The organism is Cupriavidus sp. DF5525, from assembly GCF_040149425.2.
Taxonomy (GTDB): Bacteria; Pseudomonadota; Gammaproteobacteria; order Burkholderiales; family Burkholderiaceae; genus Cupriavidus; species Cupriavidus pickettii_A.
Window position 1 is genome coordinate 2,991,693 of sequence record NZ_CP168265.1, and the last position, 227,621, is coordinate 3,219,313.

The window sequence follows — 227,621 nt, forward strand, 5'->3', positions numbered from 1 at the left end:
GCCGGCTTTTACTTCCCTCCGGCGGCCCTGCGGATGCATCGCACTTCTACGGACGTGGCGATGATCGGCAAGGACAAACGAAGCGTCGGGTGCGGAGGTTGCGACAATGGCGAGCGCATGGTCAAGATTCACCGTAACGACGGGCTCGCTCACGGTCCTGGTGGTGGCGCAGTTGGAGCTCTGCGCCGCCCACGCGCAGAAGACCATCACTGGTGATGGCAGAACGCAGGTCGACCTGCAGCAGCCCGCTTCTTTCAGCACGTACGCCGTCACCGGCGACCCGACCTCCACGTTCGTCAATTTTGTGGGGACCGCATCGGTTCCCCTGATCGACGCGGTCACGGATGGCGGCTCAGCCAATGCCTACACGTTGAACAACATTGGCACAATCCACACCGCTGGCGCCATGGCAGCCGGGGTCTCATTGAGCTCCGCCGCCACAGGCAGCACGGTGATCAATCACGGCTTCATCGTCGGGGACAGCAGCAGCGATGGCATTCGGATCCAGGGGCCTGGCGCTGTGGTCCGGAACCAGGGGAACATCCAGGGCGGCACCGACGGCGTGCTGATGGGGCTCGGCGGTACGGTGACAAACCTGTCTCACGCCGCGATCGGCGCCAGCGCTGGCCACGGCGTCAGCATCGTGAACCAGAGCGGTAGCGTAGCCAATGCCGGTACGATTGCCGGCAGCCTGATCGGTGTGCTGCTGGATGCCGGCGGCAACGCTGTCAACGGCTCAACGGATGGCGGCACCACAATCACGCCAGGCGCGCGGATCAGCGGTGGTACCTATGGGCTGTGGATTGGCGGCAGCGGCGGCACCGTGATCAACCATGCCGGCAGTACGATCGAGGGCAATGGCAATGCCGGGATAGTCATTACCGGCACCTCCGGGACGGTAGACAACCGCGGCGCGGTCAACGGCATGGAGGACGGCATACGGCTCCACAACGCCGGCACCGTCATCAACAGCGGCGTGGTTCGTGGCGCCACGTCGAGCGGCATATTGCTGTCCAACGGCGGACTGGTCAGGAACGATGCGCCCACCAGCGTCGTGCAGGGCAATCTCCATGGCGTGCTGCTGGCCAATGGCGGCACGGTGGCGCACCTTGGCGGCCGCATCGCGGCGCAGGCCGGCAATGGCATCCAGGCCGGCGGCGGCGCCACCATCGACAGCCACGCCACGATTCACGGCACGGAGAACGCCGTGCAATTCATCTCGGGCAACAACACGCTCGCATTGCACGCCGGCTCCGTCACCACCGGCGCGCTGCGCATGGGCTCCGGCTCCGACCGCGTGACCGTGTTCGCCGGTGCCGACATCAGCGCGGTGCCGTTGTATGAAGGCGGCACCGGCAGCAGTGCGCTAACCTTCGACGGCTACCGCGGCAGCGTGCCCGGCAGCATCGACCCGTGGTCCGCGGTGACTGCTACCGGTGGCGCGGACGTCGCGCTGACCAGCGGCATACTGTACGAAGCCAGTGTGTTCCGGATCGATAGCGGCGCCGCGCTGCGCTTCAGTGGCGATGCCGGGACACTGACCGGCGACGTCAGCAACTCAGGCACGCTTAGCTATGCCAATGGCTCCGGCGCCGGCGCCTATCAGGTGACAGGCACGCTTGCCAATGGCGGGCTGGTGGAACTGGCCTCGGCAACGGGCGGCGCCGGCCAGACGCTGACCACGCGCAACTACGCCGGCAGCGGCGGCACGCTGAGCCTGAAGACGGTCCTGGCTGCCGACAGCACCGCATTGGACCGGCTCGTCATCGACGGCGGCACGGCAACGGAATCACCGGCGTGCGCATCGCCAATGCCGGCGGCCAGGGCGCACCGACCACGGCCAACGGTATCCTGGTGATCGATACCGCTAACGGCGGCACCACGGCGCCCACTGCGTTCGCGCTGGACGGCCGCGCGGTGGCTGGCGCTTACGAGTACCGCCTGTTACGTGGCAGCACTGACGGCAGCAATCCGCAGGCCTGGTACCTGCGCTCGGCAAAACCGCCGCAGCCGACTCCGCCCTCGCCCTCGCCCCCGCCCCCGAATCCTCCCGCTCCGCCCGAGCCGATGTACCGCCCTGAAATCGCCGCCTACCTCGCGAACCAACGGCTGGTCCGCCAGGTGTTCGTGCACAGCCTGCACGACCGCCTGGGCGAGCCGCAGTACGTTGAGGGCCAAGGGTTCCGCCCTGCTCCGGACCGGGCCCGCGCAGGCTGGCTGCGCGCGGCCGGCAAATGGGAAGGCAGCAAGAGCCGCGACGACAATTTCAAGGTCAGCACCGACACCCTCCTGCTGCAGGGCGGCGCGGAACTGGCACGCTGGAACCTGGCCAGCGACACCGACCGCCTGCACCTGGGTGCTATGGGCAGCTACGCCAACGCCGGCAGCCATGCCGAGGCCGATGGCAACCCGGCCCGCGCGAAGGGCAGCGTGCAGGGCTGGAGCGTGGGCGCTTATGGCACCTGGTACCAGAACGACGAGAACAAGCTGGGGGCGTATGTCGATACCTGGCTCCAGTACGGCTGGTTCGACAACAAGGTCGAGAGCGACCAGCTGCCCACTGTCAGATACAACGCCAGCGGCTGGGTCATTTCCGGCGAGGCAGGCTACGCCATCCCCGCGCGCGATGGCTGGGTGGTCGAGCCGCAGGCGCAGCTCATCTACGTCGACTACCGCGCCGACGACATTACCGAAGCCAACGGTACCCGCATCACCGGCGCCGACTCCAGCGGTGCGATCACACGCCTTGGCGCGCGCGTGCATCGCACCTACGTGCGCGACGACGGCCGCAAGATACAGCCGTACGCAACGATGAACTGGTGGCACACCAGCACCGACAGCAATATCTCGTTCAACAAGTTACCGCTGGGCAGCCTGTATCCGACCAACCGCTATGAGCTCAAGCTCGGCGTCAATGCCGATTTCGGCAAGCGCTGGACCGGCTGGGCCAATGTGGGCGGCGCATGGGGCGCGCAGCGCTACTACCAGTACGCGGTGCGCGCAGGTATGAAGTACGCTTGGTGAGGCGCGCACCCGCTTGCCGTCCGCCCAATAAAAAAACCGCACCCTGAGGCGCGGTTTTTTTTGCTGCCTGCCGTGAGTTACACGGATTCGCGTGAAGCACGCTTGCGCTCGTGCTCCTTCAGGTGGCGCTTGCGCAGGCGGATGCTCTTGGGCGTGAGCTCGACCAGCTCGTCGTCGGCGATGAATTCCACCGCATATTCGAGTGACATCTGGATCGGCGGCACCAGGCGCACGGCTTCGTCGGTACCCGAAGCACGCACGTTGGTCAGCTGCTTGCCCTTGATCGGATTGACGACCAGGTCGTTGTCGCGGCTGTGGATGCCGATGATCATGCCTTCGTACAGCGCATCGCCCGGCTTGACGAACATGCGGCCGCGGTCCTGCAGCTTCCACAGCGCGTAGGCCACGGCGTCGCCGTCGTCCTGCGAGATCAGCACGCCGTTGTGGCGCTCGCCCAGGCCGCCTTCGCGCACCGGCGCGTAGTCGTCGAAGATATGGCTGATCAGGCCGGTGCCGCGCGTCAGCGTCATGAACTCGCCCTGGAAGCCGATCAGGCCACGGGCCGGGATGCGGTATTCCAGGCGGGTACGGCCCTTGCCGTCAGAGGCCATATCGAGCAGTTCGCCCTTGCGGCGGCCCAGCTCTTCCATCACGCCGCCCTGGTGGCCGTCTTCGACGTCCACGGTCAGCAGTTCGTACGGCTCGTTCTTGACGCCGTCAATTTCCTTGAACACCACGCGCGGACGCGACACGGCCAGCTCGTAGCCTTCGCGGCGCATGTTTTCCAGCAGGATGGTCAAGTGCAGTTCGCCGCGGCCAGACACTTCAAAGATGGTGTCGTCGCCGGTATCGGCCACGCGCAGCGCCACGTTCGACTTCAGTTCGCGGTCCAGGCGCTCGCGCAGCTGGCGGCTGGTCACGAACTTGCCTTCACGGCCGGCCAGCGGCGAGGTGTTGACGCAGAAGTTCATGGTCAGCGTCGGCTCATCCACCTTCAGCATCGGCAGCGCGTCCTGGGCGTCCGGCGCACACACGGTGCAGCCGATACCCAGTTCTTCGATGCCGTTGATCAGCACGATGTCGCCGGCTTCGGCCTCGGACACGATCTCGCGCTCCAGGCCCTGGAACTTCAGCACCTGGTTGATGCGGCCCTTGATCGGGTTGCCTTCCGGGCCGAACTTGACCACCACGTCCTGCAGCGGACGGGCGCGGCCACGCGAGATGCGGCCTACGCCGATCTTGCCGACGTAGCTGGAGTAGTCCAGCGAGATGATCTGCAGCTGCAGGGGGCCGTCCCGATCGTCGTCACGCACCGGCACCTTGTCCAGCACGGTCTCGAACAGCGGCTTCATGTCGCCGTCGCGCACGTCTTCGGTCAGGCCGGCAAAGCCGTTCAGGCCCGAAGCGTAGATCACCGGGAAGTCGAGCTGCTCGTCGGTGGCACCCAGCTTGTCGAACAGGTCGAAGGTCTGGTTGATCACCCAGTCCGGACGCGCGCCAGGGCGGTCGATCTTGTTGACCACGACGATCGGCTTCAGGCCCAGCGCCAGCGCCTTGCGCGTGACGAATCGGGTCTGGGGCATCGGGCCTTCGACCGCGTCGACCAGCAGCAGCACGCCGTCGACCATCGACAGCACGCGCTCCACTTCACCGCCGAAGTCGGCGTGGCCCGGGGTGTCGACGATATTGATATGGGTGCCGTTGTATTCGACGGCACAGTTCTTCGCGAGAATCGTGATCCCGCGTTCCTTTTCCAGGTCGTTCGAGTCCATCACCCGCTCAGCGACTTGCTGGTTGTCGCGGAAGGTGCCTGCCTGGCGCAGGAGCTGGTCGACCAGGGTGGTCTTGCCATGATCGACGTGGGCGATGATGGCGATATTTCGGATGGCGCGGGTCATTGCTGCGTCTCGCTTGGAGAATCTGAGGTAACCCAACATTCTAGCATGTTGCGGCGCAAGACGCGTTGACCGGACCCGCCACTTATGCTGTGTTTATCGTTGCGGAAACTGGAATAACCAATTTCCGTTCTTGCTTATCGTTAAACGCAAACATATATTTGCCTCAGCAAAGATTGCAAAGGCAAAGATGTCACAGGACCTTTCCTCGGATCGGCCAGCCCCGGATACGGGTGGCCCGTTCGATCCCGCCAGATACCAGATGAACGACAGCGTCGGCTACCTGATGCAGCGCGCCAAGAACATGCTGGCGCACGCGGTCGAACAGGAAGTCTGCGCACTCGACATCACCCACGCCCAGGCGAGCTGCCTGATGATGCTCGCCACCGGCCGCGCCTCCACGGTCACCGACCTCGGCCGCGAGCTGAACACAGACATGGGCTCGGTTACGCGCCTGCTCAGCCGCATGGAAAAGCGCGGCCTAATAGAGCGCCGCCGCCGCGATGCCGACCGGCGCGTGGTGGACCTGTCGCTGACCGCACAAGGCCAGGAGCTGGTCGAGCGCCTGCCGGCGATCTTCTGCAAGGTACTCGCCCACCACTTCCGCGGCTTTTCCGAGGACGAAGTGCAATTGCTGCGCAGCATGCTGCGCCGGGTCATCGACAACAACAGTGGGTAGTGGATGCGCAAGCCAGACCGCCAGGTCAACCGTACTCCGCATCCACCCGTAAAAAAGCATGGCTCCGCAACGGAGCAACATCATGAATCAAGCCCTCTCTTCCCAAGCTCCCACGCCGACGCGCTCGCGCCGGCTGGCGCGGCGCGCCGGCACGCTCGCGCTGACTGCCATCGCCGCCGCGGCGCTGGCCGGCTGCGCGGCCCTCGGCAATTCGCACAGCACCCAGACCATGGCCGACCCGGCCGCCATGGCGACTTCGCAAACCCTGCCTGACGAGCACGGCCAGTGGCCTTCGCAGGACTGGGTCGCACAATTCAAGGACCCGCAACTGAGCGCTCTGGTCGATGAAGCCGTCAAGGACAACCCAAGCCTGCAGGCAGCATTCGCACGCGTGGAGGCCTCGCGTGCCATGGCCGACGCCACCCGCAGTGCGCTCTACCCGCACCTGGAGTTCGAAGGCAGCCTGATCCGCCAGCGCTTCTCCGAGAAAGACCTGTTCGAAGGCACGCCGCTGGCGGGGTCGTGGCAGAACCAGTCGCGCCTGCAGGTGGGCCTGTCCTATGACTTCGACTTCTGGGGCAAGAACCGCGATGCGCTCGAAGCGGCGCTGTCCGACGACCGCGCCGCCGAGGCGGAAAGCCAGGCCTCGCGCCTGATCCTCGCCACCTCGATCGCCCGCAACTACGCCCGCCTGGCTGCGCTGTACGCGCAGCGCGACGTGGCCGAGCGCGCCATCGCGCAGCGCCGCGACCTGACCGACCTGTCGCGCCAGCGCCTGGCGGCCGGCCTGGATACCCAGGTCGAGACCACGCAAGCACGCGGCACGGTGGCAGCGTCGCAGACCGACCTGCAGCGCGTCGACGAAGAAATCGCGCTGGCGCGCAACCAGCTCGCCGCGCTGCTGGGCAAGGGTCCGGACCGCGGCCTGCAGATCCAGCGCCCGGTGCTGCTGGCGCAGCCCACGCCGACGCTGCCGGACAACCTGACCATCGGCCTGCTGGGCCGCCGCCCTGACCTGGTCGCGGCACGCTGGCGCGTGGAAGCGACGTCCAAGGACATCAACGTCGCCAAGAAAGAATTCCTGCCCGACGTCAGCCTGACCGCCTTCGCCGGCCTGGCCGCGCTGGATCCGTCCAACCTGCTGATGGGCATCAGCCGCACCTTCGGCATCGGCCCGACCATCCGCCTGCCGATCTTCGAAGGCGGCAGGCTGCGCGCCAACCTGAAGGGCAAGTACGCGGGCTACGACATCGCCGTGGCCAACTACAACCAGGCACTGGTTGATGCGCTGCGAGAAACCGCCGACACCATGACCAGCATCCGCAGCGTCGACCAGCAGATCCAGACGCAGCGTGAGGCGCTGGACCTGGCCGAGCACGCCTACGCGCTGGCAACCACGCGCTACAAGGCCGGGCTGGGCACGCAGCTGACCGTGCTCAACGCGGAAAGCAACGTGCTGCAGCAGCGCCGGCTCGCGACCGACCTGCAGGCGCGCCGCCTGGACCTGCAGATGGGCCTGATGAAGGCACTCGGCGGCGGCTACCAGGAGCCCGCTGAAGGCCACGACGGGCACGAGAGCCACGCGCAACAACAGAACAACACCCAGGCGGGCGCCCGCGGCTGATCCGCGCACCCAGTGATTGCAGACAAGATTCACCAGAGAACATCATGAGCAATAACCAGCAAGCGACCGGCACCAACGCCCCCCAACCGGCACCGGTCACGCCCAACAACAACGGCAAGCGCAAGCGCATGCTGCTGTCGCTGACCGCGGCGGTCGTGGTCGCGGGCATCGGCTACGGCGTGTACTGGGGCCTGTATGCGCGCCATTTCGAAACCACGGACGATGCCTATGTGGCCGGAAACGTGGTCCAGGTCACGCCGCTGGTGGGCGGCACGGTGGTGTCGATCGCCGCCGACGACACGCAACTGGTCACCGCCGGCCAGCCGCTGATCCAGCTCGACCGTGCCGATACGCAGGTAGCGATGGAGCAGGCCGAGGCGCAGCTGGCGCAGGCCGTGCGCGAAGTGCGCACGCTGTACGTCAACAACGGCTCGCTCGCCGCCAACGTGGCGATGCGCGAGGCCGACGTCGCCAAGGCGCGCGACGACCTGCGCCGCCGCCAGGCAATCGCCGGCTCGGGTGCCGTGTCCAATGAAGAGATCTCGCACGCGCAGTCCGCGCTCAAGGCAGCGGAATCGGCGCTGCTCGCCGCGCGCGAGCAACTGGCCTCGAACAAGGTGCTGACCGACCAGACCACGGTGGAGCAGCACCCGAACGTGCAGCGCGCCGCGGCCAACCTGCGCTCGGCCTACCTGTCGTTCGCGCGCTCGACCATGCCCGCGCCGGTGACCGGCTATGTCGCCAAGCGCTCGGTGCAGGTCGGCCAGCGCGTGGCTGCCGGTGCCCCGCTGATGGCGGTGGTGCCGCTTGACCAGGTCTGGGTCGACGCCAACTTCAAGGAAGTGCAGATCACCCATATGCGCATCGGCCAGCCGGTGACGCTGGAAGCCGACGTGTATGGCTCCAAGGTGGAGTACCACGGCAAGGTGGCCGGCTTCTCGGCCGGTACCGGCTCGGCCTTCTCGCTGCTGCCGGCGCAGAACGCGACCGGCAACTGGATCAAGGTGGTACAGCGCCTCCCGGTGCGCATCGCGCTCGACGCGCAGCAGCTCAAGGACCATCCGCTGCGCGTGGGCCTGTCGATGAACGTGACCGTCGACGTGCGCCGCGAAGAAGGCGCCGCCATGGTCAGCGCCGCGCCGGCCAAGCCGATGCAGACCGACGTCTATGACAAGGTCGCACAGGATGCCGACCAGCTGATCTCGCGCATCATCGCCGCCAACAACGGCGGACGCAGCACGGGCCTGCCCACTGCCGCCGCCAACGCCAAGCCCGCCCACACCTGATCATGGCCAACTCCCTCACCGCTGCGCAGCCTGGCGGCAGCCAGGCGCCGGCGCGGCCGGCGCAGTCGCTGCCCACGCAGCCGCAGCCGCTGACTGGCGGCAAGCTGGTGATCGGCACCATCGCGCTGTCGCTGGCCACGTTCATGAACGTGCTGGACTCGTCGATCGCCAATGTGTCGATCCCGGCGATCTCCGGTGACCTGGGCGTGGCGCCAAACCAGGGCACCTGGGTCATCACCTCGTTCGCGGTGGCCAATGCGATCTCGGTGCCGCTGACCGGCTGGCTGACCACGCGCTTCGGCGCGGTGCGCCTGTTCATCACGTCGATCCTGCTGTTCGTGCTGTCGTCGTGGCTGTGCGGCGTCGCGCCCAACCTGGAAACGCTGCTCGCCGCGCGGGTCCTGCAGGGTGCCGTGGCCGGCCCGATGATCCCGCTGTCGCAGTCGCTGCTGCTGTCGAGCTACCCGCCCGCGAAGAGCACCATGGCGCTGGCGCTGTGGGGCATGACCACGCTGGTGGCGCCGATCATGGGCCCGCTGCTGGGCGGATGGATCTCCGACAACATGAGCTGGCCGTGGATCTTCTACATCAACGTGCCGGTGGGGATCATCACCGCCTATGCGACCTGGGCCATCTACAAGGACCGCGAAACGCCGACCAGGGTGCTGCCGATCGACCGCATCGGCCTGGCGCTGCTGGTGATCTGGGTAGGCTCGATGCAGCTGATGCTCGACAAGGGCAAGGAGTTGGACTGGTTCCACTCGACCGAGATCGTGGTGCTGACGCTGGTGGCGATCGTCGGTTTCCTGTTCTTCCTCGCCTGGGAAACCTATGAGAAGCACCCGATCGTCGACATCAGCCTGTTCAAGGGCCGCAACTTCAGTTCGGGCGTGGTGGCGATCTCGGTCGCGTACGGGCTGTTCTTCGGCAACCTCGTGATCCTGCCGCTGTGGCTACAGACCATCGTCGGCTACACCGCGACCGATGCGGGCATCGTGATGGCGCCGGTCGGCATCTTCGCCATCCTGCTGTCGCCGCTGATCGGGCGCAACCTGCCGAAGATGGATGCGCGCTGGGTCGCCACCGCGGCGTTCATCACCTTCGGCATCGTCAGCCTGATGCGTTCGGGCTTCACCACCCAGGTGGATACCTGGACGCTGATGGTGCCGACGCTGATCCAGGGCGCGGCCATGGCGATGTTCTTTATCCCGCTGACGTCGATCATCCTGTCGGGCCAGCCGGCCGAGAGGATCCCGGCGGCGTCGGGACTGTCGAACTTCGTGCGGATCACGTTTGGCGGCATCGGCGCCTCGATCTCGACCACGGTGTGGGAGAACCGCTCTGCCCTGCACCATGCGCAACTGGTGGAGCAGGTCAACCCCTACAACCCGGTCTACCAGGACCAGCTCAGCCATCTAATGCAGATGGGCATGAGCCAGCCCCAGGCCATCGGCGTAATGGAGCGCAATATCACCCAGCAGGCGGCCATGCTCGGCGCAAACGATATCTTCTGGATCTCGGGAATGCTGTTCTTCGTGCTGATCGGCTTTGTCTGGCTGACGCGGCCTGCCAAGGGCGGTGGCGGGTCGGCGGACGCGATGGCGGCGCACTGAACCGCGGTAAGGCAATGCAAATGGGGCGCCCTGAGGCGTCCCATTTTTTCGCTTCGGCAAGGCTATGCCTGCTTGCGGCCCTTCCCGTACAGCCGATAGACCGGGCAATAGCCCATCACACCAGTCAGCAAAGGCACCAGCCCGATCCAGCCCCACAGCGTCCCGGGCCTGACAAACACCAGTGCGATCAGCGCCGCGCCAACCACGATCCGGATCACACGATCAGCGACACCAACGTTTTTGCAGAACGACATCTTTTGCTCCTGTTTGCCAACTAAACGGAGCGAGCTTGCACCTGGCCGCAGTGGAAGCCTTTGACCAGACCACAATTGGCACATCAGTCGATGCAGAACCGGATTAATCCGAGGCCGCGGAAAAACAAAGAGACCACGTGCCCCGGTCGATCCGGGCTCACGTGGCCTCCTTGCTGACGCCGGCAGGACGCTGCCTATAGCTTTACCAGTCGCTCAGGCCGCAATGCGCCCTCACGCATGCGCGCCACGCCCAGCAGCCGCGCGGGCTCGCCGGCATACACGCGCACCAGCGCTTCCTCGTCCAACTCGGTGCCGGCCGGCAGGTCACGGCGCGCGATGCGCTGGCCTTGCAGGAAACGCCCCGCCGCCGCTTCGTCCAGATGCACCGGCACACACTTCTGCAGCAAGGCATCCACCGGCGCCAGCATGGCCGGGCGCTGCGCGTCGTCCTGCTGTTCGATCTGTTCCAGCGTGACTGCGCCGTCCAGCGTCAGGTCACCTACGGCGATCCGGCGCAGCCCCGTCAGGTGTGCGCCGCAGCCCAGCGCCTCGCCGATATCCTCGGCCAGCGTGCGGATATAGGTGCCCTTGCTGCAGGTCACGCGCATGGTGAACGCGGGCGCCTCCGGCAAGGCGCAGTCGAGCAGTGCGATCGAGCGGATAGTGACCCGGCGCGCCGCGCGCTCCACGGTCTGGCCGGCGCGCGCGTATTCGTACAGCGGGCGGCCGTCCTTCTTCAGCGCCGAATGCATCGGCGGCACCTGGTCGATCTCGCCGAGGAATCGCTGCAGCGCCTGCTCCACCGCGGCGCGGTCGCAGGTGACCTCGCGCACATCGAGCAGTTCGCCTTCGGCGTCGCCGGTACTGGAACGCGCGCCCAGCCGCACCACGGCGTCATAGGTCTTGTCCGCTTCCAGCAGGTCCTGCGAGAACTTGGTGGCCTCGCCGAAGCACAGCGGCAGCAGGCCGGTGGCAAGCGGATCGAGCGTGCCGGTATGCCCGGCCTTGGCCGCGCGCAGCAGGCGCTTGGCGCGCACCAGCGCATCGTTGGACGACAGGCCTAGCGGCTTGTCGAGCAAGAGCACACCATGCACCTCGCGGCGCGGCAGGCGCGGCGGACGGTTGGCGTTGGAATCGGTCATCGGAGGGAAACAGGGGGCGACGGCGATGCGGCGCGCGGATGGCCGCAGCGGTCAGGCCATGAGCCCATGCCTGACGGCATGGGCGCCGGCTCAGTCGTCTTTCGAACGCGTGGCGTTCGCTTCGTTGATCAGCTTGGACATCTCGATCGCGTGTTCGACCGAAGTGTCGTGCAGGAAGCGCAGCGTCGGCACCGTATGGATGTGCAGGCGCTTGTACAGCAGCGAATGCAGGAAGCCGGCCTTCTCGTTGAGGATGGCTTCGGCCGTTGCCGCCTCGGCGCCCAGCACGGTGAAATACACCTTGGCGTGCGCGTAGTCGGGCGTCAGCGCAACCGATTGCAGCGTGACCAGGCCGAGGCGCGGGTCGCGCAGTTCGCGCTGGATCATCTCGGCCAGGTCCTTCTGGATCTGGTCGGAGATGCGGAGATTGCGGGAGGAGATGCTGCCTTTCTTGGCCATTCAATACTGTCTAGTCGAGATGACAACGGCAGGCCGAAGCCTGCCGTTGCTTGCGACGCCTTACAGCGTACGCGCCACCTCGGTGATTTCGTACACTTCGAGCTGGTCGCCTTCCTGAACATCGTTGAAGTTCTTGATGGACAGACCGCACTCGAAGCCTTGCTTGACTTCCTTGACGTCGTCCTTGAAGCGCTTCAGCGAATCCAGCTCGCCGTCGTGGATGACCACGTTGTTGCGCAGCACGCGCACCAGCGAGTTGCGCTTGACCAGGCCGTCGGTAACCATACAGCCGGCCACCGCGCCGATCTTCGGCACGCGGAACACCTGGCGGACTTCCACCTGGCCGATCGTGGTTTCGCGCTTCTCGGGCGCCAGCATGCCCGACATCGCCGCCTTGATCTCGTCTACCGCATCGTAAATGATGTTGTAGTAGCGGATATCGATGCCGTTGTGCTCGGCCAGCTTGCGCGCACCGGCGTCGGCACGCACGTTGAAGCCGATGATGACCGCCTTCGAAGCCGCCGCCAGGTTGACGTCGGACTCGGAGATGCCACCCACGCCACCGTGCACGATCTGCACGCGCACTTCGTCGGTCGACAGCTTCTGCAGCGACTGCACCAGCGCTTCCTGCGAACCCTGCACGTCGGCCTTGACGATCAGCGGCAGCGACTGCACTTCGCCTTCGGCCATCTGTTCGAGCATGTTCTCCAGCTTGGCGGCCTGTTGCTTGGCCAGCTTCACGTCGCGGAACTTGCCCTGGCGGAACAGCGCGATTTCGCGCGCCTTGCGCTCGTCCGGCAGCACCAGCACTTCTTCACCGGCGGCAGGCACTTCCGACAGACCCTGGATTTCCACCGGGATCGACGGGCCGGCTTCCTTGGTCGGCTTGCCGTTCTCGTCCAGCATCGCACGCACACGGCCGTAGGCGCTGCCAGCCAGGACCACATCGCCACGCTTGAGCGTGCCGCTGCTGACCAGGATGGTCGCGATCGGGCCCTTGCCCTTGTCGAGCTGGGCTTCCACCACCAGGCCCTTGGCCGGAGCATCGACCGGAGCGGTCAGTTCCAGCACTTCGGCCTGCAGCAGCACCTGCTCCAGCAGGTCGTCGATACCCGTACCGGCCTTGGCCGACACCGGCACGAACGGCGAGTCGCCGCCGTATTCTTCCGGCAGGACCTGCTCGGCCACCAGTTCCTGCTTGACGCGGTCCGGGTTGGCTTCGGGCTTGTCCATCTTGTTGATCGCCACCACGATGGGCACGCCGGCAGCCTTGGCGTGCGCAATCGCTTCCTTGGTCTGCGGCATCACGCCGTCGTCGGCCGCGACCACCAGGATCACGATGTCGGTAGCCTTGGCGCCGCGGGCACGCATGGCCGTGAAGGCCTCGTGACCCGGGGTGTCCAGGAAGGTGATCACGCCGCGTTCGGTTTCCACATGGTAGGCACCGATATGCTGCGTAATGCCGCCGGCTTCGCCCGCGGCAACCTTGGTGCGACGGATGTAGTCCAGCAGCGAGGTCTTGCCGTGGTCGACGTGACCCATCACGGTCACCACCGGCGGACGCGGCAGCAGCTCGGCGTCGGTGTGGTCTTCGCCATCCACCACCAGCAGCGCTTCCGGATCGTCCAGCTTGGCGGCGAACGCCTTGTGGCCCATTTCTTCCACCACGATCATGGCGGTTTCCTGGTCCAGCACCTGGTTGATGGTCACCATCTGGCCGAGCTTCATCATCTGCTTGATGACCTCGGACGCCTTCACCGCCATCTTGTGCGCGAGATCGGCCACGGAGACGGTTTCAGGCACATGCACTTCACGCACCACCGGCTCGGTCGGCGCCTGGAAGCTGCTGCGGCTGTCGTCGTGTTGCTGCCTGCCGCCGCGGCCACGCGGGCCACCGCGCCAGCCGCCCACGCCGCCCGACGAATCGCCGCGCGTCTTCAGGCCGCTGCCCTTCTTGCGCGAGCCTTCGTCCTGCCAGGTCGACGAAGTGCCGGCCTTGACGACCTTGCCCTTCTTGTCGGCGGTGGTGGTGGTGGTCGTGGCAGCCGGCTTCTTGTCGCCCGGCTTGGCTTCGGCAGCGGTCGCGGAAACCGGCTTGACCGGCTTGTGCAGCGTGCCGGTCTGCTCGGCCTTCTTTTCCTCGGCCTTGCGCTCGGACGGCGCCTTCAGCACGCGTGCCGGCGCATTCAGCATCTGCTGGATGGCGCGGGCTTCGGCTTCTGCTGCCTCGCGACGCTTGCGCGAGGCGATTTCCTGCTCGGCGCGAGCCTTGTCGGCGGCGGCCTTGGCGTCGTCGGCGGCCTTCTGCGCCTCGGCGCGTTCGGCGGCGACTCGGGCCTTCTCGTCCTCGGCTTTCTTGCGCGAGGAGTCTTCCGCGGCCTCGGTCACGGCGCGCGACGCGGCAGCCTCTTCCTCCACCTTCTTGGCGGCGAGTTCGGCCTGGCGGCGCTGCTCCGCTTCCAGGGCTTCCTGCTGGGCGCGGCGCTCGGCTTCCTCGCGCTCGGCTGCCTCGCGGGCGGCCTTGGCATCGGCTTCCTGGCGCGCCAGCAGTTCGGACTGGCGGCGTTCTTCCTCTTCGCGGCGTGCCTGCTCGGCGGCGTCGACGACCGGGGCCTGGGCCTCGGCTGCGTCAGCGTGTGCGTCGGGCTGGGCCTCGTCGCGCTTGATCAGCACGCGCTTCTTGCGTACTTCCACCTGGACCGTACGGGTCTTGCCGGTGGAGTCCGATTGACGGATCTCGGAGGTTTCGCGCTTGGTCAGTGTGATCTTCTTGCGGGCGCTGTCATCGGCCTGGCCGTGCGAACGCTTCAGATAGTCCAGCAGCCTGGTCTTATCCGATTCCGTGATGACGTCTTCTGGCGCAGCTTTGCCCACCCCAGCCGCCTGCAATTGTTCCAGCAGGGCAGCTGCGCTGCGACTCAGTTCTGCGGCCAGTTGGGCAACTGTTGTGCTTGCCATTCAAACCCTTTCAATGCTTGGTTTCTTCGTCGGGACAATCGTATGCGGAAAGCGCGCCCGGGCCAGGTATAGGCCGGCCCGGCCGTGTCCCTCAGTTAAACCAATGTTCCCGTGCTTTCATGATCAGCGCCTTGGCTTCTTCATCGTTGACACCGGTCATCTCGACCAGCTCGTCCACGGCCAGTTCGGCCAGGTCGTCACGCGTATGGATATTGCCTTCGGCCAGCTTGCCGATCAGTTCCGGGTTCAGGCCGTCGAGCGAGCGCAAGTCCTGCGACACCTCTTCCACCTTTTCTTCCCGGGCCAGTTCCATCGTCAGGAGCGCATCACGCGAGCGATTGCGCAGCTCGTTGACGGTGTCTTCGTCAAAGGCCTCGATCTCCATCATTTCACTGATGGGGACATAGGCCACTTCTTCCAGCGTGGAGAAGCCTTCCTCGATCAGGATGTCGGCAACTTCCTCGTCCACGTCCAGCTTGGCCATGAACAGCTTGCGTACGACATCGCTCTCTTCGGCCTGCTTCTGCGCCGATTCTTCCTGGGTCATGATGTTGATCTGCCAGCCGGTCAGCTCGGACGCCAGGCGTACGTTCTGACCGCTGCGGCCGATCGAGACGGCGAGGTTTTCCTCGTCGACCACCACGTCCATGCTGTGCTTCTCTTCATCGACCACGATCGACTGCACCTGTGCAGGTGCCAGCGCGCCGATCACGAACTGCGCCGGGTCTTCCGACCACAGCACGATGTCCACGGCCTCGCCGCCGATCTCGTTGCGCACCGCCGTGACGCGGGTGCCGCGCACGCCGACGCAGGTGCCGATCGGGTCGATGCGCTTGTCGTGCGCCACCACCGCGATTTTGGCGCGCACGCCCGGATCGCGGGCAGCGGCCTTGATCTCCAGCAGGCCTTGTTCCATCTCCGGCACTTCGTTCTCGAAGAGCTTGATCAGGAACTCGGGTGCGGTGCGCGACAGCTCGATCTGCGGCCCGCGCGCTGCGCGGTCCACATTCAGGATGTAGGCACGCACGCGGTCGCCGGTGCGCAGGTTTTCCTTCGGGATGATCTGGTCGCGGGCCAGCAGCGCTTCCACGCGGCCGGACTCGACGATCAGCCCCTTCTTGTCGGCACGCTTGACCGTGCCGGTCATGATCTTTTCGCCGCGATCCAGGTAGTCGTTCAGGATCTGCTCGCGCTCGGCGTCGCGGATGCGCTGCAGGATCACCTGCTTGGCAGCCTGCGCGCCGATGCGGCCGAACTCGACCGACTCGATCTGCTGCTCGATATAGTCGTCCAGCTCGATGCTGGGGTTCTCATCGCGGGCTTCGAACAGCAGGATCTGCTTGTCCGGCTCCTGCAGACCCTGATCATCGGGAACGACCAGCCAGCGGCGGAAGGTTTCATGCTCGCCCGACTCGCGATCGATCGCGACCCGGATATCCACGTCTTCTTCGAAACGCTTCTTGGTGGCCGAGGCGAGCGCCGCCTCCAGGGCACCGAATACCACATCCTTGTCGACGTTCTTCTCACGCGCAAGCGCATCGACGAGCAACAGAACTTCGCGGCTCATTGCTTGTTCCCTTTTCTTTGATTTCCTTTGAAGTCGAATACCGGCACCAGGCGTGCCTTGTCGACATCGGATACGGCAAATTCCAGCAGCGCCGGGCCATCCTTGCCCTCGAACTCCAGGCCGACCTTCTCCGCGCCCGCCTCCCCGGTGGGCGCCTGCAGGATCCCTGTAAAGTTCTTTTGCCCGTTGACCGGCAGGCGCAGCGTGATGCGCGCCTCTGCGCCGACAAAGCGGCCGTAATCGGCCAGCTTCTTCAGCGGCCGGTCCAGTCCGGGCGACGAGACCTCGAGGCGTTCATAGTCGACATTCTCGACCGTAAACACGTGGGTGAGCTGGCGGCTCACCTTTTCACAATCCTCGATGGCAATGCCGGTTTCAGGCTGATCGATGTAGACACGCAGAAGTCCGGCGGGGGCACGCTCGAGCTCAACAAGCTCATATCCCATGCCGTTAAGGGTGGTTTCGATCAAATCTGCCAGATGCACTGTTATCCCGAGTAATGGCCATCAACACCGTGGCAGGCAAACCCGCCGGTGCCGTCCGGGACGACCCTGCTGCAGCCCTGCCTGTCCGCCATCCGCGCCTCGCGCCGGAGCGCGGGGCCGAAAACGGGCGAACCAAAAAAAAATGGGCGCAATGCCCATCATTCGCCCATCCTCGACGAGGATGGCTTTTTGAATAGACTTGAATTATACGCTGATTATGTCGAAAAGGCAAAAGCCTGACATAGTCGCACACTGCGGGCTGCGCCGGCGGGTCTTTTACCCGCCATGAGCAGCATCGAGCACTCAGCGATTGCCGCCGCGGTTTCCCCCGCGGTTACCGCCGCCGCCGCCACCACCGCCGCTGCCACCGCCGCGCGGCGTGCGGTTTCCACCTGGCTTTGCCGCCTTCGGCATCACATTTCCGTTCGCTTCACCGCCGCCACGACGCGGCGGCTTGCCCTGCCCGCCCAGGCCGGCGCCACCGCCACCGCGCGCCTGGCGTGGGCCGGTGCCGCGCCCGCCGCCCAGATTGGCCGCGTGCGAGGTCAGTAGCGTGGGGCCGTGGCTGATATAGCCCATCGACGTCTTCATCGGATCCGGCTGGCCGCCGCGGCTGCCGCCACGGGCACCGCCCTGTTCGTAGCGTGGGAGGCCATCCATGCCGGTGTGCATCGGCATGCCGGCGATGGCGGCTTCGGTGCGCTGCTTGCGCCCGCCGACCTTGGTCGCGCCCTTGCTGGGCTGCTCGCTCTTGCCCGGCACCTTCAGGCCGACGCCGGCCATCAGCGCCTTGACGTCATTGGGCTCGACTTCCTGCCAGCGGCCGCGCTTGAGGCCGCGCGGCAGCAGGAACTGGCCGTAGCGGGTGCGGATCAGGCGCGACACGGTCAGGCCGACCGCCTCGAACATGCGGCGCACTTCACGGTTGCGGCCTTCGGTCAACGCCACGTGGTACCACTGGTTGACGCCCTCGCCGCCGCCATCGGCAATGCGCAGGAAGTTGGCTTCGCCGTCGTCCAGCTTGATGCCGTGCAGCAGGCGCTGGCGATCGGCCTCGGCCAGTTCGCCCAGCGTGCGCACCGCGTACTCGCGCTCCACACCGTAGCGCGGATGCATGAAGCGATTGGCGATATCACCCGAGGTGGTGAAGATCAGCAGGCCTTCGGTATTGAAATCCAGGCGACCCACCGCGACCCACTTGCCGGTCTTGATGCGCGGCAGGTTGTCGAACACGGTCGGACGGCCTTCCGGATCGGACTGGCTGACGATTTCCCCGGCCGGCTTGTGGTACAGCAGCACGCGGGGCGGTTTGGTCGACACCTTGCGATGGATCAGCTTGCCGTTCACGCGGACCTGGTCGGCCGGCAGGATGCGCTGGCCGATATGAGCAGGCAGTCCGTTGACCGAGACGCGGCCCTGCAGGATCAGCTCTTCCATCTCGCGGCGCGAGCCCAGGCCGCCCTCGGCCAGCACCTTGTGCAGCTTGGGGGCGTCGTCCTCGGCCGACAGCTCGCGCACCGGCTTGGCCTTGGTGCGCGGAATGACGGTGTCGTCCTTGTCGTACTGCTCGGAGATCACGAAGCGGAACAGGTCTTCGCTGTTCGCCGCACCCTTGTCCGCGCCGGGCTGGGCCTGGCCTTGCCCCTTGCGCTGCGCCTGCGGCTTGGCGCCGTCCTTGCGGCGGCCCTGCTGGCGGGCGCCGGCGCCCTGCACTTCGGCGGGCGCAGCGCCCTTGCCGGCGCGCTGCTGGCCCGGCTTGCGCTTGCGGCCGGCCTGCTCGGGCTTGTCGGCGCCTTCGCCCTTGGCGGCGCGGTCGATTTTCTCGGCCTTGGTGGTCGAGGCGTGCCCACCCTGGCTGCCCTGGCCACCCTCGCCCTGACCCGTCTTGCGCTTGCCGCGGCCACGCTGGCCACCGCGTCCGCCCGCAGGCGCCGCCGCAGACGCGGCGGCTGCCTCGCCGGCCTCGCCCTGCACCGGTGCCTCGGCACCTTCGGCGCGGCCGGCATCGCGATCCTGCGCTGCCTGGCGGCGAGATGCCACCAGGTTCCTCAGCCCGCGGCGCAGCCCCTTGCGGCGGGGCGCGGCTTCGCTGCCCGATCCGGGTTCTGCGGCGCCGGTATCGGCGGATGCACCCGCATGGCGGGCGTCTTGCTCTACGGAATCAGACAAGGTATTCACTATCGGATGTTGCATGTTGTTCAGTTCGGCACGCGCTCGTCGTGCTCGCTCGGGTGCGGCGGCGTACCGTCTTCTGGCAGTTCGCTGCGCGCCCCGTCCGGATTGGGTTCGGCCTCGGCAGGTTCGATAAGGTCATCCACGGGGTCAGCGCCTTCGCTGGCCTGCTGTCGCGGCTGGACGTCGAAACCATTGGCGGTTTCGGCGCCCTCGGTTCGTTCGGTGCTCTCGGTGCTCTCACCGGCGACCGGCGCTACCATCTCGCCAGCCTCGGCCGCCAGCCCTTCCGGCTGGCCTGCAACGCCCTGCGCCACGGGCGGTTGCAGCTCGGCAGCTTGCTGTTCCGCGGCGGGCGCCGGAACCGCCACAGGATCGGCAAACGCCTCCTCGTCGGCGCTGACTGGCTTGATCGCGGCCAGCTCCTCGAAATCGATGGCCTGCTGTTCCAGCAGGGCAGCCTGGGCCTGCGCCTGGGCGTCTTCCAGCGGCGGCAGTTCATCCAGCGTACGCAGGCCGAGATCGTCCAGGAACGCCTTGGTGGTCGCGTACAGCGCCGGCCGGCCCGGCACGTCGCGGTGGCCGATGACCTCGATCCAGCTGCGGTCTTCCAGCTTCTTGATCACTTCCGTGCTGACGGTCACCCCGCGGATCTCTTCGATATCGCCGCGGGTCACCGGCTGCCGGTAGGCAATGATCGCCAGCGTTTCCATCACCGCACGCGAATACTTTGGCGGTTTTTCCGGATTGAGGCGATCAAGGTATTCACGCATTTCCGGGCGGCTCTGGAAACGCCAACCGCTCGCCAGGGCCACCAGTTCCACACCGCGCTGGCGCCAGTCCTGGCGCAGCTCGTCGAGCAGCACGCGGATCGTGTCCGCACCGACGTCATCGTCAAACAGCCGTCGCAGATCATTGACGCGCAAGGGCTCCTGCGCGCAGATCAGCGCCGTCTCGAGGACGATCTTCGCCTCTTGGGTATTCATGTTGATGGTGTGCAGCCTGTCTTTGCACCTGCTCCCGGACGGATCCGGGGCACCGGAGATTTTGGATACAGCGATGCCGAATGCCATCGCCATCTCATTGCGCAGCTAACCCGGATGCCTGCCGCATCCAAGCCGTGCACTTCCCTTTCTTTGCATCGAATGCCGGGTCGGTCCGGCAGGAGATCGTTCGCAGGCCGTCTTGGGCCGGTCAGCGAACCCCTTGCGTCGCGCGCCCGCACTCAACGGACGATGCTGTCGGCGAACTGAACGCCTCGGACGCAAGAAAAAACGGATATCGGGAGCAAGGCCGGCATCTCCAACACCGCGGTGCCAGCCGGACTTTTGAGCCAGATCTTTTGAACCGGATGGACCGCGGGACGGGCCGGGCCTCGAAAACCTTCCGCTTCCCGTAGCCCCTGAGCGCGCCTTCTGATATGAAGGCCGCCTGGCGCTGCTCGCCACATCGCGCCGCGCGATACCGCAATGCAGGCGATTGTATGGCATTCCCGCCCCAGCCTGCAACCATCATCCGTTGCGCCATGCGGCGGCGGCGCCTCAGAACACCAGGCAGAAACCCTGCCCGGCCAGGGAATGTGGCAGCAGCACCGCTCGGGCGATGCCCAGCCCGCCGAACGCCATCACCGCGACCCCAGCCCCCAGGCGTATGCCACGCCGCCTGGACAGCGTGCGCAGGTAGCCCGACAGGCCGGACAGCACCAGCAGGTTGGGCAGCGTGCCCAGCCCGAACACGCCCATCACCAGCGCCCCCGAGCCGGCGTTGCCCGCCAGCAGTGCCAGCGTCAGCGCGCCATAGACCATGCCGCACGGCACCAGGCCCCAGGCCAGCCCCACCCCATAGCGCCGCGCCAGCCCGCCACGGGCCCGCACGAATGCCGGCATGCCGCCGGCCAGGCGGCCCAGCTGGCCAGCCACCGTAGCGGTGGCGCATGCCGCCAAGCGCTCGAGCCAGGCCAGGGTGAACGCATTGCCCTGAAGCAGCCGCCAGCCCGACCACAGCAGCATGGCGCTGCCCGCACCGAACAGCCAGCGCTGCACCGGCAGGTAGTCCTGCTTCCATGCGGTGGCACCGACCGCGCCCAACAACGCACCCAGCAGCATATAGGTCGAGATCCTGCCGATGTGCATTGCCAGCAACTCACCGAACCACGCGGTCCGGTTTTTCACGAAGTTCACCGTCGCGATGGCGTCGCGCCGCTGTTCCACCGCGAGGGCAAGGCCGCCACACATGGCGGCACAATGCACCCCGCCAAGCAGGGCCAGCAGAAAAACGCTAATAAGCACACCAAATGTCAATTCTGACTCCCTGCCGCATCACATCGCACGGTAAAATGTTGGGGTCGTGCCCTCGCAGCCATTCTTGCAGGTTCCAATTGCTCACCTCCATTCCCATTACCGAGATGTCGCCCCGTTGCTCCACATGCGCGATGGGGCAACTGTGCCTTCCGGTAGGCATGTCCCAGCAAGATCTTGCCAAGATGGACACGCTGGTGCAGGAACGCATTCGCGTTCATAAAGGCGAGACCCTGTACCGCATGGGCGATCCGCTCACCGCTGTCTATGCCATCCGCTTCGGTACGCTGAAGACGCACGTCACCACCGAAGACGGCCGTTCGCAGATTACCGGCTTCCACCTCCCCGGCGAAATCGTCGGCCTCGACGGGCTGGGTGAAATGCAGCACGCATCGGATGCCACGGCGCTGGAAGATACCGAAGTCTGCGTGGTGCGCATGAACGAACTGCAGACCTTGTCCGCCGGGCTGCCGTCGCTGCAGCACCAGTTCCTGCGCCTGATGGGCAAGGAGATCACGCACGACCAGCTGATGCTCGTGACGCTGGGCTCAATGCGCGCCGAGGAACGGCTGGCCGCCTTCCTGATCAACCTGTCCGAGCGCCTGTCGGCGCGCGGTTATTCGGCCTCCGAATTCGTCATGCGCATGAGCCGCGAAGAGATCGGCAGCTACCTGGGCCTGAAGCTCGAAACCGTCAGCCGCCTGTTCTCCCGCTTTGCCGAAGCGGGCCTGATCCAGATTCGCCAGCGCCACGTCAAGCTGGTGGACATCGCCGGCATCAAGCAACTCTACAGCCGCTCCTGCTGAGCGCGCATCGCACTGCCATCGCCGCACCGGCGATGGCAATTTCAAACGTCATTCAAGTTCGTCGGTATCGCTGAGCCGGGTCGGCATGGTGTAGAGCGTGAGCCCGCTGGACAGCGCGCAGAACGCCCACGCCAACAGGAAGCCGATCGTATAGACCGACTCGCGTGACGCGTCGACCGGGTGGCCGAAGAACTTCAGGTCGCCCGGATCCACGACCGAAAAGACCGTCGCGGTTGCAAAGCCCGCCATCAGGAACCCGGGCCACAGTACCCACATCAGCCAGCGCAGCCTCATGGTTGCCTCGCTGCGGCAGCCTTGCGCGGCGCGGCTCCGACCTTCTCGACCACCAGTCCATGCCGCGTTGCCCCCTGCACCGGCAGGTCAGGATGCGAGGACGCGAGCCAGATGGTCACGCCACACGCCACCATCGCCACCAGCGGGCCGCTCATCAACAGCCACGGCCACGGTTCCTTCCACCACGGATTGCCTTGCCGATTCATCTTGCCCCCCTTATCTGCAGCGGTGCGGCGCGGATCCATAACCGCGCCACACCATCCTAGCTTTACAAATCGCGCGGCACGATAAAACTGGTGGATTGCCGGATTTCGGCACTCCCCCGCTCCGTGCCTTCGCTCGTGACCGTCACGCTGATCTTGTGCGTACCCTGCGCCGCGTTCTCAATCGGAACGCGGATGCGGATCGGCAACAGCCGGTTGGAGGTCGGCGCCAGCGCTTCGGCCTGCTTGTCGTATTCAACCGTCAGGTTCTTCAGCTCGTCGCTGTCGGCGCGCACGCTGATGCGCATCGGTCCTTCGGTCGTGTTGATCAGCTGCAGCCGATAGACGTTCTCGATCCAGCGCCCTTCCACTTCGCGGCCCAGCGCGCCGCGGTCGCGGATGATGTCCACCTTCAGCGGCGTGCGCAGCGCAATCGAGGCCACGAAGCCCGCCATCAACGCAATCCAGATCACCGAATAGATGATCACGCGCGGACGCAGCAGCCGCTTGCGCGACGCCGCCGCGGACAGGCCCTTGCGCATCGCGTCTTCCGAGGTGTACCGGATCAGGCCGCGCGGATAGTCCATCTTGTCCATGACCTGGTTGCAGGCGTCGATGCAGGCGCCGCAGCCGATGCACTCGTACTGCAGGCCGTCGCGGATATCGATCCCGGTCGGGCACACCTGCACGCAGATGCTGCAGTTGACGCAATCGCCCAGGCCCGCCTTGTAGTGGTCGGTCTTGCGCGAACGACTGCCGCGCGGCTCGCCGCGGCCAACGTCGTAGGTGACGACATAGGTGTCGCGGTCCACCATCACGCTCTGGAAGCGCGCATACGGGCACATGTACTTGCACACCTGCTCGCGCATGAAGCCGGCGTTGCCCCAGGTGGCGAACGCGTAGAACAGCATCCAGAACGCCTGCCATGGCCCGAGCGAGAGCGCCAGTACCTCTCCGCCCAACTCGCGGATCGGCGCGAAATAGCCGATGAAGGTAAATCCGGTCCACAGCGCGATCAGTACCCACAGGAAGTGCTTGGTCGCTTTCAGGCGCAGCTTGCGCAGGCTCCAGGGATCACCGTCCAGGCGAATGCGTGCGATGCGATCGCCCTCGATCCGCCGCTCGATCCACATGAAGATCTCGGTGTAGACCGTCTGCGGACAGGCGTAACCGCAGAAGAGGCGCCCCGCGATCGCCGTGAACAGGAACAGCGCCAGCGCCGAAATGACCAGCAGCACCGCCAGGTAGATGACGTCCTGCGGCCACAGCACCAGCCCGAAGATGTAGAACTTGCGCGCCCCAAGGTCGAACAGCACGGCCTGGCGGCCATTCCATTGCAGCCAGGGCGTGCCGTAGTAGACCAGCTGGGTCAGGATCACCAGCCAGACCCGCCAGCTGGAAAAGGCGCCCGTCACCGAGCGCGGATAGATCTTGCGGCGGACCTCATACAGTGTTTCGTCAGAGGATTCGCCAGGCACAGCAGCCGACCGCTGTGGGTCGGCCGCCCGGGCCATCTCTTGCCTCCCGGGTGCGTTCATGGGCGTGGTCTCCCGCGGGCGGCCAGCGCCCGCTCACATGAGTCGCCTGTCATTGCCCGGCACCTCCGCCGGTATTGGACAGCCCCCAGACATAGGCGGTCAGCATCCGGATGCGCTCGGGCGTCAGGATTTCCTCATGCGCGGGCATGTGGTTGTTATGCCCCTTCAGGATGGCGTCGACGATGCTGGCTTCCGAGCTGCCATAGAGCCAGACCTTGTCGGACAGGTTCGGCGCACCCAGTGCCTGGTTGCCCTTGCCGCCGGCACCGTGGCAAGCCGCGCAGGTCGACTTGAAGGTGCCCTCGCCACGCGAGGCACGAATCGGATCCGACGACAGGCCCGACAGAGAACGCACGTACTGCGCTACGTCCCCTGCCAGCTTGGCGTCGATGGTCGCGGCAAACGGAGGCATGACGCCATTGCGGCCCTTCGTGATGGTCTGCTGGATCGTTTCCGGCTCGCCGCCGTAGAGCCAGTCGCCGTCGGTCAGGTTCGGGAAGCCGCGGCTGCCGCGTGCATCGGAACCATGGCATTGCGCGCAGTAGTTCAGGAACAGGCGCTGGCCGATCTCGCGCGCCTGCGGGTCGCCCGCCACCTGCTTGACGTCCATCTTCAGGTACTTGGCATAGATCTCCTTCTGCATCTGCTCCTGCGCCGCGCGGTGGGCGGCCAGTTCGCCTTGCGTCGAGGACTTCAGCACGCCGGCGTACGAACCCAGGCCGGGGTAGAGCACCAGGTAGGCCAGCCCGAAAATGCAGGTCAGCAGGAACATCCACATCCACCAGCGCGGCAGCGGGTTGTTCAGCTCGCGCAGGTCGCCGTCCCAGACGTGGCCGGTGTCCTCGGTGGCGCCGGCGGTCTTGGTGATCTTGCGTTGCGAGAACAGCAGCCAGACGCACCAGACGATGCCGACGAGCGCGATCGCGGCAATGTAGTAACTCCAGAAATCGGAAAAGAAATCGCTCATGGCTAGGTGTTCCGGCTCGATGTTGTCGTGGTTTCGTCAGGCAGTGCGAACGGCAGCATGGCGGATTCCCGATTGGCGGACTGCCGGCCGGCGGACCACGCCCACCAGCAGATCCCCAGGAAGACGACCATCGACACGACGGTCGCAATGGCAGTGATCATGGCCATGGCTTACTCCTTGGCCGGTGCCGGGGCAGCGGCGGTTTCAACGCGCACGTTGCGGCGGTTGGTGCCCAGCCCTTGCAGGTAGGCCACCAGCGCGTCTTCCTCGGTCTTGCCCTTGAGCTCGTCCGGTGCCTTTGCAATCCCGGCTTCGCTGTAGGGGACGCCCAGCTTGACCAGTGCGCGCATGCGCGCCTGGATATCGTTGGTGGGCAACTCGGCCTTTTCGAGCCACGGGTAAGACGGCATCACCGATTCCGGCACCACATCGCGCGGATTGCGCAGGTGGATGCGTTGCCAGTCATCCGAATAGCGGCCGCCGACGCGCGCCAGGTCAGGCCCGGTACGCTTGGAGCCCCACAGGAACGGATGGTCGAAGACCGACTCGCCAGCGGTGGAGAAGTGGCCGTAGCGCTCGGTCTCGGCCTGCAGCGTGCGCACCTGCTGCGAGTGGCAGCCGACGCAGCCTTCGCGGATATAGATATCCCGGCCCATCAGCCGCAGCGGCGAATACGGGGTGATACCCGGATCCGGCTCGGTGGTGGAGTGCTGGAAGAACAGCGGCACGATCTGGACCAGACCCGCGATGCTGACCACGAGGATCGTGCAGATGATCAGCCAGCCGATGTTCTTCTCCAGCGTTTCGTGGGAAAAGAATCTTTGTTTGTCGGACATCTTTCTATCCTGGATTGATCAGTGGGCAGAGGCAGGAATGCTGGCCGGGATCGGTGCATCCACGGCACGCTTGCCGACGATGGTCTTGACCGTGTTGTACGCCATCAGCAGCATGCCGGACAGGAAGCAGACGCCACCGAGCAGGCGGATCAGGTAGAACGGGTACTTGGCTTTGACCGCTTCCACGAAGGCGTAGGTCAGCGTGCCGTCAGGCTGGGTGGCACGCCACATCAGGCCCTCCATCACGCCGGCGATCCACATCGAGGCGATGTAGAGCACCACGCCGATGGTCGCGATCCAGAAGTGCCACTCGATCAGGCGCACGCTGTACATCTGCTTCTCGCCAAAGAGCCGCGGAATCAGGTAATACAGCGAACCGATGGAGATCATCGCCACCCAGCCCAGCGCGCCCGAGTGCACGTGGCCGATGGTCCAGTCCGTGTAGTGCGACAGCGCGTTGACGGTCTTGATCGACATCATCGAGCCTTCGAACGTGGCCATGCCGTAGAACGACAGCGCCACCACCAGGAACTTCAGGATCGGGTCGGTGCGCAGTTTGTGCCAGGCGCCCGACAGGGTCATGATGCCGTTGATCATGCCGCCCCACGAGGGCGCCAGCAGGATCAGCGAAAACACCATGCCGAGCGACTGCGCCCAGTCCGGCAGCGCGGTGTACTGCAGGTGGTGCGGACCGGCCCACATGTAGGTGAAGTTCAGCGCCCAGAAGTGGACGATGGACAGGCGGTAGGAGTAGATCGGGCGCTCGGCCTGCTTGGGAATGAAGTAGTACATCATCCCGAGGAAGCTGGTGGTCAGGAAAAAGCCCACCGCGTTATGGCCGTACCACCACTGGATCATGGCGTCCTGCACGCCGGCGTAGGCCGAGTAGGACTTCCACAGCGACACCGGCATCTCGATGTTGTTGACGATATGCAGCAGCGCGATGGTCAGGATGTAGGCGCCGAAGAACCAGTTGGCCACGTAGATGTGTTTGGTCTTGCGCTTGACGATGGTGCCGAAGAACACGATCGCGTAGGCGACCCAGACCGCGGTGATCAGCAGGTCGATTGGCCATTCCAGTTCGGCGTATTCCTTGGAGCTGGTGATGCCCAGCGGCAGCGTGATGGCGGCGGCGACGATGACCAGCTGCCAGCCCCAGAACGTGAAGGCGGCCAGCGGGCCGCAGAACAGCCGTGTCTGGCAGGTACGCTGGACCACGTAGTACGACGTGGCGAACAGCGCGCTACCACCAAAGGCAAAGATCACCGCATTGGTATGCAGCGGCCGCAGGCGGCCGAACGACAGCCAGGGCGTGTTGAAGTTGAGTTCCGGCCAGATCAGCTGTGCTGCCAGCAGCACGCCGACGGCCATGCCGACGATCCCCCAGACTACTGTCATGACAGCGAACTGTCTTACGACGCCGTAATTGAAGGTGTCGACGCGTGAAGACGCGGCAGTGACATCCATTCAGACCCCCAAGCTTAGAGAAGAGAAAAAACCTACTGACGGTGTGACTTTAAAAAAACCGTACGGTCGGTGCGTTGATCTTTATCAAGTCGGTCAGGGCACCTGGTGAACCTCGCCGGCATTGCCATGTCGGAGGCGCACGGCGGCGCACTCACGGCTTGTCGTTGTCCAGCAAAATCGATTCGGCGGGCCGGTCCAGGTCGTCATACTGCCCCGCATGCAAGGCCCACCAGAGCGCGCCGGCGATCACCACGACCAGCACCAGGCTCATCGGCACCAGCAGGTAGAGCGTTTCCATCGTCAGCTTCCCTTGCGCCCGGCGCGCAGCAGGCGCCAGGCGTTGGCCACCACCAGCAGCGACGACAGCGACATGCCGATGCCGGCCATCCAGGCCGTGACAAAACCTGTCGCCGCCAGCGGAATGGCAACCACGTTGTAGAAGAAGGCCCAGCCCAGGTTCTGGCGCACCACGCGACGCGTCTTGCGCGATACCGCCAGCGCGGTGGCGATCTCGGCCACGCCGCCGTGCGTCAGCACTGCGTCGGCACCGGCCTGCGCCAGCGGCGCGCCGCTGCCGATCGCTACCGACACCTGGGCCTGCGCCAGCACCGGCGCATCGTTGATGCCGTCGCCTACCGCGAGCACCACCGCTCCGCCCTGCTGCAGCCGCGCCACATAGTCGCGCTTGCCTTCGGGCGTCACTTCGCCGGCCACGCAGTCGATGCCGAAGTGCGATCCCCACCAATCCACCGCCGCGGCGTTGTCGCCCGAGACCAGATGGCAGCGCACGCCCAGCTCGCGCAACCGTGCGAGCAACTGCGGCGTCTGCTGCCGCTCGATATCGGCGAGCACGAAGCGCGCGAGCGGGCCGGAATCAGCGCCCAGCCACACCACGGTGGCACCGGGATGGGCCGGTTCACCGCCGTGCGCCGGGGCCTGCCTGCCATCGGGCGCCAGCGCTGCCACGAAATCGGCACGGCCGAGCCGCAGGCGACTGCCACCCACCACAGCCTCCAGCCCCTGGCCGGGCACGTTGCGCATGCCAGTTACCTGGATGGGCAGGCCAGTGTTGTCTTGCACCGCAGCCACCAGCGCGCGCGCGATCGGATGTTCGCCCCCGCGTTCCATCGCCGCGGCCAGTGCCAGGCAGCGCGCCTGGTCGAGGTCGGCCAAAGGTTGCACCCCGGCCACGGCAAAGCAGCCTTCGGTCAGCGTTCCGGTCTTGTCGAGCACCACGTCGGTCACGCGCGCCAGCGTTTCGAGCGCATGGGCGCGCGTCAGCAGCACGCCGCACCGCGACAGCGCCGCACCGGCCGCGGCCAGCGCCGCCGGCGTAGCCAGCGACAGTGCGCACGGGCAGCTGACCACCAGCACCGCAATCGTCACCAGCAATGCGCGTGAAGGATCGATCCACAGGCCCCACACCACGCCGGTCAGCGCCGCCAGTGCGAGCAGCGTGGCCACGAACCAGCTCGCGACGCGGTCGGCCAGCGTCGCCAGGCGCGGCTTCTCCGCCAGCGCGCGGTCCAGCACGGCGACGATCTCGGCCAAACGGGTGCCGGCGCCGACGCGCGTGACGCGCACTTCCAGCGGGCTCGCGGTGTTGTAGCAGCCGGCCAGCACGGTTTCCCCGGCGCAGCGGCGCACCGGGCGGCTCTCGCCGGTCAGCATGGATTCATCGAGCTCGCTCGCGCCCGCCACGACGGTGCCGTCGGCGGGAACGATCTCGCCCGCCTTGACCCGGATAAGGTCGCCCACGCGCAGGCGCGCCACCGGCACGCGCTCGCCCGTGGTGCCCATGCCGGGCAGTCGTTCACAGGTGGCGGGCAGCTGGCGCGCCAGCATCTCGGCGCCGCTGCGCGACGCCTGTCGCACGCGCAGTTCCAAGTAGCGGGCCAGCAGCAGGAAGGCGACGAACATCGTCACCGAATCGAAATAGACTTCGCCGATGCCGCGCACGGTGGCCAGCGCACTGGCGACAAAGCCCGCGCCGACGCCGATGGCCACGGGCACGTCCATGCCCATATGACGCTGGCGCAGGCTGCGCCAGGCGCCGGCAAAGATCGGCGAGGCTGCATAGAACACGACCGGCAGCGTCAGCGCGAAGCTGGCCCAGCGCATCAGTTGCAGCTGGCCCGGGTCGATGGTGGCTTCGTGGGTGTAGATCGGCCACGCGTACATCATCACCTGCATCATGCCTAGCATGGCGACGGCCATGCGCATCAGCAGGCCGCGGCGGGCGCGGCGGTCCTGCTGGTCGGTGCGCGAGACTTCGAACGGCCAGGCCATGTAGCCGATGCCGGCCAGCGCGGCCAGCAGCCCCGCCACCGTCTGGGCGCCGTCGCGCCAGCGCACCACCACGCGCCGGGTGGCGACGTTGGCGACCGCGGATTCCACCCCCGGCTGCCGGCTGAGGTGCTGTTCGATCAGCCACGCACAGGCGGCGCAGCGGATGTTCTCCGGCGCCAGCGTGATCTCGGCGCGGCCGCCGTCCAGCGGCCGCACGAACTGGTTGCGCAGCTCAGGGGTGTCGTAGGCGGCCCAGATCGGCTCGGCCTCGCGCCGGGCATCGTCGTCGATCGGGCGGGCAAATCGGGCTTCATCGCCGTAGAGATGGGAAAAACCGGCGGCGTGCAGCGTCTGGGCCAAGGCCTGGCATCCGCCGCAACAGAACACGCGGCGGGTGCCGTCCAGTGCGGCGGCGAGCGGCTCCGGATCGGTTACGGGGAGGCCGCAATGGAAGCACGCAAGCTGCGCGCCGCTGCCGGCCAAGGCACTACCCGCCGGATCGCGGAGCGCTGGCGAGGGGTTGGAGGCCAGCAGGCTGGCAGGGGGGCTGGTGGCTGGGGACGGCATGGGGACCTTTTTTACCCAGTGCAGGGTATAGGGAGGTCCCGGCATCGACCTTGATATAGGTCAATGCGGCCCGGCTATCGTCGCGCCGGGCCGGAAAAAACACTCAGGTGAGCGAGGTGTCCATGGTGCGGCGCTCGGACTCCAGGTACTCACGCGACTGCATCTCGATGATGCGCGACACGGTCCGGTGGAACTCGTTGGCCATCTGGCCTTCGGTGTAGAGCTCGTCCGCGGGCACTTCAGCCGACATCAGCAGCTTGACCTTATGGTCATAGAAGACGTCGATCAGCCAGGTGAAGCGGCGAGCCTCCGACGACATGCGCGGCGTCATGCGCGGCACGTCGGACAGAATCACAGTATGGAACTGGGACGCCAGCTCCAGGTAGTCGTTCTGTGAGCGTGGGCCGCCGCACAGCGTGGCGAAGTCAAACCACACAACGCCGTTGGCCTTGCGCAGCGCGCGCAGCTCGCGGTGCTCGATATGCAGCAGCGGCGATTCGTCGGCCACGCCGGCGATCGAGGTAAAGGCATCGCGCAGCGCGGAACTGGCGTTGGCGCCGAGCGGCGTGTGGTACGCCTGCACCTGCTCCAGCGCGCGCTTGCGGTAATCGATGCCCGCGTCGACATTGAGCACGTCGAGCTTCTGCTGCAGCAGCGCGATGGCCGGCAGCACGCGGTCGCGGTGCAGGCCATCCGGATACAGCAGATCCGGGCGGTAGTTGGAGGTCATCACGAACTGCACGCCGTTTTCGAACATCTGCTGCAGCAGGCGGTGCAGGATCATCGCGTCGGCGACGTCGCTGACGTGGAATTCATCGAAGCAGATCAGCCGGAAGCGGCGCGCGATACGTTTAGCCAGCTCGTCCAGCGGATCCGGGCGGCCGCGCAGCTCTTCGAGCTGGCGATGGACCTCGCGCATGAACTCGTGGAAATGCAGCCGCGTCTTGCGCACCACCGGCACGCAGGTATAGAAGCTGTCCATCAGGAAGGACTTGCCGCGCCCCACCCCACCCCACAGGTAGACGCCCTTGGGCACGTCGGGACGGACCAGCAGCTTCTTCAGCGCGTTGTTGCGGCGGCTCTTGTAGGCCACCCACTCGTCGTAGCACTGCTGCAGCCGGGCCACGGCGCGCAGTTGCGCTTCGTCGGACTGGTAGCCGCGCTCCTTCAGTTCCTTCTCGTAGTACTCGGTGACGTTCATGCTAAGGGGTCCCTGCGGGACGGCCCGCAAGTGAAAACGGCGCGCCGCGGATGCGGCGCGCCGGTACTCAGGCAATGCGAAGCATTCGCCTTACATATTAAGCTGACGCTTGTCGACGGCCAGCGCGGCTTCGCGCATGACTTCCGACATCGACGGGTGCGGATGGCAGACGCGGCCGATATCCTCGCTGGCGGCCTTGAACTCCATCGCTACCACGGCTTCAGCGATCAGGTCCGAAGCGTTGGCAGCCACGATGTGCACGCCCAGGATTTCGTCGGTCTTGGCATCGGCCAGCATCTTGACGAAGCCCTCCGGATGGCCCATGCCCAGCGCACGGCCGTTGGCCATGAACGGGAACTGGCCAGCCTTGAACTCACGGCCTTCGGCCTTGAGCTGGGCTTCGGTCTTGCCAACCCATGCGATTTCCGGGAAGGTGTAGATCACCCACGGAATGCAGTTGTAATCGATGTGCGGCTTCTGGCCGGCGATGCGCTCGGCCACGGCCACGCCTTCGTCCTCGGCCTTGTGCGCCAGCATCGGGCCGCGCACCACGTCGCCGATGGCCCACAGACCCGGCACCTTGGTGGCGCAGTGGTCGTCGACCTCGATGAAACCGCGCTGGTCCACGCCCAGGCCGACAGCGTCCAGGCCCAGGTTGTCGGTGTTGGGCACGCGGCCGACCGAGACGATCAGGCGATCGACTTCCAGCGTCTGCGCGGCGCCGTCCTTGTCGGTATAGCCGACGGTGACGCCATTCTTGCCGGTCTTGACTTCGGTGACATTGACGCCGAGGCTGAACTTCAGGCCCTGCTTGGTCAACAGCTTCTGCGCCTCCTTGGCCACGCCTTCATCGCAGGCGCCCAGGAAGGCCGGCAGCGCTTCCAGCACGGTCACGTCGGCACCCAGGCGGCGCCATACCGAGCCCAGCTCCAGGCCGATCACGCCGGCGCCGATCACGCCCAGCTTCTTCGGCACGGACGGGAACTTGAGCGCGCCCTCGTTATCGCTGATGAGGTCGTTGTCAACGGGGATGCCCGGCAGGTGGCGAGCCTTCGAGCCAGTGGCGATGATCACCTGCTTGGCGGTCACGACTTCACCGGCGATCTCGACCTGGAAGCCCTCGGCGGTCTTGCCAACGAACTTGCCGTAGCCCTTGAGCAGCGTCACCTTGTTCTTGCGGAACAGGAACTCGATGCCCTTGGTCATCCTGCCGACGACGTCATCCTTGCGCTTGAGCATCTTGGCCACGTCGACCTTGACGTCGCTCACGGTGATGCCGTGGTCGCCCAGGTGGTGCTGGACGTTCTCGACCTCTTCCGAGGAAGCCAGCAGCGCCTTGGAGGGGATGCAGCCCACGTTCAGGCAGGTGCCGCCCAGGCGCGGTTCGCTCTTGGGATCGTCGTACGCGTTGCCTTCGCAGCAGGCCACGTTCAGGCCCAGCTGGCCGGCACGGATCGCGGCGATATAGCCGCCGGGGCCGGCGCCGATCACCAGCACGTCGAATTGTTTGCTCATGGATTTCCTTTGTGGGCGCCGGCAGCATGTGCCGGCGCGCCGTCAACACTGGAGATGCGAGATGTGCCCCGCGCGGCAGGCGCGCGGGGGGACCCGGTTATTACAGGTCCAGCAGCAGGCGGGCCGGATCTTCCAGCGCGTCCTTCATGGCGACCAGGCCGAGCACGGCTTCGCGGCCGTCGATGATGCGGTGGTCGTAGGACATTGCCAGGTAGTTCATCGGACGGATCACGATCTGGCCGTCTTCCACCACCGGGCGGTCCTTGGTGGCGTGCACGCCCAGGATGGCCGATTGCGGCGGGTTGATGATCGGGGTCGACAGCATCGAGCCGAACACGCCACCGTTGGAGATCGAGAAGGTACCGCCGCTCAGTTCGTCCAGCGACAGCTTGCCGTCACGGGCCTTGACGCCGAACTCGGCGATCTTCTTCTCGATGTCGGCCAGGCTCATCTGGTCGGCATTGCGCAGGATGGGCACCACCAGGCCGCGCGGCGAGCCCACGGCGATACCGATGTCGAAGTAGCCGTGGTAAACGATGTCGTTGCCGTCGATCGAAGCGTTGATCAGCGGGAACTTCTTCAGCGCGTGCACCGCGGCCTTGACGAAGAACGACATGAAGCCCAGCTTCACACCGTGTTCCTTCTCGAAGCGGTCCTTGTACTTGTTGCGCAGGTCCATCACCGGCTTCATGTTCACTTCATTGAAGGTGGTGAGGATGGCGTTGGTGGATTGCGACTGGAGCAGGCGCTCGGCGATACGGGCGCGCAGGCGGCTCATCGGCACGCGCTCTTCCGGGCGGTCGCCCAGCGCGGCAAAGTCGACCGGGGCCGAAACCTGCTGCAGCGCCGGCTTGGCCGCGGCCGGAGCCGGGGCGGCCTTGGCGGCCGGGGCAGCTGCGGCGGCCAGCGCGTCACCCTTGGTGATGCGGCCGTCCTTGCCGGTGCCGGCGACCTGGCCAGCCGACAGGCCGGCTTCGGCCATCAGCTTGGCAGCCGACGGCATGGCCACGCCGCCAGCGGCGGCTGGAGCGGCGGCGGCAGCGGCCGGTGCCGGGGCAGCGGCGGCAGGAGCCGGAGCGGCAGCAGCCGGAGCGGCGGCGCCAGCGGTGGCTTCGGTGTCGATCTTGGCGATGATCTCATCGGCCACGACAGTGTCGCCGTCGTTCTTGACGATCTGCGAGAGCACACCAGCCGACGGGGCCGGCACTTCCAGCACGACCTTGTCGGTTTCGATTTCGATCAGGATTTCGTCCTGGGCGACGGCTTCGCCAGGCTTCTTCTTCCAGTTAAGCATGGTCGCTTCGGCGACCGATTCGGACAGTTGCGGAACCTTGACGTCAACAATAGCCATGGTTGTGAATTCCTCGTGTTATGCGTGTTGTCTTTATGCTGGCAATGCCACGGTGAGCACCTGCGCGCGTCGCCGTGGCTGCCGCTTGATTTACTTGGTCAGAACAAAACCCTTGAGCTTGGCGAAGGCAGCATCCAGCAGCGCCTTCTGTTGCTCGTTGTGCTTTGCGTAGTAGCCCACCGCCGGCGAAGCCGAGGCGGGACGACCGGCATAACCGAGCTTCTGGCCATCCGTCATGTTTTCCATGATGTAGTGCTGCACGAAGAACCAGGCACCCTGGTTCTGCGGCTCATCCTGGCACCACACGATTTCGGTGGCGTTCGGATACTTCTTCAGTTCCGCGGCAACAGCCTTGTGCGGGAACGGGTACAGCTGTTCCAGGCGGATGATCGCGGCGTCGTTGGCCTCGCGTTCCTTGCGCGTGTTGACCAGGTCGTAGTAGACCTTGCCCGAGCACATGATGACGCGCTTGACCTTGCTGGCGTTCAGTTCTTCCTGGTCGGCGATCACGGTCTCGAAGTGGCCCTTGGCCAGCTCCGACAGCGACGACACGGCGTCCTTGTTACGCAGCAGCGACTTCGGCGTCATGATCACCAGCGGCTTGCGGAACAGGCGGATCATCTGGCGGCGCAGCAGGTGGAAGATCTGGGCCGGCGTGGTCGGCTGGCAGACCTGCATGTTGTGGTCCGCGCAGAGCTGCAGGAAGCGCTCGATACGGGCCGAGCTGTGTTCCGGACCCTGGCCTTCGTAGCCGTGCGGCAGCATCAGGGTCAGGCCCGAGGCGCGGCCCCACTTCACTTCGCCCGACGAGATGAACTGGTCGATCACCACCTGGGCGCCGTTGACGAAGTCGCCGAACTGGGCTTCCCAGATCACCAGCGCGTTCGGTTCGGCGGCCGAGTAGCCGTATTCGAAGCCGAGCACGGCCTCTTCGGACAGCACCGAGTCGATCACCGTGAACGGTGCCTGGTTCTCCGACACGTTCTGCAGCGGCACGTAGCTGCCGGCATCCCAGCGCTCGCGGGCCTGGTCGTGCAGCACGGAGTGGCGGTGGGTGAAGGTGCCGCGGCCGGCGTCCTGGCCGGTGATACGCACCGGATAGCCCGACGACACCAGCGAAGCGAAGGCCAGGTGCTCACCCATGCCCCAGTCCAGCGGCTGGTCGCCGCGGCCCATGTTGGCGCGGTCCCTGACGACCTTTTCCACCAGCGGGTGCAGCTTCAGCGTCTCAGGCGTGGTGGTGATCCGTTCAGCCAGGCGCTTCAGTTCGGTCACCGGCACGGCCGTGTCGGCGGCGTCGGTCCACTTGCGGTTCAGGAACGGCATCCAGTCCACGGCGAACTTGTTCTTGAAGTTCGACAGGACGGGGTCGGCGGTGTGCTTGCCGGCGTCCATCGCGGCGCGGTATTCCTTGACCTTCTCGTCGCCGAACTCGGCCGGGACCAGCTTCTGCGCGGCCAGCTTTTCGGCGTACAGCTTGCGCGTGCCGGGGTGCTGGCCAATCTTCTTGTACATCAGCGGCTGCGTGACCGCCGGGGTGTCCTGCTCGTTGTGGCCCAGCTTGCGGAAGCAGATGATGTCGACCACGACGTCCTTGTTGAATTCCATGCGGAAATCAACGGCCAGCTGCATGGCGTACACCACGGCTTCGGGATCGTCGCCGTTCACGTGCAGCACAGGGGCCTCGATCATCTTGACCACGTCCGTGCAGTACAGCGTCGAACGGGCGTCGCGCGGATCGGAGGTGGTGAAGCCGATCTGGTTGTTGATGACGATGTGCATCGTGCCGCCCGTGCCGTAGCCGCGGGTCTGCGCGAGGTTCAGCGTCTCCATCACCACGCCCTGGCCGGCAAAGGCGGCGTCGCCGTGCACTTGCACCGGCAGCACTTCCTTGTGGCCGACTTCGCCGCGGCGTTCCTGGCGGGCCTTGGCCGAGCCTTCCACCACCGGGTTGACGATTTCCAGGTGCGACGGGTTGAACGCCAGCGACAGGTGGACCGGGCCGCCGTCGGTCGAGACATCGCTCGAGAAGCCCTTGTGGTACTTGACGTCACCGGCCGGCAGGTCGTCGACGTGCTTGCCTTCGAATTCGGCGAACAGGTCGGCGGGCATCTTGCCCAGCGTGTTGACCAGCACGTTCAGGCGGCCGCGGTGGGCCATGCCGATCACGATTTCCTGCACACCCTTGCTGCCGGCGTGCTGGACCAGTTCGTCCATCGCGGCGATGAAGCTTTCGCCGCCTTCCAGCGAGAAGCGCTTCTGGCCGACGTACTTGGTGTGGAGGAAGCGCTCCAGGCCTTCGGCCGCGGTCAGGCGGTCGAGGATGTGCTTCTTCTTCTCCAGCGTGAAGACCGGCTTGGAACGCGTGGTTTCCAGGCGCTCCTGCCACCAGCGCTTTTGCGCCTGGTCGCTCACGTACATGAATTCGGCGCCGATGGTGCCGCAGTAGGTTTCGCGCAGGTTGTTGAGCAGATCGCGCAGGCTCATCGACTCCTTGCCAAAGTACGTATTGCTGGCATTGAAGACGATGTCGAGATCAGCTTCGGAAAAACCGTAGAACGCGGGGTCCAGATCCGGCAGGGGCGGACGCTCCTGGCGCTTGAGCGGGTCCAGGTCGGCCCAGTGCGAACCGATGTTGCGGTAGGCGGCGATCAACTGGGTGGCAGCGACGCGCTTGCGGCCCATGTCGGAATCGGCCGAGGCAACGATGGTCTTGATGGGGCCTTGCTTGGCGCGCTCGGCGAACGAGGCAACGATAGGGGCGTGGGCGACATCCCGGCCGTTCGAGCCGTCGACGGCGGGAACGTTCTGCATGGCGTCGAAGTACGAACGCCAGTTGTCGGGAACCGAGGCGGGATTCTGGAGGTAGGCTTCGTACAGTTCTTCGACATACGGGGCGTTACCGCCGAAGAGGTACGAATTGCTCTGATACTGCTGCATCATGGGACGCTCACTATTCTCCGGGAATGCCGGAGTTCAGCGGGTTATTCAACCTTCCGCGACACGGCTTGACCGGTTAGCGGATTGCAAACAACTCTTGGGAGCCCAACTGAGGCGCTTACGCAAACGGCACCATTAGGTGCCGGATGTGCTGGCGTCCTCACAAGGCCCGAAAGGGCAAGTTGTGCGGGGAAGGACCTAAGTCTTCACGGCGGTAAGCATAGCATGTTTGCTTTGCAGGCATGTTGACTTTTCGCGATACGAAACCCTGTGGCACGACAATTCGTCGCGCCATCGGCGTTTTCGCAACATCTGCACAACAATTAGATTCGCGACTCTATCTGGTCCACCGCGTCGGTGATCAGTCCGTCGAGCCCCCATTCAAGCAATTGCGCTGCCCGCGCCGGGTCGTTCACGGTATAGCTGAGCACCCGATAACCAGCCGCATGCGCGGCGGCGATGACGTCGGCATCGAGCTCACGGTGGTTGGCATCCAGCGCCACGCAGCCCAGCCGGCACAGCCGCTCAGGCCAGTCCGAGGGCAGCTTGTCGAGCAGCAGCGCGCGCGGCAGGTCAGGCGCCACGCGCGCGGCCGCGGCCAGTGCCTCTTCGGAAAAGGACGACAGTAGCGGCGGCACCGCGGCGCCCGCCCACAGCGATTGCGCATCGAGCGCCACCGCCGCGCCGGTGCGGTCCTCGGTACCGGGCACCGGCTTGATCTCGAGATTGACCATAAAGCCGTTGGCCTGCGTATAGCGCGCGATGGCGGCCAGCGTCGGCACCGGCTCGCCGGCGTAGGCCGCGCTGTGCCAGCTGCCGGCGTCGAGGTGCGCGAGCTCGCCCAGCGTCAGCGCATCCACCCTGCCCTTGCCACTGGTGGTGCGGTCGAGCGTGGCGTCGTGCATCAGCACCGCCTTGCCATCTGCCGACAGCTTCACGTCGAACTCGAACATCCGGTAGCCGAAGCCCGCGCCATGGCGGAACGCGGCCAGCGTGTTCTCTGGCGCGAGCTTGCCGGCGCCGCGATGCGCGATGTAGCGGGGATACGGCCAGGCCTGCGCTGCCTGCTGAGTGTCTGCTGCGTGTGCCATGTCAGGCCTCGATGCGCTTGCCGGTGTCCGGCGCAAAGAAATGCAGGTGGTCGGCCGATGACGTCACCGGCAGCCGGTCGCCGGCGCGCACGCGCGCATGGCTTTCCAGACGCACCACCACCGGCTGGCCGCCGAGCGAGCCATAGGCGAAGGAGTCCGCACCGAGCGCCTCGACCACGCGCACATCGACTTCAGCGATAGCCTCGTGCGTCGCGCACGGCTCGATATGCTCCGGCCGCAACCCGAGCAGCGCCTGCTCCGGCAGGTGCAGCCCCATCGGCAAGTGACCCAGCGTGGCCGTGGCCGCGTCGCTGCCCTCCTTCGCCACCACGCGCATCTGCGCGCTGCTGTCGCCGGCGGCGTTGCGCACTACCGGGATCAGGTTCATCGGCGGCGAGCCGATAAAGCCGGCGACAAAGGTGCTGGCCGGGCGCGAATAGACTTCCAGCGGCGTGCCGATCTGCTCCACGCGTCCTGCGTTGAGCACCATCATGCGGTCGGCCAGCGTCATCGCCTCAACCTGGTCGTGGGTCACGTACAGGCTGGTGGTGCCCAGACGGCGGTGCAGTTCCTTCAGCTCCAGCCGCATCTGCACGCGCAGCTTGGCGTCCAGGTTGGACAGCGGCTCATCGAACAGGAATACCGCCGGCTCGCGCACGATGGCGCGGCCCATGGCCACGCGCTGGCGCTGTCCGCCCGAGAGCTGGCGCGGCTTGCGCTCCAGCAGCGGCGCCAGTTCCAGGATGCCGGCAGCGTGTTTCACGCGCTGCTCGATCTCGGCCTTGGGCATGCCGCGGATCTTCAGGCCGTAGGCCATGTTGTCGTACACGCTCATATGCGGATAGAGCGCGTAGTTCTGGAACACCATGGCGATGTCCCGCTCGGCCGGCTCCAGGTCGTTGACGACCTTCGCGCCGATATGGATCTCGCCACCGGTGATGGTTTCCAGACCCGCCACCATGCGCAGCAGCGTGGACTTGCCGCAGCCCGAGGGGCCGACGATGACGATGAACTCGCCGTCGGCGATCTCCATGTCGATGCCGTGCACCACCTGGACGTTGCCGGCGTAGGTTTTCTGAACGTTGCGAAGCGACAGTTTTGCCATTGCTTTTTTCCTGCGGGCGACCGGCGTCCTCAGACGCCTTGTCGCATCGCCTTATTTTTCCGTTTCGACCAGGCCCTTGACGAACCACTTCTGCATCAGCACCACCACCACCGCCGGCGGGATCATCGCCAGCATCACGGTGGCCATCACCAGGTTCCAGTCTGTGGCCGCGTCACCCGAGCGCGAGATCATCTGCGTCACGCCCACCACCACCGGCGTCATCGACTTCTGCGTCGTGATCAGGAGCGGCCACAGGTACTGGTTCCAGCCGTAGATAAACTGGATCACAAAGAGCGCCGCGATGCTGGTGCGCGACAGCGGCAGCACCACGTCCCAGAAGAAGCGCAGCGGCCCGGCGCCGTCGATCCGCGCGGCCTCGGCCAGTTCGTCCGGGATCGTCAGGAAGAACTGGCGGAACAGGAAGGTGGCGGTGGCCGATGCGATGATCGGGATGGTCAGGCCGAAATAGCTGTCGAGCATGCCCAGGTCGGACACCACCTTGTAGGTCGGCAGGATCCGCACCTCAACCGGCAGCATCAGCGTGATGAAGATCAGCCAGAAGAAGGTCTTGCGCAGCGGGAACTTGAAATAGACGATGGCGAAGGCCGAGATGATCGAAATCGCGATCTTCCCGAGCGCGATGCCCAGCGCCATGATCAGGCTGTTCTTCATCATGGTCGAGACCGGCGAAGCGGCCTCGCCCACGCCCTGGAACAGCACGGTGCGATAGTTCTCGAACAGGTGGCTGCCGGGGATCAGTGTCATCGGCGCATCAAGCACCTCCTCGGCGGTCAGCGTGGATGCCACGAAGGTCAGGTACACCGGAAACACCACCACCACGATGCCGAGGATCAGCACCACGTGGGTCAGGAAATCCAGGAGGGGACGTCGTTCTACCATGGGTGTCTCCGTCAGTACTGGACCTTGCGTTCCACGTAGCGGAACTGCACCACGGTCAGCGCGATCACGATCACCATCAGCACCACCGACTGCGCGGCGGAGCCACCGATATCCATGCCGCGGAAGCCGTCATGGAAGACCTTGTACACCAGCGTGTTGGTCGAATTGAAGGGGCCGCCGTGCGTGACCGCGTCGATGATCGCGAAGGTGTCAAAGAACGCGTAGACCACGTTGATCACCATCAGGAAGAACGTGGTCGGCGACAGCAGCGGGAAGATGATCGACCAGAACCGGCGCCACGGGCCGGCACCGTCGATGGCCGCGGCCTCGATCAGCGAGCGCGGGATGCTCTGCAGCCCGGCGAGGAAGAACAGGAAGTTGTAGCTGATCTGCTTCCAGGCCGCAGCCAGCACCACCAGCAGCAGCGCCTGGTTGCCGTTGAGCAGGAAGTTCCACTCGATGCCCATCTTGCGCAGCGCGTAGGACACCACGCCCAGCGTCGGGTTGAACATGAACATCCACAGCACGCCGGCCACCGCCGGCGCGACCGCATACGGCCAGATCAGCAGGGTCTTGTAGCCCACGGCCGCGCGGATCACGCGGTCGGCAAAGTAGGCCAGCGCCAGCGCGGTGGACAACCCCACCACCGTGACACCGATGGCGAAGATCGCCGTGATCTGGAACGACTCCACGTACAGCGAGTCGTTCCACAGCATGCGGAAGTTGTCGAGGCCGACGAACTCCAGGTTGATGCCGAAGGCATCCTGCTGCAGCATAGATTGGTACAGCGCCTGCCCGGCTGGCAGGAAGAAAAAGATCAGCGTGATCGCGATCTGCGGCAAGACCAGCAGATACGGCAGCCACGGCGAGCGGAAAACAACGCGTTTTTCCATAGACGGATTCCGGCGGATGCCGCGGGTCGCGGCATCGGACTAGGTACAAAGCTGCAGCCGGCCCGATGAGGCCGGCCACAATGCAAGCGGGCGGAGGTTTCGCCGCCGCCCGCTTGTCACATCAGCTTGCTGGCAATGCCGCGCTTACTCGCGCGCGGTCTTCTGGAAGCGTTCCAGCAGGTCGTTGCCGCGGGCAACGGCCGAGTCCAGCGCTGCCTTGGGCTCCTTCTTGCCGGCCCAGACGGCTTCCAGCTCCTCGTCCACCACGGTGCGGATCTGCACCAGATTGCCCAGGCGCACGCCGCGCGACTTGTCGGTGGTCTTGACCACCATCTGCTGCACCGACACATCGGCACCCGGGTTCTTGTCGTAGTAGCCCGACTTCTTGGTCAGTTCGTAGGCCGCCGTCGTCACCGGCAGGTAGCCGGTGGCCTGGTGCCAGTCGGACTGGATCTCAGGGCGCGACAGGTAATTGAAGAACTTGGCCACGCCCTTGTACTCTTCCGGCTTCTTGCCGCCCATCACCCACAGCGAAGCGCCGCCGATGATAGTGTTCTGCGGCGCGCCCTGCACGTCCGGGTAGTACGGCAGCTGCGCCACCGCGAACGCAAACTTGGCGTTCTTGCGGATATTGGCCAGCGATGCCGACGAGCCGGTGAACATCGCGCATTCGCCGTTATAGAACTTGGCCTGCGACTCGGCCTTGCGGCCGCCGTAGCTGAAGTAGCCCTTCTTCACCATGTCCTGCAGGTTGGTGATGTGCTTGACATGCAGCGGGCTGTTGAACACGAGGCGCGCATCGGTGCCACCGAAGCCGTTGTTCTTGGTCGCGTACAGCGTGTTGTGCCAGGCCGAGAAGCTCTCCAGGTGGACCCAGCCCTGCCAGTCGGTGGTGTAGGCGCAGTTGGTGCCAGAGGCCTTGAGCTTGGCCGAGTACTGCATCACTTCCGGCCAGGTCTTGGGCGGCTTCTCCGGGTCCAGGCCGGCCTTCTTGAAGGCGTCCTTGTTGTAGTAGAACACCGTGGTCGAGCTGTTGAACGGGAACGACAGCATCTCGCCCTTGGATGAGGTGTAGTAGCCCGCCACCGCCGGGATATAGGCCTTCTGGTCGAATTTCTCGCCGGCGTCCTTCATCACCGCCGACACTGGCTTGATCGCGCCCTTGGCGCTCATCATGGTGGCGGTGCCGACCTCGAACACCTGCAGGATCGCCGGCGCGCCACCGGCGCGGAAGGCGGCGATGCCCGCGGCCATGGTTTCGTCGTAGTTGCCCTTGTTGACCGGCACGATCTTGTAGTCGGACTGGCTGGCGTTGAACTTGTTGGCGATCTCGTTCACCTTGTCGTTCAGCGCGCCTTGCATGGCGTGCCACCATTGGATTTCAACGGCGGCCTGGGCGCTGCCGGCCCCGCTCAGGGCTGCCAGCGCTGCGAATTTGAGCGCGGTACGGGAAAAGGACATCAGTGGCTCCTGGTGTTGTCTGGTGGTCGGTCGAAAATCCCGACACTATGTGATTCTTTTATGACAGCGGCATGTTACGCCTGTCGCACCCGGGCAAGCAAATCAGCAACTTCACCAGTACGCGGCATTTTGCAGTGCAATAACGGACGAAGACGACGGGAGCCCAGTTACAATGGCCCGCCATGCAATCCCTGAACAAGCTCTCTAATTCCGTGCTGCAGCGCGTGCGCGGCGTGCTGACCGACATCGACGGCACGCTGACCACCGACGGGCGTCTGCCCGCCTCCACCTACCTGGCGCTCGACGGCCTGCGTCAGGCCGGCCTGCATGTGATCCCAGTCACCGGGCGCTGCATCGCCTGGGCGGAAATTCTGACCCGGCTGTGGCCGGTCGACGCGATCATCGGCGAAAACGGGGCCTTCTATTCGCACCTGAACAATGGCCGGCTGCAAACCCGTTTTCTCGACGATGCCGAGACCCGCGCGCGCAACCTGAAGCGAATCCATGCGCTGGGCGAGCGGATCCTGCGCGAGGTGCCGGGCTGCGCGCTGGCGTCAGACCAGGCCTGGCATGCGGCCGACCTGGCGATCGATCATGCGGAAGATGTAGAGCCGTTGCCTGAGGAGGCCGTGGCGCGCATTGCCGAAATCATGCGCGAAACCGGCATGACCGCCACCGTCAGTTCTATTCACGTCAATGGTTGGTTCGGCCGGCATGACAAGCTGTCGATGAGCAAGCTGTGCGTGGCCGAGTTGCTTGGCGAAGACCTGGACGCACGCCACGACGAATGGCTGTTCATCGGTGATTCGGCCAACGATGCGACCATGTTCGCGCATTTTCCGCTGTCGGTCGGGGTGGCCAATGTGCGGGACATCCTGCCGCAGCTTCCGGTGCCGCCGGCTTTTATCACGGCTGCCGCGGGCGGTGAGGGCTTTGCCGAGATGGCGCAGCGGCTGGTCGAGGCGCGCGGCTGAAGCGTCGGCGCAAGAAAAAGGCCGGGATCCCGGCCTTTTTCTTTGGTGCACTGCCCGCTCAGTCGAAGCCCAGTTCCTGCAGCTTGCGCGTGATGGTATTGCGCCCGATGCCGAGGCGGGTCGCGGCCTCGACGCGGCGGCCTCGCGTCACGCCCAGTGCGGCCTCGAGCACTGCCTTCTCGAAGCGCCGCGTCAGCACGTCCATGACCTCCGGCTGGCCAGACTCCAGCATCGCGCGGGCCTCGCCGGCCAGCAGGCTTTCCCAGCCGGCCGCGGTCGAAACCGGCGCGGCCGTCGCCACCGGTCCAGCCCGTACTGCGGTGGCGGTGTCGCCCTCCGCCACCGGCATGGCAAACCCACCATAGTCGGCCAGCTCGTGCGCGCCTTCGTATTCGGCTGTACGCACCTCGGCAACACGCTCCGGCCGCGGCGCATTGATGGGCTCCGACGTCCCTGCTTCCAGCATCTCGCGCGGCAGGTCCTTGACCTCGATGGTCTGCGCCGGCGCCATCACGGTCAGCCAGTTGCACAGGTTCTCAAGCTGGCGCACGTTGCCGGGGAACGGCAGCGTGCTGACGTAGACCAGCGCCTCGTCGGACATGCGCTTGGGTTCGACGCCCAGTTCCTTGGCACTCTTCTGCAGGAAATGACGGGCCAGCAATGTGATGTCTTCCGGGCGTTCGCGCAGGGGCGGCAGGCGCAGCCGGATCACGTTCAGGCGGTGGAACAAGTCCTCGCGGAACAGCCCTTCCTTGACGCGCAGCTCCAGATTCTGGTGCGTTGCAGCAATGACGCGGACATTGGCGCGCAGCGGATTGTGGCCGCCGACGCGATAGAAGTTGCCATCGGACAGCACACGCAGCAGGCGCGTCTGCAGGTCGAACGGCATGTCGCCGATTTCATCGAGGAACAGCGTGCCGCCCTCGGCCTGCTCGAAGCGCCCCCGACGCATGGTCTGCGCGCCGGTGAAGGCGCCGCGCTCATGGCCGAACAGTTCGGATTCCAGCAGGTCCTTGGGGATGGCCGCGGTATTGAGCGCGATAAAAGGCCCGTTGGCGCGCGGGCTGTGCTTGTGCAGCGCGCGCGCGACCAGTTCCTTGCCGGTGCCGGACTCGCCGGTGATCATCACCGTCACGTTGGACTGCGACAGGCGCCCGATCGCGCGGAACACGTCCTGCATCGCCGGCGCCTGGCCGAGGATCTCGGGCGCGTCGACCAGGCGGTCGTCCAGCTCTTCCTCGCGCAGGCTTTCCTCCAGCGCGCGGCGGATCAGTTCGACGGCCTTGTCGACATCGAAGGGCTTGGCCAGGTATTCGAAGGCGCCGCCCTGGAACGCGGCCACGGCGCTGTCCAGGTCCGAGTACGCGGTCATCACGATGACCGGCAGTCCCGGATGACGCGCCTTGAGGGCCTGCAGCAGGTCCAGGCCGGAGCCGCCCGGCATGCGGATATCGGAGATCAGCACCTGCGGCTGGTCTTCCTCCAGCGCGGCGAGCACGTCCCGCACATTGGTGAAGCTGCGCGAGAGCAGGCTTTCACGGGCAAGGGCCTTTTCCAGGACCCAGCGGATTGATTGATCGTCGTCGACTATCCAGATCGGCTTCATGTGCGTCGCTTGTCTGCTCGGTGTCATTTGGTCTTCCGCATGGCCCGCCCACGGCGGGTACACGATCGCTCGCGGACGCCAGCGAAGCGGCTGGTGCAACGAGCTAGTGCAGCGGCAGCAGGATGCGGAAGTCGGTACAGCCCGGCCTGCTCTCGCATTCGATCAAGCCCTCGTGCTGCTGCACGAAGGTTTGAGCGAGTGTGAGACCGAGACCGCTGCCGCCATCCCTACCCGATACCAGTGGATAGAAAATGCGTTCGCGAATGTCTTCGGGGATTCCCGGGCCGTTGTCGATCACATGCAAGTCCAATGCCAGCTTGAACAGCCGCTTCGCAATCGTGACCTGGCGTGCGACGCGCGTGCGCAGCACGATCTGCGCATCACCGCGCGCGATGTGGTCGGCCAGCGCCTGCGCGGCGTTGTGCACGATGTTAAGCACCGCCTGGATCAACTGCTCCATGTCGCCCTGCAGCTCGGGCAGGCTGGCGTCGTAGTCGCGCACAATGTCCAGCCCGTTCGGAAACTCCGCCAACACCACCGAGCGCACGCGCTCGAGCACCTCGTGGATATTCAGGCTCGACACGATATGCGGATGCCGGTGCGGCTCGAGCAGCCGGTCCACCAGCGTCTGCAGCCGGTCCGATTCCTTGATGATGACCTGCGTGTACTCGCGCAGCGAGCGCTCGGGCAGCTCGAACTCCAGCAGCTGCGCCGCGCCGCGGATGCCACCGAGCGGGTTCTTGATCTCGTGGGCCAGGTTGCGGATGAGTTCTTTGTTGGCGGCGGTGAGGTCGAGGATGCGCTCTTCGCGGTCGCTGCGCACCTTCTGTTCGTTGGGCAGGATCTCCACCACCACGGTGTCGCCGACCGTTTCCAGCGCGGCGATCACCACGTGCACGTGGAGCGGCTCCTGCAGCGGCGGATGCAGGACCAGGTCCTGCCGGCGCACGTCGAACTGCCGCGTGACCACGGTATCGAGCATGCTTTGCAGCTCGTCGGAGCGGCCAAACAGGTCGGGCAGCTTCAGCTCGACCATGCCTTTGCGCGACACACCGAAGGTCGCCTCGGCGGCCGGATTCGCGTAGACCACCTGCAGCCCCGGCTGCCGTACCAGCAGCACCGGGTTGGCCACCACGTCGAGGCCGGCATGGTAGGCCACTGCCCCCATGCTCAGCACCTGGGCACTGGCCTCGGGCTGGGCCAGGCCTGGCGCCGGCGTCTCGCCACCGGCGCCGCTGACCTTGCGCGACACACCGCGAATCAGACGACGCATAAGACTAGTCCTTCAGGTTGCCAAGCTCGCGCCGCAGCGACGCCGCATTGGCCTCGCTGCGCGAGATGTCGTCGCGCAGCGCCGCTGTGCGATCGAGGTATTTCTGATAATTGCGCTCATTACCCTGACGCTCCGGCTGGCCGTTGTTGTACTCGGTACGCAGCGCCTGCAGCTTGGCCTCTTCGGCCTGCAGCTCCTGCGTGAGCACCGCGCGGCGCTCGCTGTCGCGGCTCTTCTGCGTGGCGCTGTCCACACGCGGAAAGCTGGTGTTGCTGGACGTGGCGCTGCTACCGCTCTTCGCCGACGGTGCCGCCACGCGTCCGCCCGGCACGGTCACCACCTCGGGCAGGTTCAGCTTCTTGCAGCCCTTGCCGGCATTGCCGTTGCGGTACTCCGGTACCCCATTGGGTCCGGTGCAGACATAGACATCGGAGGACTGCGCACGCGGCTGGCCCGCCCAAGTACCGAGCGCCAGCGCCACGGCACTCACCAGAACAGGGAATCCGATACGAATTTGGTGCAATGACGTGGCCCGACTGGCAGTGCGCGAAGTGGCGTCCATGGACATGGCTTGAGGTTTGAACAGGGATGGGATCGGGATAGGATCGGATTCCCCATTCTAGCGAGCAAAGCAAAAAGGGACAGCCGAAGCCGCCCCTTTCTGGTGCAACTGTTGCCCGATCACAACCTGCGTCATTCCCGGGCGAGGGCCACTTACAGCGAGTAGTACATCTCGAACTCGATCGGGTGCGTGGTCATGCGGAAACGCGTGACTTCTTCCATCTTCAGTTCGATGTAGGCATCGATCATCGAGTTCGAGAACACGCCGCCGCGGGTCAGGAACTCGCGGTCGTTGTCCAGGTACTCCAGCGACTGATCCAGGCTCGAGCAGACGGTCGGGATCTTTGCATCCTCTTCCGGCGGCAGGTCATACAGGTTCTTGTCGGCGGCTTCGCCCGGGTGGATCTTGTTCATCACGCCGTCCAGGCCGGCCATCAGCAGTGCCGAGAAGCCCAGGTACGGGTTCATCAGCGGATCCGGGAAGCGGGTCTCGATGCGGCGGCCCTTCGGGTTGGCCACATACGGGATACGGATCGAAGCCGAACGGTTGCGGGCCGAGTAAGCCAGCTTCACCGGAGCCTCGAAGCCCGGCACCAGGCGCTTGTACGAGTTCGTCCCCGGGTTGGTGATGGCGTTCAGCGCGCGGGCGTGCTTGATGATGCCGCCGATGTAGTACAGCGCGAATTCCGACAGGCCGGCGTAGCCGTTGCCAGCGAACAGGTTCTGGCCGTCCTTCCACACGGACTGATGCACATGCATGCCCGAGCCGTTGTCGCCAACCACCGGCTTCGGCATGAAGGTAGCGGTCTTGCCGTAGGTGTGGGCGACGTTCTGGATCACGTACTTCTGCAGCTGGGTCCAGTCGGCGCGCTGCACCAGCGTGCTGAACTTGGTGCCGATTTCGTTCTGGCCCTGGCCGGCCACTTCGTGGTGGTGGACTTCAACGGGGATGCCCAGCGATTCCAGGATCAGGCACATTTCCGAACGCATGTCCTGGAAGGTGTCGATCGGGGCAACCGGGAAGTAGCCGCCCTTCTTGCCCGGACGGTGGCCGCTGTTGCCGTGCTCGAATTCCTTGCCCGACGACCACGGGGCTTCTTCGGAATGGATCTTCACGAAGCTGCCTTGCATGTCGACGTTCCAGGTCACGCCGTCGAAGATGAAGAATTCGGGTTCCGGGCCAAAGTAAGCGGTGTCGCCCAGGCCGGTGCTCTTCAGGTAGGCTTCGGCGCGCTTGGCGATCGAGCGCGGGTCGCGGTCATAGCCCTTGCCGTCCGACGGCTCGACTACGTCGCAAGTCAGCACCAGCGTCGGTTCTTCGTAGAACGGATCGACGTTGGCGGTATTCGGATCCGGCATCAGCAGCATGTCCGAAGCTTCGATACCCTTCCAGCCGGCAATCGACGAACCGTCGAAGGCGTGGCCGCTTTCGAACTTGTCTTCATCGAAGTGCGACACGGGCACGGAGACGTGTTGCTCCTTGCCTTTGGTATCGGTGAAACGGAAATCGACGAACTTGACGTCGTTTTCCTTCACCAGCTTCATCACGTCTGCAACGCTGTGGGCCATGCCAATCTCCTGGATATTCGGCGGAAGTCTGAGAAAGCCAATTCTTGGGCCTGTCGCCACCGGCACCGCTGCATAGTTGCCGCGCCGATCCGACCAGCCACGAAAGGACGAGGAATGTTAGCAGAAAGCATGCCAAGCAAACGCAACCTCTGCCACGCCCGGCCCGAAAAATGTGCAAGTCCGGGCGAACCGCGCACCGTGGCGGGGTTGGCGAGTAATGTCGAGCGACGACAATTCCCTGCCGGGTGGCGCACCAATAACACGCGAAAACGCGTGGCACCTCCCTATAAAACACCACAATGGTGCAATCAGCAAGTTGTCGCACCGTATCAGTGCGTACGCACCAAAATCGACCGGAACCTGCCCGCCGGTGACGCACTCCCGCGAGCAATCAGTCGCCGGGCCTTCGTGGCGCTATAGAATAGTGTGCTGCGGTCCTTCCGTCCGCCCCGGTTTGCCCCTATTCCATCCCTGTAATTTGTCACGCAGATGACCACCCGAGACGATCTCCTTCAGGCTGCCAGCCAGCGCCAGCAACAAAGCCAGCTCCCGTATTTCGGCGCGCTGTCTCCGCAGGAAGCCTATGCGCTGCTGCAGAACGACCCTTCCGCCGTGCTGGTCGACGTGCGCACACAGGCCGAACTGGACTGGGTGGGCGGCGTCGACTTGCCCGACGCGCAGTTTGCGCACGTCGAGTGGATGACCTATCCGGGCGGCGCGCAGAACGGCCGCTTCATCGACGAACTGAAAGCACGCGTGCCGGCCGATGTGCCGGTGCTGTTCCTGTGCCGCAGCGCCGCGCGTTCCAAGCACGCCGCGCGCGTGGCCACCGAAGCCGGCTACCGCTTCGCCATGGACGTGCTGGAGGGTTTCGAGGGCAACCGCGATGCGCAGCACCACCGCAAGACCGTCGAGGGCTGGTGCATGCACGGCCTGCCGTGGCACGGCGCCTGAGCGCCGCCGCGGCGTGAATGAAGAAGGGGCAGCCTGGGCTGCCCCTTTGTTTTTACTGCGCAGTGCGCCGTGCCCAGGCCTGCGCCTATGCCTGCGCGGATTCCCGCGCAGGTTGCTCCACCGTTTCGAAGCCCATCGCCTGCACACCCTCGAGCAGCATCGCATAGGCCGGGGCGACCAGCTCGGCCGGGCCCTTGACGCCCAGGTCGATATGCCGGCGCGCGAAGCGGTCACCACGTTGCACGTCGCCCACCGACGGCAGGCTGAACACGCGCACGCCTGGATGCGCCGCCTCGACCTTCTCCATCAGCGGCGTCAGCGTGGACTCGGGCGCCTCGAACACATAGAAGGCGCGCTCCTGCTGCCGCACCTGGTGGAACAGGTGCGCATACTCGTGGTCCAGCACCCACTCCATCATCGGCCACGCCATCACCGGAAAGCCCGGCATGAAGTGGTGATGCGCCACCGAGAAGCCGGGGATGCGGTTGTAGCTGTTGGGGATGATGCGCGCGCCCTCGGGAAACTCGCCCATCTTGAAACGGTGCTGGTTCTCCGGCAGGTTCAGGTCCGCCTTGATCGGGTCGCCGTTGGCAGTCTCGGCGATGCGCAGCGCGATCTGCTCGCGCGCCTCGGGATGCAGCGCCAGCGGCACGCCCAGCGCGGCGGCGGCGCACTGGCGGGTGTGGTCGTCCGGCGTGGCGCCGATGCCGCCGGTGCAGAAGACCACGTCTGAACCAGCGAACGTGCGCCGCAGCGTGGCGGTGATGCGGGCGCGGTCGTCGCCGACATACTCCGCCCAGTCCAGCGCCAGGCCGCGCGCGCCCAGCAGTTCGATGGTACGGCGCAGGTGCTTGTCTTCGCGCCGCCCCGACAGAATCTCGTCGCCAATGACGATCAGGCCAAAACCCATATTGCCCTCGCTTCAGGAATTTTCGATGCGGCGCACGTCCGACGGCGCCAGGTCGATCACATCGCCGCCCGGCGCCGGGCCGGCCGCCTGCGGGGCCGGTACCGCGGCACGCTCGGCACGCAGTTGCGCCAGCGCGCGCAGGCAGAAGTGGCCGAACCACAGCGCCGAGAAGATAAAGATCAGCACGTAGAGCCACAGCGTGCCGGCCAGCACGAACGGGAACAGGAAGATCACCGCCGCCGACGACACCCACAGCAGCGTCGGCGCCGAGCCCAGCAGGCCCACCGCCACGCCGATCACCAGCAGCGGCGTGCGGTGGCGGCGCACCAGCGTCTTGCGCTCTTCGGCACTGGCATGGTCGGCGAGCGCGTCATAGGTCATCACGCGGTAGGTCAGCCAGCCCCACAGCACCGGCGGGATCAGCGCAAAGAATGGCGGGATCAGCCACAGCGGCAGCGTCACCACCACCAGCAACAGGAAGACGACGGTGCTGCCGAGCGAGTGCAACACGCTGCCGAGCACACTGCCGCCATGGGACTTGCTCAGATCGGGATAGCCGCGCTCGAGATGACGCACTACCGCCGGCACCGAGAACACGCCGATAAACATCAGCATGGAGGCAATCACCAGCGGGACCGCCAGCGCCGCGACAAACAGCGGCGCCACCACGGCCCGCATCGACTGCAGGCCGAACCAGTCCAGCACGCTGTAGATCCAGCTGGTCAGGATGGAGGTTTCGAGGAAGCCGCGCGTGGCGGTCATGATGGGGTCCCAGCCCCACCACAGGAGGCCGCCCCACAGCAGCGTGGCCAGGACGAAAGGCAGCACGGTCAGCATCAGCATGCGGGGATGCAACTGGCTGACGAGGGCGCGGCCAAACGAGCGGAAAATATCGTTCATGCAGTCGATGGCAAACAGGAGGAAAGGCGCCGGGCGCGGCGGAAGTCCGTATGGAAGTCCAGATGTGCCGGACCGGCGGCGACCCGGAACACTAGCATACGCCACTTGCCGCCGCGGCGCGCCATCGGGCGCCGCGGGTGGAGGAATGCCTCGAAACCGCCCGCTTCAGCGCAGCCGCAGCAGGCGCTTGATGCCGTACCACTGGTGGGCCAGGAAGCCCGCGCCGTAGTCGTGGCCCTTGCCCACCGGTGGTGGCAGCTGATCGCGGATGCCGGTCGGGTGGTAGGTCTCGGTGAACACCGCAGTGCCGAACAGCATGTCCCACCACGGGAAGATCACGCCGAAGTTGCAGCCGCCCAGGCGCGTCGGGGCGCCGTTTGCTTCATGCCCGATACCTACCGCGTGGTGGGTGCGGTGAAAGCGCGGCGAAATCAGCAGGCGCTCGCCGAGCGCACCGAAATGCAGCCGCACGTTGGCATGCTGCAGGCTCTGCAGCAGCTGCGACAGCGCCACCAGCAGCACATACTGCGACGGCTCCACGCCAACGCCCAGCGCCACCAGCGCGAACACGAAGTCGCGCAGCATGTCGTCGAGCAGGTGGTTGCGGTTGTCGCTCCATAGCGTCATCTGGCGCTGGCTGTGGTGCACCGCGTGCAGGTGCCACCACCAGCGAAACGTGTGCGACAGTCGGTGGTACCAGTAGTCGAGCAGGTCGAACAGCAGCAGGTAGACGTAGAAGCTGACCAGCGGCACCGAGGTCACGCCCGGCCACCAGTCTTCGACGTTGATGCGGTGCCAGCCCATCAGCCGCACGTGGCCTTCGATGGCGTCGGTCAGCGGCGCCAGCAGGAAGAACATGGCCAGCCGGAACAGCCCCAGCCGATGGATCACCGTATAGAACATGTCGGTGCGGATCGCGGCGCGGTCGGCCACCGGCTCGACCGGGCGCCACTTCTCCAGCGGGCCCAGGATCAGCGCCATCACGACAAGCTGCACCAGCCCCACCAGCAGCCATTCCGTGCCGGTGAAGGCCTCCTCGGCATAGCGGCCAAACCCGAGGTCGTAGACCACGGGCAGCACCACGCCCTGGAACAGCGCGCCTTCGACCAGGCCGATCCAACCGTTGAGCGTCTCCCACATTACCGCCTGCCCTCCTGTTGTCCGTTGGCCTTCGCCGTGCTTGCCGCGTGGCGGGCAATCCAGTCACGGTAGGCCGGATGCTCGCGCAGCGTCGCGAAGCAGAAGCCCTTGCGCTCCAGGCCGGCGAGCAGCGGCTCCAGCACGCCGGGCGCCCAGGGGTCCTTGCGCGACCAGATGCCCAGGTGCGCCATGGTGATGTCGCCGTCGCGCAGGTTGGCCAGCGCGCGCTCGAGCAGCACCGCATTGGGATACCGGTCCGACGCCAGCTCATCGCCCAGAAAACCCGGCGGTGCCCAGCCGACGTGGCGGAAGCCGCACTGCTCGCCCCACTGCAGCGTCTGCGGTGCGGTGCGCCCGCCCGGAGCGCGCCACAGCGGCACCATGTCGGCGCCGGTCATGCCGCGAAAGGCCTCGGCGCTGCGGCGCAACTCGCGGCAGAAGCCGGCGGCGTCCATCGCCATGTCCTTGCCCGCCTGCGCGCCGAACTGCGGCCGCATGGTCACCTGCCCAGCGCGCACGCCGCGCAGGTAGACGTGGTCGAAAGTATGTGTGCCGAAGGCGTGGCCATCCGCCACCAGCGCCTTCCAGTACGGCGCCCAGGACGAATCGAGCGAGCTGTCCTGGCGCACCGTGGGCTCGTTGGCCAGGAAGAAGGTGGCGCGGATATGGTGGCGGCGCAGCGTGTCGGCGATCAACTGCGCCTGGCTCATGCTGCCGGTATCGAAGGTCAGGTACAGCGTGCCGGCCGGGCAGGACTTTGCTGCAGGCTGGCCGGCGTCGGCCGCCTGCAGCGCGGACGGCAACGCGCAGGCGAGCGCCAGCGCGGCCAGGATCTTCCTGAGCCGCCCGGATCGCGAAGCCTTGGTGTCGCGCATGGTTCCTGCCCTGCCTCGTTCAATACAGCGGCGCGCGCGTGCGGAAATAGATACCGTGCGGCGAGCGCCCGACGCGCACGGTCTTGACCAGCTTGCGATTTGCCACGTCGATCAGGCCGACCGAGCGCGCCCAGCGGAAGGTGACCCACAGCGTCTTGCCGTCGGCGGTCAGTTCCATGTCGTCCGGGCCTGGCGGCAGGCCGGTGATATCGCCTATCTTGGTCAGCGTCTGCTGGTCGATGATGCTGATGCTGCCGGTCACGCGGTTGCTCAGGAACAGGTGGCGCTTGTCGCCCACGGCGCGGAAGTTGTGCGCGCCCTTGCCGGTCTGGATCTGCTTGACCACGGTGCGGGTGCGCCAGTCGATCACGGCCACATAATCCGCGCCAGTCATGCCGACCAGTAGGTATTTCTGGTCCGGCGTGACCCAGATGCCCGCCGGCGCCGAGCCGGTCTCCATGCGCCACATCACGTTCTGCGTGACCAGGTCGATGGCGACCACCTCGTTGGAATCCTGCAGCGTAATAAAGGCGATGCGGCTGTCAGTGGTAAAGGCGATATGGCTGGGGGTTTTGGCCAGCGGAAACTGCTTGGCCAGCTTCAGCGCCTTGCCGTCCCAGCGATACAGGTCGACCCGGTCGAGCCGGTTGCCGGTGGCGACGAACCACTTCTGGTCCGGCGAAAAGCCGATCTGGTACGGGTCGTCGATATTCGGCACGCGCTGCTGAACCTTGCCGCTGACCGGATCCAGGAACACCAGGTCATTGCCGACCGCATTGGCGACGATCAGCGATTTGTCGTCCGGCGTCGCGATCAGATGGTGCGGCTCCTTGCCGATCGGGAAGGTGTCGAGAACCTTCTGCGAATCCTTGTCGATCAGCGTGACCGTTGCATCACCCGAATTGAGGATCACCACCACTTCCGCCGATGCCGGTGCGGCCAGCAGGCCCAGCGCCAGGGCGCCCACCGTGATCCCACCAGCCACAACACGACGCAATGCGAACATAAGACCCGCTAAGAGAATACCGAACCGGCGATTCTAACGTTTGGGCGCGGCAATCCGCTGACGTCCCGGCTGACGACAGACAAGAATTCAGCAGAATGTTGCGCCGGCACGACCAACGGCCGCTCACAGCGGCTCCCGGCTGCTCAGCGCTGCATCGATTCCCACACTTTCTGCAGCCGCTTGACCGACATCGGCACTGGGGTGCGCAGCTCCTGGGCGAACAGCGCGATGCGCAGCTCCTCCAGCATCCAGCGGAATTCCTCCAGCCGCGCATCCTCGCCGCCCCGGCCCTGGGTGCGGAGCTGTTTTTCCGCCCGCTGCCACTGCTGCACCAGCGGCGCCATCTCCTGCACGCGCTGGCTGTCGCGCCCCGGGTCACCCTTGAGCTTGTCCACGCGCATGGCGATGCCCTTCAGGTAGCGCGGGAAATGAACCAGCTGCATGTATGGGTTCTCGTCGATAAAGCGCTTGCCCATCAGCCGGCCAATCTGGCTTTCCATGTCTGCGTAGGCCGCGGGGAACGGCTTGGCCTGCAGCAGCTTGCGCGGCAGGCTGGCGTATTCGGCAAGGATGGCGCCCACCAGCCGCGCGATTTCCTGAGCCAGCAGCGACAGCCGGGTGCGCCCTTCGTCCTTGCGGGCATTGAACTCGGCCTCGTTGCGCGGCAGCGGCGCCTGCAGGCAGGCACGTTCCAGCGCCAGCATGACGATCTGGTCGCGCAGCATTTCCTGCGTGCCCAGCGTCATGTACTGCATCGCCATCTGCTGCAGGCCCGGGATGTTCTTCTCGATGAACTTGACCTGCTCGCGCAGCTGCAGCGCGAACAGCCGGCGCAGCCCCAGGTAGTGGATGCGGGCCGCTTCCTGCGGGTCGTCGAAGACTTCCACGTCGCAGTGTGTGCTGCGGTCGACCAGTGCCGGGTAGCCGAACAGGGTCTGGCTGCCCTTGCGGATCTCCAGCAGCTCGGGCAGTTCGCCGAAGCTCCAGCCGGTCAGGTTCTCATACTTGCCAGGCTCGGCCGCGGCCAGCGGCGCCGCCTGGTCCGGGGACTGGGTGGCCGCCTGTGCCGCCGCTTGTGCCGCGACCCGCTGGAACGATTGCTGCGCCTGCCCGCCCAGCTCGCCACGGAGCTGGGCCAGATTGCGGCCCATATCAAGCTGGCGGCCGTGCTCGTCGATCACCTTGAAGTTCATCGAGTGGTGCGCGGGCAGCGTTTCCAGCTTGAAATCGGCGCGCTTGACCATGGTGCCAGTCTGCTCGCGGATATCGGCAATCAGCACGTCGAGCAACTCGCCCTCGCCGAACGGCTGGCGCGCGACAAACCCCGCTGCGTACTCCGGCAGCGGCACGCAGTGGCGGCGCAGCTTCTGCGGCAGCGACTTGAGCAGCAGGTGCACCTTCTCCTTGATCATGCCCGGCACCAGCCAGTCGGCGCGCTCCTGCCGCACCTGGTTGAGCGCGTACAGCGGCACGGTCAGCGTCACGCCGTCGCGGTGGCTGCCCGGCTCGAAGTGGTAAGTCAGCCCCATGTCGACCCCGGCCACGTTCATGGCCTTGGGGAACAGATCGGTGGTGATGCCGGCCGCCTCGTGCCGCATCAGCTCGTCGCGGTTCAGGTAGAGCAGCTTGCGGTCTTTGGCGCTTTCGGCCTGGTACCACTGCTCGAAGGTGGCCTGCTGGTTGATATCCGCCGGGATCGCGCCATCGTAGAAGGCGTAGATCAGCTCGTCGTCGACGAGCACGTCCTGGCGGCGCGACTTGTGCTCCAGGTTCTCGATCTCGCGCACCAGGCGCTGGTTATGGGCGTAGAACGGCAGGCGCGTGTCGAACTCGCCCTCGACCAGCGCGCGGCGGATAAAGAGCTCGCGTGCTTCCTTCGGGTTCATCGGCCCGTAGTGGACGCGGCGATGCTGATAGACCACCAGACCGTACAGCGTGGCGCGTTCCAGCGCCAGCACCTGGCCGGCCTTCTTTTCCCAGTGCGGGTCGCTCCAGCTCACCTTGAGCAGGTGGCCGCCGATTTGCTCGAGCCACTCGGGCTCGATGCGCGCGAGGGTGCGCGCGAACAGCCTGCTGGTTTCGACCAGCTCGGCGGCCACGATCCAGCGCCCCACCTTGCGCGCGATCAGCGAGCCCGGCCACAGGTGGAACTTGATGCCGCGCGCGCCCAGGTATTCGCGGCCCTTGCCGTCACCGTCCTCGATGCGGCAGCCGACGTTCCCGAGCAAACCCGTCAGCAGGGCCTTGTGGACCTGCTCGTAGGTGGGCTCGCTGTCGTTCAGCCGCCAGCCTTGCTCCGTGACCGTGGTCAGCAACTGCGAATGGACATCGCGCCACTCGCGCAGGCGCAGGTGCGACAGGAAGTTGGCCCGGCACTGGTCCTGCAGCTGGCGGTTGGACTTCTTGTGCGCGACCGCGTCCTCGAACCACTTCCACAGCTTGACCCAGCCCAGGAACTCGGACTTCTCGTCCATGAACTTGCGATGCGCCTGGTCGGCGGCTTCCTGCGCTTCCTGCGGGCGGTCGCGCGGGTCCTGCACCGATAGTGCGCTGGCGATGATCAGCACCTCGCGCAGGCAATGGTGCTCGCGCGCCGCGAGAATCATGCGCGCAACGCGCGGGTCCAGCGGCAGCTTGGCCAGCTGGCGGCCGGTGCCGGTGAGCTGATTGGCGTCGTCGACCGCGCCCAGTTCCTGCAAGAGCTGGTAGCCGTCGGCGACGGCGCGGCCCAGCGGTGGCTCGATAAACGGGAACGCCTCGATATCGGTCAGCCGTAGCGCCTTCATGCGCAGGATCACCGCGGCCAGCGACGAGCGCAGGATCTCTGGATCGGTGAAGCGCGGCCGACCGGCGAAATCGGTCTCTTCATACAGCCGGATGCACACGCCGTTGGCCACGCGACCGCAACGGCCGGCGCGCTGGTTGGCGGCGGCCTGCGAGATCGCCTCGACCTGCAGTTGCTCGACCTTGTTGCGGTAGGAGTAGCGCTTGACGCGCGCCAGCCCGGTATCGACCACGTAGCGGATGCCCGGCACCGTCAGCGAGGTTTCGGCGACATTGGTCGCCAGCACGATGCGGCGTGCGTTCGACGGCTTGAACACCCGCTCCTGCTCCTGCACCGACAGCCGCGCGAACAGCGGCAGGATTTCGGTATGCGGCGGATGGTGCTTGCGCAGCGCCTCGGCGGCTTCGCGGATCTCGCGCTCGCCGGGCAGGAACACCAGCACATCGCCGGGGCCCACGCGGCACAGTTCGTCCACGGCCTCGACGATGCCGTCGTAGAGGTCGCGCTCGCGTGCCTGAGCATTGCGCGGCACGCCACCGGGAGGCACGTCCTCGGTGATCGGGCGGTAGCGGACTTCCACGGGGTACAGCCGGCCGCTGACCTCGATCACCGGCGCCGGCTTGCCGTTCGATGCGAAATGCCCGGCAAAGCGCTGCGCATCGATCGTCGCCGACGTGATGATCACCTTCAGGTCCGGCCGCTTCGGCAGGATCTGGCGCAGGTAGCCGATCAGGAAGTCGATGTTCAGGCTGCGCTCGTGCGCCTCGTCGATGATGAGGGTGTCGTACGCGCGCAGCAGCGGATCGTTCTGGGTTTCGGCCAGCAAAATGCCATCGGTCATCAGCTTGACCGACGCGCCCGACGACATGGTGTCGTTGAAGCGCACCTGATAGCCCACATGCTCGCCCAGCGGCGTGCCGAGTTCCTGCGCGATGCGCTTGGCCGTCGAGGTGGCAGCGATACGCCGGGGCTGCGTGTGGCCGATCAGCCCCCCACCCTCGCGACCCGGGCCACGCCCGATCGACAGGCAGATCTTGGGGAGCTGCGTGGTCTTGCCCGAGCCGGTCTCGCCCGACACGATCACCACCTGGCTGGCCAGCAGCGCCGCGGCGATCTCGTCGCGGCGGGCCGAGACCGGCAGGGCCTCGGGGAAGGTAATCGGCGGCAACGGGTTGACGGGCCGCGGCGGCCGCGGCGGCCGCGCCTCGCGGGGCCCGCGCGGCTGGCGCTGGCCGGGCTCGCCGGCTGGACGGCCGGCGGCGGGTTCGGGACGGCCGGCTGGCTGTTTTGCCGGCCCCCTGGCCTGATCTCTGGCCGGCCGGGACTGGGCTGGGGACGCGGACTGGCCGACACCGGCGCTCTGGCGCGGGGAGGCGGGCTTGGGGGGCTGGACTGGACGTTGCTCTGACATTGGCCGGGATTATAATCCGCGGCATGAACGCCAGAACCGACGCGCCCCAGCCGGCGCCCTCCTCTTCCGCACCGGGGGAGCCGCCCGCCACGGCCGAACTGCCCCTGCCCGCCCCGGCCTCCGCCGTGCCCGCCACCGCACCGGTGGTCGCCAGCGCCGACGCCATCGACCGCAGCGGCCCCGACCACCAGCAGTTCGTCGACTGGCTGCGCATGGTGGCACCGTACATCCACGCCTTCCGCGGCAAGACGTTCGTGATCGCATTCGCGGGCGAACTGGTCAAGTCGGGCGTGCTCAATGCGCTGGTCAACGACGTCGCGCTGCTGCACGCGATGGGCATGCAGATCGTGCTGGTGCACGGCTCGCGCCCGCAGGTGGAGGAGCAACTGGCGCTGCGCCAGGTCGAGTCGCAATTCGTCGACGGCGTGCGCATCACCGACAACGCCGCGCTCGAATGCGCCAAGGAAGCCGCCGGCGAACTGCGCCTGGACATCGAGGCCGCCTTCAGCCAGGGCCTGCCCAATACGCCGATGGCCGGCGCCCAGCTCTCGGTGATTTCCGGCAACTTCGTCACCGCGCGCCCGGTCGGCATCGTCAACGGCACCGACTACCAGCACACCGGCCTGGTGCGCAAGATCGACGCCGAGTCGGTGCGCATGTCGCTGTCGCACGGCAAGGTGGTGCTGCTGTCGCCGCTGGGCTTCTCGCCCACCGGCCAGGCCTTCAACCTGTCGATGGAAGACGTGGCCAGCGCCACCGCCACGGCGATGAAGGCCGACAAGCTGATTTTTATCACCGAGGTGCCGGGCGTGCCCGACCCGGTCGGCAAGCTGATGCAGGAAATGTCGCTGCGCACCGCGGTCGAGCGCCTGCAGAACAACCACCTGCCGCCGGATGTGGCCAACTACCTGCAGCACCTGGTCAAGGCGCTCAAGGGCGGCGTGCCGCGCGCGCACCTGATCCCCTACTCGCTCGACGGCTCGGTGCTGCTGGAGCTGTTCCTGCATGACGGTGTCGGCACCATGCTGTCCGACACCGACCTGGAAAGCCTGCGCGAAGCCACGCTCGACGACGTCGGCGGCATCGTGCAGCTGATCGAGCCGCTGGAGCAGGACGGCACGCTGGTGCCGCGCGGACGCCACCTGATCGAGCGCGATATCGGCAACTTCTCGGTGATCGAGCACGACGGCGTGCTGTTCGGCTGCGCCGCGCTGTACGACTACCCGCGCGAGAACATGGGCGAGATGGCCTGCCTGACCGTATCGCAGGAAGCCCAGGGCACCGGCGATGGCGAGCGCCTGCTCAAGCGCATCGAGCGCCGCGCCCGCGCGCTCGGCCTGGAAAAGCTGTTCGTGCTCACCACCCGCACCGAGCACTGGTTCCTCAAGCGCGGCTTCGTGCACGCCAACGTCGACGACCTGCCCGAGGACAAGCGCAAGCTCTACAACTGGCAGCGCAAGTCGATGGTGCTGATGAAAAAGCTGTAACGCCGTAGGGGCAATCGCCGCCGCGCCGCGCCCGGCCGCCCCGCTTGGCTACAATAGCGCCAGCGCCTCAGCAAAGTCTAACGAACGTACAAGGAGTCCCCATGGCCCGCACGGTCCATTGCATCAAGCTGAACAAGGAAGCCGAAGGCCTCGACTTCCCGCCGCTGCCCGGCGAACTGGGCAAGAAGATCTGGCAAAGCGTGTCGAAGGAAGCCTGGGCCGGCTGGCTCAAGCACCAGACCATGCTGATCAACGAGAACCGCCTGAACATGGCCGACGCCCGCGCGCGCCAGTACCTGCTCAAGCAGACCGAGAAGTACTTCTTCGGCGAAGGTGCCGACCAGGCGCAGGGCTACGTGCCGCCACAGTCCTGAACTGGACCGCCGGCAATGACAAAGGGGTGCCTCAGGCACCCCTTTTTGCTGTGTAGCGGACGACTGCGTTCAGTAGTTGGTACGCTGCACGCCGTCGCCGGTACCCAGCAGCAGCACATCCGCGCCTCGCAGCGCGAACAGGCCCACCGTGACCACGCCCGGCACCTGGTTGATGGCCGACTCCAGGCCACGCGGGTCGTCGATCTTCAGCCCGGCCACATCCAGGATCACATTGCCGTTGTCGGTCTTGTAGATGCCACCTTCCTTGGTCATGCGCAGGCGCGGCTGGCCGCCCAGGGCCTGCAGCTTGCGCGCGACCGCGGCACGTGCCATCGGAATCACCTCGACCGGCAGCGGGAACGTGCCCATGGTCTGGACCAGCTTGCTGCCGTCGGCGATGCAGACGAAGCGCTTTGCCACCGAGGCCACGATCTTTTCGCGCGTGAGCGCGCCACCGCCGCCCTTGATCATGGCGCCGCTGGCGTCGATCTCGTCGGCGCCGTCGACGTACACGGGAATCTCATCCACTTCATTCAGGTCAAGCACCTTGAAGCCGTGCTGCTGCAGGCGGCGCGTGGAAGCCTCGGAGCTCGACACCGCACCCGCGAAACGCTCCTTGAACGCCGCCACGGCGTCAATGAAGAGGTTCGCGGTGGAGCCGGTGCCCACGCCGAGCACGGCGCCTTCGGGAACTTCCTGCTTCACGTAGTCGGCGGCGGCTTGCGCCACCAGCGCCTTGAGTTCATCCTGAGTCATGACAACAGCCAGATTGCGTTGGGGGGAAAACGCACAGTGTAGCGGATTGCGGCGGCATGGCTCGCGGGCGACGGTACAATGGACCAGACCCGGGCAGCCTGTACGCCCCTCGGATGCCCGCAGACAATTCAGCCCACGACATAGCGACCATGAACCAGCTCGAACAACTCAAGCAGTTCACCACGGTGGTGGCCGATACCGGCGACTTCCAGCTGATGAAGCAATACACCCCGAAGGACGCGACCACCAATCCGTCGCTGATCCTGAAGGCGGTGCAGAAACCCGAATACCGGCACCTGCTGGAGCAGGCCGTGCGGGACCACCACGGCAACGGCGGCGTGGATGCGGTGATGGACGAAGTGCTGATCGCCTTCGGCTGCGAGATCCTGGCGATCGTGCCCGGACGCGTGTCGACCGAGGTCGATGCGCGCCTGTCGTTCAATACCGAAGCCACCGTGGCCAAGGCGCGCCACCTGATCCAGCTCTACGAGCAGCGCGGCATCGCGCGCGAGCGCGTGCTGATCAAGATCGCCTCCACCTGGGAAGGCATCCGCGCGGCCGAGATCCTGCAGCGCGACGGCATCCGCTGCAATATGACGCTGCTGTTCTCGCTGGTGCAGGCGGTGGCCTGCGCCGAGGCCGGCGCGCAGCTGATCTCGCCCTTCGTCGGCCGCATCTTCGACTGGTACAAGAAGCAGGCCGGCGAGCAGTGGGACCCGGTCGCCAACGGCGGCGACAACGACCCGGGCGTGCGCTCGGTGCGCCAGATCTACGACTACTACAAGAAGTTCGGGTACCCGACCGAGGTGATGGGCGCAAGCTTCCGCAGCACCGCGCAGATCCTGTCGCTGGCCGGCTGCGACCTGCTGACCATCAGCCCGGAGCTGCTCGAGCAACTGGCCGCCGGCCAGGGCCCGGTCGAGCACAAGCTGTCGGTGGACCAGGCGCAGGCCGCCAATATCGCCCGCATTGCGGCCGACGAGCCGTCCTTCCGCTGGCAGCTCAATGAAGATGCGATGGCCACCGAGAAGCTGGCCGAAGGCATCCGCCTGTTCGCGGCGGATGCGGTCAAGCTGGAAAAGCTGATCGGGGAGATCGCTAAGTAAGGGAAGTCCGGGCGCCCCCGCCCGGACCCAGGCTCAGCCGGCCGAGGGTGCCGGTTGCGACCACAGCAGAGGCAGGCATTCCCCTGCCGCTGCCGTCAGCAAGAGATCCGCGGTCTGGTCCAGCGCCGACGGCTGTGGATTCACCACGATCACCGGCGCGCCATGCTCGCTGGCCACACCCGGCAAACCCGCCGCCGGATACACCAGCCCCGAGGTGCCGACCACCAGGCACAGGTCGCAGGTCTGCGCCGCGTGCTCGGCGCGGTAGCGGGCCACGCGCGGCAGGTCTTCCCCAAACCACACCACACCCGGGCGCATCAGTGCGCCGCAGAGGTCGCAGCGCGGCGGCATGCCCGGCAGCGCGGTGGCCTCGTTGCAGCGCCCGCATCCGTCCAGCCACTTGTTGGCGAACAGGTTGCCGTGCAGCTCGATCACGTGTTCGCTGCCGGCGCGCTGGTGCAGGCCGTCAACGTTCTGGGTCACCAGCGTGACCCGCTTCTGCGCGGCCAGCGCCACCAGCGCGTGGTGCGCCGGATTGGGCTGCACGGCCGCGACCAGGTCGCGCCGGTGCAGGTACCACTCCCACACCAGTGCAGGCTGGCGGCGGTAGGCGCCTTCGCTCGCGAGCTCTTCCGGGTCGAACTGCTCCCACAGGCCGGTCATGGCATCGCGGAAGGTCGGCACGCCGGACTCGGCCGAAATGCCGGCGCCGGTCAGCACGAAGATATTGTTCGCGCCGGCGATCAGCCGGCGCGCTTCCTCAAGTCCCGGCTGAGCGGAGATATGGGAATCGCCTGCCATGCGTTCAGCGCGGCAGCCGCCGCTGGCGCACCGCCTCGTACAGGCACACGCCGCTGGCCACCGAGACGTTCAGGCTTTCCACGCCACCCGCCATCGGGATGCCGACCAGCTCGTCGCACGTCTCGCGCGTCAGGCGGCGCATGCCCTCGCCTTCTGCGCCCATCACGATCGCGGTCGGGCCCTTGAAGTCGATGTCGTACAGCGATTTCTCGGTGCCGTCGGCGGTACCGATCACCCAGATGCCGCGCTCCTGCAGTTCGCGCAGCGTGCGCGCCAGGTTGGTCACGGTGATATAGGGCACGGTCTCGGCCGCGCCGCTGGCGACCTTGGCCACGGTGGCATTGAGGCCGACGCTGCGGTCCTTGGGTGCGATCACGGCGTGCGCGCCGGCGCCATCGGCCACGCGCAGGCAGGCGCCCAGGTTGTGCGGATCGGTGACGCCGTCTAGCACCAGCAGCAGCGGCGTGCCCTCGATGCCGTCGAGCAGTTCATCCAGGTTCAGCGCCAGCGCCACGTCTTCGGCGCGCGCCACCACGCCCTGGTGGCGGTCGGTGCCGGCCATGCCGCGCAGGCGCTCGGCATCGACGGGATGCAGGCGCACGCCCAGGCTCTCGGCCAGGCGGACGAAGTCCTGCATGCGCCGGTCGCGGCGGGCGGATTCGATATAGACGTCGGTCACGCCTTTTGCGTCTTGGCGCAGGCGTGCGGTCACGGCGTGAAAGCCGATCAGGAGTTTGTTTTTGGCCATGGGCGCGATTGTACTCGCCCCGGCCCGCACCGCCGCGCAAGGTGCGGCTGTGGGGGGCGGCGGCCATTGCGGCCGCCGCAGGCTTCAGCGCTTGCGCGGGGTGCGCGAGGTCTTGGCGGCCGACTTGCCCGCCGGCTTGGCCGATCGCGACTTAGAGGCCGGCTTGCGCGGTTTTTCCAGGTGCGAGGGCTTGGGCTTGGCGGCGCGCTTGGCCGGCTTGCCGCCGGTCTTGACGTGCGGCTTGAGCGGTGTGATCACGGCCTCGAACACCGGCTGCTCTTCGATCACGCGGTCCAGCGTCTCGTCGAACGATTCCTCCGGCTTGGACGAACCGCCCAGCAGTGCCGCCAGCTGGCGGCCCTTCTTGCGCGCCGGCACCGCATGGGCGGCCGGTACGCGCGGCTGAGTTTCAGTGCCCGGAACGCGGGCACGCAGGGTTTTCGCCGAGGGCTCCTGCACCAGGCGGAAATCGATCTTGCGTGCATCCAGGTCCACACGCGACACCTGCACGCGCACGCGGTCGGTCAGGCGGTAGCGGATGCCGGTGCGTTCGCCGCGCAGTTCGTTGCGGGCCTCGTCGTACTGGAAGTAATCGCTGCCCAGTTCGGTGACGTGGACCAGGCCTTCGACATACAGCTCGTCGAGCTGCACGAAGATGCCGAACGAGGTCACGGCGCTGATCGTGCCGGCGAAGTCACTGCCGAGCTTGTCGCGCATGAAGTAGCACTTGAGCCAGGCCTCGACATCGCGTGAGGCCTCGTCGGCACGGCGCTCGTTGGCCGAGCAGTGCAGGCCGAGCTCGTCCCAGATCGCCTCATTGCGCTTGGCGCGCGCCGCCGTCAATTCGGCCTTCTGCTCGGCGTCCTTGGCCTGCAGCTTGCGCGCCTTGGGCGAGATCGCCGTATTCAGTTCGGTGCCGTGGGCAAAGGCCGGCTGGTACTTGGTATGCGCCAGCACTGCCTTGATCGCGCGGTGCACCAGCAGGTCCGGATAGCGGCGGATCGGGCTGGTGAAGTGCGCATAGGCTTCATACGACAGGCCGAAGTGGCCGATATTGTCCGGGCTGTAGACCGCCTGCTGCATCGAGCGCAGCAGCATGGTCTGCAGCATCGGCGCGTCGGGGCGGGACTTGATCTTGTCCATCACCTCGGCGTAGTCCGAGGCCTGCGGCTTGTCGCCGCCGCCGAGCGACAGGCCGGCGGTGCGCAGGAACTCGCGCAGGTTCTTCAGCTTTTCTTCGCTGGGGCCGGCGTGGATCCGGTACAGCGCCGGGTGCTTGAAGCGTTCGAGGAAGTCGGCCGCGCACACGTTGGCGGTCAGCATGCATTCCTCGATCAGCCGGTGCGCGTCGTTGCGCGTGCGCGGCAGGATCTGCTCGATCTTGCCCTGCGCGTTGCAAACGATATAGGTCTCGGTGGTATCGAAGTCGATCGCGCCGCGCGCGCGCCGCGCCTTGAGCAGTACCTGGAACAGCTCGTACAGGTTCTGCAGGTGCGGTACCAGTTCGCTGCGCTTGTGCGCCTCGGGGCCCTTGGTGTTGGACAAGACCGACCAGACCTCGTTGTAGGTCAGGCGTGCAGTCGAGTGCATCACGGCCGGATAGAACTGATAGCCCTTGATTTCGCCCTTGGCGGTGATCACCGTATCGCACACCATGCACAGCCGGTCCACGGCGGGGTTGAGCGAGCACAGGCCATTGGACAGCTTCTCCGGCAGCATCGGTATCACCCGCCGCGGGAAGTAGACCGAGGTGGCACGATCCAGCGCATCGGCATCCAGCGGCGTCCCAGGGCGCACGTAGTGCGACACGTCGGCGATCGCCACGATCAGGCGCCAGCCCTTGGCGCGGCCTATCCTGACCGGCTCGCAGTAGACCGCGTCGTCGAAGTCGCGCGCGTCTTCGCCGTCGATGGTCACCAGCGGGATATCGCGCAGGTCGATGCGGTGGTCCAGGTCGGCCTGGCGCACCTCGTCGGGCAGCGCGGCGGCTTCCTGGGCGGCTGCGGGCGAGAACGCATGCGGCACGCCGTACTTGCGCACTGCGATCTCGATCTCCATGCCGGGATCGTCGATGTCGCCCAGCACTTCCACCACGCGGCCCACCGGCTGCACGTAGCGGTCGGGGTACTCGATCAGCTCGACGCTGACCACCTGCCCCACGCGCGCCTTGCCCTGGGCCTTGGGCGGGATCAGGATGTCCTGGCTGATGCGCTTGTCCTCGGGCGCCACCACCAGCACGCCGCCCTCGCTGAGCAGGCGGCCGATGACGAAGCGGTTGGCGCGCTCGATGATCTCGACGATCTGCCCTTCGGGCCGGCCGCGGCGGTCGTAGCCCACCACGCGCACCTGCGCGCGGTCATTGTGCATGGCCTTCTGCAGTTCGCGTTCGGGCAGGAAGATATCGTCCTCGCCGTCGTCGCGGATCAGGAAGCCGAAGCCGTCGCGGTGGCCTTGCACCCGGCCGGTGACGAAGTTCGGCTGGTGGGCCAGCTCATAGCGGCCCTTGCGGTTCAGTTCGATCTGGCCGTCGCGTTCCATCGCCGCCAGGCGCTTCTGGAAGCCGTCATGCTCCTTGCGCGTGACTGCCAGGGACTTGGCGATATCGCCGGCCGACAGAGGGGATCCCGAGGTTCTCAGCACGCCCAGGATTTCTTCCCGGCTGGGGATCGGATAGCTGTTCTGATTCAATTTTTTCTGGAAACTATTTGACAAAATTCTCGCGCTCCCTATAATGAGCGCTTCGGTTGTTTCGACACCTGCCCAGGTGGCGGAATTGGTAGACGCACTAGGTTCAGGTCCTAGCGGTGGCAACACTGTGGAGGTTCGAGTCCTCTCCTGGGCACCAGATCACCGGAAAACCCGCAGCGCTTTCAAGCCCTGCGGGTTTTTTGTTTTTGACGCTTGGTTCGCGTACCAGATCCGGCAACTTGCACTCCTTGCTTGGCGGCACTGCGTGCCGCGGTGTCATACCTGTGAGCGTAAGGGGTTTTTCCCGTCCGCGAAACCGCGCACCGTACCCCGCGCGGCAGCCGAACCACAACGGAACGGCAATGTCGAGGAGTGTAACAGCTTCAGTGGCGATTCCGGCATTCCGGCCAGGATCTCGATGGCGGACTATGCCATCGCGATGCCCGACGAGATCGAGAAGCTGGCGCAATCGCACCAGCGTTTCACGGTCGGCTACTGAAGCCTTCCGGTGCCGTGCCCCGGGCAGAGCGCCACGGGCATGGCAAGTGGCGGCGTCGTTCAGTCGCGCGCGCCGTCGTCCAGCAGGCTGGCGCGCTTGCCGCGCTTGAGCCAGGCGGCCAGGTTGTGCGGGCGCAGCGTGTCGTACTCTTCGAACGGCTGGTGGATCCAGGGGTTCGACTCCAGGAAGGTCACGTGGTAGTCCGGCTCGACCTTAGAGCACGCCTTGTACCACAGCACCGCCGAGCGCACCTCGGTCACCGCCGGGTAGCGTTCCTTCAGGTGGCGGCCCACGCGCTCGAGCGTGATGCCCGAATCCACCAGGTCGTCGACCAGCAGGATCTTGCCGGTCAGTTCGCCGCGGGTCATGGTGATGTACTGCGCGATATCCAGGTCGCCCTGCTGCGTGCCGGCAGCCTCGCGGTAGCTGCTGGTGGCCAGAATGGCCAGCGGCACGTCGAAGATGCGCGACATCTGATCGCCCACGCGCAGCCCGCCGCGCGCCAGGCACAGGATCTTGTCGAACTTCCAGCCCGACTCATGCACGTTCAGCGACAGGCGTGCGATCAGGCGATGGTATTCGTCCCAGGACACCCACAGGTTCTCGTCATCGTTCGTAGGCAGGTTCATGGCTTTACTCTTTGTATCTTCGCGGTCGGTTGACCGATGTGGCTCGGCCCGCTTGCGCGGGCCGATTGTCTGTAGCAGTTCGCGGCGCTCATGGCGCCACGCCTTGCGTATTACGTTGCCAGGTCAGGCCTTGTACGGGTGACGCAGCAGGATGGTCTCGTCGCGGTCCGGGCCGGTCGAGATCATGTCGATCGGGATGCCGACCACTTCTTCCACGCGCTTCAGGTAGACGCGGGCCGCCTCGGGGAGCGCGTCCCACTCCTTCACGCCGAAAGTCGATTCGTTCCAGCCGGGGAATTCCTCGTACACCGGCTCGCAGCGCGCGACGGCGTCAGAGCCGCGCGGCAGGATGTCGACGGTCTTGCCGTCCAGCGCGTAGCCGACGCACAGCTTGATGCTTTCCAGGCCGTCGAGCACGTCCAGCTTGGTCATGCACAGGCCCGACACGCCGTTGATCTGCACCGAACGCTTGAGCGCGGCGGCATCGAGCCAGCCGGTGCGGCGCGGACGGCCCGTGACCGAGCCGAATTCCTTGCCGATATTGGCCAGGCGCACGCCAACCGGATCCTGACGCGACGGGTTGTCGTTGTCGTACAGCTCGCTGGGGAACGGGCCCGCGCCCACGCGCGTGCAATAGGCCTTGGTGATGCCCAGGATGTAATTCAGGCGGCCCGGGCCGACGCCGGCACCCGCGGCGGCCGCACCGGCCACGCAGTTGCTCGAGGTCACGTACGGATAGGTGCCGTGGTCCACGTCCAGCAGCGTGCCTTGCGCGCCTTCGAACATCAGGTTGCCGCCGGCGGCGTTGACCGCGTACAGCTCGGCCGACACGTCGGCCACCATCGGCGCCAGGCGCGGCGCATAGGCCAGCGCCTCGTCCAGCGTCTGCTGGAAGTCCACGGCTTCGGCGCCCAGGTACTGGGTCAGCATGAAGTTGTGAAGGTCGAGGTTTTCGCGCAGGCGTTCGGCGAACTGCTTGGGATCGAACAGGTCCTGCACGCGCAGCGCGCGGCGGGCGACCTTGTCTTCATAGGCCGGGCCGATGCCGCGGCCGGTGGTGCCGATCTTGGCTGCGCCACGGCGGGCTTCGCGCGCCTTGTCGATGGCGACGTGGTACGGCAGGATCAGCGTTGCCGCTTCCGAGATGCGCAGGCGGCTCTGCACCTGCAGACCGGCGGCTTCGAGTTCTTCGATTTCACGGAACAGTGCTTCGGGCGACAGCACCACACCGTTGCCGATGTAGCAGACCGTGCCGTCGCGCATGATGCCCGAGGGGATCAGGCGCAGAATGGTCTTCTTGCCGCCGATGATCAGGGTGTGGCCAGCGTTGTGGCCGCCCTGAAACCTCACCACGCCCTTTGCCTGGTCGGTAAGCCAATCGACGATTTTTCCTTTGCCTTCGTCACCCCACTGGGTGCCGATCACGACGACATTGCGTCCCTGGCCTACTGCGGATGCGGACATATTGCTTTGGTCAATAGGTTAAAAACGTATTCTACTCTTGTTGCCGGGCGATTCCCGATTTTTGGGCTGCCCTGACCCCAGTGCGTCAGCGCGGCACCACGGCCCAGCCGTCGTCCTGGCGTACCAGTTGCCGGTCGCAGTTGAACTCGTCCAGCTCGTGGGTATGGCCGGGCAGTGACTGGATCACGATCTCGCCTGCGGCACGCAGCGTGGAAATGGCGGCACGCAGTGCCGGATCCGCATCCCAGGGCGCGAAAATCGCCTGCGCACGCACTTCCACGGGCGACAAGGCCGCCACTTCGCGCAGATCCAGCGAAAAACCGGTCGCGGGCCGTGCGCGGCCGAAGGCCTCGCCCACCTTGTCATAGCGGCCGCCCCGCGCAACGTAATTGGGCAGGCCCGCCACGTAGGCCGCGAACATCACTCCGCTGTGATAGTGATAGCCGCGCAAATCCGACAGGTCGATGTTGACGCTGGCGCCGCGCACCTGCACCGCCAGCGCGGCCAGCTCGTCCAGCGCGCGACCGATGGCGGGGCTGGCCGGCAGCGTCGCGCGGGCGCGGTCCAGCACGTCCACGCCGCCATAGAGCGTCGGCAGCGCCAGCAGCGCATCGCGCTCGGTCTGCGGCAGGCCCACGGTCAGCTCGCGCAGCGCGGGCACATCCTTGGTTTCGAGCGCGGCAAAGAGCGCGTCCTCGATCTTGCGAATCGACGGCAGTCCGGCCAGCAGTGCCTCCAGGATGCCGGCGTGGCACAGGTCGATGCGGATCTCCGACAGCCCGGCCGCCTGCAGCGCGGCCAGCATCAGTTCCTGGATCTCGACGTCGGCTTCCAGGCCGGCATGGCCATAGATCTCGGCACCGATCTGGATCGGCTCGCGTGTTGCATGGAAGCCCGCCGGGCGCGCGTGCAGCACGTTGCCGGCGTAGCACAGGCGGGTCACGCCGGGGCGATTCAGCAGGTGGGCGTCAATGCGCGCGACCTGCGGCGTGATATCGGCACGCAGGCCCATGGTGCGGCCCGACAGCTGGTCGACCAGCTTGAGCGTGCGCAAGTCCAGGTCATGGCCGGTGCCAGTCAGCAACGACTCCAGGTATTCCAGCATCGGCGGCATCACCAGCTCATAGCCGTAGGTGCGGAACAGGTCCAGCATGCGGCGGCGCAGTTCCTCGATCTTGCGCGCTTCCGACGGCAGCACGTCGGCAATGTTTTCTGGCAGCAGCCAATGGTTGGACATGGTGAATCTCTTCTCGGTCATTCGGTTGGTCCCGCGGGCGCAGCGCCCTCGGGTGCCGGGCCTCGCCCGGGATCATTGTTGCCGCGGTCGTTGCGGTCGTTGCGCCCTCCGCGCGACCGCGCCATCACTCCACGGCGATGGGTTCCATGAGGGCTCCAGCCGGACAAAACCCCGGCAAGCCGGGGTTTCGTCTTTCCGCCACACGGACCAGCGAGTGCGCTAGCGCTTGGCTCCGGACCCGCCGGAGGCGCCCGCCGCGGCACCACCGCTGGAACGCATATAGCGGAAGAAGTCAGAGTTGGGCTCCAGCACCAGTACGTCGCGCTTGTCGCGGAAGGTGTTGCGGTAGGCCTCCATGCTGCGCCAGAACTGCGCGAACTGCGGATCGCGGCCGAACGCGTCGGCATAGATCTGCGAAGCCTTGGCATCGCCCTCGCCCTTGATCACCTGCGCGTCGCGATAGGCCTCGGCCAGCACCACTTCGCGCTGGCGGTCGGCATCGGCGCGGATCTTCTCGCCCTCGGCGGCGCCGGTGGAACGCAGCTCGTTGGCCACGCGCTTGCGCTCGGCTTCCATGCGGCGGTACACCGATTCGCTGATCGCGGGCAGCAGGTCGACGCGCTTGAGGCGCACGTCCAGGATCTCCACGCCCACCGACTTGGCGTATTCGCTCATGGCGTTGCGGATGGCCTGCATCACCTGCTCGCGCTCGCCGGCGACCACGTCGGCCACGGTGCGCTTGCCGAACTCCTCGCGCGCCACGGAGTCGATCCGCTGCGTCATGCGGTCCTGCGCGCCGCGGACGTTGCCACCGAAGGCGACGAAGAACTTGCGCGGATCGGTGATGCGCCATTTGACGAACCAGTCCACCACCATGCTCTTCTTCTCGGCGGTCAGGAAACGCTCGCTGGCGGCCCCGTCGATGGTCTGCAGGCGGCGGTCCATGAACACCACGTTCTGGAACGGCGGCGGCAGCTTGAAGTGCAGGCCGGGCTCGCGCACCACCTGCTTGATCTCGCCGAAGGCGAACACCACGGCGTACTGGCGCTGGTCGACCACGAACAGCATGGACGAGGCCACGGCCAGCAGGATGAAAAAGCCGATCGTGAAGGAAATCAGTCGGTTCATGACGGTCTCCTCAGCGCGAGTCGCGGTCGCGGTTGCGCAGCGCCTCGCGCGACCGGGTGTCCGGCGAGGCGTCCGGCGCGGGCGCCGGCGTTCCGGCGGCGCCCGGCGTTGCCGGCGTGCCGGGCTGGCCCTGCGCCATCAGCTTGTCCAGCGGCAGGTAGAGGAGGTTGTTGCCCTGGCGCGCATCCACCAGCACCTTGGTCGAATTGGTGTAGATCTGCTGCATGGTTTCGAGATAGATGCGGTCGCGGGTCACCTGCGGCGCCTTGGCGTATTCGGACTGCACTGAGCGGAAGCGTGAGGCATCGCCCTGAGCCTGCGCCACCACGCGCGAGCGGTAGGCTTCGGACTCTTCCTTCAGGCGGGCGGCCGCACCCTTGGCGCGCGGGATGATGTCATTGGCATAGGCCTGGCCTTCACTGATGGCGCGCTCGCGGTCCTGGCTGGCCTTGTTGACGTCATCGAACGCGGCCTGCACCTGCTCGGGCGGCTGCACGCTCTGCACGTTCACGGAAAGCACGCGGATGCCGGTCTTGTACGCCGACAGGATCGCCTGGATCGACTTGGCCAGCCCCTGCGCGATCTCCTCACGGCTCTCGTACAGCACCGCGTCCATCTTGTTGCGGCCGACGATCTCGCGCACTGAAGTCTCGGCGGCCTGCGTCACCAGTTCCTCGTCGCCGCCGCGGTCGGTCTTGTTGAAGAACAGGAATTCGGTGGCATCCTGAATCACGTACTGCACGGTGAAGCGCACGTCGATGATGTTCTCGTCCTGCGTCAGCATCGACGAGTCCTTCAGGTTGCTGTCCTTGATCGACGTGGAGCGGCCCACCTCGACCGAACGCACCGCCGACAGGTTGACGATCTCGGCCGCCTGGACCGGCCAGGGCAGGCGCCAGTTGATGCCGGGGCCGGCGGAGTACTTGAACTTGCCGAACTGCAGGATCACCGCGGTCTGGCCTTCCTGCACCATGAAGAAGCCGCTGGCGAGCCAGATCCCGACCACCGCGGCGACGATCACGCCGACACCCACGCCCGAGCTCTTGCCGGGGGTGCGCGGGCCGCCAAAGCCCTGGTTGCCGCCGCCGCCGTTTTCCTTGCGGCCCAGCAGGCCGTTCAGGCGGCGATTGAAGTCGCGCCACAACTCGTCAAGGTCGGGCGGGCCGCCGTCCTGCTGCGGGCGCTGGTTCTGCTGACGGTTGTCGTCGCGGCCATCCTTCTTGTCATCGTCGTCCCCGTTCCGACCCCAGCGCGGATCGTTCAGCGAGAAGATGGCGCGCAGGCGCTGCCAGCCCGCGCGCAGCGCGGGGCGGCTGCCTGGTGTCAGGCTCGAGTCGGCATTCCGGGGAAACTGGGGCATGAAGTGCACGGGTCCGGGGAAGTTTGTAACAGGGGGATTCTAGCAGTCATCTGCGCCACTTTTTGCCAATTCGCGCAATCGTAGCGCCAATGGACGGAAAACGGTCAGGAGCTGCGCGATTCCCCCGCGCCTGCTTCGCTGCCATCGCCGCTCTCGCCGGCATGGCCAATCTGGTCATCGTCATCGTACTCGACGCCCTCTTCGCTCTCCTCGCCCTGGTCCGCATCGCCATACAGCGGGACGTCGGCCAGTCGGGGATCGTAAGGCGGCGGCTCGGATGGCCGGCTCGCCAGCCATTGGGCCACCTCCACCACCGACTCGCGCAGCGCATCGATGCCAATGCCTTCGCGCGCGCTGAGGAAGACGCGGGTGGGGACGCCGTCCTCGTCGCGCTCGATGCGCGGGCCCTGCTCCATCAGCTCGGGCGCCGCGTCGATCTTGTTCATCACCACGATCTGCGGGATGTCCGAGGCATTGATTTCCGCCAGCACACGGTTGACCTGCTCGATCTGTTCGTGCCGCACGGGGCTCGATGCGTCCACCACATGAAGCAGCAGGTCGGCGTGGACGGTTTCTTCGAGCGTGGCGCGGAACGCCGCCACCAGTTGCGTGGGCAGGTCGCGGATAAAGCCGACGGTGTCGGACAGCACCACGTTGCCCAGCCCGTCCAGGAACAGCCGGCGCGAGGTGGTGTCGAGCGTGGCAAACAGCTGGTCCGCCGCATAGGCGCGCGCCTTGGTCAGCGCGTTGAACAGCGTCGACTTGCCCGCGTTGGTATAGCCTACCAGCGAGATGCTGAGCGTGTCGTTGCGCGCGCGGGCGCGCCGCTGCGTGCTGTGCTGGCGCTGCAGTCGCGACAGATCGGACTTGAGGCGCTTGGCGCGCTCGTCCAGCATGCGGCGGTCCAGTTCGAGCTGGCGCTCACCCGGCCCCCCGCGCATGCCGATACCGCCCTTCTGCCGCTCCAGGTGGCTCCAGGCGCGGACCAGCCGCGAGGCGCGGTACTGCACCTGCGCCAGTTCCACCTGCACCTTGCCCACGTGGCTCTGCGCGCGCTGGCCGAAGATATCCAGGATCAGGCCGGTACGGTCGATCACGTGGCGGTTCAGGAAGCGCTCCAGGTTGCGCTGCTGCGCCGGGCTCAGGGCGTGGTTGAACACGACCACGTCGGCGTCGAGCGCATCGGCGGCTTCCCTCAGTTCTTCGGCCTTGCCCGAGCCGATGAACAGCGCCGGGTCGGGCCGCGAACGGCGGCCCGTCAGCGTGTGCACCGGCAACGAGCCGGCTGTGGAGGTCAGCAGCGCGAGTTCGCTGAGGCTTTCCTGAAAGTCATGCTTGCCGAAATCGACGCCGACAAGAATGGCGCGCGAGGGTGCGGTGTTGGAAGTGGCTCTGGGATCCAAGGGAGGGCGCGAAGGCGCTGGGGAATACGGGTTCAGGGGAATGTCTTGCGGAGGTCTGGCACTGCCCTGGCCCCTGCCAGGTCAGGCCAACGCGCGAGGCGCAAGGTGATGCCGGAGGTTGCGGCAGCGGCAGCGGCGGCGGCTGAGTGCGCGGCCGCCGGGCCGCGATGCACCGGGCGCAACGGCAACCCGGTGCCGGGCATCGAAACGGCGCCGCGTGGCGCCCGGTCGATGCCGTCAGTCGGCGGCCGCGCGCTGTGGCGGCCGCGAGGCAGTTCAGGCCTCAGCAGAGTCATCCACGCGGAAATTGACCGCGCGCGCCGGAACGACGGTAGAGATCGCATGCTTGTAGACCATCTGCGTCACGGTGTTGCGCAGCAGGACGACGTACTGGTCGAACGATTCGATATTGCCTTGCAGCTTGATGCCATTGACGAGGTAGATGGACACCGGTACGTGCTCTTTGCGCAGCGCATTCAGGAACGGGTCTTGTAGCAGTTGCCCTTTGTTGCTCATGGCACACTCCAAATTTATAGGTTTAGTGATGGATGATGGGGACGGAAGTCCCCGGTTCAAGTCAATCAGCGCAAAAACGCGCCAGAAAAAAGATCAAAAACGGTACCAAGTCGGCGTCAATGCACAGGGAACCCCCCTGCTACCGTGAATTTAGCCGCAGTTCCAAACGAACGCAAACGAAAACTTGCCCCGCAAAGGATCCGTTTCCGGACTCAATCCTTCGAGTCCGCATACGGATTTTTGTTCGTGCGGAATTCGATGCGAAGGGGTGTGCCCTTGAGCTTGAAGGCCGCACGGAAACGGTTTTCCAGGTAGCGCCGGTAGGTTTCGGCAACGCCTGACAGCGCATTGCCGTGGACCACGATAATGGGCGGATTCGAGCCGCCCTGGTGCGCGTAACGCAGCTTGGGCCGCGATGCGCCGACGCGCTTGGGCTGCTGGAATTCGACAGCTTCCTGCAGCACGCGCGTCAGCTGCGGTGTCGGCAGCTTGACCATCGCCGCGGCATAGGCGTCGTCGACCGAGCGCAGCAGCGCGCCGATGCCGGTGCGCTCGCGCGCCGACACAAAATGGAAATTCGCAAAATTCAGAAACTGCAGCTTGCGCTCCAGGTCGTGCTTGATGCGATCGCGGGTATGGCCGTCGAGCCCGTCCCATTTGTTGACGCCGACCACCAGCGCACGCCCGGATTCGACAATAAAACCGGCAATATGTGCGTCCTGGTCGGAAATGTCTTGTTGCGCATCGAGCAGCAGGATCACGACATTGGCGTCGGCGATCGACTGCAGCGTCTTGACCACTGAAAATTTTTCAATCGCCTCGAACACCTTGCCGCGCCGACGCAGGCCTGCTGTATCGATCAGCGTATAGGGCTTGCCGCCGCGCTCGAACTCCACATAGATGGCGTCGCGCGTGGTGCCGGGCATGTCGAACGCGATCACGCGCTCTTCACCGATCAGGGTGTTGACCAGCGTGGATTTCCCCACATTGGGGCGTCCGACGATGGCGATCTTGACGCCCTTGCCGCCATCGGGCACTTCCTCGGCCAGCTCGGGCCGCTCCTGGACCGCCAGCTCCAGCGCTTCGTCGACGAGCTCGCCCACGCCGTCGCCATGGGCAGCGGAGATCGCGTACGGATCGCCCATGCCCAGCTCGTAGAAGTCGGCTGCCACCGAGGTGTACTTCATGCCCTCGGCCTTGTTCACCGCCAGCATGATGCGCCGGCCGGTCTTGCGCAGGTAGTCGGCGATGGCGCGGTCCTGCGGCGCCAGGCCCAGGCGGCCGTCGACGATAAAGATCACCACGTCGGCCTCGACCACCGCCTGCTTGGTCTGCTTGGCCATCTCGGCGACGATGCCTTCCTTGACCACCGGCTCGAAGCCGCCGGTATCGATGGCGATGAACGGACGCTCGCCGATGCGCCCTTCGCCGTAGTGGCGGTCGCGCGTCAGGCCCGGCAGGTCGGCGACGAGGGCGTCGCGCGAGCGGGTCATGCGGTTGAATAGCGTCGACTTCCCTACATTGGGGCGGCCGACTAGTGCGATTACTGGTTTCATGCAATAAACGGAAACGGGGGCCGGCACATGCCGCCCCCCGGTAGCTCCGGAGTCAATGGATCCGACGGCAGTCCGCGCCTTATCGGCACGGATTGCCGCTTGTCCTGTCGCGCGCGCCGCCGGTCACGGGACCCGCTGCGCAATTTGCCGCACGACCAAGGATCATGCTACCGGATTAGGCGCCGACCGTACCGACAGGTGTACGGCAGCGCGCATTGGATGCCTGTCAGCCAGGCTGGTACCCGTAGACGTCGCCGTCGCGGGTCTGGATCACCAGGGTCTGGCCCGCCACGACCGGCGCGGCGGTGATGGCGCTGCCATCGGTCTTCATGCGCGCGATGACCTGGCCGTCTTCGCGCGACAGGAAGTGGACATAGCCTTCGAAGTCGCCCATCACCACCGAGCGGCCCAGCGCCAGCGGCGCACCCAGGCGGCGGTTGCGCAGCTCGTCGTTCTTCCAGCGTTCGTTGCCATTCTGGCGGTCGAAAGCATGCACCACCGACCGTTCGTCGCTGGCGTAAAGCGCATTGTCATCCTGCGCGGGACCGCTCGGCGACGAGAAATCCTTGCCCCACTGCGGCTGGCCACTGGACAGCTCCAGGCAGGCGACGCGACCCTGGAAGGTGGTGGCGCAGACCTGGCGACCATTCACCATCGGCTGGCCGGTGACGTCGTTCAGGCGCTCGATCTCCGACACGCCCTTCGGATACGAAACCGTGCTTTCCCAGCGCAGCACGCCGTTGCCCGGCGTCAGCACGCCCAGCTTGCCGCCGGGGAAGCCCATCACGATGCCGTCGCCGGCGAACACCATGCCCATTGCCGCGCGCAGGTTCAGCGGCGTCTGCGAGCGCTGGTAGATCCAGCGGCGCTCCCCGGTCTGGGCATCGAGGCCTAACACACGCGTGTCGGTGGTGCGCACCACCACCAGGCCATTGCCGACCAGCGGCGCCGACAGCACCTCGCCATTGACCTGCTTCTTCCAGATCTGCTTGCCGCTGGCGTCGAAGGCGTAGATCGCGCCCTTCTCGCCCGCGACCGCGGTCACGGAGCCGTCGCTGCCGGGGCCCGAGGTCAGGTCCAGATCAGTCTTGGCCTTCCACAGCACGCGGCCCGAGGCGCCTTCCAGCGCGATCACGTTGCCGTTGTTGGACGACACGTAGACGTTGTTGCCCGCCGCGGCCGGCTGCATCGAATACGGGCCGCTCTTGCCCACATCGGCCTTCCACGCCTGGCGCACCGTCAGCGTGCCCGACACCGGCTTGAGTTGGGCGGGCGGGTGCTTGTTTTCCTTGCTGAACAGCGCGCAGCCGCCCAGCGCGGCCAGGCAAGCGGCAGCCGCCAGCGCGCGGGCCATGGTGCGGGCGGGCTGGCGATGTACGGCACGGGAAAGCACTGACATCATAAGGTTTCGATCCTGGTTTTACGGTCCGCTGGTTTTACGGTGATTGGCACAAGTCGAGGGCGGCCCACTCAGGCCGTGCCCAGCGCATCGAGCTTGAACTGGATGATCTGGCGCATCGCCGGCTCGGCCTCGCCCAGCTTGTCGAGCGCCTTGCGATAGGCCACGCGCGCATCGTCGCGCTTGTCCTGCGCGGCGAGCAGGTCGCCGCGGCGGTCGGCATACAGCGCCACGAACGCTGCCGGCGGTTCGTCCTTGAGCAGCGCCAGGCCCTTGTCGTAGGCCTTCTCGTCCAGCAGCACGCCGGCCAGCCGCACGCGCGCCAGGTGCGAGTATTCTGCGTCGCCGTGGTCGATGGCCCACTGCAGCTGGCTCTTGGCCGCGGCCAGGTCGCCCGCATCGTACAGCACGCGGCCTGCGACCAGCGCGCTCATCTGGCCATAGGCGGTGCGGCCGTACTTGTCTTCCAGGTCGGTCGCGGCGCGCTTGATGCGCTCGATGTCGCGCGCCTCGGCAGCCTTGAGCACCTGCTCGTACAGCACCGCGGCCTCGCCGGCCTGCCTGCGTTCCCAGTACTTCCAGCCGTTCCAGCCGGCGAACGCCAGCAGCGCGACGATCAGCACCCAGGTCAGCGCATTGCCGTACTGGCGCCACCAGGCCTTCAGATTCTCAAGCTGTTCCTGTTCTTCTAGATCGTAAGCCATGTCGAGGCAATCACCTGCGTTGGGTTGGGTACTCGTGTACTGGGGTTTTCCGGCTGGCCAGCGCGCGATTTATTCGCTGGCGCCGACCATGGCGTCGATCAGGTAATCGACCAGTTCCTCGGCCGGCACGGTGGCCTGTTGCCCACCGCCTTCGGCCTGCTCGCGCTGGCGAAGTTCCTTGACCTGGACCACGCCGGCGGCCACTTCGTCCTCGCCAATGATAACGGCATAGGCCGCGCCACTTGCGTCGGCCCGCTTCATCTGCGACTTGAAGCTGCCGCCCTTGCCGTCGGCGCTGGCGTGCAGCACCACGTCCAGGCCCGCATCGCGCAGCCGTTCCGCGGCGATCATCCCCTGCTGCGCGGCGGCCTCGCCCTGGTGCACCAGGTAGACGTCGCAGCCCACCGCCTCGGGCACCACGCCCTCTTCGCGGATCAGCTCGATGATGCGCTCGATGCCCATGGCCCAGCCGCACGCGGGCGCGGACTTCCCACCCATCTGCGCGATCAGCGGGTCATAGCGCCCGCCCCCGGCGATGGTGCCCTGCGCGCCCAGCTTGTCGGTGATCCACTCGAACACCGTCAGGTTGTAGTAGTCCAGGCCGCGCACCAGGCGCGGGTTGATCTTGAACGGAATGTTGTTGGCCTTGAGCAGGCGCTGCACGCCCTCGAAGTGTGCCAGCGATTCTTCGCCCAGGAAATCGATCAGCTTGGGCGCGTTGGCAGCCATCTCCTGCAGCGCCGGGTTCTTGGTGTCCAGCACGCGCAGCGGGTTGGTGTACAGGCGGCGCTTGCTGTCGTCGTCCAGGATGTCCTGGAAGCCTTCCAGGTACTTGATCAGCTGTTCGCGGTGGGCGGCGCGCTCATCGGCCTGCCCCAGCGAATTGATCTCCAGGCGCACGCCGGTCAGGCCCAGGTCGTCCCAAAGGCGCTGGCACATCAGGATGATCTCGGCGTCGACGTCCGGGCCGGCAAAGCCCAGTGCCTCGGCGCCGAGCTGGTGGAACTGGCGGTAGCGGCCGCGCTGCGGGCGCTCGTGGCGGAACATCGGGCCGGTGTACCACAGGCGCTTGGGGCCGTCGTACAGCAGGTTGTGCTCGATGGTGGCGCGCACGGCCGCGGCGGTGCCTTCCGGGCGCAGCGTGAGCTGCTCGCCATTGAGCGAATCGGTGAAGGAGTACATCTCCTTCTCGACGATGTCGGTCACCTCACCGATGCCGCGCACGAACAGCTGCGTGTGCTCGACGATCGGCGTGCGGATCTGCTGGTAGCCATAGGCACGCAGCATGGCGCGCGCGGCATTCTCGAAATGCTCCCACAGCGGCGCGTCCGCCGGCAGCATGTCGTTCATGCCCTTTACGCCCTGCAGGGCCTTGGCGGGGCGCACTTTCTCCCCAGCCTTCAGTTCGGTCTTCTCACCGCCTGCGGCGGCCACGTTCTCGGATTGCGTCATTCTGTTCTTGTCAGGCTGCTGGCACCCGGCCGGTCCGGCTCAGGCTGCCACTTCTTTGTCGGCCCGCGCAACGCCCGGGCCGTAATGCGTGCGAACGTACTCATCTACGATCGCCTGGAATTCCTCGGAAATGCGCTCTCCGCGCAGCGTCTTCACCTTGACGCCGTCGACGAACACCGGCGCCGCCGGCGATTCGCCCGAACCCGGCAGCGAGATGCCGATGTTGGCGTGCTTGCTCTCACCCGGGCCGTTGACGATGCAGCCCATCACGGCCACGTCCATTTCCTCGACGCCCGGATAGGCGGTCTTCCATTGCGGCATCTGCTCGCGCAGGTAGGCCTGGATGCTGGCCGCCAGCTCCTGGAATACCGTGCTGGTGGTGCGGCCGCAGCCCGGGCATGCAATCACCATTGGGGTGAAGTTGCGCAGGCCCATGGTCTGCAGGATTTCCTGCCCCACGTACACTTCCTTCTCGCGCGGCGCGCCAGGTTCCGGCGTCAGCGAAATGCGGATGGTGTCGCCGATGCCTTCCTGCAGCAGCACCGACAGCGCCGCGGTCGAGGCCACGATGCCCTTGCTGCCCATGCCGGCCTCGGTCAGGCCGAGGTGCAACGCGTAGTCGCAGCGGCGCGCCAGCTCGCGGTACACCGCGACCAGTTCCTGCACCTGCGACACCTTGCACGACAGGATGATCTGGTCGCCCGGCAGGCCGATCTCCTCGGCCTTCTTCGCCGAATCGATGGCCGAGGTGATCAGTGCCTCGATCATCACGCTCTGTGCCGGCCACGGTTCGGCACGCCCGGCGTTCTCGTCCATGATGCGCGCCAGCAGGTCCTGGTCCAGGCTGCCCCAGTTCACGCCGATGCGCACCGGCTTGTTGTAGCGGCACGCCATCTCGATCATCTGCGCGAACTGCGTGTCGCGCTTCGCGCCCTGGCCCACGTTGCCGGGGTTGATGCGGTACTTGGACAGCGCCTCGGCGCAGGCCGGATAGTCCTGCAGCAGCTTGTGGCCGTTGTAGTGGAAGTCGCCCACCAGCGGCACATCCACGCCCATGCGGTCGAGCTGCTCGCGAATCGACGGCACCGCGGCGGCCGCCTCGGGCGTGTTCACCGTGATGCGCACGATCTCCGAACCCGCGCGCGCCAGTTCCTTGACCTGGATCGCCGTGCCGATGGCATCGACCGTATCCGTGTTGGTCATCGACTGCACGCGCACCGGCGCGCCGCCGCCGATGGTGACCACGTTGTCGCCCCACGCGACGCGCGCCTGGCGCGTCTGGCGGCGCGGCAGCGGACCGGCCAGGACAGGAAGACAGAGCTGTTGGTTCATAGCGTTACCACCTTGCAAAGACGCACCTCGCCGCACCTTGCGCGCCCTCGTCAGGGCAGCGTGAGGCGCGCCACGTTGTTGCGGTTGGCTGCCTTCAGGTCGACCGGCTCGCCATTGCGGGTCATCGACTCGATGCCCTTGACGTTGCCGATCACCACCTTGTACGGGGGCGTGCCGCCGCCGGCCACGGACTGGCCGGCCTTGGCGGTACCGCCCAGCACCACCTTGCCGTTCTTGTCCCGGATTTCATACCAGGTGTCGGAAGCAAAGCGGATCTGCAGTTCGCCCGCGCCTGCTGCGACTGCCGGTGCCGCCGGTGCCGCCGGTGCTACCGGCGCAACGGGAGCAGGCGCAGCGGCAGGCGGCACCACAGCTGCCGATGCCGTAGCAGCAGGAGCCGCCTGGGCAGGCACCGCCACGGCGCTGGCGGGCACTGTCTCGGCGGACGGCGCCGGCGAATCGGCTCCGGCCATCACCGGCGGCAGCGCCGCCGTGACCGTGCCGGGCTCCGTGCCCGGCGCGGCTGCATGTTCTTCCGCCACCGGGGTCTCGGCCGCGGCGCTGCGCGTTTCGATCCAGTGGCGGATGTGGTCCAGCCCGAACCAGCCGCCCGCGGCCAGCCCCACCGCCACCAGCGCCAGCCAGATCCAGCGCCCGCCCGTGCCGCCGGAGCGGAATCGGTTGCGGTCGTCGAAGGCCGCATTGATGCCGCCCTCGCGCTGGCGTGCGATTTCCGCCACCTGCACCACCTGGCGCGGCTGGAAGCGCGCCAGCAGCGGGTCGATATCGACATGCAGCATGCGCGCATAGGCGCGCATCACGCCCTTGGCGAAGGTCACGTCGGGCACCGCCTGGAGATCGCCGGCTTCGATCGCGCGCAGCTTGGTCGCCGCCACCTTCAGGCGCGCGCTGACGTCTTCCACTGACATTCGCTGCGCCTCGCGCTCGCGCGCCAGTGCCGCGCCGATCTCGCGCGCGGCGGCTTCGCGGTCTCCTTCGTGCGCGCCCCCGCCGACGTGTTGCGTCGGTACGGCCTGGCCTGCGGCGCGGTCGTGCTCACTCATCCCATGCTCCTTGTTCGTAGGCGGTCAACTCACGCGAATCGGGGAAACGGCTGCGCAGTTGCGCCCCCAGCGCATCCTGCATGCGGCTGTCGCCCTGACGGTGGGCAATACGCGCTCCCAGCCAGAGGGATTGCGCACTGACAAACTGGCTGCTGTTGACGCGCTGGGCATACTGCCGCGCCTGCGCGAAGTCGCCGCGCCGGTAATAGACCAGCGCGAGGGTGGTGTTGGCCACCGGGTTGTTGCGGTCGTAGCCGAGCGCGGCCTTCAGGTTCTGTTCCGCTTCGGCGCTGTTGCCGCGGCGCAGCTCGCACGCGCCCAGGCTGATCATCGGCTTGACCGGGCCGCCGGCCGACGGCGCCGACGCGGCGCGCTGCAGCATCGGCACGGCCTCGGCATAACGGCCTTCCTGGCACAGGAACCAGCCGTAGTTGTTAAGCAGGTCGCCGTCGTTGCCGCGCATCGACACCGCGGTGCGGAAGCTGTCATCGGCGAGCGCACGCTCATTCATGTTCATGTAGATCAGCGCGCGCACATGGTAGGCATCGGCCAGCGACGGATCGATGGCGATGGCCTGCTTGATCTCGTCAAGCGCGACCGCGTTCTGGCCGGCCTCGAGATAGTTTGTGGCCAGCTGCAGCCGGATGCCGGCGCGGCGCCTTGCATCGGTCTGGTCGGAAGCGGCCTGGAGATCCTGCGCCGGCGTATGCGGCAGCTGGCAGCCGGACAACATCAGCAGCCCCAACAGGGCCGCAGCGATCAGACGGATCATGCAGGGCGAGCCTCCCGAGACTGGCCGGCGGCAGTGACCGGCACCAGTGGCGTGATCTTGCCGAACTTGCCGCGCTCGGCCAGGCGGGTGCGGTCCTTCACTTCCCCGGCCAGCTGGCCGCAGGCGGCGTCGATATCGTCGCCGCGCGTCTTGCGGATGGTGGTCACGATGCCCGCGTCCATCAGCACCTGCGCGAAACGCCGGATCTGTTCGTTGTTGGAGCGCTTCAGGCCCGATTCCGGGAAGGGGTTGAACGGGATCAGGTTGAACTTGCACGGCACATCGGCCACGAGCTTCAGCAGTTCTCGCGCATGCTCGACGCCGTCGTTGACGCCATCCAGCATGCAGTATTCGAAAGTAATGAAATCGCGCGGCGCGAATTCCAGGTAGCGGCGGCATGCCGCCATCAGTTCGGCCAGCGGGTACTTCTTGTTCAGCGGCACCAGAACGTCGCGCAGGGCGTCGTTGGACGCGTGCAGCGACACGGCGAGGGCCACCGGCAGATCTTTGGACAGCCGGTCCATCATCGGCACCACGCCGGAGGTGGACAGCGTCACGCGACGGCGCGACAGGCCGTAGGCGTTGTCGTCGAGCATCAGGCGCATGGCCGGCACGACGGCATCGTAGTTCAGCAACGGCTCGCCCATGCCCATCATCACCACATTGGAGATGACGCGGTCATCCTTGGGGCCGCGGCCCAGTTGCTCGCGCATGGCAAACTCGGCCATCCACAGCTGCCCGATGATCTCACCGGTGCTGAGGTTGCGCGAGAAGCCCTGCTTGCCGGTCGAGCAGAACCGGCAGTTGACGGCACAGCCAGCCTGCGAGGAAACGCACAGCGTGCCGCGCGTTTCCTCTGGGATGTAGACCGTTTCCACCGCATTGCCCTGGCCCACGTCTAGCAGCCACTTGCGCGTGCCGTCGGCCGACAGGTTGTCGGTGATGACGGCAGGCGCGCGGATCTCGGCCCGCGTCGCGAGCTTTTCGCGCAGCGACTTGGCGAGATCCGACATGGCGTCGAAGCGGCTGGCACCGTAGTGGTGGATCCAGCGTTGCAGTTGCCGCGCACGGAACGGCTTCTCGCCGAGCTCGCCGCAATAAGCGGTGAGCGCGTCCGCGTCGAGGTCGAGCAGGTTGACGAGGTCGTTCATGGCGGCAAACTCAGCTTCGGTGTCAGTCTAGTCCTGGCAGCAGCGCCAAACAATCAGCGGCTGTAGACGTGCATGCCCGGGAAGAAGAACGACACTTCCACGGCAGCGGTTTCAGCAGCGTCCGAGCCGTGCACGGCGTTGGCGTCGATGCTGTCGGCGAAGTCGGCGCGGATGGTGCCCTTGTCGGCCTTCTTCGGGTCGGTGGCGCCCATCAGCTCACGATTCTTGACGATGGCGTTTTCACCTTCCAGGGCCTGGATCATGACCGGGCCGGAAATCATGAAGTCCACCAGGTCCTTGAAGAACGGACGCTCCTTGTGGACAGCGTAGAACTGCTCGGCTTCGCCGCGCGACAGGTGCACCATCTTGGCAGCAATGATCTTCAGGCCGGCGGCCTCGAAACGGGCGTAGATCTGGCCGATAACGTTCTTGGCCACGGCATCCGGCTTGATAATCGACAGGGTGCGTTCGATCGCCATGAAAAACTCCGAAAAATGAAGGGGTTACAAATGGATTAAACGTGGGATTCTACCACGAAGACTATGACGCTTTCGAGGGCCTTCCCCGCTCTGGCGCGAGTCTTGCCGGCGTTGCGGCGCCGGCCGGCATCAAGTAACACGAAGAGCACATTACATCCTTGTCATGTCCGGAACGCGACGGGTCGATGCGCGTCCAACGTGAGCGGCGGCCAAGTGGCGCGAAGCACGGTTTGGCGTGTCTTCTGGGTTACCCCGCCCTTGCAATTCGCCCGCCCAGATGCCACATTGACGATGGTTCCGTCCGGAGTCGATCCGAATGATTGGATTTCCGGCGCCTCACCGTTTTGAGACAGGAGTCACCATGGATAACAAGCTGAATACCTACGGTTTCGGCAACAGTGCGTCGACCGTCACTGACGTCGTCGTTCGCAACCGGGTCTTGCGCAACACTTACTGGCTGCTGGCCCTCTCGATGATCCCCACCGTGCTCGGCGCGTGGATCGGCGTGGCCACCGGCTTCAGCTTCATGGCGGGCAACCCCTTCCTGTCGCTGATCCTGTTCCTGGGCATTGCGTTCGGGTTCTTCTACGGCATCGAGAAGACCAAGAACAGCAGCATGGGCGTGGTCCTGCTGCTGGCCTTCACGTTCTTCATGGGGCTGATGCTGTCGCGGCTGATCGGCGTGACACTGCAATTCTCGAACGGGCCGGCGCTGATCATGTATGCCTTTGGCGGCACGGCGGCGGTATTCGGCGCAATGGCCACCATCGCCACGGTCAGCAAGCGTGATTTCTCCGGCCTGGGCAAGTTCCTGTTCGTCGGCGTGATCCTGCTGATCCTGGCCAGCGTCGCCAATATCTGGCTGCAGCTGCCCTCGCTGATGATCACGGTTTCGGTGATCGCCATCGGTATCTTCTCGGCGTACATCCTGTTCGATGTGCAGCGCGTGGTGAATGGCGGCGAGACCAACTACATCACCGCCACGCTGGCGATCTACCTGGACGTGTACAACGTCTTCGTCAACCTGCTGGCGCTGCTGGGCATCTTCGGCGGCAGCCGCGAGTGACGACAAACGCCGCAGCATGAAAAACCGGCCTGTTGGCCGGTTTTTCTTTGGGCGCCAGCTGATGGATGGGCCGGTTCAGCCGCGGTCGAACACCGCGATCGATTCCACGTGCGAGGTGTGCGGGAACATGTTGACCACGCCCGCGCCGCTCAGCCGGTAGCCCGCCTCGTGCACCAGCAGGCCGGCGTCGCGCGCCAGCGTCGCGGGGCTGCATGAGACATAGACGATGCGCTGCGGAAGCACGTCGCTGCCCTGCTGCGCCAGTTCGCCCAGCGCTTTGCACACCGCCAGCGCGCCCTCGCGCGGCGGATCCACCAGCCAGCGGTCGAAGCGGCCCAGCGCAGCGATATCTTCGGCGGTGACTTCGAACAGGTTGCGGCAGGCAAACTCGGTCTTGTCGGCCAGGCCGTTGTAGCCGGCATTGGCCAGCGCGCGCGTGGTCAGCGCCTCGCTGCCCTCGATGCCCATCACCGACTTGCCCTGCGTTGCCAGCGGCAGCGTGAAGTTACCGATGCCGCAGAACAGGTCGAGCAGCCGGTCCTGCGGCTGCGCGTCGAGCAGGCGCAGCGCGCGGCCAATCAGCACGCGGTTGATCTGATGGTTGACCTGGGTGAAGTCGGTCGGCTTGAACGGCATGCGGATGCCGAATTCCGGCAGCGTGTAGGCCAGCTCGACGTCGGTCGGGTAGAACGGGTAGACCGTGTCCGGGCCCTTGGGCTGCAACCAGAACTGCACCTTGTAGTCGTCGGCAAAGGCGCGCAGCAGGTCCTTGTCGGCATCGGTCAGCGGTTCCAGGATGCGCAGCACCAGCGCGGTCACTTCCTGGCCGACGGCCAGCTCGATCTGCGGCATGCGGTCGCGAATCGACAGGCCGGCCACCAGCTCGCGCAGCGGCACCAGCATCGCCGACACGTGCGGCGGCAGGATCTCGCAGCGAGTCATGTCGGCCACGTAGCTGCTCTTTCGCTCATGGAAGCCGACCAGCACGCCGCCCTTCTTGACCACGTGGCGCACGGTCAGCCGCGCGCGGTAACGGTAGCCCCAGTCCGGCCCGGCGATCGGGCGGAACACCACGTCCGGCTTCACTTTCGACAGGTGCCACAGGTTGTCTTCCAGCACGCGCTGCTTGATTGCCAGCTGTGCACGCGAATCCAGATGCTGCATCGAGCACCCGCCGCAGACGCCGAAATGCTGGCAGCCGGGCTTGACGCGCATCACCGATTCCTGCCGGATCTCGACGAGATGGGCCTGTTCATAGCTGGGCTTGCGGCGGAAGCTGCGATAGCTGACGGTTTCGCCGGGCAGCGCGCCTTCGACAAAGATCACCTTGCCGGGCGTGCCGTCCTCGTTCACCAGGCGGCCGACGCCGCGGGCTTCCATGTCGAGGCTCTCGATCGACACGACCGGGTCCGCTGCCGGCGTGCCAGTGTTAGCGGCAACGCGGCCACGGGGCTCTTTTGCGCCGGGAGCGGCACTTGCCTCGGCAGTGGCGGCCGGGCCTGCAGGCGTTTCTTGTAGGGAGGACACGACTTGGGACACCAGATGAAACCTGACGTATTGTTTGCGAAAGCGGGATTGTATGCCAGTCCGGGCCAGCGCCGGTGGCGGCGTCCCGACGATCCGACGGAGACGGCAAATGGAACTGATTTCGTGGAATATCCAGTGGGGCCGCGGCGCCGACGGGCGCGTGAGCCTGCAGCGGCAAATCGAGACCATGCGCGGCATCGCTGACGCCGACGTGATCTGCCTGCAGGAAGTTACGCGCGGCTTCGGCGAATTGCGCGGCGGGCCGGGCGAGGACCAGGTGGCGGAACTGACCGCGCTGCTGCCAGGCTTTCATGTGCTCTATGCACCGGGCGTGGACCGGCGCACTACCAGCGGCGGCCTGAAGCAATTCGGCAACCTGCTTGCCACCCGCCTGCCAGTGCGCGAAGTCTTCCACCATGCCCTGCCCTGGCCGGCGGACCCGCAGGTGGCGTCGATGCCGCGCGTGGCGCTGGAAGTGACGGTCGAGGCCGGCACGCATCTGCTGCGCGTGATCTGCACGCACCTGGAGTATTACTCGGCACACCAGCGCGCCGCCCAGGCCGAAGCCTTGCGCGACTGGCACGTTCAGGCATGCGACCATGCGCGCCGCCCGGGCCGCAGCGAAAAATGGCCGGGCCCGTTCACGCCCGAGCCTCGCCCGGCCGAGGCCATCCTGTGCGGCGACTTCAACAGCAAACCCGACGATATCGCCTATCGCCGCATGCTGGAGCCGTTCGAAAATGCCACGCCGCCCTGGCGCGACGCCTGGCTGCATGCGCATCCCGGCCAGCCGCACGCGCCAACCTGCGCGATACACGACAAGGAGCAATGGCCGGAGGCGCCGTTCGCCTGCGATTTCATGTTCTTGACGGACAACCTCGCCGCGCGCATCCGGCGCTGCGAGGTCGATGCGGATACCGCCCACTCGGACCACCAGCCGATCCTGCTGTCGCTGGATCTGTGATGCCGACCGGCGCGCTCAGTCCTCGAGGTCTTCGGCTTCCGGGGTGAGACGCTGCAGCCGGAACGCCTGCAGGTATTCCATCCACTGCTCGCCGGGCAGCTCAGCCAGCGATTCCTGGACGAATTCCATCTCGACGTCGAACTCGCGCGGCGACAACCCGCCGCGCATCAGCTGGAAGCGGCAGTACATCAGGTAGGTGTTGACGACGTCGGTCTCGCAGTAGGCGCGGATCTCGTCAAGCTGGCCAGCCTGGTAGGCCTGCCAGACCTTGCTGCCGTCCATCCCCATCTTGCCCGGGAAGCCGCACAGCTTGGCCAGGTCATCCAGCGGCGCGCTGGCGCGGGGCTGGTACATCGCCAGCAGGTCCATCAGGTCCAGGTGCCGCATGTGGTAGCGGCTGATGTAGTTGTTCCACTTGAAGTCGCGGCTGTCGTCCTCGCGGCCCTCGCCCATTTCCCAGTAGCGTGGCGCGGTGACGCCGTTGACCAGGCCACGGTAATGCAGCACCGGCAGGTCGAAGCCGCCGCCGTTCCATGAAACCAGTTGCGGACTGTAGCGCGCGATCAGTTCGTAGAACTTCTGGATCAGCGTGGCCTCGTTGTCTTCCGTGGTGCCGAGCGAGCCGACGTGGAACACGCCCGAGCCATCGCGATGCGTGCGCCGCAGCACGCAGGAAATCGCGGCGACGCGCTGCAGGTAGTGCGGAAGGAAATCGCTACCGGTCTTTTCCCGGCGGGCAGAGAACGCATGCTCGGCGACTTCGGCGTCGCTCATCGCATCGGGGTGGTCATGCAAACGGCGCAGGCCGGCGACATCGGGAATGGTCTCGATGTCGAATACCAGCACAGGGGTCATAGAACGGCGTCCTTCCTGACACCTTGCGAAGCGAAATGCCGCTTGAGCTTGACCAGCGCCTCCTGCTGGATCTGGCGCACGCGCTCGCGCGTGAGGCCCATTTCCTCGGCGAGCTCTTCCAGCGTGGCGGGCTCGATATGGTTGAGGCCGAAGCGGCGCTCCACCACGTAGCGATGCTTTTCCGACAGGCGCGCCAGCCAGAGCTTCATCAGCCCTTCCAGCTCGCGGTGTGCCACCTCCTGGTCAGGGGCGGCGTTGTGCTCGTCGGAGAGGAAATCCAGGAGGCTCGAGCCGGGATCGAGATCGAACGGCGTATCGAGCGAGGTGGTATGTTCGTTGAGTGCCAGGACGTCCTGCACTTCGTCCGGCGTCTTGCCCAGCAGGTGGGCGATGTCTTCCAGGCTGGCGTCGCGCCCGTCGGTGCCGCCCTTCTCCAGATGGCGCTTGGCGCGCAGCACCTGGTTCAGTTCGCGGATCACGTGGACCGGCAGGCGGACCGTGCGCGCCTGGTTCATGATGGCGCGCTCGATGCTCTGGCGGATCCACCACGTGGCATACGTCGAGAAGCGGAAACCGCGCGACGGATCGAATTTCTCGATCGCGTGCATCAGGCCGAGGTTGCCTTCCTCGATCAGGTCCAGCAGCGGCACGCCGCGATTGAGGTAGCCCTTGGCGATGCTGACCACCAGCCGCAGGTTGCGCTCGATCATGACCTGGCGCGCGGCAAAGTCGCCGTCCTTGGCCAGCGTGGAGAAATGCAGTTCTTCCGGCGCGGACAGGAGCGGCTTGATGCTGATGCGGTTCAGGTAATGCTGGACTGTGTCGGCGGCCAGCTCAGTATGCAGCACCGAGCGGAAGTCGTCGTGCTCGGCGGCCGCGCCGTCGGTACCGTTCTCTGCCTCGCTCTCTTCCTCGTCTTCCGCGTCGTCATCGTCGTCGTCGCGCAACTGGCGTTCGTTGTCGTCGGCGAGCAGGTCCGCCTCGCGCAGGCCCACCGTAGCGGACGTGGCGATCGGCTCGTCGGTAACAGGAATCAGTTCAGCAGCGAGATCGGGCTCGAAGGCTTCCGCATCGGCGCGCTCGTCGGGATGTGCCACACCAGCCTTCACTTCCGGCTGCTTGGGACGGCGAGCCCTGCTGACGATTCCGGAGGAGACGGTTTTCTGGCGTGGCATGAACCCTCACTGTGGCGGCAGGTACCGCATCGGATCAACCGGTTTTCCGTTCTTGCGAACTTCGAAGTGAAGCTTCACCCGGTCGGTATCGCTGTTGCCCATCTCAGCAATCTTCTGGCCTTTCCGGACCGCGGATTGCTCTGTCACAAGCACCTTGTCGTTGTGCCCGTACGCAGTAAGAAATGTCTCGTTGTGTTTGATGATGACAAGATTCCCGTAGCCGCGCAAGGGGCCTACGTGAATCACCCGGCCATCGTCCGCTGCCAGCACCGCATCACCTTTCTTGCCCGCAATATCGATGCCTTTATTGGCCTTGTCATCGAATTTACCGACCATCTGGCCGGTCGCCGGCCACGCCAGCTTCATCGAGCCATCGGCGACTGGCGCCGACGGGATGGCGGCCGCAGCAGCCGGCGCAACCGGTGCCGCAACCGGTGCCGCAGCCGTAGCCGCCGGCGGCACCGGGGCGCCAGCCGGACGGGCCTGGTCGATCGGCTGCCCCTGCACCGTACCGGGCGCCACCGGCATGGTGGTCACGCCGGGTGCAGTGTTGACGTCGGCACCTGGCGGCACGATGCGCAACAACTGCCCAACTTCAATCTGGTTCACATTGCTCAGGTTGTTCCACGCCGCTACATCGCGATAAGACTGGCCGTTTTCCAGCGCGATACGGTAAAGGGTATCGCCTCGCTTGACCCGATAGTATCCGGGCGGTGCCGGCTCCTGCGACGCCGTGGCGGTGCCGGAGATGGAAGTACGGTCCACCACGGGGGCCGGCATCGGCGAACTGGCGCAGGCGGCCAGCAGGGCCGTCAGCGCGGAAGCCGCAAAAAGTTGTCCGGCGCGTGCGAAATATTGCGATTTCACGATGTTGTGCATAGTTCGACTCAGATGGTGCCCGATTTTAAGGGCACAAAGAAAACGGCTTCAAGCGCGGTTCGGTGAAAGCGATGGCGGTTGCGCCGCTCGATCAGCAGCAATTGCTGCGTGACGGTCTGGCCGGGCACGCCTGCCGGCGGCACCACCGCCACCGGGGCGATCAACCGCCCGCCGATCGCCAGTTGCTCCAGCAGCGCCTCGGGCACCTCCATGCCGGCGGCGGCCAGGATGATGGCCGAGAACGGCGCCGCCTGCGGCAGCCCGAGCATGCCATCGCCGTAGTGCAGGCGCAGGTTGGGCACGCGCAGCGGGCGCAGGTTGGCCTTGGCCTGCTCGTGCAGCGGCCGGATGCGCTCGATCGAGAAGACTTCGCGCGCGACCTGGCTCAGCACCGCGGCCTGGTAGCCGCAGCCGGTGCCGATCTCCAGCACGCGCTCCAGCGGCGCGTCGGCCGCCAGCCCTTCACGCAGCAGCTCGATCATGCGCGCCACCACCGAGGGCTTGGAAATGGTCTGCTGGTGGCCGATCGGCAGCGCAGCGTCCTCATACGCCTGCGATGCCAGCCCCGGCTCGACGAACAGGTGGCGCGGCACCGTGGCGATGGCCGACAGCACGCGCTCGTCGCGGATGCCCGCGGCGCGCAGCCGCCCGGCCAGCGCCACGCGCGCGCGCGCCGAGGCCATGCCGCCACCGCCGGCCGTGGCGGCCGAGGCGCGCTGCTCGACCTTGCTGGCGGGAGCCGGCACGGGCGCCGGTGCTGCGGTCCGCGGCAGCCGCGGCTTGGCGGGCTTGGGAGCGGGCGCGGCCGGCCGCGGCGTTCCGACCGCGGGCATGCCGGCGGTGCGCGCCGGTGCAGGCTTGCGTTCGACGACCGCGTCCAGCGGCAGCGGAAACTTGTTGCGAGGGGGCGTGGAACTCATCGGGGGCGCGACACAGCGGGACGGTGGCTTACTTAAGCCACTGGTCGAGCGCGTCGAGCTGTCCGCGGTGGGTCAGGTCGAGCTGCAACGGCGTCAGCGAGACATAGCCTGCCGCGGTGGCATGGAAATCCGTGCCTTCGCTGGCATCGCGCGCATCGCCCGCCGGACCGATCCAGTAGTTGGTGTCGCCGCGCGGGTTGACCTGCGTGATCACCGGCTGCGACGGATGGCGCTTGCCCAGCCGCGTGGCGCGATACCCCTTGATATGTTCGAACGGCAGGTTCGGGATATTGACGTTGAGCAGAAACGGCTCGGTGTGCGGCTTGGCAATGATGCGCTCCACCACGGTGCGCGCCACGCGCGCCGCGGCGTCGAGGTGCTCCCAGCCCTTGTGGACCTGCGAGAAGGCCACCGACGGAATGCCGAGCAGGTAGCCTTCGATGGCGGCGGCGACGGTGCCGGAGTACAGCACGTCCTCGCCCATGTTCTGTCCCTGGTTGATGCCGGACACCACCAGGTCGGGTTTTTCGTCGAGCAGGCCCGTCAGCGCGATATGCACGCAGTCGGTGGGCGTGCCGTTGACGAAGCGGAAACCCTTCTGCACGCCTTCGCGCGCTTCATAGATCGACAGCGGGCGCTGCAGCGTCAGCGAGTTGGAGGCGCCGCTGTGGTTCTGCTCCGGCGCAATGACCGTGATACGGCCCAGCGGCGCGAGCGCAGCATGCAAAACGGCCAGTCCCGGCGCGAGATAACCGTCATCGTTGGCGAGAAGGATATGCATGGCGCGATTGTACCTGAGCGGAACGTCACAAGCGGCCCGCGAGCCGCCTCAAAATGCGCGCTGCCGGGGCGCTTCCGGTGCTACGGTACGCCATTGGCGGTGGCCGGCACGGAACAGAACGATCGTGCTATTTCTGCGCTACACTTGCCCTGCCCGCCCGCAAGCTGCTTCACTGGCGCGGGACGCGACCTATATCACTGGAGACATGATGAAAGCCGTACTGTGCAAAGCCTGGGGCCCGCCCGATTCGCTGACCATCGAAACCCTGCCCGACCTGGTGCCCGGCAAGGGTGAAGTTGTCATCGACGTGAAGGCGGCCGCCGTCAACTTCCCGGATGTGCTCATCATCCAGAACAAATACCAGGCCAAGCCTGAACTGCCGTTCAGCCCGGGCTCCGAACTGGCGGGCGTGGTCAATGCGGTCGGCGAAGGCGTCACCCACGTCAAGCCGGGCGACAAGGTGATCGCCTACCTGGGCAACGGCGCGTTCGCCACCCAGGCCAAGGCGCCGGCGGCGTCGGTGGTGCCGATGCCGCCCGGCATCGATTTCGAGACCGCGGCGGCCTTCACGCTGACCTACGGCACTTCGCACCACGCGGTCATCGACCGGGGTGAACTGAAGGCCGGCCAGACCATGCTGGTGCTGGGCGCCGCCGGCGGCGTGGGCCTGGCGGCGATCGAGATCGGCAAGGCCATCGGCGCGCGCGTGATCGCCGCGGCCTCGACCGACGAGAAGCTGGCGGTGTGCAAGGAGCACGGCGCCGATGCTCTGATCAACTACAGCACCGAAGACCTGCGCGAGCGCATCAAGGCGCTGACCGACGGCAAGGGCCCGGATGTGATCTATGACCCGGTGGGCGGGATCTATGCCGAACCGGCCTTCCGCTCGATCGGCTGGCGCGGCCGCTACCTGGTGGTGGGTTTTGCCAACGGCGAGATCCCGAAGCTGCCGCTGAACCTGGCGCTGCTCAAGGGCGCGTCGCTGGTGGGCGTGTTCTGGGGCGACTTCGTGCGGCGCGAGCCCAAGGCCAACCAGGCCAATATGGCGCAGATGCTAGGCTGGATGAAGGAAGGCAAGATCCGCCCGCATATCTCGGCGCGCTATCCGCTCGAGCAGGCCCCGCAGGCGCTCAAGGACATGGAAGCGCGCAAGGTCACCGGCAAGATCGTGATCGTGCCCTGAGGGGCTTTGATGCATCGGCGCGCGCCAGGCGTGCGCCGACAAAAGAAGGGCGCAGAGCGTGGGGCAACACGCCCCAAGCTGCCTGCCGTCCTTGACGGCGCACACCCCTACGCCGGGCGGCAGGCAGTTCCGAATCAGCCTTTCCGTCCTCCTCAGAACCGGTGCTGCAGCCCGGCAATCACGCCGGTCTGGTTGTTGGCGAAACCGGCAAAGTAGCGCGACACGCTGACGGCGAAGCGCGCGAGAACAGCCCGTCCTTGCAACCGCCGGTCGCGGTCGACGAGGTCGCCCACGGGGAGAGGCCTGGGGTGAGGGCCCGGCGTGTCAACGGAGTTCAGGCCGGTGGTGTGCCAGTGCCTGCCTCGCCCCTCTCCAGCAAGCGGGAAAGGGAAGCAAACCGCCGGTCTGCAGGACTCGCCCGTAGTCATGCTGCCCTTAGCTTGCCTCAGAGCTTCTCCGTCTCCCCGCTCGTCGGCTGCCACTTCATCAGCCGCTTCTCGACCAGCCCCACCATCCAGTCCAGCACAAGCGCGAACGCCGTCAGTACCACGATGCCGGCAAACACGGTATTGATGTCGAAGGTCCCTTCGGCCTGCAAGATCAGGTAGCCCACGCCGCGCGCCGAGCCCAGGTACTCGCCCACCACCGCGCCGACAAAAGCCAGGCCCACTGAGGTATGCAGCGACGAGAACACCCAGCTGGTCGCGCTCGGCAGGTACACGTGGCGCAGCAGCTGCTGCTGATTGGCCCCCAGCATGCGCGCATTGGCCAGCACCACCGGGCTCACTTCCTTGACGCCCTGGTAGACGTTGAAGAAGACGATAAAGAAGACCAGTGTCACCGCCAGCGCCACCTTGGACCAGATGCCCAGACCGAACCACACCGCGAAGATTGGCGCCAGGATCACGCGCGGCATCGAGTTCATCGCCTTCACGTAGGGATCGAGGATGGCCGAGGTCAGCGGGCTCAGCGCCAGCCACAGCCCCACGCCCAGCCCCGCCACCGTGCCGATGCCGAAGGCCAGCACGGTCTCGATCAGCGTCACGCCCAGGTGCAGGTAGATATCGCGCTCGACGAAAAACCAGTTCCAGATCCGCTGCGCCACCATCAGCGGTTCGCCAAAGAAAAAGGCGACCTGCTGCGAGCGCGTGGCCAGGTGCCACACACCGAGGATCACCACCAGGACGAGCAACTGCCACACGCGCAGCATGCCCTTGGAGTCGTTTCGGAATGCCATCGTGAATTCAGGTCTTGTTGTGATGGGAAGGCTCAGGCCACCTTGAGCTGCTGGGCATAGCCCTTGAGCACTTCTTCGCGCAGCACGTCCCAGATCGCGGCGTGCAGCTCGACAAAGCGCGGATGGTTGCGGATCTCGGCCACGTCGCGCGGGCGCGGCAGGTCGATCGCGAACTCGCCGATCGGGTGCGTGCCCGGGCCGGCCGACAGCACAACGACGCGGTCGCTCATGGCGATGGCCTCGTCCAGGTCGTGGGTGATGAACAGCACCGCCTTGCGCTTGGCGGCCCACAGCTCGAGCACCTCGTTTTCCATCAGCTGGCGGGTCTGGATATCGAGCGCCGAGAACGGCTCGTCCATCAGGATGATGTCCGGATCCAGCACCAGCGTCTGCGCCAGGGCCACGCGCTTGCGCATGCCGCCCGAAAGCTGGTGCGGATAGCGGTCGCCGAAGCCGCCCAGGCCGACGCGGCGCAGCCATTCCTCGCCCTGCTGCACGGCCTCGGCGCGTGCCACGCCGCGGAACTCCAGGCCGGCGACGACGTTATCCAGCGCGCTGCGCCAGGGCATCAGCGCCTCGGTCTGGAACATATAGCCGGCGCGCCGGTTGATGCCGCGCAGCGGCTCGCCGAACACGCGCACCTCGCCGCTGGAAGGCCCCAACAGGCCGGCGCCGACGTTCAGCAGCGTGGACTTGCCGCAGCCGGTCGGGCCAACCACGGAAACGAACTCGCCGGGCTGGATCGACAGCGTGACGTCCTTGACCGCGGTATAGCGCTGGCTGCGGTCATCGCGCGAGACAAAGGTGCAGGTGACCTTGTCGAGGGAAAGTGCGGGAATGCTCATGGTGAACCGTCTCAGTCCCGTCGTGGCGGCGCCAGGGGTGCGGCGCGGGCGGGTGATGATGGATGGGCCGTCAATGCCGCAAAGCAAAGGCCCGCTGCGGGCAGCGGGCCGATGATATCGACGGCAAGGGTATTACTTGTACTTGGCGTTGGCCTTCTGCACGAAGGCGTTGGTATAGGTCTCTTCCAGCTTGATCGACTTGCCCTTCAGCTCGGCGTCGAACTGGCCCAGCGCGTTCAGTGCGGTGCGCGGGCCGTCGGCAGGCATGGTGCCGTCCGGCGAGATCGCTTCCTTGACCTTTTCCCACGCGGCCAGGTACAGCGCGCGGTCACCCAGCAGGTAGCTTTCGGGCACGGTCTTGACGATATCCGACGGGCCCGCCTTCTGCAGCCACTTGAGCGCGCGCACCATGGCATTGGTCAGCGCCTGCGTGGTGTTGGGGTTCTGCTGGATAAAGGCCTGCGAAGCATACAGGCAACCCGACGGCATATTGCCGCCGAACACCGCCTGGGTGTCCTTGAGCGTACGGGTGTCCGAGGCGACGCGCACTTCATTCTTCTGCGTCAGCATCGAGATCACCGGATCCAGGTTGGCCATCGCATCGATCTGGCCCGAACGCATCGCGGCCACCGCGCCGGCGCTGGCGCCCACGCCGATGAACGACACATCCGACGGCTTGAGCCCGGACTTGGCCAGCACGAAGTTGGCCATCATATTGGTCGACGAACCCGGCGCGGTCACGCCGATCTTCTTGCCCTTCAGGTCGGCGATCGACTTGAAGTTGGGCATGGTCTTGTTCGACACCACCAGCACGATCTGCGGGGCGCGGCCCTGTAGCACGAATTCCTGATAGCGCTGGCCCTTGGCCTGCAGGTTGATGGTGTGCTCGTACGCGCCCGAGACCACGTCGGCGCTGCCGCCTACCACGGCCTGCAGCGCCTTGGCGCCACCGGCGAAGTCGACGATCTCGACCTCCAGGCCTTCTTCCTTGAAGTAGCCCAGGCGCTCGGCGATGGTCAGCGGCAGGTAGTAGAAGAGGTTCTTGCCGCCCACTGCGATGGTGACCTTAGTCTTCTCCGGCTTGCCCTGCGCCTGCGCATGGCCGAAGGTGAACCAGCCGGCCAGGAACAGCGCCAGCGCGATCAGGAATTGTTTCCAGAATTTCTTGTTATACATGCGTATCTCCTACCCGTTTGGACTGGAACGGCAACGCGGCCGAAGCCATGGCAAGGGGGCGCGCCGCCGTGCGGCAAGTTGCGATGCTACTGGGAGGAACGCGGGTCCGCATCGGTATCAATACCTAGCGAATCCGGCCCGACAGGCAAACCCGCGAGCTTAGCGCCCTGACCTTTCGATCACCTTGCCGCGTCCTTCCTATTCGGCGTGGATGTTGGCGGACTTGATCACCTTGGCCCAGCGCTCCAGCTCAGCCTTCTGGTATTGCGCCAGTTGCTGCGGGTTCATGTACTTGGCCTCGGCGCCCAGTTCCTCGGCCTTCTTGCGGAAGGCTTCGGTGCGCACGATCTTGTCGATCTCGCCGGTGAGCTTGTCGATCACCGCCTTGGGCGTGCCCGCCGGCGCGTACATCGCGAACCACGACGACACATCCAGGTCAGGGTAACCGGCCTCGGGCGCCGACGGCACGTCCTTCAGGCTGGGCAGGCGGGTCTTGCTGGTGACCACCAGCGGGCGCAGCTTGCCGGCGGCGATATGGCCCATTAGCGGCGGCGGCGTGGTCATGGTCAGGTCGACCGAACCACCCAGCAGGTCGGTCATGGCCGGGCCGGTGCCCTTGTACGGCACGTGCGTGATTTTCGTGCCGGCCATCTGGTTCAGCAGCTCGGTCGAGACGTGCTGCAGCGAGCCGTTGCCCGACGACGCGTAGTTGAGCTTGTCCGGGTTGGCCTTGGCGTACGCCACCAGTTCTTTCAGCGATTTGACCGGCAGGCCCTGGCGCACCACCAGCACCTGCGGCGCCGACAGGATATTGGCCACGGGGGCAAAGTCCTTGACCGGATCCCACGACAGGTTCTTCACCAGCAACGGCGTAATCACGTGAAAGCCCGAGTATTGCAGCATCAGCGTGTAGCCGTCCGGCTTGGCCCGGGCCACCAGTTGCGCGGCGATGCCGCCGTTGCCGCCGGGCTTGTTGTCGACCACCACCGGCTGGCCGAGCGCCTTGGCCAGCGGCTCGGAAATCATCCGCGCCGCCAGGTCGGTGGTGCCGCCTGCCGCGGCCGACACCACCAGCGTCACCGGCCGGCTGGGGTAGCTGCCGTCCTGCGCCAGCGCGGCGGGCGCGAGCCATGCCGAACCCAGCACCGCCAGCGTGGCGGCCACGGCCTTGCGTCGTGCGGGCATGGCGAGCTTGTGTTGAAGGGCTTGCTTCATGAGGGTCTCCGTTATCTCTCAGGGATGCGTTTGTTCTTGTATTGGCGCGGCAATGTCGCCGCAGGGATCGACAGGCTATGGCTGCCCGGCGAAGTGCTCCGCCAGCCAAGCTGGCGGCTGGTGCGTGCGCAGGCGCGGGCCGGCGCTCAGCAACTGGCTGTGGATTTCGCGCCCGACCAGCGCCGGCATGCCGGCGACCACGTCGAGCAGCGCGCCCAGGTCGACGCCGGTCTCGACGCCCATGCAGTCGAACATGTGGACCAGGTCTTCGGTGCTGACATTGCCGCTGGCTCCGGGCGCATACGGGCAGCCGCCCAGGCCGCCGGCGGCCGCGTCGAAGCGCGTCACGCCGGTCTGCCATGCGGCCACGGCATTGGCCAGGCCCATGCCGCGGGTGTTGTGCAGGTGGATGGTCAGGCCGGCATCGGGTAGCGCTTCATGGAACGCCTCGCACAGCGCGGCGACCTGGTTCGGGTAGGCCATGCCGGTGGTGTCGCACAGCGTGATGCCGGCCGCGCCGGCTTCGGCAAAGCGCGTGGCCAGTGCCATCACCGCGCCGGCATCGACCTCGCCCTCGAACGGGCAGCCGAACACCGTCGACAGCGACACGTTGACCGGCACGCCGGCGGCGCCCGCCGCGTCGATCATCGCCAGCAACTGATCCTGCGACTGCTGGCGCGTCATGCGCAGGTTGGCGCGGTTGTGGGTCTCGCTGACCGACATCACCAGATTGACCTCGTCCGGCCGGCACGACAGCGCGCGCTCCAGCCCGCGCAGGTTAGGGACCAGCGCGGTGTAGCGCACGCCCGGGTGGCGCTGCATGCGGTGCATCAGCGCCTCGGCATCGGCCAGCGCGGGGATGGCGCGGGCCGAGGTAAACGAGGTGGCCTCGATGCGGGCAAAGCCGCAGGCCGACAGCGCGTCGAGGAAGGCGACCTTGGCGTCGGTCGACACCACCACCGGCTCGATCTGCAGGCCGTCGCGCGGCGCGACTTCATTGATCTCGACGCGGGTGGGACCGCTCAGTCTGGTGGCGGCGCTCATGCGATCACCTTGCGCGCGCGCAGGTCGGCGATGGCGGCGGCATCGAAGCCGGCCTGCTTCAGCACCGCATTGGTATGCTCGCCGAGCGTCGGCGCGCGGTCATGGATCGCCCCGGGGCTGGCCGACAGCTTGGGCACCACGCCCGGCACCTCGACCGTCAGCCCGCCGGCCGACGTCACCGACTCGATCACGCCGCGGGCGCGGTAGTGCGGGTCTTCGGCAATGTCCTTGACGGTATAGATGCGGCCCGACGGCACCTGCGCCTCACGCAGCACCGCCAACACCGATTCCACCGTCTGCGTGCGGGTCCAGTCGGCGATGGCGGCATCGATCTCGTCGACGCGCTTCACGCGGCCATCGTTCTGCGCCAGCGCCGGATCGTCGGCCAGGTCGGGCCGGCCGATGGCCAGCATCATGCGCTTGAAGATGGCGTCGCCATTGGCCGCCACCAGCACGTATTCGCCGCTGGCGCAGGGGTAGGCATTGGACGGGGCAATGCCTGGCAGCGCGCCGCCGGCGGGCTGGCGCACCGCGCCAAAGGCCGAGTATTCCGGCAGCAGGCTTTCGCTCAGGTTGAACAGCGACTCGTACAGCGCCACGTCGATGACCTGGCCCTCGCCGCCGCGCGCATCGCGCTGATACAGCGCCAGCAGCACGCCCATGGCGCCGTGCAGGCCGGCGATGGTGTCGCCCAGCGACAGGCCGGCGCGCACCGGGGCGCGGCCCGGCTCGCCGGTCAGGTGGCGCAGGCCGGCCATGGCCTCGGCCACCGCGGCAAAGCCCGGCTCGTCCTTCTTCGGGCCGGTCTGGCCGTAGCCCGACACGCGCAGCATGATCAGGCGCGGGTTGTCGGCATGCAGCACATCCCAGCCCAGACCCCATTTCTCCATGGTGCCGGGGCGGAAGTTCTCGATCAGCACGTCGGCCTCGGCTGCCAGCTTGCGCACCAGGGCCTGGCCTTCCGGCTGGCGCAGGTCGATGCAGATCGATTCCTTGTTGCGCGACTGCGCTTCCCACCAGACCGAAGTGCCTTCGTGCAGCATGCGCCATTTGCGCAGCGGGTCGCCCTGCCCCGGCGGCTCCACCTTGATGATGTGGGCGCCGAAGTCGGCCAGGGTCTTGGCCGCGAAGGGGCCGGCGATGAGTTGTCCGAGTTCGAGGACGCGAATGCCCTCGAGGATCTGTTGCGCCATGGGGTGTCTCCGTGCGATGCTGTGTTTTGTTGCAGTGCGGCAGCTGGTGCCGGGCTTGGGAGCCCGGCGCGCCGCGCTTGGCATGGAACGGAGTGTGCCCCAGCGGGGAGCCCGCTAGGAATCGGCAATCGGTGAAGCGGGCTTTCTCGGAACGCGAAAGGCTCCAGAGGGCGCCTCAGCGCCCGGGCGTCAGAACGGCGCCCGGTCCCCGCACAGGTGGGTAATCAGCAGCCGCGCCGACACCGTCAGCCCGGCCGGGTCGCGCAGCCCGATCAGCAGCGAGCGACGCGCCCAGGCGTCCTGCAGCGACACCAGCGACAAGCCCATCGACTTGACGTGCGGCTCTGCGGCGATGCGCGGCAGCACGCCCACGCCCAGCCCGGCCATCACCATGCGGCACATGGCGTCGAAGCTGCGCACCTGGATGCGCAGGCGGAACGGCCGGTCGAGCCGGCTGCTCTCCTCGAGCAGGCGCGCGGCCAGCGAGGTCTCCTGCGGCAGGCTGACGAAGTCGAATTCCAGCGTATCGGCGTAGCGCACGGGGCCGCGCGCGGCCAGCGGATGGTTGGGTGGGGTGATGATGACCAGCTCGTCCTGCCGGTACTCGATCGTCATCAGCCCGGCTGCAGGGGTGCGGTCGGCAAAGATGCCGACGTCGGCGCGGTTCTCGACCAGCGCGGCGACGATGTCGCGACTGTTCTGCTCTTCCAGCTCGATGCGGATGGTCGGATGGTGCTGCATGAACGACGCCAGGTCGTCCGGCAGGAATTGCGTGATCGCCGAGGTGTTGGCACACACGCGCACCTGCCCGCGCACGCCGGAGGCATAGTCCGACATTACGCCGGCCATGCGCTCGACGTCCTGCAGGATGGTCAGTGCGTGGTGGAAGCAGGCCTGCCCGGCCTCGGTCAGTTGCACGCCCGCGGCATGGCGGAAGAACAGCGGCGCGCCCACCGCGGTTTCCAGGTCGGAAATGCGCTTGCTGGCGGCGGCCACGGCCAGGTGCGACTGGCGCGCGCCGGCCGAGATGCTGCCCTGCCGGGCCACGGCCACGAACAAGCCAAGCGTGACGAGATCGAAGCGGGCCAGGTTCATTGGGCAGGCAGGGAGGCGGAGAATTCCGATGAATGGCGCGCGGGCGTGCAGCCCCGCGCGACCCGGCTCAGAGGTTGCGGCGGTCCATCACCGCGCGGGCGATGGTGCCGGCGTCGACGTATTCCAGCTCGCCGCCGACCGGCACGCCGCGCGCCAGGCGCGATACCTTCAGGCCGCGTGCCTTCAGCATTTCGCCGATGTAGTGGGCGGTGGCCTCGCCTTCGCTGGTGAAGTTTGTGGCGACGATGACTTCGCCGACGGGACCGCCCAGTTCCGGCTCGGTGGCGCGCGCCAGCAGCCGGTCCAGGTGGATCTCGCGCGGGCCGATGCCGTCCAGCGGCGACAGCCGACCCATCAGCACGAAGTACTTGCCGCGGTAGGTCAGCGTCTGCTCGATCATGACCTGGTCGGCCGGCGTTTCCACCACGCACAGCAGCGAGCCGTCGCGGCGGTCGTCCAGGCAGGTCGCGCAGATCTCCTGCTCGGTGAAGGTGTTGCAGCGTTCGCAGTGGCGGATATGGTCCGCCGCGCCGCGCAATGCGTCGCCCAGCTTGCGCGCGCCCTCGCGGTCGTGCTGCAGCAGGTGGTAGGCCATGCGCTGGGCGGACTTGGGCCCGACGCCGGGCAGCACCCGCAGCGCCTCGACCAGTGCCTGCAGCGAGGTGGGCGACGAAGCCTTCACGGTAGTCTTCAGAACGGCAGCTTGAAGCCCGGGGGCAGCGGCAGGCCCGAGGTCATCGACCCCATCTTTTCCTGCGTGGTGGCTTCGGCCTTGCGCACGGCGTCGTTGAAGGCGGCGGCGACCAGGTCTTCCAGCAGCTCCTTATCTTCGCCCTCGGCCATCAGGCTGGGGTCGATCGTCACGCGCTTGACGTCGTTCTTGCAGGTCATGACCACCTTGACGAGTCCGGCGCCGGACTGGCCCTCGACCTCGATCTGGGCCAGCTGCTCCTGCATCTTCTTCATGTTTTCCTGCATCTGCTGGGCTTGCTTCATCAGCCCGGCGAGTTGACCTTTCATCATGATGGGACGCTCCTGGATTCGGTAAGAAATTCGGTGGTGGAAATTCGGTAAGGCAAGTGCCTGCGGTCTGCGCGGGCCCGGTCAGGCGGCGCGCGGCTGGATCGAACCGGGCACGATCTGACCGCCAAAGTCGCGCAGCAGCCCCTGCACGAAGGGATCGGCCTCGATCACGGCCTCGGCCTGGCGCTGGCGCTCGGCACGGGCCTCGGCATCAGCCGCCGCCGCGGTGACCGAGACTCCGCCCACTTCGCAGGCTACGCGCACCGGCTCGCCGAAGTGGTCGCACAGCGCCTGCTGCAGCCGCTCGGCCACGCCGTTCTCGCCCAGGGCCGCGACCGGGATGCGCAGGTGGAAGGTACGCCCGACCACCTGTGTCAGTTCGCTCTGGTAGGCAAGTTGCTGCGCCAGGCCCTTCAGTGGCAGGCCGGCGGCCAGTGCCGGCCATTCGCCGCTGAAGACCGGCGGCGTGCCGTCTTCGCCGGCTGCGGGCGGGCGCGGGGCGACGTACTTGGCGGGCTCGGGCGGGGGCGCGGGTTGGGCGGCTTCGCGCACCGGCTCGGCTTCACGCGCGGCCGGGCTTGCTGGCCGTGCCGCGCCGTTGCGCGGGGCGGCACGCACAACCGGTTCGCTGAAGCCGTTGTCGCTATAGCCCGGGTCGCTGTCATAGGGACCGATGACCGGCAGGTCGGGCGGCAGGTCTTCCCACGGCGGCACATCGCTGCCGCCTGCCATTTCCCATGGCGGCACCGATTCCGGTTCGGGCTGGCGCGCGGCAGGCTTCGGCGCGGGCCTTGCGGCAGGCGCGGACGGTTGTGGCGGGGCAGGCTGTGCAGATGCTTGGGCCGGCGGCCTGGCGGTCGGCGCTGCCGGGCGGCTTACTGCCGCGGCGCCGGGCGCGCGCAAGGGCTGGGCCGGCGGGCGCTGCGCGGCGGCGGGCGCTGCCGGCATGGCCGGTGGCGGCGCGTTGCGGGCACCGCCGCGGGCGGCGGAGGCCTGGCGTGCGGCAGCCAGCGCGGCGCGTGCCGGCGACATGGCAACGTCAGGCGCAGGGCGTGCCGGCGCGGCGGGTTCGGCGACCGGTTGCGGCTGTGCGGCGGGTGCCGGCGCGACGGGTTTTGCCGCGGCGGGCATCGCCGCTGCCGTCGCCGGGGCTGCCGGGGCCGCCGTGACGGGACTTGCCGCGGCGGTCGCATGACGGGTTTCGGCAGGCCCGGCCGCCAGCGCCGCGCTGCGCGGACGCGAAGGCGCGGCGCCGCCCTGCCCTTGTGCCGACACTGGCGACGGCTCCGGCGCCGACGACGGCCGGAACGCCAGCATGCGCAGCAGCGTCATGGTGAAGCCGGCGTACTCGTCCGGCGCGAGCGCCAGCTCGCTGCGGCCGAGGTTGGCGATCTGGTAGAACAGCTGCACTTCCTGCGCATCGAACACGCCGGCCAGGCGGCGCACATCGTCCGCTTCGGGCCATTCGTCCTGCACCGAGGCCGGCACGGCCTGCGCCAGCGCCACCTTGTGCAGCAGCGAGCCCAGGTCCTGCAGCGCGCCGGCGAACGACAGGCTGCGGTCGGCCATGGCATCGGCGATGCCCAGCATGGCGGCGCCGTCCTCGGCGGCCAGCGCGTCGAGCAACTGCACCAGGTAACCCTGGTCGATCGCGCCCAGCATGCCGCGCACCGCCTCTTCGGAGACCTGGCCCGCGCTGTAGGCGATGGCCTGGTCGGTCAGCGACAGCGCGTCGCGCATCGAGCCGTGCGCGGCCTGCGCCAGTAGGCGTAGTGCATTGCCGTCGTGGCCAATGCCTTCCTGCGCCAGGATATGGTCCAGGTGCGAAACGATATGCCCGGGCGGCATCTGCTTGAGGTTGAACTGCAGGCAGCGCGACAGCACCGTGACCGGGATTTTCTGCGGATCGGTGGTGGCGAGGATGAACTTGACGTGCCCGGGCGGCTCCTCCAGCGTCTTCAGCATGGCGTTGAAGGCGTGGTTGGTCAGCATGTGCACTTCGTCGATCATGTAGACCTTGAAGCGCCCGGTGCCCGGGGCGTAGACCGCCTTGTCGAGCAGTTGCGCCATCTCGTCGACGCCGCGGTTGGAGGCGGCGTCCATCTCGATGTAGTCGACGAAGCGGCCGCTGTCGATCTCGGTGCAGGCCTTGCACTGGCCGCACGGCTGCGCGGTAATGCCGCCGTTGCCGTCAGGGCCGGTGCAGTTCAGGGCCTTGGCCAGGATCCGCGAGAGCGTGGTCTTGCCGACCCCGCGCGTACCGGTGAACAGGTAGGCATGGTGCAGCCGCTGTTGTTCCAGCGCGTGCGTGAGCGCGCGGACCACGTGCTCCTGGCCGACCAGCGTGGTGAAATCCCTGGGGCGCCATTTGCGCGCTAGAACTTGATAACTCATGGCGGCGATTGTAGCAAATGGCGACCGCCCGGAGCCTGCCGGGGCCCCGGACTTTGCTGCTTGCCAGGGAAGCCAGCCGCCAGGGCCCCGCCGCAGGCTTCAGCCGCACTCGCCCACGTAGCCGCAATTGGCGCATTTCGCACAGCCGTCAACCTTGTGCAGGGCGTGCGCGCCACACTCCGGGCACGGCTTGCCGGTGCCGACGCCAGGTGTGACCACCCCGGCGCCGGCCTGGACGCCAGCGTCCACTTCGGCGGCAAGCGCCGCCGTGCCGCCCTCGCGCTGCGCCAGCCGCACAGCCAGCGCCGCCACCGGCACCTGCCCGCCCTCGGCATCGAGGAAGCCGCGCTTGATCAGGATGCGCTGCAGCGCATAGCTGAGCGCAGCCACCTCCGAGTCATGGAAGCGCGGCACCTCGGTGCCATCCTGGCGCACCAGCGTACCGTAGCGCACCGTGCCCTTGTCCCACACCACGTTGCGCATGTCGGCCAGCGCCTTGGCCACCGAGCCGCCCGAGCGCGCCACCATCGACAGCAGCCGCATGGTGGAGGTGATCCACTGCTGGCCCTCGCTGCGCTGCCCCGCCGGCATGAAGAACTCCACCGGGCGCTCGATCGCCACCGGCTTGCCTTCGACCACGCCGGCCACGCGCATGAAATTGACAGTCAGGTAGACGGTCTTGTGGCCTTCATAGGTCAGGTACTCGACCTTGGAGGTCACGCCTTCCAGGTCGCCGACGGGCCGGCTGTTGAAGGGGCGCACCAGCGGGTTGTCGTCGGCCACTGCCGCGGCTGGCGCTGTCGGCGCCTCGACCGACAGCACGGCGCCGAGCACGGAATTCGGGCGGTAAGTCGCCAGGCCCTTGAGCCCGGCCTGCCACGCCTCGAGGTAAAGATTGCGGAAGGCTTCATACGGGTAGTCCTCCGGCACGTTGACTGTCTTGCTGATGCTGGTGTCGATATAGGGCTGCACCGCCTCCAGCATGCGCATATGATCCAGCGCCGACATTTGCAGCGCGGTGACGAACGCGTCCGGCAACTGCGCCATATCAGACCCCATGTGACGGTAGAGCCTCCAGGCGTGGTCCGCCACCTCGAAGCTGCGGTAGCTGTTGTCCGGCATCCGCTTGCGGCGGTTATAGGTCCACGAGAACGCCGGCTCGATGCCGTTGGAGGCGTTGTCGGCAAAGGCGAGCGTGATGGTGCCGGTCGGTGCGATCGACAGCAGGTGCGAGTTGCGCAGGCCATGGCGCGCAATGGCGTCGCGCACGGTCTCGGGCAGCCGGCTGGCAAACCCGCTCTGCAGGTAGGCGTTGGCATCGAACAGCGGGAAGGCACCCTTCTCGACCGCGAGTTCGGTCGACGCCAGGTAGGCCTCGTCGCGCATGCGTTCGGCGATCTGCGCCGCCAGCTTGCGCGCCGGTTCGGTGTCGTAGCGCAGGCCCAGCATCACCAGCGCGCTGCCAAGGCCAAGGAAGCCCAGGCCAACGCGCCGCTTGGCGTGGGCTTCGGCCTGCTGTTCCGGCAACGGCCAGAAGGTCACGGCGAGCACATTGTCGAGCATGCGCGTGGCCACGCGCACCACCTCGGCAAAGGCATCGAAATCGAACTGGGCCTGCGACGAGAACGGCTGGCGCACGAAGCGCGTCAGGTTGATCGAGCCCAGGCAGCAGCAGCCGTAAGGCGGCAGCGGCTGCTCGGCGCAGGGGTTGGTGGCCTCGATGCGCTCGCAGTAATAGAGGTTGTTGTCGGCATTGATGCGCGACAGGAACAGGATGCCAGGCTCGGCATGGTCGTAGGTCGCCTGCATGACCTGGTCCCACAGGTGGCGCGCCGGCACGCGGCGGTAGACCCACTGGCCGTCGTCGCGGCGATAGGCGCCGGCGGCGATCATGTCCGCGCCGGGCTCGGCTTCATGCACCAGCTCGACTTCGCCGTCGGCCTGCACCGCCTGCATGAATTCGTCGGTGACGCCGATGGAGATATTGAAGTTGCTCAGGTCGCCCTTGTCCTTGGCGTGGATAAAGCTCTCGATATCGGGATGGTCGCAGCGCAGCACGCCCATCTGCGCGCCGCGGCGCGCGCCGGCGGATTCCACCGTGGCGCAGGATGCATCGAACACCCTCATGAACGATACCGGCCCCGACGCGCGCGAATGCGTGGCGCGCACCAGCGCGCCGGCCGGGCGGATCGCCGAGAAGTCATAGCCCACGCCGCCACCGCGGCGCATGGTTTCGGCGGCCTGCGCCACCGCGGTGTAGATGCTGGGGCGGCCTTCGCGTGGCTCGGACACCGAATCGCCCACCGGCTGCACGAAGCAGTTGATCAGCGTGGCCTGGATGCCGGTGCCGGCCGCTGAATTGATGCGCCCGGCCGGCACGAAGCCGTTTTCCTGTGCCCACAGGAAGCGCGCGCTCCAGGCCTCGCGCTGGTCTTCCGGCTCGGCCTGCGCCAGCGCGCGCGCGACGCGCTGCCTGACATCGGAGATGGTGCGCTCTTCGCCCTTGGCGTATTTCTCGATCAGGACTTCGGTGGAGATTTCCTGCGGCGCCATGGCACCGCGAATGATCTGGTCGTTTGCGTTCATGTCTTGGCTCACCACGCTGTGCGGGTTGGGTGGATCGTTGTTTCTGCACGCACTTGCCTGCGCGCTGCGCCGCGCTGCCCGCGGCGGCCTGTCATGGTCAGGCCACAGTGGCCTGGCCCGCCTGCGCAAGATCAAGCCGCTGCATCGCCGCGCCCAACGACCCACCGAGGCAAAGGCAAATTCGACGGGACCTGCCGGTCTGGGTTACAATGCCGCTCGGACGGGCCTCCTCGCATGGTGGCGCGGTCAACCTGGTCAGGTCGGGAACGAAGCAGCCACAGCCGTTTTCCGCCAGTGCCGAGGGTCAGGCTCGTCCACCTCTACTTTCCCCTTTGCAGTACCCTCCCCCACCTTCGCAATACCCATCGGATCCGGCACGCGTTTCGTCGCTTGCAGCGCAGTCCCTGTCACTTTAGTACAGCGGGCCGGCGGCCGTGCGCCGCAAGGCCCATTTTGCGCCGATTTTTCCACCCTGTCCGGCGCACAATCCGTTCAGAACAACGAGCCTTGCTGTGCCAGCATGGGCTGCACCAGGCGCTCGGCCGGAATCCACTCGCCGTCCGCCGTGGCCACGCCGGCCTCGATGCGCTTGCCCGGGAACATCGGCGCGACCGCCGCCACATAGCGGCCCAACTGCGCGCGATAGGCGGCATGCTCCTGCGGCAGCAGACGCAGCTTGTAGTCGACGATCACCACGCGGTCCTCGAATTCCACCAACCGGTCGATACGCAGCAGCCGGCCGCGCGCATCATAGAGTTCGACTTCGTTGCGCGCCTCGCCCGCCGTCAGCAGCGGTGCGAGCGCAGGTGCTTGCAGCATTGCGCCTACCGCCTCCACCGCCTCTTCCACCTGTTGCCGCCACGCCTGCCGTGCCTGTTCGGTGTGCGCGCCCGACAAAGGGAACCAGCGCAGCACCGTATCCATGTCCGGAACGCCCGCAAAGGCTTCCGGATAGCGGGTCAGGCGCTCGAGCAGCGCGTGCACCAGTTCACCGTGGCGCGCGGCTGCGGCGTTGAAGACGATGCCGTCGTCCTCGGCTTCAGGCGCGCCCTCTTCCTCGAACGCAATCGACTGGCCCTCGTCGACCGCATCGCGGTAGCGCAGCCGGAAATCGGTGAAGCGCACCGGCTCGCTCAGGCGCGCAAGCGTCGGAGCGCGGTTCTGCGCATCGGCTTGTTCGCCGGGATAGGCCGGCACCATCTCGCCGACGCCGGCGGCCTGCAGCCGCACATACCAGCTGCCTGCGATCTCGGCATTGGCATCGCCTGAACTGCTGCGGCTGGCGCGGCCCTTGACGCCGCTGACCAGCAGGCCCTGTTGCGCGCGCGTCATGGCCACGTACAGCAGGTTCCAGTTCTCGCGCTCGGTGAGCGCCACCTCGGCCTCGAACAGCGGCGCACGCGCCAGCCCGCGCTCGCTGCGCTTGCCGTAGGCCGAGAAATGCCGTGGCACCGGCGACGACGGCGGCCAGTCGACCAGGATGCCGCCCTTGTCCGCGGCGGGCTCACTGTGGTTGGCGTCCAGCAGCACCACGAACGGCGCCTCCAGCCCCTTGGCCGCGTGCACGGTCAGGATATGGACCGCATCGAGGCCGGCATAGGCGGGATCGTCCTCGGCCGGCTCGACGTCTTCGGCGCTCTCGCCCATGCCGCCTTCGTCCGGGCTTTCGCCCTCGTCGCCGCGGCGGATTTCCTGCAGTTCGTCGATGAACTTTGGCAGGCTCGGATAACGGCCGCCGTCGAGGTCCAGCGACAGCTTCAGGAAGGCATCGAGATTGGCCAGCACCTGCTCGCGGATATCGGGCGGCGCGGCCTCGGCATAGCGCCGCCGGACTTCGCCGCCATGGAAAATCTGGTCGATCAGGTCATGCACCGGCTGGTGCGGCGCGATGCGCAGCCACTGGCGCAGCCGCGGCACGCCTTCGCGCAGCGCGTCCGACACGTGTTCAGGCAGGCCACCTGCCTCGATCCGCGACCACCAGCTGCCCTCGCCTTCGATCTGCGCCATCGCTACCAGGTCATCATCGGTGGCGCCAACCAGCGGGCTCTTGAGCACGTGGGCGAGGTCCAGGTCCGATTCCGGCGTCATCAGGAACGCCAGCAGCGCCGACAGGTCGAGGGCTTCGAGCGTGGCCAGCAGCCCGCCGCGGCGGGGGCTCAGGCACGGGATGCCGGCCTCGCGCAGCGCGCGCTCGTAGTCGGCCAGATGGGTCTTGCGGCGCACCAGCAGGTGCATGTCGCTCCAGCGCGCGGGACGGGTCGTGCCGCCTTCGTGGACCGGCACGTTGTCTCGCACCTGGCGCAGCCACGCGGCTACGCGCCGGCCTTCTTCCAGGCGCAGCGAATCGCCGGCCTGCCGGCGTGGCTGCAGCAGGGTGTCGCGATGGGCCGATGCCTCTTCGGCTTGCGCGTCGTCGGCGTCGTCCACGGACGCTTCCGCCTTGTCCTCCGGTTCCACCAGCGGCAGCAGCCAGACCGGGCCGCCGCCATCGGCAAGCGCCGAGGTCTGGGTCTCGTAGAGCGGATAGCGTCCCTCGGTGCGCGCCGCATCGAACACGGCATTGACCCAGTCCAGCACTTCAGCACGGTTGCGCCGCGTGCGGTTGGTGCGCAGTACGGTGGCGCCGAACGCGCTGCGCAGCATCTCGCCGGCCGCGCCGAACAGGCGTGCATCGGCACGCCGGAAGCGATAGATCGACTGCTTGGGGTCGCCGACCAGGAACACTGTCGGCCGCTCGCCCAAACCGGCATAACCGGCCAGCCAGCCCTGCAGGATGCGCCATTGCAGCGGGTTGGTGTCCTGGAACTCGTCGAGCAGCAGATGGCGGTAGCGCGCATCGAGCCGCACCTGCAGGTAGGTGGCGGTCTCTTCGTCGGACATCAGCCGCGCGGCCTGCCATTCGAGATCCGCGAAGTCCATCGCGCGCTGATCGTGCTTGTGCTGCTGGTAGCGCGTCAGCAGCGCGTCGCCGATGCAGAACAGCGCCTTGTTGATCGCCAGCACCGCGGCCTCGCAGCAACGCGCGCTGATATCGTCGAGCATTGCGCAGATCGACGCATGCTCGTCCATCAGCGCATCGACCATGCCTTCGCCACCGGCGGCCTTGACCAGCGCGGCGGTGCGCCGCAGCGAACGCGGCTCGCCCGCGGTGGTGAAGAACGCGGCGCGCAGCTGCGCGAACACGCGCTCGCACGCCTTGCCGGGCTGGGCGCCGCTTTCGCGCCAGGCAGTGATCGCCATCAGCGCATCGGTGATGCGGGTGGCGTGGGTCTGTTCGGTCTTGCCGCCGGCGCCCAGGCGCAGCGCCAGCGTTTCGCAGGCATCGCGCCAGCCTTCGTCGGCCAGCGCCTGCAGCAGGACGTCGCCCTGCGCGTCTTCGCCGAGGCAATCGGACAGCGCCTGCATCGGGTCGCCGCCCTCCTGCATCGCCCACCATTCGCTACGCGCGTGGAACATGGCGTCTAGCAGCGCGCGCGCCTGGAAGTCGCCGACGGTATCAACCAGCGTTTCCCAGGCGGCGCGCAGGTCTTCGTATTGCGGCGTGGCTAGCGCGCGCCAGACCGGGGCCCAGGCTTCGCGCTTCATGCGCAGCGCGTCTTCGCGCAATGCCGCGCCCGGCACGATGCCCGACGCCAGCGGCGCGCCGCGCAGCAGTGTGCCGAACCAGCCGTGGAAGGTGTCGATCGCCATGCGCCCGGGCGCGGCCAGCACCTGCGCGTGCAGGCCGCGCGCGCGTGGCAGCGCATCGCGCGCGGCCTCCGGGGTCAGGCCGCGCTGCACCAGCGCGGCGACCACGTCCTCATCGCTGTCGCGCGAGAGTTGGGCCAGCACTTCCAGCAGGCGGTCGCGCATCTCTTCCGCGGCCTTGCGCGTGAAGGTAATCGCCAGGATCTCGTGCGGCGCGGCGCCGGCCAGCAGCAGGCGTACTAGCCGCGCCACCAGCAGCCAGGTCTTGCCGCTGCCGGCGCAGGCCTCGACCACGACCGAGCGGGCGGGGTCGCAGGCCGCGCGTGTGAACTCGGCCTCGGAAACCGGGTTGCCGTCGCGCTGGTAGGGCTGGACCTGGGCGTGGAGTGGATCGTGGACCATCATGATGTCAGCACCGGCACGGCGGTGGATTCCCAGAAGCCCTTGCGGCACAGGCCGCGGGCGGTGCAATACAGGCAGGCGGAGGCATCGCCGAACGCGGGCAGCTTCGCGCCCTGGCGCAGGCGCATCACGTCGTTGCGCATCTGCCGTTCCAGCCAGGTGACGGCGGCTTCGAAATCGGGCAGGCCGACTTCGCGCTGCGCGGCCGGGGTGCCTTCACGGGCGCCCTCCAGCGAGACCCAGCTGCCGCCGACCGCGTCAGCCCGCAGCAGGCCGTAGAACGGCAACTGGCAGTCTTCCTCGACTTCGGCCAGCTTGCGCTTGAGCCGGGTGGCGCTTTGGGTCTTGTAGTCGAGCACGGCGTGCGCGCCGTCCGGGCCCTGGTCGAGCCGATCGATACGGCCGGTCAGGCGCAGCGGCTGGCCGTCGGGCATTGGCAGGTCGATGCCCGCGTCGAGCTCGCCGCCGCGCCAGAACCAGCCCTCGGCCTCGCGCGCGGACTGCCAGGCGACGTAGGACGCCATCACCTCGCGCCAGCGCCGGTAGTAGGCAATGGCATTGCCGTCCTCGGCCATCAGCGCGCCGAACACGTCGTCGGAGATCTCGCGCAGGCGCGCGAGGCGCTGCGCTTCAGAGAGCGTCTCGCCGCGCTCGCGCCGCGCCTGCAGATCCTTGTGGTAGCGCAGCAGAACGCGATGCAGGTGTTCGCCGATCTCGCGCTTCTCCAGCTCGTCGCTGACCGTTTCAAGGCCGGCCAGGCCCAGCATGCGGCCGGCAAAGAACTGGTACGGGCAGCGGCGCAGCATGTTGTAGGCCTGCGCGCTCCAGCGCACCGGCACCAGCTCCGCCGCGGCCTCGGGCGCCGGCATGCCGCGGACATCGGCAAACGTCTCGTGCGCCTGCGGTGCGGCGTTGGCCTCGATGCTGACACCACTGCGCGTGCAGCACGCCGCCAGCCGTTCGATCCAGCCCGACACATGGTGCGGTTCGCCGCGGCTGCCGTAGCGTTGCCACGTCATCACCACGTCGGCGTTGTTCAACAGCACTTCGGCGAGGTCGCGCGCCTGTTGTGCAAAGCGGGCCTCGCGGTCTTCCAGGTCCAGCTCGCGCCGCATCTGGTTGGAGAAGAACATTAGCTCGGCGGCACTGGACGGCAGCTGCGCGTCATCGCAGCCGACGATCACCACGCCCTCGAAACGACGCATGCGTGCGCCGTTCAGCGGCAGGATGGTGATGCGCGCCGGGCCGCTGGCCGAGGGCTCTTTATAGGCGACCGATTCGAGCAGCGCCGCCAGCATCGCGCGGAATTCGCCCTGCGACAGCGTGGCATGCCCGCCGGTCTCGTCCTGCGGCAGCTCCTGCAGCCGCGCCAGCGCATCGAGCAGCTGGCTGCCGGCATCGTCAGCGGCCAGCGCCGTACGCATGCCAAGCGTGTCGAGCATGCCGTCGAGCCGTTCCAGCCAGGTGGCGAGCGGATGCTGGGCGAGGCCGCGCGGCCAGCGCGCGGCCTCGTCGGCGAGCAAGGCGATCAGTCCGCGTGCCGCGCTGCGTGGCGCTTCGCCCGCGTCCTCCTCTTCGGCAGACGCTTGCGGCACGGTTGTCGGTTCGCTGCCGAACAGTTGGCGCAGCCGCGCCCAGCCGCCGGTAATGCCTTCGCGGCGTACCTGGCGCTCCAGCAGCGCGATGGCCAAGCCGCGCTTGGCAACATCCGGCAGGCAGAACGGGCTCTTGAGCAGGTCGAGCAGCGCGGCGGTATCGCCGTCGCGCACCAGCAGGTCGAACCAGCGCATCAGCGCGGCGGCGGCGCGCGTGGTGGACAGCTTCCAGCCGGTCTCGTCGCGCACCGGCGCACCGGCGCGCGCCAGCAAGGCGCGCGCGCGCCGTGCCACCACGCGGTCGTGCGCGACCAGCGCGACATTGCGGCGGCCTTCGTTGAGCCACTGCACCAGCTGCGCGGCGGCGGCCGCGGCCTCATCCTCGAAGCGCGCGCTGCCGACCACGCGGATGGCGGGTCGTTGCGGCGGCAGCGCGGGCATGGCGGGGAGCGGTGATGCGGCTTCGGCGTTGTCGGTGTCGTTGGCGATTTGCGCTTCCGGCCAGAGCGCCAGCAGCGTCTGGTACCAGTCGGCATCCGTCTCGCCCTGCCCGGTCCAGTCATAGCCGACCTGCATCACCGGCACCAGCTCGGCGGCATCGCGCAGGAACGCGGCTTCCAGCGGCGTGGGCGGCGTCGGGGCGATCCAGATCACCGGGCCGCGCAGCTGCTGCGACAGCTCGCGCAAGGCGCGGCGCCGCGCGGGCAGCGGATCGTCCGGCCCGGACAACGCCTGCCAGAATGCCAGCACGATGCGCGCCTCTTCGCCGAGGAAGCGCTCCGACAGGTGCGAATAGGTCCGCTCCAGCGCCCCTTGCAGCAACCCGGCGCGGTCGTCGCCATCGATCTCGTCGTCGCGGATGGCAGCGTCCTCAAGCCAGCGCGCATTGAGTTCGTCGCAAATCGCAAGCAGCGTCTGCGACAGCCCCCACGCCGCGGTCTCGTTCTGCGCGCCGAAGGCACGGCGCAGCCAGTCCTGCCCGCGCACCGCCTGTTGCACCGCCAGCAGGCGTGCGGCATGGCTGCGCACCGGCGTGCCGTCGGGCGGCAGGTCAAGCAGCCAGTGGCCCAGCGTCAGCACGCGCGGCAGCAGCCGCGGGCGGCCCGCGGCGCGCGCGGCTGCATCCAGTGCCTGGCGCACGCCGGGGATCTGCGCGGCGGTAGGCACCACCACGTGCGCGCCGGCCTCGGGCGCGCCGCAGCGGTCGAGGAGATACCAGGCAGCGGCAGCCGCCTGGTCGAGGAAATCAGGGCCAGGGCGAAAGCGTAGCGACGTCATTTGGCGCAAGCGGGGCGCGTGGGCCGCAGTCCGGCATGGCTGCGGGGACTGCGTCGGTCGGAGAAGGTGTCAGGCAGCAACGAAAAAAATACAGGGTCGCCGCCTGCCGGCGCGGCAGGCGGCGAAAACAATGCGAAGCAAGCGCGCGGCGCTCAGTGCGGGCCGCCTTCCAGGCGCGCACGGATCTCGCGCGCGGTCTCGAGCAGGCCTTCATAACCGGAGCGCGCATGCTCGGGCAGGTCCGGATCGCCCACCAGCGTGCCGAGGGTTTCGATGATGCTGTAGACCAGGCCCTTGGCCGCACCGCTGGCGATGCTGTTGGTCTCGACGGCACTGCTGATATGGTCCAGCGCATCGCTCAGGTGGTCTACATCCGGCCCCTGGCCGGACTCGGGCTCGGGCTGCTGCAAAGGCTTGCGGGGATCGGTGTTCATATCGATGACCTTGTCAGTGACGCGGGGCGCAAGATTGGTCCGCGGCGCGCGCCATGCGGACACAGGCGCCGCGGACCGCTTCTATTCTACGCGCCCGCCACGCGGATTCATCACAACGTGCTGAGCGCTTCAAGTGCATCCGATGGCACACCCGCCCCGATTGCCCGAATCTCTCGACGCCATTGAAAATAAGCATTTCAACGAATTGCCGGATTGCAGCAGAATTCATCCCGTTGCCGGCGGCTTTTCAGCCGCCTTGCCAGGGCCGTCTTGAAAATCGGCAAACTGGTAACATATCGACAGCACCGGGCGCGGCAGCGGCCTCCCTAGCCTGCCAGAAAGGCGGCAAAGGGGTCGCCCGACGGGTCCGCGCAATCTCGTGTAAGGTAACGGTTCGGCCCAGCCTTCAACATAAAAAGCGAAACCAGAGGTTTTCCGCCATGAGCGAACAAATCAAGTATGTGAGCGACGCCTCCTTCGACGCTGACGTCCTCCAGTCCGACAAGCCCGTCCTGCTCGATTTCTGGGCCGAATGGTGCGGCCCCTGCAAGATGATCGCGCCGATCCTGGACGAAGTCGCCAAGGACTACGGCGACAAGCTGCAGGTCGCCAAGCTCAACGTCGATGAAAACCAGCAGGTGCCGGCCAAGTTCGGCATCCGCGGCATCCCGACGCTGATCCTGTTCAAGAACGGCGCGGTCGCGGCCCAGAAGGTCGGCGCGCTGTCCAAGTCGCAACTGACCGCCTTCCTCGACGGCAACCTGTAAGCTGCGCGCCGGAACCCGACCCAGGCGTTCCGGTTTTTGTCGCGATCCGACGTGCGTGCGCCACACCCTGGCGCACCGGTCGGATTGTGCTAAGATGCCACCAACAACTCCCCGAGCGTTCGCTCATTTTTCCCCCTTCCCTTTAGGTCTCGCCCGTCCGGGCCATCTGTACCCCTCGTCTATGCACCTGACAGAACTCAAATCGCTTCACGTGTCTGCGCTTCTCGAAATGGCGGCTACGCTCGAGATCGACAACGCACAGCGGATGCGCAAACAGGAACTGATGTTTGCGATCCTGAAGAAGCGCGCCAAGATGGGCGAAACCATCTTCGGAGACGGCACGCTGGAAGTTCTGCCTGACGGCTTCGGCTTCCTGCGCTCGCCGGAGACTTCGTACCTGGCCAGCACGGACGATATCTATATCAGCCCGTCGCAGATCCGCCGCTTCAACCTGCATACCGGCGATTCGATCGAAGGCGAGGTACGCACGCCCAAGGACGGCGAGCGCTACTTTGCGCTGGTGAAGGTGGACAAGGTCAACGGGAACCCGCCCGAGGCGGTCAAGAACCGCATCATGTTCGAGAACCTGACGCCGCTGCACCCGAACCGGCCGCTCACACTCGAACGCGATATCAAGGCGGAAGAAAACATCACCGGCCGCATCATCGACATGATCGCGCCGATCGGCCGCGGCCAGCGCGCGCTGCTGGTGGCCTCGCCCAAATCCGGCAAGACCGTGATGCTGCAACACATTGCACACGCGATCGCCAACAATCATCCGGAAGCCGACCTGTTCGTGCTGCTGATCGATGAGCGTCCGGAAGAAGTGACCGAGATGCAGCGTTCGGTGCGCGGCGAAGTGGTCGCGTCCACCTTCGACGAACCGGCCATCCGCCACGTGCAGGTTGCCGAAATGGTGATCGAGAAGGCCAAGCGCCTGGTCGAACTGAAGCGTGACGTGGTGATCCTGCTGGACTCGATCACGCGCCTGGCGCGCGCGTACAACACGGTGGTGCCGGCCTCGGGCAAGGTGCTGACCGGCGGTGTGGACGCCAACGCGCTGCAGCGCCCGAAGCGCTTCTTCGGCGCGGCGCGCAACCTGGAAGAAGGCGGTTCGCTGACCATCATCGCCACCGCGCTGATCGAAACCGGCAGCCGCATGGACGATGTGATCTATGAAGAGTTCAAGGGCACCGGTAATATGGAAGTGCACCTGGAGCGCCGCCTCGCGGAGAAGCGCGTCTATCCGTCGATCAACCTGAACAAGTCCGGCACACGGCGCGAAGAACTGCTGATCAAGCCGGAAATCCTGCAGAAGATCTGGGTGCTGCGCAAGTTCATCTCCGACATGGACGAAGTGCAGGCGATGGAATTCATCATGGACAAGATGAAGGCCACGAAAAACAACGCGGAGTTTTTCGATATGATGCGCAGAGGCGGCTAAAGCCCTCGCTGCAACATCGCCGCAAGGCGGACAGGAAGGCGTGCCATGGCGCGCTTTTTTGTTGCCTGATGATTTCCCTGCGCGCCCGACCGCACCGGCGCTTGGACCATGCTCGGCAAACTGACCTCATTCCTGCGCACCCGCTCCAGGGCCCGCAAGCTGGAGCACTACGCGATCCCCGACGCGCTGTGGATGCGCACGGTCGCCACGCTGCCGTTCGTGCAGCGCTATGGCAGCGAAGACCTGGCAGCGCTGCGCGAACTGGCCACGCTGTTTATCGCCGAGAAGGAATACTCCACCGCGCACGATCTGCCCCTGGTCGACGAGATGGTGGTCAGCGTCGCGGTGCAGGCCTGCGTGCCGATCCTGAAGCTGGGGCTGCCGTGGTATCGCGGCTGGCACGGCATCGTGCTCTACCCGGGCGAGTTCATCATCCGCCGGACCGAGCAGGACGAGATCGGGCTGGTGCATGGCGTGGTGGAGGAAGCCAGCGGCGAAGCGTGGGAACACGGGCCGGTGATCCTGTCCTGGCAGGACGTGCACACGCCCGGCGGCGGCATCGACAGCGAGCATGAACTGCCGGCCGACACCTACAACGTGGTAATCCACGAATTCGCCCACAAGCTCGACATGCTGGACGGCGAGCCCGACGGCGTGCCGCCCTTCTCGCGCGTACTGCATCCGGACATCGATGCCGAGGCCTGGGCTCAGACCTTCCTGACCGAATACGACCGCTTTGCCGAAGCGTGGGACGCACGCAAGGAATCCGACTGGGAGCATCCCGAGCGGTTGCCGCCGGCGCTTCGCGTCATCGACCCATATGGCAGCGAGGCGCCGAGCGAGTTCTTTGCAGTGACGTCTGAGGCGTTTTTTGTCGAGCCCGCCGGCCTGGCGCGGCACTGGCCAGTGATATACCAGTCGCTGGCATCCTTCTACCGGCAAGACCCCGCCTCGATGTGCCGCTAAAGTTATATCCCATGTGCTTGAGAGCGCGTAGCAATATGCTTGAGCCCCTTCCCCAAGTCTTTGCTTTTCTGCCATAATTCCAGTTTGCCCGTTACCGGCAAGTGGTTCGTTCGTCGCCGCGTCGTGCCCTCGGCAGAGAATCAGCGGATTGCAACGGACTGGCTACCCAACCAGAAAGGACTCATCATGAAAGAAGGCATTCACCCGAATTACCGCGAAGTCGTGTTCCAGGACATGTCCAGCGACTTCAGCTTCATCACCCGCTCGACCATCCAGACCAAGGACAAGATCGTGAAGGACGGCAAGGAATACCCGCTGGCCAAGATCGAAGTCTCGTCGGAATCGCACCCGTTCTACACCGGCACCCAGAAGATCATGGACACGGCCGGCCGCGTCGAGAAGTTCCGCCAGAAGTTCGGCAACAAGCTGGGCAAGGCTGCAAAGTAATCGCTTTCGGCGAACCCCGCTTCGCGCGGCCCGCGGACAGATACTCCGAGGCCCCGCGAACCAGCAAAGAGGCAGCATCGGCTGCCTCTTTTGCTTTGGTGCCTGCCATGACGGCTGGCGCCGCAGTACCAATCAGATTTCCCTCACGCCCGTGAGGCCTCTACGCCATGCCACGGCCCGCGCGGCCGCCGCATGCGCGATACTGTGGCCTTCGCGCCATTGCGCCCCGGCCCGACCCGAGCATCGATGCGTCAAGCCAACACCTCACCCGTCCAGTTGACCGCTGCCGCGACCGGCGCACTGCCGCGCGCCCTGCTGCTGGCGATCTGCATCATCTACGGCCTGGTCGGCCTGTTCGGCCGCGACCCGTGGAAGAACGAGGATGCCGCCGGCTTCGGCGTGATGTGGCAACTGGCCACTGGCGGCCTGCACGACTGGCTGATGCCCAATATCGCCGGGCGCCCGTACAGCGAGGACGGCCCGCTGGTGTTCTGGATCGGCGCAATCATGATCCGCGGCTTCGGCGGCTGGCTGGGCGCGGCCGATGCCGCGCGGCTGGCCACCGCGCTGTTCTTCTTCGCAACCTGCGCCTGCATCTGGTACACCACCTACCTGCTGGGCCGGCGCGACGAGGTCCAGCCCTTTGCCTATGCCTTCGGCGGCCAGCCCAACGCGCGCGACTACGGCCGTACGCTTGCCGACGGCGCGCTGCTGATCTTCCTCGCCTGCGTGGGCCTGGCCATGCGCGGCCACGAAACCACGCCGCAGGTGGGCCAGGTCGCCTTTATCGCGCTGGCGCTGTACGGCATGGTGCGCAGTCTCGACAAGCCGATCCAGGGCAGCCTGATCTATGGCGCCGCGCTCGGTGGCCTGGCGTTGGCGAGCGGCCCGCTGCTGCCGCTGGCGATGCTCGGCGGCACCGTGGTCTGCGCGCTGGTGTGCCGACCGCTGCCGTGGCAGCGCCTGTTCGCCATCGGCATTCCGCTCGCCCTGCTGATCGTGCTGGCGTGGCTGACCGCGACCTACTTCGGCGCGGCCGACCGCAACGAGGCGGTCACCTTTATCCGCGAGTGGTCGCGCTACGATCGCCGCAGCTATGGCTCGCCGAACATGCAGACCTTCGGCTTCAACATGCGCAACCTGTTCCTGTACGCGTGGCCGGTGTGGCCGATCGCGGGCTGGGCCTGGATCGCATGGGCCGGCATGCGCCGCGCGCCCCACGTGGCGATGCCGCTGGCGCTGCTGCTGCCGGTGCTGGTGCTGCTGTTCCTGCAACGCAGCGCCGGCGACGTGCAGTTCATCCTGCTGCTGCCGCCGATGGCGGTGCTGGCCGCGTTTGCGCTGCCCACGCTGGCGCGCGGCGTGATCAACGCGATCGACTGGTTCGCGCTGCTGTTCTTCACCATCTTCGGCGGCACGGTCTGGTTTATGTGGGTCGCCAAGACCACCGGCTGGCCGCCGCGCATCGCGCGCAACATCTTCCGCCAGTTGCCCGGCTACCAGCATGAATTCACCGTCGCGGCGGTGCTGTTCGCGCTGGTCGCGACCGCCGCCTGGGTGCTGATCGTGCGCTGGCGGCTGTCGCGCGCGCCCAAGCAGATCTGGCGCCCGGTGGTGATTTCCGCAGCGGGCACCACACTGATGTGGGTGATGGCGATGACGCTGTGGCTGCCGTCGATCAACTACGGCAAGACCTATCGCGACGTGGCACAGGCCGCGGCGATGGCGCTGCCGCCCGCTTACCAGTGCGTGCAGCCGATCCGCATGGGCGACGCGCAGCTGGCTTCGTTTGCCTACTTCGGCCATATCCGCTTCGGCGGGCCGGGCGATGGCTGCGATGTGCTGTTGCGCCATGACTCGGTGGACTATGGCGAGCCGGGCAATATCTCGCATTTCGAATGGCGGCTGATCTGGGAAGGCCGCCGCCCCGCGGACCGCGACGAGCGCTTCCGCATGTATCGCCTGGTCGATACCGCGCGTGCCATCCATCCGCGCCCCGACCTGCCTCGGCGCCGCCTGCCGCGCCAGCCCTGATTCAACGACTCGCACGACACGTCCCGCAGCGCCTGTAGCGCCAATAGCATCAGTAGCGCCGTCGAACCAACCCGGCCGCAGGCGGCCGCAGGGGCCCGGGATCGTGCCCTGACCAAGCCTGCCGAGCCTGAATGACCCTGCTCCAAGACCTCCGCCGCATTGGCAGCCTGGCCGCGCCGGTGCTGGCCGGCCAACTGGCCGTTATCGCCTTTGGCGTCATCGATACCGTGATGGCGGGCCGCGCCTCGGCCACCGACCTGGCGGCCGTGGGCCTGGGCGGCTCGATCTACATCACGATCTATATCAGCCTGATGGGTGTGCTGCAGGCGCTCGCGCCCATCGCGGGCCAGCTCTATGGCGCAGGCCGGGTCGAGGCGATCGGCGCGGAAGTGCGCCAGGCCGCGTGGCTGGGCGCCGCGCTGGCGATTCCCGGCGTGCTGCTGCTGGCCTTCCCGGCGCCCTTGCTTGCCCTTTCCAAGGCTTCGCCGGAACTGGTCGACAAGGCCACCACCTACCTGCATTTCGGCGCCTTCGGGCTGCCGGCGGCGCTGGGCTTCCGCATCTATTCCGCGCTGAACAATGCGCTGTCGCGCCCGCTCATGGTCACGGTGCTGCAGATCGGCGGCCTGTTGCTGAAGGTGCCGCTCAACGCCTGGTTTATCCACGGCGGGCTGGGCGTGCCGGCGATGGGCGGACCCGGCTGCGGGCTGGCCTCGACGCTGATCAGCTGGGCCTGGTGCATCGCCGGGCTGCTGATCCTGCGCTACAGCCGCGCCTATCGTCCACTGCGCATCTTCGATACCTGGAGTTGGCCGGCGGCCGCGCCGCTGCGCGCGCTGCTGCGCCTTGGCGTGCCGATGGGCCTGACTTACCTGATCGAGATCACCTCGTTCACGCTGATGTCGATCTTTATCACGCGGCTGGGGACGGTCACGCTCGCCGGGCACCAGATCATCGCCAACCTAGGCGCGGTGGCCTACATGCTGCCCCTGTCGCTGGCGATCGCCACCTCGACGCTGGTGGCCCAGCATATCGGCGCGCGCGACCTGGCCGGCGCCAGCCGGCTCGCCTGGCGCGGCATCCGGCTGGCGGCGGGGCTGGCCATGTTGACCGGGGCGCTACTGTGGCTGCTGCGCGAGCCGGTGCTGCACGCCTACGCCAGCGACCCGGCGGTGGTCGCGGCGGCGCTGCCGCTGGTGTTGTTCGTTGCCTTCTACCAGGCCTTCGACGCCGTGCAGGTGATGACGGCCTTTATCCTGCGTGCGTACAAGATCGCGCTGATTCCCACGCTGATCTATGCCGGGTCGCTGTGGGGCATCGGCCTGGGCGGCGGCTATATGCTGGGGTTCGGGCTGATCGACGGCTTGCCGGCGTTTACGCGCGGCGCGGCTGGCTTCTGGCTGGCCAACAGCGTGAGCCTGGCGATTGCGGGTGTGCTGCTGGTGCGGTATTTCACGCGGGTCAGCGCGAATCCTGAGAACTGAGGCAGAAAAAACCCACATGGCGGATAACCGTGCGGGTTTAGCTTTGGTGCAGTTCGCTGCCATAGCAGTTGGACCTGAAAATAAAAACGCCCGCTTGCGCGGGCGTTTCAAATTGGCGGAGTGGACGGGACTCGAACCCGCGACCCCCGGCGTGACAGGCCGGTATTCTAACCGACTGAACTACCACTCCTTAGTCGGCGCCGTCTCGAGCATTCGCTTTTTGACGACTGGCTGAGCGTCTGATTACGCCCTGCTTGTTATGGCGTCCCCTAGGGGATTCGAACCCCTGTACTCACCGTGAAAGGGTGATGTCCTAGGCCTCTAGACGAAGGGGACAGAAACTTGTTTTTCAACGCGTTTTCTGTCTTGCGCTGGAAAGTCGGCTATTGTAGCAGGCTTTTTCGCGCCCGGGAAGCTTCTTTTCGATGCTTCCCGAATTTCTTGGTGGAGCTAAGCGGGATCGAACCGCTGACCTCTTGCATGCCATGCAAGCGCTCTCCCAGCTGAGCTATAGCCCCGTATCCGGTACTGCTGGAACACCTTCCCCGCCTACTGCTTAGCGCAGCATTTGCAGCGAAGACAGGATTATATAGCGATTTTCGCAACGGATGCAATACTTTTTATTGCTTCCACGGCGATTAACGACATAATCCCTCACCCTAAAAGAAAAACCCGCATGGTGATTAACCATGCGGGTTTAGTTTTGGCGGAGTGGACGGGACTCGAACCCGCGACCCCCGGCGTGACAGGCCGGTATTCTAACCGACTGAACTACCACTCCTTAGTCGGCGCCGTCTCGAGCATTCACTTTTTGACGACTGGCTGGGCGTCTGATTACGCCCTGCTTGTTATGGCGTCCCCTAGGGGATTCGAACCCCTGTACTCACCGTGAAAGGGTGATGTCCTAGGCCTCTAGACGAAGGGGACAGAAACTTGTTTTTCAACACGTTCCGTCTGGCGCCACCCGATACTGCCTGGATGACTCCGAAATCTTGGTGGAGCTAAGCGGGATCGAACCGCTGACCTCTTGCATGCCATGCAAGCGCTCTCCCAGCTGAGCTATAGCCCCATGGTACTGCCATTTACTGCAACTTGCTTTGTTTTCGCCTGACTTAACTACCGTTTCAAGCGAAGCCAAGATTATATATCAACCGCTAATCTTTGCAAGCTCCCGTTCTAACTTTTTCGCTTTCTCTTCACATTAAATCTGCTCGGAGATTCGCGAGGATCCTTGCGGATCCGCCAGCCCGCTTGGTTAGGGACCGCGCTGCAGGGAGAACGAGATTATGCGCAAGTCCGGCCAGGAGCGCAAGCCCCCGGCCGGACTTTTGCAGGATTTTTTTACGCGCCTGCGGCCAGACGGCGCAGCACCGTGTCGCGGCCGAACAGCTCCAACACCGCGTCGATGCTCGGCGTCTGCAACTGCCCCGCCACCAGCAGGCGCACCGGCATCGCAAGCTTGGGCATCTTCAGGCCGAACTCGGCCAGCACGGCCTTGAAAGTGGCGTTGATAGCCTCGCGCTTCCACTCGGGCAGTGCGGCAAGCTGACTGGCCAGTGCGGCCAACGCGGGCTGGATCTCCGGCGTCAGGTGCTCGGCCTTGAGGGTGGCGTCAGGCTGCGGCTCGCCGCGATAGAACAGCAGCGCGGCCTGCGCGACTTCCTTCAGCGTATTGGCGCGGTCCTTCACCAGCGCCACCACGCCGACCAGGTCGGCCCCTTCCACCTTGCCGCCGAGCGCCTCGATAAACGGCTGCGTCAGCGTGGCCAGGCGCTGGTTGTCGCCGACCTTGATGTAGTGGTTGTTGAGCCAGGCCAGCTTCTCGGGGTTGTACTGCGCGGGCGACTTGCCCAGGTGCTCCAGGTCGAACCATTCGACGAACTGCTCGCGCGAGAAGATCTCGGCATCGCCGTGGGCCCAGCCCAGGCGCGCCAGGTAGTTCAGCACGGCTTCTGGCAGGTAGCCCTCGTCGCGATAGCCCGTCACAGCCATGGCACCGTGGCGCTTGCTCATCTTCTCGCCCTGCTCGTTGAGCACGGTCGGCAGGTGAGCGTAGACCGGCGGCGTGCCGCCCAGCGCGCGGATGATGTTGATCTGGCGCGGCGTGTTGTTGACGTGGTCGTCGCCGCGGATCACGTGGGTGATCTTCATGTCGAGGTCGTCCACCACCACGCAGAAGTTGTACGTGGGCGTACCGTCCGGGCGTGCGATCACCAGGTCGTCCAGCTCGTCGTTTGAGATCTCGATGCGGCCCTTGACCGCGTCGTCCCACACCACGCTGCCGCCGATCGGATTCTTGAAGCGGATCACCGGATCGACGCCGGCCGGCGGCTCGGGCAGGACCTTGCCCGGCTCGGGGCGCCAGAAGCCGTTGTAGCGCGGCTTCTCGCCACGCTCGCGCTGGGCTTCGCGCAGGGCGTCCAGCTCTGCCGTGCTCATGTAGCAGCGGTAGGCCAGGCCAGCCTCGACCATCTGCGCGACCACTTCGCGATAGCGGTCCATACGCTGCATCTGGTAGAACGGGCCTTCGTCGATATCCATCTCCAGCCAGGCCATGCTCTCGAGGATCACGTCGACCGCTTCCTGCGACGAACGCTCGACGTCGGTGTCTTCAATACGCAGGATGAAGTCGCCCTTCATGCGGCGGGCGAAGGCCCAGGGGTAGAGCGCGGAGCGGATATTGCCGAGGTGGATGAAACCGGTCGGGCTCGGCGCAAAGCGGGTGCGGACGCGTTGGGTCATGGTCAGGGGCAGAAACAAGAAAGCCCGCGCGCAGCGGCGCGCGGGCTGGTATGTGCAGGCTTTGCATTATACCAATGCGATTCCCCCCTACCCCGCCCCTGTGCCGGGCGCGCGCGGAATCATTTATGCTTGCGCCGGTCTGAGATCGTGCCGGCCGCAAAGAAGCGCAAAGTCAGGCGCGCCTGAGCCGCGCCCGCATCACATGCCACCGCATGCCGGTCCCACCTGGTTACTATCCCGCTTCATGCAACGACGTCATTTCCTCGGCATTTCCGCGGCCGCCCTGCTGGCGGGCTGCTCGTTCGGCCCGCGCCCGGCGCCGCCGGTAGCGGCCACCCCGCCCACGCCTCGCCTGGTCAAGATCGGGCTCGCACTCGGCGGCGGCGCCGCGCGCGGCTTCGCACATATCGGCGTGATCAAGGCGCTCGAAGCCCAGGGCATCCATGCCGACCTGGTAACCGGCACCAGCGCCGGCGCGGTGGTCGCCGCGCTGTACGCCAGCGGTCTGGACGGCTTCAAGCTGAACAAGCTGGCGCTGACCATGGACGAAGCGGCCATCGCCGACTGGGCCCTGCCCTTCGGCACCCGCTTCGGCGGCTGGCTCAAGGGCGAGGCGCTGCAGAACTACGTGAACCGGCTGGTGCAGAACCGGCCGATCGAAGCGATGAAGCTGCCGCTGGGCATCGTCGCCACCGACCTGAAGAGCGGCGAGAAGATCCTGTTCCGCCGCGGCAACACCGGGCAGGCGGTGCGCGCTTCGAGCAGCGTGCCGGGCGTGTTCCAGCCGGTATTGATCCAGGGGCACGACTATGTCGATGGCGGCCTGGTCGAGCCGGTACCGGTGGATTCCGCGCGCAGCATGGGCGCGGACTTCATTATCGCGGTCAATATCTCGGCCGATCCGTCTGCGCAGAAGAATGCCGGCCAGAGCGGCGTATTGCTGCAGACCACGGCGATCATGGGCCAGTCGATCAACAAGATGGCGCTGGCACGCGCCGATGTGGTGATCCGCCCCGAGCTGCCCGACATGGGCGGCAGCGACTTCAACGCCCGCAACCGCGCGGTGCTGGCGGGCGAACAGGCCGTCGCGGCGGTGATGGCAACGCTGCGCCAGAAGCTGGAACAGGCGCGGCTGCAGCGGGCGGGCACCGTCGCCCCACAATAGCCTCGCGCATTGCGCGGCAAACAAAGAAGGACTGCCGCAGCAGTCCTTCTTTGTTTGGGCGTACCGAAAGCTCAGCCGCCGTACAGCGTGGCGCGGCCGGCCTTGGGATCGTAGCGCTTGAGCGTCTCGACCATGTCGCCGAAGCTTTCGCTGCGGCTGCCGCCTTCCTTGTCGTCGATGCGGCGGGCGCCGTTGTAGCGGGTCACCCAGTACGCCGCACGCATGTCGTCGACACGGATCTTGCTGCCCGTGGACGGGGCATGCACGAACTTGTTGTCGCCGATATAGATGCCGACATGCGAGAAGGTCTGGCGCATGGTGTTGAAGAACACCAGGTCGCCCGGACGCAGGTCGGTCACCGCGACGTTGGTGCCGACACGGCTGATTTCGACAGAGCGGCGCGGCAGCATGAAGCCGAAGGTGTCATGGAACACGTAGCGGACAAAGCCGCTGCAGTCCAGGCCGGATTCGGGGCTGTTGCCGCCGAAGCGGTAACGCACGCCGATCAGGCCCAGCGCATTCATGACCAGGTCGCCAGCCTTGCTGGCAACGTTGCTGGTGGAATTCACCACCGACGACAGCAAGCCGCGCTTGCCTTCCGCATGCGAGTCCGCGGCCGGGGCCGTGGCATCGATACGGGCGTCGGCATCCTTGAATACCGTGTCCGCCAGCACCCCATTCGACACAGTCGCACCGCAGGCAATGGCAATCCCCACGGCGGCGCGCGCCAGGGAATGAAGTACCGATCGCTGCATTGGTTCTCCCGTTGATCGTTCCAAAGCAAGCCCCGGCACAAGACCGGGGCGGCTGAGGCATCTGTGAAATTCGTGTGAACTTCCGGGAGCGAACCCTACGCAACATCCGCGCCAGCCAATTCCCTGGCAATCGCACCAGAAACGTGCCTCGCACGCGTCAATGCGTCGGACGGACCACCCCCAAAACTAGTTCTCGCGGGATGGTAAAGGGTTGGCATTCACATGTCAAAGTCCGTTACAAATTCCACGGATTTGGCTTGTGAATCAACGATATAGACCGAATTTCGCATCTTGTTTATCGGATAGCGCATATCAAACGGTGCTAGCCGAACGGGCCTGCGGCGTTGTTGCGCAGCACCCATGCTCAGGCCGCGCCGACCTGCGCCGCGGCCATCAGCTTGCGGGTATACGGATGCTGCGGCGCACCGAGCACCGCCTCGGTTTCGCCCGCCTCGACCACCTCCCCCGCCTTCATCACCAGCACGCGGTGCGCCATCGCACGGATCACGGCCAGGTCGTGGCTGATAAACAGGTAGCTGAGGTTGTACTTGTGCTGCAACTGCGACAGCAGCGCCAGCACCTGCTGCTGGATCGAGACATCCAGCGCCGAGGTCGGCTCGTCCAGCACCAGGATCTGGGGCTTGAGGATCAGCACCCGCGCGATCGCGATGCGCTGGCGCTGCCCCCCCGAGAACTCGTGCGGATAGCGCCCTAGCGCGGTGCGGTCCATGCCAACCTCGCGCAGCGCCTCGATCACGCGCTGGCGCGTGGCCTCGCGCGACAGCCCGGGCTGATGCAACGCCAGGCCCTCGCCCACGATCTGCTCGATGGTCATGCGCGGCGCCAGCGAGCCGAACGGGTCCTGGAACACCACCTGCATGCGCGAGCGCAGCTGGCAACGGTCCTTGCGGGTGGCGTCGTCGAAGCTGCGGCCAAGGAAATGGATGGTGCCGCCGCTCTTGCGCTGCAGCGCCAGCACCGTATGCGCCAGCGTGGTCTTGCCCGAACCGGACTCGCCGACGATGCCGACGGTCTCGCCCTCGCGCAACTGGAAGTCCACGTCCTTGACCGCCGCGAACTGGTCCTTGCCGAACCAGCCGGCCAGCCCGCGGCGTTTGCGCGCGTAGCTGACGCTGAGGTTGCGCGCCTCCAGCAGCACCGGCGCCAGCGGCACCAGCGGCAGCACCTCGCGCTTGGGGCGGCTGTCGATCAGCTTGCGGGTATACGGGTGCTGAGGCGCGGCGAACACTTGCGCGGTCTCGCCGGTCTCGACCAGCACGCCCTTCTCCATCACGCCCACGCGCTGGGCAAAGGCACGCACCAGGTTGAGGTCATGGGTAATCAGCATCACTGCCATGCCGAACTCGGCCTGCAGGTCGCGCAGCAGATCCAGGATCTGGGCGCGGATGGTGACGTCCAGCGCCGTGGTCGGCTCGTCGGCCAGCAGCAGCTTGGGACGGCAGGCCAATGCCATGGCGATCATCGCGCGCTGGCGCTGGCCGCCGGAAAGCTGGTGCGGAAAGCTGTCGAAGCGGTGCGCGGCGTCGCTGATGCCGGTGCGCTCCAGCAGCGCGATGGCGCGCTCGCGCGCGGCGCGGCGGTCCAGGTCTTCGTGCAGCGCCAGCGTCTCGACGATCTGGTTGCCGATCGTATACAGGGGGTTCAGCGCGGTCATCGGCTCCTGGAAGATCATCGCGATGTCGGCGCCGCGGATCGCGCGCATCTCGCGGTCCGATACGTCCAGCAGGTTCTTGCCCTCGAAGCGGATCGCGCCATCGTAGTAGGCGTCCTCCACCAGCCGCAGCATCGCCAGCGCGGTCACGGTCTTGCCGGAGCCCGACTCGCCGACCAGCGCATAGCGCTCGCCGGCGCGCAGGTCGAAGCTGACCTCGCGCACCGCGCGCGTGGCATGCTCGCCGTGGCCGAAGGTGACGGACAGCTTGTCCACACACATCAGCGTGGAGCCAGGGGCCGGGGCCGCCGCTGCCGGGCAAATCTCAGGTTGGAGCACGGGAGACACGGCGGTCATGGCGTGACCTCCGGCGCCGCCCCGGTCGGCGCACCCGCCGGGACCTTGGGTTCAACCCGGCCGCGCAGCGCAGCCAGGCCCAGGCGGGTGTCGAAGGCATCGCGCAGCGCATCGCCCATGAAGGTCAGCAGCATCAGCGTCACCACCAGCACAGTAAAGGTCGACAGCGAAATCCACCAGGCATCCAGGTTGCCCTTGCCCTGCGCCAGCAGCTCACCCAGGCTGGGCGTGGTCGGAGGCACGCCCAGGCCGAGGAAGTCCAGGCTGGTCAGCGCCAGGATCGCGGCGCTCATGCGGAACGGCAGAAAGGTGATCACCGGGGTCAGGCTGTTGGGCAGGATATGGCGCCACATGATCTGCATATTCGAGAGGCCCAGCGCACGCGCGGCCTTGACGTAGTCGAGCGAGCGGTTGCGGTAGAACTCGGCGCGCACGTAGTCGGACAGGCCCATCCAGCCGAACAGCGACAGCAGGATGATCAGCAGCGCCAGGCTGGGTTCGAAGATCGAGGCGAAGATGATCAGCAGGTACAGCTCCGGCATCGAACTCCAGATTTCGATGGCCCGCTGCGAGAACAGGTCGAAGCGCCCGCCGAAGAAGCCCATCAACGCCCCGGTCAGCGTGCCGACCAGCACGCCGAGCACGGTCAGCGCCAGCCCGAACAGCACCGACACGCGAAAGCCGTACAGCAGCCGCGCCAGGATGTCGCGGCCGCGGTCGTCGGTGCCGAGCCAATTGTCGGCCGACGGCGGCGCCGGGTTCGGCTCCTTGGCGAAGTAGTTGAGCGAATCGTACGAATACCGGTTCAGCGGGAAGACCGCAAAGTTGCCGTTGCTGGTGATGCGGTCGCGGATAAACGGATCGAGATAGTCGGCCGGCGTCGGGAAATCGCCGTCGAATGCGGTCTCGGGGTAGACCTTGACGATCGGGAAGTAATACTCGCCCTGGTAGCGCACCACCAGCGGCCGGTTGCTGGACAGCAGCTCGGCGCCCAGGCTCAGCACGAAGATGATCACGAAGATCACCAGGCTCCAGTAGCCGCGCCGGTTGCGGCGGAAGCGCTGCCAGGCGCGCTGGCGCGGCGAGGGCGAATGCGGCAGGCCGTTGGGCACCGCGTGCGTGAACGGTTTCATCGGTGCAAGCCCTCGAAATGGATGCGCGGGTCCACCAGCACGTAGCAGACATCGGAGATCAGGCGCGTGACCAGCCCGATCAGCGTGAACAGGTAGAGCGTGCCCAGCACCACCGGATAGTCGCGGCGCAGCACCGCCTCATACGACAGCAAACCCAGCCCATCCAGCGAGAACAGCGTCTCGATCAGCAGCGAGCCGGTGAAGAAGGCGCCGATGAATGCCGCCGGGAAGCCGGTGACCAGCGGGATCAGGGCGTTGCGGAACACATGTTTCCACAGCACCCGGCGCTCGCCCAGGCCCTTGGCGCGCGCGGTCAGCACGTACTGCTTGCGAATTTCCTCCAGGAAAGCGTTCTTGGTCAGCATGGTGACCACCGCGAAGCTCCCCACCACCGACGCCGTGATCGGCAGCACCAGGTGCCACAGGTAGTCCATCACCTTGCCCATCAGCGACAGCTGGTCCCAGTTGTCCGAGGTCAGCCCGCGCAGCGGGAACCACTGCACAAAGGTGCCACCGCCGAACAGCACCAGCAGCAGCACACCCAGCACGAAGCCCGGAATGGCATAGCCGACCAGCACGATGATGCTGGTCACCACATCGAAACGACTGCCCGCCCGGATCGCCTTCGAGATACCGAGCGGCACCGATATCAGGTAGGTCAGGAAGAAGGTCCACAAACCCAGGCTGATGGAGACCGGCAGCTTGGACTTGACCAGCTCCCACACGCTGCGGTGCTGGAAGTAGCTCTGGCCCAGGTCGAACTGGGCAAAGCGCTTGAGCATCAGGAAGTAGCGCTCCAGCGGCGGCTTGTCGAAGCCGTACAGCTCCTGGATCTCCTTGATCTTGTCGGGGTCGACGCCGCGGCGCCCGCGGTATTCGGCACCGCCGCCGCTGGCTTCGCCGGCGCCGCCCCGCCCTTTCAGTTCCATCATCATCTGCTCGACCGGGCCGCCCGGCACGAACTGGATCACCACAAAGGTCAGCGTGATGACCCCGATCAGCGTCGGGATCATCAGCAGAATGCGCTTGAGCAGGTAGGCAAGCATCGGCCGGTCCTCTTCCTTGTGCTTGGGGTCGCCGGGCGCGTCAGCGCCCTTGCGGCTTGACGTCCTTGCGCCACCAGTGGCTCAGGACCCAGCCTTCGGCCGTATAGAAATAGGGAAGCCGTTCCGGGTACGCCAGTTCCTTGCGGTATGAGACCCGGTGCGACGCGCTGTACCAGTTCGGCACGATGTAGTAGCCATGCATCAGCACGCGGTCCAGCGCGCGCCCGGCAGTGATCAGCTCCTGCCGGGTATGGGCACGCAGCACGTTGTCCACCAGTTGGTCGACCTCCGGCGACTTGAGCCCGAACAGGTTGTCCGAGCCCGGCGTGCCGGCGGCCTCGCTGGAAAAGCGGTCGCGCAGCTCGTTGCCGGGGCTTTGCGAGTCGGGGAAACGGATCGACACCATGTCGAAGTCGAAGTCTTCCAGCCGCTTCTGGTACAGCGCAAAGTCCGTGGTGCGCTGGTTCACCTGGATGCCGAGCTTTTCCAGGTTGCGCACATAGGTGGTGATGACGCGGCTCATGGCGCCGCCGTCGTCCAGGAACTCGAATACCAGCGGCTCGCCCTTGGCGTTGCGCAGCGCGCCGTCGGTATAGGTCCAGCCGGCCTGGGCCAGGAGGCGCCGCGCCAGGCGCAGGTTGTCGCGCAAGGAGCGCGGCGCCGCGGTGCTCGGTTGCACCACGTCCGGGCCGAACACCTCCTGCGGCAGCTGGGCGCGCAGCGGCTCGAGCAGCGCCAGCTCACCGGGGCCGGGGCGGCCGTCGAAGGTCGCGCTCGCCGCCAGCTCGCTGTTGGAGAACCAGCTGTCGAGGCGCCTGTAGGCGCCGTAGAACAGTTGACGGTTCAGCCATTCGAAATCCAGCGCCAGGATCAGTGCCTGGCGCACGCGCACGTCCTGGAACACCGGCTTGCGCATATTCATCACGAAGCCCTGCATGCCCGCGCCGTTGCGGTGCGGGAAGTCGGTCTTGATCAGCTCGCCACTGCGGAAGCGCGTGCCCTGGTAGCTCTTGGCCCAGTTCTTGGCGCGATATTCGACGATGGCGTCGAACTCGCCCGCCTTGTAGGCCTCCAGCTTGGCGGTCTCGTCCTTGTACAGGCGGTAGACCACGCGCGCGAAATTGAAGGTACCCCGACGCACCGCCAGGTCCTTGCCCCAGTATTTGGGGTCGCGCTTGAAGATGATGCCGCGGCCGGCGTCGTAGCGCTCGATCAGGTAGGGACCGCTGGTAATCGGCGGCTCGAAGGTCAGCTTCGCGAACGGCACCGCGGCCGTCCATTTCTTCGAGAACACCGGCAGCGCGCCGACGATCAGCGGCAGCTCGCGATTGCGCTGCTTGAAGTCATAGCGCAGCGTGCGCTCGCCGGTCACGACCACGTCCTTCACGTCCGTGCACATGCTGCGGTAGCCGGGGCTCGAGGCCTTGCTCATCAGCATGTCATAAGAATGCTTGACGTCTGACGCGAGCACCGGGTCGCCATTGGAGAAGCGCGCTTGCGGCCGGATGCGGAAAGTGACTGACATCTCGTCCGGCGCCACCGTGACGTCCTCCGCCAGCAGGCCGTAGGCGCTGGCGGTCTCGTCGGCGCTGCTGACGAGCAGCGACTCGAACATCAGCGCATTGAGCCCGGGCGCCGAGGTGCCCTTAAGCGTGAACGGATTGAACTTGTCGAAACTGGTGCGCCGGTCCGGATTGGCGAGCGTCAGCGTGCCGCCGGCCGGTGCATTCGGATTGACGTAGTCGAAGTGCCGGAAATCCGCGCTGTACTTCAAGTCCCCGTGCAGCGCAAAGCCATGCGCCGCCTTTGCCGAAACGGGACACAGGAAGACCCCCGCCGCCAGCATCATCGCCAGCCAATACTGCAGTACCGCATCCCGCCGGAAGCACTGCCATGCCGCCTGAAGCGGCCAACGTGCTTGAATAGGCATCCCGTTGGATTCCTCCACTATGACCTCTGGGGTCCCGGCGTTCTGCGGCCGGGCCAAGTATGAGACAATTTTACATGCGTCCGGGGTGGCCCCAGCCATCCGGACATTCCCTCTGCGCGGCGCAATAAAACGGTCGCAGGACAGCAAAGGCATGCGCACGGCCGCACGGCGGACGCAGGAAGCGTGCCTGATACACCACCTTGGAGAACTTATGGGATTTCTGGCAGGTAAGCGGATCCTTATCACCGGCTTGCTCTCGAACCGCTCGATCGCCTACGGCATCGCGTCGGCGTGCAAACGCGAAGGCGCCGAGCTCGCCTTCACCTATGTCGGCGAACGGTTCAAGGACCGGATCAGCGACTTTGCCAAGGAATTCGGCAGCGACCTGGTATTCGAATGCGACGTCGGCAGCGACGAGCAGATCGCCGCGACCTTCGCGGCGCTGGGCCAGCGCTGGGAGAAGTTCGACGGGCTGGTGCACTCGATCGGCTTCGCGCCGCGCGAAGCGATCGCCGGCGACTTCCTGGAAGGCCTGTCGCGCGAAGGCTTCCGCGTCGCCCATGACATTTCCGCCTACAGCTTCCCGGCGCTGGCCAAGGCCGCGCTGCCGCTGCTGTCGGACAAGGCTTCGTTGCTGACGCTGACCTACCTGGGCGCCGAGCGCGTGGTCCCCAACTACAACACCATGGGGCTGGCCAAGGCCTCGCTGGAAGCCAGCGTGCGCTACCTGGCCTCGTCGGTGGGCCCGCGCGGCATCCGCGCCAACGGCATCTCGGCCGGCCCGATCAAGACCCTGGCCGCCTCTGGCATCAAGGGCTTCGGTAAGTTGCTGGGCCACTTCGAGCAAGCCGCGCCGCTGCGCCGCAACGTCACCATCGAAGAAGTCGGCAACGTGGCCGCCTTCCTGCTGTCCGACCTGGCCAGCGGCGTGACCGGTGAAATCACCTATGTCGACGGCGGCTTCAACGTGGTCGGCGCGAGCGTGGCGGACGCAGAGTAAGCCAGGCCCGCCAGCCCGCATGAGAAAGGTGCCCAATCGGGCACTTTTTTTTGGCCGCGAGGCCTGCAGCGTGCGGCGCCGGCGCTGTTTGTTGCGCTACGCTGCCGCAGTGGCGCCGCGACGATCCATGTCGAGCATCGACCAGGCATAGATCCCCAGCCCGCCCAGTGCCAGCAGCAGGCCCACCCAGCCGGTCGACGTCCAGCCATAGCCGGCCGCGATGGTCACGCCGCCCAGCCACGCACCAAGCGCATTGGCCATGTTGAAGGCAGAGTGGTTGAGCGCGGCCGCCAGCGTCTGCGCATCCCCCGCCACGTCCATCAGCCGGATCTGCAGCGCCGGGCCGAGCGCCACCGCGGTGCCCACCAGCAGTACGTTGAAGGAAGCCAGCCACGCATGCGGCGCGGTGAAGGTGAAGGCCGCCAGCACCAGCGCCGTCCACACCAGCACGCCGCCGATGGTCGGCATCAGCGCCTTGTCCGCCAGGCGCGCGCCGGCAAGGTTGCCAGCCACCATGCCGACGCCGAACAGCGCCAGCACTATCGGGATGCCGGCCGCCGGCATATGCGCGAGCTCCAGCATGGTCGGCTTGATATAGCTGAACACCGAGAACATGCCGCCGAAGCCGATCGCGCCGATGCCCAGCGTCAGCCACACCTGCTTGCGCCTGAGCGCCGACAGCTCGCGCAGCGGGCTGGCATGCCGGTCGGCCGGCACGAACGGCACCCAGCGCCACACCAGCAGCGCGGTCAGCGCGCCGATGGCGCCGACGATCAGGAAGGCGGAGCGCCAGCCCAGCCAGGTGCCAACCGTGGCCGCGATCGGCACGCCCACCAGCGTGGCGATGGTCAGGCCGAGCATCACCAGCCCCACCGCCTGCGCGCGCCGCTCTCGTGCCACCAGGCTGGCGGCGACCAGCGCCGCCACGCCGAAGTACGTGCCATGCGGAAAGCCCGTCAGCAGGCGCGCGACCAGCATCGACAGGTAGGAAGGCGCCAGCGCGCTGGCGATATTGCCGGCGGCAAACATGGCCATCAACGCGATCAGCAGGTTGCGCCGCGGCCAGCGCGCGCCCAGCACGGCCAGAAGCGGCGCACCGATCACCACGCCCAGCGCATAGGCGCTGATCAGATGGCCGGCTTCCGGGATCGAGATTGCAAGGTCGCGCGCGGCATCCGGCAGCAGGCCCATGATGACGAACTCGCCGGTGCCGATGGCGAAGCTGCCGACGCCAAGCGCGAGCAGCGGCAGCCGGCCGGTGCTGCGGGGCGCTTCAGTGTCTGCGACGGGGAAAAGGGAAGACTGGGCGCCGCGGACCGTATCCGCGGCGGATTGTGCATGTGGGGCGGCCATGTACAGGATCGCAAGGTGTTCTTCGGATTGCCGCCCGCTGACGGGCGGGGTCCGGGCCCTCGCCTCTGATGCTCCAGCGTGCTCCTGTGCGGCGCGCAGGTCGTATTGTGCGGCAAAACGGCAAAACGTGCCGGCGCCTGCCCCCTACGCCGTGGCTGCTACGGCGCTCAATGCTGCAACTGGTAGCGCGCGAGCCAGTGCGCATATGGCGCCGCCACAGCGCGATCCGATTGATTTGGGAATGCTCGGGGCGGTTGCGGGCGGCGTTGCGCCGTCCGGTTGCAGCGACGCGGCCGCAGGAGCGGAGAAATGGGCGTCAACCAGACGCTGGCGCGTCCTAGAGGACTCGAACCTCTGACCGCTCGCTTAGAAGGCGAGTGCTCTATCCAACTGAGCTAAGGACGCGAAGGCGTGCATTCTACCGCAGCGCCGCCGCCGGGTAAAAAGCGAAGTGACAGGCGCCGCGCATCAGGAAGCGACGCGCGGTCGGCCGCGCGTGCCGTAGCGGCCATCGGCTACGGCGGCCTCGCTGCCCGCAGCGCTTGCCGCGGGGTGCATCGACACGCAGTTGCGCCCCTTCAGCTTGGCATCGTAGAGGGCGCGGTCGGCACGGCGCATCAGCGCGTCGGCACCCTCGCCGGCCTGGCGCACAGCCAGGCCGATGCTGACCGTGTAGGCGATCGGATCTGGCTCCGACGGGCACGGCGTGGCGCGCACCGATGTGGCCAGCCGCATGCAGGTCAACCTGCCATTCTCCAGCGCGGTATCGGGCATCACGATGGCGAACTCCTCCCCGCCCAGGCGCCCCGCCACGTCGCGCGCACCGCAGGCCTTGCGCAGCAGCCCGGCAAAGTGCCGCAGCACGCTGTCACCGGCCAGGTGTCCGTAGACATCGTTGATCGCCTTGAAATGGTCCAGGTCGACGAACGCCACCGTCAGCGGCTGGCGTTGCCGCTCGGCCTGCAGGCACGCCGCTTCGAGTTCTTCCCAGAACGCGCCCCGCAGCAGCACGTCGGTCAGGTCGTCATGCCGGGCGCGCCGCTCCAGCATGCGGCGCAGACGGTCGTGCGCCATCAGCGCAAAGCTGACCGAGGCGCCCACCAGCGCAAAGACATTGAGCATGGCCAGCTCGCCATCCCACGGTATCGGCCGCGGCCAGGCCCCGCCCTGCACCACTGTGGCCAGCGGCAGCGCCAGTGTCCACGCATTGATGCCCGCCGCGGCGGTGACGATCAGCACCAGCGACAGCGCCGCCAGCCGGCCCGTGCCGCGCGTGGATGGCACCGATGGCACAATGCTACGCGCCAGGTCGAGCAGCAGCAGGATATGGCATGCCGTCAGCAGCGGCTGCACTGCCGGCAGCGCCGGTGGCGCAACCATGTATTGCGGCGCCAGGTCCAGCCACGCCACGCCGGCGCCCGCCGCCAGGTTCAGCGCCAGCATTGGCGCGGTGCGGCCGGGCCGCCCCGCAAAGTGCCGCACGCCTACCGCCATCACCGACAGCGCCGCCAGCAGCGCCAGATCGGTCGCCTCCGGCACCAGCCACAACGGCCGCAGCTCCTGAACGGCGGACAGCACCGAAGCCATCGCCGCCGCCACATTCCCCAGCGCCCACGACGTCAGGCCGCTGCGGTCCATGCCGGCGGACCGGCGCAATACGACGCAAACCACCGCCATCTGCAGGGCAAACAAGCCCGCGATGAGCACAACTATGTGCGACTGAAACATCTTCATCCCGTCCAAGGCGACAAGCGGCGCTCCGCATGGCGCCACCCCTCCCTTTCTTGTACCGGTCCTGTGCCGGACCGTTGTGATAGTTCCCGCATCCTGGATCAGGCCGTTCCGGCGGCTGCCGCCCGGCAGGCGCAGACGCGCCGATGCGCTCTCCGGGGGGCGGGAGCGCTGTTCTTGTTGTGGTGATCAGGTCAGTCCGGAAGGAAAACGCAAACCGGGCGTTCCCAATAGCACGCCGGTCGGACTGGAGCGGTGCACGGATTATCGCAGCGCGCAAACCCAAGTCAAGCCAAAGCGCCCCCGCCAGAAGGGGGAGAACGCTTGCCACGCAACACCGCGGTGCGGTGCGCATCACCACATCTGATTGACCGCGCTCCCGGGAGCGGGCTACAATCGTCAGCTTCGGGGCGTAGCGCAGCCTGGTAGCGCATCTGATTTGGGATCAGAGGGTCGCATGTTCGAATCATGTCGCCCCGACCAGTTTTAAGCTTTGAGAATGACGGCCTGGACAGCAATGTCCGGGCCGTTTTTCTTTGGAACGCTTATTTTGGGTGCAGCCGCATTCTCACCACCGCGGCAACAACTCGGGCCAGATCAGCGCCGCCGCAGTCAGTATCAGCACTATCGCGACCAGCACGAGTCCCCGCATCGGACCATCGTTGCGGGCTTCGCCTTTGGGCACCCACGGCGGTGGGACACCTGCCTGCGCGGGCGCCGGAGGTGGGGGTGGCTGCTCAGCGCCGGCGGCCGACGCGTGCTTCGCGGCACGCGACACGAAATCCGGCTGGGCCAGCAGGAAACCCATCGGGGTCGACTGGCTGACAGCACCCATATGCTGGAACAGCAATTTGGACAGCGCCAGGCAATCGTCCAGCGCGATTTGCGGGCGGGGCCTGAAGATGCGCAGGTGCTCGCACAGTGTATCGAGCTTGTGGTTGGGGGCATGGAAGTACTGGGACCAGCGCACCTGCCGGACCGAGCAGCGCCAGCGCTTGCGCTGTATGTCGGGCAGCACTTTTTCGAGCATGCGGGCGTTGAATTCGGCCCCATGCGCCACCAGCACATCAGCGTCGTCGACGATGGCGCGGATGGCTTCGACGTCGAAACGCTGGCCGCGCAGCATCTCGGTAGTCAGGCCGTGCACGCAGGTGGCGGCCTCGCTGATCGCCACGGTGGGCTCCTGCGAACCGTAGTAGTCGGTAATCTCCCGCACGAGGCTGCCCGCACGCGGCGCTACTTCGACAAGTAGCAGGCCGATGCTGACGGGCTCGTCCGCTGGCGTGAGCCCCGTGGTTTCCGTACTGACGATTGCCACCCGCATGGGTACTCCGGTGTGGCCGTCCGCAAGGCTTGTTGGCAGCGGCCGCTCTGATCGTTTGCCTCTAGGTTAGTGCGGGCGCGCCAAACGTCATATCAACCAGATGGGCTAGCCGAAGGCGCCAGCCGGATGGATGCCGGCTGGTGCCTCCTATCCGCCGTGCCGCTCAGGCCGGCTGCCGGTCCGGCATGTCGTTGCGCCGTCGCTCGAGGTTGCAATACACATCCGCCGCCACCAGCCCGAACAGCGCATGGGCGAACAGGCTCTCCCAGCCACGGGCCTCGTCGAACCAGTTGAAATAGCGCCCGAACACATAGAAGTTGATCAGGTACACCACTACGCCGAACACTATGCCGACCACCGAGGCCAGGGCCATGCTTGAATCCAGTCGGAACGACGAAAGGATCAAGGCCAGCGCCGCGGCCAGGATAATCGACAGTGCGAAGTGAACGGTACCCGCGGACAGCACGATGGTCCAGTTGAAGGCATCGGCCGACAGAGCTTCTCGCCCGAGGATGATGGCTGCCACCATCTTCACCGTCCCCCAGGCGCCCTGATACAGCAGGAAGCGCGCAGTCAGCAGCTCAAGCACCATGTATGCCGCGCCGGCGATCAGGCCCGCCATCACGGCGGCCCGCCAGTCCGGCTTGCAGCGGACATAGCGGTGCGATTCCAGATGGAGTTCCATGGCAGTCTCCTTGCGAGATGCGGCCCGGCAGGCCGTACGAGTTAGTTCTAGCTCATACGACGCAAATACCAAGCGGCCACGTCGCCCTCAGGTGCGCCGTACATCACCACCCCAGCCCACTTATGTTGCGTTGCCCGAACCTGCGCTGCGGACCTGCGCCGGCAATGCTGCAACTGCGTACGTGGTATACTCGCGTAGTAGCCCCCGGGGTGTCCGTGCATCCCCTGTAACCGGGCGTTCTCACCAGCGCGCTTTCGCGAGCGCACAGCAGCCGCCGGCGCGGGCCCATCCGCGACGACATACAAACTGGCGAACCACCGGGTACACCTGCCCGCCCATCCTGCGTAGCGCACGGCCGCCCCGGCCGTCACCGGCAAGGCCGGCGCACGCAATCCGCGCCAGCCATGCGATACCGCTGACAGGACCGAGCACAGGCCGCGCGCGCCGCAAGCCGCGTGAGCTTGCTCCGAACCACCCCAGAGGCACGCTTCGCCGCCAGCGGCGATATGTGCCCCGGCTCCGTGTCGCGCCAATGTGGCGGCCGAGCCGACAGGAATTTTTGATAACGCAATCATGCAGCCTTTGCTGGCTGCCGAAAAGGAAGACAGATTGGCTAAGGAAGAACTCATTGAATTTGGCGGCGTGGTGTCGGAAGCCCTGCCTGACAACCGCTATCGGGTCACGCTGGAAAACGGCGTGGAAATCTGGGCATACGCTTCGGGCAAGATGCAGAAGCACCGCATTCGCATCCTGGCCGGCGACCGTGTCACCCTTGAAATGTCGCCCTACGACCTGACCAAGGGACGCATCAACTTCCGCCACAAGTCCTGAGTTTTTGCACGGCCGCGGCGGCGCTGAAGGCGCCGCCGGGCCTGCTGCGCTTGCACGCCCACGCGCTGTCACACCGCTGACACCGCGCGCGGACACACTTTCGGGCTGCCCACCGGCAGCCTGTTTTCGTTTACGTGCCGTCGTTGGCGCCAGCGCCGATGGCCCTGCGGAAAAGCCTGTCGCTTGCGCCGGTCGGGCCGCGTCACCATACTCGAAGCACGCACCCCTGCCCAGCCCGACATGAACCTGATCCTGTGGCGCCACGCCGAAGCCGAAGCCCTCCCCGACGCGCTCAGCCTGAGCCGCCATGCCGACCTGCAGCGTCCGCTCACCCGCCGCGGCCGCAGGCAGGCAGAAGCCTCGGCCAAATGGCTGCGCGCGCATCTGCCCGCCGATACCCGCGTGCTGTGCAGCCCCGCGGTGCGCGCGCGTGAGACGGCGGCCGCGCTGACCGGCGAGCCGGAGATCGTCGAGGCGCTCTCGCCCGGCGCCGATGTCAGCGCGGTACTGGCCGCCGTGGAATGGCCCGAGCGGCCCGAGCATGTGGTGGTGGTCGGGCACCAGCCCTGGATCGGCCGCGTGGCCAGCCTGCTGCTGGCCGGCACCGAAATGGAGTGGAGCGTGCGCAAGAGCGGCGTGTGGTGGCTCACCGGCCGCACCCGCGAAAGCGAAGCGCAGACCGTGCTGCGCGCGGTGGTGAATCCCGAATTTCTCTGAGGACTTGCTCAGGCGTTCCTGACGCCGGGCGACAGCGCCTCAAGCGCGCCGAATGCCGGCCACGCCCATTCCACGCGGCTCGGCCGCGTCACCTCACTCCCCATCGCTATCCCACAAAATCAGAAATTGCTGATGGCCTGCGGAATCTCCCGTCCCTAGAGTCGCTACGGTGTCGCCTGCGCGGTGCCGGGCTCGCCCTGCCCCGTGCATGGGCGCCGACCGCAGGTGTCACGGATTCCCCATGAACCGCCCGCCCCACCGCCAGCCCCGCCACGAGGCCCTCACCGCGCTGGCGGACCCATCACACGAAGATCCCCAGTCTCCCGCCGCGGCGCGCACCGTCACGGAAGCGTCATCGGCGGGTCACGGCACTGTCACCGGGCCTGACTACATTGCATCGCAACAGTTTCGTCACCAAAAGGACATACTGATGCGAGACCTCCCGACGCCTACCCAGCCGCTCTTCGACTCTCTGCCCAATGGCCTCGGCGGCCAGACGGCGCGGAGGCGTCTTCCTCGTCAATCGGATACGGCAAATGAGTCGCCTGCTCTCAGCGTGGCGTGGGCGCGCCACCAGGACGAAGTAGTCGAGGCGCAGCGCCTGCGCTACAAGGTGTTTGCCGAGGAGATGGGCGCGCGCCTGACATCCTCGGTGCCCGAACTGGACATCGACATGTTCGATGCCTACTGCGACCACCTGATCGTGCGCGACCTGGCCACGCTGCGCGTGGTCGGCACCTACCGCGTGCTGCCGCCGCACCAGGCCAAGCGGATGGGCTGCCTGTACGCGGAATCGGAATTCGACCTGGTGCGCCTGGCGCACCTGCGCCCCAAGATGCTGGAACTGGGCCGCTCGTGCGTGCACCGCGACTACCGTTCGGGCAGCGTGATCATGGCCCTGTGGGGCGGCCTGGGCGAGTACCTGCAGCGCTGGGGCATCGAGTCGATGCTGGGCTGCGCCAGCGTGCCCATGAGCGACGGCGGCCACTACGCGGCCAGCCTGCACCGCCTGTTCACCGAGCGCTCGCTGGCGCCAATCGAGTACCACGCTTTCCCGCGCCTGCCGCTGCCGGTCGAGGACCTGAACCAGCAGCTGGAGGTGGAGCCGCCCGCACTGATCAAGGGCTACCTGCGCCTGGGCGCCAAGATCTGCGGCCAGCCGGCCTGGGACCCGGACTTCAACGTGGCGGACTTCCTGACGCTGCTGCGCGTGAACGACATGAACCCGCGCTACGCCCGCCACTTCCTGGGCCTGAACAACGCCGCCTGAGCGGCGGCTTCCCTTCGGCCGCCTCCCCGGCGGCCGCTTTCCCCGCGCTCAGTCGTCTCAGTCGTAGACAACCTTGTAGCGCTTGCCGATCCGCTGCCATTCGTCGGCCTCCTGCGCGAGGCTGTATTCGATCAGCGGATTGGCCTCGATCCACGTCTTCGGCAGCTTCACCGTGAAGCCCTCGTCCAGTGCTTCGGCCAGCTGGCTGACGCGGATATCGGGCAAGGCCACGTCCGAGCGGCGGCGGCACAGCACGAAGGCCAGCCGCAGGCTGAACAGCATGCGCCAGTCGACGAACTTGCCGCTGCCCGAGAGCTTGCCGAGCTTGCCCGCATGGCCCAGCAGCAGCGTCGCCAGCCGCGCCTGGTCGGTCTTGGAAAACCCCGGCATGTCCGCGTGCGTGGCGATATAAGCCGAATGCTTGTGGTAGCCGCTGTGCGAGATCGACATGCCGATCTCATGCAGGCTGGCGGCCCAGCCCAGCAGCAGCAGGTTGTCCTCGCGCCGTTCGTTGGCAGGTTCCGGGAACTGTGCCAGCAGCGCCTGCGCGGTGCCGCGCACCCGTGCGGACTGGGCCCGGTCCACGCCATAGCGCCGCATGAACTGGTCGACCGTGACCGTGCGCATGTCCTCGTGGTGGCTGCGCCCGAGCAGGTCGTACAGCACGCCAAGGCGCAGCGCGCCGTCGGTGACGTCCATGCGGTCGATATCGAGTTCGGCAAACACGCCGAGCATGATCGACAGGCCGCCGGGCAGCACCGGGATGCGGTCCGGCTTGAGACCGGTCAGCTTGACGCGGTTAGTGTTTTCAGCCTTGATCAGCGCGCGCTTGAGCCGCTCCAGCCCCTCGCGCGTGATGCCGTGCTCAGACGGGTTGTCATTCATGCCGTTGAGCTCGATCAACTCGGCCAGCGCGCGCGCGGTGCCTGACGAGCCCACCGCCTGCTCCCAGCCGGCGGCGCGGTACTGGCGCACCAGCACCTGGATCTCGCGGCGCGCGGCCAGTTCGGCCTGCTTCATCGCGTAGTCATCGACATTGCCGCTGGGGAAGAACTGGCGGCTGTGCGAGACACAGCCGATATACAGGCTCTCCATCAGCTTGGACTGATAGCCACTGCCGATGATGAACTCGGTCGAGCCGCCGCCGATATCGACCACCAACCGGTTGCCCTGGCACGCCGGCGCATCATGCGAGGCGCCGAGGTAGATCAGCCGCGCCTCTTCGCGCCCTGCGATAACTTCGATCGGGAAGCCGAGGGCGCTTTCGGCCTCGATCAGGAATTCCGACGCATTCTTGGCCACGCGCAGGGTGTTGGTGGCCACGGCGCGCACCTGGTTGGGCGCGAAGTCGCGCAGCCGGTCGCCGAAGCGTCGCAGCGCGTCGATGCCGCGGCGGCGCGCGGGCTGGTCCAGGTATTTGTCGGGCGTCAGGCCGGCGGCCAGGCGCACCGGCTCGCGCAGCGCGTCGACCTGGAAGATCTGGCTGGCCGGGCCGCTGGCGGTAGGGGTTTCGTCCACCCGCCCGATCATCAGGCGGAAGCTGTTCGAGCCCATGTCGACGGCGGCCAGCAGGCGTGGGGAATTGTTCATCGTGTGATTGGAGGGCTGGTTCGCGTTGGCGTTGCGCGTTCATGCGATGGCGGCGGGTGCATGGTAGTGCCTCCGGCCGGCGCTCGCGCCCGGGAAAAATATGTCGTTGTCATGTCCACATCATGACAAAATCAAACTGTCATGAAAATGACACGTTGCTATGGAAAAGTCGCCACATTACCAAAGAAAGCCCATGCTCATGTCGACGACTCCGCCCAGTACGCTGCTCAATCGCGAACTGGGCATCCTGGAATTCAACGCTCGCGTCCTGGCGCAAGCGGCGGACCCGAAGATCCCACTGCTGGAGCGGCTGAAATTCATCTGCATCGTGTCCAGCAATCTGGACGAATTTTTTGAAATCCGCATGGCAGGCCTGAAAGAACAGATGCGCGACAACGCGTCGGGCCTGACGCCGGACGGCCTTTCTTTCCAGCAGACCTACCGGCTTGTCACCGAGCGCACGCAACGGCTTGTTGCTTCGCAGTATGACATGCTGCAGAACACCATCTTTCCACTTCTTGAAAAAGAAGGGGTCTTTTTCCACCTGACCACCACCTGGACCGACGCCCAGCGCGAATGGGCGCGCGAGTTCTTCACGCGCGAGCTGGCGCCGGTGCTGACCCCGATCGCACTGGACCCGGCCCACCCTTTTCCGCGCGTGCTCAACAAGAGCCTGAACTTCGTGGTGGAACTGTCCGGCAAGGACGCCTTCGGGCGCGAGGCCGACCTCGCCATCGTGCAGGCGCCGCGCGCGCTGCCGCGCGTGGTCAAGATGCCGGAGAAGCTGTCGGGCTACCCGTTCGGCTTCGTGATGCTGTCCTCCTTCATGCAGGGCTTCGTGCACGAGCTGTTTCCGGCAATCGAGGTGCACGGCTGCTTCCAGTTCCGCGTCACGCGCAATTCCGACCTGTTTGTGTCGGAAGACGAAATCACCGACCTGCGCGAGGCATTGCAGGGCGAACTGCCCACGCGCCATTTCGGCGACACCGTGCGACTGGAAATCTCGTCCGACACCCCCAACCCGCTGGCGCGCCGCCTGCTGCTGGAATCAGGGCTGGCCGAGCAGGACCTGTACCGGGTGTCCGGCCCGGTGAACCTGGTGCGCCTGATGCAGATCCCCGACATGGTGGACCGGCCCGCGCTCAAGTACTCGCCGTACGTGCCCGCGCCGGTCAAGGCCTTTGCCACCGGCGCGTCGATGTTCGATGTGATGCGCCAGCAGGACGTGCTGCTGCACCACCCGTACGAGAGCTTCAACTCCGTGCTCGACCTGCTGCAGCTGGCCGCGGCCGACCCCAACGTGGTCGCGATCAAGCAGACGGTCTACCGCACCGGCAACGAGTCGCTGGTGATGGAAGCGCTGATGACCGCCGCGCGCAACGGCAAGGAAGTGACGGTGGTGGTGGAGCTGCTGGCGCGCTTTGACGAGGAAACCAATATCAACTGGGCCGAGCGGCTGGAATCCGCCGGCGCGCACGTAATCTACGGCGTGGTCGGCCACAAGTGCCACGCCAAGATGCTGCTGATCGTGCGGCGCGAGCCCACCGGCCCCAAGGCCAAGCAGGTCAAGCTGCGCCGCTACGCGCACCTGGGCACCGGCAATTACCATCCGCGCACCGCCCGACTCTACACCGACTTCGGCCTGCTGACCGCCAACGAGGCGATCTGCGAAGACGTGCACCACGTGTTCCAGCTGCTGACCGGCACCGCCGGCACCATCCGGCTGAACCACCTGTGGCAGTCGCCCTTCACCATGCAGAGCAACCTGGTCGACCATATCCGCGCCGAGGCCCGCAACGCGCGCGCGGGCAAGCCGGCGCGGATCATCGCCAAGATGAATGCGCTGCTGGAACCGTCGATCATCGACGAGCTCTACAAGGCCTCGCGCGCGGGCGTGAAGATCGACCTGATCGTGCGCGGCGTGTGCGCGCTGATGCCGGGCGTGCCGGGCATGTCGGAAAACATCTCGGTGCGCTCAATTGTCGGGCGCTTCCTGGAGCACCATCGGGTCTACTATTTCCGCGCCGGCGGTGAGGACGTGCTGTACCTGTCCAGCGCCGACTGGATGGATCGCAACCTGTTTCGCCGCGTGGAGGTCGCCTTCCCGGTCTTGGACAGGGCACTGAAGGCGCGCGTCATCAAGGAAAGCCTGCAGGTGCACCTGCGCGATAATGCGTCGGCGTGGATCATGCAGCCGGACGGCAACTACATGCGCAGGCAGACCCGCTCCAAGCATCCGCATGTCAGCCAGAACGACATGCTGGAAATGTTCGGCGGCACGCCGTGAACGGAGCCGCTCGGATGCAAAGGAAAACCCCGCTGCGGCGGGATTTTTCTTTGTGTGTCAGGCTGCGCGCCGCGAGGAATCCGGCGCCTGCGGCGATGTCGAGACGCCCGTGGGAGGTACCGCGGCTATCGTCCCGTCGCCGCCCGCCGACCGCACGCTGCGCTCGAGCGGGAAGATCACCCGGAACACACTGCCGCGGCCAACCTCGCTGGTCACGCGCAAATCGGCATGGTGGCGCGACAGCACGTGCTTGACGATGGCAAGTCCCAGGCCGGTGCCGCCGGTATCGCGCGAGCGGCTGCGGTCGACACGGTAGAAGCGCTCGGTCAGCCGCGGAATATGTTCTGGCGCGATACCCAGTCCGGTATCGGCCACCGAGAACACTGCATGGCCGTCCTCCCAGCCAAGCCGCATCGTGATGCGCCCGCCGTCCGGCGTGTAGCGCACCGCATTGGACACCAGGTTGCCTAGCGCGGACAGCAATTCGGTTTCCGCGCCGCGCAAGCCCACGGTGGTGTCGATCTCGGCCGATACCTGGTGCCGCCCTTGCGACAGCGCCTCGGCGTCGTGCCTGAGATGCGCCACCATCGCCTGCACCGGCACGATGTCGTTGCCCGGCGCCTGCTCATCGCTTTCCAGCCTGGCCAGCGCCAGCAGGTCCTCGACGATGCTCTGCATGCGCACCGACTGCACCAGCATCAGGTCGATATAGCGCCGGCGATCCTCCTCCGATACCGGCAGGTCGCGCACGGTTTCCAGAAAGCCGGTCAGCACCGTCAGCGGCGTCTTCAGCTCGTGCGAGACGTTGGCGACGAAATCGCGGCGCATGGCCTCGGTGTTCTCGAGCTTGGTGATGTCCTGCGTGATGACCAGCTTGCGGTTGTCGCCATACGGCAGGATCTGCACCGCGATCACGCTGTGCTTGTGTTCGCCCATGTCGCGCATCACCAGCGGCTCGTCAAAGCGCTGCCGCGTCAGGTAGTGGACGAACTCGGGCCGGCGGATCAGGTGAGTGATGCGCTGGCGCACATCGCGCCGCGCATTCAGGCCGAAGTGCTGCTCGGCCACGTCGTTGCACCATTCGATCTGGTCGGCGTCGTCCAGCATCAGCACGCCGTTGGGCGAGGCCTGGATCGCCTGGATAAAGCGCGTGTGCTGCTGCTCGACCTGCAGCACCTGGGTGCGCCAGCGCTTGACCAGCCGGTGCAGCCGGTAATAGACCTCGCCCCACAGGCCGAGCGCGCTCGGGATTTCGCCGTAGACCGGCGCGTCCAGCACCTTCCACAAGCGGTTGATCTGGTACAGGTAATAGCAAAGCAGCGAGAACAGCGCGGCGCAGGCAAGCGCCAGCGCCGGCACCGGGCCGAAGGCCAGGTAGATACCGGCGGACAGCACCAGCAGACCGATCAGGATGGCCGCGGAACGGGCCCAGATGACATTCATGCGCAGGGTTCAGGCTTGCGACCCGGATTGTGATAAGGGCCGCTTAGTTGCGACGGAGTGTGCCACGATTTCGCCGCGCCCTGCCAGCAGCGTGGAGATCGGTGGCCGGACCGGGCGACGCGTGCCGCCCGGCCGGCCGGAAGCGTCAGGCGCCGGGGGTGCGCGCCAGCCGGTAGCCGCTGCCGCGCACGGTTTCGATCATATTGCTGTAGCCGCCCGGCGTAAGCGCCGCCCGCAGGCGCTTGATATGGACGTCGACGGTGCGTTCCTCGACAAAGACGTGGTCGCCCCAGACCTGGTCGAGCAATTGCGACCGGCTGTGCACACGCTCCGGATGCGTCATCAGGAAGTGCAGCAGACGGAACTCGGTGGGGCCCAGGTCCAGCTTGATCGGACCGCTGTCGTCCTGCCCGGTGACGCGGTGCGTGGCCGGGTCCAGCCGCAGGCCGTTGATCGCGACCACGTCGTCGGTGAGCTGCGGCGCGCGGCGGCGCAGCACGGCCTTGATCCGCGCCAGCAGTTCCTTGGGCGAGAACGGCTTGGTAACGTAGTCGTCCGCGCCGGCTTCCAGCCCCATCACCTTGTCCTGCTCCTCGCCGCGCGCGGTCAGCATGATGATGGGGATCTGGCGGGTGCGGTCGTTGGCTCGCAACTCCTTGGCGAAGTTAGCACCCGACTTGCCGGGGAGCATCCAGTCCAGCAGCACCAGGTCAGGCAGCACGTCGCTCATCAGCGACAGCGCCTGCTCGGCGTTGTAGGCCCGGATCGGATAGTGCCCCGCGTGCTGCAGGTTGACGGCGATCAGTTCAGCGATCGCCGGTTCGTCTTCGACAACGAGAATACTGCTTGGCATGTGTATCGTTCTCCGTATAGAACCCGTTTCATGATGTAACGGATTCTTAGGCCGCTCAGCTCAGCGCTTCGCGCTCCATGTCCTCGCGCGAGACATGGCGGACGTCCGTCCCCTTGACAATGTAAATGATAAATTCCGCGATGTTCTTGGCGTGGTCGCCGATGCGCTCGATCGCCTTGGCAATGAACAGGAAGTCCAGTGCGACCGAGATCGTACGCGGGTCTTCCATCATGTACGTGATCAGCTTGCGCACGAAGCCGCGGAATTCCTCGTCGATGGCCTTGTCGTCCTTGACGATGCGCGCCGCCGCCACGGTATCCAGGCGGGCAAAGGCGTCCAGCGCCTGGCGCAGCAGCGAGATCGCCATCTCGCCCGAGAGCTTGACCTCGGCGTAGTTGATGCTGTGTGCCGACGCATCTTCCATGATGTGCTTGGTGCGCTTGGCGACCTTCTCGGCCTCGTCGCCGGCGCGCTCGAGGTTGGTGATGGTCTTGGAGATGGCCATCACCAGGCGCAGGTCGCGCGCGGTCGGCTGGCGCCGGGCAATAATGTTGCCGCAGTCGGCATCGATCTCGACTTCCAGCGCATTGAGCTGCTGCTCGCGGGCGATGACCTGGTCGGCGACCTCACCGTCGAAATCGGACAGCGCGCGCATGGCGAGCTCGATCTGCGACTCGACCAGGCCGCCCATCTGCAGCAGCTTGGTATTGATCGCGTTGAGGTCGGCGTCGAACTGGGTCGACAGGTGCTTGTCTGGCATGGGATTCTCCTGGCCGCTGTTTGTATGCTACGCCTTGCGGTGACAATCGGCCGAATCAACCGAAGCGGCCGGTAATGTAGTCTTCCGTTTCCTTGCGGTGCGGCTTGATGAAGATCTTCTCGGTTTCGCCGAACTCGATCAGCTCGCCCAGGTACATGTAGGCGGTGTAGTCCGAGCAGCGCGCCGCCTGCTGCATGTTGTGGGTAACGATCACGACCGTGTACTCGTCCTTGAGCTCGGCGATCAGTTCTTCGATGCGGCCAGTGGAGATCGGGTCCAGCGCCGAGCACGGCTCGTCCAGCAGCAGCACTTCCGGGCGGATGGCGATGCCGCGCGCGATGCACAGGCGCTGCTGCTGGCCGCCGGACAGGCCGTAGCCCGACTGGTTCAGCTTGTCCTTGGCCTCGTTCCACAGCGCCGCCTTGGTCAGCGCCCATTCCACGCGATCATCCATTTCCGAGCGCGACAGCTTCTCGAACAGGCGTACGCCGAAGGCGATGTTGTCGTAGATCGACATCGGGAACGGCGTCGGCTTCTGAAACACCATGCCGACCTTGGCGCGCAGCAGGGCGATGTCCTGGCGCGCAGTCAGCAGGTTGTCGCCGTCCATGTTGATCTCGCCTTCGGCACGCTGCTCGGGGTACAGCGCATACATCTTGTTGAAGGTGCGCAGCAGCGTCGACTTGCCGCAGCCCGACGGCCCGATAAAGGCCGTGACCTTGCGGTCGGGGATCGACATGTTGATGTTCTTCAGCGCATGGAACTGGCCGTAGTAGAAGTTCAGGTTGCGCACGTCGATCTTGGCGCGTACCGAATCGGGAATGTCGATGACGGTGGATGTCATTGCGTTTCTCGCTTGCAGTCTTTGGGGCAGGACGGGTTGCGTGGTCCGGCCGCTTATTTCTTGAACAGGATGCGCGCCAGGATATTCAGGGCCAGCACGCCGATCGTAATCAGGAACACACCCGCCCAGGCCAGCTGCTGCCATTCGGTGAACGGGCTCATGGCGAAGCGGAAGATCGTCACTGGCAGGTTGGCCATCGGCTTGTTCAGGTCGCTGGTCCAGAACTGGTTGGACAGCGCGGTGAACAGCAGCGGCGCGGTTTCGCCGGCGATACGGGCCACTGCCAGCAATACCCCGGTCACAATCCCGGCGTACGATGACTTCACCGTGATCGACATCACCATCTTCCACTTGGGCGTGCCCAGGGCGAAGGCGGCCTCGCGCAGCGCGTTGGGCACCAGGTTCAGCATGTTCTCAGTGGTGCGCACCACGATCGGCACCTGCAGCAGCGCCAGCGCGCAGATCCCGGCCCAGCCCGAGAAGTGGCCCATGCGGGTCACCACCAGCGCGTAGACAAAGAGGCCGATCACGATCGACGGCGCCGACAGCAGGATGTCGTTGATAAAGCGGATAAAGCTGGCCAGCGGCGAGCTCTTGCCATACTCGGCCAGGTAGATGCCGGCCAGGATGCCCAGCGGCGTGCCGAACAGCGTGGCCATGCCGACCATCACGAAGCTGCCGAAGATGGCATTGGCCAGGCCACCGCCGGCGGTGTTGGGGGGCGGCGTCATCTGCGTGAACAGGTTCAGCGAGAGGCCACCTACGCCCAGCGTGACGGTGGTCCACAAAATCCACGCCAGCCAGAACAGGCCGAAGCCCATCGCCACCAGCGAGGCGGTCAGCGCATACAGGTTGGTGCGGCGGCGGCGCGCCTGCAGCCGGGCACGGATGGCATCCGCGTCAGGGCGGACCGCCGGAATCGATACGCTAGAGGTAGACACGGCTTGGCTCGCGTGGCTCATTTGGTACCCTCATTCTTTGCCAGTCGCAGCAGCAGCAGCTTGGACAGCGCCAGCACCACGAAGGTAATGAAGAACAGGATCAGGCCCAGCTCCATCAGCGCGGCGGTGTGCAGGCCGGCGCCGGCTTCGGCGAACTCGTTGGCGAGCGCCGAGGTGATGCTGTTGCCCGGCGAGAACAGCGAGGCGCTGTCCAGCAGGTTGGTATTGCCGATCACGAAGGTCACGGCCATGGTTTCGCCCAGCGCGCGGCCCAGGCCGAGCATGACGCCGCCGATGACGCCGGCGCGGGTGTATGGCAGCACCACGTTCCACATCACTTCCCAGGTGGTGCAGCCCACGCCGTAGGCGGATTCCTTGAGCAGCACCGGCGTGACTTCGAACACGTCGCGCATCACCGAGGCGATGTACGGGATGATCATGATCGCCAGGATCACGCCCGCGCACAGCAGGCCGATGCCCAGCGGCGCGCCCTGGAACAGCTTGCCGACCACCGGCAGCTGGCCGACCGTGGCGGCCAGGGGCTTCTGGAAATACTCGCCGAAGATCGGCGCGAACACGAGCAGGCCCCACATGCCGTAGACGATCGACGGCACCGCGGCCAGCAGTTCGATGGCGGTGCCGAGCGGGCGGCGCAGCCACGCCGGCGACAGCTCGGTCAGGAACAGCGCGATGCCGAAGCTCACCGGCACCGCGATGATCAGCGCGATCAGGGAGGTCACGATGGTGCCGTAGATCGGCACCAGCGCACCGTAGACATCGGCGGGGGGATCCCACTCCGCGGTCCACAGGAAGCGCGCGCCGAAGGTCTGGATCGACGGCCAGGCGCTGATCGCGAGCGAGACGATGATGCCGCCCAGCAGCAGCAGCGTCACGATGGCGGCGCCGCGCGTCAGGCCGCCGAACAGGATATCGCCGGTGCGGCTCGGGGGCTGGACGTTGCGGATCTCGGAAGGGGTAGTCGCCATGTTGGGAATTCAGGGTGGATCGCCGCTCCCGCCTGGGCGGGGAGCCCGGTGTCCGGGCCAGTTTCGGGCAGCCCGGACACCGGCCCCGCATTCACGCGGGGCCGACGATGCCGTCAGATCAGTACAGCGCCTTGCCCGAGGCGTCCTTGACGCTGGTCTTCCAGGTCGAGCGGATCTGGTTGACCACGTTTTCCGGCAGCGGCACGTAGTCCAGGTCGGCCGCCATGTTGGCGCCGCTCTTGTAGGCCCAGTCGAAGAACTTCAGCACTTCCGCGCCCTGCGCAGCCTTTTCCTGGTTCTTGTGGACCAGGATGAAGGTCGCGCCGGCGATCGGCCACGCATCCTTGCCCGACTGGTTGGTCAGGATCTGGTAGTAGCTCTTGCTCCAGTCGGCACCGGCGGCGGCGGCCTTGAAGGCATCGTCGCCCGGCTTGACCACGGCACCCGATGCGTTCTTCATGTTCACGTGGGTCATCTTGTTCTGCTTGGCGTAGGCGTACTCAACGTAGCCGATGGCGCCGTTCAGGCGCTGCACGAAAGCGGCCACGCCTTCATTGCCCTTGCCGCCGGTGCCGCCACCCGGCCAGTTGACCGTGGTGCCCTCGCCCACCGAGCTCTTCCAGTCGGGGCTGACCTTGGACAGGTAGTTGGTGAAGATGAAGGTGGTGCCCGAACCATCGGCACGGCGCACCGGCAGGATGTCCTGGTTCGGCAGCTTGGCTTGCGGGTTCAGCGCCTTGATCGCGGGGTCATCCCACTTCTTGATCTTGCCCAGGTAGATGTTGGCCAGCACCTCGCCGGTGATGGTCAGGTCGCCCGGCTTGATGCCTTGCAGGTTGATCACCGGCACCACGCCACCAATCACGGTCGGGAACTGGACCAGGCCCTGCTTGTTCAGTTCCTCGTCCTTCAGCGGCGCGTCCGAGGCGCCGAAATCGACCGTCTTGGCGCCGATCTGCTTGATGCCGCCCGACGAGCCGATGGATTGATAGTTGACCTTGTTGCCCGTTGCTTTTTGGTATGCGTCGGCCCACTTGGAATACACGGGCGCCGGGAAAGAAGCGCCTGCACCGGTAATTTCCGCCGCGAACGCAGTGCCTGCTACCACCATCGAAACGATGCCTGCCACGGCAGTCTTGACCAGCTTCATATGTCCTCCAGAGAACATTGGTTGGGAATGACAAATTTTTGACAAGACGAACTCTAAGCCCCCCATATGACAATTCCGTGACATCTTTAAATCTTCTCGAAACCCACTGCCAGCAAGGGATCACGGGCGCCAGCGCACTGTCATGACGCCGAAATATGACGGCGGTTAATTGCGTTCCAGCACAAAAAAACGCCGGGACTGGCCCGGCGTTCTTCGTGAGGGTGAGGCGTATCAGGCGCCCAGCGCGTCTGCCAGGGTTTTGGCTGCGCGCTCGGCCATCTCGGCCTGTTCGGCCTCGACCATCACGCGCACCACCGGCTCCGTACCCGAAGCGCGGATCAGCACCCGGCCGCGACCTTCCAGCTGCGGCTCGATGGTTGCGCGCGCGGCCTGCAGGCCGGCATGCGACTGCCAGTCGAAGCCCTTCTGCACACGCACGTTGATCAGCGTCTGCGGGAACAAGTCCACGCCTTCCAGCAGCTGCGCCAGCGTCTTGCCGCTGCGGCGCAGCGCCGCCAGCACCTGGAGCGCCGACACGATGCCGTCGCCGGTGCTGTGCCGGTCCAGGCACAGCAGGTGGCCGGAGCCTTCGCCGCCCAGCGTCCACTTGCGCTTGTTCAGCTCTTCCAGCACATAACGGTCGCCCACCTTGGCGCGCACGAACTCGACACCCTGGCGCTTGAGCGCCAGCTCCACCGCCATATTGGTCATCAGCGTGCCGACGGCACCCGGCACCGACTGGCCAACGGCCTGGCGGTCGCGCACGATCAGGTACAGCAGTTCATCGCCGTTGTAGAGGCGTCCGCTCGCGTCCACCACCTGTAGCCGGTCGGCGTCGCCGTCGAAGGCCAGGCCCAGGTCCGCGCCATTGGCCCTGACCGCCTCGATCAGCTTGGCCGGCGCGGTGGCACCGTAGCCGTCGTTGATATTGCGGCCGTCCGGCTGGTTGCCGATGGAAACGACGTCGGCGCCCAGTTCATGGAACACATGCGGGGCGATGTGGTAGGCCGCGCCGTGGGCACAATCGACCACCAGCTTGAGCCCGTGCAGGTCCTGCTCATGCGGGAACGTGCTCTTGCAGAATTCGATATAGCGGCCGGGGGCATCGTTGATGCGGCGCGCGCGGCCCAGTTCCTCGGAAGGCGCGCATACCATCGACTCCTCCATGGCGGCCTCGATTTCGGCCTCTACCTCATCGGGCAGCTTGTCGCCATCGGCGGAGAAGAACTTGATGCCGTTGTCGTAGTACGGGTTGTGGCTGGCCGAGATCACCACCCCGGCCGACAGCCGCAGCGCGCGCGTCAGGTAGGCGATGCCGGGGGTGGGCAGCGGCCCGGTCAGCAGCACGTGCACGCCGGCCGAGGTGAAGCCGGCTTCCAGCGCGGCTTCCAGCATGTAACCGGAAATGCGCGTGTCCTTGCCGATCAGCACGGTCGGGCGACCCTGCCCGGTCCTGGCCCCGTGGGCCAGCACCTTGCCGGCGGCATGGCCCAGGCGCATCACGAAATCCGGCGTGATCGGCGCCTCGCCAACCCTGCCCCGTATGCCATCCGTCCCGAAGTACTTGCGTGTCATTCGCTGATTCCCTTTCCGTTCTCTGTTCGTTGCTCCGTCAGGCGCTCTCTGGCGCTCTGTCCTGCACTTTTCCGGCGATGCGCCTCAGACCCCACCGACGGCTTCGTTGCGCACCGCCCACCAGGTCTTCACGGCATCCACCGTCTGCCCGACATCATGCACCCGTACGATAAATGCTCCGCGCTCTACCGCACACACCGCCGCGGCAATGCTGGCAGCGATCCGTTGTTGCGGCGCGCGCCCGCCGAGGATCGCACCTAGCGTGGATTTGCGCGAGATGCCCGCCAGCACCGGCAGGCCCTCCAGCGCCAGCCGCGGCAGTTGCCCCAGCAGGCGCAGATTATGATCGGGCGTCTTGCCGAAGCCAAACCCCGGATCGAGGGATAGTCGGGCGTCGTCGATACCGGCAGCGCGCAGCGCGGCGATGCGTTCGGCCAGGAACTCGGCCACCTCGGCGACCACGTCGTCGTAGTGCGGGTCTTCCTGCATGGTCTGCGGGTCGCGCTGCATGTGCATCACGCACAGGCCGGCCTGGCCGGCTTCCGGCGCCGCCAGCGCCTCGACCGCGCCCGGCATGCGAAAACCCCAGATATCGTTGATGAGATCGGCTCCGGCCGCAAGCGCGGCGCGCATGACCTCGGGCTTGTAGGTGTCGATCGACAGCGGCTTGCCGCAGTCGCGCAGCGCTTCGACCACCGGGATCACGCGGGCCAGCTCGTCTTCCAGCGGCAGCGCGGCCGAGCCCGGGCGGCTGGACTCGCCACCGATATCAATGATGTCCACGCCCTCCGCGATCATCTGCTCGGCATGGCGCAGCGCCGCATCGCGGCTGGTGTGCTGGCCGCCGTCGGAGAACGAATCGGGCGTAACGTTGAGGATGCCCATCACCAGCGGGCGCTGGTCCAGCGCAAAGCGAAAGCGTCCGCACTGAAAGTACCGGGTCTGAGAAGTCTGCTGCAAGGTCAGAATACTTGAGGAAAGTCTGTGCGCGAACCCGTCGCGCAAAAAGAAAAGCCGGTGCACCAGGCACCGGCTTCGGGTACAGCCACTACACAGCTACCACCATTACGTCGTCAGGCCGACGAAATCGCGGGATCAGGCCGTGGCAGGCGCGTTGGTCGGCGCCACCGGCGAGCCGCCCGGAGGCGTGCTGCCGCCGCCGTTCTGGCCCGACGCGCTGCGCGGCGGACGCGGCGGCTTGCCGGCCATGATGTCGTTCACCTGGTCGGCATCAATGGTTTCCCATTCCATCAGCGCGTTGGTCATGGCCTCGACCTTGTCGCGGTTCTCTTCGAGCAGGCGCTTGGCCAGCGCATATTGCTCGTCGATGATGCGGCGGATCTCAGCGTCGACCTTCTGCTGCGTGGCTTCCGATACGGTCTTCGACGACAGCTTGCCGAACATGCCGTCCTGCTCGGTGTCCACGTAGACCATGGCGCCAAGCGAGTCGCTCATGCCGAAGCGGGTCACCATATCGCGGGCGATCTTGGTGGCACGTTCGAAGTCGTTGGAAGCGCCGGTGCTCATGGCGTTGAGGAAGACCTCTTCCGCCGCGCGGCCGCCGAAGAGGATGGCGACCTCTTCCAGCATGCTGTCCTTGTACTTCGAATACTTGTCATGCTCCGGCAGCTGCCAGGTCACGCCCAGCGCCCAGCCACGCGGCATGATGGTGACCTTGTGCACCGGGTCAGCCTTGGGCAGCAGCTTGGCCACCACCGCATGGCCCGACTCGTGGTAAGCCGTGGCCCGGCGCTCTTCTTCGCGCATGACCGTCGACTTGCGCTCCGGACCCATGTAGATCTTGTCCTTGGCATCCTCGAAGTCCTGCATGTCGACCACGCGCTTGCTCCGGCGGGCGGCAAACAGCGCGGCCTCGTTGACCAGGTTGGCCAGATCGGCGCCCGAGAAGCCCGGGGTGCCGCGCGCGATGATCGAGGCGTCGACATCGTTGCCGATCGGCACCTTGCGCATATGGACCTTCAGGATCTGCTCGCGGCCGCGGATATCCGGCAGGCCCACGTAGACCTGGCGGTCGAAGCGGCCCGGACGCAGCAGCGCCTTGTCCAGCACGTCGGCACGGTTGGTCGCGGCGATCACGATCACGCCCGAGTTGGCCTCGAAGCCGTCCATCTCGACCAGCATCTGGTTCAAGGTCTGCTCGCGCTCGTCGTTGCCGCCGCCCATGCCGGCGCCACGATGGCGGCCGACCGCGTCGATTTCATCGATGAACACGATGCAAGGGGCCTGCTTCTTGGCGTTCTCGAACATGTCGCGCACGCGGGCCGCGCCCACGCCAACGAACATTTCCACGAAGTCGGAACCCGAGATACTGAAGAACGGCACCTTGGCCTCGCCGGCGATGGCGCGCGCCAGCAGCGTCTTGCCGGTACCCGGAGGGCCGACCAGCAGCACGCCGCGCGGGATACGGCCGCCCAGCTTCTGGAACTTCTGCGGGTCCTTCAGGAAGTCGACCAGTTCGACCACTTCTTCCTTGGACTCGTCGCAGCCGGCCACGTCCTGGAACGTGACGGCGTTCTGGTTCTCATCGATCAGGCGCGCACGCGACTTGCCAAATGAGAAGGCGCCGCCTTTCCCGCCGCCCTGCATCTGGCGCATCATGTAGAACCAGAACACGATGATCAGCAGGGTCGGCCCAAGGTAATACAGGGCCTGGACCAACACGTTAGGTTCGTCGTCCGCCTTGCCGGTCACCTGGACGCCGTACTTCATCAGGTCGCCGACCATCCAGATGTCGCCCGGCGAGATGATGGTGTACTTGGCGCCTTCCTTAGGCGAGACCACCAGGTTGCGGCCCTGCACGTCGACACGCGACACCTTGCCGTTCTTGGCGTCATCCATGAACTGCGAATAGGTGACGCTGTCCTGCGCACGGGGCTTGTCGAACTGCTTGAAGACGGTAAACAAAACCAGCGCGATCACGAGCCAGATTGCCGCCTTTTGAAACAGGTTGTTATTCAAGGCCGAACTCCTTTGCAATTGCCTTGCCAACGGATAGCTGCATTGTAATGCAGCGCCCGCCCTCGGGGGGAAACAGCGAAACTATGACGCCAATAGCAGCGGGTGGGGCACTTTCCCCTTCTTTTTTCGCCCTGGCCTGGATCGGGGTCGGAATCGGTCAATCCACCGTCTTGAGGTAACGCCCAAGGATAAAGGTCTCGGAAGACTTGTCTCGCGACGCCTTGGGCTTGCGTTTCGCGACCAGTTTGAACTGCCGTTTGAACTTCTCCACGATCTGGCTGTAGCCGCTCCCGTGGAAACACTTTACCAGTAATGCCCCCTCCGGCTTCAGATGGGCCTGCGCAAATTCCAGCGCGAGGTCGCACAGGTACTCGATCCGGGCCGAATCCGCGGAAGCCACACCCGACAAGTTGGGGGCCATGTCGGACAATACAAGGTCGATCTTGTCGCCGCCGGAGGCGTCCAGCACCACACTTTCGAGCTGGCGGAATACCGCTTCCTCACGGAAATCGCCCTGGATAAAAGTGACGTCGGCGACAGCCTCCATCGGCAGCAGGTCGATCGCGACCACGGCGCCGTCGATCTTGCCGTCCCTGGCCCGCGGCGACGCCGCCAGCTTGTTGCGGGCGTACTGGCTCCAGCTGCCAGGCGCCGCGCCCAGGTCGACGATCACCTGGCCCGGACGGATCAGCTTGTCCTGCTCGTCGATCTCCTTGAGCTTGTACGCCGCGCGGGCGCGATACCCCTCCCGCTGCGCCATCTTCACATACGGATCGTTGATGTGGTCGTGCAGCCACGAATGGTTAAACTTGTTTTTTGCCATGCCTAATACCAGCCCTGTTACCTGCCTGTTCCCCGCCCCCGTTGCCTGCCAACGCCGCGCGCCGAAGGATTTTCTACTGTTTTGATGATTTTGCCGCCCGACAGTGCCGGATTGACGGATAATACGCGCCAATCCGCATCCCGACCGCCGGCGAACCCCATGGGCCCCGCCGGTTTGCCGCCCCGGGCGGTCGTCGGAAGCCTGCCCTTGCCCGGCCGCCGTGTCCATGATTGCCGGCGTGGGCTGCAGCGCCAGATTTCCCAGCGCCTCAGCGCTCTATCCCTATTTAAAGCGCCTAATAATTCAGCGCCAACCTATGCCCGCTCTACAACTCGTCCCTGCCCAGCGCTCCGACCTGCGCTCCCGTGCCCATGCCCTGAACCCGGTCGTGATGATCGGCGCTGAAGGCCTGACCCGCAACGTGCTCGCCGAGATCGACCGCAGCCTGGCTGCCCATGACCTGATCAAGATCCGCGTGTTCGGCGATGACCGCGAAGCCCGCGTCGCCATCTACGAAGAGATCTGCGACGCGCTGAGCGCCGCGCCGATCCAGCATATCGGCAAGCTGCTGGTGATCTGGCGTCCGGGCGAAGCGCGCCTGAAGGAAAACCAGCCGGAAGACCTGGGCCGGCATGCGCCAGTCCGCCGCGGTGGCGCCGCCCCGCGCACGGTTACGGTCAAGAAGCCCAGCGCCGCGCCGAACCGCCGCCCGACCCGCAAGGAAGTGACGGTGCTCGGCAATGAGCGCGTTACCGCCGGCGGCAATGTGAAGCGTTCGCGCGCACGCCCGACCAGCCAGAAGAAGAAGGCACTGGGGTAATCACCCCGGCAGCCTGTGCAGGACAGGTCCGCCGCCCGGCGGCCCTGACTCCGGCGCGCCACCACCGTGGCACCGCCGGGAAAGCCGGGCTCACTCCCCGGCCGAACGCGGCGCCGAAGCGCGCCACACCAGCACCAGCGCCAGCAGGCTCTGCACCAGGTAGAAGGCGCTCGATACGCCGTGCAGCATGCCGAATTGCGCCTTGTAAGGCGATTCCGAGACCCCGACGCCCAGCGCCAGCGCCTTTTCCTTCAGGCTGCCCATGAACGGCTGGGTGCCGAAGTAGCCGACCAGCACGCAGCACAGCATGCCCAGCACCAGCCAGCGCAGCGCGCGGTAGCGATTGGCGCCGCGCCGGATCATCACGTTGCACAGCACCAGCTGCAGCACGCCGATGGTGACGCCGACGATGGCCTCGGTATGAAACAGGTGACCGGCGATCATGCCCGCCATCTCGCGGCTGGGCAGCACGGAAAACAGTGTCGGCGCCACCATGTAGCCGACCGTCCAGAGGCTGCCCGCCCATACCACCGTCAGCAGCAAAAAGATGCGGTGCGGCAGCGGTGGCAGGCTGTTATAGGAAGATGAGAACACAAGCCGGTCTTTCCGGTGGCCGGGCAAGCGCGAAGCGAGCCGGCCGGACCGGCGTCAGATATAGCGGACAGTAATGACTTCGTACTCGCGCTCGCCGCCAGGGGCCAGCACGGTCGCGACGTCGCCTTCGAACTTGCCGATCAGCGCACGCGCGATCGGCGAGCTGACCGAGATCTTGCCGGTGTCGAGGTCGGCCTCGTCATCGCCCACGATCTGGTAGCTGACGGGCCTGCCCGACTCGAGGTCTTCCAGGTCAACGGTGGCGCCAAAGACGATGCGGCCGTCGGTGTCGAGCTGGGTCGGGTCGATGACCTGCGCAGCGGAGAGCTTCGACTCCACTTCCAGAATGCGACCCTCGATAAAGGCCTGCTTTTCCTTGGCGGCGTCGTACTCGGCATTTTCCGAGAGATCGCCCTGGGCGCGGGCTTCCGAAATGGCATTGATCACCGCCGGACGCTCGACAGCCTTGAGGCGCTGGAGCTCTTCCTTCAGGAGCTCGGCGCCACGCTTGGTAATCGGAATGGTGCTCATGTCTCGTTCAACAAAAAAATGAGCCGCAGCGGAGCTGGAGCCATCCCCGGCAATGCTGCCAGGGCACTTCCGCTCAACCGCGGCTTTCAGACAGGATCGAACGCGGGCACGCCGGTTCGATCGACGAATTTGACGTAGTTTAGGCCAAGAAGCCCGCCGGCATCAACTCCGGCGGGCTTCCGGGCATCTGACCGGGCGCAAGCGCCCGATCGGTGGCGATGTGCCGCCTGCCTTACCTGGATAATCCTCAGGCCAGCGAGGCGTGCAGCCCCTGCAGGTCATAGACCTCCAGGCTTTGCATATGTTTCAGCCCCTCCACCGCGGCGCGGGCACCGGCGATGGTGGTGTAGTACGGCACGCGATTGGCCAGCGCCGAGGTACGGATCGAGCGCGAATCGGCGATTGCGGTGCGGGTTTCGTCCACCGTGGTGAACACCAGCGCCAGTTCGCCGTTCTTGATCATGTCCACGATATGCGGACGGCCGTCCTTGACCTTGTTGACCGTCTTTACCGGGATACCGGCGGCCTCGATGGCCGACGCGGTGCCGCGGGTGGCGACAATCGGGTAGCCCATGTCGTGCAGCATGCGGGCCACGCCGACGGCGCGCGGCTTGTCGCTGTCCTTCACGGTGATCAGCACGGTGCCCTTCTCCGGCAGGCGCGAACCCGCGGCCAGCTGGCTCTTGAACAGTGCTTCGCCGAACGCCTTGCCCACGCCCATCACCTCGCCGGTCGAACGCATTTCAGGCCCGAGCACCGGGTCGACGCCAGGGAACTTGTTGAACGGGAACACCGCTTCCTTGACGCTGTAGTACGGCGGGATGACCTCTTCGCCGATGCCCTGGTCGTCCAGCGACTGGCCGGCCATGCAGCGCGCGGCGATCTTGGCCAGCGACAGGCCGGTGGCCTTGGACACGTACGGCACGGTACGCGAGGCGCGCGGGTTCACTTCCAGCACGTAGACGGTATCGACGCCGTTGTTCTGCTGGATCGCGAACTGCACGTTCATCAGGCCGACCACGTTCAGGGCCTTGGCCATCGCGGCAGTCTGGCGCTTCAGTTCAGCCACGGTCTCGGCCGACAGCGAGTACGGCGGCAGCGAGCACGCGGAATCGCCCGAGTGCACGCCAGCCTGCTCGATGTGCTCCATCACGCCGCCGATGAATACGCGCTTGCCGTCGGAGAGGGCATCGACGTCGCACTCGATGGCGTCGTTCAGGAAGCGGTCCAGCAGCACCGGGGAGTCGTTCGACACCTTGACGGCCTCGCGCATATAGCGCTCGAGGTCGCGCGGCTCGTGCACGATTTCCATCGCGCGGCCGCCCAGCACGTACGACGGGCGAACCACCAGCGGGTAGCCGATCTCTTCGGCCAGGCGCAGCGCTTCGTCCTCGGCACGCGCGGTACGGTTGGGCGGCTGGCGCAGGCCCAGCTCCTGCAGCAGCTTCTGGAAGCGCTCGCGGTCTTCGGCCGCGTCGATCATGTCGGGGCTGGTGCCGATGATGGGCACGCCGTTGGCTTCCAGGTCCAGCGCCAGCTTCAGCGGGGTCTGGCCGCCGTACTGAACGATCACGCCAACCGGCTTTTCCTTGTCGACGATTTCCAGCACGTCTTCCAGCGTCAGCGGCTCGAAGTACAGGCGGTCCGAGGTGTCATAGTCGGTCGACACGGTTTCCGGGTTGCAGTTGACCATGATGGTCTCGTACCCGTCCTCGCGCAGCGCCAGCGCGGCATGCACGCAGCAGTAGTCGAACTCGATGCCCTGGCCGATCCGGTTCGGGCCACCGCCCAGCACCATGATCTTCTTCTTGTCGGTCGGATGCGCCTCGCACTCGCCATGCTCGGCCTCGTAGGTCGAGTACATGTAGGCGGTGTTGGTGGCGAACTCGGCCGCGCAGGTGTCCACGCGCTTGTAGACCGGGCGCACGTTCTGGGCGATGCGCGCCTCGCGCACGGCCTTGGCGTCGGTCTTCAGCAGCTTGGCCAGGCGGCGATCGGAGAAGCCCTTCTGCTTCAGGAAACGCAGCTCGGCCGTCGACAGGCTGTCCAGCGTGCGCGACTTGACCAGACCTTCGGTCTTGATGATGTCTTCGATCTGGGCCAGGAACCATGGGTCGATGTCGGTCTCGGCATAGACCTCTTCCAGCGACATGCCCAGGCGGAACGCGTCGCCCACGTACCAGATGCGGTCCGGACCGGCTTCGCCGATCTCCTCGACGATCTCGTCGCGGTCGGTGGACTTCTCGTCCAGGCCGTCCACGCCGACTTCCAGGCCGCGCAGGGCCTTCTGGAACGATTCCTGGAAGGTGCGGCCCATGGCCATCACCTCGCCCACCGACTTCATCTGGGTGGTCAGGTGGCTGTCGGCCTGCGGGAATTTCTCGAAGGCGAAACGCGGCACCTTGGTGACGACGTAGTCGATCGACGGCTCGAACGAGGCCGGGGTCGCGCCGCCGGTGATCTCGTTCTTCAGCTCGTCCAGCGTGTAGCCCACGGCCAGCTTGGCCGCGACCTTGGCGATCGGGAAGCCGGTGGCCTTGGAGGCCAGCGCCGACGAACGCGACACGCGCGGGTTCATCTCGATGACGATCATGCGACCGTCCTTCGGGTTGATCGAGAACTGCACGTTGGAGCCGCCGGTGTCCACGCCGATCTCGCGCAGCACGGCCAGCGAGGCGTTGCGCAGGATCTGGTATTCCTTGTCGGTCAGGGTCTGTGCCGGGGCTACGGTGATCGAGTCGCCGGTGTGGATGCCCATCGGATCCAGGTTCTCGATCGAGCAGATGATGATGCAGTTGTCCTTCTTGTCGCGGACCACTTCCATCTCATACTCTTTCCAGCCCAGCAGCGACTCTTCGATCAGCAGCTCGCGCGTCGGCGACAGGTCCAGGCCGCGCTTGCAGATCTCTTCAAACTCTTCGCGGTTGTAGGCGATGCCGCCGCCGCTGCCGCCCAGCGTGAACGACGGGCGGATCACGATCGGGTAGCCGCCGCTGCCGGTTTCCTGGGCAATGCGCGACTGCACGGCCATGGCTTCGTCCATCGAGTGGGCGATACCCGACTTGGCCGAACCCAGACCGATCTTGGTCATGGCGTCCTTGAACTTCTGGCGGTCCTCGGCCTTGTCGATGGCCTCCGGCGACGCGCCGATCAGCTCGACCTTGTACTTGTCCAGCACGCCGTGGCGATGCAGGTCCAGCGCGCAGTTCAGCGCAGTCTGGCCGCCCATGGTCGGCAGGATCGCGTCCGGGCGCTCCTTCTCGATGATGCGCTCGACCACTTCCCAGGTGATCGGCTCGATGTAGGTCACATCGGCCGTGTTGGGATCGGTCATGATGGTCGCCGGGTTGGAGTTGACCAGGATGACCTTGAAGCCTTCCTCGCGCAGCGCCTTGCAGGCCTGGGCGCCGGAATAGTCGAACTCGCACGCCTGGCCGATGATGATGGGGCCCGCGCCGATGATCAGGATGCTCTTGATGTCTGTGCGTTTTGGCATTGCACGCTCTCTTTGTTGGCCGGCCCGCTTGCATGCGGGCCGCGCCGGTAATCAGGGAATCCGTCCGGATTCGAAAATGTCAGCTTGTCCGCCGCTGCGCCTAGTTCACGGTGGCCGTCGCCAGCTTGGCGCCGAAGCCGATGAACATTGCGCCCACCCCGCTCGACATGCCCGCCGACAGGCGCCGGCGGCGCCGGAATGCGTCGGCCAGCTTCGCGCCCACGAAGATGATCGTGGTCAGGTAGGCGAAGCTGCAGAACTGGGCGACCAGACCCAGCACGGAGAACGACAGCACCGGGTAGCCGAAGGCCGGGTCGACGAACTGGATGAAGAACGAGATGAAGAACAGGATCGCCTTCGGGTTCAGCAGGCTGATCAGCAACGCCTTGCGGAACGGGTCGGACTGGTCGGCCTTGCTAACCGGCGCGGTGGCGGCCGCATCGCCGCGCGCGGCCCAGTTGCGCACCGCGCCGCGCAGCATGCTGAAGCCGATCCACGCCAGGTAGGCCGCGCCGACGTACTTCACCACGTAGAACAGCGCCGGGCTGGCCTTAAGCAGCGAGGCCACGCCCGCCGCCGACAGCACCATCAGCACGAAGTCGCCCAGGAACACCCCGCATGCGCCCTTGTAGCCGGCGCGCACGCCGCGCTGCGCCGCCACCGACAGCACGTACATCGAGTTCGGCCCCGGCAGCAGCACGATGAAGATCGTGCCCAGCACATAGGTCCAGAAATCGGTGATGCCGAAGGCGGTATGCATGAAGGCGTTCATGGGATGTCCGTGAGGTCTGCGCTGTTCTTCTTGCGTCCGCTTACTTGCGCGCGTCCGTCATCAACTTGATGAAGCGATCGAACAGGTAAGCCACGTCGTTCGGGCCGGGCGACGCTTCCGGGTGGCCCTGGAAGCAGAAGGCCGGCTTGTCGGTCAGCGCGAAGCCCTGCAACGAACCGTCGAACAGCGACTTGTGCGTCACGCGCACGTTCGACGGCAGCGTGTCGGCATCGACCGCGAAACCGTGGTTCTGCGACGTGATCACCACGCGGCCATCGTCCAGGTCCTTGACCGGGTGGTTGGCGCCGTGGTGGCCGAATTTCATCTTCAGGGTCTTGGCGCCGACCGCCAGGGCCATGATCTGGTGGCCCAGGCAGATGCCGAAGGTCGGGATGCCGCGCTCGATGAACTCGCGCGTGGCGGCGACGGCGTAGTCGCACGGCTCAGGGTCGCCGGGGCCGTTGGACAGGAACACGCCGTCCGGATTCAGCGCCAGCGCGTCGGCGGCGCTTGCCTGTGCCGGCAGCACCGTCACCTTGCAGCCGCGCTCGGCCAGCATGCGCAGGATGTTGAACTTGACGCCATAGTCATAGGCGACCACGTGGAACTGCGGCTTGTCCTGCTTGCCGTAGCCCTCGCCCAGCTTCCATTCGGACTGGGTCCACTCGTACGGTTCCTTGACCGAAACCACCTTGGCCAGGTCCATGCCGGCCAGGCCGGGGAACGAGCGGGCCAGGTCGATGGCCTTCTGGACGTTGTCTTCGCCGGCCAGGATGCAGCCGTTCTGGGCGCCCTTCTCGCGCAGGATACGCGTCAGCTTGCGTGTATCGATGCCAGCGATCGCCACCACCTTTTCCTGCTTCAGGTAGTGCGCGAGGGTGTGCTCCTTGCGGAAGTTCGAGGCCAGGATCGGCAGATCCTTGATGATCAGGCCGGCGGCATGGACTTTCGTGGCTTCGACATCCTCAGGATTGACCCCGTAGTTACCGATATGCGGATACGTCAGCGTGACGATCTGCCGGGAGTAACTCGGGTCGGTGAGGATTTCCTGGTAACCGGTGATGGCGGTGTTGAACACCACTTCGCCGATGGTATGGCCGGAAGCGCCAATGGAATAGCCACGAAAGACCGTGCCGTCTGCTAGCGCGAGAATGGCGGACGGAAAAGACGGTAACACGGGTAGGCTCCTGCTGGACTCACCCCGTGCCCGACCAATCGACGCCTCGTGCCTCCCAGGCTGGATCCGTGACGGCGGCAGCGGCATTGCGCCGATGCGGTCGGATCCGGTCGCGCCATGCTCTTTGCGTCACATTAAAAGTGGCGGGCAAAGGCGGCGCGGATGGGGGCGGCGGAAGGTGGAAAGCGGTAGGCGCTAGGGTGAAGGGTTCTGAAAGCGAAACTTTCGAATTATATCCCGCGCCACCCAATTTCTCAAGTTTTCAAGGACTTGCACGCGCCGGGGGCGTCGTCGCCACCCGGCCCGATATGCTACTCGGCGGTATGTCGCCACCGAGTGTCGTGCATCGGTGGCGACACTAAGCCTGCGGCGGCACCACGGCTGTCACCTCGATTTCCACCTTGGCGCGCGGCTCGACCAGGTCGGACACCTCGACCGCGGTCATTGCCGGGAAGTGCCGGCCGATGATGGCCCGGTAATGTTCGCCAATCGCCCCATAGGCGCCGACGTATTCTGCCTTGTCCTTCACATACCAGGTCATGCGCACGATATGTTCGGGGCGCGCCTCGCCTGCGGCCAGCACGTCGACCACGTTGCGCAGCGCCTGCGCCACCTGCAGGCCGAAGTCGTCGGTCTCGAACTCGCATTTGCCGTTCCAGCCGATCTGGCCGCTGACAAAGACGAGGCGACTGCCGACCTGCATTTCGGTCAGCGTGCCGTTGGCGTAGCCACGCGGGGGCGCCCAGTCGGGCGGTTGCAGGATCTTCATGGTGCTTCTTCCTGTTGATATCTGGATAAGTGGATGGAATTCCTGGATTCAGGCCGTATCGACCAGGTAGGCCGACATGGCCTCGCGCACGGCATCTGGCAACGGCTGCGGAGCAATCGAGCCGGTATCGACGCAGACCAGCCGCTGCGTCACTTCCATGCGGGTATCGTCATGCGGGCCGGCGAAGCGGATCGCGAGGGTAAAGCTGGACTGGCCCAGCTTCAGCACGCGCAGCTCGCGCGTCAGCACCTCGCCCAGCCGGCTGGGCGCCAGGAAGCGGCACTCCAGCTCGGCGGTCGGCACGCCGGCGCGGCCCTCGCCATGCATGGCATCGAAGGGCCAGCCCAGCGCCTCGCCGAACCAGTCTTCGATCAGGTCGTTGAGCATCTCGAAATAGCGCGGGTAGAACACGATGCCCGCGGCGTCGCAGTGCTTGAAGCGCACCAGCACGGTGTTGCGGAAGACGTGGCTCATGGCTTCCCCGCGCCGTTGCTGTTACCGCCAGTGCCGCCGTTGCCCTGCTCCGCCATCTGGCGCAGCCGGAAGCGCTGCAGCTTTCCGGTCTCGGTGCGGGGCAGCGCCGGCACGAACTCGATGCGGCGCGGGTACTTGTAGGGCGCGATCTGGCGCTTGACGTAATCCTGCAGCGCGGTGCGGGTGGCGTCGTCCGCTGCCACGCCTTCGCGCAGCACCACATATGCCATCACCACCTGGCCGCGCCCGTCGTCGGGCGCGCCGACCACGCCGCATTCGGCCACCGCCTCGTGCTGCATCAGCGCGCTTTCCACTTCCGGGCCGGCGATGTTATAGCCGGCCGAGATGATCATGTCGTCCGAGCGTGCCTGGTAGAAGTAATAGCCGTCCTCGTCGACGACGAAGGTGTCGCCCGGCAGGTTCCAGCCAGCCTTCACGTAGTTGGCCTGGCGCGGGTCGTCCAGGTAGCGGCAGCCGGTGGGTCCCTGCACCGCCAGCTTGCCGACCTGCCCGGGCGGCAAGGGCTGCATGTCCTCGTCGACGATCTGCGCGACATAACCGGGCACCACGCGCCCGATCGCGCCGGGCTTCACGTCCGCGCCGGCGCTGGAAATAAAGATGTGCATCATCTCCGTGCCGCCGATGCCGTCGGTCATCTCGATGCCGGTGGCCGCCTTCCAGCTCTGGCGCGTGGCGTCCGGCAGCGCCTCGCCGGCCGACACGCTCTTCTTCAGGCTGCTGAGGTCGAAGCGCGGTGCCAATGCGGCCATCTGGCGGTAGAAGGTCGGCGCGGTGAAGACGATGGTGGCACGGAAATCGTGGATCAGTTCGAGCAGCGTTTCCGGCGTCAGCTTCTCCGCCAGCACGGTGCTCGCGCCGATGCGCAGCGGGAAACACAGCATGCCGCCCAGCCCGAAGGTAAAGGCGATCGGGGGCGTGCCGCAGAAGATATCGTCCGGCTGCGGGCGTAGCACGTGGCGCGGGAACAGGTCGCACATCGCCAGCACGTCGCGGTGGAAGTGCATGGTGCCCTTGGGCTGGCCGGTAGTGCCGCTGGTGAAGGCGATCAGGCAAATATCGTCGCTGGCGGTGTCGCAGGCATCGAAGGTATCCGGCTTGCCCGCCATCGCGGCTTCCAGCGAGCCCTCGCCTTCGCCGTTGAAATACAGCGCGCGCGCCAGGCTCGCACAATGGAATTCGCCGCCCGCCTGCTGGTTGGCGTCGAGTTCCTCGCGCAGTCGCGCATCGCACAGTGCGGCGCTCACTTGCGCCTTGTCGATGATCTGCTTCAGTTCCTTGGCACGCAGCAGCGGCATGGTCGGCACGGCGATCAGCCCCGCCTTGATGGTGGCGAGCCAGCTCGCGGCCATCATCAGGTTGTTGGGGCCGCGCAGCAGCACGCGGTTGCCCGGCACCAGCCCCATGTCTTCGACCAACACATGGGCGATGCGGCTTACCAACGCCGCGAGCTGCGCGTAGGTGACCGTCTCGATCTTGCCGTCGCGGCGGTGGCGAATGGCGATGCGCTCGCCGTGGCCTTCGCGCACATGGCGGTCGACCAGTTCCACCGCGCTGTTCATCCGCTCGGGGTAGTCGGTGCCGGCATTGAAGCGGAACACCGGCCACATGTCCGGGGGCGGCAGGCGGTCGCGGGCGAAAGTATCGAGGTGGGCTGTGGTCGCCATGACTTGTCTCCGGTCTGCTCTCTGTGTCGATACGGCAGTTCTTGGTCGCTGGGTGGCCGGCGCTGCCGGCTCAGGCCTTGCGGCCGGCGAGCGTCTCGCGCGCAATGATCAGTTTCTGTACTTCGGTGGCGCCTTCATAGATGCGCAGCGAGCGGATCTCGCGGTACAGGCTTTCCACCCGCGTGCCGACCTTGACGCCGAGCCCGCCGAACATCTGCACCGCGCGGTCGATCACCTGCTGTGCGTTCTCGGTGGCCACCATCTTGGCCATCGCGGCTTCGCGCGTGGTGCGCTGGCCCTTCACGTCGCGCAGCCATGCGGCGCGGTATGTCAGCAGCGCCGCCGAGTCAATCGCCGTGGCCATATCGCCGATGGCGGCCTGCGTCAGCTGCAGGTCGGCCAGCACGCCGCCGAACATCGGGCGCTCGCAGGCACGCGCCAGCGCATCGTCCAGCGCGGCGCGGCCGAAGCCCAGCGCTGCCGCCGCGACCGAGGCGCGGAAGATATCGAGCGTCATCATCGCCACCTTGAAGCCCTGTCCCGCTTCGCCCAGCAGGTTGCCGAGCGGCACGCGGCAGTTGTCGAAGCGCAACGTGGCGAGCGGGTGCGGCGCGATCACGTCGATGCGCTCGGCGATGGTCAGGCCCGGCGTATCGGCATCGACCACGAAGGAGGAGATGCCGCGCGCGCCCGGCGCCTCGCCGGTGCGCACGAACACGCAGTAGAAATCCGCGATGCCGCCGTTGGAGATCCAGGTCTTGGCGCCGTCGATCACATAGTGGCTGCCGTCTTCCGACAGCCGTGCGCCGCATTGCATCGCGGCAACATCGGAACCGGCATCCGGCTCGGACAGCGCAAAGGCAGCGATCGCTTCGCCGCGCGCCACGCGCGGCAGGTAGCGCGCACGGACCGCATCGCTGCCGGCCAGCGAGATCGCGCCCGAGCCCAGCCCCTGCATCGCAAAGGCAAAGTCGGCCAGGCCATCGTGGCGCGCCAGCGTTTCGCGCAGCAGGCACAGCGAGCGCGAATCCAGCGCGGGCAGCGCGCCGCCGTGCGCGGCCGGCACGCAGTAGCGCAACCAGCCGGCTTCGCCGAGCTGGCGCACCAGTGCGCGGCAGGCGGCGTCGGTATCGCTGTGGTCGACATGCAGATGCTGCGCGCACCAGGCGTCGAGCTCACGCTCCAGCGTGCGGTGGGTGTCGTCGAACAGCGGCAGGTCGAGATAGGTCTTGTCTGACATCGCAGTTCCCCGGGGCTCAGTCGCCTTCAAACACAGGCTTCGACTTGGCGACGAAAGCCTCGTAGGCGCGGCGGAAGTCGCGCGTCTGCATGCAGATGGCCTGGGCTTCGGCCTCGGCCTCGATGGCCTCGTCCAGCCCCATATTCCATTCCTGGTGGAGCAGCTTCTTGGTCACGCCGTGGGCGAAGGTCGGGCCGGCGGCAAGTTGCGCGGCCAATGCCTGCGCCTGTGCCAGCACCGCTTCGGACGGATGCAGTGCGTTGAAGAAGCCCCACTGCAGGCCCTCCTCCGCGCTCATCGAGCGGCCGGTGTAGAGCAGCTCGCTGGCCCGCCCCTGCCCGATCACGCGCGGCAGCAGCGAGCACGCGCCCATGTCGGCACCGGCCAGGCCGACGCGCACGAACAGGAAGGCGGTCTTGGCCTGCGCCGTGCCCAGGCGCATGTCCGACGCCAGCGCCATCATCGCGCCCGCTCCGGCACAGATGCCGTCGACCGCGCTGATCACCGGCTGCGGGCAGGCGCGCATCGCCTTGACCAGGTCGCCGGTCATGCGCGTGAAGTCGAGCAGCTCCGGCATGGTCATCTGCGTCAGCGGTCCGATGATCTCGTGCACGTCGCCGCCCGAGCAGAAATTGCCACCAGCGCCGGTCACAACGACCGTCTTGATGTCGCTGGCGTAGCACAGCGCGCGGAACAGGTCGCGCAGCTCGGCATAGGAGTCGAAGGTCAGCGGATTTTTGCGCTCCGGCCGGTTCAGCGTAATGGTGCCGACCTTGCCATCGTCGGACACCGACCACAGGAAGTGTTCAGGCTGGTAGCCGGCAAAGCTGCGCTTGTGGTGGCGCATGTCGAGTGCGATCTCTGTCATGTTCTCTCTCAGGTCTTTGTTCTGTCGTTGTCAGCCGGCCATCACCTCGCCGCCGGCCACCGGGATCGCCTGCCCGGTGATCGCTGCGGCGGACGGCTGGCACAACCAGGCCACGGCGTCGGCCACTTCCTCGGGCTGCACCAGGCGGCGCTGCGGATTGCGCGCGGCCAGTTCGGCGCGCGCCTGCTCTTCAGTGCGGCCGGTCTTGCCGACGATATTGGCCACCGCATCGCGCACGATGTCGGTTTCGGTATAGCCGGGGCAGACCGCATTGACGGTGACGCCCTTGGCCGCCGTCTCCAGCGCCAGCGCGCGGGTCAGGCCGATCACGCCATGCTTGGCCGCGCAGTACGCGCTGACGTAGCCATAGCCGATCAGCCCCGCCGTGCTCGCCACGTTGACGATGCGGCCCCAGCCGGCGTCGAGCATCGCCGGCAGCGCCGCCTGCGTGCACAGGAAGGTGCCGGTCAGGTTGACGTCGAGCATGCGCTGCCACAGCGCGGCGTCGGTCTTCAGGAACGGGGCGCTGTGCGCCTGGCCGGCGTTGTTGACCAGCATCGACACCGGGCCCGCCTGTTCCGCGGCCGCGGCGAAGGCACGTGCCACGCTGTCGGCATCGGCGATATCGGCGGTGACGAAGAACACGGCGGCGCCTGCGGGGGCATGCTCGCGCAGCGTTTGCACCGTCGCCTGCAACGTGCCGGCATCGCGGCCCAGCAGCGTGACGCCGGCACCATCGGCCAGCAGCCGCCGCGCGATCGCGGCGCCGATGCCGCGGCCGCCGCCGGTGACCAGCGCGTGGCGCCCGGCCAGTGAAGCTGTGCTGCCTGTCATCCCTGCTTCTCCTGCGCAGCCGCGCGTTCGAGATTGGTTTCCAGCTGGCGCTTGCCGGCCTGGTATTGCTTGGGCCAGGCGATATCGCGGTATCCGATCCGCGCCGCTTCCTGCAGCGTCCAGGCCGGGTTGGCCAGGTGCGGGCGCGCGATCGCGCACAGGTCGGCTCGGCCGGCGGCGACGATCGAGTCGACATGGTCGGCCTCGAAGATCGCGCCCACCGCGATGGTGGCGATGCCGGCCTCGTTGCGGATGCGGTCGGCGAACGGGGTCTGGTACATGCGGCCGTAGGTCGGGGCCTGGTCGGGGCTGACCTGTCCGGACGAGCAGTCGATCATGTCGGCGCCGGCGGCCTTGAAGGCGCGCGCGATTTCCACCGCATCGTCGGGCGTGATGCCGCCTTCGACCCAGTCGTGCGCGGAGATGCGCACCGACATGGGCTTGTCTTCAGGCCACACCGCACGCACCGCCTTGAACACTTCCAGCGGATAGCGCAACCGCGCCGCCAGCGAGCCGCCGTATTCGTCTTCACGGGTATTGGTCAGCGGCGAGATAAAGCTCGACAGCAGGTAGCCGTGCGCACAGTGCAACTCGAGCCAGTCGAAGCCGGCTTCGGCGGCGCGCCGTGCGCTGGCCACGAAGTCGTCGCGCACGCGATCCATGTCGGCACGCGCCATCTCGCGCGGCGTCTGCGATTCGCCCGGCAGGTAGGGCAGCGGCGATGCCGAGATTACCGGCCAGTTGCCCTCCGGCAGCGGATGGTCCATCGCCTCCCAACCGAGCTGCGTCGAGCCCTTGCGGCCCGAGTGGCCGATCTGCATGGCGATACGCGCATCGCTGTTGGCATGCACGAAGTCGACGATGCGCCGCCAGGCGTCGCGCTGTTCATCGTTCCACAAACCCGGGCAGCCCGGCGTGATGCGCGCGTCGGGCGACACGCAGGTCATCTCCGCCACCACCATACCGGCGCCGCCCAGCGCGCGCGAGCCCAGGTGGACCAGGTGGAAATCACCCGGCACACCGTCGGTACACGAGTACATCGCCATCGGCGACACCACCACGCGGTTCTTCAGCGTCACGCCGCGCAGGCGGAACGGCGTGAACATCGGCGGCAACGGCTGGGGCTCGCGCAGCTTCAGGCTTTCCTGCGGCACGCCGGCCTGCTGGGCAAGCCAGTGCTCGAACTGCGCCACGTAGCCAGCATCGCGCACGCGCAGGTTCTCGTGCGAGATACGTTGCGAGCGGGTCAGCAGCGAATAGGCGAACTGCTCTGGCGGCAGGCTGCCCGCGTAGCGCTCGACGTTCTCGAACCACTCGGTCGAGTTACGTGCGGCGTTCTGGATCTTCAGCACTTCCACGCCGCGGGTCGCTTCGTAGCGCGCTAGCGCATCCGGCAGGCCGTCGTGGCCACTGCCGCGGATTTCTTCCGCCAGGTCGATTGCATCTTCCAGCGCCAGCTTGGTACCGGAGCCGATCGAGAAATGCGCGGTATGCGCGGCATCGCCCATCAGCACCACCGGCACGCGGCGGCCGTCGGGCAAGGTGTTCCAGTGCACCCACTGCCGGCAGATCACGCGCGGGAAGCGGATCCAGATCGCCGAGCCGCGCAGGTGCGCCGCATTGGTGATTAGCTTGTTACCGTCGAGATAGCGTGCGAACAGCTTCTCGCAATAGGCCACGCCCTCGTCCTGGCTCATCTCCTCGATGCCGGCCGCACGCCAGACGGGTTCCGGCGCCTCGACGATAAAGGTCGAAGTGTTGTCGTCGAAACGGTAGGCATGCGCCTGGAACCAGCCGTGCTCGGTCTTCTCAAAGGCAAAGGTAAAGGCGTCGAACAGCTTGTGCGTGCCGAGCCAGACAAAGCGGCACTGGCGTGTGTCGATGTCGGGCTGGAAAGTCTGCGCGTAGCGGGTGCGGATGCGGCTGTTCAGGCCGTCGGAGGCGATCACCAGGTCGGCCTGGTATTGCATCGCCAGCGCCTGGTCGTCGCTGACGTCGGTCTCGAACACCAGCTTTACGTCCAGCGCTTCGCAGCGGGCCTGCAGGATATTGAGCAGGCGCTTGCGGCCGATGCCGATAAAGCCATGGCCGCCGGAGCGGATGGTGCGCCCGGCGATATGGATGTCGATATCGTCCCAGTGATTGAAGGCGGCATTGATCTCGGCGGCGCTGACCGGATCGGCTTCCTTCAGGTTGTCCATGGTGGCGTCGGAGAACACCACACCCCAGCCGAAGGTATCGTACGGCCGGTTGCGCTCGACCACGATGACCTCGTTGGCCGGGTCCTGCAGTTTCATCAGCAGGCCGAAGTACAGTCCGGCCGGGCCGCCGCCAATACAAAGCACTCGCATCGTTTCGTCTCCTGCCGGCCGCGCCGCCATGTAGATCACGTCTAAATATTTTATGCTTCAAATATTAGACTGCATCACGACACATGGCAAGTACGCGATGCGGAGTGCCCGGCAAGACACCCCGCACCCGCCGGGCGCTTCAGACCTTCAGCGCTGACTGGATCTGTTCCAGCGCCCCCGGATCCTCGATCGTGGTCAGGTCGCCGGGGTCGCGCCCTTCCGCTACCGCCTGCATGGCGCGCCGCAGCAACTTGCCGGAGCGCGTCTTGGGCAGCGCGTTGACAAAGAATACGCGCGCTGGCCGCGCCACGGCGCCGAGCTGTTGCTCCACCGTCTTCATCAGGTCGCCTTCCAGCGCCAGCCGGTCCGCCGTCGTTGCCGTGCGCGCGGGATCGCGGGCGATGCAGAACGCCATCGCCACCTGGCCCTTGAGCGCGTCCTGCACGCCCACCACTGCCACCTCGGCCACGGCTGCGTTCGAAGACAGGCTCTCCTCGATCTCGCGCGTGCCCAGCCGGTGTCCGGCCACGTTGATCACATCGTCGGTGCGGCCCAGGATAAAGACGTAGCCGTCCTCGTCGCGCACGCCCCAGTCGAAGGTGGAATAGCACAGGCGGTTCGGCACCGCCTGCCAGTAGGTGCGCACGAAGCGGTCGTCATCGCCCCACACCGTGCTCATGCATCCGGGCGGCAGCGGGCCATCGATGGCGACCACGCCCTTCTGGTTGGACGGGCATTCCTCGCCGGTGTTCTCGTCGACGATCTTCAGGTCGTAGCCATAGGCCGGCACGCCGGGCGAGCCCAGCTTTGGCGGCAGCGGCTCGATGCCGCGCTGGATCGCGAGGATCGGCCAGCCGGACTCCGTCTGCCAGTAGTTGTCGACCACCGGCTTGCCCAGGCCGTCCTGGATCCAGCGGGCGGTGGGCTCGTCCAGCGGCTCGCCGGCCAGGAACAGCAGGCGCAGGCTGGACAAGTCATAGCGCGTGAGCCAGGCCGGGTCCTGCTTCTTCAGCACGCGGATCGCAGTCGGCGCGCTGAACATCAGGTTGACCTTGTACTGCTCAACCAGCCGCCACAGGATGCCGCCGTCAGGGCGGATCGGCGTGCCTTCATACATCAGCGTGGTCATGCCGGCCAGCAGCGGGCCGTAGACGATATAGCTGTGCCCCACCACCCAGCCGATGTCCGAAGCGGTGAACATGGTGTCGCCGGGCTTGCCGCAGAAGATGTATTCCATCGACGTGGCCAGCGCCACCGCGTAGCCACCGGTATCCCGCTGCACGCCCTTGGGCTTGCCGGTGGTGCCGGAGGTGTAGAGCACGTAGGACGGCTCGCTCGATTCCAGCCACACGCACGGCACCTGCTCGCCGGCGACGCGATCGCGCCAGGCGGCGTAGTCTTCGTCGCGACCTTCGGTGCGGGGCATCCCGGCCAACTGGCGGTCCACCAGCAGCACCTTCTCCGGCTGGTGCGAGGACAGCCGGATGGCCTCGTCCAGCAGCGGCTTGTACGGCACCACCTTGCCGCCGCGCGAGCCGGCGTCGGCGCTGATCACCACGCGCGGCTGTGCATCGTCGATGCGCGCCGCCAGGCTGACCGAGGCGAAGCCGCCAAATACCACCGAATGGATCGCGCCGATGCGAGCGCACGCCAGCATCGCGAACGCGGCCTGCGGGATCATCGGCATATAGATCAGCACGCGGTCGCCCTTCTGCACGCCCAGCGCCTGCAGGATCGCGGCCATGCGGTTGACCTCGTCGTGCAGCTCGGCGTACGTGAAGCTGCGGGACTGGTCGGTCTCGGTGGAGATCCAGTGCAGCGCGGGCTGGCTGGCGCGGGCCGCCAGGTGGCGGTCGACCGCGTTGTGGCACAGGTTGGTGCGCCCGCCCACGAACCAGCGCGTAAAGGGCGCGCGGCTGTTGTCGAGAACCTTGTCGAACGGGGTTTCCCAGTCGATGCGCGCCGCCTGTTCGGCCCAGAACCCCTCGGGGTCGGCCAGCGAACGGGCATGCACGGCATGGCTTGCCGTCATGGCTGTCTCCTCCGCGTCAGCGGTTGTTGTGATGATGGCGGTAGTTTGCCACCGGCGCGGCCGCGCGGGGATGGACTTTGGGAGGGGTGCCACGCCAAGGTCCGTTGCAGGCACAAACCCGGCACAGACCCGGGCACAAAAAAAGAGGGCGTGCCGCCGGCATCGCCCTCTTGCTCTACACCCCGCCGGCTCGCGCCGGCGCCCTGGCTTGCGTCAGCGCGCCTTGGCACCCTTGCTGCCGGGCTTGGCCGACGCCTTCACCGCCGGGCCGGACTTGGACTCGCGCGCCACGCGCGCCGGCGCCGCCTTGGTGGTGCGCCGCGGCGAGGCCTCGACCACCACGCGCTTGCGCGGCTCGGCCTTGCCCTTGGCCGAGACCCGGACCACACCGCCCTTGCCGGCCTTTACGCTCCGTTCCGCGCGTTCGGAGCGCTCTTCACGGTCGGCCCGGTCGGCCTGCTCGGCCCGCGCCGCCCGCACCGCGCCGGCGCCACGCACCGGCACCATCAGCACCAGGCTCTGTCCGGCCACCAGCTTGGTGCCGGACAGCTTGTTCCACGACTGCACCTGCCGCGCCGACACGCCATAGCGGCGCGCCACCGAGGCCACCGTATCGCGCCGCCCGGCGCGTACCACCACGCGGCGCGCGTCGGGCAGGTCAGGCTCCATCGCCAGCATCGCGCTGTCGGCCAGGCTCGCGCTGATGTCCTGGTCGTGGCGCCCCGAGCGCGGGATCATCACGGTCGAACCTGCCTTCAGCCGCATGCCCTTGGGGATGCTGTTGATCTCGCGCAGCGTATCGGCGTCGACGTTCAGCCGCGCCGCCAGGGCTTCGACGCGCTCGCGGCCATCCACCGTCACCGCGGTCCAGCTCGAGAGCCCGCCGCGGTAGGTGTTCAGGTTGTACTGGAAGCGCTCGGCATTGTCGAACGGCAGCAGGATCTGCGGATTGGACGCGCCCAGGATCACCGGCCGGTTGAACGACGGGTTGAGCGCCTTGAACTCTTCCACCGACATGTCTGCCAGCTTGGCCGCCAGGTTGACGTCGATATCGCGCGAGGTGGTCACCGTGACGAAGTACGGGTGGTCCGGGATCTCGGGCAGCTTGACCCCGTACGCCGCCGGGTTGGCGATGATGTTCTTGACCGCCTGCAGCTTCGGCACGTAGTAACGTGTCTCGTTGGGCATGGTCAGGCTGGCGTAATCGGTCGGCAGCCCGCGCGCCTGGTTGCGCGCGATCGCGCGCGACACCGCACCCTCGCCCCAGTTGTACGCCGCCAGCGCCAGGTGCCAGTCGCCGAACATGTCATAGAGCCGCGCCAGGTAGTCCAGTGCGGCGTCGGTCGAGGCCAGCACGTCGCGGCGCTCGTCGCGGAACATGTTCTGCTTGAGGTTGTACGACTTGCCCGTGCTCGGGATGAACTGCCACATGCCGGCTGCCTTGGCAGTGGATTGCGCCTGCGGGTTGAACGCGCTCTCGACAAAGGGCAGCAGGGCCAGCTCGGTCGGCATCTTGCGCCGTTCCAGCTCCTCGACGATGTGATACAGGTACCGGCTTGAACGCCCGACCATCCGCTCCATGTATTCCGGCCGCTGCGCATACCACTGGGTGCGGTCGTCGACCAGCGTGCCCTCCAGATCCTCCATGGCGAAGCCGCGCCGGATACGATCCCAGATATCGGTGGACGGCCCGCGCAGCCAGTTCAGGCCGCCCTGGTCGACATTGATGGTGGAAGTGGTAGAAGAAAGCGCCGACTTGTCGCTGAGGGTATTGAGCGGATCCTGGCGCTTGGCAGTCTGGGCGGTCGGGGCGCCGTTGGCATCGGCGTCAGGCGGCGTGGGGGTGCTGGCGCAGGCTGCAAGCAGCGCCGCGCAGGCCACTACCGCCAGTAATCGACCAATTTTCATTAAGTTCTCGAATCGTGACGCTAAAAGGTTGCGTGATGCTAAAAAAAACGGCCTATCGCGTCAATCAGATTTTCTACATAGCAAGGCCGCGCCATTCCTTGCCAGACAAGGGGCGACGGCCGGGACTGCATTATATTCAGTCAGCGGAAATTATCCTTCCAGCCGCGCAGTGCGCCGAAGGCAGCGGCGTCGCTATCGGTACTTCCGCCCTGCGCCACCACCGCGTCACGCACCGCTGGCTCGCGCGAACGCAAGAAAGGATTGACCGCGCGCTCGTGGCCGATGGTGGTCGGCAGCGTCGGCTCACCTGCCTCGCGCAGCGCGGCGACCCGGTCCTCCCACGCCGCCAGTGCGGCATTGCCGGGCTCGACTGCTCGCGCAAAGCGTACGTTGCTGCGCGTGTACTCATGCGCGCAATAGACGCGGGTATCGGACGGCAGGGCAGACAGCTTGTCGAGCGACGCCAGCATCTGCGCCGGCGTGCCTTCGAACAGCCGCCCGCAGCCGCTCGCGAACAAGGTATCGCCGCAGAATACCGCGGGACCGGCCTCGCCCAGCTCGCCCACATAGGCGATGTGGCCGGCGGTGTGCCCGGGCACGTCCAGCACGCGCAGCGTCAGCGCCGGCTCGGCCAGTGTCACCACATCGCCTTCGCGCAAGGCCTGGGTGCGCCCGCCGATGCGCTCGCGGACCGGCCCCAGCACCGGCATCGCCTCGCTTGACGGGGTACGCGGGTGTGCCGCCAGCAACTCCGCCACGCCGCCCTGGTGATCGCCGTGGTGATGGGTGATTACAATAGCGCCCAGAGCCAGCCCCTTTTGCGCCAGGAAACGCTCCACCGGCGCAGCCTCGCCGGGATCGACCACGGCGGCGCAACGCCCGTCGTGGATGGCCCAGATATAGTTATCCTGGAATGCCGGGATCGGCTCAACCTTCAACATGCGCGTGCTCCTATGTCCAATCGTCCCACTCGCCCGATTGTAAGCTGGGAAGACTGGCTGGCCTCGCCTCCCGGTGAGTACATGCTGCGCTGGGAAGCCCAGCAGTATGACCGGACCGTGGCCGACGTCTTCGGCTACCACGCAGTGCAGTTAGGCCTGCCTTACATCGACACCCTGCGCGAGAACCGGATGCCGTTCTCGGCGCTGGCGCTGGACCCGTCCAGCGGCCCGCACGGGCCGCGCGCGGCACATCCGGACGCGCGCCAGCTGCTGTGCCGCTTCGACGAGCTGCCATTCGACGAGCAAAGCATCGACCTGGTCACCCTGCCCCATATCCTCGAGTTCACAGAAGACCCGCACGAGGTGCTGCGCGAGGTCTCGCGCGTGCTGATGCCCGAGGGGCGCGTGGTGATCACCTGCTTCAACCCGATGAGCCTGTGGGGCGCGCGCCAGGGCATGAACCGGCTCGGCGCCACGCCCTTCCTGCCCACGGACGCACAGCAAATCGGCTTCGTGCGCATCAAGGACTGGCTCAAGCTGCTCGGCCTCGATATCATCCGCGGCCGCTTCGGCTGCTACTGCCCGCCCTACCGCACCGACCGCTGGCTGCAGCGCGCCGCCTTCATGGAAAAGGCCGGCGACCGCTGGTGGCCGATTTTCGGCGCGGTCTATATGATCTCGGCCATCAAGCGCGTGCGCAATGTGCGCCTGGTCGGCCCGGCCTGGAAGAGCAAGCCGGCGCTGTCGCCGGTGGCGTCGCCCGTGGCCACGCCCACCGGAACGCACGGCAAGACGCCCGGCAAAGCGCGCTGACGCCGCGCGCCTTTTCGCCTCATTCGCCTTCAATGCGCCGCCCGCCACGCGGGCGGCCACTACGGAAACACATGGAAGAAGTCACGATCTACTCCGACGGCGCCTGCAAGGGCAATCCCGGCCGCGGCGGCTGGGGCGCGGTGCTCGTCGCCGGCACCAGCGAGAAAGAACTGTTCGGCGGCGAGCCCAACACTACCAATAACCGCATGGAAATGACCGCGGTGATCGAAGCGCTGCGCGCGCTCAAGCGGCCCTGCACGGTGCGGGTCTACACCGACTCGCAATATGTCCAGAAAGGCATCAGCGAATGGCTGCCCGGCTGGAAGGCGCGCGGCTGGAAGACCGCCGACAAGAAGCCCGTCAAGAACGCCGACCTGTGGCAGGAAATGGACGCGCTGGCGCAGCAACACCAGATTTCCTGGCACTGGGTGCGCGGCCACAACGGCCACCCCGGCAACGAGCGCGCCGATGCGCTGGCCAACCGCGGCGTCGAATCGATCGGACGCTGACGCCTCGCCACAACAACAACCGCGGGGCGCACGCGCCGCTCCGCTAGAATGCCCGCCATGCGACAAATCGTTCTCGATACCGAAACCACCGGCCTGAATGCCGCCACCGGCGACCGCCTGATCGAAATCGGCTGCGTCGAGCTGCTCAACCGCCGCTTGACGGGGCGCCACCTGCACTTCTACGTCAACCCAGAACGCGACATCGACGAAGGCGCGATCGCCGTGCACGGCATCACGCTCGAGTTCCTGGCCGACAAGCCCCGCTTTGCCGACGTCGTCCACGAGATCCGCGAATTCGTCGCCGATGCCGAGCTGATCATCCACAACGCACAGTTCGACCTGGGCTTCCTCGACATGGAATTCCAGCTGCTGGGCCTGCCGCCCTTCCGCCAGCACGCCGGCAATGTGATCGATACCCTGCGCGAAGCGCGCCAGATGTTCCCCGGCAAGCGCAACTCGCTCGATGCACTGTGCGACCGCCTGGGCATCAGCAACGCCCACCGCACGCTGCACGGCGCACTGCTCGATGCCGAACTGCTGGCCGAGGTCTACCTGGCCATGACGCGCGGGCAGGATTCGCTGGTGATCGACATGCTCGACAGCAACGCCGCCAACGGCAACGCGATCGCTTCGGCCGACCTGTCACGCCTGGTGCTGCCCGTGCTGCGCGCCAGCGAAGCCGAACAAGAGGCTCACCTCGCGCTGCTAAAGGGCCTGGACAAGGCCAGCGGCGGCAAGACGGTCTGGCAGGAAGCCATCGCGGACGAGCCGGGAAGCCTTGCTGCCTGACAAAAAATCAAAAAAGGGCTTTACAAGATACAGGGGCCTCGGCATAATCTCATTTCTCCGCTGCACGACGGCAACGACGACGCAGCAGCAGGGGTGGTTAGCTCAGCGGTAGAGCACTGCCTTCACACGGCAGGGGTCACAGGTTCAATCCCTGTACCACCCACCAGATTCGGAAAAGCCAGCCTTGCGCTGGCTTTTCTCATTTCCGGGGTTAGGACGCACTAACCCTTCGATTTCTGGCCTCCCTCGAATCGGTCCGGTTGCCACAAATTTGCCACACGCAAACTTGTGAAGGACCACGAATGGCGACTATTCGGCAACGGGGATCGAACTGGGAAGCCCAGATTCGACGCAAAGGCTGGCCCACCCTCTCCCGCAACTTCTCGACCAAGGGCGACGCCCGGGCATGGGCAACCGTCATTGAGTCCGAGATCGAGCGCGGCGTCTTCATTGATCGCACCGAAGCCGAAAAAAACAGCCTGGGCGATCTGATTCGGAGATACCTGCACGAGGTGTCCGCCCAGAAGAAGGGCGCGCAATCGGAGCGGTATCGTCTCACCGCGATGCTTCGCGATCCCCTTACGCAGGTGAAGGTCGCGGCTTTGTCAGGCAAGCTCATCGCCGAGTGGCGCGACAAACGCCTGAAGCAGGTATCCGGCTCGACAACGAACCGTGACCTGAACCTGATTTCCCACGTGATTAATGTGGCACGCAAAGAATGGGGAATCCACATTGACAATCCCGTGTCGATGATTCGCCGGCCCGCGGAAAATCGCGGGCGCAACCGACGCCTGGGATTTGGAGAGGAGGAACGACTCCTCGCCGCACTCGAAACACCTCCACGCGACCCCAGAGGACGCCTTGCCGGCCCTAGCAATCCCTGGATGCGACCACTCGTGATCGTGGCCATGGAAACCGCCATGCGGCGGGGCGAGTTGCTCTCGCTTCATTGCAGGGATGTCGATCTCAGCGACAGGTACGCTCGTCTTCACGACACCAAGAACGGCTCAGCACGCGATGTACCGCTTTCAACGAGGGCCACGGCCACCCTGGCAACACTCCCTCGTCATATTTCTGGCCGCGTTTTCCCCATTACCGCCGACGCGGTCAAGAAATCGTTCACCCGGGCCGTAGCAAGAGCTGGCCTGGAGGATTTTCATTTCCATGACCTCAGGCATGAGGCAACTAGTCGCATCGCCGACAAATTGGACAATGTACTCGAGCTTTCAGCGGTCACTGGACACAAGTCGCTGTCGATGTTGAAGCGCTACTACCATCCGCGCGCGCGGGATCTCGCGCTAAAGCTCGGATAACGAATAGGCCACAAAACACTGATGCGGCGTATGCAGTGGTAGCACCCACTGCACCCGCCTGACCACAACCAACCTTACAAGGAGGTTTGCTATGGCTGACGCCATTCTAGCCGCGCACCCGCTGCGCACCCTGCCCCAGGACAGCGACCTGTCCTGCGTGCTCGACCTGGAAAACCCGTTCTACATGACTCTGGAGCGGCTGGAAGGGCTGATCACGACCCAGCCAGCGGGCGAGATCCGAGCCTATCTCTATGGCCTGTGGGACATGCGCCGTGCTGCTGTCTACGCCGAGGGAGCCTGACATGCGGCGCGCACTATTGCTAGCCGCCGCCTTGGCCGGAGCCTGCCCGGCAGGGGCCGAGACAGTGGCAGACATCCTGCGGGCTGGCCAAGCCGCTGCGGCAGCGCTTGAAGCCCAGCGGCAGGCAGAGGAACGGGCTGTGTGGAAGGCCAACGAGGAGGCCATCGACAACACCCCGGTGTGGACGTGTACCTGTGTAAATGGTCAGGAGATCTGGAGCTTCAAGACCGTCAGGCAGATACGAGCCGAGAGCGGGGTCAGAACCGAACGCTCGCAGGCCCTATTCAACGCCTACCCGCAGATGAGCACACAACTCAACGCGCAGCTGACCAACCGTTGCCAGTAGTGGTCTATGGCAGGCTTCATGTCGCTCGCCATGAAGCACGAATTCGTTGGACTGCTCTGCACCAGTTGCTCACTGTCTCCTGCCGACCCATTACCGTCATTCAGGTCGCAGGGGCGTCAACGGCCGTTCTCAACTGCTGATTCAACCGGTGGTTGCAACGTATTGAGCGTATTGATGGTTGGTCTTCGGGGAGTTGGGAAAACGGTTCTCCTCGATCAGATGCGACACGACGCCGAAGCCAGCGGCGCTCACACTGTCGTACGGTGATGTCCATGGTATGCCTCTCAGTGGCGTTCAACCTCTTCGGACTCTTTGGGTTCCGGCCAACCCGCAGGCCGCCATCCGCCTACTTCCTTGAACATAATTAGTTCTGGAATCAAGCATTCGAAGCTCTGGAGAGCCCGTTCCTTGATGAGTCTCCAAAACTCGGCTTTGAAGATTGCAAGCCCCTCCTCAAAATTGTTCAACGCAACGGGCGCAGCTAGGATGGCCGCCTCGTGAGCGCTCTCCATAAAGATTCTCTTCATGACATCATGCGGGTGCGACCACATGACAGTCGCATAGAGAACGTTATGAGCTGACCGCGTGTGTAGCACCGGCATTAACATATGGAAGCCACAGCTTTTATCTCTTAAATACACCCATTCAAGCACCAATTTTGTTTCGTCAAGAAGCTTAATTGATGTGATACGGATTTTGTGAGTCTCCAAGAATAGGCAATCTCTATTTTGCGCGTGAGCTAGCTCCTTCGCTCGTTCAACCACGGCCCGATTCTCGGGCTCGCCTTGCTGAAAAGTCACAACATTTCTCGACTCTCTTAATGGGGGAATCGCTTGTAAGTATTCCTCGCCGATATAAACGAGTCGGTAGCCATCATGGCCAAGATTTCGGTCCCGTTCCGGACACAGCTCAGGGATCCGTGAGTGGGCATTGCCTTCATAGACGGCATGAAGCCATTCAACCTCGTCCAACTTTTTCTGTACGCCGCGCCAAGTGAAAGTGGTATCCAGAAAGAGACCGAACTCCTCGCCGTTCAGTCCCGGCGGATGATCACGGTTGAATTCGCTAAGCCGTGCCGCCATATAGGGCAGCGCCGCGCCGTGATGAGTAGGGGAGTAGGCTTGAAAGGTATCAGCAATGGTCTGGCGCACGCCGACATTAAGCGAGCCCTGCAGTCCGAGGACCGTGTTTGCGTGGGCAGCCAAGGTGGTCCGCATTGGAATCAGGACGAAGCAATCAGAGAGAGGCTGCCTAAAGCGCTCAATACGGTATTGCCGGCGAATCGCCGAGACTATTTGGACCTCGCCGAGTGATCCCGGCAGAGGATGCTGTGAGCCTGTAGTGAATCCACGCGCTGACAGTCGTGATGGATCCGGTGCCAAGCTAAAAGTATCGCCGTTCCTACGCGGTTGGCAGACCCAGTCAAGTAGTTGGGGGTCGCTTAATTGCACAGGATCTGTGATCGCGTCCATAGTCGCCTCGTATAGTTAGTCAGGGCATCATAGTTAGTGCCCTTCGGTGTAGGGCCGCCGCACGCGCCAGGAACAGGATGCGGCGAGCGCGGCCGAGCAGTTTGCTGCTCGACGAGATCGAGTAGGCGCAGAACGGTCTTCGGCATCGGTCTGCCTCCCTTCGGTCGCACCTCCGGATCGTGACTGAATGGCGCATACCTTCCTCCTGCCTGAGCATGCGCCGACGATGCTTTAAGTCTAGTCCAAGGGGAAAAAGCCGCGCGGGACGCGCGCGAGGCTGCATCGAACCGTGCGTCACGCGATGCCTCCTAAGACCCAAGGCGGCGGAGGTCCCGGACGTGCCCATGCGGCTGGAGTTCAGGCCCGGCGAGGCCGCCCAGATCCGACTTCGGTGCCGGTCCGACGCTCACCGATGTGTACACCGGCGAGATCCACAAGACCTGGTACTTCGTCATGACGCTGTGCTGGTCCCGGCATCAGTACGTCGAGCTCGTGCGCGACCAGACCATTGCCACCTGGCTGCAGTGTCACCGACATGCCTTCGAATGGTTCCATGGGGTGCCGGCGCGGCTCATTATCGACAACCCCAAGTGCGCCATCATCAGGGCCTGCCTGTATGAGCCGAACGTCCAGCGGGCCTACGCCCAATGTGCCGAGGGCTATGGCTTCCGCATTGATCCCTGTCCGCCACGGGACCCACAGAAGAAGGGCATCGTGGAATCGGGAGTCAAGTACGTAAAGAACAGCTTCGGGCCCCTACGCGACTTCCGCGACCTCGCCGATGCCAACCGTCAGGTGCGCGCCTGGGTCATGGCTGAGGCCGGCATTCGTATCCACGGCAGACCCGGCGTACCTGTGTCACGTCCATGCCCTCGGCCTCCGCGATCTCGGCCACCGACGCCGCCCGCTGCTCGCCCAGCAGGCGTTGCCAGTGGTGCGCCAGCCCGAGCGCCCGCATCAGCGCGGTGCCAAAGCACGACCCGACCCGGGCTCACCCTTACATCTGTATCCTACGATCGGCTACGGGCATCTCTGCGATCCGAGGCACCCACCGATCACGGAGGCCGAGGCAGAGCGCTACCTGGCGCACGATCTGCAAACAGCGCTCGCCGCCACGCTGCGCTACTGCCCGGTGCTGGCCACCGAGCCAGAGGGACGGCTCGCGGCCATTGTGGACTTCACGTTCAACCTTGGGGCTGGACGCCTACAGACGTCGACGCTGAGGCGACGGATCAATCAGCGGGATTGGACCGCTGCAGGACAGGAACTGCGGCGCTGGGTCTATGGTGGCAGGAAGGTGATGCCGGGACTCGTCGCCCGCCGAGAAAGCGAAAGTATTCTTCTCCTGAAGTAACGTGAGTCAATCAGCCAAGACTGGTTACACATAGAGCACTGATCATCCCGAATTCAGATGCCCGGCTGCAGCTCAATCCGCACCTCGCGAGCCTTCCCCTCTCGCTCAACAGATAAAACGACAATGTCGCCCACCCGACGATCATCCAGTTGCGCCAAGAGGCCAGCAACACCGTCAATGGACTTCCCGTCAACAGCGGTGATAAGGTCGCCGGGCACCATCCCTTCCTGAGTAGCGCGTATCCCGACCAGCCCGGCTCGCTGCGCTGCCGAACCGGGCTGTACCAACAGGACAAACACGCCACGGCGGCCGGTGACCATCTGCAAGCGCGCATTGAGTTGCTCGTCCACTTCAATACCCAAAGCCGGGCGTACGTACTTGCCGGTCTTGATCAGCTGCGGCACCACCCGCATGACGGTGTCCACCGGCACAGCGAAGCCAATGCCAGCCGACGCGCCGGACGGACTGTAGATGGCGGTGTTGATGCCAATGAGACGCCCGGCGGAATCGAGCAGCGGCCCGCCGGAGTTGCCGGGGTTGATGGCGGCATCGGTCTGGATCAGATGCTCGATGGCAGGGCCGCCGGCATCACCGGGCAGGGAACGATCGAGTGCTGAAGTGATGCCCGTGGTTAGGGTCCAGTCCAGGCCAAAGGGGTTGCCAATGGCGAAGACCTTTTGCCCCACCTTGAGGTCGGCGCTGGTGCCAACCGGTACGGCCGGCGGACGCTTGAAGCCAACGCCGATCTTGAGCACTGCGATGTCGTGAGCCGGACTTGCGCCGACCAGGGCGGCCTGATAGTCGCGACCATCGGCGAGTTTCACCGTCGCTTGTGAAGCGCCCTGGATGACATGAAAGTTGGTGACAACGTGTCCCGCGTCATCCCAAATGAATCCGGAGCCGGTTCCGCGCGGTACGGAGAAGACGTTACGGGTCCAGACATCCCGAACCAGTTGGGCCGTGGAGATGTACACCACCGAATCGCGTGATTTCTCGAAGAGTTCGATGGTCGAACGTTCATCGGCAGCGAGATCTCCGCGAGGGGTGACCGTTCTCTCGGTGGCCTGTCGGGGGCTGAACCACGCCTCGATCGCCGGCAGGAACTGCCACAACAGCATGAGCGCTGCGATACAGGCGGTGATGACCAGCCAGCGCCGGAGAAAATGGTCTGGTGCGAGGCGGCCGTAAGGGTCGTGGTAAGCCATGGGATGTCTCCTAGTTCGAATCAGCGCCAGAGGCCGCCGGGATACCAGCGCGGTGAGCGCATCGCCTTGACGGATTCCGGAACGGAGTAGATGGAATCAGGCCGCAGCGTCACAGGATGCTGGGGCACGAGTTCAAGTAGCCGGGCGATGCGCTCCGACGTCGCCGGATGCGTGCGCAACCAGGACGGTTCCGGATTGCCCCACCCCGGCATGAGCCACGCGCGCCAGGAGCGACTCACCCGCTCGATCTTTGCCAGGGCCGATGCCAGACCGTGCGGGTCGCCGGTCAATTGCGCGGCCAATAGATCGGCATCGAATTCACGTACGCGGGACAAGCCAAGCTGAGCGAGCAGTGCCAGCTGTGGCGAAGCCGCCAACAAGAACAGACCGAACCAATTCACGTCTGCGACTCCGACGAGCAATGCAGGCAGGCTGAGAACAATCGCAACCTGCCCCAGCATGGCCAGCACGCTGGTGAGGCGGCTGATGTAATCGGCCAAACCCATGACACGGAGATCGTCATTGGCGATATGCGCCATCTCGTGTGCAATGACCCCTTCCAACTCACGCGGTGTGAGGTTGCGTAACAGGCCCTCGGTGAGCGCAATGGCTGAATGGCGCTTCGAACCGGTTGCAACGGCATTGACGACGGTGCTGGGCACATAGTGTGGAGTCGGGACGGCAGGCAAGCCCGCGCGGTTGGCCAACTCGCGCACCATCGCCCAGATTTCGGGTGCTTCACCCGGCCGGATGACACGCGCGCCATACAACTTCAGCGTCAGCGCCGAAGCTGCCGCCGGTTCGAGTAACAAGGCGAATAGGCTTGCTCCCAGGGCGACCCAAAGACCCGTTTCGCCGAATAATAGGCCACCGGCGAGTGCGGCGATACCGATCAAAGTCAAAACCAGCAGCGCTGTCTGCAGGCGGTTGCTCAAGCGATGCTGTGGCCAGAATTGACGTTCGTCGCGTGGGTCACTCGCTGCCATGCATGGCGTCCTCGGCAATTCGGTCATCGCGCTCACGCAGCAGCCAATAGGTCAGACCCAGGGCCAGGGTGGCGCCAGCCAGCGCTGCGACTTTGGCCGGGCTGACATCGGGATCGAGGATCACGAACTTGCGGGACAGCGCGATCAACCCGATCAGGATGACCGTCTTGACCTGAATGATGCTGTCACGGCGCAAGACCACGCGCACGATGGAATGCTTGAATTCCATCGCGATCAGGAGCGTCATGATCATGCCGAACACACTCTGGAAGATCTTGTGGTCGAGCGGATTGAATGCATCGATGATCAGCAGGCTGAAGACAATTTGGATCAGCTGCACCAACGACACCACGACAATCACCGCGATCACCACTGAAAGGATGAGGGCGACGGTCTGCTCGAAGCGTTCGTAAAACGTCATCACCGCCCATTCACGACGGAGTCGTTCGAATGTCGTCCCGGTCTGATTGCTGTTATTCATGCGCCACTCCTCCAAAAACAGGCCATTCCAACCATTCAACGCAGTTGCGCGGATACCCACCGCACGATGTCCTGCGCCCCCATGGCGCCGGCCTGGCGCGTGACTTCACGCCCCCCTTGAAAAAAGACCAAGGTCGGAATGCTGCGAATACCGAACTGGGCGGCCAAATGAGGCTCTGCCTCGGTATTCACCTTGGCTAGCCTGATCTTGGGTTCAAGCAAGCGCGCCGCCTGCTGATACTGCGGGGCCATCATCTTGCAGGGCCCGCACCACGGTGCCCAAAAGTCGATCAGCAAGGGAATGTCGCTGCGCTCCAGGTGGCGCGGGAACGTCGCCGCGGTCAGTTCAATGGGCTCGCCGGTAAAAAGGGCACGCTGGCATCGGCCACAGTTGGGCTGGTCATTGAGCTTTGCTGCTGGCACGCGGTTGATGGATTGGCAGTGCGGGCAGACGATATGAACGCTGTCGCTCATGACATGGCTCCTTTGGGGTTGAGTTGTTGTGAACCCACCGTCGGGGCCGATATTTCGCTCGTCTCGCACTTCAGCCCTTGGGTCAACTGGCGGATGTCGATTTCGTCGAGCGTTTCTCGCGAAAGCAGCTCGCGAGCGCATCGCTCAAGCACGTCGCGATTGGTTTCAAGAATTCGGTAGGCGCGATCGAATACCCCCATTACGATGTCACGAATCGCCTGATCGATGCGCGCCTGGGTCGATTCGGCCACCCGGCAGCCCCCCTGCGCCAGTTCGGGCGCATCGAGAAATCGCGGCCGCTGCGCCTCGTACGCGATGTAGCCCAGGCCTTCGTCCATGCCATAGCGCGTGATCATGTCGCGGGCGATGTCGGTAGCCCGCGCAAGGTCGTCTGCCGCGCCGGTGGAGAGCTCGCCGAAGACGAGCTTCTCGGCGGCGCGTCCTCCCAGCAGGACGGCGATCTTGTGCTCCAGATCGGCGCGCGTCATCAGGAACCGATCCTCGGTGGGGCGTTGCAGCGTGTAGCCCAGCGCGCCGATGCCGCGAGGGATGATCGAGATCTTGTGGACCGGGTCGGTTCCCGGCAACGCCAGCGCCACCAGTGCGTGCCCCATCTCGTGAAAGGCCACCGTCTCGCGCTCCTTCGGGTTGAGCACGCGATTCCTCTTCTCGAGACCGGCGACGATGCGTTCGATGGCGGCGGTGAAGTCCTGCAGCTCAACGGCCGATGCCTTGCGCCGTGTCGCGGTCAGTGCCGCCTCGTTGACCAGATTCGCGAGATCGGCGCCGGAAAAGCCGGTCGTCAGCGCGGCGACCTGTTCGAGATCGACGTTTGCCGCAAGAGTGATTTTCTTGGCATGGACCTTCAGGATATCGAGCCGGCCTTTCTTGTCGGGTCGGTCCACCAGCACCTGGCGGTCGAAGCGGCCGGCGCGCAGCAGTGCCTGGTCGAGAATCTCCGGGCGATTGGTCGCGGCGAGTATGATCAGCCCCACCGAGCTGTCGAAGCCGTCCATTTCGGTGAGCAGCTGATTGAGCGTCTGCTCGCGTTCATCGTGGCCGCCGATGGGCCCGCCCACACCCCGCGCCCGGCCGAGCGCATCGAGCTCGTCGATGAAGATGATGGCCGGCGCCTGACTGCGCGCCTGCTCGAACAGGTCACGCACGCGCGCCGCCCCCACGCCGACGAACATCTCGACGAACTCCGAGCCGGAGATGGAGAAGAACGGCACGCCGGCCTCGCCGGCTACCGCCTTGGCCAGCAGCGTTTTGCCCGTGCCGGGTGGCCCGACCAGCAACACGCCCTTGGGAATCCGGGCGCCCAGACGACCGTAGTCTTGCGGGTTTTTCAGGAAATCGACGATCTCGACCAGTTCCGCCTTGGCCTCATCCACGCCCGCAACATCCGCGAACGTCACACCGGTGTTCTTTTCCACGAAAACCTTGGCGCGGCTCTTGCCGATGCTCAGGAATCCGCCCATGCCTTGCTTCTCGGCGAAGCGGCGAAACAGGAAGAACCAGACGCCGAAGAACACCACGGCAGGCAGAATCCACGACAGGATGTCGCGCAGCCAGGTGCTCTCCACCACGCGCGCATAGGGGACGTTGTACTTGGATAGGCGTTCGGCCAGATCGGGCTCGACCCGAGTCGCAACGATCATGGTCTTGCCCCGGCCGTCCGGCGACTTCAGGCGCCCGGTCACCGTGCGATCCGACACCAGCACTTCGGCGACGCGGCCTTCGGCCAGCGCTTTCTCGAATTCGCTGTAGGGCACGGGCTCGACGGTCTTCGCCGCTTGCCAATAGTTCTGCAGCATCAGCAGCAACATGAAGGCGACGATCCAGTAGCCGATGTTCCATTGATCTTTCTTTTCCATGGCAGGGAATCCTCGAAACCGCTATTTCGACGAAAGGCCGCCAACGTGGCAGCAATTCAATGCGCCACCTGAATCAAGCCACAGGTCACGCCCGTTCATGAGGAGGTGCCCGGCCGCATCAAAGAGAAAGCACGGGCTGCCCGTCTCGAATTTTCAGGATTAGGGCAGCCCCGCGCTTCATGCTTTTTCACTTTCGGACTTCTTCTTGCGCGCCCCCTTGTTCGACTCCTTGGACGAGCCCGGCGGTTGCGCAGATTCGGCGGACGCTTCGTCGCTGGCCGGAGCGGGTTGCTTTCGCTCGAACTCGACCCGCTCCGCCTTGTCGTCCCAACGTGTACAGGCGTGATCACCCTTGCCGATGCCGCCGCCGAGCATCTCGCGCGCCAGTGCCGTTTCCAGCTCGCTGCGGATCAGTCGTTTGAGCTCGCGGGCACCGAATTCGGGCTTGTAGCCTTCTTCCGCGAAGTGATCGACCAGCGTCCCATCGAACGTCAGCGTCACGCCCTGGCTCGCGGCATTGCGGGCCACGCGATCGAGTTGCAGGCCGACGATGTGGCGGATCTCCTCCTTGCCCAGCGCATGGAAGACGATGATCTCGTCGATGCGGTTGAGGAACTCGGGGCGGAAGTGCCCGCGCAGCACGTCCATCACCTCTGTCTTGGTCTTCTCGTACTCCTCGCCGGCCGCTCCGCGCGCCTTCAGCCGGCGCTGAATGATGTCGGATCCCAGGTTGGACGTGGCGATGATAATGGTGTTGGTGAAGTCCACCACGCGACCCTTGCCGTCGGTGAGCCGCCCGTCGTCGAACACCTGCAGCAGGATGTTGTAGACGTCGGGGTGGGCCTTCTCGATCTCGTCGAGCAGCAGCACGCTGTAGGGCTTGCGACGGACCTTCTCCGTGAGCTGGCCGCCTTCGTCATAGCCGACGTAGCCCGGGGGAGCGCCCACCAGCCGTGCCACGGTATGGCGCTCGCCGTACTCCGACATGTCGATGCGCAACAGGGCGCCCTCGTCGCCGTAGATGGATTCGGCCAGCGCCTTGGCGAGCTCGGTCTTGCCGACGCCGGTGGGGCCCAGGAACAGGAACGTGGCCACGGGCTTGCCGCCTTCGCGCAGACCCGCGCGCGACAGCCGCACCGCATCCGCCACAGCGTGTACCGCCTCGTCCTGCCCCACCAGGCGCTCGTGCAGCCGCTGCTCCAGGTGCAGCAGCTTCTCGCGCTCCTCCACCGTCAGCTCATTGACGGGGATGCCGGTCAGGCGCGAGACGATCTGCGCCACGTGTTCCGCCTTGACTTCGGCGCTGCCCGAGCCGCGCTCGCGTTCCCAGTCCTCGACCAGCTTCTTGAGTTCGGCCTCCTTGGCATCGATGCGCTTGCCGATCTCCGCCGCCTTGTCGTATTGCTTGCGGGAAGCCACGTAGTCCTGCTCCCGGCGCAACTGGTGCAGTTCGGACTCCAACTCCTGCACCGCAACGGGGCGGGCCGTCGCCGATAGCTTCACGCGGGCGGCAGCCTGATCGAGCAGATCGATGGCCTTGTCCGGCAGGAAGCGCGCGGTGACGTAGCGGTCGGACAGCTCGGCGGCCGCGATGATCGCGTCCTCGGTGATGCTGACCTTGTGGTGCGCTTCGAAGGTATCGCGCAGGCCGCGCAGGATCATGATGGTCTGCGCCACCGTTGGCTCGGGCACCATGACCGGCTGGAAGCGCCGCTCCAGCGCGGCGTCCTTCTCGATGTACTTCTGGTACTCGTTGAGCGTCGTCGCGCCGATCAGGTTCAGCTCACCGCGCGCCATCATCGGCTTGAAGACGTTGGCCACGTCCAATCCGCCTTCGCCACCGCCCTGGCCGGCACCAACAATGGTGTGCACCTCGTCGATGAAGAGGATCAGCTCGCCCTGGTGCTCGGAGATCTCCTTCAGCACCTTCTGCACGCGTTCCTCGAACTCGCCACGGTACTTCGCGCCGGCCACCATGGAATTGATGTTCAGCTCTACCAGGCGCTTGTCGCGCAGCGTCTCGGGCACCTCGCCGGCCACCATGCGCTGTGCCAACCCCTCGACGATGGCGGTCTTGCCCACGCCAGGCTCGCCGATCAATACGGGGTTGTTCTTCTTGCGCCGCGCCAGCACCTCGATGGTGGTTTCGATTTCCTGCGCGCGTCCGATGACCGGGTCCAGCTTGCCCTCACGCGCCATCTTGGTGAGATCGCGCGAATACTTGTCGAGCTCCGGCGTATTGGTCGGCGTCTCGGCGCGGCCATCCTCCGCACCTTTGCCGACCACCTTGTTTACTTGCTGGCGCAGGGCCTGCGGCGTGAGGCCATAGCGGCGCAGCAAGTTGGCGGCCAGCCCTTCGCCCTCTTCGGCCAGACCGATCAGGAAGTGCTCGGGCCCGACGTAAGAGTGTCCTAATTCATTGGAGGCGACGAAGGCGCGACTAAGCGCATCCTTCACGCGTGGCGACACGCCGATCTCGCCTTCAAACGGCTTGTCGCCGCGCTTGGCTTCGGCTTCAATCTGGCGTTTGAGGTCATCGACCTTGATCTTAAACTGGCTCAGGATGGTCTTGACCACGTCGCTGTCGGCCAGCGCCAGCAGCAGGTGTTCCGTATCGACTTCGGAGCGACCGAACTCCGCGGCACGCTTGGCAGCTTCCTGCAACAGGGCCTCGGAGTGTTCGCTGATGCGGCTGGCCAGCCCGCTGCCGCGACGGCGCGGCGTGCCAGCCCCTGCGGAGGCTGGTTCGCCGAACGACGCATCGACCACTTCATCGGCATCGGCCGCAACTGGTGCCGAGTCTTCTCCGATGCGGAAGAAATCGCTGCCCAGAAAATCTTCGAACAACCCGCTGCGCGAGCCGAAAAGGGCTTCCAGCGGGGAAATGGTGCGCTTTTGCTGGCGCACCAATTGGCGGTAGTGATCGTCACACAAAAGCATGGTGCTGTGGCGACCATTGAGATTGGCTTCCACCCGCACCTTGGCAGGTTGGCCGCAGACTTGGCATTGTTTTCTGGCCATGCTGGCGCTCCTTGGGTCATTTAGATGACGAGGTGCAGCATGCCGCGGCACCTCGTCTCTTGGTTGGTCTTCGTGGCGACCGCAACGGAATTTCCGAGTTAGCTTTCAATCGGAATCGAACGGCCGTGCTTCGGTGCACTCGCTTCGCGCTTGTCCATGGTGATCGTGAGCACCCCATTCTTGAATGAGGCCTTGATCGAATCCTGGTTGGCATCGTCAGGCAGGTTCAGTGCACGCTGGAAACTGCCGTAGGAGCGTTCGACACGATGGAAGCCGCCTTCCTTCTTCTCCTGCTCCTGGCGCTTTTCACCTCGCACCATCAGCACGTCGTTGTCGAGCGTGAAGCCCGGCAAGTCACTGCGCTGTACCGGCAGCGAAGATGCTGTCTGCTGCTCTTCTTGCTCCTTCTTGAACCAGTTCCAGGGAGCCCACTTTTTGAGATCAAGATCCATGTGTAACCGTCCGCTGAAGGCCGTGTGCGTAAGGTGAATGTATCCAGAGTAGTCACCATCAGAATTTGGTGGGGACTACTTTGGAGTCTCTGGCAAAACGGGGCGGTCGCCTGCACGGGAGCCGCAATCACCCGATTGAACTCAAACGTAGGCTGGCAGAAGCTGCGTGCGTGCCAGGCGTTTTTGTTTCAAAGCTAGCGCTGGAACACGGCCTGAACGTGAACATGGTCTTTCGCTGGCGTCGCATGTATCGCGCGGGCCATTTCGGTACCCCTGAGGTTGCGAACGACCCACTGCTGTTGCCCGTCATCGTTGAGGCACCCCCAGTCGAAGGATCGGTCGACGTGCCTCCTGCAGGGGAACCAATGCGATCAGCCGGAAGCATCGCCCACCGGAGTCATACGGTTGCAACTGGCCAAGGGACAAGTGAGCATTGAAGGCCGGGTCGATCCGGAAGTCCTGCGCACGGTGGTGCAAGCCTGAGCCAATGAAGGGGCCGCCGGCGAACACCCGAATCTGGGTTGCCGCAGGTTTTACGGACATGCGATGCGGCTTTGATGGCCTGGCGGCCAAGGTGCAGACGGTACTTCAGAAGGATCCCTTCTCGGGCCACGTGTTCATCTTCAGAGGCAAACGTGGCGATCTGCTCAAGTGCCTGTATTGGCGCGATGGCGGACTGTGCCTGTTTGCCAAACGGCTGGAACGGGGGCGCTTCGCATGGCCGCGCGCCGAAGGTGGGATAGTTGGCCTACTGCACTATTAAGCACATCATAGGTGTGTAAAAAACCTTCGACTGCGTTTTCTGGAGAATCAACGACTTAGCAGCTAACTCAGCTAGCGCTCCCCCGCATTAGAACCGGAAATGGCGAGACTGCCGTGACGCGAAGCGCAAATTCGCTGGACTGCGCCTCACCGGTTGTACGGCAGCTTTCGAGGTCCAACGGTCATCCGTGAGCCCGCGGACGCCGAAACGTTCACGGCCTTTCCGGACGGTCACGGATCGCGGGAAAGGGTCGATCAACGCTGCGCCGTGGGTGTCCGTCTCCGGAAGGGCGGCGGGATCACTCCCAACCCGGAGCGGCCTGTAGCTCACCGAAACGCGGTCGGCTCGAACAGCTCTTGAATAAGGATGAGGCGCGCGAGAAGGTGACGGGGCTCTGCTCACCCTTTGCAATCGAGCGTGGCCGGCGCCTCCGCCGCGAGAGCGGCGGCGATCAATGTCATTCCGGGGAGCTTTCCGCTTCCACCGGATCATCGCGCTGACGCATGAGCCAATAGACCCCGCCCAGTGCCAGGAGTGCGGCGGCCAGTGCGCCAATTCGGTACGGATCGGTGTTCGGATCAAGAATGATGAATTTGCGCGCGATCGCGAGCAAAGCAATCAGCACGACCGTTTTCACCTGCACGATATGGTCGCGTCGAAGCATCACGCGGATGATGGAGTGCTTGAATTCCATCGCGATCAACAACGTCATGATCATGCCGAAGACCGTCTGGAACACAGCATGATCCAGCGGGTTCAGCGCTTCCCACACGAGCAATACGAGTACCGCGCGGATGAGTTGCCACATTGATATGGCGATGATTACGGAAATGACGCCGCTCAGGATATACGCGACTGCCTGTTCGAAGCGCTCGTAAAAGCCAAGGACGCGCGGCTCCAACCGCAGTGCGTCCATCACTCTGCTGGCCACATTTCTGTTCTCATTCATGGTGAGCTTCCATGTTGTTCATGGTTGCTGTCGTATGCGGGTTGTTTCCAGCTATACCTGTGTGGGTCAGGTTTCCTTGCTCGTTGGAGGTGCGAACCTCTTTTGAGCGTGTCGTATGCGCGCCGTTAGCGGCGTCGGTCCCGCAGTGCCGCCGGGTGGCGTGGCGAATTATTGCCACGTCACCCGCCGGGCACGCTACCGTCCGACCCTACACGCCGAGGAACTTACTTGATCTCGATCTTCCTGACCGCGGAGCGCGCGGAATCCGTTTTCGGCAAACGAAGCGTCAGGACGCCCTTGTCAAACTTCGCATCCGCCTTGTCGACGTCGACCCCTTCGGGCAGCGGAATCGTGCGAGTGAATGAGCCGTACGACCGTTCCAGCCGGTAGCAGCCATTTTCCTCGCTCCTCGTGTCCTGCTTCTTCTCGCCACGCAGGACCAGGACGCCGTCATCGATGAACGTCTGCAAATCCTCGCGACCCAATCCCGGCAACTCAGCGGTGATACGCAGCGCGTCGCCGTCGTCGACGACATCGATGCGCGGCTGGAACTGCGACGAACTGAAGTCGCCGAACCATCGGTCAAGACCGCCGACGCCTGCGAAGGGATCGTGCAGCAACTCGCCCATCGCCCGCCACGGGTCCGACGAAAAGAGCAGGGACGCATCGCGCCACCCGGTCAACCAATGCTTCGACGTTGGCGCACTGGACGAAGGTTGCTCGCCGGCTTTTTCGGTTTGCGTTTTGCGCAAGAATTTGAACGGGTTCCATTTGCTCAGATCGGTGTTCATTTCATCCTCCTACGAATTGCATGGTGATTGACATGCAGTACGCACGGAAAGGCCCGACGCCGCCAAGACGTGCTACGCGGCCAAACCCAGCGCTTGCACCGGTTCGCCTAACACACCGCGATTGATCAGTTGCACGGCGTATTGCATGGCGTCGCGTTCGGCTTCCTGCCGGCTGCGCCACCGCTCGCCGTAACGCGGCAGATGCCAGTCCGCTAGCACTTCGCCGTTCATGCAAATCTGTACGATCGCCACATAACCGTCAGGAGCGGATACCGGCGTTTGAATGTGTCGAACCGGCACTGCACGGATGTTGATTTGATGCCCTTTCCAGGATTCCTGTGTCACGTCATTCATAGCGAACTCCGAGAAGTACAGTGGTGGCGATCCGCGGGCGCCACACCTGGTTTCCTCATTGTCGTGATGGTGTGCTCCGGCTTACCCGAGCTTGACCTCTATGCGACGAGGCCGGGCTTTTTCACTGCGCGGAATGCGTAGCTTCAGCACACCGTCCTGCAGGTTCGCCTCGATCTTGGCCGTGTCGAAGTCTGGACTCAGCGTGAAGGCTCGGAAGTAGCTCGGTGCCGGTATTTCGGCATGCAGCAGCCGCAAGCCGTCGGGTGTCGGCACGCTGGCCTCGGCCTCGATCACGAGGTTGCCGTCCTGCACCTTCACATCGAGCCGGTCCTTCGAAACGCCGGGCAGATCGGCGACAACTGTGATGCCCGTTTGGTCTTCGAAGACATCGACGGCCGGCACGATAGTTCCCCGACGTTCCCCGGACTTCGCCTGCGTGCGCGGCGTCACGCGGGTTTTCTGTTCGCGTTCGACAACTTGAGTGGTATCGCTCATGGCTCTCTCCTCAAATCATTGGACCGTAATCGACCGGGGCCTGGACGACTCATGCTTGCTGACCGTCACGCACAGACAGCCGTCGACATAACGCGCCTGCACCTTGTCGGGGTTAGCGTTCTGCGGGAGTTCGATGACCCGCCTGAAGGTGCCGGCGAAGCGCTCCTCGGCGTAGACCTTCCGGTCGCTATCGCCATCGGGCACTGATGGTTTGCGCTCGCCGCTGATCGTCAACAGGCCCTTGCCGATCGAAACGTCGAGTTCGGCCGGTTTCATGCCGGGCGCGAAAGCGACGATCTCGATGGTGTCGTCGGTGACGCCGATGTTGACTTGCGGGAACGCACCGCGCCTGGCGGAGCGGATGCTGGATGGGAAGCCCCCGAAGAGTTCGTCGATCTGCCGCTGAAAGCGGTCGAATTCGCTGAAGAGGTCGTTCCCGAAGTAGAGATCACTCATGGTCGTATCCTCCTTTCATCCACAAAAGGAAGGCGAACGGGCGTACGCGCTCCAGTTCGCCTGCCAGATACCTGACAAACAAATGAAACACGCAGCGCGATAACGCGACTGCCTGAGCGAGATTCAAAATAGGAACGCCTCCGCGAAATTTCAAGAGGTCGCAGGGTCACGTCGCCCGAGCCTTGAAATCCGCTCTGTCGCCCCTATTCTCGACGCGCATTGCGTTTTTTCACAAGGAGGCGAGTATGGATTTCGATGTGGAATGGCTGACGCTGGGCAAACACCGGGCGTCGCGCAACAAGCCATGGCGCGATTGCGCGATGGCGAGGCAATCTTCGTGACATCGCCTGCCGCGGGTTGCCACCTGGAGTCCGTGCAACTCGATTTCGGCGCGTTGACGCCGGCATTCACAGCCGCCAGCGACAGCGCTGCTGAGGCATCGCCGGGCGCGACTCCGGGCGGTGAACATGCCGATCTGGATGCCGACTACACGTTCCGCTGCAAGGCGCCCGCAGCGCTCCATCAGGTCGCGTAGCGGCCGACATGCGATCGATCGTGCCAAGATGTTTGTCGGAAAACCGGGCATCCGGGTTGATGCCATCCACGTGGCCAATGGACGCTGCCCGCCCTGCGAGCGACCTCTTTGGAGGCTGGCAAGTTATTCCACCGCCGGAAGGTGCAGCGTAACGGTCGTGCCCTTGCCTACTTCGCTCTCAAGAGAAGTATGGCCGCGATGCAGCAACACAATCTCGCGCACGAGGGCGAGGCCCAGACCATCGCCGGCCGACCCGCGCTGCAGCTTGCCGCGGAAAAACTTGTCGAACACCAGCCTGAATTCGTCGACTTTGATCCCCATGCCTCTATCGGTCACTTTCAGCACGGCGTTGCCGCTTTCGTCCGACGCTCTAGCGACCGACACGTTGACTTCTCTCCCAAGGCCGTACTTCACGGCATTCTCGAGCAAATGGCGTATCACGCTGGCGAGGGAGGCGGAGTCGCCCATCACATAGACTGGCTCTCGCGCAGACTCCAGAGTCACCCGGTTATCGTTCCCAAATTCTGCCTCAACAACGTCTCGCACGAGACTTGCGAGATCCACCCGGCGAAACGTCATCTCGGATGCTCCAAGGGTTTCCAGGCGCGTCAGTTGAAGATGATTTGAAACGAACTGGCTGATGCGCTGGGCTTGCGAACGAATCGTGCGATAGATGCCAAGGCGTTTTTCCGGGGGGATCAGATCGGCGGCGAGGAGGTCGGCATATCCGACGACGTTTGCGATGGGAATCTTGCTTTCAGCTTCTACGGTAGCAATGAAATGCGATCTGACCCGTTCCTCGCGCCGCATTGCGCTTACGTCGCAGACAGACACCACGCAGCCAGCGCCGTCGCTGGTATGTACAACACGGATTGCATAGCTGGATGAGTCCGCTATATCGAACTCGATAACGCTGCTGAAGTCGTGTGAGGCTGCGGTCCGGTCGATCTCCGCAAGCAGTTCGGACGGGGTGGCTGAGTCCCGCGTGGGACGTTGGCCTCGATACAGAAGGTCAACGAACCGTTGTGGCGTGGCGCCGCGCAAGTCCCCAGGCGAAGCGCCTAGGGTGTCGCACAGCCCGCCGTTGGCGTCTTCCACCTGGCGATCCTTATTGAAAATGGCAACGCCGCCCGGCACGGCAAAGAACAGCGCATGCAGGTGCTGGTTCCTTTCTCGTAGCCGGCGGCTGACCACTGCCTCCCGATGCGCCAGCTTCGCCATCCTCATGATCGACTTTGCTTGGCGCATCTGGACGAGGATGATCAGTGCGGATACCAAGCTTGCGATGCAAGCGACGAGGAGCAGCCTGCCGCGGTACACTGATAGTGCTTCATGGCGGTTGTAGCCGACCACAACCGCTAGGTTTCCTCTCGATAGCCGATGTACGCCATAAATGCGCTCGACGCCGTTCAGTGGGCTGTTCTCCACCACTTCGGCGTGGGCCGCGGCAACTACAGCTCGCCGGGCTGAGGAGCTCGCCGGCAGTGGCTGCCCAGGGTCGTAAGCCGACCCGCTCCAACGCACCCGGTAGATGAAGTCATTGGTACCCAGCAGACCGATTGCACCCTGGCTGCCCAAATGGATGATGCTTTGGGAGATGTTCGTCAGCGAGAGTGGGTCAAGCGACACCGCGACGACCCCCACGAAACGGCCTGTCGGCGCCACGATTCCCTTGGAAAGCAGGACTACCCAGCGACCTGAACTACGCCCCCGCAGCGGCTTGCTGACAAACAATGTTGGCCTGGGATTGTTGGCATGTACGCGGAAATGCTCGCTATCGCCTACGTCAAGCGCTTCGAAGGTCGGATTGGTCGATGCCCTGAGGACGCCCCTTTCGTCCAGAATCGCGGTTTGAAGGAAGGATTCGGCACTGAGATGACCGTTGCGGGTCCATTCGGCAAGCGGCAAGTCCGGACCTCGTTCGATGACGGCGCCGCCTACCAGAGAGGTCAGTTGGTCCGCCTCCATCAATGTGCGCTCGACGTGCTGGCCAAGGGTATAGGCAAGACGGTCGGCATCGACCTGGATCCTGCGTAATTCGCTGCCTCTGTCCCACCCGGCCCACAGGGCGGATCCCAGCCAGACCAACAATAGGAGCATGAATGCCGAAATACCCGGGGTGATGGTGCCCGCGGTGCCTTCCGCCACTACCGGCCTATATATCTCCAGACCCATGAATCCTGGCCACCCCGAAAAAAAGTAGGTACAGACAGCCGCTAGAGGCGGCGCCGTCGAACGGCGAGGTGGTGCAACTGCCGGAGCACTAGGAAGGCCGGTGCGTGGTTGCGTCTCTCTCCAATATGTGCAAATATGATAGCAACATACTTGTATATGTGCAAAATCGATATACAATGCACGCACGGATCTTTGGGGTGCGTCACATCCCGCGATTTCGGATAGCAGCTTTAGGCTTGGTTGGCGTCGCGCTGGTTTGTCACCAGCGATCGCAGCATCGATAGCGGAATGGGCTTGGAGAACACATGGATGCGCTTGGGAAGACCACCAAGATCGGCGATCGCGTGCTTGTCAAGCGACGTCACGACCACAACTTGCGACGTGGCACCTTCTGGCCGTGCGTCGAGTGTCCGGCACAAACGAAAGCCGTCCATGCCCGGCATGACGAGGTCGAGGATGATCAGGTCGGGACTTGACCTGCCAATCTGGAGTAGCGCATCGTAGCCATTTCTTGCTTGGAGAATCTCGATTGGGGGCGCCAGGTTCGCTAGGGCGGCGGAGTATATCTCCAGCAGGTGTTCGTCGTCCTCTACCAAAAGGACGCGAAACACTCTTTTGTGGTGATCGGTGCTACGCCCGCTCGACTGATCCCGTTGGTCCGCCACCAGGCGGTCCACCACCTCGGCCGGTATGCGTCGATGACCACCGTCTGTTTTCCATGCCGGGAGGCGTCCGTTTGCAACCCAGAGTTGGATCGTGCGTAGCGAAACGCCAAGCTTCTCAGCAGTGGACTTGGTGGAGTAGTAGCGCGGATCGGTCATCTGGCTTGTGTCATGTGACGCAACCGTGGTGCGAGGAGTTGCGCTTGAATCCCATTATTCTATAGGAAGACGAGAAAACACAACTTCTTGCCAAGAATAAACGCAAATATGATAGTCCCTCGACAACCTGGCGATCGGTGTCAGGTTTTCTTCGGTGCACCCTACGTGGATAGCCTGGGCGACTGGCACGGTAAAGGCAAATCTGTGTGGAAACAGAACCTGGCAAATGAAGTGCTGTTGATATCTGTGCCGAAGCACCACCCTGCGAATCGCTCGACGGTCTTGCTGCTTTGCTTCTTCGGTGCCTATGAAATTGCGCTTTTACCGGCCGGCTGCGACAGCAGCGGCAGGTTCCAGGAGCCGGCGGTTTTGGCCGGCGATCGCTCTATTCACTTGCCTCTGGGGCGCAGTTGCGTTGTGGCGCATTCTTGCAACCGTAGGTGACGGTGCTCGCGAATCCCTTTCCAATATCAGTCAGCGCTCGTTGACGATCATCGTGCTTTTCGGACTGATTTCCTTCCTCCTGATCGTGCGCTTGCACCTTACACAGGCTCGGACAATGTATGAACTCGCGGCTCTGGCCGAGCGGGAGGCGGTCATCAGCGACGGTCTGAGGAAAAAGAAGGAGCGGCTGCGCACGTTATTCCAAGCGATGCCCGACGGTGTCGCCGCACTTCGGCACGACGGGGTCGTTGATGAAGCCAACGATGCTTTGTGTGACATGCTTGGCGTATCGCTGAGCCAACTGCGCGGCGCCACACATCGCGCATTCGTCCAGTTGCTCTATCGCGGGCGACAGCCTTCGCGGCATGGCTGCAGCGCAGCCGAACTGCTCGCTGAGCTGGACCGCACCAGCGCCGCGACGGATTTTGCAGCGCTGATCGAGTTCGACGTGCCCGACTCGCCAGCCTACGAGGTTCGCCTGGTTCATGCAGCCGACGGAAATGGCACGGTGCTGGTGCTAAGAGACATGACCGATCGCATCCGGCACGAACGGATGAAATCCCATTTCGTGTCGACAGTCGCGCACGAACTCAAGTCACCCATGGCGAGCGTTGCGGGCTACGCCGAGTTGCTGGCGGAAAACACGGTCCCGCAGGAAAAGCGGCCACGCATCTACCAAGCGCTGCGCTGCCGCGCAGCGCAGATCAACGCAATACTCTCCGACCTGCTTGACCTGGCACGTATCGAAGCGCGTAGCACGGGACAAGCCGAGATGCAGGAAGTCGACATGATCTCGCTCGCCCGTAGTGTGGTCGCCAACGCGTTCTCGGAAGAGCGGCGGATACGCATAGTGGCAGCGCGTGAGCCGGTCATCGCTATGGGCGATCGGCAACAGCTTGAACGCGCCATCCGCAATCTGATCGACAACGCCCTCAAGTATTCAGCACCGCAAAGCGCAGTCGAAGTCGTGATCGCCGCCGCTGACGCCGGCGACAAGGTCTCGATTTGCATCCTTGACGAGGGTATCGGCATGACGCAGGAAGAAGCACACATGGCGTTCAACTGTTTTTACCGAGCCGGCCGGCCTGGCGGGCCGAGTGGCACGGGTCTTGGGCTGACCATCGTGCGGCAGATCGTACTGCAGCACTGCGGCGAAATTGTGCTGGATACTGAGGCCGGGCGCGGTACGTCCGTCACCCTTTACCTACCAGCGGCAGCGTGAGAAGCGGGCGTGGCGAAGCATCGGTCTTGGCAAGGATGCTAAGGCGTACCTTAGCTGGCGGGTTCCGAGGCCATGGGGCACGGCTGTTGCGGGCACTGCGCAAGTCTTCTGCGACGGATGTGCGCCGGGGCCTGCGAAATGGCGAGTTCATTCCGTACTATCAGCCGGTGATCGACCTTGAATTGGGGGCGTGCCTCGGCGTCGAAGTGCTGACCCGCTGGCAGCATCCGCGTCGCGGCCTGCTCGAGCCGGGCGCCTTCATCTCCGTTATCGAACAACGACGGATGGCGGTGGCGCTGACGCGAACCCTAATCCCACAAGTTGTGCGTGACCTGTCGCAACTGGCGCTCCCGCCGACATTCCACGTGGCGTTCAACGTCACCGGCGAGCACTTCGCCGATCGTGCGTTCTGGGCCGACGACTCGCCTGTGTTCGACCTGCTAAGCGCCAACGTGACACCCCTACTCGAGATTACCGAACGCAATGCGATTGTGCTGAGCGAGCCCCAGCGCAGCGAAGTCAAGCGTGCAAAGGCGCGGGGGCTGAAGCTGGCAATCGACGACTTCGGCACGGGGTACTGCAGTCTCGCGTATTTCAAGACGTTCGATCTCGATGTCATCAAGCTTGACCAGAGTTACGTCCAAGCCGGGTCAGGAGATAGAGTCAGTACCAAGGTCATTGACGTGATCGTCGAGTTCGCGAGGGCGTTGGACCTCACGGTAATAGCCGAGGGCGTGGAAACCGAGGACCAGCGGGCTCGGCTTATTGCCAAGGGAATACGCCTTGCGCAAGGATATCTCTTCGGCCGGCCGATGGCGCTTTCGTCCTTGCGCCCCTGGCTAGGCGAGCGTGCGCACGGCGTGCCGGTATCAAAAGTCGGATACGGAACCACAAATGACTTTGGGGATTCCGCACCCTAATATGCAAAGGAAGCCTCATGGGCCCTCGACCTGCAACGGCGCAATGGCCAATGAAGCAACATTCAACATCGCGAATTGAATGACCGCTTGCTGGGTGGAACCGACGCCTGAACGTCCAAACAACGGTGCGTGTGAGTGACGCTTCTTGGCCGACAGCGGTCGTGCGCTATACCGGCGCCGAACCCGGGCTTCTCGACCAATCAGCCGTTTCAGCCAGGTGCCGAGAAGGGGCCGATAACGACTATGTCCGTCACCCTGGGGCAGCCGCGCCCACATCAACTGCACGGCAATCCAGCCAATCTCGGATTTCCAGTCCAGCAAGTGCGCACGTAGTCCAGCCAATTCCCTTTCCCTACACGAAGAGTTAGCGGGGAAAGGCATACAGACCGGATGTATGTCCGCTAAGGCAGCCGAGAAGCCGTCTGTGACTAGCACGTCGGCGGACGGAGGCCCCGGCTAACCCCTTCGCGAGCGATTTGGCCGCCCGTCGCGAACGATTCCAGATTGGGTGAAAGCTATCCCACATTCCAGCGCCAACCAAGCTTACGGCTGAGCATATCCCGCAGCCGAGGCATGCTGGAAATCCAGCCCTTCCGCACCACCTCAGGCGAGGGAACCATATCCTCGGGATGCAGCGCAAAGTAGCGCTCACTGGCGTGTCCGATGCGTTCAGCTTCAAGGGGAAAGCGAGATTGGATAACCATCGCGGCGAGGCGAAAAATGTTCGCCTCCCGTTGGTCGCGTGCAACGGTCACCTGTCCGCGTCCGGCTGCAACGCAGCGGAGCAGCATTTCGTCCTCTACATCCCTTGGGTTTTCCACGGCGAATGCCTTCCTCAAAGCTGGGTGAATGCCATTCCAGATTGGGTGAAAGGTGCCAGAGAAGCGCCTCATACGGTACTTATACTGGAACCGGACCTCGTCGGTTCGAGTCCGGCGCAGGCCCCTCTAGGGTCGCGCGGGGCAGCTGAGACTTGCATGCTAATGGCAAGACCCGATCCCAGCCACGCGCCCCCGTGGCGCTGCGGCAACCATTTGAACGCAATGCTGCGGAGTTGCCGGCACATTGGCAGGCGCGCGCAGTTTATGTTGCAAACAGTTGCGAATTCGACCTTGACATCTGCTAATCTCAAAACCGAGTCCCGCCAATGGGCGGGGCCAGCAGCAGAATGCCTCAGGAACGGGAAACGGATTCGGGTCAGTGCGCAGAAGAAAGAAGTCAATCATGCAGCACTCTTTGAAGTACCGGATGGCGTTCGCCACTGCGGGTGTGGTGACGCTGATCATCGTGCTGCGCGCCCTCTACGCCCAGTACTACGCCTACGACAGCCTGAAAGGGCTGTTGCAGGAGCAGCAGGACACGCTGGTCCGGCTGGTGGCCGAACAACTCGACGAAAAACTGCAAGGCCGCGCCACAGCACTGCGGCGCTTGGCGCGCCAGCTCTCCCCGATGCTTTCCGCCAGGCCGGCCGACCTGCGCCGCGCTGCCGAAGGTGTGATCGACATACCAGACACCTTCAACGCCGTCTTCCTGGCCACCCCGGACGGGCAGATGGTGTTCAGCACTGCCGTGCCAGACGGCGTGCGCCTGCGGCTGGACGACCGCGACTACTTCCGCGATATCCGGCGCGGCCAGCAATTTGCCGTGTCGGACCTACTTCAGGGCAAGCTGACCAACGCGCCCGGCGTGGTCCTCGCAGTGCCGTTGCATGGGCCGGGCGGAGAACTGCGCGGCGTGGTCGGCGGCGTGCTGAACCTGTCGGCCAACAATTTCCTGCGCGAACTTGCGCACGCCCGCGCGGGCATCACCGGCAGCTTTTGCCTGGTCTCCGCGGGATCCACGCCCCGTTATGCGATGCACCCCGACCCCGCCCGCGTGCTGACGCCGGCGCTGGCGGTCGGCGAAGCCTGCGGTGCCGAGCAGCCTGCCTCGTATTCGGAGGTGCTGCGGCCAAGACAGCCGATCGTGGCGCGCTACCTGCTGGCGTCCAACGGCTGGGAAGTGGTCTCGGTGCTGCCGGCGTCCGAAGCCTATGCGCCGCTGATCGACGTACGCGAGCGCACCTTCATCGTTGCCGCCGTGTCCTTGCTGGTGGCCGCCGCGCTGATGTGGCTGGTGATGCGCCACCTGCTCGAACCGCTGCAGCGGCTGCACCGGGCCGTGCGCCAGATCGCCACCAACCCGGCCGCACTGGCGGACCTGCCCACCGGCCGCCCGGACGAGATCGGCGAACTCGCCACCACCTTCGCCGAGGTGGTGGCGCAACTATCCGAGCGCGAAGCCGCGCTGAAGGCGGCCAAGGATCGCGCCGCCGAGAGCGAGAAGCGCATCGAGGCGATCGCCAACCATGTACCGAATTTCGTTTCGTTCATCGACATGCAGCAGCGCTATGTCTTTGTCAACCAGGCGTACGCGCAGCACTATGGCCTGCCGGCGCAGCAGATCGTCGGGCTGTCGCTGCGCGAATTGTGGGGCACGCAGGAGTACCTGGCGTGCCAGCCCTATCTGGAACAGGCTTGCGCTGGCCGCGTCGTGACCTTCACACGCGAAAGCGCCGACGGCAACGAATGCATGGAGGTCACCTACCAGCCAGCCTGGAACGATGCGCAGGACTCGATGATCGGGTTGCATATGTTCGGGCGCAACGTCACCCACGAGCGCGAAAAGCTGCGCAACCTGGAGGCGCAGACCGTCTCCGACTACCTCACCGGCCTGCTCAACCGCAAGGGCTTCGACCGCCGCCTGGCCGAATGCATGGGGCGCACGAGCGCCGGCGGGCGGCCGCTGGGGCTGCTGCTGGTCGACCTGGACGACTTCAAGGCCGTCAATGACAACTACGGCCACCCGGTCGGCGACCGGCTGCTGATGGCCTTCGCGCAACGGCTGCGCGCGTGCGTGCGCAAGGGCGATGCGGTGGCGCGCATCGGCGGCGACGAGTTTGCGGTGATCGTCGACGGTGTTGCCGACCGGCATGCGCTGGAGGCCGTGGCCAACGCCATCGTGCAGGCCGCGCGCATGCCGTTCCTGGTCGACGGGCACACGCTCGCGGCCACGGCCAGCGTAGGCTCGGCGCTGCACAGTGCCAGGCATGCGATGACCGTCAGCGAGCTGTTCATGCACGCCGACATGGCGCTATACGATGCCAAGCGCCACGGCAAGGCGTGCCATGCGGCGCAGGCCGAAGCGTTGGCCGAGGTACTGGCCGAAGCGCAAGCGGCCGAGAAGGTGGCCGAGAAGGCGGCCCCCTCCCCCGAGCCATCCGGCCTGACGACTTAGGCCAAGGCGCAGGACAGCACGAAAGTCAACGGGCGCCAGCGGCGCCCGTTGCAGTCGATCAGGTGCGCGGAGCAGACCCCGAGGCCCGCTCCGGCCAGCTTATCGCACCCGCCCTTCTTTCCACGCCTGCAGCAGCTTGTCGTAGGGAATGGTTTCTCCCTTCGGCTTTTCGTTGTCCAGCTTCTTCCACGGCGCGTGTTCGGTGGACAGCCACTTGGCCGGATCGCCCTTCGGGTTGAGCTTGGGCGCGCAGTTGCTCATGCCGGCGCGCTGCAGCCGGGCCATTACCTGGTCCATTTCCTCGGCCAGCGTGTCCATCGCGGCCTGCGGGGTCTTCTCGCCGGTGACCGCGGTGGCGACGTTCTTCCACCACAGCTGGGCGAGCTTGGGATAGTCAGGCACGTTGGTGCCGGTCGGCGTCCAGGCGACGCGCGCCGGGCTGCGGTAGAACTCGACCAGGCCGCCGTACTTGGCCGCGTTCTTGGTCAGGTAGTCGTGGTGGATGTCGCTGTCGCGGATAAAGGTCAGCCCGGTCAGCGACTTCTTCAGCGACACCGTCTTGGACGTGACGAACTGTGCGTACAACCAGGCCGCCGCCAGCTTGTTGGGGTCGGTACTTTTGAAGAAGGTCCACGAGCCCACGTCCTGGTAGCCGTTCTGCATGCCCTGCTTCCAGTACGGGCCATATGGCGACGGGGCCATGCGCCACTTGGGCGAGCCGTCGGCATTGACCACTGGCAGGCCCTTCTTGGTCATGTCCGCGGTGAATGCGGTGTACCAGAAGATCTGCTGCGCGACCTGGCCCTGCGCCGGCACCGGGCCGGCCTCGGAGAAGGTCATGCCCATCGCCTGCGGCGGGGCGTACTTCTTCATCCAGTCGATGTACTTGGTCAGGGCATAGACCGCCGCCGGGCTGTTGGTGGCGCCGCCGCGCGAGACCGAGGCGCCGACCGGCGTGCACTTGTCGTCGCCCACGCGAATGCCCCATTCATCGACCGGCATGCCGTTGGGCAGGCCCTTGTCGGCGGTACCGGCCATCGACAGCCAGGCGTCGGTGAAGCGCCAACCCAGTGACGGGTCCTTCTTGCCGTAGTCCATATGGCCGTAGACCTTCTTGCCGTCGAGTTCCTTCACGTCGTTGCTGAAGAAGTTGGCAATATCTTCGTAGGCGGACCAGTTGGTCGGCACCCCCAGGTCATAGCCGTACTTGGCCTTGAACTTGTCCTGCAGGTCCTTGCGCGCGAACCAGTCGGCGCGGAACCAGTAAAGGTTGGCGAACTGCTGGTCGGGCAGTTGGTACAGCTTGCCATCCGGTGCGGTGGTGAACTTGGTGCCGATGAAGTCCTTTACGTCCAGCCCCGGGTTGGTCCATTCCTTGCCGGTACCGTTCATGTAGTCGGTCAGCGGCAGGATCGAGCCATAGCGGTAGTGCGTGCCAATCAGGTCCGAGTCCGAGATCCAGCCGTCGTAGATGGACTTGCCGGACTGCATCGAGGTCTGCAGCTTCTCGACCACGTCGCCTTCCTGGATCAGGTCGTGCTTGACCTTGATGCCGGTGATCTCCTCGAACGCCTTGGCCAGCGTCTTGGATTCGTATTCGTGCGTGGTGATGGTCTCGGAGACGACGCTGATCTGCGTGACACCCTTGGCCTTGAGCTTGGCGGCGGCATCGATAAACCACTTCATTTCCGCCTGCTGCTTGTCCTTGGCCAGCGACGAGGGCTGGAACTCGTTGTCGATCCACTTCTTCGCTTCCGCCTCGCCCGCCCACGCGGACCCGCAAGCCAGCGCCGCCGCGCAGGCAAGGGCTGACATCCCCAACTTCACGTGCACTCTCATCGACGTCTCCTCAAGATTTCCCCTCCCCGGCTATGGTCTGGGTGGCGGCCCCGGGGCAGGGATAAGCCGCAAATTCCCGTCAATCCTGCAAACAACCTTCCATCAAACCTGGCCGTCCTCAGCCCTTGCGCATGATCAGCGCCAGCACCAGCATCGACACCCCGAAGCTGATCCAGACCGACGGCTCTTCCCCCAACGACAGCCAAGCAGTGACTTTCTCGCCCAGCCCGACCCACGCGAGGTTGACCCAGGCCGCGCACATCAGGCCGATAAACAAGCGGTCGCCGCGTGTGGTAGCGATCGGGAGAAAGCCTTTGCGCAGCACCGAAGGCGCGCGTATTTCCCAGATGGTCATGCCGATCAGCATGACCACGATGCAGCCGAAGAACACCGCTACCGGCGTCGTCCAGACCATCCAGCTCAGCATTGCGCCGTCTCCTCTTGATGTGACTAGCGTTGATCCATGCACTCACACGCGGCCCATCGCAAAGCCCTTCGCGATGTAGTGCCGCACGAACCAGATCACGATGCCACCCGGCACGATGGTCAGCACGCCGGCCGCGGCCAGTACGCCCCAGTCCATGCCCGAGGCCGACACCGTGCGCGTCATGGTGGCCACGATCGGCTTGGCGTTGACCGAGGTCAGCGTGCGTGCCAGCAGCAGCTCGACCCAGCTGAACATGAAGCAGAAGAACGCCGCCACGCCCACGCCGGCCTTGATCAGCGGCAGGAAGATGGTCAGGAAGAAGCGCGGGAACGAGTAGCCGTCCACATAGGCGGTCTCGTCGATCTCGCGGGGCACGCCCGACATAAAGCCTTCCAGGATCCACACCGCCAGCGGCACGTTGAACACCAGGTGCGCCAGCGCAACGCCCAGGTGCGTGTCCATCAGCCCGATAGTGCTGTAGAGCTGGAAGAACGGCAGCAGGAACACCGCGGGCGGCGTCATGCGGTTGGTCAGCAGCCAGAAAAAGACATGCTTGTCGCCGATGAACTGGTAGCGAGAGAAGGCATAGGCCGCCGGCAGCGCCACGGAGATCGAGATCACCGTGTTCATCGCCACGTAGATCATCGAGTTGACGTAGCCCGAATACCAGGACGGATCGGTAAAGATGGTCTTGTAGTGCTGCAGCGTGAATTCCGCCGGCCACAGCGACAACGTGGACACGATCTCCTCGTTGGTCTTGAACGACATGTTCACCATCCAGTAGATCGGCACGAAGGCGAACAGCAGGTAGACCAGCAGGAAACCGGCGCGCCACCAGGTGGCGCGGTTGGCGGGGGTGCGCATATCAGCCATGGGGCATGTCCTCGCTGCCGGCGGTGCCCGCGCGCTGCATCCAGTTATAGAGGATGAAACACATGAGCAGGATGATCAGGAAATAGACGATGGAGAACGCCGCCGCCGGGCCCAGGTCGAACTGGCCCACGGCCTTCTGCGTCAGGTATTGCGACAGGAACGTGGTGGCGTTGCCGGGGCCGCCGCCGGTCAGCACAAACGGCTCGGTATAGATCATGAAGCTGTCCATGAAGCGCAGCAGCACTGCGATCATCAACACCCCGCGCAGCTTGGGCAGCTGGATATAGCGGAACACCGCCAGCCGCGACGCGCCGTCGATCTGCGCGGCCTGGTAGTAGGCGTCCGGGATGGCGCGCAGGCCGGCGTAGCACAGCAGCGCCACCAGCGGCGTCCAGTGCCAGACGTCCATCACCAGCACCGTGACCCAGGCATCGAAGGCGCTGCCGGTGTAGTTGTAGTCGAAGCCCATCGCCTCGAGCGTGGCACCGAGCAAGCCGATATCGGTGCGCCCGAAGATCTGCCAGATGGTGCCGACCACGTTCCACGGGATCAGCAGCGACAGCGCGATGATCACCAGCACCGCCGACGCCTTCCAGCCCTTGGCCGGCATCGACAGCGCCAGCAGGATGCCAAGCGGGATCTCCACCAGCAGCACCGCCAGCGAAAAACCCAGCTGGCGCAGCAACGCATCATGCAACTCGCCGTCGCGCAGCACGGTGCGGAACCATTCCGTGCCGACGAACACGCGCCGCTCCGGCGAGATGATGTCCTGCACCGAGTAATTGACGATGGTCATCAGCGGCAGGATGGCGGAGAACGCCACGCACACCACCACCGGCAACACCAGCAGCCAGGCCTTCTGGTTGACGGGCTTCATGACACCAGTTCCTCGTTGACGTAGTAGCAGGTATGGCGGTTGAACAGCGACAGCCAGGCGGTGTCGCCCGCGCGCAGGCTGGCGGCTTCAGTGCCGAGCCGCGCGCGCAATGTGCCGGCCTGGCCGCCGGCCTCGTGTACGGTGCCGGTCAGCAGCCAGTAGGTGCCGATGTCCTGCGCGCGCTCCACGCGCACCGGCACCGCCTGCGCGTCGCGCTCCGGTGCCAGGTTCAGGTATTCCGGCCGCACGCCGATGCGGAAGCTGCCCGCTGCGCGCAGCGCGGCCTCTACCGAAGGCGTCAGCGTCGGGGTGTAGCGGCGCCCGGCCAGCTCGACCGCGTCATCGCGCCACTGGCCGGTCAGGAAGTTCATGCCCGGCGAGCCGATGAAATGCCCGACGAAGGTATGCGCCGGCCGCTCGAACAGCGCATCGGCCGGTCCCACCTGCACCGCCTTGCCGCGCGACATCACCACCACCTGGTCGGCAAAGGTCAGCGCCTCGGTCTGGTCATGGGTCACGTAGATCAGCGTCAGGCGGAATTCGTGGTGGATCTCCTTGAGCTTGCGCCGCAGCTGCCATTTGAGTTGCGGGTCGATCACGGTCAGCGGCTCGTCGAACAGGATGGCCGACACGTCGTGCCGCACCAGCCCGCGGCCGAGCGAGATCTTCTGCTTGGCGTCGGCGGCCAGGCCGCTGGCGCGGCGGTCGAGCGTGGACGACAGGTCCAGCATCTCGGCCACACGCCCTACCCGCTCGCGCACCTGCGCCTCGGCCACGCCGCGGTTGCGCAGCGGGAAGGCCAGGTTTTCGCCGACGGTCATGGTGTCGTAGATCACGGGGAACTGGAACACCTGGGCGATGTTGCGCGCCTGCGGCGTGGCTGCGGTGACGTCGCGGCCGTCGAAGGCGATGGTGCCGTGCGAGGGCCGCAGCAGTCCGGAGATGCAGTTCAGCAGCGTGGTCTTGCCGCAGCCCGACGGGCCCAGCAGTGCGTAGGCGCCGCCGTCTTCGAAAGTAAATTTGAGCGGCAGCAGCGCGTAGTCTTCGTCCGTGCGCGGATCGGGCACGTAGGAATGCGCGAGATCCAGGTCGATGCGTGCCATGTCAGCCCCCTGCCGCAGCACCAGCTGCACCGGCGCCGCCGCCCGGCACGTCGACCGCCAGCCCGCCGGGCCGCCGCGGCGCATGGATGCGGCGCCCCCCAGCGTCGAACAGGTAGATCTGCTCCGGCAGCAGGTGCAGCGAGATCGGTTCGCCCAGCTGCAGGTCGAGCACGCCGGCGAACTGCGCCACCAGGTTGCCCACCGGCGTATCGGCATGGACAAAGGTATCGGAGCCGGAAAGCTCGGCCAGCGCCACGCGCCCGGGCACCGCCACCGAACCGGACTCGCCCGCGAGCCGCAGCGCCGAGGCGCGCACGCCCAGGGTAACCGGGCCGTCATGGCCGCCCACGCCGGGCACCGGCACCGAAATGTCACCGGCCAGCGTGACCCAGCCGCCCCGCAGCATGCCCTCGACCAGGTTCATCGGCGGATCGTTGAATGCGCGCGCCACGCGCAGCGAGTCGGGATAGTGGAAGACCTCGGGAGTCGGGCCGTACTGCAGCAGCTCGCCGGCGTCCAGCACCGCAGTATGGCCGCCCAGCAGCAGGGCCTCGCCCGGCTCGGTGGTGGCGTAGATCACGGTGGCGTCGCCGTGCGCGAACAGCTGGGCCAGCTCTTCGCGCAATTCCTCGCGCAGCTTGTAGTCGAGGTTGACCAGGGGCTCGTCCAGCAGCATCAGTGGCGCCTCCTTGGCCAGCGCGCGCGCCAGCGCCACGCGCTGCTGCTGGCCGCCGGACAGCTCCGCCGGGTAGCGGTCGAGCAGGTGGTCGATATGCAGCCGCGCCGCCAGGTCGCGCACATGCGCGGCAATGTCGGCAGCCGGGGCCCGGCGGCGCAGCCGCAACGGCGAGGCGATGTTGTCGAACACCTTCATCGACGGGTAGTTGATGAACTGCTGGTACACCATCGACACGTTGCGCTCGCGCACCGCCATGCCGGTCACATCGTGGCCGTCCACCGTCACGCGGCCCGCGCTGGGTCGGTCCAGCCCCGCCATCACACGCATCAGCGAGGTCTTGCCCGCCTGCGTGGCGCCCAGCAGGATGGTTACCGCGCCGGAGACCGGCGCGAGCGTCATCGGATAGAGATACGCCTGCGAACCCACCTGCTGTGCGACGCCTTCCAAACGAAGCTGCATCCGGTCTCCATGTTCGATATGCTTTCCACATCACCGCTTTCGCATGACGCATGCGCACAGATCTTGGCTTTACGCTCGTTTTAGCAATAAAACGAACATAAAACAATAGTGCAGCGCATCATTTGTTTTCGTTTCTGTTTGAACTAGAATCCCGGCATGACCCTTAATCCCCGCCAGACCGCCCTGCTCGAAGAAGTCCGCAGCCAGGGCTTTGCCTCCATCGACGAACTTGCGCGCAAGTTCGGCGTGACGCTCCAGACGGTGCGCCGCGACGTCAATTTGCTGGCCGAGACCGGCATGCTGGCGCGCTTTCACGGCGGCGTGCGGGTGGAAGGCTCCACCACCGAGAACATCGCCTACCGGCAGCGGCAGGTGCTCAACGCGGAAGGCAAAGTGCGCATTGCGCGCGCGGTGGCCGCGGCGGTGCCGGAAGGCTGTTCGCTGATCCTGAACATCGGCACCACGGTGGAAGAGATTGCGCGCGGGCTGATGCACCATCGCGGGCTGCGCGTGATCACCAACAACCTGAACGTGGCCAACATCCTGGCCGACAACCCCGATTGCGAGGTCATCGTTGCCGGCGGCGTGCTGCGCTCGCGCGACCGCGGCATCGTGGGCGAGGCCACGCTGGAATTCATCCGGCAGTTCAAGGTGGATATCGGGCTGATCGGCATCTCGGGGATCGAGACCGACGGTACGTTGCGCGACTATGACTTCCGCGAGGTCAAGGTGGCGCGGACCATCATCGAGCATTCACGCGAAGTGTGGCTGGCGGCGGACGCCAGCAAGTTCAACCGCCAGGCGATGGTTGAGCTTGCGCATGTGTCGCAGGTCGACCGGTTCTTTACCGACGAGCCGCTGGCGGCGCCGTTCGACCAGATCCTGGCCGACAGTGGGGTGAAGTGTGTGGTGGCGGGGCGGGAGTGAGCCGCACGTACGGCATCCCCGCGCAGGCGGGGATGTGGCGGCGTTGCGCACGCAGCGCTCCCCCGCATGCGGGAACGCCGGGATGAAGGACTTACTTGAACACCACAGTCTTGTGGCCGTTCAGCAGGACGCGGCGTTCGGCGTGCCACTTGACCGCGCGCGCCAGCGCCACGCATTCCACGTCGCGGCCCACTGCTGTCAGTTGCTCCGGATCCATGCTGTGGTCGACGCGCTCGATTTCCTGCTCGATGATCGGACCTTCGTCCAGCTCGGCGGTAACGTAGTGCGCGGTGGCGCCGATCAGCTTCACGCCGCGATCGTGCGCCTGGTAGTACGGCTTGGCGCCCTTGAAGCTGGGCAGGAACGAGTGATGGATATTGATCGCGCGCCCTGCCAGCTTGCGGCACAGGTTGTCGGACAGCACCTGCATGTAGCGCGCCAGCACCACCAGGTCGATCTTCTGCTCTTCCACCACCTCGAACACGCGCGCCTCCTGCGCTACCTTCTGTTCGGCCGACGCGTTCATCAGCGGCAGGTGGAAGAACGGCACGTCGTACGACGCGGCCAGCTGGTAGAAGTCGCGATGGTTCGACACGATGGCCGCGATCTCGACCGGCAGGCCGCCCACCTTGGCGCGGAACAGCAGGTCGTTCAGGCAGTGGCCGATCTTGGACACCATGATCATCACGCGCGGCTTGACCGCGGCGTCGTTCAGCTCCCACTGCATGCCGAACTGGTCGCCCACCGGCGCGAACGCGGCCTTCAGTGTGTCCAGGTCCGGGCCGCCGGCGGCGGGCATGAAGTGCACCCGCATAAAGAAACGGCCGGCGTACTCGTCACCGTACTGGTCCGAATCGACGATATTGCAGCCGTGCTGGAACAGCAGGCCCGAAACGGCGTGGACGATGCCCGGCTGGTCAGGGCACGAAAGGGTCAGGATGAATCCGGTGTTGCTCATGATGTGTTGTTCTGTCGGAGGGGCGCGGCGCGGGGCCGGGAAACTCAGGTCAGCGTGGTCCGCGGGGAAGAAAACCGCGGCACCGCCTCAGGCGCGACGATCATCGCTGCCGAGCCAGCCGCGCCGGCGAAGGGCATCCAGCGTCACCAGTGTCGCATCGACCGTCATGGCGCCGCTCGCCATGATAGCAAGCAATGCGGGCAGGCCGACGCGCCTGTGTTCGCTAACCTCCCCATCCTGGTTGCGCGGGGTGAAGGCGGGCGGCAGCAGCAGATCATAGACGTAGACCTGTTCCCACTGCACGCCTTCGGGCAGGTCGCGCAGGACCTCGATCATGCCGTGCGCCTGCGCGCCCTGCGCCAGCGCGGGCGGGATGCCGGATTCTTCCTCGCACTCGCGCACCAGAGTCGCCAACGGATCGCTGCCGTGCGGCATGCCACCGGCGACCAAGTTGTCCCACATGCCGGGGTCGACCGCCTTGGCGGGGCTGCGCCGCGAGATCCACAGCGCGGGGCCGCCGTCGACCTCACCATCAACGATGCCGTTCATGTGCGAGGCGAAGGTCAGCAGCCCGAGAAAGCGCGCCACCGCTCGCTCCACCACGGCCACCGCGGGCGCGTCCAGCGCCGGGGTGACCGCGAACAGTTCATGGCGCCAGCCGCGCACATGCCCTGCATCGGCAAGTCGGTGCGCCAGCGCTTCCAGCGCGGCGCTGCGCACGTCGAAATCATTGCGCCCAGGCAGCAGCTCCGCGGCAGCAGCGTCGTCTTCAGGTCCGAGGATGCAGCCCATGCCGCGCAGGATGCCGGCATGCGCACGCGGCAGCCAGCCGACCTGCTGTCCGGCCACCATCAGGCGCAGCTTGCTGGCGGCATCGAAGCAGCTTCGCGCCGCCAGCGACGCGGCGATCCGCACGGCGTGGCTGGCATCGGCACCATCGCCGGCGAGGTCCCCAGGCTGCATCGAAGTCATTTTGGCCATCACGAATCCAGGCGCCGGCTGGGCCGGCGCGCCTTGTCATTTTCAGGATTGAACGCATGAACCAGCAAGCAGCGCAGGCGCAGCGCCCCGCCCCGCCCCAGTCCGCCGAGTCGCAGTACGTGCTGGCGCTCGACCAGGGCACCAGCAGCTCGCGGGCCATCCTGTTCGACCATGAGGGCAACGTGGTGCGGCTGGCGCAGCGCGAGTTCCGCCAATATTACCCACATCCCGGCCACGTCGAGCACGACCCCTACGAAATCTGGCAGTCGCAGCTGGCGGTGGCGCACGCGGTGCTGTCCGATGCCGGCATCTCGGCCTCGCAGGTGCGCGCCATCGGCATCACCAACCAGCGCGAGACCACCGTGCTGTGGGACCGCAAGACCGGCGAGCCGGTCGGGCGCGCGCTGGTCTGGCAGGACCGCCGCACCGCGCCGATGTGCGAGGCGCTGCAGGCCGCCGGCCACGGCGAGCTGTTCCGCGAAAAGACCGGCCTGATCATCGACGCCTACTTCTCCGGCACCAAGCTGCGCTGGATGCTCGACAACATCGAGGGCGCGCGCGAGCGCGCCCAGCGCGGCGAGCTGGCCTTCGGCACCGTCGACACCTGGCTGATCTGGCAACTGACCGACGGTGCGCGCCATGTCACCGACGCCTCCAACGCCTCGCGCACGATGCTGTTCAACATCCACACGTTCGCGTGGGACGACGCGCTGCTGGCGCTGCTCGACATCCCGCACGCGCTGCTGCCCGAGGTGGTGCCGTCCAGCGGCGAGGTGGCGCGGACCTCGGCGCGCCTGTTCGGCGTGGAGATCCCGATTGCCGGCATCGCCGGCGACCAGCAGGCCGCGACCTTCGGCCAGGCCTGCCTGTCGCCCGGCATGGCCAAGAACACCTATGGCACCGGCTGCTTCCTGCTGATGAATACCGGGTCGCAGCCAGTGACTTCGCACAACCGGCTGCTGACCACCATCGGCTGGCAGTTCGGCGGCCAGACCCAGTATTGCCTGGAAGGCGGCGTGTTCATGGGCGGCGCCACCATCCAGTGGCTGCGCGACGGACTCAAGATCATCAACAGTGCGCCCGAGGTCGAGCCGCTGGCGCGCCAGTGCGACGACACCGGCGGCGTGGTGCTGGTACCCGCCTTTGCCGGCCTGGGCGCGCCGCACTGGGACGCCTTTGCGCGCGGCACGCTGGTCGGCATGACGCGCGGCACGGGCCGGCCGCAGATCGCGCGCGCGGCGCTGGAGTCGATCGCGCTGCAGAGCGTGGACGTGCTCGAGGCCATGCAGAAGGACGCCGGCATCTCGCTGGCAGAGCTGCGCGTGGACGGCGGCGCCTCGCGCAGCGATCTGCTGATGCAGATGCAGGCGGACCTGCTCGGCACCCCGGTGGTACGCCCGCGCGTGACCGAGACCACCGCGCTGGGCGCCGCCTACCTGGCCGGCCTGGCCACCGACTACTGGAGCGACCCGTCGCAGATCGCGCAGCAATGGCAGGTGGAACAGCGCTTCGAGCCGCACCTGTCGGCCGACGAGCGCGGCCACCGGCTTGCGCGCTGGCATCGCGCCGTGGACCGCTCGCGCGACTGGGCACGCGAGGACGAGGCCGAGCGCGGCGGCCACGGCTGACGGCCGCCTTTTCCCTTTTTCGCTACAACGCCAGCCAACCAGCACACACCCCCGATAAGCGTCATGCAAAGAATCACCACACCGATCGAGCCCCCCAAGCGCGCCGCCCTGCTCGCCACCCTGGAGCGCGAGCCGCGCTGGGACGTGATCGTCATCGGCGGCGGCGCCACCGGCCTCGGCACCGCGGTCGACGCCGCCTCGCGCGGCTACCGCACGCTGCTGGTCGAAGCCGCCGATTTTGCCAAAGGCACCTCGAGCAAGGCCACCAAGCTGGTCCATGGCGGCGTGCGCTACCTGGCCCAGGGCAATATCAGCCTGGTGCGCGAGGCACTGCACGAGCGCGGCCTGCTGGCGCGCAACGCCCCGCACCTGGTGTGGCCGCTGGGTTTCGTGGTACCGGCGTACCAGATGTTCGACCAGCCCTTCTACGGCATCGGCCTGAAGGTCTACGACATGCTGGCCGGCAACCTCAACCTGGCCGGCAGCCGCTGGCTGAACCACCGCGAGGTGCTGGCCGCGGCGCCCAACCTGGCCGAGCATGTCAGCGGACGTCCGCTGCGCGGCGGCAACCTGTACTTCGATGGCCAGTTCGACGATGCGCGGCTGGCGGTGGCGCTGATGCGCACGCTGTTCGACGTCGGCGGCACCGCGGTCAACTATATGCGCGTGACCGGACTGAGCCAGCAAGGCGGCGTGATCAGCGGCGTCACGGTGCAGGACGTGCTGGGCGACGCCACCTTCCGGCTGCGCGCGGACTGCGTGATCAATGCCACCGGGGTCTGGGTCGACGCCATCCGCCAGATGGAAGACGGCCACGCGCGCACCATGGTCGCGCCCAGCCAGGGCGTGCACCTGACGCTGCCGCGCAGCTTCAATCCCGGAGGGCGCGCCATCCTGATCCCCAAGACCGACGACGGGCGCGTGCTGTTCGTGGTGCCGTGGAACGGCCACACCATCGTCGGCACCACCGACACGCCGCGCCGCGACCTGCCGCTGGAACCGGACGCCGGCGCTGACGATGTCGATTTCATCCTGGAGACCGCATCGCGCTACCTGGCCAAGGATCCCACGCGCGCCGACGTCACCAGCGTCTGGGCCGGGCTGCGGCCGCTGGTCAAAGCCACCGGCGAGGCGTCGACCGCATCGCTGTCGCGCGAGCATACGATCCTGGTGTCCAAGGCCGGTCTGATCACCGTCACCGGCGGCAAGTGGACCACCTACCGCAAGATGGCCGAGGACGTGATCGAAACCGCGATCCAGCGCCAGATGGTGCGCGCCGCGCCCTGCGTGACCGCCGAACTGCCCCTGCACGGCGCCGCGGGCCTGCCGTCGGACCTGCCGCCGCCGGACTCGGTATCGCCGGACCGCTACTACGGCAACGAGCTGGAAACGCTGCGCGCCCTGCCCGGCTACGACCGGATGCTGGCGCCCGCGTCCGGGCTGACCGAGGCCCATGTGCGCTTCGCCGCCCGGCACGAGCTGGCCCGGCGCGTCGAGGACGTGCTGGCGCGCCGCAACCGCGTGCTGTTCCTGGACGCACGCGCCGCCGTGGCAGCCGCGCCGGCCGTGGCCGCGATCCTGGCCGAGGAACTCGGCGAGAACGAAGCCTGGCAGGCGCGCGAGATCGAAAGCTTCCGCGCACTTGCCGCCGGCTACATGCTGGGCTGAGCGGGCCGCCGGCGGAACTGCCGCCGCCGGCACCCGTCTGACCTGCCCGGCACGCAACCCCTCCGCAAAGGCAACCCGATGACGAACCGCCCGCCCCTGATCCTCGCTCGCACCCTCGCACTGCTGGCAACTGTTGGCGCCTGTGCCACCGCCCATGCCGCGCGCGCCCCCGGCATCGACGGGGTGCGTTTCCAGGAGGTGCGCACCGTGCACTACCAGTGCGACGGCGGCAAGACACTGTCGGTGCGCTACTTCAACAGCGCCGACAACCAGGCGGCCGTATTCCGCCTTGACGGCAAGCCGGTGCTGGCGGTCACCACCGTGTCGGCGTCCGGCGCGCGCTATGTCGGCGGGCGCTACGAGTGGTGGACCAAGGGCGAGGAAGGCACGCTGCGCGACCTGATGCAGGGCGAGAATGCCACGCCCGCGCTGGGCGGCTGCCACGCCAAACCCTAGCGGCCGGCGCTGTCGCACTGCATCCTCTTTTGATGCAGCGGCGTTCCGGGCGATAATGCGGGGATTGAATCAGGGAGAACACCATGGACGAGATTGAAGATCTGTCCGATCTGCCGATGCCCCGCTTTATCTGGGGCTTCGCCGTTATCGCAGGCAAAGGCGGCGAGGTCATGCACGACGAGTTCGAGTATCTGACCCACACCCGCAGCCCGCGCTTCACCTGCCGGGTAGTCGAGCTTGAAGACATGCCGGCGGAAAGCGAGGAAGACGCCATCGACGGCCGCATCGTCCACGACGACGACCCGAGCCGGATGTTCTATATCACCGACGCCGGCATGGCGCTGGTCAACTTCCACCTGTTCGACAAGATGCCGGACAAGCAGAAGTTCAAGCGCATCTGCGACGAGGCCATCGCCAACTGGATGCTGCGTCGCGAATTCCTCGACGACGAAGAAGAGGACTGACGCTGCGGGGGCACGGGCAGGCGGCGGCCTAGGCTGCCGCCCGGTAATCAGCCCTCGCCCTGCTCCGGCGGCAGCGCGCCGCCCAGCAGTTCATTGAGCAGCCCGGTCATGCCGCCCGGGTGCTCGGCGGCAAGCGCCTGCAGGCGCTTCGCCAGCGCGCCGTCCAGCTTGCACGCAAAGGGCACCAGGCCCTGCTCCTGATCCAGCCGGCGCTGCTCGCGCCGGTCCGGGCGCGCGGCGGCGCCACCGGGGATACCGCCCCGGCCCGCCCCAGCCTGCTTCAGGCTGTTGGCGATCTTCAGGCCCTTGTTTTTTTCCAGGTCCGTTTTCTTCACGGCGTCATCCGAAAGTCTGTCGAGGCCGGTATTGTACGCACCCCCGGCACACACCGGCGCCAAAGCACCAGGCCATCGGCGCCATGGCCGGTCCTAGTCGTTGCACACCTCGATTAGTTCGGCGGCCACCCGCTGGATTTCCGCATATATGGAAATGGCGTCCATCGGCCCGGTGCAGCCCACGGCCGTGGCCTGGCTGGCGTCCGCGCCGGGAGGCAGGAACACGAATGCCATGCCGGGCTGCCAGCCGGGATGCTTGCGCAGGCTGTCATTGAGGATGTCGAGATACTGCGCGCGCGTGAAGACGTGCTTTGCCATTGCTACCTCCGGAGCCACTGCCGATGCGCCGTGCGGGCGCGGGAGTCATGGCGGGGATCGTAGCATGGCAGTACCGGCCGGCGTCACCTTGCGGCGCCGGCCGGCGGGCGGATCAGCACTCGCCCTTCTTGGCGTGGCCAGGTGGGCAGTGGTAGCCCTTGTCCTTGTGGCCTTTATCCTTGTGGTCCTTGTACCCGCCCTGGTCCCAGCGGCCAGGCACCAGCACCCAGCCGTCGCGCGACTGGATCCACCGCGGCGACTCATAGACATAGCCGGGGCGCTCGCGATCCCAGCGGCCCTTCTTCCAGGCGTGCTTGTGGTGGTGGTCGTCCCAGTCCCAGTAGCCGGGCATCCACACATAGCCAGGGCGCGGCGCGGGCACGACCTCGTACATCGGGGCCGGCGGTGGCACGCCGATGGCAATATTGACCGACACCTGGGCCATCGACGTGGCACTGAACGTCAGGCCCGAGCCCAGCACGGCTGCTACCAGGATGGCCCTGGCGGGCCGGAGCACGCGATGTGTCATGGAAGCCCTTTCTTGTGGAGGAACATGCGCACAGTCTAGCGCGCACGCCTTGGCGCGCAATGTAAGAAAGGGTTTCCGATTATCACAACGACGCCGGCGCGCAACAGTGTCTCGCGCGCCGGCGGACTAGTGATCTTCAGCCATCGCCTTGAGTTGGGCCTCGCCCGCGACGCGCGCGGCGTCAGCCGTGGTAAAGGTGTCATCCGAGACGATGGCGCGGCGAATCTGCTGCGCGCCGAAGTCAACCAGCGCGATGATCCACACATAGCGCCCCGCCTGGGGTGCGGTCTGCACGAAAGCTTTCAGGTTGGGCCGGGATTCACTTGCCATGATCCATCTCCTTGCTTGAGGACCAGCTTGGGACGAGCCTGAGACATGCCGCAGCACAGCTGTGCTGGGAACTCTAGCACATGGCCCGCGCACTTACCGGGCACCGGCCTCGTTGCCGTAGGCACGCAATTCGCGCGCCCGCGCCGCCGTCATCCGGGCCATGCAAGACGCGCCCGCCACCCGCGCCGCCGTGCCGCCGGCCGGATCCGCCACATAGGCGCAATTGGCATCGCGGAACTGCAGCCACTCGCGCTGCGCCACCCGCAGCAAACCCGTGCGCGGCGCCACCAGCCGGCGTAGCAAGCCCTGGTAGGCGGTATTCAGCGCAATGTCCTGTTGCCGCAGTTCGGCCGAGGTACAGCCGAGCATGTCGGCCGTCGACCCGGCCTTGGCCATGCAGCGCTCGTATTCCGCGCTCAGGCCATTGCTTTCCGTGGCGCTGGCTGGCGTGGACGCCGCAGTGAGGGTGAAGATGGCAAGGCAGGCGATGGCGCGCATATGGGTTCTCCCTTTCCTTGGTGGCGTGACGCAACGTGGCGGAGGCGTCCGGTACCGCTCAGGCCAGCCAGCGTCCCAGCGTGGCTACCGCGATATTGACCAGCCCGAGTACCAGGTTGGTCCCCACAGCCTGCCGGATCCGGTTCAGGGCGGCACCGGCGGCCGGCCAGTCCTGCGCATCCACGGCCCGGCTCAGCACGCGGTACGGACCAAACCAGACATAGCAGAAAACCACCGCCATGACGATGCCGATGCCCGCCATCAGATGCCAGTTGCGTGGGGCACCGGCCATGCCCACGGCGACCATCATCGCCACGCCACTCAGCACGATGACGATCACCGCGGCCCAGACCCAGGGGAAGAAGCGGCCGAACACGCCGCGCCACAGCCGCAGCCGCGCCGGCGGCTCCAGCACGCTGCCGGCCACCGGCCGCAGGCACAGGTAGGCGAAGAACATGCCGCCCACCCAGATGGTGACGCTGGCAACGTGCAGGAAGCGGAGCAAGGGGTCGGCGATCATGGCGGCATGCGGCGGCGAGGCGCGCTTGGGGGGTGGAAGGGGACGAAGGGGCGAAGCCACATTCTATGTGTTGTGTCCGCCACGGCGAAGACCTGCAAGTCGCGCCGCCACACTTCAGGAAAACCTCCGGGAACCGATAAACGTTCCGTAACATCCAGCGCCGCTTGCGGGCTACACGAAAACGCTGCTTCCGAAGCCCGTTTTTTGGCCCCGCGCGCGTCATTCTTGAACGCCTGATCGCCCGAAACACGCGCCCGAACAATACCCGCGGCCGTGGCCAGCCAGCACGCCTCAGCCGCACCGCAAACCCATCCCTGACCATGGCTCCTGCCCCAGCCAGCGCCCTTTCCCGTGCCGATCTCACGCATCCACGCCCGCTGCTGCGCCGTTGCCTGCCGGCCCTGCTCGCCGCGACGCTGGCCGTGCTGCCCGCGATGCTGCCGCCGGCGGTGACCGCGCAGCCCGCGCCGCAGCGCACCGACCTGGTCGCGCGCGTGGTCTTCAGCCTGCTCGGCTACGCGCGCTGGCCCGTGGAGCGCGACACGGTGCGCCTGTGCGTGGACAACGCCAGCCGCTATTCCGCGCGGCTGATGGAGGGCGGCACGCTCGCCAGCGGGCGGCCGGTGCAGACGCGCCAGGTCGACGTGCTGGCCGACATGCTGCACCCGGCCTGCGATGCTCTCTATGTCGGCGCGATGAACGACGCCCGACGCAAGCGCCTGTCGGCCGAACTGACCGGCCGTCCGGTACTGGTGGTCACCGAGGAAGACTTCGAGTGCGAGGTGGGCAGCATGTTCTGCCTGAACATCCGCGACAACCAGGTCTTGTTCCGCGTCAACCTCGACACGCTGGCCCGCAGCGGCGTGCACGTACACCCCGGCGTGCTGCAACTGGGACGCCGCAAGGGAGCGCCGTCATGAGGGCGCGCAAGCCGGCGCCGGGCACTCCGGTCCGCCCCACACTCTACAGCGTGCTGCGCCGCATCCACCTGGGCGTGGCGCTGATTGCCGTATTCACCGCGGGCGTGTCCCTGACCGCGCTCGGCATGACCGCGCTGCGCGTCTATGCCGACCACAACGTGCGGCTTGTGGCCCGCTCCATCGCCTATACGCTGGAGGCGCCGGTGGTCTTCCACGACCAGGCGGCCACTGGCGAAACGCTGGCGGTGATCGCCGCGTCCGAGGACATCGCGCGCGCCACCGTCTACGACCGCGACAACCGCGTGCTGGCCGAGTGGCGGCGCCCCGGCCAGCCGCAGCTGACTGGCCTGCCCCACGCGCTGGGCGAGTGGCTGAGCATGGGCGCCGTCGACCAGCCGATCCTGCACCAGGCACAGCAGGTCGGCGTGCTGCGCGTCAGCGGCGACCCGCGCAACCTGCTGCACTTCCTGCTGCAGGGCGCTCTGGGCCTGCTGGGCTGCCTGCTGCTGACCGCGGTCGGCGCGCACTACCTGGCCAGCCGGCTGCTGGTGCAGATCGTCGAACCACTGCGCAACCTGATGCGAGTGGCACACGCGGTGCGCTCCGAGCGCGATTTCGCACAGCGCACGCCACCCGCCAGCATCGAAGAACTCAACGCGCTCAGCGAAGACTTCAACGGCCTGCTGGACGAACTACAGACCTGGCAGAACCAGCTGCAGCACGAGAACCGCTCGCTCGCCCACCGTGCCAACCACGATGCGCTGACCGGCTTGCTCAACCGCGCGGCCTTCGTCGAGGCGCTCGAGCGCGCCGTGCGCCATGCCGCCGCCAACGACGAGTACGCGGCGGTGCTGTACCTGGACAGCGACGATTTCAAGCGCATCAACGACCACCACGGCCATGCCGCCGGCGACGCGGTGCTGGTGGCCGTGGCCCAGCGCATCCGCGCCAGCCTGCGCGCCGGTGACACCGTGGCACGCATCGGCGGCGACGAATTCGCGGTGCTGGCCGCCGCGCTGCGCGCGCCCCGCGACGCCATCCATATCGCCGAACATATCCTGCAGGCCATGGCCGCCCCGATCGCCCTGCCCGACGGCAGCACGGTGCGAGCGTCGCTGAGCATCGGCCTGGCCGTCTTCCCCGTCCACGCGCAAGGCAGCCAGGCGTTGCTGCACGCTGCCGACGCCGCCATGTACGGCGCCAAGCGGCGCTCCGGCGGCATCTGGCAAAGCGCCGAACCGCGCCTGGACGTCACGCTGTGAGAATCCTCATGACCGAACCTTCTGCCCTGCGCTGTTTGATGCCGCGCTGGAAATTCTGGACGGCAAGGCCGTCTTCAGTCCCCGAACGGATTGGGCGCGCGGTTCTCCAGCGCTTCGTTCAGGTCGAACTCGTCGCGCACCTTGTCCACCACCGCGCGGATGCTGGCCTCATAGCCAGTAGCGTTGCCGAAGCCTGTCATATTCCAGTTGCGGCCGCGGGCATCTCGGGGATGCGGCACCGGGGCCGGTACCCGCACTTTGGCCCCGTCCTCACCGATTTCATAGATTTCCTGGATGCGCCGGCTCACCTCATCCTGCAGGGCATGCCGGCCGCGCTCGCGCTTGGCCATGACTGACTCCACGATGGATCCGGGGCCATCCTAGCACGGGGGTACGGGTAAGCTCAAAGGGCCGTCTTGGCCGCCTGGTAGGCAGCGTAGAGGCGCTGGAAAACCGGCCCCGGCACACCCTTGCCAACGGTGCGGCCGTCGATCGTCACCACCGGCAGCAGCTCCTTGCTGGCTGACGACAGCAGCACCTCGTCGGCGGCAAACACCGCTTCCTTTGCAATCCGGCGCGCCTCCATTGGAATCTCCAACGCCGCGCAGATCTCCTCCATAAAGCCGTAGCGGATGCCTTCGAGGATCAGGTTGTCCTTGGGCGGCGCCAGCACGCGGCCATCGCGCACCACCCAGACGTTGGACGACGACGCCTCCGTCAGCCAGCCATCCCGGAACTGGATCGCCTCGGTCGCGCCATGCTCCGCCGCATGCTGCGCGGCCAGCACGTTGCCCAGCAGCGAGGTCGACTTGATCTGGCAGTTCAGCCAGCGCCGGTCCTCCATCGTCACGCACGCCACGCCCTGCTCGCGCATCTGCGCCGATGGCAGTGCCATGGGGTTGGTCATGATCAGCACCGTCGGCACCACTTCCTTCGGGAAGGCATGGGCACGCTTGGCCACGCCGCGCGTCACCTGGATGTAGACCATCTGGTCTGACATGCCGTTGGCCTCCACCACCTCGCCGATCAGTTCCATCCACTGACCCGCACTGTGCGGATCGGGAATCCCGATGGCCTCCAGACTGCGATGCAGCCGCGCCAGATGCTGCGCGCCGCGGAACGGCTTGCCGCCGTAATACGGGATGACTTCGTAGATACCGTCGCCGAAGATGAAGCCGCGGTCGAGGACGGGGATGCGGGCTTCGGAGAGTGGGGTCAGGGTGCCGTTGAGGTGGACGACGGGGTCGGTCATGGTGGGCTTGAACGGAAGAAATGGAGGGAATGCATTGATTGTTCCACACCGCTCTCGGGAGGCTTATGCAAGATTCGCATGACGGCGCCGTGGTCCGCGGCGCGCGAATCGCGACTCCATGGCACACCAGAACCAAAACCCGTAAAGCAAAAACCCGCAGGGCTTGCGCCGTGCGGGTTTTGTCTGAATTCTGGCGGAGAGAGGGGGATTCGAACCCCCGATGGGCTATTAACCCATACACGCTTTCCAGGCGTGCGACTTAAACCACTCATCCATCTCTCCGGGAAGTCCGCGATTATAGCAGAGTTGTCCGACGAATCCAGTGCTTCGTCGCGATACTTCGCCTTACCCTGCCCTACCCCTTGCGCAGGTAGGTCACCAGCCGGTCGATCACCGGCGCATTGCGCGGCGTCAGCAGGCTGACAATGATGGCCACGGCAAACCCCGCGGGCACGCCAAAGGCGCCGGACGCGATCGGGTCGACGCCGAACCAGCGGTTGCCGAAAATGCCGGTCATCTTCGTGAAGAACGGATAGTTGACGAAGATGTAGTACACCGCCACGGCCAGCCCTGCGGCCATGCCGGCCACGGCGCCGGCGGCGGTGGTGCGGCGCCAGAAGATGCCGAGCACCAGCACCGGGAAGAAG

Annotated in this window: 196 protein-coding genes, 11 tRNA genes, 1 other RNA gene and 2 pseudogenes (1 of these 210 only partly in view); 52 read left to right on the top strand and 158 right to left on the bottom strand. The window is 65.9% G+C overall.

What is annotated here, in order from left to right; translation table 11 throughout:
• The first annotated feature begins 1,276 nt into the window (after nt 1–1,276).
• Nucleotides 1,277–3,024: pseudogene (locus tag ABNX08_RS13940) on the top strand (autotransporter outer membrane beta-barrel domain-containing protein).
• 77 nt (nt 3,025–3,101) lie between these two features.
• Here ABNX08_RS13940 and typA read toward each other — a convergent pair.
• On the bottom strand, nt 3,102–4,922 hold the full coding sequence (gene typA, locus ABNX08_RS13945; RefSeq protein ID WP_022535704.1) for a translational GTPase TypA: 1,821 nt from the start codon (nt 4,920–4,922) through the stop codon (nt 3,102–3,104).
• Between the two features lie 187 nt (nt 4,923–5,109).
• Between typA and ABNX08_RS13950 the strand changes: the two genes are divergently transcribed.
• The 4 genes from ABNX08_RS13950 to ABNX08_RS13965 all read left to right on the top strand — a co-directional run bounded on the left by ABNX08_RS13950 (nt 5,110) and on the right by ABNX08_RS13965 (nt 10,121).
• Nucleotides 5,110–5,598, top strand: a complete 489-nt coding sequence (locus ABNX08_RS13950) for a MarR family winged helix-turn-helix transcriptional regulator (RefSeq protein ID WP_022535705.1) — start codon at nt 5,110–5,112, stop codon at nt 5,596–5,598.
• A gap of 82 nt (nt 5,599–5,680) precedes the next feature.
• Nucleotides 5,681–7,222 (top strand): AdeC/AdeK/OprM family multidrug efflux complex outer membrane factor, encoded by a 1,542-nt coding sequence (locus tag ABNX08_RS13955; RefSeq protein WP_022535706.1) that lies wholly within the window; start codon nt 5,681–5,683, stop codon nt 7,220–7,222.
• Nucleotides 7,223–7,266: 44 nt separating this feature from the next.
• Nucleotides 7,267–8,508: an HlyD family efflux transporter periplasmic adaptor subunit gene (locus tag ABNX08_RS13960; RefSeq protein ID WP_022535707.1), complete on the top strand. Its 1,242-nt coding sequence runs from the start codon at nt 7,267–7,269 to the stop codon at nt 8,506–8,508.
• A 2-nt stretch (nt 8,509–8,510) separates the two neighbouring features.
• Nucleotides 8,511–10,121 carry a DHA2 family efflux MFS transporter permease subunit gene (locus ABNX08_RS13965; RefSeq protein WP_022535708.1) on the top strand — a complete coding sequence of 537 codons (1,611 nt, stop codon included), beginning with the start codon at nt 8,511–8,513 and terminating at the stop codon, nt 10,119–10,121.
• Between the two features lie 62 nt (nt 10,122–10,183).
• On the opposite strand, the gene ABNX08_RS13970 is transcribed toward ABNX08_RS13965, so the two are convergent.
• The 9 genes from ABNX08_RS13970 to ABNX08_RS14010 form a co-directional block, all read right to left on the bottom strand.
• Nucleotides 10,184–10,375: a DUF2892 domain-containing protein gene (locus ABNX08_RS13970; protein WP_022535709.1), complete on the bottom strand. Its 192-nt coding sequence runs from the start codon at nt 10,373–10,375 to the stop codon at nt 10,184–10,186.
• 194 nt (nt 10,376–10,569) lie between these two features.
• Complete coding sequence (gene truB / locus ABNX08_RS13975; protein WP_022535710.1) at nt 10,570–11,517, bottom strand: tRNA pseudouridine(55) synthase TruB; 948 nt, start codon at nt 11,515–11,517, stop codon at nt 10,570–10,572.
• Nucleotides 11,518–11,607: 90 nt separating this feature from the next.
• The gene (gene rbfA, locus ABNX08_RS13980; RefSeq protein WP_022535711.1) at nt 11,608–11,976 is read right to left on the bottom strand and encodes a 30S ribosome-binding factor RbfA; all 369 of its coding nucleotides are present in this window, start codon (nt 11,974–11,976) and stop codon (nt 11,608–11,610) included.
• A 60-nt stretch (nt 11,977–12,036) separates the two neighbouring features.
• Nucleotides 12,037–14,934: a translation initiation factor IF-2 gene (infB, locus tag ABNX08_RS13985; protein WP_022535712.1), complete on the bottom strand. Its 2,898-nt coding sequence runs from the start codon at nt 14,932–14,934 to the stop codon at nt 12,037–12,039.
• Nucleotides 14,935–15,025: 91 nt separating this feature from the next.
• Nucleotides 15,026–16,501: a transcription termination factor NusA gene (gene nusA, locus ABNX08_RS13990; protein ID WP_022535713.1), complete on the bottom strand. Its 1,476-nt coding sequence runs from the start codon at nt 16,499–16,501 to the stop codon at nt 15,026–15,028.
• The gene (rimP, locus tag ABNX08_RS13995; protein ID WP_022535714.1) at nt 16,498–16,986 is read right to left on the bottom strand and encodes a ribosome maturation factor RimP; all 489 of its coding nucleotides are present in this window, start codon (nt 16,984–16,986) and stop codon (nt 16,498–16,500) included. The genes nusA and rimP overlap by 4 nt, the downstream gene beginning before the upstream one ends.
• 303 nt (nt 16,987–17,289) lie before the next feature.
• Complete coding sequence (gene rluB, locus ABNX08_RS14000; RefSeq protein WP_022535715.1) at nt 17,290–19,179, bottom strand: 23S rRNA pseudouridine(2605) synthase RluB; 1,890 nt, start codon at nt 19,177–19,179, stop codon at nt 17,290–17,292.
• A gap of 5 nt (nt 19,180–19,184) precedes the next feature.
• A complete protein-coding gene (gene scpB / locus ABNX08_RS14005) occupies nt 19,185–20,144 on the bottom strand; it encodes an SMC-Scp complex subunit ScpB (protein ID WP_041681523.1) in 960 nt (319 codons plus the stop codon).
• A 555-nt stretch (nt 20,145–20,699) separates the two neighbouring features.
• A complete protein-coding gene (locus ABNX08_RS14010) occupies nt 20,700–21,458 on the bottom strand; it encodes a sulfite exporter TauE/SafE family protein (RefSeq protein ID WP_022535717.1) in 759 nt (252 codons plus the stop codon).
• A 77-nt stretch (nt 21,459–21,535) separates the two neighbouring features.
• Here ABNX08_RS14010 and fnr point away from each other — a divergent pair, with 77 nt between their 5' ends.
• Nucleotides 21,536–22,261 (top strand): fumarate/nitrate reduction transcriptional regulator Fnr, encoded by a 726-nt coding sequence (fnr, locus tag ABNX08_RS14015; protein WP_022535718.1) that lies wholly within the window; start codon nt 21,536–21,538, stop codon nt 22,259–22,261.
• A gap of 48 nt (nt 22,262–22,309) precedes the next feature.
• On the opposite strand, the gene ABNX08_RS14020 is transcribed toward fnr, so the two are convergent.
• The 18 genes from ABNX08_RS14020 to ugpB all read right to left on the bottom strand — a co-directional run bounded on the left by ABNX08_RS14020 (nt 22,310) and on the right by ugpB (nt 42,879).
• A complete protein-coding gene (locus tag ABNX08_RS14020; protein ID WP_022535719.1) occupies nt 22,310–22,555 on the bottom strand; it encodes a hypothetical protein in 246 nt (81 codons plus the stop codon).
• Nucleotides 22,552–22,761, bottom strand: coding sequence for a FixH family protein (locus ABNX08_RS14025; RefSeq protein WP_041681524.1), 210 nt, complete (start codon nt 22,759–22,761; stop codon nt 22,552–22,554). Before ABNX08_RS14025 ends, ABNX08_RS14020 begins: the two co-directional genes overlap by 4 nt.
• Nucleotides 22,762–22,823: 62 nt before the next feature.
• Nucleotides 22,824–24,272, bottom strand: coding sequence for a cytochrome c oxidase accessory protein CcoG (ccoG, locus tag ABNX08_RS14030; protein WP_022535721.1), 1,449 nt, complete (start codon nt 24,270–24,272; stop codon nt 22,824–22,826).
• Nucleotides 24,273–24,345: 73 nt separating this feature from the next.
• Nucleotides 24,346–25,263: a cytochrome-c oxidase, cbb3-type subunit III gene (gene ccoP, locus ABNX08_RS14035; protein WP_022535722.1), complete on the bottom strand. Its 918-nt coding sequence runs from the start codon at nt 25,261–25,263 to the stop codon at nt 24,346–24,348.
• Between the two features lie 2 nt (nt 25,264–25,265).
• Nucleotides 25,266–25,430, bottom strand: coding sequence for a cytochrome oxidase (locus ABNX08_RS14040; RefSeq protein ID WP_022535723.1), 165 nt, complete (start codon nt 25,428–25,430; stop codon nt 25,266–25,268).
• Between the two features lie 3 nt (nt 25,431–25,433).
• Entirely contained in the window at nt 25,434–26,099 is a 666-nt protein-coding gene (gene ccoO / locus ABNX08_RS14045) for a cytochrome-c oxidase, cbb3-type subunit II (RefSeq protein ID WP_022535724.1), read from the bottom strand.
• Between the two features lie 18 nt (nt 26,100–26,117).
• Nucleotides 26,118–27,566, bottom strand: coding sequence for a cytochrome-c oxidase, cbb3-type subunit I (gene ccoN, locus ABNX08_RS14050; RefSeq protein ID WP_022535725.1), 1,449 nt, complete (start codon nt 27,564–27,566; stop codon nt 26,118–26,120).
• 151 nt (nt 27,567–27,717) lie between these two features.
• Nucleotides 27,718–27,864 carry a cbb3-type cytochrome oxidase assembly protein CcoS gene (gene ccoS, locus ABNX08_RS14055; protein WP_010809469.1) on the bottom strand — a complete coding sequence of 49 codons (147 nt, stop codon included), beginning with the start codon at nt 27,862–27,864 and terminating at the stop codon, nt 27,718–27,720.
• Between the two features lie 2 nt (nt 27,865–27,866).
• The gene (locus tag ABNX08_RS14060) at nt 27,867–30,422 is read right to left on the bottom strand and encodes a heavy metal translocating P-type ATPase (RefSeq protein ID WP_349604288.1); all 2,556 of its coding nucleotides are present in this window, start codon (nt 30,420–30,422) and stop codon (nt 27,867–27,869) included.
• Between the two features lie 103 nt (nt 30,423–30,525).
• Complete coding sequence (gene zapE, locus ABNX08_RS14065; protein WP_041681093.1) at nt 30,526–31,623, bottom strand: cell division protein ZapE; 1,098 nt, start codon at nt 31,621–31,623, stop codon at nt 30,526–30,528.
• 90 nt (nt 31,624–31,713) lie between these two features.
• Nucleotides 31,714–33,138 (bottom strand): dihydrolipoyl dehydrogenase, encoded by a 1,425-nt coding sequence (lpdA, locus tag ABNX08_RS14070; protein ID WP_022535728.1) that lies wholly within the window; start codon nt 33,136–33,138, stop codon nt 31,714–31,716.
• A gap of 100 nt (nt 33,139–33,238) precedes the next feature.
• Nucleotides 33,239–34,489 carry a 2-oxoglutarate dehydrogenase complex dihydrolipoyllysine-residue succinyltransferase gene (gene odhB, locus ABNX08_RS14075; RefSeq protein ID WP_022535729.1) on the bottom strand — a complete coding sequence of 417 codons (1,251 nt, stop codon included), beginning with the start codon at nt 34,487–34,489 and terminating at the stop codon, nt 33,239–33,241.
• A gap of 90 nt (nt 34,490–34,579) precedes the next feature.
• Entirely contained in the window at nt 34,580–37,432 is a 2,853-nt protein-coding gene (locus ABNX08_RS14080) for a 2-oxoglutarate dehydrogenase E1 component (RefSeq protein WP_022535730.1), read from the bottom strand.
• Nucleotides 37,433–37,752: 320 nt separating this feature from the next.
• Nucleotides 37,753–38,520: a glycerophosphodiester phosphodiesterase gene (gene ugpQ, locus ABNX08_RS14085; protein ID WP_022535731.1), complete on the bottom strand. Its 768-nt coding sequence runs from the start codon at nt 38,518–38,520 to the stop codon at nt 37,753–37,755.
• A gap of 1 nt (nt 38,521) precedes the next feature.
• Nucleotides 38,522–39,625 carry a sn-glycerol-3-phosphate import ATP-binding protein UgpC gene (locus ABNX08_RS14090; protein ID WP_022535732.1) on the bottom strand — a complete coding sequence of 368 codons (1,104 nt, stop codon included), beginning with the start codon at nt 39,623–39,625 and terminating at the stop codon, nt 38,522–38,524.
• 51 nt (nt 39,626–39,676) lie between these two features.
• Nucleotides 39,677–40,525 (bottom strand): sn-glycerol-3-phosphate ABC transporter permease UgpE, encoded by an 849-nt coding sequence (gene ugpE / locus ABNX08_RS14095; protein WP_022535733.1) that lies wholly within the window; start codon nt 40,523–40,525, stop codon nt 39,677–39,679.
• Nucleotides 40,526–40,536: 11 nt separating this feature from the next.
• Nucleotides 40,537–41,418 carry a sn-glycerol-3-phosphate ABC transporter permease UgpA gene (gene ugpA / locus ABNX08_RS14100; protein WP_022535734.1) on the bottom strand — a complete coding sequence of 294 codons (882 nt, stop codon included), beginning with the start codon at nt 41,416–41,418 and terminating at the stop codon, nt 40,537–40,539.
• Between the two features lie 144 nt (nt 41,419–41,562).
• A complete protein-coding gene (ugpB, locus tag ABNX08_RS14105) occupies nt 41,563–42,879 on the bottom strand; it encodes a sn-glycerol-3-phosphate ABC transporter substrate-binding protein UgpB (protein ID WP_022535735.1) in 1,317 nt (438 codons plus the stop codon).
• A gap of 182 nt (nt 42,880–43,061) precedes the next feature.
• On the opposite strand from ugpB, the gene ABNX08_RS14110 reads away from it, so the two are divergent.
• Complete coding sequence (locus ABNX08_RS14110; protein WP_022535736.1) at nt 43,062–43,853, top strand: HAD-IIB family hydrolase; 792 nt, start codon at nt 43,062–43,064, stop codon at nt 43,851–43,853.
• Between the two features lie 58 nt (nt 43,854–43,911).
• On the opposite strand, the gene ntrC is transcribed toward ABNX08_RS14110, so the two are convergent.
• From ntrC to ABNX08_RS14130, 4 genes are all read right to left on the bottom strand, one after another.
• Entirely contained in the window at nt 43,912–45,459 is a 1,548-nt protein-coding gene (ntrC, locus tag ABNX08_RS14115; protein ID WP_041681094.1) for a nitrogen regulation protein NR(I), read from the bottom strand.
• A gap of 103 nt (nt 45,460–45,562) precedes the next feature.
• Nucleotides 45,563–46,732 (bottom strand): nitrogen regulation protein NR(II), encoded by a 1,170-nt coding sequence (glnL, locus tag ABNX08_RS14120; protein ID WP_022535738.1) that lies wholly within the window; start codon nt 46,730–46,732, stop codon nt 45,563–45,565.
• A gap of 4 nt (nt 46,733–46,736) precedes the next feature.
• Nucleotides 46,737–47,294, bottom strand: coding sequence for a hypothetical protein (locus ABNX08_RS14125; protein WP_041681525.1), 558 nt, complete (start codon nt 47,292–47,294; stop codon nt 46,737–46,739).
• Between the two features lie 152 nt (nt 47,295–47,446).
• Complete coding sequence (locus ABNX08_RS14130) at nt 47,447–48,862, bottom strand: 3-hydroxylaminophenol mutase (protein ID WP_022535740.1); 1,416 nt, start codon at nt 48,860–48,862, stop codon at nt 47,447–47,449.
• A 489-nt stretch (nt 48,863–49,351) separates the two neighbouring features.
• On the opposite strand from ABNX08_RS14130, the gene ABNX08_RS14135 reads away from it, so the two are divergent.
• The gene (locus ABNX08_RS14135) at nt 49,352–49,816 is read left to right on the top strand and encodes a rhodanese-like domain-containing protein (protein ID WP_022535741.1); all 465 of its coding nucleotides are present in this window, start codon (nt 49,352–49,354) and stop codon (nt 49,814–49,816) included.
• Nucleotides 49,817–49,901: 85 nt separating this feature from the next.
• Here the strand turns inward: ABNX08_RS14135 and ABNX08_RS14140 are convergent, their stop codons facing one another.
• The 6 genes from ABNX08_RS14140 to hrpA all read right to left on the bottom strand — a co-directional run bounded on the left by ABNX08_RS14140 (nt 49,902) and on the right by hrpA (nt 58,843).
• Nucleotides 49,902–50,726 (bottom strand): molybdopterin-binding protein, encoded by an 825-nt coding sequence (locus ABNX08_RS14140; protein WP_022535742.1) that lies wholly within the window; start codon nt 50,724–50,726, stop codon nt 49,902–49,904.
• Nucleotides 50,727–50,738: 12 nt separating this feature from the next.
• A complete protein-coding gene (locus ABNX08_RS14145; RefSeq protein ID WP_022535743.1) occupies nt 50,739–51,626 on the bottom strand; it encodes an EI24 domain-containing protein in 888 nt (295 codons plus the stop codon).
• 165 nt (nt 51,627–51,791) lie between these two features.
• Nucleotides 51,792–52,766 carry a sterol desaturase family protein gene (locus ABNX08_RS14150; RefSeq protein WP_022535744.1) on the bottom strand — a complete coding sequence of 325 codons (975 nt, stop codon included), beginning with the start codon at nt 52,764–52,766 and terminating at the stop codon, nt 51,792–51,794.
• Nucleotides 52,766–53,641, bottom strand: a complete 876-nt coding sequence (locus tag ABNX08_RS14155) for a polysaccharide deacetylase family protein (protein WP_022535745.1) — start codon at nt 53,639–53,641, stop codon at nt 52,766–52,768. The genes ABNX08_RS14150 and ABNX08_RS14155 overlap by 1 nt, the downstream gene beginning before the upstream one ends.
• Before the next feature lie 19 nt (nt 53,642–53,660).
• Nucleotides 53,661–54,647, bottom strand: a complete 987-nt coding sequence (locus tag ABNX08_RS14160; protein WP_349604283.1) for a beta-propeller fold lactonase family protein — start codon at nt 54,645–54,647, stop codon at nt 53,661–53,663.
• Between the two features lie 143 nt (nt 54,648–54,790).
• Nucleotides 54,791–58,843: an ATP-dependent RNA helicase HrpA gene (gene hrpA, locus ABNX08_RS14165; RefSeq protein WP_349604281.1), complete on the bottom strand. Its 4,053-nt coding sequence runs from the start codon at nt 58,841–58,843 to the stop codon at nt 54,791–54,793.
• Between the two features lie 23 nt (nt 58,844–58,866).
• Here hrpA and argA point away from each other — a divergent pair, with 23 nt between their 5' ends.
• The gene (argA, locus tag ABNX08_RS14170; RefSeq protein WP_022535748.1) at nt 58,867–60,330 is read left to right on the top strand and encodes an amino-acid N-acetyltransferase; all 1,464 of its coding nucleotides are present in this window, start codon (nt 58,867–58,869) and stop codon (nt 60,328–60,330) included.
• Between the two features lie 101 nt (nt 60,331–60,431).
• The gene (locus ABNX08_RS14175) at nt 60,432–60,704 is read left to right on the top strand and encodes an oxidative damage protection protein (RefSeq protein WP_012353145.1); all 273 of its coding nucleotides are present in this window, start codon (nt 60,432–60,434) and stop codon (nt 60,702–60,704) included.
• A gap of 69 nt (nt 60,705–60,773) precedes the next feature.
• Here ABNX08_RS14175 and rpiA read toward each other — a convergent pair whose 3' ends face one another.
• Nucleotides 60,774–61,460, bottom strand: a complete 687-nt coding sequence (gene rpiA / locus ABNX08_RS14180) for a ribose-5-phosphate isomerase RpiA (RefSeq protein WP_022535749.1) — start codon at nt 61,458–61,460, stop codon at nt 60,774–60,776.
• A 149-nt stretch (nt 61,461–61,609) separates the two neighbouring features.
• Here rpiA and tal point away from each other — a divergent pair, with 149 nt between their 5' ends.
• Complete coding sequence (gene tal / locus ABNX08_RS14185) at nt 61,610–62,566, top strand: transaldolase (protein WP_349604279.1); 957 nt, start codon at nt 61,610–61,612, stop codon at nt 62,564–62,566.
• Between the two features lie 33 nt (nt 62,567–62,599).
• On the opposite strand, the gene ABNX08_RS14190 is transcribed toward tal, so the two are convergent.
• The 3 genes from ABNX08_RS14190 to rnr form a co-directional block, all read right to left on the bottom strand.
• Nucleotides 62,600–63,367: an NAD-dependent deacylase gene (locus ABNX08_RS14190; protein ID WP_022535751.1), complete on the bottom strand. Its 768-nt coding sequence runs from the start codon at nt 63,365–63,367 to the stop codon at nt 62,600–62,602.
• Nucleotides 63,368–63,371: 4 nt separating this feature from the next.
• Nucleotides 63,372–64,115: a 23S rRNA (guanosine(2251)-2'-O)-methyltransferase RlmB gene (rlmB, locus tag ABNX08_RS14195; RefSeq protein ID WP_010809441.1), complete on the bottom strand. Its 744-nt coding sequence runs from the start codon at nt 64,113–64,115 to the stop codon at nt 63,372–63,374.
• Nucleotides 64,116–64,199: 84 nt separating this feature from the next.
• Entirely contained in the window at nt 64,200–66,803 is a 2,604-nt protein-coding gene (gene rnr / locus ABNX08_RS14200; RefSeq protein ID WP_041681096.1) for a ribonuclease R, read from the bottom strand.
• A 70-nt stretch (nt 66,804–66,873) separates the two neighbouring features.
• Here rnr and ABNX08_RS14205 point away from each other — a divergent pair.
• A tRNA-Leu gene (locus ABNX08_RS14205) sits at nt 66,874–66,960 on the top strand.
• Complete coding sequence (locus ABNX08_RS14210; protein ID WP_349604278.1) at nt 66,931–67,302, top strand: hypothetical protein; 372 nt, start codon at nt 66,931–66,933, stop codon at nt 67,300–67,302. The genes ABNX08_RS14205 and ABNX08_RS14210 overlap by 30 nt, the downstream gene beginning before the upstream one ends.
• Nucleotides 67,303–67,361: 59 nt before the next feature.
• Here the strand turns inward: ABNX08_RS14210 and ABNX08_RS14215 are convergent, their stop codons facing one another.
• From ABNX08_RS14215 to ndk, 16 genes are all read right to left on the bottom strand, one after another.
• Nucleotides 67,362–67,931 carry a phosphoribosyltransferase gene (locus tag ABNX08_RS14215; protein ID WP_349604277.1) on the bottom strand — a complete coding sequence of 190 codons (570 nt, stop codon included), beginning with the start codon at nt 67,929–67,931 and terminating at the stop codon, nt 67,362–67,364.
• A gap of 123 nt (nt 67,932–68,054) precedes the next feature.
• Complete coding sequence (locus ABNX08_RS14220) at nt 68,055–69,395, bottom strand: adenylosuccinate synthase (RefSeq protein WP_349604276.1); 1,341 nt, start codon at nt 69,393–69,395, stop codon at nt 68,055–68,057.
• 85 nt (nt 69,396–69,480) lie between these two features.
• Nucleotides 69,481–70,632 carry an ATP phosphoribosyltransferase regulatory subunit gene (locus ABNX08_RS14225; protein WP_022535755.1) on the bottom strand — a complete coding sequence of 384 codons (1,152 nt, stop codon included), beginning with the start codon at nt 70,630–70,632 and terminating at the stop codon, nt 69,481–69,483.
• A 219-nt stretch (nt 70,633–70,851) separates the two neighbouring features.
• The gene (gene hflC / locus ABNX08_RS14230) at nt 70,852–71,760 is read right to left on the bottom strand and encodes a protease modulator HflC (protein WP_022535756.1); all 909 of its coding nucleotides are present in this window, start codon (nt 71,758–71,760) and stop codon (nt 70,852–70,854) included.
• A 10-nt stretch (nt 71,761–71,770) separates the two neighbouring features.
• Nucleotides 71,771–73,120 carry an FtsH protease activity modulator HflK gene (gene hflK, locus ABNX08_RS14235; protein WP_022535757.1) on the bottom strand — a complete coding sequence of 450 codons (1,350 nt, stop codon included), beginning with the start codon at nt 73,118–73,120 and terminating at the stop codon, nt 71,771–71,773.
• 104 nt (nt 73,121–73,224) lie between these two features.
• The gene (gene hflX / locus ABNX08_RS14240; protein WP_349604273.1) at nt 73,225–74,523 is read right to left on the bottom strand and encodes a GTPase HflX; all 1,299 of its coding nucleotides are present in this window, start codon (nt 74,521–74,523) and stop codon (nt 73,225–73,227) included.
• A 276-nt stretch (nt 74,524–74,799) separates the two neighbouring features.
• Nucleotides 74,800–75,039 carry an RNA chaperone Hfq gene (gene hfq, locus ABNX08_RS14245; protein WP_012353158.1) on the bottom strand — a complete coding sequence of 80 codons (240 nt, stop codon included), beginning with the start codon at nt 75,037–75,039 and terminating at the stop codon, nt 74,800–74,802.
• A 212-nt stretch (nt 75,040–75,251) separates the two neighbouring features.
• Nucleotides 75,252–76,595, bottom strand: coding sequence for a ribosome biogenesis GTPase Der (der, locus tag ABNX08_RS14250; RefSeq protein ID WP_022535759.1), 1,344 nt, complete (start codon nt 76,593–76,595; stop codon nt 75,252–75,254).
• Nucleotides 76,596–76,821: 226 nt separating this feature from the next.
• Nucleotides 76,822–77,997, bottom strand: a complete 1,176-nt coding sequence (gene bamB, locus ABNX08_RS14255; RefSeq protein WP_349604271.1) for an outer membrane protein assembly factor BamB — start codon at nt 77,995–77,997, stop codon at nt 76,822–76,824.
• Between the two features lie 68 nt (nt 77,998–78,065).
• Nucleotides 78,066–78,698, bottom strand: coding sequence for a tetratricopeptide repeat protein (locus tag ABNX08_RS14260; protein WP_022535761.1), 633 nt, complete (start codon nt 78,696–78,698; stop codon nt 78,066–78,068).
• Between the two features lie 69 nt (nt 78,699–78,767).
• On the bottom strand, nt 78,768–80,150 hold the full coding sequence (hisS, locus tag ABNX08_RS14265; protein WP_349604268.1) for a histidine--tRNA ligase: 1,383 nt from the start codon (nt 80,148–80,150) through the stop codon (nt 78,768–78,770).
• A 39-nt stretch (nt 80,151–80,189) separates the two neighbouring features.
• Nucleotides 80,190–81,482, bottom strand: a complete 1,293-nt coding sequence (ispG, locus tag ABNX08_RS14270; protein ID WP_022535763.1) for a flavodoxin-dependent (E)-4-hydroxy-3-methylbut-2-enyl-diphosphate synthase — start codon at nt 81,480–81,482, stop codon at nt 80,190–80,192.
• Between the two features lie 50 nt (nt 81,483–81,532).
• Nucleotides 81,533–82,546 carry a RodZ domain-containing protein gene (locus ABNX08_RS14275; RefSeq protein WP_349604265.1) on the bottom strand — a complete coding sequence of 338 codons (1,014 nt, stop codon included), beginning with the start codon at nt 82,544–82,546 and terminating at the stop codon, nt 81,533–81,535.
• On the bottom strand, nt 82,539–83,318 hold the full coding sequence (gene pilW / locus ABNX08_RS14280) for a type IV pilus biogenesis/stability protein PilW (RefSeq protein ID WP_349604264.1): 780 nt from the start codon (nt 83,316–83,318) through the stop codon (nt 82,539–82,541). The genes ABNX08_RS14275 and pilW overlap by 8 nt, the downstream gene beginning before the upstream one ends.
• Entirely contained in the window at nt 83,315–84,469 is a 1,155-nt protein-coding gene (rlmN, locus tag ABNX08_RS14285; protein WP_022535766.1) for a 23S rRNA (adenine(2503)-C(2))-methyltransferase RlmN, read from the bottom strand. Before rlmN ends, pilW begins: the two co-directional genes overlap by 4 nt.
• 53 nt (nt 84,470–84,522) lie before the next feature.
• Nucleotides 84,523–84,948, bottom strand: coding sequence for a nucleoside-diphosphate kinase (gene ndk, locus ABNX08_RS14290; RefSeq protein ID WP_022535767.1), 426 nt, complete (start codon nt 84,946–84,948; stop codon nt 84,523–84,525).
• Nucleotides 84,949–85,309: 361 nt separating this feature from the next.
• Here ndk and ABNX08_RS14295 point away from each other — a divergent pair, with 361 nt between their 5' ends.
• Nucleotides 85,310–86,014, top strand: coding sequence for a Bax inhibitor-1/YccA family protein (locus ABNX08_RS14295; protein WP_010809421.1), 705 nt, complete (start codon nt 85,310–85,312; stop codon nt 86,012–86,014).
• Between the two features lie 75 nt (nt 86,015–86,089).
• Here ABNX08_RS14295 and rlmD read toward each other — a convergent pair whose 3' ends face one another.
• Nucleotides 86,090–87,610 (bottom strand): 23S rRNA (uracil(1939)-C(5))-methyltransferase RlmD, encoded by a 1,521-nt coding sequence (gene rlmD / locus ABNX08_RS14300; RefSeq protein ID WP_374063678.1) that lies wholly within the window; start codon nt 87,608–87,610, stop codon nt 86,090–86,092.
• A gap of 40 nt (nt 87,611–87,650) precedes the next feature.
• Between rlmD and ABNX08_RS14305 the strand changes: the two genes are divergently transcribed.
• The gene (locus ABNX08_RS14305; RefSeq protein ID WP_349604257.1) at nt 87,651–88,505 is read left to right on the top strand and encodes an endonuclease/exonuclease/phosphatase family protein; all 855 of its coding nucleotides are present in this window, start codon (nt 87,651–87,653) and stop codon (nt 88,503–88,505) included.
• Between the two features lie 15 nt (nt 88,506–88,520).
• Here the strand turns inward: ABNX08_RS14305 and ABNX08_RS14310 are convergent, their stop codons facing one another.
• Genes ABNX08_RS14310 through surE form a run of 5 tightly spaced genes read right to left on the bottom strand, consistent with a single transcriptional unit; the run spans nt 88,521 to nt 93,115 of the window.
• Nucleotides 88,521–89,360 (bottom strand): 3'-5' exonuclease, encoded by an 840-nt coding sequence (locus tag ABNX08_RS14310; protein WP_022535770.1) that lies wholly within the window; start codon nt 89,358–89,360, stop codon nt 88,521–88,523.
• Nucleotides 89,357–90,535 carry an RNA polymerase sigma factor RpoS gene (gene rpoS, locus ABNX08_RS14315; RefSeq protein WP_022535771.1) on the bottom strand — a complete coding sequence of 393 codons (1,179 nt, stop codon included), beginning with the start codon at nt 90,533–90,535 and terminating at the stop codon, nt 89,357–89,359. The genes ABNX08_RS14310 and rpoS overlap by 4 nt, the downstream gene beginning before the upstream one ends.
• Before the next feature lie 6 nt (nt 90,536–90,541).
• Nucleotides 90,542–91,414, bottom strand: a complete 873-nt coding sequence (locus tag ABNX08_RS14320; protein ID WP_022535772.1) for a peptidoglycan DD-metalloendopeptidase family protein — start codon at nt 91,412–91,414, stop codon at nt 90,542–90,544.
• Nucleotides 91,415–91,422: 8 nt separating this feature from the next.
• Nucleotides 91,423–92,334, bottom strand: a complete 912-nt coding sequence (locus ABNX08_RS14325) for a protein-L-isoaspartate(D-aspartate) O-methyltransferase (RefSeq protein ID WP_022535773.1) — start codon at nt 92,332–92,334, stop codon at nt 91,423–91,425.
• Nucleotides 92,335–92,362: 28 nt separating this feature from the next.
• Nucleotides 92,363–93,115, bottom strand: coding sequence for a 5'/3'-nucleotidase SurE (surE, locus tag ABNX08_RS14330; protein ID WP_022535774.1), 753 nt, complete (start codon nt 93,113–93,115; stop codon nt 92,363–92,365).
• A 208-nt stretch (nt 93,116–93,323) separates the two neighbouring features.
• Between surE and ABNX08_RS14335 the strand changes: the two genes are divergently transcribed.
• Entirely contained in the window at nt 93,324–94,298 is a 975-nt protein-coding gene (locus tag ABNX08_RS14335) for an NADPH:quinone oxidoreductase family protein (protein ID WP_022535775.1), read from the top strand.
• 152 nt (nt 94,299–94,450) lie between these two features.
• Here ABNX08_RS14335 and ABNX08_RS14340 read toward each other — a convergent pair whose 3' ends face one another.
• The 12 genes from ABNX08_RS14340 to ABNX08_RS14395 all read right to left on the bottom strand — a co-directional run bounded on the left by ABNX08_RS14340 (nt 94,451) and on the right by ABNX08_RS14395 (nt 108,106).
• On the bottom strand, nt 94,451–94,591 hold the full coding sequence (locus ABNX08_RS14340) for a hypothetical protein (RefSeq protein WP_349604251.1): 141 nt from the start codon (nt 94,589–94,591) through the stop codon (nt 94,451–94,453).
• 152 nt (nt 94,592–94,743) lie between these two features.
• Nucleotides 94,744–95,535 carry an ABC transporter permease gene (locus ABNX08_RS14345; RefSeq protein WP_022535777.1) on the bottom strand — a complete coding sequence of 264 codons (792 nt, stop codon included), beginning with the start codon at nt 95,533–95,535 and terminating at the stop codon, nt 94,744–94,746.
• Nucleotides 95,536–95,567: 32 nt separating this feature from the next.
• Nucleotides 95,568–96,380, bottom strand: a complete 813-nt coding sequence (locus tag ABNX08_RS14350; protein WP_022535778.1) for an ABC transporter ATP-binding protein — start codon at nt 96,378–96,380, stop codon at nt 95,568–95,570.
• A gap of 132 nt (nt 96,381–96,512) precedes the next feature.
• Nucleotides 96,513–97,556, bottom strand: a complete 1,044-nt coding sequence (locus ABNX08_RS14355) for an ABC transporter substrate-binding protein (protein ID WP_022535779.1) — start codon at nt 97,554–97,556, stop codon at nt 96,513–96,515.
• Nucleotides 97,557–97,754: 198 nt separating this feature from the next.
• Nucleotides 97,755–98,771, bottom strand: a complete 1,017-nt coding sequence (locus ABNX08_RS14360) for a tripartite tricarboxylate transporter substrate binding protein (RefSeq protein WP_022535780.1) — start codon at nt 98,769–98,771, stop codon at nt 97,755–97,757.
• Nucleotides 98,772–98,846: 75 nt separating this feature from the next.
• Nucleotides 98,847–99,815, bottom strand: a complete 969-nt coding sequence (locus ABNX08_RS14365) for a hydroxymethylglutaryl-CoA lyase (RefSeq protein WP_022535781.1) — start codon at nt 99,813–99,815, stop codon at nt 98,847–98,849.
• On the bottom strand, nt 99,812–101,008 hold the full coding sequence (locus tag ABNX08_RS14370) for a CaiB/BaiF CoA-transferase family protein (protein WP_022535782.1): 1,197 nt from the start codon (nt 101,006–101,008) through the stop codon (nt 99,812–99,814). The genes ABNX08_RS14365 and ABNX08_RS14370 overlap by 4 nt, the downstream gene beginning before the upstream one ends.
• Nucleotides 101,009–101,197: 189 nt before the next feature.
• Nucleotides 101,198–102,103: a LysR substrate-binding domain-containing protein gene (locus tag ABNX08_RS14375; RefSeq protein ID WP_022535783.1), complete on the bottom strand. Its 906-nt coding sequence runs from the start codon at nt 102,101–102,103 to the stop codon at nt 101,198–101,200.
• A gap of 67 nt (nt 102,104–102,170) precedes the next feature.
• Nucleotides 102,171–102,785 carry a recombination mediator RecR gene (recR, locus tag ABNX08_RS14380; protein WP_022535784.1) on the bottom strand — a complete coding sequence of 205 codons (615 nt, stop codon included), beginning with the start codon at nt 102,783–102,785 and terminating at the stop codon, nt 102,171–102,173.
• Between the two features lie 8 nt (nt 102,786–102,793).
• A complete protein-coding gene (locus ABNX08_RS14385) occupies nt 102,794–103,126 on the bottom strand; it encodes a YbaB/EbfC family nucleoid-associated protein (RefSeq protein ID WP_022535785.1) in 333 nt (110 codons plus the stop codon).
• 81 nt (nt 103,127–103,207) lie between these two features.
• On the bottom strand, nt 103,208–105,520 hold the full coding sequence (locus ABNX08_RS14390) for a DNA polymerase III subunit gamma/tau (RefSeq protein WP_022535786.1): 2,313 nt from the start codon (nt 105,518–105,520) through the stop codon (nt 103,208–103,210).
• Between the two features lie 99 nt (nt 105,521–105,619).
• On the bottom strand, nt 105,620–108,106 hold the full coding sequence (locus ABNX08_RS14395) for an adenosylcobalamin-dependent ribonucleoside-diphosphate reductase (RefSeq protein ID WP_022535787.1): 2,487 nt from the start codon (nt 108,104–108,106) through the stop codon (nt 105,620–105,622).
• Nucleotides 108,107–108,325: 219 nt separating this feature from the next.
• Here ABNX08_RS14395 and ffs point away from each other — a divergent pair.
• An RNA gene (gene ffs, locus ABNX08_RS14400) (signal recognition particle sRNA small type) lies at nt 108,326–108,424 on the top strand.
• Between the two features lie 174 nt (nt 108,425–108,598).
• Here the strand turns inward: ffs and ABNX08_RS14405 are convergent.
• From ABNX08_RS14405 to ABNX08_RS14415, 3 genes are all read right to left on the bottom strand, one after another.
• On the bottom strand, nt 108,599–112,198 hold the full coding sequence (locus ABNX08_RS14405; RefSeq protein ID WP_041681097.1) for a UvrD-helicase domain-containing protein: 3,600 nt from the start codon (nt 112,196–112,198) through the stop codon (nt 108,599–108,601).
• Nucleotides 112,195–115,068 carry a PD-(D/E)XK nuclease family protein gene (locus ABNX08_RS14410; protein WP_022535789.1) on the bottom strand — a complete coding sequence of 958 codons (2,874 nt, stop codon included), beginning with the start codon at nt 115,066–115,068 and terminating at the stop codon, nt 112,195–112,197. The genes ABNX08_RS14405 and ABNX08_RS14410 overlap by 4 nt, the downstream gene beginning before the upstream one ends.
• A 152-nt stretch (nt 115,069–115,220) precedes the next feature.
• Nucleotides 115,221–115,502, bottom strand: coding sequence for a hypothetical protein (locus ABNX08_RS14415; RefSeq protein WP_022535790.1), 282 nt, complete (start codon nt 115,500–115,502; stop codon nt 115,221–115,223).
• Nucleotides 115,503–115,942: 440 nt separating this feature from the next.
• On the opposite strand from ABNX08_RS14415, the gene trxA reads away from it, so the two are divergent.
• The 6 genes from trxA (at nt 115,943) to ABNX08_RS14445 (ending at nt 122,644) form a co-directional block, all read left to right on the top strand.
• The gene (gene trxA, locus ABNX08_RS14420) at nt 115,943–116,269 is read left to right on the top strand and encodes a thioredoxin TrxA (protein WP_022535791.1); all 327 of its coding nucleotides are present in this window, start codon (nt 115,943–115,945) and stop codon (nt 116,267–116,269) included.
• A 181-nt stretch (nt 116,270–116,450) separates the two neighbouring features.
• Nucleotides 116,451–117,713: a transcription termination factor Rho gene (rho, locus tag ABNX08_RS14425; RefSeq protein WP_022535792.1), complete on the top strand. Its 1,263-nt coding sequence runs from the start codon at nt 116,451–116,453 to the stop codon at nt 117,711–117,713.
• A 108-nt stretch (nt 117,714–117,821) separates the two neighbouring features.
• The gene (locus ABNX08_RS14430) at nt 117,822–118,679 is read left to right on the top strand and encodes a M90 family metallopeptidase (protein WP_022535793.1); all 858 of its coding nucleotides are present in this window, start codon (nt 117,822–117,824) and stop codon (nt 118,677–118,679) included.
• 186 nt (nt 118,680–118,865) lie between these two features.
• Complete coding sequence (locus tag ABNX08_RS14435) at nt 118,866–119,126, top strand: type B 50S ribosomal protein L31 (RefSeq protein ID WP_010814268.1); 261 nt, start codon at nt 118,866–118,868, stop codon at nt 119,124–119,126.
• A gap of 246 nt (nt 119,127–119,372) precedes the next feature.
• Nucleotides 119,373–121,160 carry a glycosyltransferase family 39 protein gene (locus ABNX08_RS14440; protein WP_022535794.1) on the top strand — a complete coding sequence of 596 codons (1,788 nt, stop codon included), beginning with the start codon at nt 119,373–119,375 and terminating at the stop codon, nt 121,158–121,160.
• Between the two features lie 131 nt (nt 121,161–121,291).
• Nucleotides 121,292–122,644, top strand: coding sequence for an MATE family efflux transporter (locus ABNX08_RS14445; protein WP_022535795.1), 1,353 nt, complete (start codon nt 121,292–121,294; stop codon nt 122,642–122,644).
• A gap of 113 nt (nt 122,645–122,757) precedes the next feature.
• Here the strand turns inward: ABNX08_RS14445 and ABNX08_RS14450 are convergent.
• The 7 genes from ABNX08_RS14450 to gltX form a co-directional block, all read right to left on the bottom strand.
• Nucleotides 122,758–122,834 (bottom strand) — tRNA-Asp (locus tag ABNX08_RS14450).
• A gap of 70 nt (nt 122,835–122,904) precedes the next feature.
• Nucleotides 122,905–122,980: transfer RNA gene (locus ABNX08_RS14455), tRNA-Glu, on the bottom strand.
• Between the two features lie 106 nt (nt 122,981–123,086).
• Nucleotides 123,087–123,162, bottom strand: a tRNA-Ala gene (locus ABNX08_RS14460).
• Nucleotides 123,163–123,348: 186 nt separating this feature from the next.
• A tRNA-Asp gene (locus ABNX08_RS14465) sits at nt 123,349–123,425 on the bottom strand.
• Between the two features lie 70 nt (nt 123,426–123,495).
• Nucleotides 123,496–123,571, bottom strand: a tRNA-Glu gene (locus ABNX08_RS14470).
• Nucleotides 123,572–123,637: 66 nt separating this feature from the next.
• Nucleotides 123,638–123,713, bottom strand: a tRNA-Ala gene (locus ABNX08_RS14475).
• A 272-nt stretch (nt 123,714–123,985) separates the two neighbouring features.
• Entirely contained in the window at nt 123,986–125,386 is a 1,401-nt protein-coding gene (gene gltX / locus ABNX08_RS14480; RefSeq protein ID WP_022535796.1) for a glutamate--tRNA ligase, read from the bottom strand.
• A 244-nt stretch (nt 125,387–125,630) separates the two neighbouring features.
• Here gltX and ABNX08_RS14485 point away from each other — a divergent pair, with 244 nt between their 5' ends.
• Nucleotides 125,631–126,551 (top strand): patatin-like phospholipase family protein, encoded by a 921-nt coding sequence (locus ABNX08_RS14485; RefSeq protein ID WP_022535797.1) that lies wholly within the window; start codon nt 125,631–125,633, stop codon nt 126,549–126,551.
• Between the two features lie 71 nt (nt 126,552–126,622).
• On the opposite strand, the gene ABNX08_RS14490 is transcribed toward ABNX08_RS14485, so the two are convergent.
• From ABNX08_RS14490 to ABNX08_RS14510, 5 genes are all read right to left on the bottom strand, one after another.
• Nucleotides 126,623–127,306 carry a C40 family peptidase gene (locus ABNX08_RS14490; RefSeq protein WP_022535798.1) on the bottom strand — a complete coding sequence of 228 codons (684 nt, stop codon included), beginning with the start codon at nt 127,304–127,306 and terminating at the stop codon, nt 126,623–126,625.
• A gap of 364 nt (nt 127,307–127,670) precedes the next feature.
• Complete coding sequence (locus tag ABNX08_RS14495; RefSeq protein ID WP_022535799.1) at nt 127,671–129,335, bottom strand: ABC transporter ATP-binding protein; 1,665 nt, start codon at nt 129,333–129,335, stop codon at nt 127,671–127,673.
• On the bottom strand, nt 129,332–130,468 hold the full coding sequence (locus tag ABNX08_RS14500) for an ABC transporter permease (protein WP_022535800.1): 1,137 nt from the start codon (nt 130,466–130,468) through the stop codon (nt 129,332–129,334). The genes ABNX08_RS14495 and ABNX08_RS14500 overlap by 4 nt, the downstream gene beginning before the upstream one ends.
• Nucleotides 130,465–131,514, bottom strand: a complete 1,050-nt coding sequence (locus ABNX08_RS14505; protein ID WP_022535801.1) for a microcin C ABC transporter permease YejB — start codon at nt 131,512–131,514, stop codon at nt 130,465–130,467. The genes ABNX08_RS14500 and ABNX08_RS14505 overlap by 4 nt, the downstream gene beginning before the upstream one ends.
• 40 nt (nt 131,515–131,554) lie before the next feature.
• On the bottom strand, nt 131,555–133,444 hold the full coding sequence (locus tag ABNX08_RS14510; RefSeq protein ID WP_022535802.1) for an extracellular solute-binding protein: 1,890 nt from the start codon (nt 133,442–133,444) through the stop codon (nt 131,555–131,557).
• Between the two features lie 211 nt (nt 133,445–133,655).
• On the opposite strand from ABNX08_RS14510, the gene fabI reads away from it, so the two are divergent.
• Nucleotides 133,656–134,444 (top strand): enoyl-ACP reductase FabI, encoded by a 789-nt coding sequence (gene fabI / locus ABNX08_RS14515; RefSeq protein WP_022535803.1) that lies wholly within the window; start codon nt 133,656–133,658, stop codon nt 134,442–134,444.
• A 96-nt stretch (nt 134,445–134,540) separates the two neighbouring features.
• On the opposite strand, the gene ABNX08_RS14520 is transcribed toward fabI, so the two are convergent.
• The 3 genes from ABNX08_RS14520 to ABNX08_RS14530 form a co-directional block, all read right to left on the bottom strand.
• Nucleotides 134,541–135,797 (bottom strand): MFS transporter, encoded by a 1,257-nt coding sequence (locus tag ABNX08_RS14520; RefSeq protein ID WP_022535804.1) that lies wholly within the window; start codon nt 135,795–135,797, stop codon nt 134,541–134,543.
• A 328-nt stretch (nt 135,798–136,125) separates the two neighbouring features.
• Nucleotides 136,126–136,202, bottom strand: a tRNA-Arg gene (locus ABNX08_RS14525).
• Nucleotides 136,203–136,265: 63 nt separating this feature from the next.
• A complete protein-coding gene (locus tag ABNX08_RS14530; protein ID WP_022535805.1) occupies nt 136,266–137,525 on the bottom strand; it encodes a GGDEF domain-containing protein in 1,260 nt (419 codons plus the stop codon).
• Nucleotides 137,526–137,934: 409 nt separating this feature from the next.
• Between ABNX08_RS14530 and ABNX08_RS14535 the strand changes: the two genes are divergently transcribed.
• A tRNA-Pro gene (locus ABNX08_RS14535) sits at nt 137,935–138,011 on the top strand.
• Between the two features lie 85 nt (nt 138,012–138,096).
• Here ABNX08_RS14535 and ABNX08_RS14540 read toward each other — a convergent pair.
• On the bottom strand, nt 138,097–138,852 hold the full coding sequence (locus tag ABNX08_RS14540; RefSeq protein WP_022535806.1) for an exonuclease domain-containing protein: 756 nt from the start codon (nt 138,850–138,852) through the stop codon (nt 138,097–138,099).
• Between the two features lie 163 nt (nt 138,853–139,015).
• The gene (locus ABNX08_RS14545; protein ID WP_022535807.1) at nt 139,016–139,537 is read right to left on the bottom strand and encodes a hypothetical protein; all 522 of its coding nucleotides are present in this window, start codon (nt 139,535–139,537) and stop codon (nt 139,016–139,018) included.
• A gap of 609 nt (nt 139,538–140,146) precedes the next feature.
• Here ABNX08_RS14545 and infA point away from each other — a divergent pair.
• From infA to ABNX08_RS14560, 3 genes are all read left to right on the top strand, one after another.
• Nucleotides 140,147–140,368, top strand: a complete 222-nt coding sequence (infA, locus tag ABNX08_RS14550; RefSeq protein WP_008641674.1) for a translation initiation factor IF-1 — start codon at nt 140,147–140,149, stop codon at nt 140,366–140,368.
• Nucleotides 140,369–140,608: 240 nt separating this feature from the next.
• The gene (locus tag ABNX08_RS14555) at nt 140,609–141,085 is read left to right on the top strand and encodes a histidine phosphatase family protein (protein ID WP_022535808.1); all 477 of its coding nucleotides are present in this window, start codon (nt 140,609–140,611) and stop codon (nt 141,083–141,085) included.
• A gap of 430 nt (nt 141,086–141,515) precedes the next feature.
• A complete protein-coding gene (locus ABNX08_RS14560) occupies nt 141,516–142,355 on the top strand; it encodes a GNAT family N-acetyltransferase (RefSeq protein WP_041681098.1) in 840 nt (279 codons plus the stop codon).
• A gap of 57 nt (nt 142,356–142,412) precedes the next feature.
• Here the strand turns inward: ABNX08_RS14560 and ppx are convergent, their stop codons facing one another.
• Nucleotides 142,413–143,945, bottom strand: a complete 1,533-nt coding sequence (ppx, locus tag ABNX08_RS14565; RefSeq protein WP_022535810.1) for an exopolyphosphatase — start codon at nt 143,943–143,945, stop codon at nt 142,413–142,415.
• Nucleotides 143,946–144,144: 199 nt separating this feature from the next.
• Here ppx and ppk1 point away from each other — a divergent pair, with 199 nt between their 5' ends.
• Nucleotides 144,145–146,232, top strand: a complete 2,088-nt coding sequence (gene ppk1 / locus ABNX08_RS14570) for a polyphosphate kinase 1 (protein WP_041681527.1) — start codon at nt 144,145–144,147, stop codon at nt 146,230–146,232.
• Between the two features lie 57 nt (nt 146,233–146,289).
• Here ppk1 and phoR read toward each other — a convergent pair whose 3' ends face one another.
• From phoR to ABNX08_RS14625, 11 genes are all read right to left on the bottom strand, one after another.
• Complete coding sequence (gene phoR / locus ABNX08_RS14575) at nt 146,290–147,675, bottom strand: phosphate regulon sensor histidine kinase PhoR (protein WP_022535812.1); 1,386 nt, start codon at nt 147,673–147,675, stop codon at nt 146,290–146,292.
• Nucleotides 147,676–147,820: 145 nt separating this feature from the next.
• Entirely contained in the window at nt 147,821–148,528 is a 708-nt protein-coding gene (phoB, locus tag ABNX08_RS14580; protein WP_022535813.1) for a phosphate regulon transcriptional regulator PhoB, read from the bottom strand.
• A gap of 55 nt (nt 148,529–148,583) precedes the next feature.
• Nucleotides 148,584–149,288, bottom strand: a complete 705-nt coding sequence (gene phoU / locus ABNX08_RS14585; protein WP_022535814.1) for a phosphate signaling complex protein PhoU — start codon at nt 149,286–149,288, stop codon at nt 148,584–148,586.
• A gap of 55 nt (nt 149,289–149,343) precedes the next feature.
• Nucleotides 149,344–150,132, bottom strand: a complete 789-nt coding sequence (pstB, locus tag ABNX08_RS14590) for a phosphate ABC transporter ATP-binding protein PstB (RefSeq protein ID WP_022535815.1) — start codon at nt 150,130–150,132, stop codon at nt 149,344–149,346.
• A gap of 53 nt (nt 150,133–150,185) precedes the next feature.
• Nucleotides 150,186–151,094, bottom strand: a complete 909-nt coding sequence (gene pstA, locus ABNX08_RS14595) for a phosphate ABC transporter permease PstA (RefSeq protein ID WP_022535816.1) — start codon at nt 151,092–151,094, stop codon at nt 150,186–150,188.
• Nucleotides 151,091–152,059: a phosphate ABC transporter permease PstC gene (pstC, locus tag ABNX08_RS14600; protein ID WP_022535817.1), complete on the bottom strand. Its 969-nt coding sequence runs from the start codon at nt 152,057–152,059 to the stop codon at nt 151,091–151,093. The genes pstA and pstC overlap by 4 nt, the downstream gene beginning before the upstream one ends.
• A gap of 118 nt (nt 152,060–152,177) precedes the next feature.
• Complete coding sequence (gene pstS / locus ABNX08_RS14605; RefSeq protein ID WP_022535818.1) at nt 152,178–153,209, bottom strand: phosphate ABC transporter substrate-binding protein PstS; 1,032 nt, start codon at nt 153,207–153,209, stop codon at nt 152,178–152,180.
• A gap of 231 nt (nt 153,210–153,440) precedes the next feature.
• A complete protein-coding gene (gene glmM / locus ABNX08_RS14610) occupies nt 153,441–154,784 on the bottom strand; it encodes a phosphoglucosamine mutase (RefSeq protein WP_022535819.1) in 1,344 nt (447 codons plus the stop codon).
• Between the two features lie 84 nt (nt 154,785–154,868).
• Nucleotides 154,869–155,744: a dihydropteroate synthase gene (gene folP, locus ABNX08_RS14615; RefSeq protein WP_041681099.1), complete on the bottom strand. Its 876-nt coding sequence runs from the start codon at nt 155,742–155,744 to the stop codon at nt 154,869–154,871.
• Nucleotides 155,745–155,879: 135 nt separating this feature from the next.
• Entirely contained in the window at nt 155,880–157,763 is a 1,884-nt protein-coding gene (ftsH, locus tag ABNX08_RS14620; protein WP_022535821.1) for an ATP-dependent zinc metalloprotease FtsH, read from the bottom strand.
• A gap of 157 nt (nt 157,764–157,920) precedes the next feature.
• Complete coding sequence (locus ABNX08_RS14625) at nt 157,921–158,586, bottom strand: RlmE family RNA methyltransferase (protein WP_022535822.1); 666 nt, start codon at nt 158,584–158,586, stop codon at nt 157,921–157,923.
• Between the two features lie 316 nt (nt 158,587–158,902).
• Here ABNX08_RS14625 and ABNX08_RS14630 point away from each other — a divergent pair, with 316 nt between their 5' ends.
• Nucleotides 158,903–159,406, top strand: coding sequence for a YhbY family RNA-binding protein (locus ABNX08_RS14630; RefSeq protein ID WP_022535823.1), 504 nt, complete (start codon nt 158,903–158,905; stop codon nt 159,404–159,406).
• A gap of 90 nt (nt 159,407–159,496) precedes the next feature.
• Here ABNX08_RS14630 and ABNX08_RS14635 read toward each other — a convergent pair whose 3' ends face one another.
• From ABNX08_RS14635 to gloB, 15 genes are all read right to left on the bottom strand, one after another.
• Complete coding sequence (locus ABNX08_RS14635) at nt 159,497–160,000, bottom strand: DUF4149 domain-containing protein (protein ID WP_022535824.1); 504 nt, start codon at nt 159,998–160,000, stop codon at nt 159,497–159,499.
• 54 nt (nt 160,001–160,054) lie between these two features.
• Nucleotides 160,055–160,531: a transcription elongation factor GreA gene (gene greA, locus ABNX08_RS14640; RefSeq protein WP_022535825.1), complete on the bottom strand. Its 477-nt coding sequence runs from the start codon at nt 160,529–160,531 to the stop codon at nt 160,055–160,057.
• Between the two features lie 247 nt (nt 160,532–160,778).
• The gene (gene carB / locus ABNX08_RS14645) at nt 160,779–164,027 is read right to left on the bottom strand and encodes a carbamoyl-phosphate synthase large subunit (RefSeq protein WP_022535826.1); all 3,249 of its coding nucleotides are present in this window, start codon (nt 164,025–164,027) and stop codon (nt 160,779–160,781) included.
• A gap of 100 nt (nt 164,028–164,127) precedes the next feature.
• Nucleotides 164,128–164,799 carry a leucine efflux protein LeuE gene (leuE, locus tag ABNX08_RS14650; RefSeq protein ID WP_022535827.1) on the bottom strand — a complete coding sequence of 224 codons (672 nt, stop codon included), beginning with the start codon at nt 164,797–164,799 and terminating at the stop codon, nt 164,128–164,130.
• Between the two features lie 40 nt (nt 164,800–164,839).
• The gene (gene carA / locus ABNX08_RS14655) at nt 164,840–165,976 is read right to left on the bottom strand and encodes a glutamine-hydrolyzing carbamoyl-phosphate synthase small subunit (protein ID WP_022535828.1); all 1,137 of its coding nucleotides are present in this window, start codon (nt 165,974–165,976) and stop codon (nt 164,840–164,842) included.
• Between the two features lie 358 nt (nt 165,977–166,334).
• Complete coding sequence (locus ABNX08_RS14660) at nt 166,335–166,745, bottom strand: RidA family protein (RefSeq protein ID WP_022535829.1); 411 nt, start codon at nt 166,743–166,745, stop codon at nt 166,335–166,337.
• A 48-nt stretch (nt 166,746–166,793) separates the two neighbouring features.
• Nucleotides 166,794–167,219 (bottom strand): thioesterase family protein, encoded by a 426-nt coding sequence (locus tag ABNX08_RS14665; RefSeq protein WP_022535830.1) that lies wholly within the window; start codon nt 167,217–167,219, stop codon nt 166,794–166,796.
• A complete protein-coding gene (locus ABNX08_RS14670; RefSeq protein WP_022535831.1) occupies nt 167,216–168,904 on the bottom strand; it encodes an AMP-binding protein in 1,689 nt (562 codons plus the stop codon). The genes ABNX08_RS14665 and ABNX08_RS14670 overlap by 4 nt, the downstream gene beginning before the upstream one ends.
• Nucleotides 168,905–168,974: 70 nt before the next feature.
• Nucleotides 168,975–170,144, bottom strand: a complete 1,170-nt coding sequence (locus tag ABNX08_RS14675) for an acyl-CoA dehydrogenase family protein (protein ID WP_022535832.1) — start codon at nt 170,142–170,144, stop codon at nt 168,975–168,977.
• A 16-nt stretch (nt 170,145–170,160) separates the two neighbouring features.
• Nucleotides 170,161–171,012, bottom strand: a complete 852-nt coding sequence (locus ABNX08_RS14680) for an enoyl-CoA hydratase family protein (protein WP_022535833.1) — start codon at nt 171,010–171,012, stop codon at nt 170,161–170,163.
• A 30-nt stretch (nt 171,013–171,042) separates the two neighbouring features.
• A complete protein-coding gene (locus ABNX08_RS14685) occupies nt 171,043–171,846 on the bottom strand; it encodes an SDR family NAD(P)-dependent oxidoreductase (RefSeq protein WP_022535834.1) in 804 nt (267 codons plus the stop codon).
• On the bottom strand, nt 171,843–174,197 hold the full coding sequence (locus ABNX08_RS14690) for a bifunctional salicylyl-CoA 5-hydroxylase/oxidoreductase (protein ID WP_022535835.1): 2,355 nt from the start codon (nt 174,195–174,197) through the stop codon (nt 171,843–171,845). The genes ABNX08_RS14685 and ABNX08_RS14690 overlap by 4 nt, the downstream gene beginning before the upstream one ends.
• 139 nt (nt 174,198–174,336) lie before the next feature.
• Nucleotides 174,337–176,229, bottom strand: a complete 1,893-nt coding sequence (locus ABNX08_RS14695) for a propionate--CoA ligase (protein ID WP_022535836.1) — start codon at nt 176,227–176,229, stop codon at nt 174,337–174,339.
• A 213-nt stretch (nt 176,230–176,442) separates the two neighbouring features.
• Nucleotides 176,443–178,137 carry a transglycosylase SLT domain-containing protein gene (locus ABNX08_RS14700; protein ID WP_022535837.1) on the bottom strand — a complete coding sequence of 565 codons (1,695 nt, stop codon included), beginning with the start codon at nt 178,135–178,137 and terminating at the stop codon, nt 176,443–176,445.
• Between the two features lie 140 nt (nt 178,138–178,277).
• A complete protein-coding gene (gene gloB, locus ABNX08_RS14705; protein ID WP_022535838.1) occupies nt 178,278–179,078 on the bottom strand; it encodes a hydroxyacylglutathione hydrolase in 801 nt (266 codons plus the stop codon).
• A gap of 12 nt (nt 179,079–179,090) precedes the next feature.
• On the opposite strand from gloB, the gene ABNX08_RS14710 reads away from it, so the two are divergent.
• The 7 genes from ABNX08_RS14710 (at nt 179,091) to ABNX08_RS14740 (ending at nt 183,149) form a co-directional block, all read left to right on the top strand.
• A complete protein-coding gene (locus ABNX08_RS14710) occupies nt 179,091–179,891 on the top strand; it encodes a class I SAM-dependent methyltransferase (protein WP_022535839.1) in 801 nt (266 codons plus the stop codon).
• Nucleotides 179,892–179,962: 71 nt separating this feature from the next.
• Nucleotides 179,963–180,400 carry a ribonuclease HI gene (gene rnhA, locus ABNX08_RS14715; protein WP_022535840.1) on the top strand — a complete coding sequence of 146 codons (438 nt, stop codon included), beginning with the start codon at nt 179,963–179,965 and terminating at the stop codon, nt 180,398–180,400.
• Nucleotides 180,401–180,457: 57 nt separating this feature from the next.
• The gene (gene dnaQ, locus ABNX08_RS14720) at nt 180,458–181,189 is read left to right on the top strand and encodes a DNA polymerase III subunit epsilon (RefSeq protein ID WP_041681100.1); all 732 of its coding nucleotides are present in this window, start codon (nt 180,458–180,460) and stop codon (nt 181,187–181,189) included.
• A 91-nt stretch (nt 181,190–181,280) separates the two neighbouring features.
• Nucleotides 181,281–181,355, top strand: a tRNA-Val gene (locus tag ABNX08_RS14725).
• A gap of 136 nt (nt 181,356–181,491) precedes the next feature.
• The gene (locus ABNX08_RS14730; protein ID WP_022535842.1) at nt 181,492–182,502 is read left to right on the top strand and encodes a site-specific integrase; all 1,011 of its coding nucleotides are present in this window, start codon (nt 181,492–181,494) and stop codon (nt 182,500–182,502) included.
• A gap of 91 nt (nt 182,503–182,593) precedes the next feature.
• Nucleotides 182,594–182,803 carry a hypothetical protein gene (locus ABNX08_RS14735; protein WP_022535843.1) on the top strand — a complete coding sequence of 70 codons (210 nt, stop codon included), beginning with the start codon at nt 182,594–182,596 and terminating at the stop codon, nt 182,801–182,803.
• A 64-nt stretch (nt 182,804–182,867) separates the two neighbouring features.
• The gene (locus ABNX08_RS14740; RefSeq protein WP_349604230.1) at nt 182,868–183,149 is read left to right on the top strand and encodes a hypothetical protein; all 282 of its coding nucleotides are present in this window, start codon (nt 182,868–182,870) and stop codon (nt 183,147–183,149) included.
• A gap of 284 nt (nt 183,150–183,433) precedes the next feature.
• Here ABNX08_RS14740 and ABNX08_RS14745 read toward each other — a convergent pair whose 3' ends face one another.
• A complete protein-coding gene (locus ABNX08_RS14745) occupies nt 183,434–184,621 on the bottom strand; it encodes a hypothetical protein (RefSeq protein ID WP_349604228.1) in 1,188 nt (395 codons plus the stop codon).
• A gap of 347 nt (nt 184,622–184,968) precedes the next feature.
• Between ABNX08_RS14745 and istA the strand changes: the two are divergent.
• Both istA and ABNX08_RS14755 read left to right on the top strand, forming a co-directional pair.
• Nucleotides 184,969–185,461 (top strand): annotated as a pseudogene (gene istA / locus ABNX08_RS14750) (IS21 family transposase); the annotation flags it as partial.
• A gap of 163 nt (nt 185,462–185,624) precedes the next feature.
• Nucleotides 185,625–185,975 carry a glycoside hydrolase family protein gene (locus ABNX08_RS14755; protein ID WP_051369910.1) on the top strand — a complete coding sequence of 117 codons (351 nt, stop codon included), beginning with the start codon at nt 185,625–185,627 and terminating at the stop codon, nt 185,973–185,975.
• Between the two features lie 53 nt (nt 185,976–186,028).
• Here the strand turns inward: ABNX08_RS14755 and ABNX08_RS14760 are convergent, their stop codons facing one another.
• The 7 genes from ABNX08_RS14760 to ABNX08_RS14790 form a co-directional block, all read right to left on the bottom strand.
• Nucleotides 186,029–187,180 (bottom strand): S1C family serine protease, encoded by a 1,152-nt coding sequence (locus ABNX08_RS14760; protein WP_022535847.1) that lies wholly within the window; start codon nt 187,178–187,180, stop codon nt 186,029–186,031.
• A 20-nt stretch (nt 187,181–187,200) separates the two neighbouring features.
• Nucleotides 187,201–188,166 carry a zinc metalloprotease HtpX gene (locus tag ABNX08_RS14765; protein ID WP_022535848.1) on the bottom strand — a complete coding sequence of 322 codons (966 nt, stop codon included), beginning with the start codon at nt 188,164–188,166 and terminating at the stop codon, nt 187,201–187,203.
• Complete coding sequence (locus tag ABNX08_RS14770; protein WP_022535849.1) at nt 188,153–188,647, bottom strand: phosphate-starvation-inducible PsiE family protein; 495 nt, start codon at nt 188,645–188,647, stop codon at nt 188,153–188,155. The genes ABNX08_RS14765 and ABNX08_RS14770 overlap by 14 nt, the downstream gene beginning before the upstream one ends.
• Nucleotides 188,648–188,682: 35 nt before the next feature.
• The gene (trxC, locus tag ABNX08_RS14775) at nt 188,683–189,120 is read right to left on the bottom strand and encodes a thioredoxin TrxC (protein WP_022535850.1); all 438 of its coding nucleotides are present in this window, start codon (nt 189,118–189,120) and stop codon (nt 188,683–188,685) included.
• The gene (ftsH, locus tag ABNX08_RS14780; protein WP_022535851.1) at nt 189,117–190,997 is read right to left on the bottom strand and encodes an ATP-dependent zinc metalloprotease FtsH; all 1,881 of its coding nucleotides are present in this window, start codon (nt 190,995–190,997) and stop codon (nt 189,117–189,119) included. Before ftsH (ABNX08_RS14780) ends, trxC begins: the two co-directional genes overlap by 4 nt.
• A 177-nt stretch (nt 190,998–191,174) precedes the next feature.
• Nucleotides 191,175–194,018, bottom strand: coding sequence for a heat shock survival AAA family ATPase ClpK (gene clpK, locus ABNX08_RS14785; RefSeq protein WP_349604224.1), 2,844 nt, complete (start codon nt 194,016–194,018; stop codon nt 191,175–191,177).
• Between the two features lie 98 nt (nt 194,019–194,116).
• Entirely contained in the window at nt 194,117–194,470 is a 354-nt protein-coding gene (locus ABNX08_RS14790; RefSeq protein ID WP_022535853.1) for an Hsp20/alpha crystallin family protein, read from the bottom strand.
• A gap of 487 nt (nt 194,471–194,957) precedes the next feature.
• Between ABNX08_RS14790 and tnpB the strand changes: the two genes are divergently transcribed.
• A complete protein-coding gene (tnpB, locus tag ABNX08_RS14795) occupies nt 194,958–195,233 on the top strand; it encodes an IS66 family insertion sequence element accessory protein TnpB (protein WP_349604222.1) in 276 nt (91 codons plus the stop codon).
• 457 nt (nt 195,234–195,690) lie between these two features.
• Here tnpB and ABNX08_RS14800 read toward each other — a convergent pair whose 3' ends face one another.
• The 5 genes from ABNX08_RS14800 to ABNX08_RS14820 form a co-directional block, all read right to left on the bottom strand.
• Nucleotides 195,691–196,149 (bottom strand): phosphate-starvation-inducible PsiE family protein, encoded by a 459-nt coding sequence (locus ABNX08_RS14800; RefSeq protein ID WP_374063679.1) that lies wholly within the window; start codon nt 196,147–196,149, stop codon nt 195,691–195,693.
• Between the two features lie 257 nt (nt 196,150–196,406).
• Nucleotides 196,407–196,973, bottom strand: coding sequence for an Hsp20/alpha crystallin family protein (locus tag ABNX08_RS14805; protein ID WP_022535856.1), 567 nt, complete (start codon nt 196,971–196,973; stop codon nt 196,407–196,409).
• 72 nt (nt 196,974–197,045) lie between these two features.
• Nucleotides 197,046–197,327 (bottom strand): hypothetical protein, encoded by a 282-nt coding sequence (locus tag ABNX08_RS14810; RefSeq protein WP_022535857.1) that lies wholly within the window; start codon nt 197,325–197,327, stop codon nt 197,046–197,048.
• A gap of 81 nt (nt 197,328–197,408) precedes the next feature.
• Complete coding sequence (locus ABNX08_RS14815) at nt 197,409–197,822, bottom strand: Hsp20/alpha crystallin family protein (protein ID WP_022535858.1); 414 nt, start codon at nt 197,820–197,822, stop codon at nt 197,409–197,411.
• A gap of 15 nt (nt 197,823–197,837) precedes the next feature.
• Nucleotides 197,838–198,278: an Hsp20/alpha crystallin family protein gene (locus ABNX08_RS14820; protein ID WP_022535859.1), complete on the bottom strand. Its 441-nt coding sequence runs from the start codon at nt 198,276–198,278 to the stop codon at nt 197,838–197,840.
• 304 nt (nt 198,279–198,582) lie between these two features.
• Here ABNX08_RS14820 and ABNX08_RS14825 point away from each other — a divergent pair, with 304 nt between their 5' ends.
• On the top strand, nt 198,583–198,813 hold the full coding sequence (locus ABNX08_RS14825; RefSeq protein ID WP_051369776.1) for a DUF2796 domain-containing protein: 231 nt from the start codon (nt 198,583–198,585) through the stop codon (nt 198,811–198,813).
• A gap of 123 nt (nt 198,814–198,936) precedes the next feature.
• Here the strand turns inward: ABNX08_RS14825 and ABNX08_RS14830 are convergent, their stop codons facing one another.
• Nucleotides 198,937–200,961 (bottom strand): ATP-binding protein, encoded by a 2,025-nt coding sequence (locus tag ABNX08_RS14830; protein ID WP_349604217.1) that lies wholly within the window; start codon nt 200,959–200,961, stop codon nt 198,937–198,939.
• Between the two features lie 257 nt (nt 200,962–201,218).
• Nucleotides 201,219–201,809: a response regulator gene (locus ABNX08_RS14835; RefSeq protein ID WP_022535862.1), complete on the bottom strand. Its 591-nt coding sequence runs from the start codon at nt 201,807–201,809 to the stop codon at nt 201,219–201,221.
• Between the two features lie 415 nt (nt 201,810–202,224).
• On the opposite strand from ABNX08_RS14835, the gene ABNX08_RS14840 reads away from it, so the two are divergent.
• Nucleotides 202,225–203,475 carry an ATP-binding protein gene (locus ABNX08_RS14840; RefSeq protein WP_022535863.1) on the top strand — a complete coding sequence of 417 codons (1,251 nt, stop codon included), beginning with the start codon at nt 202,225–202,227 and terminating at the stop codon, nt 203,473–203,475.
• Nucleotides 203,476–203,561: 86 nt separating this feature from the next.
• On the top strand, nt 203,562–204,395 hold the full coding sequence (locus ABNX08_RS14845; protein WP_349604214.1) for an EAL domain-containing protein: 834 nt from the start codon (nt 203,562–203,564) through the stop codon (nt 204,393–204,395).
• Between the two features lie 15 nt (nt 204,396–204,410).
• On the opposite strand, the gene ABNX08_RS14850 is transcribed toward ABNX08_RS14845, so the two are convergent.
• Entirely contained in the window at nt 204,411–204,716 is a 306-nt protein-coding gene (locus ABNX08_RS14850) for a hypothetical protein (protein WP_349604211.1), read from the bottom strand.
• Nucleotides 204,717–204,910: 194 nt separating this feature from the next.
• A complete protein-coding gene (locus ABNX08_RS14855) occupies nt 204,911–205,288 on the bottom strand; it encodes a hypothetical protein (RefSeq protein ID WP_022535865.1) in 378 nt (125 codons plus the stop codon).
• Nucleotides 205,289–205,619: 331 nt separating this feature from the next.
• Here ABNX08_RS14855 and ABNX08_RS14860 point away from each other — a divergent pair, with 331 nt between their 5' ends.
• Entirely contained in the window at nt 205,620–207,671 is a 2,052-nt protein-coding gene (locus ABNX08_RS14860) for a diguanylate cyclase domain-containing protein (RefSeq protein WP_051369785.1), read from the top strand.
• Between the two features lie 99 nt (nt 207,672–207,770).
• On the opposite strand, the gene ABNX08_RS14865 is transcribed toward ABNX08_RS14860, so the two are convergent.
• From ABNX08_RS14865 to ABNX08_RS14890, 6 genes are all read right to left on the bottom strand, one after another.
• Entirely contained in the window at nt 207,771–209,498 is a 1,728-nt protein-coding gene (locus ABNX08_RS14865) for an ABC transporter substrate-binding protein (protein ID WP_041681535.1), read from the bottom strand.
• A 130-nt stretch (nt 209,499–209,628) separates the two neighbouring features.
• A complete protein-coding gene (locus tag ABNX08_RS14870) occupies nt 209,629–209,937 on the bottom strand; it encodes a DUF2160 domain-containing protein (RefSeq protein WP_022535868.1) in 309 nt (102 codons plus the stop codon).
• 42 nt (nt 209,938–209,979) lie between these two features.
• Nucleotides 209,980–210,810 carry a carbohydrate ABC transporter permease gene (locus ABNX08_RS14875; RefSeq protein ID WP_022535869.1) on the bottom strand — a complete coding sequence of 277 codons (831 nt, stop codon included), beginning with the start codon at nt 210,808–210,810 and terminating at the stop codon, nt 209,980–209,982.
• On the bottom strand, nt 210,803–211,687 hold the full coding sequence (locus tag ABNX08_RS14880) for a carbohydrate ABC transporter permease (RefSeq protein WP_022535870.1): 885 nt from the start codon (nt 211,685–211,687) through the stop codon (nt 210,803–210,805). Before ABNX08_RS14880 ends, ABNX08_RS14875 begins: the two co-directional genes overlap by 8 nt.
• Nucleotides 211,684–212,790, bottom strand: a complete 1,107-nt coding sequence (locus ABNX08_RS14885; RefSeq protein ID WP_022535871.1) for an ABC transporter ATP-binding protein — start codon at nt 212,788–212,790, stop codon at nt 211,684–211,686. Before ABNX08_RS14885 ends, ABNX08_RS14880 begins: the two co-directional genes overlap by 4 nt.
• Nucleotide 212,791: 1 nt before the next feature.
• Nucleotides 212,792–213,928 (bottom strand): ABC transporter ATP-binding protein, encoded by a 1,137-nt coding sequence (locus ABNX08_RS14890; protein ID WP_022535872.1) that lies wholly within the window; start codon nt 213,926–213,928, stop codon nt 212,792–212,794.
• A 156-nt stretch (nt 213,929–214,084) separates the two neighbouring features.
• Between ABNX08_RS14890 and ABNX08_RS14895 the strand changes: the two genes are divergently transcribed.
• Nucleotides 214,085–214,855 carry a DeoR/GlpR family DNA-binding transcription regulator gene (locus ABNX08_RS14895; protein ID WP_022535873.1) on the top strand — a complete coding sequence of 257 codons (771 nt, stop codon included), beginning with the start codon at nt 214,085–214,087 and terminating at the stop codon, nt 214,853–214,855.
• Between the two features lie 91 nt (nt 214,856–214,946).
• On the opposite strand, the gene purU is transcribed toward ABNX08_RS14895, so the two are convergent.
• On the bottom strand, nt 214,947–215,813 hold the full coding sequence (purU, locus tag ABNX08_RS14900; RefSeq protein ID WP_022535874.1) for a formyltetrahydrofolate deformylase: 867 nt from the start codon (nt 215,811–215,813) through the stop codon (nt 214,947–214,949).
• Nucleotides 215,814–215,900: 87 nt separating this feature from the next.
• Complete coding sequence (locus tag ABNX08_RS14905; protein WP_022535875.1) at nt 215,901–216,794, bottom strand: NUDIX hydrolase family protein; 894 nt, start codon at nt 216,792–216,794, stop codon at nt 215,901–215,903.
• A 56-nt stretch (nt 216,795–216,850) separates the two neighbouring features.
• Here ABNX08_RS14905 and glpK point away from each other — a divergent pair, with 56 nt between their 5' ends.
• From glpK to ABNX08_RS14925, 4 genes are all read left to right on the top strand, one after another.
• Nucleotides 216,851–218,422, top strand: a complete 1,572-nt coding sequence (glpK, locus tag ABNX08_RS14910; RefSeq protein ID WP_022535876.1) for a glycerol kinase GlpK — start codon at nt 216,851–216,853, stop codon at nt 218,420–218,422.
• Between the two features lie 63 nt (nt 218,423–218,485).
• Nucleotides 218,486–220,090, top strand: coding sequence for a glycerol-3-phosphate dehydrogenase/oxidase (locus tag ABNX08_RS14915; RefSeq protein ID WP_022535877.1), 1,605 nt, complete (start codon nt 218,486–218,488; stop codon nt 220,088–220,090).
• Nucleotides 220,091–220,168: 78 nt separating this feature from the next.
• A complete protein-coding gene (locus tag ABNX08_RS14920; RefSeq protein ID WP_022535878.1) occupies nt 220,169–220,546 on the top strand; it encodes an MliC family protein in 378 nt (125 codons plus the stop codon).
• Between the two features lie 83 nt (nt 220,547–220,629).
• Nucleotides 220,630–221,010, top strand: a complete 381-nt coding sequence (locus ABNX08_RS14925) for a hypothetical protein (RefSeq protein ID WP_022535879.1) — start codon at nt 220,630–220,632, stop codon at nt 221,008–221,010.
• 47 nt (nt 221,011–221,057) lie between these two features.
• Here the strand turns inward: ABNX08_RS14925 and ABNX08_RS14930 are convergent, their stop codons facing one another.
• The 6 genes from ABNX08_RS14930 to ABNX08_RS14955 form a co-directional block, all read right to left on the bottom strand.
• Entirely contained in the window at nt 221,058–221,345 is a 288-nt protein-coding gene (locus ABNX08_RS14930) for a hypothetical protein (RefSeq protein WP_041681102.1), read from the bottom strand.
• A 93-nt stretch (nt 221,346–221,438) separates the two neighbouring features.
• On the bottom strand, nt 221,439–221,663 hold the full coding sequence (locus ABNX08_RS14935) for a hypothetical protein (protein ID WP_022535881.1): 225 nt from the start codon (nt 221,661–221,663) through the stop codon (nt 221,439–221,441).
• Nucleotides 221,664–221,775: 112 nt separating this feature from the next.
• Nucleotides 221,776–222,192: a YXWGXW repeat-containing protein gene (locus tag ABNX08_RS14940; RefSeq protein ID WP_022535882.1), complete on the bottom strand. Its 417-nt coding sequence runs from the start codon at nt 222,190–222,192 to the stop codon at nt 221,776–221,778.
• Nucleotides 222,193–222,318: 126 nt separating this feature from the next.
• Nucleotides 222,319–222,522, bottom strand: a complete 204-nt coding sequence (locus ABNX08_RS14945; RefSeq protein WP_022535883.1) for a hypothetical protein — start codon at nt 222,520–222,522, stop codon at nt 222,319–222,321.
• 93 nt (nt 222,523–222,615) lie between these two features.
• Nucleotides 222,616–223,020 (bottom strand): lysozyme inhibitor LprI family protein, encoded by a 405-nt coding sequence (locus tag ABNX08_RS14950; protein WP_022535884.1) that lies wholly within the window; start codon nt 223,018–223,020, stop codon nt 222,616–222,618.
• 58 nt (nt 223,021–223,078) lie between these two features.
• A complete protein-coding gene (locus ABNX08_RS14955; RefSeq protein ID WP_022535885.1) occupies nt 223,079–223,540 on the bottom strand; it encodes a CopD family protein in 462 nt (153 codons plus the stop codon).
• 320 nt (nt 223,541–223,860) lie between these two features.
• On the opposite strand from ABNX08_RS14955, the gene ABNX08_RS14960 reads away from it, so the two are divergent.
• Nucleotides 223,861–224,460: a YfiR family protein gene (locus tag ABNX08_RS14960; protein WP_022535886.1), complete on the top strand. Its 600-nt coding sequence runs from the start codon at nt 223,861–223,863 to the stop codon at nt 224,458–224,460.
• Nucleotides 224,457–225,722 carry a diguanylate cyclase domain-containing protein gene (locus tag ABNX08_RS14965; RefSeq protein WP_022535887.1) on the top strand — a complete coding sequence of 422 codons (1,266 nt, stop codon included), beginning with the start codon at nt 224,457–224,459 and terminating at the stop codon, nt 225,720–225,722. Before ABNX08_RS14960 ends, ABNX08_RS14965 begins: the two co-directional genes overlap by 4 nt.
• Before the next feature lie 74 nt (nt 225,723–225,796).
• On the opposite strand, the gene ABNX08_RS14970 is transcribed toward ABNX08_RS14965, so the two are convergent.
• The 4 genes from ABNX08_RS14970 to ABNX08_RS14985 form a co-directional block, all read right to left on the bottom strand.
• Nucleotides 225,797–226,072: a hypothetical protein gene (locus ABNX08_RS14970; RefSeq protein WP_022535888.1), complete on the bottom strand. Its 276-nt coding sequence runs from the start codon at nt 226,070–226,072 to the stop codon at nt 225,797–225,799.
• Nucleotides 226,073–226,125: 53 nt separating this feature from the next.
• Nucleotides 226,126–226,974, bottom strand: a complete 849-nt coding sequence (locus tag ABNX08_RS14975; RefSeq protein WP_022535889.1) for a D-amino acid aminotransferase — start codon at nt 226,972–226,974, stop codon at nt 226,126–226,128.
• A gap of 191 nt (nt 226,975–227,165) precedes the next feature.
• Nucleotides 227,166–227,256: transfer RNA gene (locus tag ABNX08_RS14980), tRNA-Ser, on the bottom strand.
• 73 nt (nt 227,257–227,329) lie between these two features.
• On the bottom strand, nt 227,330–227,621 hold the final stretch of the coding sequence (locus ABNX08_RS14985; RefSeq protein WP_022535890.1) for a sodium:solute symporter family protein. 1,760 nt of this gene lie beyond the right edge of the window; 292 of the gene's 2,052 nt are visible here — the last part of the coding sequence; its start codon lies beyond the right edge, outside the window; it ends in the stop codon at nt 227,330–227,332.

Excerpts from the sequence above, each read along its gene's own strand:
- typA (WP_022535704.1), bottom strand. The coding sequence starts at position 4,922 with ATGACCCGCGCCATCCGAAATATCGCCATCATCGCCCACGTCGATCAT.
- ABNX08_RS13950 (WP_022535705.1), top strand. The coding sequence starts at position 5,110 with ATGTCACAGGACCTTTCCTCGGATCGGCCAGCCCCGGATACGGGTGGC.
- ABNX08_RS13955 (WP_022535706.1), top strand. The coding sequence starts at position 5,681 with ATGAATCAAGCCCTCTCTTCCCAAGCTCCCACGCCGACGCGCTCGCGC.
- ABNX08_RS13960 (WP_022535707.1), top strand. The coding sequence starts at position 7,267 with ATGAGCAATAACCAGCAAGCGACCGGCACCAACGCCCCCCAACCGGCA.
- ABNX08_RS13965 (WP_022535708.1), top strand. The coding sequence starts at position 8,511 with ATGGCCAACTCCCTCACCGCTGCGCAGCCTGGCGGCAGCCAGGCGCCG.
- ABNX08_RS13970 (WP_022535709.1), bottom strand. The coding sequence starts at position 10,375 with ATGTCGTTCTGCAAAAACGTTGGTGTCGCTGATCGTGTGATCCGGATC.
- truB (WP_022535710.1), bottom strand. The coding sequence starts at position 11,517 with ATGACCGATTCCAACGCCAACCGTCCGCCGCGCCTGCCGCGCCGCGAG.
- rbfA (WP_022535711.1), bottom strand. The coding sequence starts at position 11,976 with ATGGCCAAGAAAGGCAGCATCTCCTCCCGCAATCTCCGCATCTCCGAC.
- infB (WP_022535712.1), bottom strand. The coding sequence starts at position 14,934 with ATGGCAAGCACAACAGTTGCCCAACTGGCCGCAGAACTGAGTCGCAGC.
- nusA (WP_022535713.1), bottom strand. The coding sequence starts at position 16,501 with ATGAGCCGCGAAGTTCTGTTGCTCGTCGATGCGCTTGCGCGTGAGAAG.
- rluB (WP_022535715.1), bottom strand. The coding sequence starts at position 19,179 with ATGCAACATCCGATAGTGAATACCTTGTCTGATTCCGTAGAGCAAGAC.
- scpB (WP_041681523.1), bottom strand. The coding sequence starts at position 20,144 with ATGAATACCCAAGAGGCGAAGATCGTCCTCGAGACGGCGCTGATCTGC.
- ABNX08_RS14020 (WP_022535719.1), bottom strand. The coding sequence starts at position 22,555 with ATGAGGCTGCGCTGGCTGATGTGGGTACTGTGGCCCGGGTTCCTGATG.
- ABNX08_RS14025 (WP_041681524.1), bottom strand. The coding sequence starts at position 22,761 with ATGAATCGGCAAGGCAATCCGTGGTGGAAGGAACCGTGGCCGTGGCTG.
- ccoG (WP_022535721.1), bottom strand. The coding sequence starts at position 24,272 with ATGGCCCGGGCGGCCGACCCACAGCGGTCGGCTGCTGTGCCTGGCGAA.
- ccoP (WP_022535722.1), bottom strand. The coding sequence starts at position 25,263 with ATGAGCGATTTCTTTTCCGATTTCTGGAGTTACTACATTGCCGCGATC.
- ABNX08_RS14040 (WP_022535723.1), bottom strand. The coding sequence starts at position 25,430 with ATGGCCATGATCACTGCCATTGCGACCGTCGTGTCGATGGTCGTCTTC.
- ccoO (WP_022535724.1), bottom strand. The coding sequence starts at position 26,099 with ATGTCCGACAAACAAAGATTCTTTTCCCACGAAACGCTGGAGAAGAAC.
- ccoN (WP_022535725.1), bottom strand. The coding sequence starts at position 27,566 with ATGGATGTCACTGCCGCGTCTTCACGCGTCGACACCTTCAATTACGGC.
- ccoS (WP_010809469.1), bottom strand. The coding sequence starts at position 27,864 with ATGGAAACGCTCTACCTGCTGGTGCCGATGAGCCTGGTGCTGGTCGTG.
- ABNX08_RS14060 (WP_349604288.1), bottom strand. The coding sequence starts at position 30,422 with ATGCCGTCCCCAGCCACCAGCCCCCCTGCCAGCCTGCTGGCCTCCAAC.
- zapE (WP_041681093.1), bottom strand. The coding sequence starts at position 31,623 with ATGAACGTCACCGAGTACTACGAGAAGGAACTGAAGGAGCGCGGCTAC.
- lpdA (WP_022535728.1), bottom strand. The coding sequence starts at position 33,138 with ATGAGCAAACAATTCGACGTGCTGGTGATCGGCGCCGGCCCCGGCGGC.
- odhB (WP_022535729.1), bottom strand. The coding sequence starts at position 34,489 with ATGGCTATTGTTGACGTCAAGGTTCCGCAACTGTCCGAATCGGTCGCC.
- ABNX08_RS14080 (WP_022535730.1), bottom strand. The coding sequence starts at position 37,432 with ATGATGCAGCAGTATCAGAGCAATTCGTACCTCTTCGGCGGTAACGCC.
- ugpQ (WP_022535731.1), bottom strand. The coding sequence starts at position 38,520 with ATGGCACACGCAGCAGACACTCAGCAGGCAGCGCAGGCCTGGCCGTAT.
- ABNX08_RS14090 (WP_022535732.1), bottom strand. The coding sequence starts at position 39,625 with ATGGCAAAACTGTCGCTTCGCAACGTTCAGAAAACCTACGCCGGCAAC.
- ugpE (WP_022535733.1), bottom strand. The coding sequence starts at position 40,525 with ATGGTAGAACGACGTCCCCTCCTGGATTTCCTGACCCACGTGGTGCTG.
- ugpA (WP_022535734.1), bottom strand. The coding sequence starts at position 41,418 with ATGGAAAAACGCGTTGTTTTCCGCTCGCCGTGGCTGCCGTATCTGCTG.
- ugpB (WP_022535735.1), bottom strand. The coding sequence starts at position 42,879 with ATGTCCTTTTCCCGTACCGCGCTCAAATTCGCAGCGCTGGCAGCCCTG.
- ABNX08_RS14110 (WP_022535736.1), top strand. The coding sequence starts at position 43,062 with ATGCAATCCCTGAACAAGCTCTCTAATTCCGTGCTGCAGCGCGTGCGC.
- ntrC (WP_041681094.1), bottom strand. The coding sequence starts at position 45,459 with ATGAAGCCGATCTGGATAGTCGACGACGATCAATCAATCCGCTGGGTC.
- glnL (WP_022535738.1), bottom strand. The coding sequence starts at position 46,732 with ATGCGTCGTCTGATTCGCGGTGTGTCGCGCAAGGTCAGCGGCGCCGGT.
- ABNX08_RS14125 (WP_041681525.1), bottom strand. The coding sequence starts at position 47,294 with ATGGACGCCACTTCGCGCACTGCCAGTCGGGCCACGTCATTGCACCAA.
- ABNX08_RS14130 (WP_022535740.1), bottom strand. The coding sequence starts at position 48,862 with ATGGCCCACAGCGTTGCAGACGTGATGAAGCTGGTGAAGGAAAACGAC.
- ABNX08_RS14135 (WP_022535741.1), top strand. The coding sequence starts at position 49,352 with ATGACCACCCGAGACGATCTCCTTCAGGCTGCCAGCCAGCGCCAGCAA.
- ABNX08_RS14140 (WP_022535742.1), bottom strand. The coding sequence starts at position 50,726 with ATGGGTTTTGGCCTGATCGTCATTGGCGACGAGATTCTGTCGGGGCGG.
- ABNX08_RS14145 (WP_022535743.1), bottom strand. The coding sequence starts at position 51,626 with ATGAACGATATTTTCCGCTCGTTTGGCCGCGCCCTCGTCAGCCAGTTG.
- ABNX08_RS14150 (WP_022535744.1), bottom strand. The coding sequence starts at position 52,766 with ATGTGGGAGACGCTCAACGGTTGGATCGGCCTGGTCGAAGGCGCGCTG.
- ABNX08_RS14155 (WP_022535745.1), bottom strand. The coding sequence starts at position 53,641 with ATGCGCGACACCAAGGCTTCGCGATCCGGGCGGCTCAGGAAGATCCTG.
- ABNX08_RS14160 (WP_349604283.1), bottom strand. The coding sequence starts at position 54,647 with ATGTTCGCATTGCGTCGTGTTGTGGCTGGTGGGATCACGGTGGGCGCC.
- hrpA (WP_349604281.1), bottom strand. The coding sequence starts at position 58,843 with ATGTCAGAGCAACGTCCAGTCCAGCCCCCCAAGCCCGCCTCCCCGCGC.
- argA (WP_022535748.1), top strand. The coding sequence starts at position 58,867 with ATGAACGCCAGAACCGACGCGCCCCAGCCGGCGCCCTCCTCTTCCGCA.
- ABNX08_RS14175 (WP_012353145.1), top strand. The coding sequence starts at position 60,432 with ATGGCCCGCACGGTCCATTGCATCAAGCTGAACAAGGAAGCCGAAGGC.
- rpiA (WP_022535749.1), bottom strand. The coding sequence starts at position 61,460 with ATGACTCAGGATGAACTCAAGGCGCTGGTGGCGCAAGCCGCCGCCGAC.
- tal (WP_349604279.1), top strand. The coding sequence starts at position 61,610 with ATGAACCAGCTCGAACAACTCAAGCAGTTCACCACGGTGGTGGCCGAT.
- ABNX08_RS14190 (WP_022535751.1), bottom strand. The coding sequence starts at position 63,367 with ATGGCAGGCGATTCCCATATCTCCGCTCAGCCGGGACTTGAGGAAGCG.
- rlmB (WP_010809441.1), bottom strand. The coding sequence starts at position 64,115 with ATGGCCAAAAACAAACTCCTGATCGGCTTTCACGCCGTGACCGCACGC.
- ABNX08_RS14215 (WP_349604277.1), bottom strand. The coding sequence starts at position 67,931 with ATGAACCTGCCTACGAACGATGACGAGAACCTGTGGGTGTCCTGGGAC.
- ABNX08_RS14220 (WP_349604276.1), bottom strand. The coding sequence starts at position 69,395 with ATGTCCGCATCCGCAGTAGGCCAGGGACGCAATGTCGTCGTGATCGGC.
- ABNX08_RS14225 (WP_022535755.1), bottom strand. The coding sequence starts at position 70,632 with ATGTCCAACCATTGGCTGCTGCCAGAAAACATTGCCGACGTGCTGCCG.
- hflC (WP_022535756.1), bottom strand. The coding sequence starts at position 71,760 with ATGAACCGACTGATTTCCTTCACGATCGGCTTTTTCATCCTGCTGGCC.
- hflK (WP_022535757.1), bottom strand. The coding sequence starts at position 73,120 with ATGCCCCAGTTTCCCCGGAATGCCGACTCGAGCCTGACACCAGGCAGC.
- hfq (WP_012353158.1), bottom strand. The coding sequence starts at position 75,039 with ATGAGCAACAAAGGGCAACTGCTACAAGACCCGTTCCTGAATGCGCTG.
- der (WP_022535759.1), bottom strand. The coding sequence starts at position 76,595 with ATGAAACCAGTAATCGCACTAGTCGGCCGCCCCAATGTAGGGAAGTCG.
- bamB (WP_349604271.1), bottom strand. The coding sequence starts at position 77,997 with ATGATGTCAGTGCTTTCCCGTGCCGTACATCGCCAGCCCGCCCGCACC.
- ABNX08_RS14260 (WP_022535761.1), bottom strand. The coding sequence starts at position 78,698 with ATGGCTTACGATCTAGAAGAACAGGAACAGCTTGAGAATCTGAAGGCC.
- hisS (WP_349604268.1), bottom strand. The coding sequence starts at position 80,150 with ATGACGCAATCCGAGAACGTGGCCGCCGCAGGCGGTGAGAAGACCGAA.
- ispG (WP_022535763.1), bottom strand. The coding sequence starts at position 81,482 with ATGAACCAACAGCTCTGTCTTCCTGTCCTGGCCGGTCCGCTGCCGCGC.
- ABNX08_RS14275 (WP_349604265.1), bottom strand. The coding sequence starts at position 82,546 with ATGAGTGAGCACGACCGCGCCGCAGGCCAGGCCGTACCGACGCAACAC.
- pilW (WP_349604264.1), bottom strand. The coding sequence starts at position 83,318 with ATGATCCGTCTGATCGCTGCGGCCCTGTTGGGGCTGCTGATGTTGTCC.
- rlmN (WP_022535766.1), bottom strand. The coding sequence starts at position 84,469 with ATGAACGACCTCGTCAACCTGCTCGACCTCGACGCGGACGCGCTCACC.
- ndk (WP_022535767.1), bottom strand. The coding sequence starts at position 84,948 with ATGGCGATCGAACGCACCCTGTCGATTATCAAGCCGGATGCCGTGGCC.
- ABNX08_RS14295 (WP_010809421.1), top strand. The coding sequence starts at position 85,310 with ATGGATAACAAGCTGAATACCTACGGTTTCGGCAACAGTGCGTCGACC.
- ABNX08_RS14305 (WP_349604257.1), top strand. The coding sequence starts at position 87,651 with ATGGAACTGATTTCGTGGAATATCCAGTGGGGCCGCGGCGCCGACGGG.
- ABNX08_RS14310 (WP_022535770.1), bottom strand. The coding sequence starts at position 89,360 with ATGACCCCTGTGCTGGTATTCGACATCGAGACCATTCCCGATGTCGCC.
- rpoS (WP_022535771.1), bottom strand. The coding sequence starts at position 90,535 with ATGCCACGCCAGAAAACCGTCTCCTCCGGAATCGTCAGCAGGGCTCGC.
- ABNX08_RS14320 (WP_022535772.1), bottom strand. The coding sequence starts at position 91,414 with ATGCACAACATCGTGAAATCGCAATATTTCGCACGCGCCGGACAACTT.
- ABNX08_RS14325 (WP_022535773.1), bottom strand. The coding sequence starts at position 92,334 with ATGAGTTCCACGCCCCCTCGCAACAAGTTTCCGCTGCCGCTGGACGCG.
- surE (WP_022535774.1), bottom strand. The coding sequence starts at position 93,115 with ATGCATATCCTTCTCGCCAACGATGACGGTTATCTCGCGCCGGGACTG.
- ABNX08_RS14335 (WP_022535775.1), top strand. The coding sequence starts at position 93,324 with ATGAAAGCCGTACTGTGCAAAGCCTGGGGCCCGCCCGATTCGCTGACC.
- ABNX08_RS14345 (WP_022535777.1), bottom strand. The coding sequence starts at position 95,535 with ATGGCATTCCGAAACGACTCCAAGGGCATGCTGCGCGTGTGGCAGTTG.
- ABNX08_RS14350 (WP_022535778.1), bottom strand. The coding sequence starts at position 96,380 with ATGAGCATTCCCGCACTTTCCCTCGACAAGGTCACCTGCACCTTTGTC.
- ABNX08_RS14355 (WP_022535779.1), bottom strand. The coding sequence starts at position 97,556 with ATGTATAACAAGAAATTCTGGAAACAATTCCTGATCGCGCTGGCGCTG.
- ABNX08_RS14360 (WP_022535780.1), bottom strand. The coding sequence starts at position 98,771 with ATGAAGCAAGCCCTTCAACACAAGCTCGCCATGCCCGCACGACGCAAG.
- ABNX08_RS14365 (WP_022535781.1), bottom strand. The coding sequence starts at position 99,815 with ATGAGCGCCGCCACCAGACTGAGCGGTCCCACCCGCGTCGAGATCAAT.
- ABNX08_RS14370 (WP_022535782.1), bottom strand. The coding sequence starts at position 101,008 with ATGGCGCAACAGATCCTCGAGGGCATTCGCGTCCTCGAACTCGGACAA.
- ABNX08_RS14375 (WP_022535783.1), bottom strand. The coding sequence starts at position 102,103 with ATGAACCTGGCCCGCTTCGATCTCGTCACGCTTGGCTTGTTCGTGGCC.
- ABNX08_RS14385 (WP_022535785.1), bottom strand. The coding sequence starts at position 103,126 with ATGATGAAAGGTCAACTCGCCGGGCTGATGAAGCAAGCCCAGCAGATG.
- ABNX08_RS14390 (WP_022535786.1), bottom strand. The coding sequence starts at position 105,520 with ATGAGTTATCAAGTTCTAGCGCGCAAATGGCGCCCCAGGGATTTCACC.
- ABNX08_RS14395 (WP_022535787.1), bottom strand. The coding sequence starts at position 108,106 with ATGAACGCAAACGACCAGATCATTCGCGGTGCCATGGCGCCGCAGGAA.
- ABNX08_RS14405 (WP_041681097.1), bottom strand. The coding sequence starts at position 112,198 with ATGATGGTCCACGATCCACTCCACGCCCAGGTCCAGCCCTACCAGCGC.
- ABNX08_RS14410 (WP_022535789.1), bottom strand. The coding sequence starts at position 115,068 with ATGACGTCGCTACGCTTTCGCCCTGGCCCTGATTTCCTCGACCAGGCG.
- ABNX08_RS14415 (WP_022535790.1), bottom strand. The coding sequence starts at position 115,502 with ATGAACACCGATCCCCGCAAGCCTTTGCAGCAGCCCGAGCCCGAGTCC.
- trxA (WP_022535791.1), top strand. The coding sequence starts at position 115,943 with ATGAGCGAACAAATCAAGTATGTGAGCGACGCCTCCTTCGACGCTGAC.
- rho (WP_022535792.1), top strand. The coding sequence starts at position 116,451 with ATGCACCTGACAGAACTCAAATCGCTTCACGTGTCTGCGCTTCTCGAA.
- ABNX08_RS14430 (WP_022535793.1), top strand. The coding sequence starts at position 117,822 with ATGCTCGGCAAACTGACCTCATTCCTGCGCACCCGCTCCAGGGCCCGC.
- ABNX08_RS14435 (WP_010814268.1), top strand. The coding sequence starts at position 118,866 with ATGAAAGAAGGCATTCACCCGAATTACCGCGAAGTCGTGTTCCAGGAC.
- ABNX08_RS14440 (WP_022535794.1), top strand. The coding sequence starts at position 119,373 with ATGCGTCAAGCCAACACCTCACCCGTCCAGTTGACCGCTGCCGCGACC.
- ABNX08_RS14445 (WP_022535795.1), top strand. The coding sequence starts at position 121,292 with ATGACCCTGCTCCAAGACCTCCGCCGCATTGGCAGCCTGGCCGCGCCG.
- gltX (WP_022535796.1), bottom strand. The coding sequence starts at position 125,386 with ATGACCCAACGCGTCCGCACCCGCTTTGCGCCGAGCCCGACCGGTTTC.
- ABNX08_RS14485 (WP_022535797.1), top strand. The coding sequence starts at position 125,631 with ATGCAACGACGTCATTTCCTCGGCATTTCCGCGGCCGCCCTGCTGGCG.
- ABNX08_RS14490 (WP_022535798.1), bottom strand. The coding sequence starts at position 127,306 with ATGCAGCGATCGGTACTTCATTCCCTGGCGCGCGCCGCCGTGGGGATT.
- ABNX08_RS14495 (WP_022535799.1), bottom strand. The coding sequence starts at position 129,335 with ATGACCGCCGTGTCTCCCGTGCTCCAACCTGAGATTTGCCCGGCAGCG.
- ABNX08_RS14500 (WP_022535800.1), bottom strand. The coding sequence starts at position 130,468 with ATGAAACCGTTCACGCACGCGGTGCCCAACGGCCTGCCGCATTCGCCC.
- ABNX08_RS14505 (WP_022535801.1), bottom strand. The coding sequence starts at position 131,514 with ATGCTTGCCTACCTGCTCAAGCGCATTCTGCTGATGATCCCGACGCTG.
- ABNX08_RS14510 (WP_022535802.1), bottom strand. The coding sequence starts at position 133,444 with ATGCCTATTCAAGCACGTTGGCCGCTTCAGGCGGCATGGCAGTGCTTC.
- fabI (WP_022535803.1), top strand. The coding sequence starts at position 133,656 with ATGGGATTTCTGGCAGGTAAGCGGATCCTTATCACCGGCTTGCTCTCG.
- ABNX08_RS14520 (WP_022535804.1), bottom strand. The coding sequence starts at position 135,797 with ATGGCCGCCCCACATGCACAATCCGCCGCGGATACGGTCCGCGGCGCC.
- ABNX08_RS14530 (WP_022535805.1), bottom strand. The coding sequence starts at position 137,525 with ATGTTTCAGTCGCACATAGTTGTGCTCATCGCGGGCTTGTTTGCCCTG.
- ABNX08_RS14540 (WP_022535806.1), bottom strand. The coding sequence starts at position 138,852 with ATGCGGGTGGCAATCGTCAGTACGGAAACCACGGGGCTCACGCCAGCG.
- ABNX08_RS14545 (WP_022535807.1), bottom strand. The coding sequence starts at position 139,537 with ATGGAACTCCATCTGGAATCGCACCGCTATGTCCGCTGCAAGCCGGAC.
- ABNX08_RS14555 (WP_022535808.1), top strand. The coding sequence starts at position 140,609 with ATGAACCTGATCCTGTGGCGCCACGCCGAAGCCGAAGCCCTCCCCGAC.
- ABNX08_RS14560 (WP_041681098.1), top strand. The coding sequence starts at position 141,516 with ATGCGAGACCTCCCGACGCCTACCCAGCCGCTCTTCGACTCTCTGCCC.
- ppx (WP_022535810.1), bottom strand. The coding sequence starts at position 143,945 with ATGAACAATTCCCCACGCCTGCTGGCCGCCGTCGACATGGGCTCGAAC.
- ppk1 (WP_041681527.1), top strand. The coding sequence starts at position 144,145 with ATGTCGACGACTCCGCCCAGTACGCTGCTCAATCGCGAACTGGGCATC.
- phoR (WP_022535812.1), bottom strand. The coding sequence starts at position 147,675 with ATGAATGTCATCTGGGCCCGTTCCGCGGCCATCCTGATCGGTCTGCTG.
- phoB (WP_022535813.1), bottom strand. The coding sequence starts at position 148,528 with ATGCCAAGCAGTATTCTCGTTGTCGAAGACGAACCGGCGATCGCTGAA.
- phoU (WP_022535814.1), bottom strand. The coding sequence starts at position 149,288 with ATGCCAGACAAGCACCTGTCGACCCAGTTCGACGCCGACCTCAACGCG.
- pstB (WP_022535815.1), bottom strand. The coding sequence starts at position 150,132 with ATGACATCCACCGTCATCGACATTCCCGATTCGGTACGCGCCAAGATC.
- pstA (WP_022535816.1), bottom strand. The coding sequence starts at position 151,094 with ATGAGCCACGCGAGCCAAGCCGTGTCTACCTCTAGCGTATCGATTCCG.
- pstC (WP_022535817.1), bottom strand. The coding sequence starts at position 152,059 with ATGGCGACTACCCCTTCCGAGATCCGCAACGTCCAGCCCCCGAGCCGC.
- pstS (WP_022535818.1), bottom strand. The coding sequence starts at position 153,209 with ATGAAGCTGGTCAAGACTGCCGTGGCAGGCATCGTTTCGATGGTGGTA.
- glmM (WP_022535819.1), bottom strand. The coding sequence starts at position 154,784 with ATGACACGCAAGTACTTCGGGACGGATGGCATACGGGGCAGGGTTGGC.
- ABNX08_RS14625 (WP_022535822.1), bottom strand. The coding sequence starts at position 158,586 with ATGGCAAAAAACAAGTTTAACCATTCGTGGCTGCACGACCACATCAAC.
- ABNX08_RS14630 (WP_022535823.1), top strand. The coding sequence starts at position 158,903 with ATGCCCGCTCTACAACTCGTCCCTGCCCAGCGCTCCGACCTGCGCTCC.
- greA (WP_022535825.1), bottom strand. The coding sequence starts at position 160,531 with ATGAGCACCATTCCGATTACCAAGCGTGGCGCCGAGCTCCTGAAGGAA.
- carB (WP_022535826.1), bottom strand. The coding sequence starts at position 164,027 with ATGCCAAAACGCACAGACATCAAGAGCATCCTGATCATCGGCGCGGGC.
- leuE (WP_022535827.1), bottom strand. The coding sequence starts at position 164,799 with ATGAACGCCTTCATGCATACCGCCTTCGGCATCACCGATTTCTGGACC.
- ABNX08_RS14660 (WP_022535829.1), bottom strand. The coding sequence starts at position 166,745 with ATGAAGATCCTGCAACCGCCCGACTGGGCGCCCCCGCGTGGCTACGCC.
- ABNX08_RS14665 (WP_022535830.1), bottom strand. The coding sequence starts at position 167,219 with ATGAGCCACGTCTTCCGCAACACCGTGCTGGTGCGCTTCAAGCACTGC.
- ABNX08_RS14670 (WP_022535831.1), bottom strand. The coding sequence starts at position 168,904 with ATGGCGACCACAGCCCACCTCGATACTTTCGCCCGCGACCGCCTGCCG.
- ABNX08_RS14675 (WP_022535832.1), bottom strand. The coding sequence starts at position 170,144 with ATGTCAGACAAGACCTATCTCGACCTGCCGCTGTTCGACGACACCCAC.
- ABNX08_RS14680 (WP_022535833.1), bottom strand. The coding sequence starts at position 171,012 with ATGACAGAGATCGCACTCGACATGCGCCACCACAAGCGCAGCTTTGCC.
- ABNX08_RS14685 (WP_022535834.1), bottom strand. The coding sequence starts at position 171,846 with ATGACAGGCAGCACAGCTTCACTGGCCGGGCGCCACGCGCTGGTCACC.
- ABNX08_RS14690 (WP_022535835.1), bottom strand. The coding sequence starts at position 174,197 with ATGCGAGTGCTTTGTATTGGCGGCGGCCCGGCCGGACTGTACTTCGGC.
- ABNX08_RS14695 (WP_022535836.1), bottom strand. The coding sequence starts at position 176,229 with ATGACGGCAAGCCATGCCGTGCATGCCCGTTCGCTGGCCGACCCCGAG.
- ABNX08_RS14700 (WP_022535837.1), bottom strand. The coding sequence starts at position 178,137 with ATGAAAATTGGTCGATTACTGGCGGTAGTGGCCTGCGCGGCGCTGCTT.
- gloB (WP_022535838.1), bottom strand. The coding sequence starts at position 179,078 with ATGTTGAAGGTTGAGCCGATCCCGGCATTCCAGGATAACTATATCTGG.
- ABNX08_RS14710 (WP_022535839.1), top strand. The coding sequence starts at position 179,091 with ATGTCCAATCGTCCCACTCGCCCGATTGTAAGCTGGGAAGACTGGCTG.
- rnhA (WP_022535840.1), top strand. The coding sequence starts at position 179,963 with ATGGAAGAAGTCACGATCTACTCCGACGGCGCCTGCAAGGGCAATCCC.
- dnaQ (WP_041681100.1), top strand. The coding sequence starts at position 180,458 with ATGCGACAAATCGTTCTCGATACCGAAACCACCGGCCTGAATGCCGCC.
- ABNX08_RS14730 (WP_022535842.1), top strand. The coding sequence starts at position 181,492 with ATGGCGACTATTCGGCAACGGGGATCGAACTGGGAAGCCCAGATTCGA.
- ABNX08_RS14735 (WP_022535843.1), top strand. The coding sequence starts at position 182,594 with ATGGCTGACGCCATTCTAGCCGCGCACCCGCTGCGCACCCTGCCCCAG.
- ABNX08_RS14745 (WP_349604228.1), bottom strand. The coding sequence starts at position 184,621 with ATGGACGCGATCACAGATCCTGTGCAATTAAGCGACCCCCAACTACTT.
- ABNX08_RS14760 (WP_022535847.1), bottom strand. The coding sequence starts at position 187,180 with ATGGCTTACCACGACCCTTACGGCCGCCTCGCACCAGACCATTTTCTC.
- ABNX08_RS14765 (WP_022535848.1), bottom strand. The coding sequence starts at position 188,166 with ATGGCAGCGAGTGACCCACGCGACGAACGTCAATTCTGGCCACAGCAT.
- ABNX08_RS14770 (WP_022535849.1), bottom strand. The coding sequence starts at position 188,647 with ATGAATAACAGCAATCAGACCGGGACGACATTCGAACGACTCCGTCGT.
- trxC (WP_022535850.1), bottom strand. The coding sequence starts at position 189,120 with ATGAGCGACAGCGTTCATATCGTCTGCCCGCACTGCCAATCCATCAAC.
- ftsH (WP_022535851.1), bottom strand. The coding sequence starts at position 190,997 with ATGGAAAAGAAAGATCAATGGAACATCGGCTACTGGATCGTCGCCTTC.
- clpK (WP_349604224.1), bottom strand. The coding sequence starts at position 194,018 with ATGGCCAGAAAACAATGCCAAGTCTGCGGCCAACCTGCCAAGGTGCGG.
- ABNX08_RS14790 (WP_022535853.1), bottom strand. The coding sequence starts at position 194,470 with ATGGATCTTGATCTCAAAAAGTGGGCTCCCTGGAACTGGTTCAAGAAG.
- tnpB (WP_349604222.1), top strand. The coding sequence starts at position 194,958 with ATGAAGGGGCCGCCGGCGAACACCCGAATCTGGGTTGCCGCAGGTTTT.
- ABNX08_RS14800 (WP_374063679.1), bottom strand. The coding sequence starts at position 196,149 with ATGGACGCACTGCGGTTGGAGCCGCGCGTCCTTGGCTTTTACGAGCGC.
- ABNX08_RS14805 (WP_022535856.1), bottom strand. The coding sequence starts at position 196,973 with ATGAACACCGATCTGAGCAAATGGAACCCGTTCAAATTCTTGCGCAAA.
- ABNX08_RS14810 (WP_022535857.1), bottom strand. The coding sequence starts at position 197,327 with ATGAATGACGTGACACAGGAATCCTGGAAAGGGCATCAAATCAACATC.
- ABNX08_RS14815 (WP_022535858.1), bottom strand. The coding sequence starts at position 197,822 with ATGAGCGATACCACTCAAGTTGTCGAACGCGAACAGAAAACCCGCGTG.
- ABNX08_RS14820 (WP_022535859.1), bottom strand. The coding sequence starts at position 198,278 with ATGAGTGATCTCTACTTCGGGAACGACCTCTTCAGCGAATTCGACCGC.
- ABNX08_RS14825 (WP_051369776.1), top strand. The coding sequence starts at position 198,583 with ATGGCGCGATTGCGCGATGGCGAGGCAATCTTCGTGACATCGCCTGCC.
- ABNX08_RS14835 (WP_022535862.1), bottom strand. The coding sequence starts at position 201,809 with ATGACCGATCCGCGCTACTACTCCACCAAGTCCACTGCTGAGAAGCTT.
- ABNX08_RS14855 (WP_022535865.1), bottom strand. The coding sequence starts at position 205,288 with ATGAGGCGCTTCTCTGGCACCTTTCACCCAATCTGGAATGGCATTCAC.
- ABNX08_RS14860 (WP_051369785.1), top strand. The coding sequence starts at position 205,620 with ATGCAGCACTCTTTGAAGTACCGGATGGCGTTCGCCACTGCGGGTGTG.
- ABNX08_RS14870 (WP_022535868.1), bottom strand. The coding sequence starts at position 209,937 with ATGCTGAGCTGGATGGTCTGGACGACGCCGGTAGCGGTGTTCTTCGGC.
- ABNX08_RS14875 (WP_022535869.1), bottom strand. The coding sequence starts at position 210,810 with ATGGCTGATATGCGCACCCCCGCCAACCGCGCCACCTGGTGGCGCGCC.
- ABNX08_RS14880 (WP_022535870.1), bottom strand. The coding sequence starts at position 211,687 with ATGAAGCCCGTCAACCAGAAGGCCTGGCTGCTGGTGTTGCCGGTGGTG.
- ABNX08_RS14885 (WP_022535871.1), bottom strand. The coding sequence starts at position 212,790 with ATGGCACGCATCGACCTGGATCTCGCGCATTCCTACGTGCCCGATCCG.
- ABNX08_RS14890 (WP_022535872.1), bottom strand. The coding sequence starts at position 213,928 with ATGCAGCTTCGTTTGGAAGGCGTCGCACAGCAGGTGGGTTCGCAGGCG.
- ABNX08_RS14895 (WP_022535873.1), top strand. The coding sequence starts at position 214,085 with ATGACCCTTAATCCCCGCCAGACCGCCCTGCTCGAAGAAGTCCGCAGC.
- purU (WP_022535874.1), bottom strand. The coding sequence starts at position 215,813 with ATGAGCAACACCGGATTCATCCTGACCCTTTCGTGCCCTGACCAGCCG.
- ABNX08_RS14905 (WP_022535875.1), bottom strand. The coding sequence starts at position 216,794 with ATGGCCAAAATGACTTCGATGCAGCCTGGGGACCTCGCCGGCGATGGT.
- glpK (WP_022535876.1), top strand. The coding sequence starts at position 216,851 with ATGAACCAGCAAGCAGCGCAGGCGCAGCGCCCCGCCCCGCCCCAGTCC.
- ABNX08_RS14915 (WP_022535877.1), top strand. The coding sequence starts at position 218,486 with ATGCAAAGAATCACCACACCGATCGAGCCCCCCAAGCGCGCCGCCCTG.
- ABNX08_RS14920 (WP_022535878.1), top strand. The coding sequence starts at position 220,169 with ATGACGAACCGCCCGCCCCTGATCCTCGCTCGCACCCTCGCACTGCTG.
- ABNX08_RS14925 (WP_022535879.1), top strand. The coding sequence starts at position 220,630 with ATGGACGAGATTGAAGATCTGTCCGATCTGCCGATGCCCCGCTTTATC.
- ABNX08_RS14935 (WP_022535881.1), bottom strand. The coding sequence starts at position 221,663 with ATGGCAAAGCACGTCTTCACGCGCGCGCAGTATCTCGACATCCTCAAT.
- ABNX08_RS14940 (WP_022535882.1), bottom strand. The coding sequence starts at position 222,192 with ATGACACATCGCGTGCTCCGGCCCGCCAGGGCCATCCTGGTAGCAGCC.
- ABNX08_RS14945 (WP_022535883.1), bottom strand. The coding sequence starts at position 222,522 with ATGGCAAGTGAATCCCGGCCCAACCTGAAAGCTTTCGTGCAGACCGCA.
- ABNX08_RS14950 (WP_022535884.1), bottom strand. The coding sequence starts at position 223,020 with ATGCGCGCCATCGCCTGCCTTGCCATCTTCACCCTCACTGCGGCGTCC.
- ABNX08_RS14955 (WP_022535885.1), bottom strand. The coding sequence starts at position 223,540 with ATGATCGCCGACCCCTTGCTCCGCTTCCTGCACGTTGCCAGCGTCACC.
- ABNX08_RS14960 (WP_022535886.1), top strand. The coding sequence starts at position 223,861 with ATGGCTCCTGCCCCAGCCAGCGCCCTTTCCCGTGCCGATCTCACGCAT.
- ABNX08_RS14965 (WP_022535887.1), top strand. The coding sequence starts at position 224,457 with ATGAGGGCGCGCAAGCCGGCGCCGGGCACTCCGGTCCGCCCCACACTC.
- ABNX08_RS14970 (WP_022535888.1), bottom strand. The coding sequence starts at position 226,072 with ATGGCCAAGCGCGAGCGCGGCCGGCATGCCCTGCAGGATGAGGTGAGC.
- ABNX08_RS14975 (WP_022535889.1), bottom strand. The coding sequence starts at position 226,974 with ATGACCGACCCCGTCGTCCACCTCAACGGCACCCTGACCCCACTCTCC.